The 226,007-nt window shown below is 59.3% G+C and carries 212 protein-coding genes, 2 tRNA genes and 6 pseudogenes (1 of these 220 running past the window's edge); 116 read left to right on the top strand and 104 right to left on the bottom strand.

All coding sequences use genetic code 11. The features are described 5' to 3' along the window. Window positions 1–895, top strand: the 3' portion of a protein-coding gene (gene dinB / locus BLU01_RS06365; RefSeq protein WP_092272256.1) for a DNA polymerase IV. 167 nt of this gene lie to the left of the window's left edge; only the last 895 of its 1,062 coding nucleotides appear in the window; its start codon lies beyond the left edge, outside the window; the stop codon is at window positions 893–895. A gap of 109 nt (window positions 896–1,004) precedes the next feature. Here the strand turns inward: dinB and BLU01_RS06360 are convergent, their stop codons facing one another. The 4 genes from BLU01_RS06360 to BLU01_RS06345 form a co-directional block, all read right to left on the bottom strand. After that, window positions 1,005–1,958: a hypothetical protein gene (locus tag BLU01_RS06360; RefSeq protein WP_092272253.1), complete on the bottom strand. Its 954-nt coding sequence runs from the start codon at window positions 1,956–1,958 to the stop codon at window positions 1,005–1,007. Window positions 1,959–1,975: 17 nt separating this feature from the next. After that, the gene (locus tag BLU01_RS06355) at window positions 1,976–3,691 is read right to left on the bottom strand and encodes a proline--tRNA ligase (RefSeq protein ID WP_092272250.1); all 1,716 of its coding nucleotides are present in this window, start codon (window positions 3,689–3,691) and stop codon (window positions 1,976–1,978) included. Window positions 3,692–3,821: 130 nt separating this feature from the next. Beyond that, on the bottom strand, window positions 3,822–5,381 hold the full coding sequence (locus BLU01_RS06350) for an AmpG family muropeptide MFS transporter (RefSeq protein WP_092272247.1): 1,560 nt from the start codon (window positions 5,379–5,381) through the stop codon (window positions 3,822–3,824). Between the two features lie 43 nt (window positions 5,382–5,424). Then, window positions 5,425–5,778, bottom strand: coding sequence for an MGMT family protein (locus tag BLU01_RS06345; protein WP_092272244.1), 354 nt, complete (start codon window positions 5,776–5,778; stop codon window positions 5,425–5,427). Between the two features lie 165 nt (window positions 5,779–5,943). On the opposite strand from BLU01_RS06345, the gene BLU01_RS06340 reads away from it, so the two are divergent. Next, entirely contained in the window at window positions 5,944–6,951 is a 1,008-nt protein-coding gene (locus BLU01_RS06340; protein WP_092272241.1) for a DUF481 domain-containing protein, read from the top strand. Window positions 6,952–7,027: 76 nt separating this feature from the next. On the opposite strand, the gene BLU01_RS06335 is transcribed toward BLU01_RS06340, so the two are convergent. Both BLU01_RS06335 and BLU01_RS06330 read right to left on the bottom strand, forming a co-directional pair. After that, window positions 7,028–8,455 (bottom strand): toxin-antitoxin system YwqK family antitoxin, encoded by a 1,428-nt coding sequence (locus BLU01_RS06335; protein WP_092272238.1) that lies wholly within the window; start codon window positions 8,453–8,455, stop codon window positions 7,028–7,030. Between the two features lie 132 nt (window positions 8,456–8,587). Then, complete coding sequence (locus BLU01_RS06330; RefSeq protein ID WP_002554837.1) at window positions 8,588–8,797, bottom strand: cold-shock protein; 210 nt, start codon at window positions 8,795–8,797, stop codon at window positions 8,588–8,590. A 356-nt stretch (window positions 8,798–9,153) separates the two neighbouring features. Between BLU01_RS06330 and dcd the strand changes: the two genes are divergently transcribed. Continuing rightward, window positions 9,154–9,720 (top strand): dCTP deaminase, encoded by a 567-nt coding sequence (gene dcd, locus BLU01_RS06325; protein WP_054047011.1) that lies wholly within the window; start codon window positions 9,154–9,156, stop codon window positions 9,718–9,720. Window positions 9,721–9,826: 106 nt separating this feature from the next. After that, a complete protein-coding gene (locus BLU01_RS06320) occupies window positions 9,827–10,033 on the top strand; it encodes a hypothetical protein (RefSeq protein ID WP_092272235.1) in 207 nt (68 codons plus the stop codon). 141 nt (window positions 10,034–10,174) lie between these two features. Here the strand turns inward: BLU01_RS06320 and pdeM are convergent, their stop codons facing one another. The 11 genes from pdeM to BLU01_RS06265 all read right to left on the bottom strand — a co-directional run bounded on the left by pdeM (window position 10,175) and on the right by BLU01_RS06265 (window position 24,659). Further along, window positions 10,175–10,828: a ligase-associated DNA damage response endonuclease PdeM gene (gene pdeM / locus BLU01_RS06315; protein WP_092272231.1), complete on the bottom strand. Its 654-nt coding sequence runs from the start codon at window positions 10,826–10,828 to the stop codon at window positions 10,175–10,177. Beyond that, entirely contained in the window at window positions 10,828–13,314 is a 2,487-nt protein-coding gene (locus BLU01_RS06310) for a ligase-associated DNA damage response DEXH box helicase (protein ID WP_092272227.1), read from the bottom strand. The genes pdeM and BLU01_RS06310 overlap by 1 nt, the downstream gene beginning before the upstream one ends. A 253-nt stretch (window positions 13,315–13,567) precedes the next feature. Beyond that, on the bottom strand, window positions 13,568–14,332 hold the full coding sequence (locus BLU01_RS06305; protein WP_092272224.1) for an ABC transporter ATP-binding protein: 765 nt from the start codon (window positions 14,330–14,332) through the stop codon (window positions 13,568–13,570). A gap of 13 nt (window positions 14,333–14,345) precedes the next feature. Further along, on the bottom strand, window positions 14,346–15,464 hold the full coding sequence (locus tag BLU01_RS06300) for a succinylglutamate desuccinylase/aspartoacylase family protein (RefSeq protein WP_092272221.1): 1,119 nt from the start codon (window positions 15,462–15,464) through the stop codon (window positions 14,346–14,348). Between the two features lie 27 nt (window positions 15,465–15,491). Then, the gene (locus BLU01_RS06295; RefSeq protein WP_092272217.1) at window positions 15,492–16,202 is read right to left on the bottom strand and encodes an ABC transporter permease; all 711 of its coding nucleotides are present in this window, start codon (window positions 16,200–16,202) and stop codon (window positions 15,492–15,494) included. Then, complete coding sequence (locus BLU01_RS06290; protein ID WP_092272213.1) at window positions 16,199–16,927, bottom strand: ABC transporter permease; 729 nt, start codon at window positions 16,925–16,927, stop codon at window positions 16,199–16,201. The genes BLU01_RS06295 and BLU01_RS06290 overlap by 4 nt, the downstream gene beginning before the upstream one ends. Window positions 16,928–16,983: 56 nt before the next feature. Beyond that, window positions 16,984–17,766: a transporter substrate-binding domain-containing protein gene (locus BLU01_RS06285; RefSeq protein WP_092272210.1), complete on the bottom strand. Its 783-nt coding sequence runs from the start codon at window positions 17,764–17,766 to the stop codon at window positions 16,984–16,986. 574 nt (window positions 17,767–18,340) lie between these two features. After that, window positions 18,341–20,029: an ATP-dependent DNA ligase gene (locus tag BLU01_RS06280; protein ID WP_092272207.1), complete on the bottom strand. Its 1,689-nt coding sequence runs from the start codon at window positions 20,027–20,029 to the stop codon at window positions 18,341–18,343. Next, entirely contained in the window at window positions 20,029–21,060 is a 1,032-nt protein-coding gene (locus BLU01_RS06275) for a ligase-associated DNA damage response exonuclease (protein WP_092272204.1), read from the bottom strand. Before BLU01_RS06275 ends, BLU01_RS06280 begins: the two co-directional genes overlap by 1 nt. Window positions 21,061–21,248: 188 nt before the next feature. Next, window positions 21,249–23,699: a penicillin acylase family protein gene (locus tag BLU01_RS06270; protein WP_092272200.1), complete on the bottom strand. Its 2,451-nt coding sequence runs from the start codon at window positions 23,697–23,699 to the stop codon at window positions 21,249–21,251. Window positions 23,700–24,014: 315 nt separating this feature from the next. Next, on the bottom strand, window positions 24,015–24,659 hold the full coding sequence (locus BLU01_RS06265; RefSeq protein ID WP_092272196.1) for a glutathione binding-like protein: 645 nt from the start codon (window positions 24,657–24,659) through the stop codon (window positions 24,015–24,017). 145 nt (window positions 24,660–24,804) lie between these two features. Here BLU01_RS06265 and BLU01_RS06260 point away from each other — a divergent pair, with 145 nt between their 5' ends. Further along, complete coding sequence (locus BLU01_RS06260) at window positions 24,805–25,353, top strand: cysteine hydrolase family protein (protein WP_092272193.1); 549 nt, start codon at window positions 24,805–24,807, stop codon at window positions 25,351–25,353. A gap of 193 nt (window positions 25,354–25,546) precedes the next feature. On the opposite strand, the gene BLU01_RS06255 is transcribed toward BLU01_RS06260, so the two are convergent. The 4 genes from BLU01_RS06255 to BLU01_RS06240 all read right to left on the bottom strand — a co-directional run bounded on the left by BLU01_RS06255 (window position 25,547) and on the right by BLU01_RS06240 (window position 27,385). Continuing rightward, a complete protein-coding gene (locus tag BLU01_RS06255; protein ID WP_092272190.1) occupies window positions 25,547–25,783 on the bottom strand; it encodes an SEC-C metal-binding domain-containing protein in 237 nt (78 codons plus the stop codon). 5 nt (window positions 25,784–25,788) lie between these two features. Next, window positions 25,789–26,274 carry an LEA type 2 family protein gene (locus BLU01_RS06250; RefSeq protein WP_092272186.1) on the bottom strand — a complete coding sequence of 162 codons (486 nt, stop codon included), beginning with the start codon at window positions 26,272–26,274 and terminating at the stop codon, window positions 25,789–25,791. Between the two features lie 132 nt (window positions 26,275–26,406). Beyond that, window positions 26,407–26,883 carry a YchJ family protein gene (locus BLU01_RS06245; RefSeq protein WP_092272183.1) on the bottom strand — a complete coding sequence of 159 codons (477 nt, stop codon included), beginning with the start codon at window positions 26,881–26,883 and terminating at the stop codon, window positions 26,407–26,409. A gap of 4 nt (window positions 26,884–26,887) precedes the next feature. Further along, window positions 26,888–27,385: a DUF6231 family protein gene (locus tag BLU01_RS06240; protein ID WP_092272180.1), complete on the bottom strand. Its 498-nt coding sequence runs from the start codon at window positions 27,383–27,385 to the stop codon at window positions 26,888–26,890. Window positions 27,386–27,574: 189 nt separating this feature from the next. Between BLU01_RS06240 and BLU01_RS06235 the strand changes: the two genes are divergently transcribed. From BLU01_RS06235 to BLU01_RS06220, 4 genes are all read left to right on the top strand, one after another. Then, window positions 27,575–28,270 (top strand): OmpA family protein, encoded by a 696-nt coding sequence (locus BLU01_RS06235; RefSeq protein ID WP_092272177.1) that lies wholly within the window; start codon window positions 27,575–27,577, stop codon window positions 28,268–28,270. A 92-nt stretch (window positions 28,271–28,362) separates the two neighbouring features. Then, a complete protein-coding gene (locus tag BLU01_RS06230) occupies window positions 28,363–29,088 on the top strand; it encodes an OmpA family protein (RefSeq protein ID WP_092272173.1) in 726 nt (241 codons plus the stop codon). Window positions 29,089–29,250: 162 nt separating this feature from the next. Continuing rightward, a complete protein-coding gene (locus tag BLU01_RS06225; protein WP_092272170.1) occupies window positions 29,251–29,529 on the top strand; it encodes a DUF1145 domain-containing protein in 279 nt (92 codons plus the stop codon). Continuing rightward, window positions 29,522–30,280 (top strand): hypothetical protein, encoded by a 759-nt coding sequence (locus BLU01_RS06220; RefSeq protein WP_092272167.1) that lies wholly within the window; start codon window positions 29,522–29,524, stop codon window positions 30,278–30,280. Before BLU01_RS06225 ends, BLU01_RS06220 begins: the two co-directional genes overlap by 8 nt. A gap of 80 nt (window positions 30,281–30,360) precedes the next feature. Here the strand turns inward: BLU01_RS06220 and BLU01_RS06215 are convergent, their stop codons facing one another. Further along, window positions 30,361–30,825, bottom strand: a complete 465-nt coding sequence (locus BLU01_RS06215) for a CopD family protein (protein ID WP_092272164.1) — start codon at window positions 30,823–30,825, stop codon at window positions 30,361–30,363. A 99-nt stretch (window positions 30,826–30,924) separates the two neighbouring features. On the opposite strand from BLU01_RS06215, the gene dinG reads away from it, so the two are divergent. The 5 genes from dinG to pdxH all read left to right on the top strand — a co-directional run bounded on the left by dinG (window position 30,925) and on the right by pdxH (window position 38,985). Further along, window positions 30,925–33,069: an ATP-dependent DNA helicase DinG gene (dinG, locus tag BLU01_RS06210; RefSeq protein WP_092272161.1), complete on the top strand. Its 2,145-nt coding sequence runs from the start codon at window positions 30,925–30,927 to the stop codon at window positions 33,067–33,069. 94 nt (window positions 33,070–33,163) lie between these two features. After that, window positions 33,164–35,665, top strand: a complete 2,502-nt coding sequence (locus BLU01_RS06205; protein WP_092272157.1) for a beta-galactosidase — start codon at window positions 33,164–33,166, stop codon at window positions 35,663–35,665. A 223-nt stretch (window positions 35,666–35,888) separates the two neighbouring features. After that, on the top strand, window positions 35,889–37,034 hold the full coding sequence (locus tag BLU01_RS06200) for a serine hydrolase domain-containing protein (protein WP_092272154.1): 1,146 nt from the start codon (window positions 35,889–35,891) through the stop codon (window positions 37,032–37,034). A 116-nt stretch (window positions 37,035–37,150) separates the two neighbouring features. Further along, complete coding sequence (locus BLU01_RS06195) at window positions 37,151–38,314, top strand: OmpA family protein (RefSeq protein ID WP_092272151.1); 1,164 nt, start codon at window positions 37,151–37,153, stop codon at window positions 38,312–38,314. A 23-nt stretch (window positions 38,315–38,337) separates the two neighbouring features. Next, a complete protein-coding gene (gene pdxH, locus BLU01_RS06190) occupies window positions 38,338–38,985 on the top strand; it encodes a pyridoxamine 5'-phosphate oxidase (RefSeq protein WP_092272148.1) in 648 nt (215 codons plus the stop codon). Window positions 38,986–38,990: 5 nt separating this feature from the next. On the opposite strand, the gene BLU01_RS06185 is transcribed toward pdxH, so the two are convergent. After that, window positions 38,991–39,227: a hypothetical protein gene (locus tag BLU01_RS06185; protein ID WP_092272145.1), complete on the bottom strand. Its 237-nt coding sequence runs from the start codon at window positions 39,225–39,227 to the stop codon at window positions 38,991–38,993. A 167-nt stretch (window positions 39,228–39,394) separates the two neighbouring features. On the opposite strand from BLU01_RS06185, the gene BLU01_RS06180 reads away from it, so the two are divergent. Further along, on the top strand, window positions 39,395–39,859 hold the full coding sequence (locus BLU01_RS06180) for an outer membrane lipoprotein (RefSeq protein WP_092272142.1): 465 nt from the start codon (window positions 39,395–39,397) through the stop codon (window positions 39,857–39,859). A gap of 63 nt (window positions 39,860–39,922) precedes the next feature. Here the strand turns inward: BLU01_RS06180 and BLU01_RS06175 are convergent, their stop codons facing one another. The 3 genes from BLU01_RS06175 to nhaA all read right to left on the bottom strand — a co-directional run bounded on the left by BLU01_RS06175 (window position 39,923) and on the right by nhaA (window position 42,639). Further along, entirely contained in the window at window positions 39,923–40,153 is a 231-nt protein-coding gene (locus BLU01_RS06175) for a DUF7683 domain-containing protein (RefSeq protein ID WP_092281485.1), read from the bottom strand. Further along, window positions 40,153–41,337: a colicin E3/pyocin S6 family cytotoxin gene (locus BLU01_RS06170; protein WP_092272140.1), complete on the bottom strand. Its 1,185-nt coding sequence runs from the start codon at window positions 41,335–41,337 to the stop codon at window positions 40,153–40,155. The genes BLU01_RS06175 and BLU01_RS06170 overlap by 1 nt, the downstream gene beginning before the upstream one ends. 114 nt (window positions 41,338–41,451) lie before the next feature. Beyond that, entirely contained in the window at window positions 41,452–42,639 is a 1,188-nt protein-coding gene (gene nhaA, locus BLU01_RS06165; protein ID WP_092272137.1) for a Na+/H+ antiporter NhaA, read from the bottom strand. A gap of 257 nt (window positions 42,640–42,896) precedes the next feature. Here nhaA and BLU01_RS06160 point away from each other — a divergent pair, with 257 nt between their 5' ends. Next, entirely contained in the window at window positions 42,897–43,991 is a 1,095-nt protein-coding gene (locus BLU01_RS06160; protein WP_092272134.1) for a PLP-dependent cysteine synthase family protein, read from the top strand. Between the two features lie 371 nt (window positions 43,992–44,362). On the opposite strand, the gene BLU01_RS06155 is transcribed toward BLU01_RS06160, so the two are convergent. The 3 genes from BLU01_RS06155 to BLU01_RS06145 form a co-directional block, all read right to left on the bottom strand. Continuing rightward, window positions 44,363–45,976: an NAD(P)/FAD-dependent oxidoreductase gene (locus tag BLU01_RS06155; RefSeq protein WP_092272132.1), complete on the bottom strand. Its 1,614-nt coding sequence runs from the start codon at window positions 45,974–45,976 to the stop codon at window positions 44,363–44,365. A gap of 96 nt (window positions 45,977–46,072) precedes the next feature. After that, window positions 46,073–46,726, bottom strand: coding sequence for a COG3650 family protein (locus BLU01_RS06150; RefSeq protein ID WP_092272129.1), 654 nt, complete (start codon window positions 46,724–46,726; stop codon window positions 46,073–46,075). 157 nt (window positions 46,727–46,883) lie between these two features. Beyond that, window positions 46,884–47,483: a short chain dehydrogenase gene (locus BLU01_RS06145; protein WP_092272126.1), complete on the bottom strand. Its 600-nt coding sequence runs from the start codon at window positions 47,481–47,483 to the stop codon at window positions 46,884–46,886. A 105-nt stretch (window positions 47,484–47,588) separates the two neighbouring features. Between BLU01_RS06145 and BLU01_RS06140 the strand changes: the two genes are divergently transcribed. Beyond that, a complete protein-coding gene (locus BLU01_RS06140) occupies window positions 47,589–48,503 on the top strand; it encodes a LysR family transcriptional regulator (RefSeq protein ID WP_092272123.1) in 915 nt (304 codons plus the stop codon). Between the two features lie 184 nt (window positions 48,504–48,687). On the opposite strand, the gene BLU01_RS06135 is transcribed toward BLU01_RS06140, so the two are convergent. The 5 genes from BLU01_RS06135 to BLU01_RS06115 all read right to left on the bottom strand — a co-directional run bounded on the left by BLU01_RS06135 (window position 48,688) and on the right by BLU01_RS06115 (window position 53,690). Continuing rightward, window positions 48,688–49,389 carry an ABC transporter ATP-binding protein gene (locus BLU01_RS06135; RefSeq protein WP_092272120.1) on the bottom strand — a complete coding sequence of 234 codons (702 nt, stop codon included), beginning with the start codon at window positions 49,387–49,389 and terminating at the stop codon, window positions 48,688–48,690. Then, window positions 49,390–50,157 (bottom strand): high-affinity branched-chain amino acid ABC transporter ATP-binding protein LivG, encoded by a 768-nt coding sequence (gene livG / locus BLU01_RS06130; protein ID WP_092272117.1) that lies wholly within the window; start codon window positions 50,155–50,157, stop codon window positions 49,390–49,392. Further along, on the bottom strand, window positions 50,154–51,410 hold the full coding sequence (locus BLU01_RS06125; protein WP_092272115.1) for a high-affinity branched-chain amino acid ABC transporter permease LivM: 1,257 nt from the start codon (window positions 51,408–51,410) through the stop codon (window positions 50,154–50,156). The genes livG and BLU01_RS06125 overlap by 4 nt, the downstream gene beginning before the upstream one ends. Continuing rightward, complete coding sequence (livH, locus tag BLU01_RS06120) at window positions 51,407–52,330, bottom strand: high-affinity branched-chain amino acid ABC transporter permease LivH (protein ID WP_092272113.1); 924 nt, start codon at window positions 52,328–52,330, stop codon at window positions 51,407–51,409. The genes BLU01_RS06125 and livH overlap by 4 nt, the downstream gene beginning before the upstream one ends. Before the next feature lie 232 nt (window positions 52,331–52,562). Continuing rightward, on the bottom strand, window positions 52,563–53,690 hold the full coding sequence (locus BLU01_RS06115; RefSeq protein ID WP_092272110.1) for a branched-chain amino acid ABC transporter substrate-binding protein: 1,128 nt from the start codon (window positions 53,688–53,690) through the stop codon (window positions 52,563–52,565). A 338-nt stretch (window positions 53,691–54,028) separates the two neighbouring features. Between BLU01_RS06115 and BLU01_RS06105 the strand changes: the two genes are divergently transcribed. After that, window positions 54,029–54,334: a DUF2288 domain-containing protein gene (locus tag BLU01_RS06105; RefSeq protein WP_092272103.1), complete on the top strand. Its 306-nt coding sequence runs from the start codon at window positions 54,029–54,031 to the stop codon at window positions 54,332–54,334. A gap of 200 nt (window positions 54,335–54,534) precedes the next feature. Continuing rightward, the gene (locus BLU01_RS06100) at window positions 54,535–55,431 is read left to right on the top strand and encodes an NAD(P)-dependent oxidoreductase (protein WP_092272100.1); all 897 of its coding nucleotides are present in this window, start codon (window positions 54,535–54,537) and stop codon (window positions 55,429–55,431) included. On the opposite strand, the gene BLU01_RS06095 is transcribed toward BLU01_RS06100, so the two are convergent. Then, window positions 55,322–57,604, bottom strand: coding sequence for a putative bifunctional diguanylate cyclase/phosphodiesterase (locus tag BLU01_RS06095; protein ID WP_092272097.1), 2,283 nt, complete (start codon window positions 57,602–57,604; stop codon window positions 55,322–55,324). The genes BLU01_RS06100 and BLU01_RS06095 overlap by 110 nt on opposite strands. A 447-nt stretch (window positions 57,605–58,051) precedes the next feature. Here BLU01_RS06095 and BLU01_RS06090 point away from each other — a divergent pair, with 447 nt between their 5' ends. Then, window positions 58,052–59,401 carry a spinster family MFS transporter gene (locus tag BLU01_RS06090; RefSeq protein WP_092272094.1) on the top strand — a complete coding sequence of 450 codons (1,350 nt, stop codon included), beginning with the start codon at window positions 58,052–58,054 and terminating at the stop codon, window positions 59,399–59,401. 103 nt (window positions 59,402–59,504) lie between these two features. Here BLU01_RS06090 and rapA read toward each other — a convergent pair whose 3' ends face one another. Then, window positions 59,505–62,351 (bottom strand): RNA polymerase-associated protein RapA, encoded by a 2,847-nt coding sequence (gene rapA, locus BLU01_RS06085; protein WP_092272092.1) that lies wholly within the window; start codon window positions 62,349–62,351, stop codon window positions 59,505–59,507. Window positions 62,352–62,591: 240 nt separating this feature from the next. Here rapA and BLU01_RS06080 point away from each other — a divergent pair, with 240 nt between their 5' ends. The 3 genes from BLU01_RS06080 to ccoM all read left to right on the top strand — a co-directional run bounded on the left by BLU01_RS06080 (window position 62,592) and on the right by ccoM (window position 63,517). Next, the gene (locus tag BLU01_RS06080) at window positions 62,592–62,933 is read left to right on the top strand and encodes an aspartate-semialdehyde dehydrogenase (RefSeq protein WP_092272089.1); all 342 of its coding nucleotides are present in this window, start codon (window positions 62,592–62,594) and stop codon (window positions 62,931–62,933) included. Between the two features lie 146 nt (window positions 62,934–63,079). Further along, window positions 63,080–63,259 (top strand): hypothetical protein, encoded by a 180-nt coding sequence (locus BLU01_RS06075; protein ID WP_092272086.1) that lies wholly within the window; start codon window positions 63,080–63,082, stop codon window positions 63,257–63,259. 144 nt (window positions 63,260–63,403) lie between these two features. Further along, the gene (gene ccoM / locus BLU01_RS28225) at window positions 63,404–63,517 is read left to right on the top strand and encodes a cytochrome c oxidase subunit CcoM (protein WP_054046898.1); all 114 of its coding nucleotides are present in this window, start codon (window positions 63,404–63,406) and stop codon (window positions 63,515–63,517) included. A 165-nt stretch (window positions 63,518–63,682) separates the two neighbouring features. On the opposite strand, the gene BLU01_RS06070 is transcribed toward ccoM, so the two are convergent. Both BLU01_RS06070 and BLU01_RS06065 read right to left on the bottom strand, forming a co-directional pair. Next, a complete protein-coding gene (locus tag BLU01_RS06070) occupies window positions 63,683–65,158 on the bottom strand; it encodes an inorganic phosphate transporter (RefSeq protein ID WP_092272083.1) in 1,476 nt (491 codons plus the stop codon). Between the two features lie 376 nt (window positions 65,159–65,534). Then, window positions 65,535–65,735, bottom strand: coding sequence for a hypothetical protein (locus BLU01_RS06065; protein ID WP_007903846.1), 201 nt, complete (start codon window positions 65,733–65,735; stop codon window positions 65,535–65,537). Between the two features lie 691 nt (window positions 65,736–66,426). On the opposite strand from BLU01_RS06065, the gene pcaR reads away from it, so the two are divergent. The 11 genes from pcaR (at window position 66,427) to pcaC (ending at window position 77,410) form a co-directional block, all read left to right on the top strand. Beyond that, window positions 66,427–67,269 (top strand): pca regulon transcriptional regulator PcaR, encoded by an 843-nt coding sequence (pcaR, locus tag BLU01_RS06060; protein ID WP_092272080.1) that lies wholly within the window; start codon window positions 66,427–66,429, stop codon window positions 67,267–67,269. A gap of 186 nt (window positions 67,270–67,455) precedes the next feature. After that, window positions 67,456–68,802 carry an MFS transporter gene (locus BLU01_RS06055; protein WP_092272077.1) on the top strand — a complete coding sequence of 449 codons (1,347 nt, stop codon included), beginning with the start codon at window positions 67,456–67,458 and terminating at the stop codon, window positions 68,800–68,802. Between the two features lie 264 nt (window positions 68,803–69,066). Next, window positions 69,067–69,924 (top strand): CoA transferase subunit A, encoded by an 858-nt coding sequence (locus tag BLU01_RS06050; protein WP_092272074.1) that lies wholly within the window; start codon window positions 69,067–69,069, stop codon window positions 69,922–69,924. Beyond that, window positions 69,921–70,703 carry a CoA-transferase subunit beta gene (locus BLU01_RS06045; protein ID WP_197675586.1) on the top strand — a complete coding sequence of 261 codons (783 nt, stop codon included), beginning with the start codon at window positions 69,921–69,923 and terminating at the stop codon, window positions 70,701–70,703. Before BLU01_RS06050 ends, BLU01_RS06045 begins: the two co-directional genes overlap by 4 nt. Further along, a complete protein-coding gene (gene pcaF / locus BLU01_RS06040) occupies window positions 70,700–71,905 on the top strand; it encodes a 3-oxoadipyl-CoA thiolase (RefSeq protein ID WP_197675580.1) in 1,206 nt (401 codons plus the stop codon). The genes BLU01_RS06045 and pcaF overlap by 4 nt, the downstream gene beginning before the upstream one ends. 63 nt (window positions 71,906–71,968) lie before the next feature. Further along, window positions 71,969–72,673, top strand: coding sequence for a protocatechuate 3,4-dioxygenase subunit beta (gene pcaH, locus BLU01_RS06035; protein ID WP_092272066.1), 705 nt, complete (start codon window positions 71,969–71,971; stop codon window positions 72,671–72,673). Between the two features lies 1 nt (window position 72,674). Next, the gene (pcaG, locus tag BLU01_RS06030; RefSeq protein ID WP_092272063.1) at window positions 72,675–73,241 is read left to right on the top strand and encodes a protocatechuate 3,4-dioxygenase subunit alpha; all 567 of its coding nucleotides are present in this window, start codon (window positions 72,675–72,677) and stop codon (window positions 73,239–73,241) included. 233 nt (window positions 73,242–73,474) lie between these two features. After that, window positions 73,475–74,779 (top strand): MFS family transporter, encoded by a 1,305-nt coding sequence (locus tag BLU01_RS06025; RefSeq protein ID WP_092272060.1) that lies wholly within the window; start codon window positions 73,475–73,477, stop codon window positions 74,777–74,779. Between the two features lie 45 nt (window positions 74,780–74,824). Then, a complete protein-coding gene (locus tag BLU01_RS06020) occupies window positions 74,825–76,189 on the top strand; it encodes a 3-carboxy-cis,cis-muconate cycloisomerase (protein ID WP_092272057.1) in 1,365 nt (454 codons plus the stop codon). Window positions 76,190–76,200: 11 nt separating this feature from the next. Further along, window positions 76,201–77,007, top strand: coding sequence for a 3-oxoadipate enol-lactonase (gene pcaD / locus BLU01_RS06015; protein ID WP_092272054.1), 807 nt, complete (start codon window positions 76,201–76,203; stop codon window positions 77,005–77,007). A 10-nt stretch (window positions 77,008–77,017) separates the two neighbouring features. Further along, window positions 77,018–77,410 (top strand): 4-carboxymuconolactone decarboxylase, encoded by a 393-nt coding sequence (gene pcaC / locus BLU01_RS06010; protein ID WP_092281483.1) that lies wholly within the window; start codon window positions 77,018–77,020, stop codon window positions 77,408–77,410. 244 nt (window positions 77,411–77,654) lie between these two features. Here pcaC and BLU01_RS06005 read toward each other — a convergent pair whose 3' ends face one another. The 4 genes from BLU01_RS06005 to BLU01_RS05990 all read right to left on the bottom strand — a co-directional run bounded on the left by BLU01_RS06005 (window position 77,655) and on the right by BLU01_RS05990 (window position 85,134). After that, on the bottom strand, window positions 77,655–78,923 hold the full coding sequence (locus BLU01_RS06005) for an OprD family porin (protein WP_092272052.1): 1,269 nt from the start codon (window positions 78,921–78,923) through the stop codon (window positions 77,655–77,657). Window positions 78,924–79,351: 428 nt separating this feature from the next. After that, window positions 79,352–80,812, bottom strand: coding sequence for an efflux RND transporter outer membrane subunit EmhC (gene emhC / locus BLU01_RS06000; protein ID WP_092272049.1), 1,461 nt, complete (start codon window positions 80,810–80,812; stop codon window positions 79,352–79,354). Next, the gene (gene emhB / locus BLU01_RS05995) at window positions 80,809–83,973 is read right to left on the bottom strand and encodes an efflux RND transporter permease subunit EmhB (RefSeq protein WP_092272046.1); all 3,165 of its coding nucleotides are present in this window, start codon (window positions 83,971–83,973) and stop codon (window positions 80,809–80,811) included. Before emhB ends, emhC begins: the two co-directional genes overlap by 4 nt. A gap of 3 nt (window positions 83,974–83,976) precedes the next feature. Further along, window positions 83,977–85,134 carry an efflux RND transporter periplasmic adaptor subunit gene (locus BLU01_RS05990; protein ID WP_092272043.1) on the bottom strand — a complete coding sequence of 386 codons (1,158 nt, stop codon included), beginning with the start codon at window positions 85,132–85,134 and terminating at the stop codon, window positions 83,977–83,979. A 265-nt stretch (window positions 85,135–85,399) separates the two neighbouring features. Here BLU01_RS05990 and emhR point away from each other — a divergent pair, with 265 nt between their 5' ends. Further along, entirely contained in the window at window positions 85,400–86,032 is a 633-nt protein-coding gene (emhR, locus tag BLU01_RS05985) for an efflux system transcriptional repressor EmhR (RefSeq protein ID WP_092272040.1), read from the top strand. Between the two features lie 186 nt (window positions 86,033–86,218). Here emhR and BLU01_RS27510 read toward each other — a convergent pair whose 3' ends face one another. From BLU01_RS27510 to BLU01_RS05960, 5 genes are all read right to left on the bottom strand, one after another. After that, entirely contained in the window at window positions 86,219–86,767 is a 549-nt protein-coding gene (locus BLU01_RS27510) for a hypothetical protein (RefSeq protein ID WP_101208717.1), read from the bottom strand. Window positions 86,768–86,794: 27 nt separating this feature from the next. Beyond that, window positions 86,795–87,298 carry a hypothetical protein gene (locus BLU01_RS05975; RefSeq protein ID WP_092272034.1) on the bottom strand — a complete coding sequence of 168 codons (504 nt, stop codon included), beginning with the start codon at window positions 87,296–87,298 and terminating at the stop codon, window positions 86,795–86,797. Window positions 87,299–87,501: 203 nt separating this feature from the next. Then, the gene (locus BLU01_RS05970) at window positions 87,502–88,551 is read right to left on the bottom strand and encodes an alkene reductase (RefSeq protein WP_092272029.1); all 1,050 of its coding nucleotides are present in this window, start codon (window positions 88,549–88,551) and stop codon (window positions 87,502–87,504) included. 73 nt (window positions 88,552–88,624) lie between these two features. Next, a complete protein-coding gene (locus BLU01_RS05965; RefSeq protein WP_092272026.1) occupies window positions 88,625–89,791 on the bottom strand; it encodes an MFS transporter in 1,167 nt (388 codons plus the stop codon). Between the two features lie 3 nt (window positions 89,792–89,794). Continuing rightward, window positions 89,795–90,115, bottom strand: coding sequence for an ArsR/SmtB family transcription factor (locus BLU01_RS05960; protein ID WP_092272023.1), 321 nt, complete (start codon window positions 90,113–90,115; stop codon window positions 89,795–89,797). A 170-nt stretch (window positions 90,116–90,285) separates the two neighbouring features. Between BLU01_RS05960 and BLU01_RS05955 the strand changes: the two genes are divergently transcribed. Continuing rightward, window positions 90,286–90,855 carry an acyl carrier protein phosphodiesterase gene (locus tag BLU01_RS05955; protein ID WP_092272020.1) on the top strand — a complete coding sequence of 190 codons (570 nt, stop codon included), beginning with the start codon at window positions 90,286–90,288 and terminating at the stop codon, window positions 90,853–90,855. A gap of 108 nt (window positions 90,856–90,963) precedes the next feature. Here the strand turns inward: BLU01_RS05955 and BLU01_RS05950 are convergent, their stop codons facing one another. Both BLU01_RS05950 and olsB read right to left on the bottom strand, forming a co-directional pair. Next, entirely contained in the window at window positions 90,964–91,758 is a 795-nt protein-coding gene (locus BLU01_RS05950; RefSeq protein WP_092272017.1) for a lysophospholipid acyltransferase family protein, read from the bottom strand. After that, complete coding sequence (gene olsB / locus BLU01_RS05945; RefSeq protein ID WP_092272014.1) at window positions 91,758–92,513, bottom strand: L-ornithine N(alpha)-acyltransferase; 756 nt, start codon at window positions 92,511–92,513, stop codon at window positions 91,758–91,760. The genes BLU01_RS05950 and olsB overlap by 1 nt, the downstream gene beginning before the upstream one ends. A 154-nt stretch (window positions 92,514–92,667) precedes the next feature. On the opposite strand from olsB, the gene BLU01_RS05940 reads away from it, so the two are divergent. The 5 genes from BLU01_RS05940 (at window position 92,668) to BLU01_RS05920 (ending at window position 97,048) form a co-directional block, all read left to right on the top strand. Then, on the top strand, window positions 92,668–93,555 hold the full coding sequence (locus BLU01_RS05940; protein WP_092272011.1) for an acyl-CoA dehydrogenase middle domain-containing protein: 888 nt from the start codon (window positions 92,668–92,670) through the stop codon (window positions 93,553–93,555). A 157-nt stretch (window positions 93,556–93,712) separates the two neighbouring features. Further along, window positions 93,713–94,807, top strand: a complete 1,095-nt coding sequence (locus BLU01_RS05935) for a serine hydrolase domain-containing protein (protein WP_092272007.1) — start codon at window positions 93,713–93,715, stop codon at window positions 94,805–94,807. Beyond that, a complete protein-coding gene (locus tag BLU01_RS05930; protein ID WP_092272004.1) occupies window positions 94,804–95,139 on the top strand; it encodes an amidase in 336 nt (111 codons plus the stop codon). The genes BLU01_RS05935 and BLU01_RS05930 overlap by 4 nt, the downstream gene beginning before the upstream one ends. Window positions 95,140–95,298: 159 nt before the next feature. Beyond that, window positions 95,299–95,889, top strand: coding sequence for a YceI family protein (locus BLU01_RS05925; RefSeq protein WP_092272001.1), 591 nt, complete (start codon window positions 95,299–95,301; stop codon window positions 95,887–95,889). 1 nt (window position 95,890) lies between these two features. Next, entirely contained in the window at window positions 95,891–97,048 is a 1,158-nt protein-coding gene (locus BLU01_RS05920) for a phospholipase D-like domain-containing protein (RefSeq protein ID WP_092271998.1), read from the top strand. Window positions 97,049–97,567: 519 nt separating this feature from the next. On the opposite strand, the gene bglX is transcribed toward BLU01_RS05920, so the two are convergent. Next, window positions 97,568–99,913 (bottom strand): beta-glucosidase BglX, encoded by a 2,346-nt coding sequence (gene bglX, locus BLU01_RS05915; protein ID WP_092271995.1) that lies wholly within the window; start codon window positions 99,911–99,913, stop codon window positions 97,568–97,570. Between the two features lie 326 nt (window positions 99,914–100,239). On the opposite strand from bglX, the gene BLU01_RS05910 reads away from it, so the two are divergent. The 7 genes from BLU01_RS05910 (at window position 100,240) to BLU01_RS05880 (ending at window position 106,024) form a co-directional block, all read left to right on the top strand. Beyond that, on the top strand, window positions 100,240–100,848 hold the full coding sequence (locus tag BLU01_RS05910; RefSeq protein ID WP_092271992.1) for a LemA family protein: 609 nt from the start codon (window positions 100,240–100,242) through the stop codon (window positions 100,846–100,848). Next, window positions 100,848–101,825, top strand: coding sequence for a TPM domain-containing protein (locus BLU01_RS28190; RefSeq protein WP_092271989.1), 978 nt, complete (start codon window positions 100,848–100,850; stop codon window positions 101,823–101,825). The genes BLU01_RS05910 and BLU01_RS28190 overlap by 1 nt, the downstream gene beginning before the upstream one ends. Before the next feature lie 33 nt (window positions 101,826–101,858). After that, window positions 101,859–102,614, top strand: coding sequence for a TPM domain-containing protein (locus BLU01_RS28185; RefSeq protein ID WP_092271986.1), 756 nt, complete (start codon window positions 101,859–101,861; stop codon window positions 102,612–102,614). 43 nt (window positions 102,615–102,657) lie between these two features. Continuing rightward, on the top strand, window positions 102,658–103,275 hold the full coding sequence (locus tag BLU01_RS05895; protein WP_092271983.1) for a TPM domain-containing protein: 618 nt from the start codon (window positions 102,658–102,660) through the stop codon (window positions 103,273–103,275). A gap of 256 nt (window positions 103,276–103,531) precedes the next feature. Beyond that, a complete protein-coding gene (locus BLU01_RS05890; RefSeq protein ID WP_092271980.1) occupies window positions 103,532–104,746 on the top strand; it encodes a class I SAM-dependent methyltransferase in 1,215 nt (404 codons plus the stop codon). Between the two features lie 377 nt (window positions 104,747–105,123). Then, entirely contained in the window at window positions 105,124–105,705 is a 582-nt protein-coding gene (locus BLU01_RS05885) for a DJ-1/PfpI family protein (protein WP_092271978.1), read from the top strand. A gap of 13 nt (window positions 105,706–105,718) precedes the next feature. Further along, the gene (locus BLU01_RS05880; protein ID WP_092271975.1) at window positions 105,719–106,024 is read left to right on the top strand and encodes a ribbon-helix-helix domain-containing protein; all 306 of its coding nucleotides are present in this window, start codon (window positions 105,719–105,721) and stop codon (window positions 106,022–106,024) included. Window positions 106,025–106,132: 108 nt separating this feature from the next. Here the strand turns inward: BLU01_RS05880 and BLU01_RS05875 are convergent, their stop codons facing one another. The 5 genes from BLU01_RS05875 to BLU01_RS05855 form a co-directional block, all read right to left on the bottom strand. Beyond that, window positions 106,133–108,691 (bottom strand): TonB-dependent receptor, encoded by a 2,559-nt coding sequence (locus tag BLU01_RS05875; RefSeq protein ID WP_092271972.1) that lies wholly within the window; start codon window positions 108,689–108,691, stop codon window positions 106,133–106,135. A gap of 123 nt (window positions 108,692–108,814) precedes the next feature. Next, the gene (locus BLU01_RS05870; RefSeq protein ID WP_092271969.1) at window positions 108,815–109,774 is read right to left on the bottom strand and encodes a FecR family protein; all 960 of its coding nucleotides are present in this window, start codon (window positions 109,772–109,774) and stop codon (window positions 108,815–108,817) included. Continuing rightward, window positions 109,771–110,307, bottom strand: a complete 537-nt coding sequence (locus BLU01_RS05865) for an RNA polymerase sigma factor (RefSeq protein WP_092271966.1) — start codon at window positions 110,305–110,307, stop codon at window positions 109,771–109,773. The genes BLU01_RS05870 and BLU01_RS05865 overlap by 4 nt, the downstream gene beginning before the upstream one ends. A 257-nt stretch (window positions 110,308–110,564) precedes the next feature. After that, window positions 110,565–111,452, bottom strand: a complete 888-nt coding sequence (locus tag BLU01_RS05860; protein ID WP_092271963.1) for a dihydrodipicolinate synthase family protein — start codon at window positions 111,450–111,452, stop codon at window positions 110,565–110,567. A gap of 29 nt (window positions 111,453–111,481) precedes the next feature. Beyond that, a complete protein-coding gene (locus BLU01_RS05855) occupies window positions 111,482–112,264 on the bottom strand; it encodes an aldolase (protein ID WP_092271960.1) in 783 nt (260 codons plus the stop codon). 159 nt (window positions 112,265–112,423) lie between these two features. Here BLU01_RS05855 and BLU01_RS05850 point away from each other — a divergent pair, with 159 nt between their 5' ends. Continuing rightward, window positions 112,424–112,966: a helix-turn-helix domain-containing protein gene (locus BLU01_RS05850; protein WP_092271957.1), complete on the top strand. Its 543-nt coding sequence runs from the start codon at window positions 112,424–112,426 to the stop codon at window positions 112,964–112,966. 147 nt (window positions 112,967–113,113) lie between these two features. Here BLU01_RS05850 and BLU01_RS05845 read toward each other — a convergent pair whose 3' ends face one another. Then, window positions 113,114–114,133: a DUF4917 family protein gene (locus BLU01_RS05845; protein ID WP_092271954.1), complete on the bottom strand. Its 1,020-nt coding sequence runs from the start codon at window positions 114,131–114,133 to the stop codon at window positions 113,114–113,116. Window positions 114,134–114,290: 157 nt separating this feature from the next. On the opposite strand from BLU01_RS05845, the gene yiaY reads away from it, so the two are divergent. Beyond that, complete coding sequence (yiaY, locus tag BLU01_RS05840) at window positions 114,291–115,439, top strand: L-threonine dehydrogenase (RefSeq protein WP_092271951.1); 1,149 nt, start codon at window positions 114,291–114,293, stop codon at window positions 115,437–115,439. Between the two features lie 50 nt (window positions 115,440–115,489). Beyond that, window positions 115,490–115,744, top strand: a pseudogene (locus tag BLU01_RS05835) (LysR substrate-binding domain-containing protein); the annotation flags it as partial. Window positions 115,745–115,809: 65 nt separating this feature from the next. Here the strand turns inward: BLU01_RS05835 and BLU01_RS05830 are convergent. Further along, window positions 115,810–116,298: a DMT family transporter gene (locus BLU01_RS05830; protein ID WP_092271948.1), complete on the bottom strand. Its 489-nt coding sequence runs from the start codon at window positions 116,296–116,298 to the stop codon at window positions 115,810–115,812. 78 nt (window positions 116,299–116,376) lie between these two features. Here BLU01_RS05830 and BLU01_RS05825 point away from each other — a divergent pair, with 78 nt between their 5' ends. The 6 genes from BLU01_RS05825 to BLU01_RS05800 all read left to right on the top strand — a co-directional run bounded on the left by BLU01_RS05825 (window position 116,377) and on the right by BLU01_RS05800 (window position 120,591). Next, entirely contained in the window at window positions 116,377–117,291 is a 915-nt protein-coding gene (locus tag BLU01_RS05825; protein WP_092281481.1) for a LysR substrate-binding domain-containing protein, read from the top strand. 520 nt (window positions 117,292–117,811) lie between these two features. After that, window positions 117,812–118,549 (top strand): PA3715 family protein, encoded by a 738-nt coding sequence (locus BLU01_RS05820; protein WP_092271945.1) that lies wholly within the window; start codon window positions 117,812–117,814, stop codon window positions 118,547–118,549. Between the two features lie 45 nt (window positions 118,550–118,594). Further along, window positions 118,595–119,035: a fosfomycin resistance glutathione transferase gene (gene fos, locus BLU01_RS05815; RefSeq protein WP_092271942.1), complete on the top strand. Its 441-nt coding sequence runs from the start codon at window positions 118,595–118,597 to the stop codon at window positions 119,033–119,035. Window positions 119,036–119,074: 39 nt separating this feature from the next. After that, window positions 119,075–119,713 (top strand): LysE family translocator, encoded by a 639-nt coding sequence (locus tag BLU01_RS05810; protein WP_092271939.1) that lies wholly within the window; start codon window positions 119,075–119,077, stop codon window positions 119,711–119,713. A gap of 140 nt (window positions 119,714–119,853) precedes the next feature. Continuing rightward, entirely contained in the window at window positions 119,854–120,012 is a 159-nt protein-coding gene (locus BLU01_RS05805; RefSeq protein ID WP_010462447.1) for a KGG domain-containing protein, read from the top strand. Window positions 120,013–120,087: 75 nt separating this feature from the next. Then, window positions 120,088–120,591 (top strand): DUF4142 domain-containing protein, encoded by a 504-nt coding sequence (locus BLU01_RS05800; RefSeq protein ID WP_092271936.1) that lies wholly within the window; start codon window positions 120,088–120,090, stop codon window positions 120,589–120,591. Window positions 120,592–120,660: 69 nt separating this feature from the next. Here BLU01_RS05800 and BLU01_RS05795 read toward each other — a convergent pair. Next, window positions 120,661–120,921: pseudogene (locus tag BLU01_RS05795) on the bottom strand (low affinity iron permease family protein); the annotation flags it as partial. Between the two features lie 166 nt (window positions 120,922–121,087). On the opposite strand from BLU01_RS05795, the gene tam reads away from it, so the two are divergent. After that, on the top strand, window positions 121,088–121,858 hold the full coding sequence (tam, locus tag BLU01_RS05790; RefSeq protein WP_092271933.1) for a trans-aconitate 2-methyltransferase: 771 nt from the start codon (window positions 121,088–121,090) through the stop codon (window positions 121,856–121,858). Window positions 121,859–122,014: 156 nt separating this feature from the next. On the opposite strand, the gene BLU01_RS05785 is transcribed toward tam, so the two are convergent. After that, window positions 122,015–122,743 (bottom strand): class I SAM-dependent methyltransferase, encoded by a 729-nt coding sequence (locus BLU01_RS05785; protein ID WP_092271930.1) that lies wholly within the window; start codon window positions 122,741–122,743, stop codon window positions 122,015–122,017. Between the two features lie 494 nt (window positions 122,744–123,237). Here BLU01_RS05785 and BLU01_RS05780 point away from each other — a divergent pair, with 494 nt between their 5' ends. Then, window positions 123,238–124,503, top strand: a complete 1,266-nt coding sequence (locus BLU01_RS05780) for an APC family permease (RefSeq protein ID WP_092281479.1) — start codon at window positions 123,238–123,240, stop codon at window positions 124,501–124,503. 204 nt (window positions 124,504–124,707) lie between these two features. Here BLU01_RS05780 and BLU01_RS05775 read toward each other — a convergent pair whose 3' ends face one another. From BLU01_RS05775 to BLU01_RS05760, 4 genes are all read right to left on the bottom strand, one after another. Next, the gene (locus BLU01_RS05775) at window positions 124,708–125,382 is read right to left on the bottom strand and encodes an HAD family hydrolase (RefSeq protein WP_092271927.1); all 675 of its coding nucleotides are present in this window, start codon (window positions 125,380–125,382) and stop codon (window positions 124,708–124,710) included. Window positions 125,383–125,468: 86 nt separating this feature from the next. Next, window positions 125,469–125,651, bottom strand: coding sequence for a hypothetical protein (locus BLU01_RS05770; protein ID WP_092271924.1), 183 nt, complete (start codon window positions 125,649–125,651; stop codon window positions 125,469–125,471). Between the two features lie 381 nt (window positions 125,652–126,032). Further along, on the bottom strand, window positions 126,033–126,620 hold the full coding sequence (locus BLU01_RS05765) for an NADPH-dependent F420 reductase (RefSeq protein WP_092271921.1): 588 nt from the start codon (window positions 126,618–126,620) through the stop codon (window positions 126,033–126,035). Window positions 126,621–126,662: 42 nt separating this feature from the next. Continuing rightward, window positions 126,663–127,271 carry an FMN-dependent NADH-azoreductase gene (locus BLU01_RS05760; RefSeq protein ID WP_092271918.1) on the bottom strand — a complete coding sequence of 203 codons (609 nt, stop codon included), beginning with the start codon at window positions 127,269–127,271 and terminating at the stop codon, window positions 126,663–126,665. A gap of 109 nt (window positions 127,272–127,380) precedes the next feature. Between BLU01_RS05760 and BLU01_RS05755 the strand changes: the two genes are divergently transcribed. Beyond that, the gene (locus BLU01_RS05755) at window positions 127,381–128,292 is read left to right on the top strand and encodes a LysR family transcriptional regulator (protein ID WP_231987132.1); all 912 of its coding nucleotides are present in this window, start codon (window positions 127,381–127,383) and stop codon (window positions 128,290–128,292) included. A 194-nt stretch (window positions 128,293–128,486) separates the two neighbouring features. Here BLU01_RS05755 and BLU01_RS05745 read toward each other — a convergent pair whose 3' ends face one another. Together BLU01_RS05745 and BLU01_RS05735 are read right to left on the bottom strand one after the other, a co-directional pair. Next, window positions 128,487–128,984 (bottom strand): short chain dehydrogenase, encoded by a 498-nt coding sequence (locus BLU01_RS05745; RefSeq protein WP_092271912.1) that lies wholly within the window; start codon window positions 128,982–128,984, stop codon window positions 128,487–128,489. Window positions 128,985–129,585: 601 nt separating this feature from the next. Further along, window positions 129,586–130,278, bottom strand: a complete 693-nt coding sequence (locus BLU01_RS05735; RefSeq protein WP_092271909.1) for a DUF421 domain-containing protein — start codon at window positions 130,276–130,278, stop codon at window positions 129,586–129,588. 417 nt (window positions 130,279–130,695) lie between these two features. Between BLU01_RS05735 and BLU01_RS27935 the strand changes: the two are divergent. Continuing rightward, window positions 130,696–130,940 (top strand): annotated as a pseudogene (locus tag BLU01_RS27935) (phenylalanine--tRNA ligase beta subunit-related protein); the annotation flags it as partial. 135 nt (window positions 130,941–131,075) lie between these two features. Next, the gene (locus BLU01_RS05730) at window positions 131,076–131,351 is read left to right on the top strand and encodes a hypothetical protein (RefSeq protein WP_157720143.1); all 276 of its coding nucleotides are present in this window, start codon (window positions 131,076–131,078) and stop codon (window positions 131,349–131,351) included. A gap of 56 nt (window positions 131,352–131,407) precedes the next feature. Here the strand turns inward: BLU01_RS05730 and BLU01_RS05725 are convergent. The 5 genes from BLU01_RS05725 to BLU01_RS05705 all read right to left on the bottom strand — a co-directional run bounded on the left by BLU01_RS05725 (window position 131,408) and on the right by BLU01_RS05705 (window position 135,405). Further along, window positions 131,408–131,481: transfer RNA gene (locus tag BLU01_RS05725), tRNA-Gly, on the bottom strand. Window positions 131,482–131,757: 276 nt separating this feature from the next. Then, window positions 131,758–132,642, bottom strand: coding sequence for an alpha/beta fold hydrolase (locus tag BLU01_RS05720; protein ID WP_092271903.1), 885 nt, complete (start codon window positions 132,640–132,642; stop codon window positions 131,758–131,760). A 311-nt stretch (window positions 132,643–132,953) separates the two neighbouring features. Next, the gene (locus BLU01_RS05715; RefSeq protein ID WP_092271900.1) at window positions 132,954–133,646 is read right to left on the bottom strand and encodes a pseudouridine synthase; all 693 of its coding nucleotides are present in this window, start codon (window positions 133,644–133,646) and stop codon (window positions 132,954–132,956) included. Window positions 133,647–133,680: 34 nt separating this feature from the next. Further along, window positions 133,681–133,899 carry a cysteine-rich CWC family protein gene (locus BLU01_RS05710; RefSeq protein ID WP_092271897.1) on the bottom strand — a complete coding sequence of 73 codons (219 nt, stop codon included), beginning with the start codon at window positions 133,897–133,899 and terminating at the stop codon, window positions 133,681–133,683. 18 nt (window positions 133,900–133,917) lie between these two features. Continuing rightward, complete coding sequence (locus BLU01_RS05705) at window positions 133,918–135,405, bottom strand: sensor domain-containing diguanylate cyclase (protein ID WP_092271894.1); 1,488 nt, start codon at window positions 135,403–135,405, stop codon at window positions 133,918–133,920. A gap of 265 nt (window positions 135,406–135,670) precedes the next feature. Here BLU01_RS05705 and BLU01_RS05700 point away from each other — a divergent pair, with 265 nt between their 5' ends. After that, on the top strand, window positions 135,671–136,105 hold the full coding sequence (locus BLU01_RS05700) for a hypothetical protein (RefSeq protein WP_092271891.1): 435 nt from the start codon (window positions 135,671–135,673) through the stop codon (window positions 136,103–136,105). Window positions 136,106–136,159: 54 nt separating this feature from the next. Here BLU01_RS05700 and BLU01_RS05695 read toward each other — a convergent pair whose 3' ends face one another. Then, window positions 136,160–137,272, bottom strand: a complete 1,113-nt coding sequence (locus BLU01_RS05695) for an enoyl-CoA hydratase/isomerase family protein (RefSeq protein WP_092271888.1) — start codon at window positions 137,270–137,272, stop codon at window positions 136,160–136,162. 132 nt (window positions 137,273–137,404) lie between these two features. Between BLU01_RS05695 and ung the strand changes: the two genes are divergently transcribed. Next, a complete protein-coding gene (gene ung, locus BLU01_RS05690) occupies window positions 137,405–138,097 on the top strand; it encodes a uracil-DNA glycosylase (RefSeq protein ID WP_092281477.1) in 693 nt (230 codons plus the stop codon). 87 nt (window positions 138,098–138,184) lie between these two features. Here the strand turns inward: ung and BLU01_RS05685 are convergent, their stop codons facing one another. The 4 genes and pseudogenes from BLU01_RS05685 to BLU01_RS05670 form a co-directional block, all read right to left on the bottom strand. Beyond that, window positions 138,185–139,222 (bottom strand): AbrB family transcriptional regulator, encoded by a 1,038-nt coding sequence (locus BLU01_RS05685; protein WP_092271885.1) that lies wholly within the window; start codon window positions 139,220–139,222, stop codon window positions 138,185–138,187. Then, window positions 139,215–140,727 (bottom strand): annotated as a pseudogene (locus BLU01_RS05680) (tripartite tricarboxylate transporter permease). Before BLU01_RS05680 ends, BLU01_RS05685 begins: the two are co-directional and overlap by 8 nt. A 1-nt stretch (window position 140,728) precedes the next feature. Beyond that, complete coding sequence (locus BLU01_RS05675; RefSeq protein WP_092271882.1) at window positions 140,729–141,187, bottom strand: tripartite tricarboxylate transporter TctB family protein; 459 nt, start codon at window positions 141,185–141,187, stop codon at window positions 140,729–140,731. Window positions 141,188–141,245: 58 nt separating this feature from the next. After that, on the bottom strand, window positions 141,246–142,223 hold the full coding sequence (locus BLU01_RS05670; RefSeq protein WP_092271878.1) for a Bug family tripartite tricarboxylate transporter substrate binding protein: 978 nt from the start codon (window positions 142,221–142,223) through the stop codon (window positions 141,246–141,248). 437 nt (window positions 142,224–142,660) lie between these two features. On the opposite strand from BLU01_RS05670, the gene BLU01_RS05665 reads away from it, so the two are divergent. Beyond that, complete coding sequence (locus BLU01_RS05665; protein ID WP_092271875.1) at window positions 142,661–143,332, top strand: response regulator; 672 nt, start codon at window positions 142,661–142,663, stop codon at window positions 143,330–143,332. Beyond that, window positions 143,325–144,713: a sensor histidine kinase gene (locus tag BLU01_RS05660; protein ID WP_092271872.1), complete on the top strand. Its 1,389-nt coding sequence runs from the start codon at window positions 143,325–143,327 to the stop codon at window positions 144,711–144,713. Before BLU01_RS05665 ends, BLU01_RS05660 begins: the two co-directional genes overlap by 8 nt. Before the next feature lie 206 nt (window positions 144,714–144,919). On the opposite strand, the gene BLU01_RS05655 is transcribed toward BLU01_RS05660, so the two are convergent. Both BLU01_RS05655 and ygfZ read right to left on the bottom strand, forming a co-directional pair. Then, a complete protein-coding gene (locus BLU01_RS05655) occupies window positions 144,920–145,741 on the bottom strand; it encodes an HDOD domain-containing protein (RefSeq protein ID WP_092271869.1) in 822 nt (273 codons plus the stop codon). Window positions 145,742–145,777: 36 nt separating this feature from the next. Next, entirely contained in the window at window positions 145,778–146,719 is a 942-nt protein-coding gene (gene ygfZ / locus BLU01_RS05650; RefSeq protein WP_092271866.1) for a CAF17-like 4Fe-4S cluster assembly/insertion protein YgfZ, read from the bottom strand. A gap of 148 nt (window positions 146,720–146,867) precedes the next feature. Between ygfZ and BLU01_RS05645 the strand changes: the two genes are divergently transcribed. Beyond that, window positions 146,868–147,122: an FAD assembly factor SdhE gene (locus tag BLU01_RS05645; RefSeq protein WP_007944081.1), complete on the top strand. Its 255-nt coding sequence runs from the start codon at window positions 146,868–146,870 to the stop codon at window positions 147,120–147,122. Further along, entirely contained in the window at window positions 147,106–147,558 is a 453-nt protein-coding gene (locus tag BLU01_RS05640; RefSeq protein ID WP_092271863.1) for a protein YgfX, read from the top strand. The genes BLU01_RS05645 and BLU01_RS05640 overlap by 17 nt, the downstream gene beginning before the upstream one ends. Here BLU01_RS05640 and nadB read toward each other — a convergent pair. Further along, entirely contained in the window at window positions 147,527–149,143 is a 1,617-nt protein-coding gene (gene nadB, locus BLU01_RS05635; protein ID WP_092271860.1) for an L-aspartate oxidase, read from the bottom strand. The genes BLU01_RS05640 and nadB overlap by 32 nt on opposite strands. Before the next feature lie 558 nt (window positions 149,144–149,701). On the opposite strand from nadB, the gene rpoE reads away from it, so the two are divergent. From rpoE to BLU01_RS05615, 4 genes are all read left to right on the top strand, one after another. Then, on the top strand, window positions 149,702–150,283 hold the full coding sequence (rpoE, locus tag BLU01_RS05630) for an RNA polymerase sigma factor RpoE (RefSeq protein ID WP_007944079.1): 582 nt from the start codon (window positions 149,702–149,704) through the stop codon (window positions 150,281–150,283). A 30-nt stretch (window positions 150,284–150,313) separates the two neighbouring features. Next, a complete protein-coding gene (locus BLU01_RS05625) occupies window positions 150,314–150,901 on the top strand; it encodes a sigma-E factor negative regulatory protein (protein WP_092271856.1) in 588 nt (195 codons plus the stop codon). Between the two features lie 8 nt (window positions 150,902–150,909). After that, the gene (locus BLU01_RS05620; protein ID WP_092271853.1) at window positions 150,910–151,869 is read left to right on the top strand and encodes a MucB/RseB C-terminal domain-containing protein; all 960 of its coding nucleotides are present in this window, start codon (window positions 150,910–150,912) and stop codon (window positions 151,867–151,869) included. Between the two features lie 246 nt (window positions 151,870–152,115). Then, complete coding sequence (locus BLU01_RS05615) at window positions 152,116–153,540, top strand: DegQ family serine endoprotease (RefSeq protein ID WP_092271850.1); 1,425 nt, start codon at window positions 152,116–152,118, stop codon at window positions 153,538–153,540. A 109-nt stretch (window positions 153,541–153,649) separates the two neighbouring features. Here the strand turns inward: BLU01_RS05615 and BLU01_RS05610 are convergent, their stop codons facing one another. After that, the gene (locus tag BLU01_RS05610; RefSeq protein WP_092271847.1) at window positions 153,650–155,083 is read right to left on the bottom strand and encodes a M48 family metalloprotease; all 1,434 of its coding nucleotides are present in this window, start codon (window positions 155,081–155,083) and stop codon (window positions 153,650–153,652) included. 98 nt (window positions 155,084–155,181) lie between these two features. Here BLU01_RS05610 and BLU01_RS05605 point away from each other — a divergent pair, with 98 nt between their 5' ends. Both BLU01_RS05605 and BLU01_RS05600 read left to right on the top strand, forming a co-directional pair. Further along, window positions 155,182–155,421, top strand: coding sequence for a sulfurtransferase TusA family protein (locus BLU01_RS05605; protein ID WP_092271844.1), 240 nt, complete (start codon window positions 155,182–155,184; stop codon window positions 155,419–155,421). 30 nt (window positions 155,422–155,451) lie between these two features. Then, entirely contained in the window at window positions 155,452–156,522 is a 1,071-nt protein-coding gene (locus tag BLU01_RS05600; RefSeq protein WP_092271839.1) for an AI-2E family transporter, read from the top strand. A 131-nt stretch (window positions 156,523–156,653) separates the two neighbouring features. On the opposite strand, the gene BLU01_RS05595 is transcribed toward BLU01_RS05600, so the two are convergent. Further along, window positions 156,654–157,127 (bottom strand): peroxiredoxin, encoded by a 474-nt coding sequence (locus BLU01_RS05595; RefSeq protein ID WP_092271836.1) that lies wholly within the window; start codon window positions 157,125–157,127, stop codon window positions 156,654–156,656. Between the two features lie 10 nt (window positions 157,128–157,137). Then, a complete protein-coding gene (locus BLU01_RS05590; RefSeq protein ID WP_017336973.1) occupies window positions 157,138–157,698 on the bottom strand; it encodes a glycine cleavage system protein R in 561 nt (186 codons plus the stop codon). 328 nt (window positions 157,699–158,026) lie between these two features. On the opposite strand from BLU01_RS05590, the gene dapA reads away from it, so the two are divergent. The 8 genes from dapA to BLU01_RS05550 all read left to right on the top strand — a co-directional run bounded on the left by dapA (window position 158,027) and on the right by BLU01_RS05550 (window position 164,738). Further along, window positions 158,027–158,905 (top strand): 4-hydroxy-tetrahydrodipicolinate synthase, encoded by an 879-nt coding sequence (dapA, locus tag BLU01_RS05580; protein WP_092271829.1) that lies wholly within the window; start codon window positions 158,027–158,029, stop codon window positions 158,903–158,905. 17 nt (window positions 158,906–158,922) lie between these two features. Beyond that, the gene (bamC, locus tag BLU01_RS05575; protein ID WP_092271826.1) at window positions 158,923–160,038 is read left to right on the top strand and encodes an outer membrane protein assembly factor BamC; all 1,116 of its coding nucleotides are present in this window, start codon (window positions 158,923–158,925) and stop codon (window positions 160,036–160,038) included. Between the two features lie 4 nt (window positions 160,039–160,042). Continuing rightward, window positions 160,043–160,801: an MBL fold metallo-hydrolase gene (locus tag BLU01_RS05570; protein ID WP_092271823.1), complete on the top strand. Its 759-nt coding sequence runs from the start codon at window positions 160,043–160,045 to the stop codon at window positions 160,799–160,801. Between the two features lie 28 nt (window positions 160,802–160,829). Continuing rightward, entirely contained in the window at window positions 160,830–161,543 is a 714-nt protein-coding gene (gene purC / locus BLU01_RS05565; protein WP_092271820.1) for a phosphoribosylaminoimidazolesuccinocarboxamide synthase, read from the top strand. A gap of 83 nt (window positions 161,544–161,626) precedes the next feature. Next, window positions 161,627–161,716, top strand: a tRNA-Ser gene (locus BLU01_RS05560). A 368-nt stretch (window positions 161,717–162,084) separates the two neighbouring features. Then, the gene (locus BLU01_RS05555; protein ID WP_092271816.1) at window positions 162,085–162,939 is read left to right on the top strand and encodes an ABC-three component system protein; all 855 of its coding nucleotides are present in this window, start codon (window positions 162,085–162,087) and stop codon (window positions 162,937–162,939) included. Beyond that, window positions 162,926–163,147 carry an ABC-three component system middle component 7 gene (locus BLU01_RS28250; protein ID WP_408003128.1) on the top strand — a complete coding sequence of 74 codons (222 nt, stop codon included), beginning with the start codon at window positions 162,926–162,928 and terminating at the stop codon, window positions 163,145–163,147. Before BLU01_RS05555 ends, BLU01_RS28250 begins: the two co-directional genes overlap by 14 nt. A 19-nt stretch (window positions 163,148–163,166) precedes the next feature. Further along, window positions 163,167–164,738, top strand: coding sequence for a DUF2326 domain-containing protein (locus BLU01_RS05550; protein ID WP_157720142.1), 1,572 nt, complete (start codon window positions 163,167–163,169; stop codon window positions 164,736–164,738). Window positions 164,739–164,825: 87 nt separating this feature from the next. Here the strand turns inward: BLU01_RS05550 and BLU01_RS05545 are convergent. Beyond that, a pseudogene (locus BLU01_RS05545) lies at window positions 164,826–165,008 on the bottom strand (tyrosine-type recombinase/integrase); the annotation flags it as partial. Between the two features lie 86 nt (window positions 165,009–165,094). Here BLU01_RS05545 and tnpB point away from each other — a divergent pair. The 3 genes and pseudogenes from tnpB to BLU01_RS05525 all read left to right on the top strand — a co-directional run. After that, window positions 165,095–165,454: an IS66 family insertion sequence element accessory protein TnpB gene (tnpB, locus tag BLU01_RS05540; protein ID WP_231987099.1), complete on the top strand. Its 360-nt coding sequence runs from the start codon at window positions 165,095–165,097 to the stop codon at window positions 165,452–165,454. 16 nt (window positions 165,455–165,470) lie between these two features. Then, entirely contained in the window at window positions 165,471–167,015 is a 1,545-nt protein-coding gene (tnpC, locus tag BLU01_RS05535) for an IS66 family transposase (protein ID WP_092271806.1), read from the top strand. Window positions 167,016–167,728: 713 nt separating this feature from the next. Then, window positions 167,729–167,928 (top strand): annotated as a pseudogene (locus tag BLU01_RS05525) (DUF4113 domain-containing protein); the annotation flags it as partial. Here the strand turns inward: BLU01_RS05525 and BLU01_RS05520 are convergent. From BLU01_RS05520 to BLU01_RS05510, 3 genes are read right to left on the bottom strand one after another with little or no spacing between them, the layout of a single operon-like run. After that, complete coding sequence (locus BLU01_RS05520) at window positions 167,875–168,234, bottom strand: DUF7079 family protein (protein WP_092271801.1); 360 nt, start codon at window positions 168,232–168,234, stop codon at window positions 167,875–167,877. The pseudogene BLU01_RS05525 and the gene BLU01_RS05520 overlap by 54 nt on opposite strands. Continuing rightward, window positions 168,219–169,001, bottom strand: coding sequence for a hypothetical protein (locus BLU01_RS05515; RefSeq protein WP_092271798.1), 783 nt, complete (start codon window positions 168,999–169,001; stop codon window positions 168,219–168,221). Before BLU01_RS05515 ends, BLU01_RS05520 begins: the two co-directional genes overlap by 16 nt. A gap of 10 nt (window positions 169,002–169,011) precedes the next feature. Beyond that, window positions 169,012–169,557 (bottom strand): PAAR domain-containing protein, encoded by a 546-nt coding sequence (locus BLU01_RS05510; protein WP_092271794.1) that lies wholly within the window; start codon window positions 169,555–169,557, stop codon window positions 169,012–169,014. Window positions 169,558–170,177: 620 nt separating this feature from the next. Here BLU01_RS05510 and BLU01_RS05505 point away from each other — a divergent pair. Beyond that, window positions 170,178–171,080 (top strand): hypothetical protein, encoded by a 903-nt coding sequence (locus BLU01_RS05505; RefSeq protein WP_092271791.1) that lies wholly within the window; start codon window positions 170,178–170,180, stop codon window positions 171,078–171,080. A gap of 438 nt (window positions 171,081–171,518) precedes the next feature. On the opposite strand, the gene BLU01_RS05500 is transcribed toward BLU01_RS05505, so the two are convergent. From BLU01_RS05500 to BLU01_RS05490, 3 genes are all read right to left on the bottom strand, one after another. Continuing rightward, on the bottom strand, window positions 171,519–171,887 hold the full coding sequence (locus BLU01_RS05500) for a DUF6124 family protein (protein ID WP_092271788.1): 369 nt from the start codon (window positions 171,885–171,887) through the stop codon (window positions 171,519–171,521). A gap of 470 nt (window positions 171,888–172,357) precedes the next feature. Continuing rightward, entirely contained in the window at window positions 172,358–173,053 is a 696-nt protein-coding gene (locus tag BLU01_RS05495) for a DUF1963 domain-containing protein (RefSeq protein WP_092281473.1), read from the bottom strand. Window positions 173,054–173,154: 101 nt separating this feature from the next. Then, the gene (locus BLU01_RS05490; protein ID WP_092271785.1) at window positions 173,155–173,346 is read right to left on the bottom strand and encodes a YegP family protein; all 192 of its coding nucleotides are present in this window, start codon (window positions 173,344–173,346) and stop codon (window positions 173,155–173,157) included. Between the two features lie 280 nt (window positions 173,347–173,626). Here BLU01_RS05490 and BLU01_RS05485 point away from each other — a divergent pair, with 280 nt between their 5' ends. From BLU01_RS05485 to BLU01_RS05460, 6 genes are all read left to right on the top strand, one after another. Beyond that, a complete protein-coding gene (locus BLU01_RS05485) occupies window positions 173,627–174,595 on the top strand; it encodes a glycosyltransferase family 2 protein (RefSeq protein WP_092271782.1) in 969 nt (322 codons plus the stop codon). 3 nt (window positions 174,596–174,598) lie between these two features. Further along, entirely contained in the window at window positions 174,599–175,309 is a 711-nt protein-coding gene (locus BLU01_RS05480) for a class I SAM-dependent methyltransferase (protein ID WP_092271779.1), read from the top strand. Beyond that, window positions 175,306–175,692, top strand: a complete 387-nt coding sequence (locus BLU01_RS05475; protein ID WP_092271775.1) for a GtrA family protein — start codon at window positions 175,306–175,308, stop codon at window positions 175,690–175,692. Before BLU01_RS05480 ends, BLU01_RS05475 begins: the two co-directional genes overlap by 4 nt. Then, entirely contained in the window at window positions 175,689–177,785 is a 2,097-nt protein-coding gene (locus tag BLU01_RS05470) for a DUF6311 domain-containing protein (RefSeq protein WP_092271772.1), read from the top strand. The genes BLU01_RS05475 and BLU01_RS05470 overlap by 4 nt, the downstream gene beginning before the upstream one ends. An 87-nt stretch (window positions 177,786–177,872) precedes the next feature. Next, window positions 177,873–178,820, top strand: coding sequence for a LysR substrate-binding domain-containing protein (locus tag BLU01_RS05465; protein WP_092271768.1), 948 nt, complete (start codon window positions 177,873–177,875; stop codon window positions 178,818–178,820). A gap of 85 nt (window positions 178,821–178,905) precedes the next feature. After that, window positions 178,906–179,271 (top strand): 5-carboxymethyl-2-hydroxymuconate Delta-isomerase, encoded by a 366-nt coding sequence (locus BLU01_RS05460; protein WP_092271765.1) that lies wholly within the window; start codon window positions 178,906–178,908, stop codon window positions 179,269–179,271. Window position 179,272: 1 nt separating this feature from the next. On the opposite strand, the gene BLU01_RS05455 is transcribed toward BLU01_RS05460, so the two are convergent. Both BLU01_RS05455 and BLU01_RS05450 read right to left on the bottom strand, forming a co-directional pair. After that, on the bottom strand, window positions 179,273–180,208 hold the full coding sequence (locus BLU01_RS05455; RefSeq protein WP_092271762.1) for a LysR family transcriptional regulator: 936 nt from the start codon (window positions 180,206–180,208) through the stop codon (window positions 179,273–179,275). 219 nt (window positions 180,209–180,427) lie between these two features. Beyond that, on the bottom strand, window positions 180,428–181,612 hold the full coding sequence (locus BLU01_RS05450; RefSeq protein WP_092271758.1) for a cyanate transporter: 1,185 nt from the start codon (window positions 181,610–181,612) through the stop codon (window positions 180,428–180,430). A 489-nt stretch (window positions 181,613–182,101) separates the two neighbouring features. Here BLU01_RS05450 and BLU01_RS05440 point away from each other — a divergent pair, with 489 nt between their 5' ends. The 6 genes from BLU01_RS05440 to BLU01_RS05415 all read left to right on the top strand — a co-directional run bounded on the left by BLU01_RS05440 (window position 182,102) and on the right by BLU01_RS05415 (window position 188,637). Next, window positions 182,102–183,484: a glutamine synthetase family protein gene (locus BLU01_RS05440; protein ID WP_092271752.1), complete on the top strand. Its 1,383-nt coding sequence runs from the start codon at window positions 182,102–182,104 to the stop codon at window positions 183,482–183,484. A 166-nt stretch (window positions 183,485–183,650) separates the two neighbouring features. Next, a complete protein-coding gene (locus BLU01_RS05435) occupies window positions 183,651–185,300 on the top strand; it encodes a phosphoethanolamine transferase (protein ID WP_092271749.1) in 1,650 nt (549 codons plus the stop codon). 73 nt (window positions 185,301–185,373) lie between these two features. Then, window positions 185,374–186,036, top strand: a complete 663-nt coding sequence (locus BLU01_RS05430; protein WP_092271746.1) for a class I SAM-dependent methyltransferase — start codon at window positions 185,374–185,376, stop codon at window positions 186,034–186,036. A gap of 123 nt (window positions 186,037–186,159) precedes the next feature. Continuing rightward, window positions 186,160–187,293, top strand: a complete 1,134-nt coding sequence (gene rnd, locus BLU01_RS05425) for a ribonuclease D (protein WP_092271742.1) — start codon at window positions 186,160–186,162, stop codon at window positions 187,291–187,293. Next, window positions 187,290–187,583, top strand: a complete 294-nt coding sequence (locus BLU01_RS05420) for a YcgL domain-containing protein (protein ID WP_007898694.1) — start codon at window positions 187,290–187,292, stop codon at window positions 187,581–187,583. Before rnd ends, BLU01_RS05420 begins: the two co-directional genes overlap by 4 nt. A 121-nt stretch (window positions 187,584–187,704) precedes the next feature. Continuing rightward, on the top strand, window positions 187,705–188,637 hold the full coding sequence (locus tag BLU01_RS05415; protein ID WP_092271739.1) for a D-2-hydroxyacid dehydrogenase: 933 nt from the start codon (window positions 187,705–187,707) through the stop codon (window positions 188,635–188,637). Between the two features lie 48 nt (window positions 188,638–188,685). Here the strand turns inward: BLU01_RS05415 and BLU01_RS05410 are convergent, their stop codons facing one another. After that, on the bottom strand, window positions 188,686–189,279 hold the full coding sequence (locus BLU01_RS05410; protein ID WP_092271736.1) for a nitroreductase family protein: 594 nt from the start codon (window positions 189,277–189,279) through the stop codon (window positions 188,686–188,688). 278 nt (window positions 189,280–189,557) lie between these two features. Between BLU01_RS05410 and BLU01_RS05405 the strand changes: the two genes are divergently transcribed. Both BLU01_RS05405 and BLU01_RS05400 read left to right on the top strand, forming a co-directional pair. Then, a complete protein-coding gene (locus tag BLU01_RS05405; protein WP_092271732.1) occupies window positions 189,558–190,007 on the top strand; it encodes a YcgN family cysteine cluster protein in 450 nt (149 codons plus the stop codon). Window positions 190,008–190,075: 68 nt separating this feature from the next. Further along, a complete protein-coding gene (locus BLU01_RS05400) occupies window positions 190,076–191,305 on the top strand; it encodes a hypothetical protein (RefSeq protein ID WP_092271729.1) in 1,230 nt (409 codons plus the stop codon). A 120-nt stretch (window positions 191,306–191,425) separates the two neighbouring features. Here the strand turns inward: BLU01_RS05400 and BLU01_RS05395 are convergent, their stop codons facing one another. The 4 genes from BLU01_RS05395 to BLU01_RS05380 form a co-directional block, all read right to left on the bottom strand. After that, window positions 191,426–191,803 (bottom strand): YgaP family membrane protein, encoded by a 378-nt coding sequence (locus BLU01_RS05395; RefSeq protein WP_092271726.1) that lies wholly within the window; start codon window positions 191,801–191,803, stop codon window positions 191,426–191,428. Between the two features lie 116 nt (window positions 191,804–191,919). Continuing rightward, window positions 191,920–192,390 carry an RNA methyltransferase gene (locus tag BLU01_RS05390; RefSeq protein ID WP_010462134.1) on the bottom strand — a complete coding sequence of 157 codons (471 nt, stop codon included), beginning with the start codon at window positions 192,388–192,390 and terminating at the stop codon, window positions 191,920–191,922. Between the two features lie 407 nt (window positions 192,391–192,797). After that, window positions 192,798–193,172, bottom strand: coding sequence for a YajD family HNH nuclease (locus tag BLU01_RS05385; protein ID WP_092271723.1), 375 nt, complete (start codon window positions 193,170–193,172; stop codon window positions 192,798–192,800). 48 nt (window positions 193,173–193,220) lie between these two features. Then, on the bottom strand, window positions 193,221–193,907 hold the full coding sequence (locus BLU01_RS05380; protein ID WP_092271720.1) for a spermidine synthase: 687 nt from the start codon (window positions 193,905–193,907) through the stop codon (window positions 193,221–193,223). A gap of 89 nt (window positions 193,908–193,996) precedes the next feature. Between BLU01_RS05380 and BLU01_RS05375 the strand changes: the two genes are divergently transcribed. Next, window positions 193,997–194,287, top strand: a complete 291-nt coding sequence (locus BLU01_RS05375) for a hypothetical protein (protein ID WP_092271717.1) — start codon at window positions 193,997–193,999, stop codon at window positions 194,285–194,287. On the opposite strand, the gene BLU01_RS05370 is transcribed toward BLU01_RS05375, so the two are convergent. Beyond that, window positions 194,284–194,757: a cyclic nucleotide-binding domain-containing protein gene (locus tag BLU01_RS05370; RefSeq protein ID WP_092271714.1), complete on the bottom strand. Its 474-nt coding sequence runs from the start codon at window positions 194,755–194,757 to the stop codon at window positions 194,284–194,286. The two genes, BLU01_RS05375 and BLU01_RS05370, sit on opposite strands and share 4 nt — an antisense overlap. A gap of 292 nt (window positions 194,758–195,049) precedes the next feature. Next, window positions 195,050–197,104, bottom strand: coding sequence for a S9 family peptidase (locus tag BLU01_RS05365; RefSeq protein WP_092271711.1), 2,055 nt, complete (start codon window positions 197,102–197,104; stop codon window positions 195,050–195,052). Between the two features lie 248 nt (window positions 197,105–197,352). Here BLU01_RS05365 and BLU01_RS05360 point away from each other — a divergent pair, with 248 nt between their 5' ends. The 3 genes from BLU01_RS05360 to BLU01_RS05350 are packed head-to-tail and all read left to right on the top strand — an operon-like array spanning window position 197,353 to window position 199,214. Beyond that, window positions 197,353–197,850: an MFS transporter gene (locus BLU01_RS05360; protein ID WP_092271708.1), complete on the top strand. Its 498-nt coding sequence runs from the start codon at window positions 197,353–197,355 to the stop codon at window positions 197,848–197,850. 32 nt (window positions 197,851–197,882) lie between these two features. Continuing rightward, a complete protein-coding gene (locus BLU01_RS05355) occupies window positions 197,883–198,659 on the top strand; it encodes a class II glutamine amidotransferase (RefSeq protein WP_092271705.1) in 777 nt (258 codons plus the stop codon). A gap of 12 nt (window positions 198,660–198,671) precedes the next feature. After that, window positions 198,672–199,214: a DUF2937 family protein gene (locus tag BLU01_RS05350; RefSeq protein WP_092271702.1), complete on the top strand. Its 543-nt coding sequence runs from the start codon at window positions 198,672–198,674 to the stop codon at window positions 199,212–199,214. A gap of 198 nt (window positions 199,215–199,412) precedes the next feature. Here BLU01_RS05350 and BLU01_RS05345 read toward each other — a convergent pair whose 3' ends face one another. Further along, the gene (locus tag BLU01_RS05345) at window positions 199,413–200,327 is read right to left on the bottom strand and encodes a LysR family transcriptional regulator (protein ID WP_092271699.1); all 915 of its coding nucleotides are present in this window, start codon (window positions 200,325–200,327) and stop codon (window positions 199,413–199,415) included. Between the two features lie 158 nt (window positions 200,328–200,485). Between BLU01_RS05345 and BLU01_RS05340 the strand changes: the two genes are divergently transcribed. The 4 genes from BLU01_RS05340 to BLU01_RS05325 all read left to right on the top strand — a co-directional run bounded on the left by BLU01_RS05340 (window position 200,486) and on the right by BLU01_RS05325 (window position 204,239). Then, window positions 200,486–201,772, top strand: coding sequence for an MFS transporter (locus tag BLU01_RS05340; protein WP_092271696.1), 1,287 nt, complete (start codon window positions 200,486–200,488; stop codon window positions 201,770–201,772). Between the two features lie 90 nt (window positions 201,773–201,862). Next, entirely contained in the window at window positions 201,863–202,615 is a 753-nt protein-coding gene (locus tag BLU01_RS05335; RefSeq protein ID WP_092271693.1) for a 5-oxoprolinase subunit PxpA, read from the top strand. Further along, on the top strand, window positions 202,612–203,316 hold the full coding sequence (pxpB, locus tag BLU01_RS05330) for a 5-oxoprolinase subunit PxpB (RefSeq protein WP_092271690.1): 705 nt from the start codon (window positions 202,612–202,614) through the stop codon (window positions 203,314–203,316). Before BLU01_RS05335 ends, pxpB begins: the two co-directional genes overlap by 4 nt. Beyond that, the gene (locus BLU01_RS05325; RefSeq protein ID WP_092271688.1) at window positions 203,313–204,239 is read left to right on the top strand and encodes a 5-oxoprolinase subunit C family protein; all 927 of its coding nucleotides are present in this window, start codon (window positions 203,313–203,315) and stop codon (window positions 204,237–204,239) included. The genes pxpB and BLU01_RS05325 overlap by 4 nt, the downstream gene beginning before the upstream one ends. A 118-nt stretch (window positions 204,240–204,357) precedes the next feature. On the opposite strand, the gene BLU01_RS05320 is transcribed toward BLU01_RS05325, so the two are convergent. Together BLU01_RS05320 and BLU01_RS05315 are read right to left on the bottom strand one after the other, a co-directional pair. Continuing rightward, complete coding sequence (locus BLU01_RS05320) at window positions 204,358–205,536, bottom strand: vWA domain-containing protein (protein WP_092271685.1); 1,179 nt, start codon at window positions 205,534–205,536, stop codon at window positions 204,358–204,360. 36 nt (window positions 205,537–205,572) lie between these two features. Next, window positions 205,573–206,418 (bottom strand): AAA family ATPase, encoded by an 846-nt coding sequence (locus tag BLU01_RS05315; protein WP_092271682.1) that lies wholly within the window; start codon window positions 206,416–206,418, stop codon window positions 205,573–205,575. 229 nt (window positions 206,419–206,647) lie between these two features. On the opposite strand from BLU01_RS05315, the gene BLU01_RS05310 reads away from it, so the two are divergent. After that, entirely contained in the window at window positions 206,648–207,148 is a 501-nt protein-coding gene (locus tag BLU01_RS05310; RefSeq protein ID WP_092271679.1) for a DUF2442 domain-containing protein, read from the top strand. On the opposite strand, the gene BLU01_RS05305 is transcribed toward BLU01_RS05310, so the two are convergent. Then, entirely contained in the window at window positions 207,145–208,221 is a 1,077-nt protein-coding gene (locus tag BLU01_RS05305; RefSeq protein WP_092271676.1) for a DUF748 domain-containing protein, read from the bottom strand. The two genes, BLU01_RS05310 and BLU01_RS05305, sit on opposite strands and share 4 nt — an antisense overlap. A 127-nt stretch (window positions 208,222–208,348) precedes the next feature. On the opposite strand from BLU01_RS05305, the gene cysK reads away from it, so the two are divergent. The 3 genes from cysK (at window position 208,349) to BLU01_RS05290 (ending at window position 212,283) form a co-directional block, all read left to right on the top strand. Further along, window positions 208,349–209,323, top strand: coding sequence for a cysteine synthase A (cysK, locus tag BLU01_RS05300; protein ID WP_092271673.1), 975 nt, complete (start codon window positions 208,349–208,351; stop codon window positions 209,321–209,323). A gap of 518 nt (window positions 209,324–209,841) precedes the next feature. Then, on the top strand, window positions 209,842–210,780 hold the full coding sequence (locus tag BLU01_RS05295) for an aspartyl/asparaginyl beta-hydroxylase domain-containing protein (RefSeq protein WP_092271670.1): 939 nt from the start codon (window positions 209,842–209,844) through the stop codon (window positions 210,778–210,780). A gap of 222 nt (window positions 210,781–211,002) precedes the next feature. Next, window positions 211,003–212,283 (top strand): TerD family protein, encoded by a 1,281-nt coding sequence (locus tag BLU01_RS05290; protein WP_092271667.1) that lies wholly within the window; start codon window positions 211,003–211,005, stop codon window positions 212,281–212,283. 136 nt (window positions 212,284–212,419) lie between these two features. Here BLU01_RS05290 and BLU01_RS05285 read toward each other — a convergent pair whose 3' ends face one another. Beyond that, window positions 212,420–213,328: a DMT family transporter gene (locus tag BLU01_RS05285; RefSeq protein WP_092271664.1), complete on the bottom strand. Its 909-nt coding sequence runs from the start codon at window positions 213,326–213,328 to the stop codon at window positions 212,420–212,422. 157 nt (window positions 213,329–213,485) lie between these two features. Here BLU01_RS05285 and aceK point away from each other — a divergent pair, with 157 nt between their 5' ends. The 3 genes from aceK to BLU01_RS05270 all read left to right on the top strand — a co-directional run bounded on the left by aceK (window position 213,486) and on the right by BLU01_RS05270 (window position 220,881). Beyond that, complete coding sequence (aceK, locus tag BLU01_RS05280) at window positions 213,486–215,207, top strand: bifunctional isocitrate dehydrogenase kinase/phosphatase (RefSeq protein ID WP_092271661.1); 1,722 nt, start codon at window positions 213,486–213,488, stop codon at window positions 215,205–215,207. A gap of 255 nt (window positions 215,208–215,462) precedes the next feature. Next, on the top strand, window positions 215,463–219,374 hold the full coding sequence (gene hrpA, locus BLU01_RS05275) for an ATP-dependent RNA helicase HrpA (RefSeq protein ID WP_092271658.1): 3,912 nt from the start codon (window positions 215,463–215,465) through the stop codon (window positions 219,372–219,374). A 385-nt stretch (window positions 219,375–219,759) separates the two neighbouring features. Continuing rightward, window positions 219,760–220,881, top strand: a complete 1,122-nt coding sequence (locus BLU01_RS05270) for a beta-ketoacyl-ACP synthase III (RefSeq protein WP_092271655.1) — start codon at window positions 219,760–219,762, stop codon at window positions 220,879–220,881. 397 nt (window positions 220,882–221,278) lie between these two features. Here the strand turns inward: BLU01_RS05270 and BLU01_RS05265 are convergent, their stop codons facing one another. After that, window positions 221,279–222,568, bottom strand: coding sequence for a putative porin (locus BLU01_RS05265; RefSeq protein WP_092271652.1), 1,290 nt, complete (start codon window positions 222,566–222,568; stop codon window positions 221,279–221,281). Between the two features lie 284 nt (window positions 222,569–222,852). On the opposite strand from BLU01_RS05265, the gene BLU01_RS05260 reads away from it, so the two are divergent. After that, entirely contained in the window at window positions 222,853–223,977 is a 1,125-nt protein-coding gene (locus BLU01_RS05260) for a GNAT family N-acetyltransferase (RefSeq protein ID WP_092271649.1), read from the top strand. Window positions 223,978–224,112: 135 nt separating this feature from the next. Here BLU01_RS05260 and BLU01_RS05255 read toward each other — a convergent pair whose 3' ends face one another. Further along, a complete protein-coding gene (locus BLU01_RS05255) occupies window positions 224,113–225,945 on the bottom strand; it encodes an ABC transporter ATP-binding protein (protein ID WP_092271646.1) in 1,833 nt (610 codons plus the stop codon). Window positions 225,946–226,007: the final 62 nt, after the last annotated feature.

Below are 226,007 nucleotides of genomic sequence, written 5' to 3'. Positions count from 1 at the left end.
GTCGGCGATGTCGTCCGGGCATGCCTTGAAGCTGTGCCCGGACCTGACCATCGTCAAGCCGCGAATGGACGCCTATAGAGAAGCATCGAAGGAAATTCACACGATCTTCACCGATTACACCGAGCTTATCGAACCGCTTTCCCTCGATGAGGCTTTCCTCGACGTGTCCGACAGCGCGCATTTTGGCGGCAGCGCCACGCGCATTGCCCAGGACATCCGCCGTCGCGTCTCGAATCAACTGCACATCACCGTGTCTGCTGGCGTGGCGCCGAACAAATTTCTGGCGAAGATCGCCAGTGACTGGAAAAAGCCCAACGGCCTGTTCGTGATTACGCCCGATCAGGTCGAGGATTTCGTCAGCGGTTTGCCGGTGAGCAAGTTGCACGGCGTGGGCAAGGTCACCGCCGACAAGCTCGGGCGGCTCGGCATCGTCGATTGCGCGCATTTGCGGGAGTGGAATAAATTGGCGCTGGTGCGGGAATTCGGCAGCTTTGGTGAGCGACTCTGGAGCCTGGCGCGTGGGATAGATGAGCGACTGGTGCACAACGACAACCGTCGGCAGTCGATCAGCGTCGAAAATACCTACGACGTCGATCTGCCGGATCTGCGCAGTTGTCTGGATAAACTCCCCGAATTGCTCGAGACCCTGGCCGGACGCATGGCGCGGATCGACAGCAGCTATCGGCCGGGCAAACCGTTCGTCAAAGTAAAATTCCATGACTTCACGCAAACCACGCTGGAACAGGCCGGGGCAGGGCGGGATCTGGGCAGTTATCAGTTGTTATTGACCCAGGCGTTCAATCGCGGCGGCAAACCGGTGCGGTTGTTGGGGGTCGGGGTGCGGTTGGAGGATTTGCGCGGAGGGTTTGAGCAGATGGAGTTGTTTGAACGGTAGCGACAGGTTTTGATGCGGTGAATGTGAGGACGCTTTCGCGGGCAAGCCTCGCTCCTACAGGAAAACACGATACCCGTAGGAGCGAGGCTTGCCCGCGAAGCTTTTGCCTTTAATTCGGATTCGGATCCGCCACCAGTCGCCCGGCATCCTTGGTCAATGACTTGAGGAATTCGGTTTGCAGCTCCGGATCGTTGCGCGTCAGCTCGATCAGGCTTTGCTCCAGCTCACTGGCTTCTTCTTCCAGGCCCAATTCCGACAGACGTTTGACCCGGTGTACCCACTGGCTCACTTCGTCGTCTTCAAGATCGTCGTAAATCAAGCCATGCGCTTCGAGCAGTTTGCCGCGCAAACCGCTGCTGACCGCCAGGGACGAGTCAGTGTGCACGTCGTCCTGGGCGTCGGCGACGGTGATCAGCAGCCGGCTCAGATGATTGATGTCATGTTCGGCGAACGGACTGTCCAACAGGTTCAGGCGCAACACGCCGTTCTTGTCGGTGTTCAGTTCGAAGGTTTCTTTGCCAGCCTTGACCTGCACCGGGCGTTCGCTCCACGGCAGGCTCGAATATTCGGTGCGCTTGTCCAGCTGAACTTCGTCGATGCCGGCGAGGTTTTGCTGGGCGCGGCCGTGAGACTGCACGTTCATGAACGGGTTGATCCCGGCGAAACCGTAGCTCAGCCAATCCTTGGTCACGCTGTCCGGCAGGTTGCCGAGGGCGAACACATTGACCACGTTCGCGCCGACACCTGCCACCACCGCGACCATCCCCAGCGGGATCTCGTAGACCTCCCGCCAAGGTTGGTAAGGCGTATAGCGGTCGTAATGGCGCGTAACCTCGAACTCGGTGACTTCGAAGGATTTCTGCTCGTGGATTTTCACTCGCCGTTGCGGCAGCTCAAGCACCTTGGGCTCACCGACATCGATCTGCAGGCTGTGATCGAGCAATTTGCGCTCGACACGTTCCTCGTGCTCGCTGCGTTGCGACATTTGATTGGCGCAACCGCTGACCAGCAGGGTGCCGCACAGGGCGGCACCACCGAGGCCTAAGGTGTTTCGCTTGAACATGACTTCTCTATCTGGTGTCAGCGGCGGATACGCGCCTGGAGGAAGGACAGCACGTCAGCGACCGGCAGCGCTTGCGCCTCGGCCTCGGTGCGGCTCTTGTATTCCAGGTTGCCTTCGGCGAGGCCGCGGTCACTGACCACGATCCGGTGAGGAATGCCGATCAGCTCCATGTCCGCGAACTTGATGCCCGGGCTGGTTTTCTTGTCACGATCGTCCAGCAGCACTTCGAAACCGGCCGCGGTCAATTGCGCGTACAGCGTGTCAGTGGCTTCGCGAACCTGTTCGTTGTCGTAACGCAGTGGCACCAAAGCGATCTGGAAGGGGGCGAGGGTATCGCTCCAGATAATCCCTTTGTCGTCGCTGTTCTGCTCGATGGCCGCAGCCACCACGCGGGAAACGCCGATGCCGTAGCAACCCATTTCCAGGGTCACCGGCTTGCCGTTCTCGCCCAGCACTTCGCACTTCATCGCTTTGCTGTACTTGTTGCCCAGCTGGAAGATGTGCCCGACTTCGATGCCGCGCTTGATTTCCAGGGTGCCCTGGCCATCCGGGCTCGGGTCGCCAGCGACAACGTTGCGCAGATCGGCCACGGTTGGAACCGGCAGATCGCGCTCCCAGTTCACGCCGAAGTAGTGCTTGTCGTCGATGTTGGCGCCAATGCCAAAGTCGCTCATCAGTTCAACCGAGCGGTCGATGATGATCGGCAGCGGCAGGTTCAACGGGCCGAGGGAGCCGGCACCGGCGCCAATCGCGTCGCGCAGTTCACTCTCGGACGCCATCACCAGCGGGCTGGCAACGCCTGGCTGCTGGGATGCCTTGATTTCGTTCAGCTCATGGTCGCCACGGATGATCAGGGCAATCAGCTTGCCCGCTTCTTCGGCGTGAACCACGAGGGTCTTGATGGTTTTTTCGATCGGCAGACCGAAACCTTCGACCAGTTGCGCAATAGTCTTGGCGTTAGGTGTGTCGACCAGCCGCAGCTCTTCGGCAGGCGCAGCGCGGGAGGTTTCGCGCGGCACTGCTTCGGCCTTCTCGATGTTCGCCGCGTACTCGGAACCGTTGCTGAAGACGATATCGTCTTCGCCGGACTCGGCCAGTACGTGGAACTCGTGGGAACCGGCGCCGCCGATCGAGCCGTTGTCGGCTTCCACAGGACGGAACTTCAGGCCCAGGCGCGTGAAGATATTGCAGTAGGCCTGGTGCATGCGATCGTAAGTGACCTGCAGCGATGGCTGATCCGCGTGGAAGGAGTAGGCGTCCTTCATGATGAATTCGCGGCCGCGCATCAAACCGAAGCGTGGACGGATTTCGTCACGGAATTTGGTCTGGATCTGGAACACGTTGATCGGCAGCTGTTTGTAGCTGCTCAACTCGTTGCGCATCAGGTCGGTGATCACTTCTTCGTGGGTCGGGCCGGCGCAGAAATCGCGACCGTGACGATCCTTGAAGCGCAGCAGCTCAGGGCCGTACTCTTCCCAGCGACCGGATTCCTGCCACAGTTCAGCCGGCTGAGTGCTCGGCATCAACACTTCGAGCGAGCCGGCGGCGTTCATTTCTTCACGAACGACGGCTTCGACCTTGCGCATTACTCGCAAGCCCATCGGCAGCCAGGTGTACAGGCCCGAGGCGAGTTTGCGGATCATGCCGGCGCGCAGCATCAGCTGGTGGCTGATCACGACCGCGTCGGAAGGCGTTTCTTTCTGTGTGGCGAGCAAAAATTGACTGGTGCGCATGGTTGGCCGTTGTCGGTTGCTGATGACTAGAAATGACGGAGCATTGTACGGGCGAGATCTGCTGACGTACAGAAGTGCGGCCGGCGGTGTGGCTCGATGGCGGGAATCCTCCCGCCATTGAAGATCTTTCCTACGGCTGATCCGCGACCGGCGTCTGTGCCGGTTCAGGTGTCGGCTTTGGGCCGGCCCGGCGGCTCTCCTGGAACCAGTGCAGGGCGATCAGCAGCAGCGTCGGAACGCCGAGCAGGGCGGTGATCAGGAAGAAGTTGTGATAGCCGAATTTCTCCACCATGACCCCGGAATAACCGCCGATCAGGCGCGGCAGCAAGAGCATGATCGAGCTGAGCAGGGCGTATTGGGTGGCGGAGAACTTGAGGTTGGTCAGGCTCGACAGGTAAGCGACGAACGCCGAAGTCGCCAGACCCGAGCTGAAGTTGTCGAGGGAAATGGTCAGGATCAGCATGTTCAGGTCCGGCCCCATGTCCGCCAGCATCAGGAACAGCAGGTTGGTGCCCGCCGACGTGATGCCGCCGATCAACAGGATCGGCAAAATGCCGAATCGCACGATCAGCAAACCGCCCATGCCGGCGCCGACCAGCGTCATGATCAGACCGAAGATTTTGCTGACGCTGGCAATCTGGTCCTTGGTGAAACCCTGGTCGATATAAAAGACGTTGGCCATCACGCCCATCACTGTGTCGGACATCCGATACGTCGCGATCAGCCCGAGCAGCAGGAAGGCCTGCCAGCGGTAACGCAGAATGAAGTCGTTGATCGGCGTCAGCACCGGCGCCAGACCACGGCGGCCCATGGCTGACAGGCACATGGCGGTCAACGTGATGTAGAGGATTGCGCGCAGGAACGCGCGGTCTTCGAGCAGCAGGTCGAGCAGGCTTTCGGCGCCGAACAGCACACTGGCGAAATCGGTGTTGTAGAGCTGAGTGAACATGGCCGGCACGGATACCAGCAGCACGATCAGGACAAACACCGACGCCAATTGATGGACAAAACTGTAGCGCCCGGCCTGCAACTGAGTGCGCAGCGGCACTGGCGGCTCGCGCATGAACAGCGTGGTCAGCAGCGCAGGAATCATCAGCGCGCCGAACAGCACATAAGTGCCGGCCCACGCCGAATGTTGATAGTTGAAACCGGTGGAGCCAAAACCTTCGGCGAAGAACAGCGCGCCCGCAGTCGCCAGCAGCGCAGCAATGCGATAACCGGACATGTAGCTGGCGGCGAGGGCGGCCTGGCGGCTGTCGTCGGCGATTTCCAGGCGATAGGCATCGACCGCGATGTCTTGCGTGGCCGAGGCGAATGCGACAACCACGGCAATCGCGATCAGCCAGGACAGATGCTTCTGCGGATCGCAGAAGCCCATGCCGATCAGGCCGAGGATCACCAATGATTGCGAAAGCACCAGCCACGAGCGGCGGCGGCCGAGTTTGCCGAGCAGCGGCAGGCGCCATTGATCGAGCAGCGGCGACCACACCCATTTAAAGGCGTAGGCCAAACCGATGAGGCTTGCATAACCGATGGTTTCGCGAGCCACACCGGCTTCACGCAACCAGACTGACAACGTCGAAAACACCAGCATGTAGGGCAGGCCGGCGGCGAAACCAAGCAACAACAGCACAAGTGTTGAAGGGCTGGCATAGGCGGCGAGCGCGGCGCGCCAGGTTTTACGGGGCATGGGCTGGAGTCTGCCTCAAGATTACGGAAACAAAGCGCGCACTCTAACCGCTGTGCTCTACCGGGCGCCAGCCATGACGCTGAATATCAACACGATTGTTCAGGACACTGACGCCTTCGGTGCGCAAACGCGCGCGTTGTTCATCGCCGGAAGCGCTGCCCACCGGCAAGCTGATTCGCCCACCGGCACCGAGCACGCGATGCCAGGGCAGGGTGGTGTCGCCGGGCAATTGGCTCAAGGTGCGCCCGACCCAGCGCGCGGCCCGGCCGAGTCCGGCCAATTGCGCCAGTTGCCCGTAACTGACGACTTTGCCCTCGGGCACTTGAGCCAGGGTCAAATAGAGTGCCGTGCGTCGGATTTGCGCCGGGCTTTCGGTTTCGCTGGTTACGTCGTTCACGTCCGCAATACCTGAGGAAATGGGTTTTTATCGCCGCCAGATTAGAGCCTGCGGTGCCAATTGAGAAATGAACTCAATAGAATTAGTCGGGTCAGTCCTTGCTAGCGCGTTATTCCTAGGGATAATGCCGACTTTTTTTCGCAAACCAGAGCCTTCGATCCGCTTATGTTGTCCAGAACCTTGTTGTGCCTCGCTGTCTTCAGTGCTTCCACGCCTTTGCTCGCCGACACCGTATGGTTGAAAAACGGTGACAAATTAAGCGGTAAGATCACCGTGTTCGATGGCGGCAAACTGCTGATCCAGACCGCATACGCCGGCGCTATCCCGATTGACTGGAAGCAGGTGAAAACCCTGGAAAGCGACCAGGAACTGCTGGTCAAGCAAGACGCCTACAACGGCGAGAAGGCCAAATCGCTGCAAGCCGCCGAGGATGGCAAAGTCACCTTGGCCAATGGCGAAGCGCCGAAAACCGTCGAGTTGGCGAGTATCCAGCAGATTCTCAAGCCTAAACCGGTGGTCGAAGATCTGGTGTGGAAGGGCAATGTCGACATGGCGCTGGACTATCAGCGCGCCGAGAAGGACACCGATGATTACGACGTCGGCTTCAAGACTTCCGCGCGCCATGGTCGCTGGCGGCACATTGCCGAAGGCGAGTACAACCGCGAATTCCAGGACGACGTGGTCACCACCGACAATTGGCGCGCCGAATATTCCCTCGACCGCTTCCTGACCGATCACTGGTACTGGCAGGGTCGCTTGAACTACAAACGCGACAAGGTTGAAGAGTTGTCCCGTCAGCGCGTCGTCGGTACCGGTCCGGGTTATCAATTCTGGGATAACGAACTGGGCGCGTTCTCGCTGGGTTCGCTGCTCAACCGCACCGATTACGAATACAGCGATGGCGGCAAGGACGACTTCTATTCGGTCGCGATGAAGTGGGATTACAACCGTTACCTGATTGGCAAGAAAGTCGAGTTCTTCACCAACGGCGAACTGGGCAAGCCGCTGTCCGGCGTAGCCGATTACTCGCTGGATGCCGAATTGGGCTTGCGCTACAAGGTCACCGAGTGGGCTTCGCTTAACCTCAAGGCTGAGCGCGATGTCATCAGCGGCACCAATGACGCCGATTTGAACAAGACGCGCTACACCGCAGGGTTTGGCGTGGCTTGGTAACTAGCTGACAGATCAAAAAAATCGCAGCCACTGAGGCTGCGATTTTTTTTTGCTTTTTTTTGGGGGGCGATAGGGCTTAAGTGCATTCACCCTGACGCACACCGGCCTCGTAACGGCATTCGCCATTCGGGCTGCCGTCCTGTTTCCACATGTGCATCACGCCTTGCTCGCGGCCCTCGACGTAATCGACCGATGAGCTCATCTGGCCGTTTTCAAACCAGGTGATGGCCGGGCCCTGGAGTTTGCCGTCCTTGTAGATGCGGTGGTCCTTCAACTGCCCGCTCTGATACCACTCCTTGAAATCACCCTGTTCGCGGTGCTTCTCGTCCCATTGCCATTGCACGGTTTGCACGCCTTGCGCGTTCCACGTGGCGTAACTGCGCTGCACCTGTTTTTCGAAAAACTGCTTTTCCTCGACTTTGCCGTCGGCGTAATAGCTGATGACGCAACCGTCCGGGCTGCTGTCGACGTTGTTGCGCGTGCTGCGCACGGAGCCGTCTTCGAAGTAAGACGTGCTGGCGCCCTGTGCCAGGCCCGCGACGAAGGTGCTGCTGTCCTTGAGTTTGCCGTTGGGGTAATAACTCAGGGCTGGGCCGTCCGGGACGTCGTTGCGATAACTGATCCGGCCAATCACTGCGCCGTTTTCGTCATGTTCCAGGTATTCGCCGTCGACGCGTTTGCCCTGATACCAGTTATAGGCCTCGGCTTCTTTGCCGTTGTCGTGATAAGTGGTTTCCCGGCCTTCCAATTGACCGTCCAGGTAATGAGAGCGCTTGGTCAGTACGCCGCTGTCGGAATAGCTGAGCACTTCACCTTGAGGGTTGCCCTGCAAGTCGTACTTCAAGGTCTGGCCGATTTTGCCGTTTGGGTAATAGGTTTTCGATTCCAGAACGGGTTTGCCCGAGACGAAGTCCTCGGCGTCGACGAAGTAGTCGCGGCGCAGGGTGCCGGTTTCCGCGTATTGGATTTTGGCGTGCCAGGCTTTGTGCTTTTTATCGTAGGTCAGTGGCATCGGCAGGTAGAACGTCGCCTGGCCCTTGCTGGTCGGTGCGTATTCCTCGTCCAGATACAGCTTGCCGTCCACCAGCGATGTGGTCAGTTGGGCGCATTCTTCCGGCGTGCAGGCGCGGACTTTCTCGAAAAATGCGCGTTTGCCGTCACATTCCGAGAGCGTTATCAGCAACGGGGTTTCGTCGTCGATCAATTGCTGCACTTCGTCGATCAGTCGGCCGAACGATTCGTTGGGCACGCCCACTGATTCCGGTGTGAGGTAAACCTCATTGCTGCCGCAAGCGTGTTCGGTCGAGAGTTGCAGTAACACTGCCGCGCGCAGCTGTAGCTGCGAGGCGCCTTGAGCGTCAGGGCCTTTGGCGAGATAGGTCGCGTGGGTGTTCATGCCGACGATGATGGTCGGGTGGTCGGGGCGGGGATCGGCGTGAATCGAGAAGGGCGACGAGAGGGCGATCAGTGCTGCGCCCAGGGTTTTCCATTGGTTGAACGGCATCCTGCTGCTTCCATGTGATTTTCCAGGTGGCGAATCATATAGAAGGAGGGCGCTGTGGCGTAAGGCAAAAACACTCGCCCACAAAAAAGCCCCGCTTTTGAGGGCGGGGCTTTTTACTAAAGCAAGTACAAGTTAGATAACTTGAACTTCTTCAGCTTGCATGCCTTTCTGACCGCGGGTAGCGATGAAAGAAACCTGTTGGCCTTCTTTCAGGCTTTTGAAGCCGTCGGATTGGATTGCTTTGAAGTGAACGAACAGGTCGTCACCGGATTGTGGAGTGATGAAGCCGAAGCCTTTTTCATCGTTGAACCACTTAACGGTACCGGTTTGGCGATTAGACATGGTGTAACTCCTTGAACAAAGATAACTGCGACGCAGGAAGAACCCTGGCCGAGACTGAGTGCAAAGAGCAGGAAAAATTCTTGTAGATGGTTGGATCGAAATTCAACATATCGTGTAGAGATTCTCAGTGACACAAGCAGCACAGTGGCGCCACCTTAACCCTTTTTGCAGAACGTGCCAATGCTTCGTGCGAATGTTTCTCTGATTTCGTGACTGACGGTGCATCGGATCGGCGCCAAGCCCCGGTAATCACGGGGGATCGCCGAGAATTATTTCTCGCACTTTGAACCCGGGGCGTGCGCCTAGTAAGATGCCGGACAGAATTTTTCCACCTCGCTATTCAGGACAACCCCGCCATGAGCATCAAATCGGACAAGTGGATTCGCCGCATGGCGCAAGAGCACGGCATGATCGAACCGTTCGTCGAGCGCCAGATGCGCGGCGAAGGTGCCGAGCGGCTGATTTCCTACGGCGTGTCGAGCTATGGCTACGACGTGCGCTGCGCCGGTGAATTCAAGGTGTTCACCAACATCAACTCGGCCATCGTCGACCCGAAGAACTTCGATGAGAAGAGCTTTGTTGATGTCACCAGCGACGTCTGCATCATCCCGCCCAACTCTTTTGCACTGGCGCGCACCGTGGAATTCTTCCGCATCCCGCGCAACGTGCTGACCATCTGCCTGGGTAAAAGCACCTACGCGCGTTGCGGCATTATCGTCAACGTGACGCCGCTTGAGCCTGAGTGGGAAGGTCACGTCACTCTGGAATTCTCCAACACCACGACCCTGCCGGCGAAAATCTACGCCAATGAAGGCGTGGCGCAGATGCTGTTTTTCGAATCCGACGAAGAGTGCGAAGTGTCCTACAAGGACCGTGGCGGCAAGTATCAGGGCCAGCGCGGCGTCACGTTGCCACGCACCTGAGTCGTCCATCTGACAGGTTCGGGGAATTCTTTGGCGGCTAAACACTCTATTGGGTGTACTGCCCGGTTTGCTTACAGCGGATCGGGCCATTGCTCAGGAGTGCTCCATGAAGATCGATCCGCAAATAAGCGCCGAACTGGCCAGGCTCGAGCCCAATCAAGTCGGTGTCCTGGCCTGGTCCTTGTTGGCGCATCCGCCAATGCTGGCAGGGGGCATCCCCGGCCAACCCGACCCAGACTCCCCCAATGAACAGCCCACCGAACCCGGTGTGCCAACCCTGCCAGATGAGCCACCTCCGGCGCCTGTCGCCTGATATTGATCCCGCGCTCGTCGCATGACGCGGGATCGATAACGCGTTACCTGTAGGAGCAAAGCTTGCTCGCGATGGCGGTGTATCAGTCAACTAATACTTGCCTGATTCACCGCCATCGCGAGCAAGCTTTGCTCCCACGATTCAAACCGGCCAAATCTCGCCATCGCCGATGACGAACACCCGACAGCTGTCATCCCGATCGACCTGATAACCGCCGGTAAACGCGCCGAACGCAGGCATCAGGCTGATCTGCTCGCCCAATCTGAAACACGCCAGACGCAAACTTTGCCGACCCTTGCCATGCAGCCGATAAACCGGGTGCACGTGGCCCGCCAGCACGTGGCGGCTCGGGTGCGGATCCGGTTCGTGCTGCAACGCAAACGGCCCCAGCAGCAGCGGTTCCGGGACTACGCGGATGTTCAGCGAGTCCGGCGGATCGCCCGCGCGTTTGTCGTGATTACCGCGAATCAGCGTCATCGGCAGCGCATGATGACGCTCACGCCAGGTCGCCAACGCCTTCAAGGTCTCGGTCGCGTGCGAGCCCGGCCCGTGCAGAAAGTCGCCAAGAAAGATCAACTGACGACAGGGCAGGGCGGCCAGCAAACCATCCAGCACCGCGATGTTTTGCGAGGTGGTGCCGCGCGGCACCGGTTGGCCGAGGCTGCGATACGCCGCAGCCTTGCCGAAATGCACGTCGGCGATCAGCAGTGCCTGCTGCGCTGGCCAATAAATCGCTTTTTCGGGCAACAACCACAGCTCTTCGCCAGCCAGGCGCACAGGAAACGGCGCGCCCATCAGTTTTTCCCGGTTTCAGCGGTTTTTTCCAGATCGCCGACCATTCGGCGGATGCGATCAGCGAGTTTTTCCGAGCTCATGCTTTCGCGCATTCTTTCCACCAACAGCGGAAAGCCCAGCGGCGTAGGACGTTTGATCTGATGCAGGTCGAATCTCAAACTATTGATGTGGGCCAACGTTTCCTCCAGTCGCCGAATATCCAATTCTTCCCGTAGGACTTCTTCCCCAGCCTGGGCCAACAACAGGTTGTCGGCGTCGTACTGCTTGAACACCTCGAAAAACAAACCGCTCGATGCCTGCACCTGTCGCGTACTTTTCGGCGCGCCGGGGTAGCCGGCGAACACCAGCCCGGCGATCCGGGCGATCTCGCGAAAGCGTCGCAACGCCAGTTCCCCGGCATTCAGGCTGGCGAGCACGTCGGCCAGCAGATTGTCAGCGCTGAGCAACGCCAGATCCAAGTGTTCGGACCAATCGACATAGGTGGCGCTGAGCAATTCGAGCCCGTAATCGTTGACCGCAATCGAGAACGTCACTGCTTGGCGCTGACTGATCCGCCACGCCAACAGGCTCGCCAGGCCCAGATGCACTTGGCGCCCGGCGAACGGATACAGAAACAAATGCCAGCCTTCGCGCGACTTCAGCGCCTCGGCCAACAGACTGTTTTCGGTCGGCAACCCGGACCAGCGTTGCTGCACTTCCAGCAGCGGGCGCAGCGCTTTCATTTCCGGGCCAACAAAATCGCCGGCGGCGGCGCTGCTGAAACGTGCGACCACCGCCCGCGCCAGTTCATTGGAAAGCGGCATGCGCCCGCCATTCCAACGCGGCACCGCGGCGCGTTTGACCGTGCTGCGGCGCACGTACGCGGTCATGTTTTCGACGCGGATCAGCTCCAGCAAGCGCCCGGCGAAGAGAAAACCGTCGCCAGGCTTGAGCCGGGCGATAAATCCTTCCTCGACGCTGCCCAGCGTCTTGCCGCCACCGCCCTTGCTCCAGAACTTCAGCTGGATGCTCGCGTCGCTGACAATCGTGCCAATGCTCATGCGATGGCGTCGCGCCAGTCGCGCATCGGGTACGCGCCACACGCCGTGTTCGTCCGGTTCGACCCGGCGATAATCCGGATACGCCGTCAGAGAAAGTCCGCCATGCCGTACGAAAGCCAGCGCCCATGCCCAGTCCGCCAGGGTCAGATCGCGATAAGCCCAGGCACCGCGGACTTCTTCGTACAACTGTTCAGGAATAAAGCCACCGCCGAGCGCCATGCTGACCAGATGCTGCACCAGTACATCCAGCGGTTTGTGCGGGGATTGGCGCGGTTCGATGCGCCGCTGCGCCACGGCGTCTTGCGCGGCGGCAGCTTCGACCAATTCGAGGCTATGGGTCGGCACCAACGTGACGCGCGACACTCGCCCCGGCGCGTGACCGGAACGACCGGCGCGCTGCATCAGCCGCGCCACGCCTTTCGCCGAGCCGATCTGCAACACGCGTTCGACCGGCAAAAAGTCCACGCCCAAGTCGAGGCTGGAGGTGCAGACCACCGCTTTCAGTTGACCGTCCTTGAGCGCGCGTTCCACCCAATCGCGGGTGTCGCGCGACAGTGAGCTGTGATGCAAGGCGATCAGCCCGGCCCAGTCCGGGCGCGCCTCCAGCAAGGCCTGATACCAGATTTCCGATTGCGCGCGGGTATTGGTGAACACCAGCGTGCTGGGGCTGGAATCGAGTTCGGCGACCACTTGCGGCAACATCTTCAAACCGATGTGCCCAGCCCACGGGAAACGTTCGATGGCCGGTGGCAGCAGGGTGTCGACGCGCAGGTCTTTGCCGTTTTCACCCTGCACGCTGACGCCGTTGTCTTGTGGGATTAATACCTGCTGCGCGTGGTCATGATTACCCAACGTCGCGGAAACGCCCCAGACAATCAACTGCGGATGCCAGCGGCGCAACCGCGCGAGGGCCAGTTGCAACTGCACGCCGCGTTTGTTGCCGATCAATTCGTGCCATTCATCAACCACCACCATGCGCAACGTCGACAACGCCATTTGCGCATCGGCGCGGGCGAGCATCAGGGTCAGGCTTTCCGGCGTGGTGATCAGCGTCGTCGGCAGTCGCCGACTCTGGCGTGCACGTTCGCTGCTGCTGGTGTCGCCGGTGCGCAGGCCAACGCTCCAGCCAATCTGCAAATCCTGCAACGGCGCTTCGAGCGCGCGCGCCGTGTCGGCGGCCAAGGCGCGCATCGGCGTAATCCACAGCACGGTGATCGGCTCGGCGGGCGGTTTGCGCTTCTTCGGTTTTTCCATCGGCGTGACGCTTGAGGCAAAGCGGTTGAGCGCGGCGAACCACACGGCGTAGGTTTTACCGGCGCCAGTGCTGGCGTGCAGCATCCCGGATTCGCCGCGTTTGACCGCCGTCCACACCTGTTTCTGAAAGGCGAACGGCTTCCAGCCGCGGGCGGTGAACCATTTTTTTGCGTAGTCGGGGGAGTTGCCCATGCCGGCCGTGTGCGCTCTGAAAGTGTTCTTTCAGTGACCACGGCGGCGGGCGAAAGGTTTAAAGATGATGTACTGACATTGATGACCACACACGGACCTGTAGGAGCAGAGCTTGCTCGCGAAGGCGTCGTATCAGTCAACATAATCGTTGGCTGATAGGACGCCTTCGCGAGCAAGCTTTGCTCCCACAGCAAGCTTTGCTCCTGGAGCAAGCTCTGCTCCTACAGGGGGCGCGGTGTTGTTGGGTGGCGGGTTATTTGAGATTACCGCTGAGAAACTGCTTCAGCCGCTCGCTCTTCGGATTGCCCAGCACCTCTTCCGGCGCGCCTTCTTCTTCCACCAGACCCTGATGCAGAAACAGCACCTGGCTCGATACTTTGCGCGCGAAGCTCATTTCGTGGGTGACCATGATCATCGTCCGGCCCTCTTCGGCCAGCCCCTGAATCACCCGCAGCACTTCGCCGACCAGTTCCGGGTCGAGCGCCGAGGTCGGTTCATCGAACAGCATCACCTCCGGCTCCATCGCCAGTGCGCGGGCAATCGCTACCCGTTGCTGCTGGCCGCCGGAGAGGAACGCCGGGTATTGATCGGCCACTCGCGCGGCCAAACCGACTTTGTCCAGATAACGCCGCGCGCGGTCCTCGGCTTCTTCCTTGCTGCAACCGAGCACGCGGCGCGGCGCCATGGTGATGTTTTCCAGCACCGTCATGTGGCTCCACAAGTTGAAATGCTGGAACACCATGGCCAGCCGCGTACGGATCCGTTGCAGTTCATCGGGGTCGGCGACGTGCATGCCATGGCGGTCCTTGATCATCCGCACGTCTTTGCCGTCCAGGCTCATTGCGCCGTCGTTTGGTTGCTCAAGAAAGTTGATGCAACGCAGGAACGTGCTTTTGCCCGAGCCGCTGGCGCCGATCAGGCTGATCACGTCGCCGGTGTTGGCCTTGAGCGAAACACCTTTGAGCACATGATGGTCGCCGTAACTTTTATGCAGGCCTTCGATGGTCAGTTTGTACATGGGGCATGCATCCTCAAGGCGAAAGTAGGTAGCCGCTGCGATAGGCTTCGGTGCCCGCGACGTGGGCGATCACCATGCCGGCAGTGGCCATGCGCCGCAGCGAGCGGGCGTACATCAGCCCGGCGGCGGTGCAATGGATTGGGGTGACGCGATCGAGGATCGGGTCGATGACTTCGGCGATCAGTTGCCCGGCCTGCAGGTATTGCCCCGGTTGCGCGCAGAACACCAGCAAACCGCCGACCGGCGTGGCCACCGGTTCGACGCCGGCCAGCGGCGTGGCGGGATAAGGCAGATCGGGCAGCGGCGCCGGTTCGCCAGCGATGGCGCCGACGTGAATCAGATAGTCGAGCAACGCCTGGCAATCGACGCTGGCCAACGGGTGATTGACCTCACCCTGACCGCGCAATTCGACGGTGACCGAAAAACTCCCCAGCGGAATATTGAAGTGCTCGCCGAAGCGCTCCTGCAACTGCCACCAGAGCAAGGTAAAACACTCATCGAACGACTGACCGCCGGAATCGGTGGCGAGCAGGCTGGCCTCGGCGCCGATGTAGCGCGCCAGCGGCTCGACCTGCGGCCAGGCCTCGGGCGTGGTGTAAAGGTGCGCGACGGCTTCGAAATCGCAATGCAGGTCGAGCACGATGTCCGCGTCGCAGGCCAGCCGTTGCAGGGTCAGGCGCTGGGATTGCAACTGCGTGCTGGCGGTCTGGCGGGCGAGGGCGTTGCGCAGACTGCTGCGGATCAACTCGAGATTGTGCTGTGGATCGTCGCCGAGCTGGCCTTCGATGTCGTTGCCGACTTCTTCGCTCAAATCGACGAACCAGCGATTGAAATTCTGCCCGCTCTCCAGCTCATAACGGCCCAGCGGCACGTCCATCAGCACTTGTTCGAGGCCGACCGGGTTGGCGATCGGCACCAGGACAATTTCGCTGCGCAAACGCCCGGCCGCTTCCAGCTCGGCCAGGCGTTGCTTGAGGTGCCACGCGACAAGCATGCCGGGCAATTCGTCGGCGTGCAGGGACGCCTGGATGTAGATCTTGCCTGTGGCCGACGCAGGGCCGAAATGAAAACTGTGGATGTGTCGCGCAGTCCCCGGCAGCGGGGCCAGCAAGTCATGGATCTGGTGGCGCATCGTGCGTTTCCTGAAACAGTAAAAGGCCTAGTGGGTCGGCCCGAGGAAGGCTAGCCAGCGGCGTTCGGCAAGTCGAAACAGGCCAACCAGCGCGAAGGTTATGGTCAGGTAGATCAACGCGGCGATGCCGAACGACTGGAACGTCAGGAACGTCGCCGAGTTGGCGTCCCGCGCCACTTTCAGAATGTCCGGGATGGTCGCGGTGAACGCCACGGTGGTCGAGTGCAGCATCAGGATCACTTCGTTGCTGTAATACGGCAACGAGCGACGCAGGGCGGACGGCATGATCACGTAGGCATAGAGCTTCCAGCCGGTCAGACCGTAGGCCTTGGCCGCTTCGACTTCACCATGCGCCATGCTGCGAATCGCCCCGGCGAAAATCTCCGTGGTGTAGGCGCAGGTGTTCAGGGCGAAGGCGAGGATGGTGCAGTTCATCGCATCCCGAAAGAACGCGTCGAGCACCGGTTGTTCGCGGATCGCCGCGAGGCTGTAGATGCCGGTGTAGCAAATCAGCAACTGGATATACAACGGCGTGCCACGGAACAGGTAGGTGTAAAACTGCACCGGCCAGCGAATGTAGAAGTGCGGCGACACCCGCGCAATCGACAGCGGGATCGACACCACAAAACCGATGAAGATCGAGGCGCTGAGCAGCCACATGGTCATCGCCAGACCGGTGATGTTGTAGCCGTCGGTATAAAGGAAGGGTTTCCAGTATTCCTGCAAGAGTTCGATCATCGTACGGCCTCCCGGGAGCCGGCGGCGTAGCGGCGTTCGAGCCAGCGCAGGACGAAGTTGGAAATGCTGGTGATCACCAGATAAATCAGCGCGGCGAGCACCAGAAAGTAAAACAGTTGATAGGTGCTTTTACCGGCGTCCTGCGCAGCCTTGACCAGATCGGCGAGGCCGATGATCGACACCAGCGCGGTGGCCTTGAGCATCACCATCCAGTTATTGCCGATGCCCGGCAGGGCGAAACGCATCATCTGCGGAAACACCACCAGCCGAAAGCGCTGGCCGCGTTTGAGGCCATACGCGGTGGCGGCCTCAACCTGGCCGCGCGGCACCGCAAGAATGGCGCCACGGAAGGTTTCGGTGAAATACGCGCCGTAAATGAAGCCCAGGGTGATGACCCCGGCGCTGAACGGGTTGATTTCGATGTATTCCCATTCCATCAAATCGGTGAACGACGTCAGCCAGGTTTGCAGGCTGTAGAAAATCAGCAGCATCAGCACCAGGTCCGGCACCCCGCGAATCAGCGTGGTGTAGAGCTGCGCCGGCACGCGCACCAGTTTGAGTTTTGACAGTTTGGCACTGGCGCCCAGCAAGCCGAGGAGCACGGCGACTATGAGCGACAACACCGATAATTTGATGGTCATCCAGGTGCCTTGCATCAGCAACGGACCGAAGCCCTGAAGGCTGAAGGCAGAGAGCCCCAGATTTTGTAAGAGGTTTTCGAACATAAATCAGCAACCTGATCGAGTAAAAAAAGCGCCCATCGTGAGATGGGCGCCGGGCATTATTTGCCGCTGTACAGATTCAGATCGCCAAAGTGTTTCTTCTGAATGGTGGCGTAGGTGCCATCGTCGTGTAACGCTTTGATACCTTTATCCAAAAGTGCCTTGAGGTCTTTGTTACCTTTAGAGATACCGATAGCTGTTTTGGCTGGCAGCAATTCGCTGTCGACCGGCTTGCTGATCTCGTAGCCTTCACCTTTTGGCGACTTCAGGAAGCCCAATTCGGCTTGCAACATGTCTTGAATGGCGGCATCGAGGCGACCCGACGTCAGGTCCGAATACACCTGATCCTGGTTCTGGTAGGCCTGGGTTTTGACCCCGGCCTTGTCCAGCACGGCTTTGGCGTAGGCTTCTTGAATGGTGCCTTGCTCGTAGCCGACGGTCTTGCCCTTCAGCGAAGCGACGTCTTCGCTCAGGCCGGAACCCTTCTTGAACACGTAAGCGGTTGGGCCGGAGAACAGTTCGTTGGAGAAGTCGATGACTTTTTCGCGAGCCGGGGTGACGGTCATCGAAGAGATCACGCCGTCGAATTTATTGGCCTTGAGGCCCGGAATCATGCCGTCGAAATCGCTTTCGACCCATTTGCACTTGACCTTCAGCTCGGCGCAGATCGCGTTGCCCAGGTCGATATCGAAGCCTACCAGGCTGCCATCGGCCGCTTTCGACTCGAACGGTGCGTAGGAAGGGTCAACGCCAAAACGCAGCTCTTTATATTCCTTGGCCAGCGCGGAGCCGGCAGCCATGCACAACGCCAGTGCAGAAAGGGTCAGCAATGCTTTTTTCATTATTCAATCCCTAAAAACCAATATGAGCGCTTGTGGCGCAGAATTATTGTTACTGGAAAGCGTAAGACCTAATGAAAGTAGCAATTTCCGAACCAGAGTCCCGAACAAGCGTTTTAAAAGGTGATTCAACAAATGCCTGAACAGGATTTGTGCACGCAAATGGGCGTGCGGAAATTGCTGCACCAATATAGTTCAGATCCGGGTAAAGGCTTGATGCGGGTGCTTTGGGAAAGCACGGAGTCAGTCGGTATTTGCTTTGACTGACCCTGCGCCATCGCGAGCAGGCTCACTCCTACAAGGTTTGTGCTTAACAGAGAATTAATGAACACCGCTAACCCCCTGTAGGAGTGAGCCTGCTCGCGATAGCGGTGGGTCAGCGAAATCTCTTCTAACTGACCCACCGCCATCGCGAGCAAGCTCGCTCCCACATTTGGTCAGGTTCCGTACACGGCTTTCATGAACACCACTGAAACCTGTGGGAGTGAGCCTGCTCGCGATAGCGGTGGATCAGCGAAATCTCTTTTGACTGACACTGCGCTTTCGCGGGCAAGCCTCGCTCCTACGGGGGCGGTCTTTAGCTCAGGAGGTCTTGCAGGGTGGCGAGGCTGTCGGCTTCTTCGACGGTTTTGTCTTGGCGCCAGCGCAGCATTCTTGGGAAGCGCACGGCGATTCCGCTTTTGTGCCGTTTCGACAGCGCGATGCCTTCGAAGCCCAGCTCAAACACCAGACTCGGCGTCACACTGCTCACCGGACCGAACTTCTCCACCGTGGTTTTGCGCACGATGCCGTCAACCTTGCGCATTTCCTCATCGGTCAGCCCCGAATACGCCTTGGCAAACGGCACCAGCGTGCGCTCGCTGGCGTCCGGAGGGCCGTCCCACACCGCAAACGTGTAATCGCTATAAAGACTCGCGCGCCGGCCATGCCCGCGTTGCGCGTAGATCAACACCGCGTCAACGCTGAACGGCTCGACTTTCCATTTCCACCAGACGCCCATGTCCTTGGTCCGGCCGACGCCATACATCGCGTCCCGGGCCTTGAGCATCATGCCTTCGACGCCGAGGCGCCGCGACGCTTCGCGCTGTTCGGCGAGGTCGAACCAGTCTTTGCCGGTGAGCAGCGGCGAGGCCAGCAGCACCGGGCTGTTGCACGTGGCAATCACCTGCTCCAACTGCGCGCGGCGCTCAGCCTGCGTGTGGTTGCGCCAATCTTCGCCCTGCCATTCCAGCAAGTCATAGGCGAGCACCACCACCGGCACGTCTTCGAGGATCTTCTTGCCAAGGGTTTTGCGCCCGATGCGTTGTTGCAGCAAGGCAAACGGCTGCACGGACGGCGGCGCGGTGGATTGCGGATCGAAGGCGTCCTCGGTGTCCGGTTGCGAGGATTTCCACACGACAATTTCACCATCGATCACCGTGCCGTCCGGCAAACCGTGGGTCAGCGCATGCAATTCGGGGAAGCGCTCGCTGACCAATTCTTCGCCCCGCGACCAGATCCACAACCTGCCCTCGCGCTTCACTACTTGCGCGCGGATGCCGTCCCACTTCCATTCCACTTGCCATTGGCTGGCCGGGCCGAGCAGCGCTTCAAACTGCTCGACCGGTTGCGCCAAGGCGTGCGCGAGAAAAAACGGATACGGCTGACCGCCGCGTTGCGCGTGTTCTTCATCGGATTGCGGCGCGATCAGTTTCAGGTAACTCGCGGCGGTCGGGCGGTTGGACAAGTCGGTGTAACCCACCAGGCGCTGGGCCACGCGTTTGCTGTCGAGCTCGGCCATCGCCGCCAATGCGCGGGTGACCAGCAACTTCGAGACGCCGACGCGAAAGCTGCCGGTGATCAATTTGATGCACAGCATCAGGCTCGCGCTGTCGAGTTGCGCCCACAGTGACGGCAAATGTCGGGCGAGAAATTCCGGAGTTTCACCGCGCAGCGGCAACAGTTTTTCTTCGATCCACACCGCGAGGCCCTCGGTTGAGCTGTGATCGGTTTCCGGCAATACCAGCGAAATGGTTTCCGCCAGATCGCCGACGGCCTGGTAACTTTCCTCGAACAACCACGGCGACAGTCCGGAGATGCTCACCGCCAATTCCCGCAGTGCGCGCACGGGCACCAATTGCCGAGGCCGCCCGCCAGACAAAAAGTACACCGCCCACGCCGCATCTTCCGGCGCGGCTTGGGCGAAGTAGGCTTGCATGGCCGCCAGTTTGGCGTTGCTTGAGGTGGTGGCGTCGAGTTCGGCGTACAGCTCGGCGAAGGCTTTCATCATTGCGCCTCGGCAAGTTCGGCGGGCGCGGCGGCGTTCTCTTCTTCGTCATCGCCGTATTCAGTGCTGAAACCTTGTGCGTCGAGGCCTTTTTCGCGCAGATGCTGGACCAGCACACCAATCGAGCCGTGAGTGACCATCACTCGTTCGGCGCCGGTCTGCTCGATGGCCCACAGCAGGCCCGGCCAATCGGCGTGGTCCGAAAGCACAAATCCGCGATCAACGCCGCGCCGCCGCCGTGGGCCGCGCAAACGCATCCAGCCGCTGGCGAAACCGTCGCTGTAGTCGCCGAAACGGCGCATCCACGTGCTCGCGCCGGCAGAGGGCGGGGCGATGACCAACGCCTGACGCATGATCGGGTCGCTTTTTTTGATGTCGCCGGCGTAAATCGTCGGCGGCAGATAAATGCCGGCGTCGCGGTAGACGCGGTTCAGCGGCTCGACGGCGCCGTGCGACAAAATCGGGCCGATGCTGGCGTCGATGCCGTGCAGAATCCGCTGCGCCTTGCCGAAGGAATAGCAGAACAGCACGCTGGCCTTTTGCGCGGCGATATTGGCACGCCACCATTGGTTGATCTCGGCGAAGATCTGCGCTTGCGGCTGCCAGCGGTAGATCGGCAGACCGAAGGTCGATTCGGTGATGAAGGTGTGGCAGCGCACCGGTTCGAACGGCGCGCAGGTGCCGTCGGGCTCGATTTTGTAATCCCCCGAGGCGACCCAGACTTCACCGCCGTATTCGAGACGCACCTGCGCCGAACCGAGCACATGGCCGGCCGGATGAAAGCTCAGGGTTACGCCGTGGTGCAGCAAACGCTCGCCGTAGGGCAGGGTTTGCAGGTTGATGTCCTGGCCCAGACGCGAGCGCAGAATCCCTTCGCCGGGCGCCGCTGCGAGGTAATGCTGATTGCCGCGATGCGCATGATCGCCGTGGGCGTGGGTAATCACCGCACGTTCCACCGGGCGCCACGGGTCGATGTAGAAATCCCCGGCGGGGCAGTACAAACCTTCCGGGCGCGCGATAACAAGATCCATATTGTTGCCAAATAGGGGGGACTTGTTAGGTATGAGGCTTGCGTGAGGCGGGAAGTTCTATCGGAGTTCAGCGCTATTCCTGTGAGAGCGAGCTTGCTCGCGATGGCGCTATTTCAGTCAGCATCATCGTTGACTGTAAAGGCCTCATCGCGTGCAAGCTCGCTCCCACAGGGGGGCAGGATTGTTACTTATTTCCCGGGTGTCAGGGTCAACCGCGCCTTGCCGTACACCTTGTCGAAGTTCTGCGGCTGCATTGGCAGGCTCATGTATTGGCCTTTCAGCCATGGGTCGATGCTGTTCAGGTAATTCGGGCTCGCCGGATTCCCCGATTGCCCGGTGCCGTTCTGCCCCATCAGCGGTTCAGCCTGGCCGAAGTCGACGATAAAACGCATCGCCGGTACTCGCGTTGTATTGAAGTTCTCGCCCCAGGCGAACGCTGCGGTGTTCAACGTGGTGTGATCGCCGCCGGCCGCCATCGGCCCCCGAACGGTCTGGCCATTGGCATTCTTCCATTCGTAGCGGTGCAATTTGCCCCACTGCCAGGCCTTGTGATCGCCGCCCATTTGGCTGTCGCCAGCACTGATCGCCGCCGCCAGACTGCGCGCGAGGATCGCCGGTTTGTCTTCTTTCTGCGGGGTGCGCGCGTCGTCCCAGAACGGGCTGTCTTCGCGAGCGAGCAGGTGATCGGCCTGCGCCGCGTAGGACAACTCGCCGTTGGCGGTAAAGGCTTGCCACGCCGGGCTGCTTTCCGGGCCGAGTTCGTCGAGGAAAATCTGCTTGGCGCTTTCCTGCAGGAACAACTGGTAAATCGCGGCGTCGGCGGACGTCGGGCTGAGCTTGCCGTCGAATGCCATCAAGCGCGTCAACGCTTCGCGAGCCTTGCTGCGATCCGCTTCCGGCAACTTGTCGATTGCCTGTTTCAGCGGCTGCGGCATGCCCGGCGCTTCAAACATGCTTTTCAGTTTGGCGGCGAACGTGGTGGTCTGGTCGTACTGCATGGCGATCAGGCTGCGCGTGTCGTGCTTGCCCGCGCCGGCCAGTTGGGCCATGCGCTCGCCGCGTTCCGGGGCGGACCAGGAATTCGACAATTGCATGCCGTAACCATGCGGAATTACCCGTTGGTTGGCGGTGCCGAGCCAGCCTTGCGCCGGGTCCTGGTCGTAAGGATGGAGCATCGGGTCGGCGTAACCGTCCCAGTCGTAGCGACCTTCCCAGCCCGGCGACGGCAACAGGCCTTCGCCTTCGCGGCGATTAGGGTAACGGCCGGTGACTTGCCAGCCAATGTTGCTGGCGTCGGCGAACACCAGATTCAGGGCGATGGCGCGGATCTCGCGGCTGGCGTCCGAGGCTTTCTCGACGGTTTGCGCGCGGGACAGGTCGAAAAACGCGTCCAGAGTCTTGTCGTCGGTGAAGCTTGGAGTCTGCAACGCGACGCCAAAACCATTGGCCATGTTCAGGCCTTGGGCACTGTTGAGCAGCGCGCCGTGGCGGGTTTCGTACACGGGTTCGCGAATCGAGCGCTGGCCTTTGACGAAGAAGGTTTCGTTGCGCACGGCCACTGGCTGCCATTTGCCGCCGACGTCATAGGCCAGGCCATTGCCCTGGCGGCGGATTTTTTCCAGGAACAGGTCCTGGTTGTCGCCCATGACCGCGGTCATGCTCCACGCCACTTTGCCGTTGAAACCGCCGAGCACCATCGGCAGGCCGGCGAAGCTGACGCCCGCGGCCTGATATTTCGGCGCGCGGATCTGCACGTAGCTGTACAGCGACGGCACGCCCATCGGCCCGTGGCTGTCGCTGGCCAGCAGGCTTTTGCCGCTGCGGCTGCGCTGCGGGCCGATCGCCCAGTTGTTCGAGGAGGTGGCGCCGAGCAGGTTCAAATCCGCCAGTTGCCCGGTGGCTTTGCTGATTTCGGCCAGACCGGGGATCGCGCCGTTGAGCTTGATGCCTTGCAGTTTGTCCGCTTCGGCCGCCGGCAGTTTTTCGTCGGGCGCGGACGGCGTCAGCCACGGCAGTTTGTCGGTGGTGACGGTTTGCGCGAGCACCAGCGCGGAAATTTCTTCCGGCAGGTTGGCCGATTGGCTGAAGTTGAGCAGGCAGAAAATCAGCGCCGAATCTTCAGGTTTCCAGTATTCCGGTTTATAGCCGCTGGCGGCGAGGTCGGCCGGCAGCTTGTCGCGGTAGCGGAACAGGTAGGCGTTGACGCCGCGCGCATAGACTTCGAAGAAGCGCTTGAGGCGTGGCGACGAAGCTTTATACAGCTCGCCGGCGCTTTTCTTCAGGTTGACGGCGCGCATGTAGCGGTCGGCGTCGAGCAGGTCGGCGCCGGACATTTCTGCCAGGCGGCCCTCGGCCAGCAGGCGCATGGTGACCATTTGCGTGATGCGGTCGCTGGCGTGCACGTAACCGAGGGCGAACAGCGCGTCGTGGAAGCTGTTGCTTTCGATCAGCGGCATGCCCATGGCATTGCGCCGCACCGAAACGTTCTGCGCCAGGCCCTTGAGCGGCTGCACGCCGGAGGCTGGGGGGAGGGTGTCCTGAGTGTCCCAGGTCTGACAACCGGTCAGGCTCAAAACACCGGCCACTGCTGCGGCAACGCCGAACCGGGGAAGAAAATGTGTGAGGGCTGGCGAGGCCATGGCAAAGCTCCTGCGGGGGTAGTAACGCAATAAAGCCGCTACGTTAGTGAGCAGGAGGTAGCCGCGCAAGCGGGGCGCAGGGTTATTTGCGGATTTGTCCGATAAACCGCCGATCAGCAGGCCCTGATACCCCGGTGGATATGGAGCTTGCTGTGGCGAGGGGGCTTGCCCCCGTTCGACTGCGAAGCAGTCGCCAATCGGTCAGCGAAGTCTCACTGCAAGAACATCGTCGCCGGTTTTGGCACCGCTTTGCGGTCCAACGGGGGCAAGCCCCCTCGCCACAAAAACGCACTCACCGATCAAGTCGCATCAATCTCAAGACTTGGGTGGGTTGACCTTCGCCGCCAGCGCATACGCCTTCACCGTTGCCGGGCGATTCTGGATGTGAGTGAACCAGCGCAGGACGTTGGGGAAGTCTTCAAGTTTCTGGCTCTGCCACTTGTGCGAGACGATCCACGGGTAGATCGCCATGTCGGCAATGCTGTATTCGCTGCCGGCGACGAATTCGTTATGTGCCAGTTGCTTGTCGAGCACGCCGTAGAGGCGCGCGGTTTCGTCGATGTAGCGCTTGATCGCGTAGGGGATTTTCTCCGGCGCGAACTGGCTGAAATGATGATTCTGCCCGGCCATCGGCCCCAGACCGCCCATCTGCCAGAACAACCATTGCAACGCCTGCTGGCGCCCGCGCAGGTCTTTGGGCAGGAACTTGCCGGTCTTCTCGGCGAGGTACAGCAAGATCGCGCCGGACTCGAACAACGGCAGCGGCTCACCGCCGTCAGCCGGTTCATGATCGACGATTGCCGGGATTTTGTTGTTCGGGGAAATCTTCAGGAATTCAGGCTTGAACTGGTCGTTCTGGCTGATGTTGATCGGGTGCACGTCGTACTTGAGGCCAGCCTCTTCGAGGAAAATCGAGATTTTGTGGCCGTTCGGGGTGGTCCAGTAATACAGGTCGATCATGGAGTGCTCCAGAAATTAGACGTCGTTAAGTACGGACAGCCAGCGCTCGCATTAGGTCGTCCTGATTGCACCGCAGAGCTTGCCTGTAGGAAGAGGTGATGCTGAAGTGCGGGAAATTCAATGACCCGACGTGAGAAAAGTCAGCATGGAGCTCAAGACCAACGCGGCGCTGATCATCATCGATCAACAAAAAGGCATCCTGCATCCCCGGTTGGGACGTCGGAATAATCCGCAGGCTGAAGAGCGCATCGTCGAATTGCTGGGATATTGGCGCCGCACCGCGCGGCCGGTGATTCATGTGCAGCATTTGTCGTGCTCCGCGGATTCGGTGTTCTGGCCGCAGCAATCGGGCGTCGAGTTTCAGGATCGGTTTCAGCCGATGACGGGGGAGCGACTGATCCAGAAGCAAGTGCCGGACGCGTTTTGTGCGACGGGGCTGGAGGTGCAGTTGCGTGAGGCGGGGATCGAGCAATTGGTGATCGTTGGGGTGGCGACCAATAATTCAGTGGAATCCACGGCGCGAACGGCGGGGAATCTGGGGTTTGAAGCGTGGGTGGTCGAGGACGCGTGTTTTACCTTCGACAAGGCTGATTTTTTCGGCAACCCGCATTCCGCCGAGGAAGTGCATGCGATGTCGCTGGGCAATCTGCAGGGCGAGTACGCGACGGTCATCAACAGCGAACAAATCCTGTAGGAGCAAGGCTTGCCCGCGAAAGCGATTTCACATCCGGCAAAAATGTTGAATGACACACCGCCATCGCGAGCAAGCTCGCTCCCACAGGGGATGCAGGGTGACCGCAGAAAGCGGTGTCACCCAGTTTCAAATGTAGGAGTGAGCCCGCTCGCGATGGCGGTTCAGCGGGCGAAGCAGGTGTTCGCCCGAAGCATCAAGCGCCGTGGCACTTCTTGAATTTTTTGCCGTTGCCGCATGGGCAAGGGTCGTTGCGGCCGACATCTTTCAGGGCGTTGCGCACCGGTTCCTGGTGGGCGTGGCCGCAGTTCGGGCCGTGAACGTGGCCATGGTCGTGCGCATGATGGTCATGGGCATGAGCGTCGTGAGCGTGGGCGTCATGGTCGTGGTCGTGGTTGCAGTCTGGGCCATGGACGTGGGGTTGCTGGGTCATCGGGTTTACTCCGGAATTAAATCGGCGGGGATTATCACGCCATTACGCGCCAGGTGCACGTAGTGCGCGATGAATAAACCGGTTTCCAGTTCACCTTCCAGACGATAGGGAATGGGTTGCTTGGGACTTTTCAGCATTTTCACCAGGTCGCGCACCTTCGGCCACAGGTTGGTGCGGATCGGCACTTTGAAATAAGCGCTGCGCTTGGGCCCGACGTTGAACCAGTGCTCATGCTCGCCCTCGGTCAGCAACATGTCACCCAGATGAATGCGGTATTCCAGACCGCGCACGGTCAAGTCGTCATTGTTGGGATTGTCGATGCGAAAGTGCAGGAGGAATTTCTGCTCCAGCAGTTTCGCGCGCACCACCTCGACCTTGACCAGATGCACCTGCGGCTCGGGCTCGTCGCTGCTGAACCAGGAGGCGCAACCGCCCAGGCTCAGAAGAATGAGCAAGGTGAACAGATGTAAGGCGTGGCGTTGACGGGTCATGGTGATGTTTCTCCTTGAACCGCAGTCTAGCCCCTGTAGGAGCAAGGCTTGCCCGCGATGAACGATAACGCGAACTATCAGAAAGACCGCGTTATCGTTCTTCGCGGGCAAGCCATGCTCCTACGAAGAGCCTTACGCGCCGAAATATCCTGCGCAGCACTTCTTGAATTTCTGCCCGCTCGCACAAGGGCAAGCGTCATTGCGCCCAGCCTTGAGCGCCACGGTCGGGTCGATGAAGTACCAGCGCCGGTCGTTCTGCACAAACGATGAACGCTCGCGGTGACTGTGTTCACCGCTGCCATCGTGCCAGCGCGCGGTGAAGGTGACGAAAGCATGTTCCGGTTGGCCGCCGAGCACTTCCGAACTTTCCACCTCAAGCCCCAGCCAGGTGCTTTGCGCGCTCCAGTCGCTCATCGACTGCCGATTCAGCCCGGCCTGTTGCGCGGGCAGGGTGGTCGCCACCAGATAATCGACCAGCCCCAGCACATAGGCGCTGTAGCGCGAACGCATCAAGGCCTCGGCGCACGGGGCCGGGTGGCCGGCATGGTAATGACCGCAGCAGGCGTCGAGCAGGGTGCCGCTGCCGCAGGGGCAAATGGATGTACTCATTGCGTTACCACCAGTATTTCCCGAAGTTTTCCGGATTGGCCCAGAACCGCGCGTTGAGCCAGTCGGGCACCTGTTTATAGTCAAGCAGATCATAGGTGAACAGCGTCAGCACCTGATCGTCGCGCTGAAAGCGTTCGCTGGCCTGCAGCGCCAGAGAGAAAAAGTCGGTTTCCTGCCATTGGCTGGCCGGCAGATCGGCCAGCACCGCGATGCGGCTGGCGTTGAGGTTGCGAATGCCGCCGAGCAGATTCAGGCCATCGCGCTTGGGCAGATGTTCCAGGCAATCAACCACCAGCGCCAGATCAAAACGCCGCGCCGCCAGCTCTGGCGGCAACGGCCCGGGCGCCGCGTGGGCGACGCAACTGTCCGGGTGCGCGAGCTTGAACGCCGCCACGGCGGGGAATTCACTGGCGCCAATCAGCAACAGCCGTGCCGGTGCATAAAGGTCGAGCAAAGCGGCCAAGGCCTGTTGCGGCGTGCGCGAAGAAATACCTGCAATCATCGAAGATCCTCAATCAGAGCGCCAAGACTAGCCTGCCGCAACCTCCGGGCCTAGAGCCATTGTCCGGCAAAAGTGCCGATGTCCCGTGAACACGGGCTAAAACAGCGATGGCCTATTGCTGGCGGAGATTAAAACTGCGGTCTTTACTCCCTGAATCGGTTTCAAGCCGATCCCTCAGGAGAAAACTAGATGAGCATAGTTCGGACAGCATTACCCTTGGTGCTGCTAACCAGTGTGTTGACTGGTTGCGCAGGTTTGCAGAAAACCGACTGGCCGTCCTGTGCGGCGGTCGGCGGTGTCGTCGGTGCAGGGCTGGGTGCGACCGAAAGCACCGCGTGGGCCGGCGGCGGTGCGCTGTTTGTCGGCGGCATGGCGGCGGCGTATTGCTGGGTTCACGGTGACGGCGACGAGGACGGTGATGGCGTGCCGGACAGCCGCGACAAGTGCCCGGGCACACCGCGCGGGGTTCAGGTCGATGCTGACGGCTGCCCACCACCAGCGCCGGCGCCAGTGGTCGAGGAAGTGGTGATCGTCAAGGAAGAAACCATTGTCATCCGCGATGTGCACTTCCAGTTCGACAAAGCCACGCTGACTCCGTCCGACAAACTGGTCCTCGACAAAGTCGCGACGCGCCTGAAGCAGGAAGCGTCGACTGCGCGCCTGACCGTCAACGGCCACACCGACAGCGTCGGCAGCGATGCCTACAATCAGAAGCTCTCGGACAAACGTGCGCACTCGGTGGTGGAATACCTGATCCAGGGCGGCGTGCCGCGCAGCAGTTTTGTCTCGGTGACCGGCTTGGGCGAAAGCCAGCCAGTGGCTGATAACAAGACGGCTGATGGCCGCGCGCAGAACCGCCGCACCGAAATCAAAATCGAGCGTTAAAGCCCCTTCCGCTCCGCGGCTTGTGCAGTCGCGGTTGCGGGTCTTTACTCCTGTGTAACCGGTATGGGCCGGTAACACAGGAGCATTCACAAATGAGCGTTCTCATACGCACCGTCTTGCCGGTTCTGCTGCTTGGCAGCTTGTTGACCGGTTGCGCCACTCACAGCGATGGCACTGCCCCGCTCAATCAACGTACCTGGCCGATCTGCAGCGTCATCGGCGGCCTGGTCGGCGGCGGCCTCGGTGCTCTGCAAAGTAGCGCATGGGCGGGCGGCGGAGCAGCGCTCGGAATCGTTACGGGTGGTTTGATCTGTTATGCGCAGGACGGCGACGAAGACAGCGACGGCGTATTCGACCGGCGTGATCGTTGCCCCGACACCCCGGAAAACACCGCTGTCGATCATCGCGGCTGCCCGCGGCCGGTGTACCCGGTCAGCGTCAAACCGGTCGAGCCAGCGCCGCCGGCGACGGAAGTCATTACCCTGAGCGATGCCGGCAACGTGCTGTTCGACTTCGACAAATCCGACCTCACGCCTGCCGCTCGCAGCGAGCTTGATGCACTGATGACCAAGTTGCAGAACGCCGACGTGGTCAGCATCAAAGTCATCGGCCATACCGACAGCACCGGTTCGGACGCGTACAACCAGGCATTGTCGGAGCGTCGCGCGAGCAGCGTTGCCGCCTATTTGCTGAGCCAGGGCCTGGCGCCAAACAAACTCACCAGCGAAGGCAAAGGTGAAAGCCAGCCGGTTGCCGACAATGAAACGGACGAAGGACGGGCGCAAAACCGTCGCGTCGAGTTGCACATCAATCGCTGATGCTTGACGCAGGCGTTTAGCAAAAGCCTCGATCTAGAGCCGTCGGGCCGGTAAAACGGTTCAACCGGCGGCCTTCTGGATGAATTTTCCGTTGCCCACTGGCGCATCCCGCGTGGAAGCCGTTACTGTGCGCCCAAAGAATAATTCTCAACGGGGGAGCGTATGAAGGTGTTTTGGGGGCTGGGGAAGCTGTTGACCCTGCTGTTCTGGTTGGTGGTGCTGGTCAACTTGCTGATGCCGTTTATCAATCCGCTGCACCTGCTGGTCAATTTGGCCGGCGCTCTGTTGGCGGTTATCCATTTTCTTGAGGCGCTGCTGTGTTTTCGCAGTCTCAGAGGTCGCGCCCATCCGTGGCGTGATCGTTTGAAGATCCTGTTTTTTGGCGTTTTTCATTTGCAAACCATTCCGGCCCCGGCCGTACAAGGGGCTTCCCATGCGTAAACTTTGTCTGCTTGCCGCGTTCATCAGCCCGTTGGCCTGTGCTCAGGTCGTGAGCGTTGAAAGCAATTCACTGATGCGCTTGCCGAATAACACCAGCACTTTGCAGCTCGAACGCCTGGACGTTGCCGATTACGGCACGTTGCTGATTCCGTCCAACGTCACGGAAGTGACGGTCGGCGAATTGCACCTCGGGCGTGACGCGCGAATTGCCATTGTTCCGGGCGAACAGGCGCTGGAGCTCAAAGTCAGCCGCGCCGAATTGTCCGAAGGCAGCTCGATCACCGCGCGCGGGGCGCCGGGGACGTATCAGAAGGCGGCTCGTTCGGGACGTAATCTGAACCTGCAAATCAAGGCACTGGATGCACCGATGTTGACCGTCGACGCACGCGGCGGCGCGGGCGCGCCGGGTTTTGTCGGGCTGGATGGCGCTTACGGCGAGGACCCGGGTTGCACGTGGGGCCAAGCCGGTCGCGGGTTCAACGGCAGCGATGGCAGCGATGGCCAACCGGGCGCGGCGGGCGCGTTGGTCCGTTTGGAAGTGCCGCGCAGTTATCCGCTGGAGCAGATCAAGGTTCAGGTTGCGGGCGGTGCCGGTGGTTTGGCCGGGCCGGGCGGCAAACCGGGCAAGGGCGGCAAAGCCAAGGGCTGCCTGGTGTACGAAGCGGACGGCGGCAAGAGCGGACGTCCGGGCCTCGATGGCCAACCGGGACCTGCCGGCGCGGCGGGGGCGGTGACGGTTCAGCGCTTGTAAAACTGCCGAGTAACCGATTGTTCCCACGCTCTGCGTGGGAACAATCAATCCTGTAGGAGCGAGGCTTGCCCGCGAAGCTTTTAGAACATCGGCCGAGCCGAAGCAATCGCCACCAGCAGCAACCCGACAATCAGATTGATCCCCACCAACCGGCGAATTTTCCCCAGTGCCGCTGCACCCGTCGGCCAATCCTGCGCATCTAACGCAGTGCGCAACTCCGGCAGCAGCAATGCCTGAATCCGGATAAACAGCGCGGTCATCACCACGTACAAGCCCATCATCACCTGCACGTAACGCGGCGCGGTTTCAAAACCGGCGTATTGCAGATGAATCATGCCCACGCCGCTGATCGGCAAAATCACCACCGCGACCCAGACCCAGCGGAAAAAACCTTGAAACACTTCTACCCACAGCTTCAACCGGCCGGGGCCTTCCAGGGCCTTCATCGCCGCCGGGCGCAGGACCATCCAGGCGAAAAACATGCCGCCGACCCACACCAGGGCGGACAGCACATGCAGGGTATACACGAGGCTAAAAGCGGTCATTGAGGTACTCCGTTCTGCGCGGGATTAATTAGCGCGGTATGATAGCCGCCATCCGAAACCACTGAAAATTTATCCAGCGTTTTTTGCGCCCGACAATCCATGATCAGCACCGAACTCAAAACCACGATCCAGGGCGCCTACTCGCGTTTTCTTGAAGCCAAGAGCCTCAAGCCGCGTTACGGCCAACGCCTGATGATCGCCGAAATCGCCAAAGTCCTCGGTGACATCGACACCGACGACGAAGGCCGGCGCAGTGGCGACCCCGCGATTGTCGCGGTGGAAGCTGGCACCGGTACCGGTAAAACCGTGGCCTACAGCCTGGCGGCGATTCCGACGGCGAAAGCGGCGGGCAAGCGCCTGGTGATCGCCACGGCCACCGTCGCCCTGCAAGAGCAGATCGTCTACAAAGACCTGCCCGACCTGATGCGCAACAGCGGGCTGAACTTCAGCTTCGCGTTGGCCAAGGGCCGCGGGCGCTATATGTGCCTGTCCAAGCTCGACATGCTGCTGCAGGAAGGTCACGCGCAAACCGCCACCGCCCAGCTGTTCGAAGAAGAAGGCTTCAAGATCGAAGTCGATGAAGCCAGCCAGAAACTCTTCACCAGCATGATCGAAAAACTTGCCGGGAATAAATGGGACGGCGACCGCGACAGCTGGTCCACCGCCCTCGAAGACGCCGATTGGGCGCGCCTGACCACCGATCACAGCCAGTGCACCAACCGCCATTGCCCGAACTTCGGCCAGTGCGCCTTCTACAAGGCGCGCGAAGGCATGGGCAAGGTTGACGTGATTGTCACCAACCACGACATGGTCCTCGCCGACCTCGCGCTCGGCGGCGGTGCGGTGTTGCCGGATCCGCGCGACACCATTTACGTGTTCGACGAAGGTCATCACTTGCCGGACAAGGCAATCGGTCACTTCGCCCATTACACGCGCCTGCGTTCCACCGCCGACTGGCTGGAAACCACGGCCAAGAACCTGACCAAATTGCTCGCCCAGCATCCGCTGCCGGGCGACCTCGGCAAGTTGATCGAGCAGGTGCCGGAGCTGGCACGCGAGATCAAGACCCAGCAGCAATTCATGTTCACCGCGTGCGAGCAGGTCGCCGATTTCAAACCCGGCGAAGACGTCGAGGGCCGTGAGCGGCCGCGGCACCGTTTCGTCGCCGGGGTGATCCCCGAGCACATGCGCGAGATGGGCATCGAGCTGAAAAAAGCCTTCGCGCGCCTGACCGACTTGTTCACGCGCCTCACCGAACTGCTCAAGGAAGGCATGGACGGCGAGGTCAACATCGGCATCGCCAGCAACCAGGCCGAAGAATGGTATCCGCTGTTCGGCAGCCTGTTGTCGCGTTCATCCGGCAACTGGGAATTGTGGACCGCGTTCACCGCCGAAGACCCGGAAGACAGCCCGCCGATGGCCCGTTGGCTGACACTGGCGGAAAGCGGTTCGCTGTTCGACATCGAGGTCAACGCCAGCCCGATCCTCGCCGCCGAAATGCTCCGGCGCAATCTGTGGAACGTCGCTTACGGCGCGCTGGTGACCTCGGCGACGCTGACGGCACTCGGCACGTTCGACCGCTTCCGCATGCGCGCCGGCCTGCCGAAAAAAGCCGTGACCGCCGTGGTGCCGAGCCCGTTCCATCACGCCGATGCTGGCGTCTTGCGTGTGCCGGACCTGAAAGCCGATCCGCGTGACGCGCCGGCGCATACCGCGGCAATCATTCGTGATCTGCCGGAACTGGTCGAAGGTTCGCGCGGCACGTTGGTGCTGTTTTCCTCGCGCAAACAGATGCAGGACGTGTTCGACGGCCTCGACCGCGACTGGCGCAAGCAAGTGTTCATTCAAGGCAACCTGTCGAAACAGGAAACCCTGAACAAGCACAAGGCGCGGGTCGATGGCGGTGATTCCAGCGTGCTGTTCGGTCTTGCGAGTTTTGCCGAAGGCGTCGATTTGCCTGGCGCATATTGCGAGCACGTGGTGATCGCGAAGATTCCGTTCTCGGTGCCCGATGATCCGGTGGAAGCCGCGCTGGCCGAGTGGATCGAAGCACGCGGCGGCAATCCGTTCATGGAAATCTCGGTGCCGGATGCCTCGCTGAAACTGGTTCAGGCCTGCGGTCGTTTGCTCCGAACCGAAGAGGATCGCGGCACGATCACCTTGCTTGATCGGCGTCTGGTGACCCAGCGTTACGGCAAAGCGATCCTCAATGCATTGCCGCCGTTCCGGCGTGAAATTTCCTGAAACACGCGTGGGCCTTTTGGCCCGCCGCGTTGTCTATCCCTCATTACCGCTTTTCCACTGGCCATTGTTGGTCGTTAGGGAGAATTTCGTTCTCATGATTCGTCGTTCGTTGCCTGCTGTATTTGCCCTGTTGTTCGCAACGCCGTTGTTGGCCGCCCCCGCTGGCCAGCAGACGCTGTTCAACTTTGTGCGCCCCGCCGATGTGGTCCAGGTGGCGACGCAGGACGCCAGCCTGCCGCAATCCAACGCCGAACAAACGGCTGAAGGCGAAGTGCTGCGCCGGGTGACGTTTAACCCGACTGCGCAACCGTCCTTGCGCCTGAGCCCGCAAAGCGGTGCGTGGGACTGGTCGCAATCGGGCGTCATGAGCCTGCGGATCCAGAGCGCGATGAGCTGGGCGGTGACCCTCTACGTGAAAATCCAGAGCAATGACGGCAAGACGCTGATCAGCCGCGTCGACCTGCCGCCCGGTCCGGTGCAAACGCTGCTGGTGCCATTGGTCGCCAGCACGCCGCTGAATCAGGGCATGAAGGCCGGTCCGCCGATGCCGATCACGTTTGACGGTCAGCGGGTGTTGCTGGCCAGCAGCACCGGTGAACTGGACCGCAGCCAAGTGGTGTCGGTGAGTTTGTCGATGGATCAGCCTAAAGTCGCGCAAAGCATCCTGCTCGAACGCTTCGGCGTGCAGGACGGCGAGGCGGTGACCAAAGCCGCTTACGGTGGCGTGGTCGATGCTTACGGGCAATCGACCCGGGCTAAATGGCCCGAAAAAGTCAGCAACGACGAACAACTCAAAGCCGCTGCCGGCAAAGAACAGCAACAACTGAAAACCTGGCTGGCCGAGCGTGCAAAGTCGCCGCTGGATAAATTCGGTGGCTTGAACAAAGGCCCGGTGTTCAAGTCCAGCGGCTTCTTCCGCACTGAAAAGCGCGACGGCCGCTGGTACCTGGTGACCCCGGAAGGTCATCCGTTCTATTCCATCGGGGTGAACACCGTGGCGCCGGACGTGGCTCGAACCTACGTCGCCGGTCGCGAGTGGATGTTTGAAGCACTGCCCCAAGCCGCGGAGCCGCTGGCCATTCACTACGGCGACGGCGACAACCGTGGCGGCAACGGCGCTGATCAGGGCCGCGCGTTCAACACTGGCCGCTGGTTCGACTTTTATGGCGCCAACCTGCAACGCCTATATGGCCAACCGTGCGCCGTGGCCAGCGAAACCAAGGCTGGCGTCGCTGAAGCGGCCAAGGCTGACGCCGTCGCGGCAAGCGCTGAAAAAGCCGCCGAGCCAGCGGTCAAGCCTGGCACCGCAGAGGCCGGAATCGCCGAAGCGGCGCAGACCCACGCGGTCGAAGCGGCCAAAGTCGAGCAAGCTCCCGCTGAACCGTGCAAAGCCGTGGTCGACGAACAGCGCTGGGCCAGTCACACGCTGGATCGCTTGCAAGCCTGGGGTTTCAACACCGTCGGCAACTGGAGCGCGCCGGTCTTGGCCAACGCCGATCGTGTGCCGTACACCTTGCCGCTGTCGATCGTCGGCGATTACGCGAGCATCAGCACCGGCACCGATTGGTGGGGCGGCATGCCCGATCCGTTTGACCCGCGTTTTGCCATGGCCACCGAGCGTGCAGTGGCCATTGCGGCGCGCGATCATCGTGACGACCCATGGCTGATCGGCTATTTCGCCGATAACGAACTGGCGTGGGCCGGTCCCGGCAATGATCCGAAAGCCCGTTATGCCTTGGCTTACGGCACGCTGAAAATGACTACTGACGTGCCAGCCAAGCGCGCGTTTCTCAAGCAATTGCGCGATAAATATCGCAATCAGGCCGGTTTGTCGAAAGCCTGGGGCATTGATCTGCCGGCGTGGGAATTGATGGAAGACCCGGGTTTCGTGCCGCCGCTGCCAAGCGCCGAGCACCCGGAGATCGAAGCTGATTTCAAATACTTCCAGAAAGTCTTTGCCGACACTTATTTCAAGACCATTTCCGACTCGCTGAAATGGCACGCGCCGAACCAGTTGCTGCTCGGCGGCCGTTTCGCCATCAGCACCCCGGAAGCGGTGCAGTCCTGCGCGCAGTATTGCGATGTGCTGAGTTTCAACATGTACACCTTGCAGCCGCAGGACGGTTACGACTTCGCGGCGTTGCGCAGCCTCGACAAACCGGTGTTGATCACCGAATTCAACTTCGGCTCGGCGGATCGCGGCCCGTTCTGGGGCGGCGTGACGCAACTGGCCAAGGAAGAAGATCGCGGCCCGGCTTACGCCAACTTCCTCAAGCAGGCGATCAGCGAACCATCGATTGTCGGCGTGCATTGGTTCCAGTATCTGGATCAGCCAGTCAGCGGGCGTTTGCTGGATGGCGAGAACGGCCACTTTGGTCTGGTCGGCATCACCGATCTACCGTTTCAGGGCTTTGTCGACAGCGTGCGCAAAAGCAATTTGCTGACGGTTGAGCAACTCGGCAAAGAGGCCGAAAAGGCCCGCGCTGAAGCGGACAAGGCCAGCCACGAAGGCGAGGGCGGCCGCCAGGGCGACGCCGGCAAAGGCCCGGGCAAGGGCGAAGGGCATACGGGCGGGCATTCCGCGAACGGGCATTGATACCTGAGACCGAGTTGCCTTCTTCGCGGGCAAGCCTCGCTCCTACAGGATTTGCGCAAAACCTGTAGGAGCGAGGCTTGCCCGCGAAGGCGTCCTGATTTCACTCAATATTCCCGAACAATCCCTCCGTCAACCGACCGCCCAGCCCGCACCTGTTCCCAAAACCCTTCAGGGCTGGAACAATGCGAACCACTTTGTAGAGCGTTTAGGCGGGGAGTTGTGGGTGCAGATTCAAGGTCATTACGAGCTTAAGTTCGAAGCGGTGCGCGAAGCTTTCGCGGCATTGTTCGACGATCCCCAGGAACGTGGCGCGGCGTTGTGCATCCAGGTCGGCGGTGAAACCGTCATCGATCTATGGGCCGGTACTGCCGACAAGGATGGCGCCGAAGCCTGGCACAGCGACACCATCGCCAATCTGTTTTCCTGCACCAAGACCTTCACCGCCGTCACCGCGCTGCAACTGGTCGCCGAGGGCAAGCTGCAATTGGACGCACCGGTTGCTCGTTACTGGCCCGAATTTGCCGCTGCCGGCAAACAATCCGTCACCCTGCGCCATTTGCTCTGCCACCAGGCCGGTCTGCCGGCCCTGCGTGAATTGCTCGCCCCCGAAGCCTTGTATGACTGGCACACCATGACCGACGCGCTCGCCGCCGAATCACCGTGGTGGACGCCGGGTCAGGGCCACGGCTACGCCGCGATCACCTACGGCTGGCTGGTCGGCGAGTTGTTGCGCCGTGCCGATGGGCGTGGGCCGGGCGAATCGATTGTCGCGCGGGTGGCCAAACCGTTGGGCCTGGACTTTCATGTCGGTCTGGCTGACGAAGAGTTTCACCGCGTCGCCCACATCGCCCGTGGCAAGGGCAACAGCGGCGACGCTACGGCCCAGCGCCTGCTGCAAGTGACGATGCGCGAGCCGACGGCGATGACCACGCGCGCCTTTACCAATCCGCCGTCGATCATGACCAGCACCAACAAACCGGAATGGCGACGCATGCAGCAACCTGCCGCCAATGGCCACGGCAATGCCCGCAGCCTCGCGGGTTTTTATGCCGGGCTGCTCGATGGCAGCCTGCTGGAAGGCGAAATGCTCGACGAGCTGACCCGCGAACACAGCCTCGGCGAAGACAAGACTTTGTTGACCCGGACCCGATTCGGTCTGGGTTGCATGCTCGATCAGCCGGATGTGCCGAACGCCACGTATGGCCTTGGCCCACGGGCCTTTGGCCATCCCGGCGCCGGCGGTTCGATCGGTTTTGCTGACCCGGAACACGATGTGGCTTTCGGTTTTGTGACAAATACCTTGGGACCGTATGTTTTGATGGATCCTCGCGCGCAGAAGCTGGCAAAGGTACTTGCCACTTGTCTGTAAAACGCCGCTGAACGCGTCTGCGCCGGGAACCTCGTTACCTTTTTCGATTCAAAGCGTCTGTTTAAGTGGTCGATGTGGCCTTTTGATTTTTTATTACTTCATTTTGTGGATATCCAATGTCATCCAATAAAACCCTAGCTTTGGCGCTGTGCTTCGCGATCACCGGTTGCGCACAAACTCCACAAAATGACGCCGAGGGCGGCAGCCACTGGTGGCAATTCGGTTCCTCCGACAAAGTCGCCGCCAATGAACCCGCTGCTGCGGCGGCCCCGGCGCCAGCCCCGGCGGCGAAACCTGATCCAATCAAACAAGCGATCACCGCACCGGTGGTCAAGGCTGAGAGCAGCAGCCGTTGGTACTGGCCGTTTGGTTCCGATGATGGCGCCGATACTGCTGCGGCCAAACCGGAAGCCAAGGCCGAAGCCAAACAGGACGCTGTCGCCAAGGCTGACGCCGAAGCGGGTGGCAAATGGTGGTGGCCGTTCGGCGGCAAACAGCAGCCTACTGCCAAAGCCGTGCCGATGCCGGATCCGAAAGTTACCCAGGCCTGGCTCGACGATTACGAACCGCGCCTGCGCGCCGCGATCAAAGACAGCAACCTGCAACTCGAACGTCGTGAAAACGTTTTAGTAGTCACTGCGCCGGTTGAAGGCTCGTTCAATCCGGATCGCCCGGCCATGCTGCTGCCCGTGACCCTCGGCCCATTCAGCCGCGTCGCAAAAATTCTCGAACTCGATCCGAAAACCGCAGTGCTGGTCCTCGGCCACAGCGACACCTCGGGCGCCGCGCCGGCCAACGTCAAGTTGAGCCAGGAACGCGCCCAATCGGTAGCGGCAATCTTCCGTCTCAGCGGTCTGCAGCGTGATCGCCTGATGTTGCGCGGCATGGGTGGCGAAGCGCCGCGTGCGGCCAACGACAGCGTTGAAGGTCGTGCGTTGAACCGTCGTGTCGAATTGCTCGTGACTCCGCAGAACACCATGGTTGCGCTGCTCAGCAAGTACAACATGCCAGCGCCGGCGCCCGTCACTATGGTGGCCAAGCAAGAAGCGAAACCGGTGGTCAAGCCAGTCACGCCGGCGCCAGTCGCGAAGAAAGCCGCTGCCCCTGCCGCGAAAAAAGCCCCGGTGAAAAAAGCTGCCGCCAAGGCGCCAGCCAAAACCGCCGCCAAGGCTCCGGCGAAGAAAGCCCCGGCCAAAGCCACAACTCCAGCGAAAAAAGCCGCACCAGCCAAAGCCTCCACTGACAAGAAAGTCGCCGCTGCGGATGCTGCGAAGAACTGATCGTTAACCACAAGGAAAGCGCCATGACCCAGGCCCTGGCTGATATGCGTCGCGACTACACCCGAGACGGGCTGACCGAGGCGCAAGCCCCGGCCGAGCCGTTCGCGCTGTTCCATCAGTGGTTCGCCGATGCGGTGAAAACCGAGCAGGTGCCGGTCGAGGCCAACGCGATGACCCTGGCCACCGTCGATCTCGACGGCCGGCCGCATTGCCGCATCCTGTTGCTCAAGGGCTTGGATGCTCAGGGTTTTACGTTCTTCACCAACTATGACAGCGCCAAGGGCCAGCATCTGGCGGTGAACCCGTTCGCCGCCATGACGTTTTTCTGGCCAACCCTGGAGCGCCAGGTGCGTATCGAAGGGCGGGTGGTCAAGGTGTCGCCCGAAGAGTCTGACGCTTACTTTCAGGTCCGGCCGCTGGGCAGTCGCCTCGGCGCCTGGGCATCCCCGCAGAGCCGGGTGATCGCCGATCGTGGCGAGCTGGAAGAGTTACTGAAGATTACCGAGCAGCGCTTCACTGACACTCAGCCACACTGCCCGGAACACTGGGGCGGTTACCGTTTGCTCCCCGAGCGCATCGAGTTCTGGCAAGGCCGTTCGAGCCGCCTGCACGATCGCCTCAACTATCGCCTGCAGGACGCCGACTGGATTCTTGAACGTCTGGCACCTTGAGCAGTCTACCGACCGGGATAGCTTGCAGCAGCGGCCTCCAGCCATTGCGGCAAGTCCCGACGCTTGATCTTTTGCGCTTGCGCGTTCGCCAATTGCTGGAGCATGAAGGCTTTCTTGTCCTCGTTTTTTCCAGCCAATGCCAACGCCAGGTCGCGGTCCATCCAGCGTTTGATACGCACGTACAGCCACCAGTGGAAGTACAGACCGGCCACAGTCGTGACGACAATGATGAAGTAGTCCATGAAAAATCCTTGGGTCAACGGCGCAGTGTGGGTGATTTGACGCTACTGTGTGGTGAGTTCAGAGGCGCCTGTACCGGGCCTGAATGAAACCAATTTTATCCGGGCCATGCCGTGACAGGCGTCAAGCTGCGGAGTTTAATGAATACCTGTCCTTTGGAGTTGATGCTATGCGTAAGTCTGTCCTGCTGGTTGCTTCCTTTTCCACGATGGTGATGTTGCTCACCGGCTGCCAGTCCAGCCTGACCGGTGACTCCTATTCCCGTGACGAAGCGCGTCGTGTGCAGACGATTCGCATGGGCACCATCGAATCCCTGCGTCCGGTGAAAATCGAAGGCACCAAGACCCCGATCGGCGGCATCGCCGGTGCAGCGGTCGGCGGTGTCGGCGGCAGCGCCATCGGCGGCGGTCGCGGCAGTATCGTCGCAGCGGTCATCGGCGCAGTTGCCGGCGGCCTGATTGGTTCGGCCACCGAAGAAGGCCTGACCCGCGCCCAAGGCGTCGAAATCACCGTCCGCGAAGACGACGGCAGCATGCGCGCCTATGTGCAGCAAGTGCAGGAGAACGAAGTGTTCCGCGTCGGCGAGCGCGTGCGCATCTCCACGGTTGACGGCACGAGCCGCGTTTCGCACTAAGCGAGCGCAGGGTAAGGAAAAACCCCGATCAGGTGGCTGGTCGGGGTTTTTTGTTTGAACGACCTAAGCATTGCAGCTGAGTTGAAAGATGTACGCCGGGTCGTAAATATTCTTCTCCATTATTTCTTCTAGCGCAGAGAGCTGCGTCCGTGTGAGGTCGTATCCCTCCCATCCCTGTTGGTCTGCGGTCCATCCCATGATTCTTTTCACCTGCTCATCGAATCCATTGGGTAGTTGTTCCTCGAACGCGAGAAGCTCGGTTTCTTTGTCGAAAGCTTCAATCAGATAGAAAATCACGGTTCTACTTTCCTTGTCTTATCTGCGGGCTTGGTCTGTTCGCCAGTCTCTGGATTAAATTCACCGAGGTGACGACCACGTCTGTCGTACATTTCGACCGTTGCGTGCTGTGAGTCCCATTCGAAAATGATCCCAATCGAAGTCTTCCATCGTTTTCGCAGACTTCCGCCGCCCTTGACGGTAGTTTTCCGGTTTGCCTTCACTGCATCAGGAAACGCAGTGAGATCTGTCGGCGCCGGGTGATATTTGTGATCAGGAACACTCACCACAATATAAACCGGCTTCACCCCCGACCCCACCGGAAACACCAGGATGAAATCTTTGTAATCCGGTGGGTAAACCGGGTTCACGATGATGCCATCGGCGGCCTCGGTCGGCGGATAAACCCAGATATGCGGCGCCTGGGGCGCTGCTTCCAGCGCGGGGATCCCGAGGATGTCCGAGCCATCCACTGCCGGAGTCCAGATCAGCTTTACGCCATCACCAAGGTCAGCCACCCGTTGGTTGTCGCGCAGGTCGAGTGTCACGACATCGACCATTTCCCATTCGCGGTGCTTGCCGGTGTAAAAGCCGTAACCTTTCAAGCTGCCGTCAGCCTGTTGCTCAACCCTGAGGCGAACCCGAATGCGAGCCTGTTTCAGCGCCCGTAATTGCTCTTCGGTATACAGCGCGCTATCGCCCAGGCTTGGCGTCCAGAAGAGCGCGACCACCCCGGCCAGCGTGGCAGCTCCTGCTGCGGTGATGGCCGCGGGTGCGGCGATAGCGGGAATTTGCAGCGCCAGTCGGCCAATGCCCAGTGAGACGGTCGAGCCACTGATCGTTTGAAGATCCAGCAATCCTGCATCGTCCGCTTCGCGTGCACCGAGCCACGCGATTTCCCCGTAATCCTTGAGGCTGTCGGTGGGCACCATGCCCGAAGGGTTGGAGTAATCGATGATGGCGTCCGGCAGTTTGCAGGACTTGGCGAAGACACATCCGGCGCGGACGGCTTGTTTTTCTTTGGAGGGGGCGAGCGCCAGAGTGCGTTCGAAGGCTTCCTGCCTGGCGAGCATGGCGTCGTAGGCGTTTTGCCGGGCGTCTCGATCGGCCAGCTCGGTGGCGCTCATCAAGCGGTGGGTGACGTGATGACCGTCACCCGAGGGAGGGTTTTTAATCCTTGGAATATCCTTGTTGCCAGCCACTGCTCGTCCTTTCATTCGTCCATCGGCAGCCCCGGATAAGGAGGCTGCACGACGTTAACGAACGTGGCTGAGCGTGACTGTAGGACGATTCCTGAATGTCTCTGGGAGTGTTCCCTAATTGACCGCTATACCGCGTTTGCGACTTGCCGCCGCCGTCACCGCATAACCAATCAACGCGGCCATGATCGAGCCGGTCAAGATGCCCATTCGGTCCATCCCCGCGTAATCACTGGCGCCTGGCACGAACGCCAGCGAGCCGACAAACAGGCTCATGGTGAAGCCGATGCCGCAGAGGATGGCGACGCCCAGCACCTGGCCCCAATTGGCGCCCTGGGGCAGGGCGGCGATGCCGGTTTTCACCGAGAGCCAAGTCAGGCCGAACACGCCCAGAGTTTTGCCCAGCAGCAGGCCGATGGCGATGCCCATCGGTACGTGGTGGGTGAAGCTCTCGGCGGTGACGCCGCTCAGGGACAGGCCGGCATTGGCGAAGGCGAACAGCGGCAAAATCCCGTAAGCCACCCACGGATGCAGCGCGTGCTCCAGGGTCATCAGCGGCGAGGGCTCGGCATTTTTGGTGCGCAGCGGGATGCAGAACGCCAGCGTCACGCCGGCCAGTGTCGCGTGGACACCGCTTTTGAGCACGCACACCCACAGGATCATACCGATGATCAAATACGGCCCGAGCTTGACCACGCCTAGCCGGTTCATCGCAATCAGCGCAACGATGCAGGCGCCAGCCAGGGCCAGCGACAGGGTCGAGAGTGTGCCGGAATAGAAAATCGCGATGACGATGATGGCGCCGAGATCGTCGATGATCGCCAAGGTCATCAGGAACAATTTCAGCGACACCGGGACACGCTTGCCGAGCAGGGCCAGCACGCCGAGGGCGAACGCGATGTCGGTGGCCATCGGAATAGCCCAGCCACCCAGCGCTGCCGGGTCGTGGCGGTTGATGAACCAGTAGATCAACGCCGGCACGACCATGCCGCCAATCGCCGCCGCGCCGGGCAGGACGATCTGCGAGGGTTTCGACAATTGGCCGTCGAGAACTTCGCGTTTCACTTCCAGACCGATCAGCAAGAAGAACAGCGCCATCAGCCCGTCGTTGATCCACAGCAGCAAGGGTTTGGCGATTTTCAACGCGCCAATCTGCGCTACCACGGGGGTGTCGAGCAGGCCGTTATACAGCCACGACAACGAGGAATTGTTGATGATTAAAGCCAAAGCGGCGGCGGCGATCAGTAGCAGACCGCTGGCGGCTTCCAGCTGGAAGAAACGTGTGAACGTGCTACGCAGAGGCAAGGTCGCTCTCCATCGATTATTCAAAAGGTGGCACACCCTAACCTGTACCGTTAGTTGTTAAAACAAAAGTTATATTCTTTTTTGTTATATGCCTTTACCGGGTTAATGGCAGTGCAGGGCAATGCGCAAAAAGCCTAGCAGTTCCCGGTGTTATTGGGCCTAGGCTGTATCTGTGCGTGTCGTAGGAATTCTCCTAAGCTTGTGCGTTGAGCCTTGAAACAAGGACGACTCTTGCTTGATTCATTGAGATAACCACCATGAGCGACACCCGACAGTGGGCCCGCGAAGCGATCCAGATCATTGAAGCCGACTTCCAGCGCAGCGCCGACACCCACCTGATCCCCTTGCCTATACCGGGTTTGCCCGGCGTCGAGTTGTACTTCAAGGATGAATCGAGCCATCCCACCGGCAGCCTCAAACATCGGCTGGCCCGTTCGCTGTTCCTTTATGCGTTGTGCAATGGCTGGCTCAAGCCCGGCGCGCCGGTAATCGAGGCGTCCAGCGGTTCGACGGCGATTTCCGAGGCGTATTTCGCGCGGATGTTGGGCTTGCCGTTTATTGCGGTGATGCCTGCGACAACGTCGAAAGAGAAGATTGCGCAGATCGCTTTTTATGGTGGCAACAGTCATCTGGTGGAGGACCCGACGCAGATCTACGCCGAGTCCGAGCGCCTGGCGCGCGAGCATGATGGCCACTTCATCGATCAGTTCACCTACGCCGAGCGCGCGACCGACTGGCGCGCGAATAACAACATCGCCGAGTCGATCTTTCAACAGATGCGCTTCGAGCAGCATCCGGAGCCGAGCTGGCTGATTTCCAGCCCCGGCACCGGCGGCACCACCGCGACGTTGGGTCGTTACGTGCGCTACCGCCAGCATTGCACCCGCGTGCTGTGCGCCGATGCCGAGCGTTCGGTGTTTTTCGACTATTACCAGACGGGCGATGCAAGTCTGCGGCTGGAATACGGTTCGCGAATCGAAGGCATTGGCCGACCACGGGTGGAGGCGTCGTTCTTGCCGAAAGTGATCGACGCGATGGTCAAGGTGCCGGACGCCTTGTCGTTGGCGGCCATGCATTACCTGGCGCAGCGCCTGGGCCGGCGAGTGGGTGGGTCGAGCGGGACTAACCTGATTGGCGCATTGATCGCGGGCCGGGAAATGGTCGCGGCGGGGCAGTCGGGGTCAATCGTGGCGATCTTGTGCGATGGCGGCGAACGTTATGCCGCGACTTACTACGACGACGATTGGCTCAAGGGCCAAGGTTATGAGTTGAGCGGTTTGATCGAAGCGGTCGCCGCCAGTGCCGAGCGCGGCGAGCCGCTACCCGACAGCGTCCTGCGCGCCAATATCTGAAGCAAAACCACGCTTTCAGCAGTGAGGCCTGCTCGCGAAAGCGGTGAACCGTTCAACAGATGCGTTGGATCGGAAACCGTCTTCGCGGGCAAGCCTCGCTCCCACAGGGGATTTCGGTGCTGCCGCAAATCCCATGTAGGAGTGAGCCTGCTCGCGAAAGCGGTGAACCATTCAACAGATGCGTTGAATCGGAAACCGTCTTCGCGGGCAAGCCTCGCTCCTACAGGGGATTTATGTCGTGGCGCGGACCAATGTGGGAGCGAGCTTGCTCGCGATGAGGGCTGAACATTCAACAGATAAGTTGGCTGGACTAGCGCTATCGCGAGCAAGCTCGCTCCCACAGGGTTTTGCAGTGTTTGCCGATTTTAAGGTCAGGCTGGCAGGCCGAGGATGTCGCGCGCGACGGCTTCGGCGATGCGGATGCCGTCGACGCCCGCTGACAGAATCCCGCCCGCGTAACCTGCGCCTTCACCGGCCGGGAACAGGCCTTTGACGTTCATGCTTTGCATCGACTCGTCACGGGTAATCCGCAGCGGCGACGACGTGCGCGTCTCGATGCCGGTCAACACCGCGTCATGCAGCGAGTAACCGCGAATCTGTTTTTCGAACGCTGGCAACGCTTCACGGATCGCTTCAATCGCAAATGCTGGCAAGGCCAACGCCAGATCACCCAGCGCCACGCCCGGTTTGTAGGACGGCTCGACACTGCCCAACTCGGTCGACGGCTTGCCCGCGATAAAGTCGCCGACCAGTTGCGCTGGCGCTTCATAGTTGCTGCCACCGAGCACAAAAGCGTGGGATTCCAGGCGTTCCTGCAACTCGATGCCGGCCAGTGGGCCGCCCGGATAGTCGACTTCCGGGGTAATGCCGACAACGATGCCGGAGTTGGCATTACGCTCGTTACGCGAATACTGGCTCATGCCATTGGTGACCACGCGGCCCGGCTCGGATGTGGCCGCGACCACCGTGCCGCCCGGGCACATGCAGAAGCTGTAGACCGAACGGCCGTTCTTGGCGTGGTGCACCAGTTTGTAGTCGGCGGCCCCGAGTTTCGGGTGGCCGGCGTATTTGCCCAGGCGTGCGCGGTCGATCAGTGACTGCGGGTGTTCGATGCGGAAACCCACCGAGAACGGCTTGGCTTCCATGAACACGCCACGGCCGTGAAGCATGCGGAAGGTGTCGCGGGCGCTGTGGCCGAGGGCCAGAATTACGTGTCGGGAGTGGATCTGTTCGCCGCCATCAAGCTCGACGCCGACCAGTTGGCCGTCCTCGATCAACACGTCGGTGACCCGTTGCTGGAAGCGCACTTCGCCGCCCAGCGCACGAATCTGCTCGCGCATGTTTTCCACCACGCCGGTCAGTCGGAACGTACCGATGTGCGGTTTGCTGACGTAGAGAATCTCTTCCGGCGCACCGGCCTTGACGAACTCATGCAGGACTTTGCGGCCGATGAACTTCGGATCCTTGATCTGACTGTAAAGCTTGCCGTCGGAGAAAGTCCCCGCGCCGCCCTCACCAAACTGCACGTTGGATTCCGGGTTGAGCACGTTTTTACGCCACAGGCCCCAGGTGTCTTTGGTGCGCTGGCGGACTTCGGTGCCGCGTTCGAGAATGATCGGCTTGAAGCCCATCTGCGCCAGCAACAGCCCGGCGAAAATCCCGCATGGGCCAAAACCGACGACGATCGGCCGCTGCTGCAGATCGGCTGGCGCCTGGCCGACAACTTTGTAGCTGACATCCGGCGCGACGTTGACGTTACGGTCATCGGCGAATTTGTGCAGCAACGCCGCCTCATCCTTGGTGGTGAGGTCGATCGTATAGATGAAGCACAATTCGGAAGACTTCTTGCGCGCATCGTAGCTGCGCTTGAACAAGGTGAAATCGAGCAGTTCATCACTGGCGATGCCCAGGCGCTGGACGATGGCAGGGCGCAGGTCTTCTTCGGGATGGTCGATCGGCAGCTTGAGTTCGGTGATTCGTAACATGACTTGGATCCGGGTTCGCGGGGCGCACAACTGCGCCAAGGCGTTTGAAGGCGGCGATTATAAGCCCCAAACGCCGGTCCCGTGAGGCAAAAACGATCAGTCGTTACGCGCTCCGCCGAAATACCCGCAACCGCGCTGCACCTGGCCGTCGATCCGCAGTTCGGCGCTCATGTGCTGGACGCTGCCGGTGCTGCTGTCGACGCAACGTTGCGGCGTCACCCAGAGTTCGATGCGCTGGTTATTGGCTTCGGTGCTGAGATTGAAGCGGCCGTCACCGAGTTGCTCTTCCACATAAGGCACGGCCAATGGTGGCTGGCCGGCGCGGTCGATGACCATACCTTTGCCGCTGACTTTGACGTTCCACTCAGGCCCGTGGCCGGCAGCGCGCAGGATCAGCATCTTGAAATTGGGGTCATCGCACGCCACACCGGAGCGTTCGACGCGGTACAACTGCTGCAGATCGAGACGGCTTTCGACGAGGCGCCCACGCACATCGGCAAACAGCTTGCCCTGATCATCGGCGAGGGTCGCGGCCTCCTGCAGGACGCTGGTGCCGCCCGTGTCATTGACCTCGAAACTGCGTTGTTCATTGCACGGCTGGAACATCAGTTTGCCGTCGGCTGCGTTCAGCTGGCCCTGCATGCGGGTCTGGCCGACATGCGCGGCACTTTGGCGCGGGCCATCGAGCAACTGGCACGCGGCGAATAACGGAAGCAGGGCGATCAGGACGAGGGAACGGGCAACACGCATCTTTGGTTCTCCAGACAAGTGCCGCCACGTTACGCAGCCTGACCGTTCATCACAACCCCGCCGAATACGACAAACCTTGTAGGAGCAAAGCTTGCTCGCGATGACAATCTCAAGAACGCCATCGCGGGCGAGCCATGCTCCTACGGTTCGCAGCGCCTTAACTTACGTGAAAGGTCTGCCCGGTTTGCAGGCCTTCGACACTTTTCGCGTAGGCCAACGCCACATCGGCGGCGGGAACCGGCTTGTACCCCCGGAAGTACGGCGCATAACTGCCCATCGCTTCCAACAGCACCGTCGGACTGATCGAATTGATCCGCAGACCACGCGGCAACTCGATGGCGGCGGCACGGACGAAGCTGTCGAGCGCGCCATTCACCAGCGCTGCCGAGGCGCCGCTGCGAATCGGGTCATGACTGAGTACGCCAGTGGTGAAGGTGAACGAGGCGCCGTCATTGGCAAACTCGCGGCCGATCAGCAGCAAATTGACCTGGCCCATCAGTTTGTCGTTGAGGCCCAGCGTAAAACTCTCAGCCGTCATTTCGCCCAAGGGCGCAAAGGTTACGTTCCCGGCGGCGCAGACAAGCGCATCGAACTTGCCGGTTTGCTCAAACAGCTTGCGGATTGACCCGCTGTCGCTGATATCCACGTTGAAATCACCGCTGTTACGCCCGATCCGAATCACTTCATGGCGCTGCGAAAGCTCCTTGTCGACCGCCGAACCGATGGTGCCGCCTGCGCCAATCAAAAGAATTTTCATCGTGCTGTTCCTCGAAGTAGTTGAACGAGGGCTCAGTCTAGGGTGGTTTTTTCTCCGGATAAGCGCACTAATGGGCAACCTTTGGTTTTCAAATGGAAACAATCCATGAGCGAAATGGATGATCTGGCGGCGTTTGCCGTATTGATCGAAGCCGGCAGTTTCACCCTCGCAGCCCAGCAATTGGGCTGCAGCAAGGGCCAGCTGTCGAAACGCATCAGCTTGCTGGAATCGCGGTTTTCCGTGGTTTTGCTGCAACGCACCACGCGGCGTTTGAGTTTGACCGCGGCAGGCGCTGCGTTGTTGCCGCAAGCGCAGGCGCTTGTAGTCCAAGTGGAAAGGGCGCGTCAGGCATTGGCGCGCTTGAAGGACGACATGGCCGGGCCGGTGCGTATGACGGTTCCGGTTTCGCTCGGGGAAACCTTCTTTGATGGTTTGCTGCTCGAATTCTCTGGCAAGTACCCTGACGTGCAGATCGAGCTCGATTTGAGCAACAACTTCCGCGATCTGTCTCGCGACGGTTTTGACCTCGCGGTGCGTTCCGAAGTCGGCAATGACGAGCGCCTGGTCGCGCGGCCGTTATTGGCCTGGAATGAAATGACCTGCGCCAGCCCGGCCTATCTTGAGCGATACGGCGAGCCACTGACGCCGCAGGATCTGGCCGAGCATCACTGCCTGCTCAATAGTCATTACAGCGGCCGCGAAGAATGGCTCTACCACCAGCAACATGAATTGCTCCGGGTGCGTGTCTCGGGACCGTTCGCCAGCAACCATTACAGCCTGCTGAAAAAAGCCGCGCTCGCCAGCGCCGGCATTGCGCGCTTGCCGTCGTACTTGCTGCAAGCGGAATTGGCTGACGGCCGATTGCGCTGGCTCCTGCGCGATTATCAGACGCGTCGTATGCCGATGTACCTGGTTCACCCGTATCAGGGCGGCCTGCCGAAACGCACGCAAGTGCTGGCGGATTATCTGATCGGCTGGTTCAAACGCAGCGGCGAAGCCCTCGACCGACTCCAGCGATAATCTGCGCCCCAACACAACCTTGTAGGAGCGAGCTTGCTCGCGATAGCGTTAAGTCAGGCAACATCGATGCGCCTGACACTCCGCCTTCGCGAGCAAGCTCGCTCCCACAGAATTGTCGGTGTTCGTGCAAATGGGGCAGACAAAAAAACGGCCCGAAGGCCGTTTTTTTATTCAACGCTAAACCTCAACCGCCCAAATACGCTTCACGCACTTTCGGATCGGTGAGCAGTGCTTCCCCGGTCCCTTGCATCACCACGCGGCCGTTCTCCAGAACGTAGGCGCGGTCAGCAATTTTCAGTGCCTGGTTGGCGTTTTGTTCGACGAGGAACACCGTCACACCGTCCTTGCGCAGTTGTTCGATGATGTCGAAGATCTGCTGGATGATGATCGGTGCCAGGCCGAGCGACGGCTCGTCGAGCAGCAGCAGCTTGGGTTTGCTCATCAGCGCACGGCCGATGGCGAGCATTTGCTGTTCGCCGCCGGACATGGTGCCGCCGCGTTGGGCGAAACGCTCTTTCAGGCGTGGGAAAAGTCCGAGAACCTTGTCCATCTGTTCCTGATAGTCGCCCTTGTCGGTGAAAAATCCGCCCATCGCGAGGTTTTCTTCCACGGTCAGACGGGCAAACACCCGACGACCTTCCGGCACCACGGCAATGCTCTTGCGCATGATCTGCGCCGAGCTCTGGCCGACGAGTTCTTCGCCCATGTATTTGATGCTGCCGCTGTGCGCTTGCGGCGAACCGCAGAGGGTCATCAGCAGGGTCGATTTACCCGCGCCGTTGGCACCGATCAGGGTGACGATTTCGCCTTGGCGGATTTCCACGTTGACGTTGTGCAGCGCCTGGATCTTGCCGTAGAAGGTGGAAACGTTTTCGAATTGCAGCATTTACGCTTCCCCCAGGTAGGCTTTGATCACTTCAGGATTGTCGCGGATCTGCGCCGGCGTGCCGTCGGCCAGAGGCGTGCCCTGGTTGATCACAACGATGTGGTCGGAAATGCTCATGACCAGTTTCATGTCGTGCTCGATCAGCAGCACGGTGACGTTGTGCTCCTCGCGCAACATGCTGATCAGCGCTTTGAGGTCTTCGGTTTCCTTCGGGTTCAAACCGGCAGCCGGTTCGTCGAGCATGAGGATCCGCGGACGGGTCATCATGCAACGGGCGATTTCCAAACGACGTTGCTGACCGTAAGCCAAGGTGCCGGCAGGACGGTTAGCGAATGCCGTGAGGTTGACCTTGTCCAGCCAGAACTCGGCAAATTCCATCGCTTCGCGCTCGCTTTTGCGAAACGCCGGGGTCTTGAACAGGCCCGCGAGGAAGTTGGTATTCAAGTGACGGTGCTGCGCGATCAAGAGATTCTCGACCGCCGTCATGTCCTTGAACAGCCGCACGTTCTGGAAGGTCCGTACCACGCCTTTGCGGGCGATCTCGTGGCCGGGCAGGCCTTCAATCGCCTGACCGTCGAGCAGGATGCTGCCGCCGCTCGGTTTGTAGAAACCGGTCAGGCAGTTGAACACTGTGGTCTTGCCGGCGCCGTTCGGGCCGATCAGCGCCACAACCTGTTTTTCGTGCACGGTCAGGGCCACGCCGTTGACCGCCAGCAAGCCGCCGAAGCGCATGCTCAGATTTTCGACTTTAAGGATCTCGCGGCTCATTTGCGCAGCTCCATGTGTGGACGTTGCATGGGCAGCAGACCCTGAGGACGCCAAATCATCATCAGCACCATCAAGGCGCCGAACATCAACATGCGGTATTCACTGAACTCACGCATCATTTCCGGCAACAGGATCATCACCACCGCAGCGAGGATCACGCCCAGTTGCGAGCCCATGCCGCCCAACACGACGATGGCGAGGATGATCGCCGACTCGATGAAGGTAAAGGACTCCGGCGTCACCAGACCCTGACGGGCAGCGAAGAAACTGCCGGCAAAACCGGCGAAACTCGCGCCGAGGGTGAAGGCCGACAGCTTGATCACCGTAGGATTGAGGCCCAGTGCACGGCAGGCAATTTCGTCTTCGCGCAGCGCTTCCCACGCACGCCCGATCGGCATGCGCAGCAAACGGTTGATCACGAACAACGCCGCCAACGCCAGCAGCAACGCGACCAGGTAAAGGAAAATCACCTTGTTGATCGAGTTGTATTGCAGGCCGAAATACTCGTGGAACGTCTGCATGCCCTCAGCCGCTTTGCGCTCGAAGGTCAGGCCGAAGAACGTTGGTTTCTCGATGTTGCTGATGCCGTTCGGGCCACCGGTGATGTCGGTGAGGTTACGCAGGAACAGACGGATGATTTCACCGAAGCCCAGCGTCACGATCGCCAGATAGTCACCGCGCAAACGCAGCACCGGGAAGCCGAGCAGGAAGCCGAACGTCGCCGCCATCAAACCGGCCACCGGCAGGCACACCCAGAAACTCCAGCCGAGGTAATGCGACAACAGCGCATAGCTGTAGGCGCCGACGGCGTAGAAACCGACATAACCCAGGTCGAGCAGGCCGGCCAGACCGACGACGATGTTCAGGCCGAGGCCGAGCATCACGTAGATCAGGATCAGCGTCGCGATGTCCACCGCGCCGCGCGAACCGAAGAACGGCCACACCAGAGCGCCGATGATCAGCGCAATGATGATCCAGCGCTGGGTGGTCGGCAGGGTCAGGAAGTTGCTGGCCTTGGCCGGAATCAGCGGCATCGACGGCGAGGATTTCCACGCCTTGCTGATCGGGTCGTCGAACAGCACCCGCAAGAACATCAGGACCGAACAGATGGCGATGATCGCCAGTGTCATGTTGCTGGTGCCGTGAACTTCCAGGTTGATGCCGACGATGGTCAGTTTCAAGCCGAGTACCGGGTAGGCGACAGCCCAGACCAGCAGGGCGCTGAAGAGCGCCTGTTTGAGATTCCTAGTCATACTTTTTCAACCTCCGGACGGCCCAGAATGCCGGTCGGCCGGAACAACAGAACCAGAACCAACAAGCCGAATGCCACGACGTCCTTGTATTGGTCGCCGAAGATATCGGCGCCAAAGGCTTCCGCCACCCCAAGCACCAACCCGCCGAGCATGGCGCCGGGGATGCTGCCGATGCCGCCGAGTACCGCAGCGGTAAAGGCCTTGAGGCCGACGAGGAAACCGGCGTTCGGGTTGATCACGCCGTATTGCATGCTCAGCAGCACGGCCGCAACGGCCGCCAGCGCAGCACCGATGACGAAGGTCAGGGCGATGATGTTGTTGGTGTTGATGCCCAGCAGGTTGGCCATCTTGATGTCTTCGGCACAGGCACGGCAGGCGCGACCCAGGCGAGAGCGGGAGATGAACAGCGTCAGGCCGAGCATGGCGACCAGAGTCACCACAAACACCACGATTTGCATGTAGGAAATCAGCACTTCATGTGCGCCACCTGGCCCGAACGAGAGATTGCCGGGGATCAGGTTGGGGATGGATTTGTCCTTGGAGTCTTGCGCCAGCAGAACGGTGTTCTGCAGGAAAATCGACATGCCGATGGCCGAAATCAGCGGAATCAGACGGTTGCTGCCACGCAAGGGGCGATAGGCAACCCGTTCGATGCTGTAGCCGTAGGCACTGCAGACGACGATGCTCGCGATAAAACCTGCGGTCATCAAGAGCGGGACACTGTCGAGTCCCATCATGGCCAGCCCGGCGATGGCGATGAACGCCACGTAGGAACCGATCATGTACACCTCGCCGTGGGCGAAGTTGATCATTCCAATGATGCCGTAGACCATCGTATAGCCGATGGCGATCAAGGCATACGTGCTGCCGACGGTCAGGCCGTTAACCAGCTGCTGGAAGAAGTGATAGATGTCAGGCATTACAGCGCTCCTAAAAACCTGATACGCATTTCACTGGTGGAGTCATTTTCCCGCTCGAGCCCCGTGGATCTGCATCCACTTCGAAATCGAGGTTTGCCAGCGAACCGCTGATGACGGTTTTGAGATTTTCAGGTGGGGAGACTGGCGGATCACGCCAGCGCGGCCCAATACGTTCGTAAAACAAAGCCCACGGCACGCCGTGGGCTTTGTGGGCAGTCAGTCAGGCAAGGCCTTACTGAGGCGAAGCTTCAGTTTTTGGTTTGCCGAAGTGCCACTCGTAAACCACAAATTTGAAGTCCTTCAGGTCGCCTTTCGCGTCGAAGCTCAGGTCGCCAGTCGGGGTCTTGAAGGTACCGGCGTGGATGGCTTCAGCCACTTTCGCGGTGTCTTCGCTTTTGGCGGTAGTGATGGCGCCGGCGATGACTTCAACAGCCGAGTAGGACGGGAACACGAACGGACCGCTTGGGTCTTCTTTCTTCGCTTTGAACGCATCAGCCAGGGCGATGTTGGCCGGATCCTGGTCGAAGGATTTCGGCAGGGTTACCAGCAGACCTTCGGAAGCGTCTTTGGCGATCTGCGAAATCGAGTCGTTACCCACGCCTTCCGGACCCATGAACTTGGCTTTCAGGCCTTTTTCCTGTGCTTGACGCAGGATCAGGCCCAGCTCCGGGTGGTAGCCGCCGTAGTAAACGAAGTCGACGTTGGCTTGCTTGAGTTTGGCGATCATCGAGGAGAAGTCTTTGTCGCCGGCATTGATGCCTTCGAACACGGCAACCTTGGTGCCTTTCTTCTCGAGAGTCTGTTTGACCGCGGTAGCGATGCCTTCACCGTATTGCTGTTTGTCGTGCAACACAGCAACGATTTTCGGTTTGACGTGATCAGCGATGTAGTTACCGGCGGCAGGGCCCTGGGCGCTGTCCAGACCGATAGTACGGAAGATCATTTTGTAACCACGGGAAGTGATGTCCGGGCTGGTAGCAGCCGGAGTGATCATGATCACGCCTTCGTCTTCGTAGATGTCCGAAGCCGGTTGAGTGGAGCTGGAGCACAGGTGACCGACCACGAACTTGACGCCGTCGTTGACGACTTTGTTGGCGACCGCTACCGCTTGTTTCGGATCACAGGCATCGTCGTATTCAACAGCTTCGAGCTTCTTGCCGTCGACGCCGCCCTTGGCGTTGATCTGCTCGATGGCCATTCTTGCGCCACTGAACTGCATGTCGCCGTATTGGGCAACAGGGCCGGTTTTAGGGCCGGCAATACCGATTTTGATGGTGTCAGCTGCGAACGAATGGCTGGCAACCCCGGCCAGAACCATAGCGGCAAACAGTTTGGAAATCTGCTTAGTAGCCTTAGTCATAGTGCTCCACTCTTACTGTTGTAGTTTTTATAGTCCTGGCGCCGTAGCAGCAGAACCGGGTCAGATATCTTCGATATCCTCCGGAAAATGCCCCCGGCAACTGTACCGGTACAGTGTAGAGCGCCGATTGTCAGCCTGGGAAGCTGGCGCCATGGGGCAAATCCTGAGGGTGTCGCTTTTTTGAAAGAAAAATACAGAATCGCGGCGGGGGTTCAGGCTGATATCCAGCAATCCTTGGCTTTCCTGCACTTTTCATTCGGTCAATCAATTGCATCCGGGTTTGTCTGCCGGACTACCGACGTTATCATTCGCGTCGATTTCTTTTCCGGACAGGGCCCATGACTGAAGAACCTAGCACCCTCTATGCCAAGCTGCTTGGTGAGACCGCATCTATTACGTGGAAAGAACTCGAACCGTTCTTCGCCAAGGGTGCCCTATTGTGGGTCGACCCGAGCCTGGATTTGATCGCTGCCGCCGAGGCCGTGGCCACCGATGACGGCGAGAAAGTCGCTGCCTGGCTGGCTGACGACAGCCTCGCCAAGCTCTCTGAAACGCGGGCGCTGGATCTCTTCGAGCGCGATCCAGAGCTGTGGGCAGTGGTGGTTTCGCCGTGGATTCTGATCCAGGAAAGGGCGAACGGTTGAACGCTCGCACCAAACCAGTGCGCCTCTCGGCCGACTAAAAGTGTGTAGCCGAGTAGCGTGATGGCACCTTGCCGTGGAGAAAGGCCACAGAAGGCTCTTGGCGAGGGTGACGTAAACGTAACGGGAACAGTTTAGTGAGCCTGCTAACGGCTGATTAATTGTTTCTGAATGTTGGGCAAAACAATAAAAAGGAGCCACAGATGGCTGCCACTTTACCTTCGCTCGGGTTCGCCGGAATCGGCTTGATGGGCCTGCCGATGTGCCAGCGTTTATTGGCGGCGGGCTATTCGCTGACGGTGTGGAATCGCAACCCGGCCAAATGCGCGCAGCTGGTGGCAGCGGGCGCACGGCAGGTCGCGACACCGGCTGAGCTGTGCGCGCACGCCGACGTGGTGATGCTGTGCCTGGCGGACACGGCGGTGGTGCGCGAAGTGGTGTTCGGCCCGAACGGCGTCGCTGAAGGTGGGAAAAGTCCTCAGTTACTGGTGGATTTTTCCAGCCTTGAACCGACCGCCACCCGGGAAATGTCCGCTGCGCTGTTCAGCCAGACCGGCATGCGCTGGCTCGACGCGCCGGTTTCCGGTGGCGTGGTCGGCGCCGAGGCGGGCAGCCTGGCGATCATGGTCGGCGGCGCGGCGGCGGACCTTGAACGGGTCAGGCCGGTATTGCTCACCCTCGGCCAACGCGTCACGCACATGGGCGACGTCGGCGCCGGTCAGGTGACCAAGGCCTGCAATCAAATGATCGTTGCCTGCAATGCGCTGGTGATTGCTGAGGTGGTGGCGCTGGCCGAGCGTTCGGGCGTCGATGCCAGCCTCATCGCCGAAGCGCTGGCCGGTGGCTTTGCCGATTCCCGACCGCTGCAGATCCTCGCCCCGCAAATGGCCGAGAGCCGTTTCGAACCGGTGAAATGGCACGTGCGTACCTTGCTCAAGGATCTCGACACAGCGGTTAAATTTTCTCGCGAGCAAGGCTCGGCCACGCCGATCAGCGGATTGGCCGCACAACTGATGCGCCTGCATGGGGGCCAGGGCTTTTTGGAAAAGGATCCGTCGACGCTAGTGCAGTTGTACCGCGCGCCAGATTCAGCGCAGTGACCATGTGCGCGTGCTGGCGCCGGTTGATTTCGTCGAGAACCGAACGGATTTCCTCCAGCGGCACCGGGCGACTCAACAGGTAACCCTGGACGAAGTCACAGCCGTGGCGTTCGAGAAACTGGTATTGCTCCAGCGTCTCGACGCCTTCGGTGACCACCTGCAAATGCAGGGTGTGCGCCATGACGATGATCGCCTGGACGATCTCCATGTCCTGGGTTGCCTTAGGGATGTCCTGAATAAACGAGCGATCGATTTTCAGCGTGTTCAGCGGCAGTCGCTTGAGGTAGGCGAGCGATGAATAACCAGTGCCAAAGTCGTCGATCGACAACGACACCCCGAGTGCACGGATCTGCCGCAGCAGCACCAGACTGCTGGCGATATTGCCCATCAGCGCATTTTCCGTGACCTCCAGTTCAAGGCGCTCGGGGGCCACGCCTGTGACGTGGAGGATCTGTTCGATTTCATTGGCCAGCTCTTCGCGCGTCAGGTTCAGCGGTGAGCAGTTGACCGCGATCTTCAACTCCTCGCAGCCATGCCGGGACAATTCGCCCAAGTCCGCGCAGGCCCTGCGCAGCACCCAATTGTCCAGTTCGGCGATCAAGCCATTGGTCTCGGCGATGGCGATAAAACGGTCCGGCGCCAACAGTCCGTGAATCGGATGTTGCCAGCGCACCAGCGCTTCAAGTTTGGTGACCTTGGCGTTTTTCAGGTCGTAGATCGGTTGGTAATACAGCAGCAACCCAGAATCTTCGCGCAAGGCGTGGCGCAATTCCTCTTCCAGTTGCAGCTCCATCGTTGCCCGGGTCCGCAGGTTGGGGCTGAAGAAATGCAGGCTGTTGCGACCGCTGCCCTTGGATTGATAGAGCGCCAGATCGGCGTTTTTCAGCAGTTCTTCGCAGGTCTTGCCGTCCTCGGGAAACAGGCTGATACCAATGCTGGTGGTCATCACCATCCGCCGCCCCGACAGCTCGATTGGCTCCTTCATTTTCAGCATGATGCGCTGGGCCATGTGCCGCGCTTCCTCGCGATCACGCAGGCTGATGAGCAGGCAGAACTCGTCGCCACCAAACCGCGCGACCACGTCTTCATGGCTGCGCACCGAGCCCTTGATGTGCTGGGCGAGGACTTTGAGCAGCGCGTCACCGGCGTCGTGGCCGAGGCTGTCGTTGATGCGTTTGAAGTGGTCGATGTCGAGGAAAATTACCGCGAGCCAACCGCCGTCCTGGGTTTTCTCGTTGAGTTTCTCGGCAAAGATGTGGTTGAAGCCGCGACGGTTGAGCAGGTTGGTCAGGGCGTCGTAATTGGCCACTTGTTGCAACGACACGCGCGCCTGATCGAGTTGGCTGAGCAGGGCGTTGACCCGGCGCAGGTCGAATTCCTTGTTTTGCAGTTTCTTGTCGGCCAGCGCCGCGCTGATGCAACTGCCGATGATCAGCAACGTGATGATCGCCACGGTCAGCCCGAGTTGCAGATGATTGTTCTCGCCGGGCAGCGTCGGTAGATTGCCGACGGGCAGCACCAGGGTCAGCGCCGCCATGCCGGTGAAATGCATGCTGACGATGCCGGCGCCGAGCACCAGGCTGGCGGTGTATTTGAGCAACTGATGAAACATCCCGCTGCCATCGCGCAGATGGCTGGAAATCAGCAGCGCGGCGAGGCTGGCACCGATGGCGATGACAATCGACAGCACGAACAGCGTCGGGTCGTAATAAGGGGTGGCCGCCGAGCGCATCGCGGCCATGCCGATGTAATGCATGGTCGCGATGCCGAGGCCGATCCACACCGCCGCGCGCACCAATTGCCAGAATGTCACGTGAGGATGGCTGAGTGTGTGCATCGCCAGCCACGACGCCGTCAGCGCGAAGACCAGCGAGAGCAGGGTGATCGGCAGTTGGTAATTGACTTCGATCGGTACCTGGAACGCGAGCATGCTGATGAAATGCATGGCCCAGATGCCGCCCGCCAGGCACCCGGCACCGACCCAGCGCCAGAGTCGTTGCGAGCCGGGTTTTTCGACATGGCCAACGCGTTCGGTCATGTCCAGCGTGGCGAAACCGGCCGCGCAGGCCACCACATAGGCGAGCAACACCAGAAACGGGTTGTGCGTGCAGTCGAGAATCACCTGACCACGTTCCGGCAGCTCGGTAAGGAACTGCAAACCAAGCCACTCCATTAGCACGCCCCATTCACGAGTCATCCTGGCCAGCGCCACAGGCATTGGCGAATGCATTGGAGTATAGAGGCCATGTACATAGTTCAAGCCGTAGTGGCACGGTGAGGTCAATGATTTTGATATGGGGGTTATAGCGATCCGCGCTAACGGCACTGACTTGTAGGAGCTGAGCTTGCTCGCGAAAGCGGTGTACCAGTCAACGGGCATGGCGACTGACAGATCGCTATCGCGAGCAAGCTCGGCTCCCACAGGGTGGGCGGGGTGTCAGTGGGCATGGATGGCGGCTGATCGACCGCTATCGCGAGCAAGCTTGGCTCCCACAGGGGGGCGGTGTGGCATGGGCCGATATCAGGCTGGCGAATGATGACAGACACGCCGCGCGCGCCTGACTAGATTGCAGACTCCGGGGGCAGCTACGCCTTCATAACAATAAAAGAGACGGACCCCATGCAGAACTCGACCCAAGCGGCGAATGCCTGGCGCATTCTGTTTTTGCTGTTCCTGGCCAACCTGTTCAACTTCTTCGATCGGACCATTCCGGCGATCATCATCGAGCCAATCCGCATGGAATGGCACCTCAGCGACTTTCAGCTGGGGATCATCGGCACTGCATTCACTATCGTTTACGCAATCGCCGGCCTGCCGCTAGGGCGCATGGCCGACACCGGCTCGCGCGCCAAACTGATGGGCTGGGGCTTGGCGGCGTGGAGCGGGCTGACGGCGGTTAACGGTCTGGTCGGCAGTTTCTGGACGTTTTTGCTGGTGCGCATGGGCGTCGGCATCGGCGAAGCCAGCTACGCGCCAGCCGCCAACTCGCTGATCGGCGATCTGTTTCCCGCCCACCGTCGTGCGCGGGCGATGGGGATTTTCATGCTTGGGCTGCCATTGGGGCTGCTGCTGGCGTTTTTCACCATCGGCTGGATGGTCAAGACCTTCGACAGTTGGCGCGCGCCGTTTTTCATCGCTGCGGTGCCGGGGTTGGTGCTCGCGGTGTTCATGTTCTTCATCAAGGAACCTAAGCGCGGAGCGGCGGAAAGCGTGCAGGTTTCGCAGGAACGCGTAGATCGGCCGATTCGCCGCGTGCTGGCGGTGCCGACCTTCCTCTGGCTGGTGCTGGCCGGGCTGTGCTTCAACTTCGCGACCTATGCGTGCAACTCGTTTCTGGTGCCAATGTTGCAGCGCTACTTTTTGATGCCTTTGCACGAAGCGGCGGTGGCGACCGGGGTGATTGTCGGGGTGACCGGGTTGTTCGGTTTGACCTTGGGCGGGTTTGTCGCCGACAAGATTCACCAGCGGGTAGCGAATGGACGGCTGCTGTTTGCCGCGTTCAGCCTGATCATCTCGACCGTGTGCACGGCGTGGGCGCTGCACGCGGGGCGGATTGAGATTGGGATGTTCGTCGCGGTGTTCAGTCTGGGCTGGTTGTTTGCCTACAACTTCTACACCTGCGTTTACACGGCGATCCAGGACGTGGTCGAACCGCGCTTGCGGGCGACGGCGATGGCGCTGTTTTTTGCTGGTCTGTATTTGCTTGGCGGCGGTTTGGGGCCAGTGGTGGTCGGCGGATTGTCCGATCACTTCGCCCACACGGCGATGCTCGCGGCGGGCGCCGAGCAGATGACCGAAGCGTTCAAGGCGGTCGGCCTGCACGACGCGATGTACCTGATCCCGGTGGCGCTGTTTTTCACCATGGTGTTTCTGTTCATGGCGTCGCGGTGTTTCGTGCGCGATGCGCAGCGGATGAAGGATGGGTTGGTGGCTGTTGTTGAGCCACAAGTTACTGCGGTGACTGCCTAATCGCCATCGCGAGCAAGCTCGCTCCCACAGGGGATGATCGGTAGATAAAAAAAAGGCCCGCATCGCTGCGGGCCTTTTGATTTTGCGAGGTGGAGCAGGGGGCTTAGCCTGCGACCAGCACCCGAATCGCTTCCAGTCGCAGCGCAGCCTTGTCGAGCATCGCCAGGCCTTGCTCGCGCTGATTGCGCAGGGCCACCAGTTCGCTGTCGCGCACGGTCGGGTTGACCGCTTGCAACGCGGTCAGGCGCGCCAGTTCTTCATCCGTGTCCGCAGCCAATCGGCGCTGCGCCTCAGCCACACGTTCGGCGTGACGCGGGGCAATCTTCTCTTCGCCGGCATTGATTCGCGGCGTCAATTGATCGCGTTGCGCCTGGATAAATTTGTTGGCGCTGGCGCGTGGCACGCTTTCCAGTTGATCGTTCAGCGTTTCAAACGACACACGCCCGGACAAATCATTGCCATTGGCGTCCAGCAAGCAACGCAACGCCGCCGGCGGCAGGTAACGGCCCAATTGCAACGAACGCGGCGCAACCACTTCGCTGACGTAAAGCAGTTCGAGCAACACAGTGCCCGGTTTCAGCGCCTTGTTCTTGATCAGCGCGACGGCGGTGTTGCCCATCGAACCGGACAACACCAAGTCCATGCCGCCCTGCACCATCGGGTGTTCCCAGGTGATGAACTGCATGTCTTCACGAGACAGCGCCTGGTTGCGGTCGTACGTGATGGTCACGCCTTCGTCGTCGCCGAGCGGGAAACTGGCATCGAGCATTTTTTCGCTCGGCTTCAGGATCAGCGCGTTTTCCGAATGGTCTTCGCTGTCGATGCCAAACGCGTCGAACAGGGTTTCCATGTAAATCGGCAGGGCAAACTGATCGTCTTGCTCAAGGATGTCCTCGACCAGCTGATCGCCTTCACCCGAACCGCCGGAATTGAGTTCCAGCAAGCGGTCGCGGCCAGTGTGCAGCTCGGCTTCGAGGCGTTCACGCTCGGCGCGGGCCTCGTCGATCAGCGCTTGCCACTCGCCATCGTCGGCGTTTTCCAGCAGCGGCAGCAGGCGCGCGCCGAACTGATGCTGCAAGGCGTTGCCGGTCGGGCAAGTGTTGAGGAACGCGTTGAGCGCTTCGTGATACCACTGGAACAGCCGCTCTTGCGGGCTGGTTTCCAGGTACGGCACGTGCAATTCGATGATGTGTTTCTGGCCGATCCGGTCGAGACGACCGATGCGCTGCTCCAGCAAATCCGGGTGCGACGGCAGATCGAACAGCACCAAGTGGTGCGAGAACTGGAAGTTGCGACCTTCACTGCCGATTTCCGAGCAGATCAACACTTGCGCGCCAAACTCTTCGTCGGCGAAGTAAGCGGCGGCGCGGTCACGTTCGAGAATGTTCATGCCTTCGTGGAACACCGTGGCCGGAATGCCGGAACGCACGCGCAGCGCGTCTTCCAGGTCCATGGCGGTTTCGGCGTGGGCGCAGATCACCAGCACTTTGGTGCGCTTGAGCATCTTCAGCGTGTCGATCAGCCATTCAACGCGTGGGTCGAATTTCCACCAGCGTTCTTCTTCGTTGGCATCCGGCAGCGCCTGGAAGCTGACTTCCGGGTACAACTCGGCGTGCTCGCCCAGCGGCAATTCGAGGTATTCGTCAGGGCATGGCAGCGGGTACGGGTGCAGTTTGCGCTCCGGGAAACCCTGCACGGCGGCGCGGGTGTTGCGGAACAGCACGCGGCCGGTGCCGTGGCGATCGAGCAGTTCGCGGACCAGACGGGCGCTGGCTTCGACGTCGCCATCATTGACCGCCGTCAGCAGCGCTTCGCCCTCGTTGCCGAGGAAACCGTGGATGGTCTTGTGCGCTTTTGGCGACAGACGACCCTTGTCCAGCAGCTCCTGCACCGCTTCGGCCACCGGGCGATAGTTTTCGCTCTCGGCGCGGAAGGCGTGCAGGTCGTGGAAACGGTTCGGGTCAAGCAGGCGCAGACGCGCGAAGTGGCTGTCCTGACCCAGTTGTTCCGGGGTCGCGGTCAGCAACAGCACGCCGGGAATGACTTCGGCCAGTTGCTCGACCAAGGTGTATTCCTGGCTGGCTTTCTCTTCGTGCCAGACCAAGTGGTGCGCTTCATCGACCACCAGCAGGTCCCAACCGGCAGCAAACAGCGCGTCCTGGGCCTTCTCGTCGTCCACCAGCCATTCCAGCGCAACCAGCGCGAGCTGGGTGTCTTCGAACGGGTTGGCGGCATCGCTTTCGATAAAGCGTTCTTCGTCGAACAGCGCGACTTGCAGGTTGAAGCGGCGGCGCATCTCGACCAGCCACTGGTGCTGAAGGTTTTCCGGCACCAGGATCAGCACGCGGTTGGCGCGGCCCGAGAGCAGTTGGCGGTGGATCACCAGACCGGCTTCGATGGTTTTACCCAGGCCCACTTCGTCTGCCAGCAAAACCCGTGGCGCGATACGGTCAGCAACTTCACGGGCAATGTGCAACTGGTGCGCGATCGGCTGCGCCCGCACGCCGCCCAGGCCCCAGAGGGACGACTGCAATTGGCGGCTGGTGTGTTCCAAAGTGTGATAACGCAGGGAGAACCAGGCCAGCGGGTCGATCTGCCCGGCGAACAGGCGATCGCTGGCCAGACGGAACTGAATGAAGTTCGACAGTTGGGTTTCCGGCAGCGTGACCACTTCGTTCTGCGCGTTGAGGCCGTGGTAGACCAGCAGGCCATCGACGTCGTCGACTTGCTGTACGGTCAGTTTCCAGCCTTCGAAGTGAGTGATCGAGTCACCCGGGGAAAACCGCACACGTGTGAGGGGCGCATTCCGTAGCGCGTACTGACGAGTGTCGCCAGTGGCCGGATAGAGCACGGTCAACAAGCGGCCGTCCTGTGCCAGAACGGTGCCCAAACCCAGCTCGGCTTCGCTGTCACTAATCCAGCGTTGCCCCGGTTGATACTGCTGCGCCATGCTGCCTGACTCCCACCTTGAAAAAGCGGGCTATCTTAACGGAATGAGCCTTCAGGGCCAAAGGATTACTGACATCGGCGCGGGCGAGGGCACTGATTTTTCGATCTTTGGGAACGCTTGAGTTCTACGTTGTCGGATAAAACATCGCGTTACGTGTGTGCGCTGGTTCACAACTTGGCGACCGATGGCTCAAGTCGCCCGCCGCGCCGCCGACAGCCTGAAGACAGGAGACTAATAACTATGCTGCAACCGATGCTCCCCTTGAGTGCCGTGCCGGTCACCGCGCAACTGGACCCGATCCGCCAGCGCCCGGACATTCCGCCGGTTGTGCCGGTGCAGGAAAGCTCCAGCGAAAGCACGATCGACCTGCAAAGCCGTGACCCGGAAGAGGCCGCCCTGCTGCTGCGCGAAGAACAGCGTCGCCGCCAGGAACAGGATCGCCGCCGTCAGGAAGCCGATGAAGATCCGCAAGTGCATCTGGCGGTTCCCGGTGACGTGCTCAACGCCGACAACACTGTGCCAGTCGTCGCACTGGTCGAAGACGAGCCGCGCCAGGGGCTTTGGGTCGATATTCAGATCTGAGGTTGGTCAGGCTGCTTGAGGACTGTTTTCGAGGACTGTCTTTGAGAGCTGTCGCGGCGGAAACTGACGGCTGACTGGTCAGCGCGGTCGCCAGACCGCATTATTGGCGCAATCCGACCGAACTCTTTCCAGCGATGCACTGAACCATGAGCCAAGAAGACAAACTGATCGACCTCGGTGCCGAACGCGCCAAGCGTGTGCACGACCTCAACGACAAGCGCCTGAATGAAGTCCGTCAGGCATTCGAGCAGGCCATGCCGCTAGGCAAAGCCAAGAAGTCGGGCAAAACCGAGAAAAAGTCGAAAAACAAACCGAAAAAGCGTTGAAGCACCCTGCATCGATTGATGCAGGTCAGTTATTTCCCCTCCTTTACGCCCAGTCTCGGGCGACATTGATCCCGGTCAATTTTCTCTCCTGCCTTATTGGTTAACTTAGCCCTATCGCAACAGGGCAAGTGCAGGAGGCCAGTCATGTTTTTCGATAACGTGGTGATCGCCGGAGTGCTGACAGTCGGCCTCATGGTTCTGTTTTTTGCAGGGTTTGGATATTTCATCTGGAAGGATTCGCATAAGCGCAAACCGTAGTTCTTTCCAGAGCAATGAGCACGCAAGGCATTTTGGGCAACTTCGGTTGCCCTTTTTTTTGCCTGAAAAAACACCAGCCCCCTACCGTTGGGCATTCGCGAAAAGCAGCAGACATGAAAAAGGCGCGAACCTTGCGGAACGCGCCTTTTTCGATGCAGCGATCGATCAGCTACCCAGCGCCTTCGACGCCAGCCAGAACAGGCCGGCCGACAGTGCGACAGTGGCCGGCAGGGTCAGGACCCACGCCAACAGGATAGTTTTCACGGTGCCGCCCTGCAGGCCGCTTTTGTTCGCGACCATGGTCCCGGCCACACCCGACGACAATACGTGGGTGGTGGAAACCGGCAGGCTGAAGATGTTCGCCAAGCCAATCATGCACGCCGTGGTGATCTGCGCCGACATGCCTTGAGCGTACGTCATGCCTTGCTTGCCGATCTTCTCGCCAATGGTCAGCACTACGCGTTTCCAGCCAACCATGGTGCCCAGGCCCAGAGCCAGGGCAACCGCCAGAATCACCCAGAACGGCGCGTATTCAGTGGTGGTGGTCAGGTCTTTGCGCAGCTTGTCGAGGTCAGCCTTTTCACGCGATTGCAGGCCTGGCAGCTTGGCGACTTTACGTGCCGTGTCATCCAGGCAGAGCAGGTAGCGACGCACTTCGATGCGGCTTTCTGCGGTCAGCGAGTGGTAATCGGCAACACCTTTAAGGGTGTCGAGCAGGGCGCTGATGGTCGGTTCGGTCTGTTGCGGGTTGCAACGGAATTTCTCCGGCAGATCGCCTTCAACACTTTTGCCCAGTGCCAGGAACTCGCCCAGGGTGTCGCCATTGCGCTTGTAGAACTGGCTCAAGTGCAGCGTCGCATCGCGGGTCCGCTCGATCTGGTAGGTAGTGCTGCCGAGGTCGAGAACGAACTGCGCCGGCACGATACCGATCAATACCAACATGATCAGGCCGATGCCTTTCTGACCATCGTTGGAGCCGTGCACGAAGCTCACGGCCATTGCCGAAATCACCAAAACCAGGCGATTCCAGAATGGCGGGTGCTTCTTGTCGTCGAGCTTGCGGCGCTGGTCCGGGGTCTTGTGCATCTTCGACAGCGGACGCCACCATTTAAGGCCGATCAGCACCAGCGCGGCAACGAGGAAGCCGGCCATTGGCGAGAACACCAGCGAGGCGCCGATATCGATCGCTTTCTGCCAGTTCACGCCATCGGCCAACGGAATGTCGTTGATCAACGCGTTGGCCAGGCCGACACCAAGGATCGAACCGATCAAGGTGTGCGAGCTCGAAGCCGGGATCCCGAAGTACCAGGTGCCCAGGTTCCAGGTGATCGCGGCGGCGAGCAACGAGAAGACCATGGCCAGTCCGTGTCCGGTGTTCACATTGATCAGCAGCTCTACCGGCAGCAAGTGGACGATGGCATACGCCACGCCAACACCGCCCAGCAAAACGCCGAGAAAGTTGAACACACCGGAAAAGAACACCGCCAGATGAGGCGGCATGGCTTTGGTGTAGATAACGGTGGCCACCGCGTTAGCAGTGTCATGAAAGCCGTTGATGAACTCGAAGGCGAGGACAAAGGCCAGGGCGAGCAAGAGGCTCACAAGCACCCAAGCATCCAGTCCGCTGAATAAATCGATCATGAAGGTTTTCTGACCCGGTCGTAAGGGGGCGCGATTATGCCAGAAAAGTGTGGAAATCGATGCACTAGCTGCTCGTCGGTAACATTCTTCAACGAATTAGAGGCGGGCAGAGGCCTTATCCCCAGGTTTCTACCGGGTTTCGCAATGCTTTGATTTTATTGAAAAATGTTTCGGGCACGGGCGTGCGGCGCGCGAATGCGGGGCGCTGAAATAGATGTATGAAATATCTGCGAAGAGGGTCGCACATGCGCCATTTGCCTCATCCGTTGGGTGAGGTGGCCGCTGCCCGCGGGTAACGGGCGCGTGAGGCATTGTCGCAACACCGCGCTTTTAGCCGGTGCAGACGCAGACCCTTGAAGGATTCAGGCCGGGCCGGTCAAGGCTCCTCGGCTTTGAGTTCCTTTTCCATCTTCTGCAGTTCCTGGGAAAAAGCCTGGTCCTGAACGGTGGCGCGTTTACGCCAGGGTTTGCGTTCCGGTTCGGGCTGGGCGGCGTAGGTGGTGACTTCCCCGCCGTAAACTTCCTTGTAACGTTGTTCCTGGCGCTCAAGTTCCGCGCGCAGTTCGTCTTTCGTCACAGTGCTACCTGTTTGAGTTGAGATAAATTCTGGTGAAACGCACTGCATCAAATTAATTGACCACGTTCGTCGAAAGGACAATGCCCGAAAAGGCATCGACTTGTGCACGACACAATGATCAACAGTTCCATGTTGCAGGCGGCCACGGCACCAGATAAAAAACAGCTGACGTAGCTTCAGAGTCCTGTTTCAGCGAGCGCGTTGGATAAACCTGCAAGGTTGCTTCCGGCGCTGGCTGCGGGCGGCGGCGATGGGACATCGCGCTCCGGGTGGCGGGCTTGGCAATTAAGACGCCGCGCTGCCACTGAGGTGCATTATAGCCATCGATTCGAAGAACACTATCTCCCGAGAGTTAAAAGTGGTTCGTGGTGTGTGATGATTTTGTTACTCGCAACTTTTACCGGTAATTAGAGTATTGCCGGCGAGCACTATTTCGCGATCTGTTTCTGACGCCAACAAGTCGAACAAGTTCGCGTCCTTACATTGGCACTTTAGTGCACAGAACGCGCAACACTAAAAACATCGAGGAACAATGCTGATGTGCTTTCCAGCCGCGCAAGCTCATCGGGCGGGCGATTGCGATTATCGGGCGACGGTTCGATAATCGCCCAATCTCGTCGTCGGCGACTTGTGTTGCTGGCAAGGAGCCGCTTGTAATAGCCATCGATCCGTGTAGGAAAAAGGACCTGATATGAACGATCAACTGCGCAACTCCTTCGCCTCAGTGGCGCCGCCGATCGTCGCTTCGCCGGCCAAGCGCATTCAAGCCATGACCGGCGACCCGGATTTCATGACCTCGCTGGCCCGTGGCCTGGCGGTGGTGCAGGCCTTTCAGGAGCGCAAGCGGCACCTGACCATCGCGCAGATCAGCCATCGCACGGAAATTCCCCGCGCCGCCGTGCGACGTTGCCTACACACCTTGATCAAACTCGGCTACGCCACCACGGACGGGCGGACCTATTCGCTGCTGCCCAAAGTCTTGACGCTTGGCCATGCCTACGTGTCCTCGACGCCGCTGGCGGTGTCGGCGCAACCGTATCTGGATCGCATGAGCGAACAACTGCACGAGGCTTGCAACATGGCCACGCTGGAGGGCGATGACATTCTGTACATCGCGCGCTCGGCGACCACGCAACGGCTGATTTCGGTGGATTTGTCGGTCGGCGGCCGCTTGCCGGCCTATTGCACGTCGATGGGCCGCATCCTGTTGGCCGCGCTCGACGACACAACCCTGGGCGAGTACCTCGACCACGCGGAATTTCAGGCGAAAACCAGCCGCACGCTGCACACACCGCAAGCGCTGCTCGAATGCCTGCAAGAAGTGCGGCAGCAGGGCTGGTGCATCGTCGATCAGGAACTGGAGCAAGGCCTGCGCTCGATTGCCGTGCCGGTATATGACGCCTCGGGCCAAGTGGTCGCGGCGCTCAACGTCAGCACTCACGCCGGGCGCGTCAGCCGCAATGAACTGGAGCAGCGTTTCCTCCCGGGACTGCTCAGCGCCAGCCGCGACCTCAGCGCCCAGCTGTTTGCCTGACAATTGACCTGACTAAGCTGTTCGATAAACGCACAGAGTTGCGTTTATCGAATTGACGCTGTTTCCCTCCGATCATTAATGTCGCGGCAGCGTCATCCGGCGCCGTTGGCCCTCGGCCAGAGCACCGGACGACGACCCCAATAATAATGAGAAGAGGCCACGCGCTCCCGGCGTGGAACAAAAATAATGAACCAGCCTCAATCCGCTGTAGGCAACTGCCTCGACGTGCAGTCCTTCATCAATGCCCAACCCATTTCGCGTTACCAGTGGCGAGTGGTGATCCTGTGTTTCCTGATCGTTTTCCTCGATGGCCTCGACACCGCGGCGATGGGTTTCATTGCGCCCGCGCTGTCTCAAGATTGGGGCATCGATCGCGCCAGCCTCGGCCCGGTGATGAGTGCCGCGCTGATCGGCATGGTCTTCGGCGCACTCGGCTCCGGGCCATTGGCTGACCGCTTCGGGCGCAAAATCGTGCTGGTGGGCGCGGTGTTTCTGTTCGGCATCTTTAGTCTGGCCTCGGCGTACAGCTCCAACGTCGACCAGTTGCTGGTGCTGCGTTTTCTCACCGGCCTCGGCCTCGGCGCCGGGATGCCGAACGCCACCACGCTGCTGTCGGAATACACCCCGGAGCGCAAAAAGTCGCTGCTGGTGACCAGCATGTTCTGCGGTTTCAACCTCGGCATGGCCGGCGGCGGGTTTATTTCAGCGAGCCTGATCCCGGCGTATGGCTGGCACAGCCTGTTGCTGATCGGTGGGATTCTGCCGCTGATCCTTGCAGTGGTTTTGCTGTTCTGGCTGCCGGAATCGGCGCGTTACCTTGTAGTCCGAAACCGCGGCACCGATAAAGTGCGCAGAACCCTGGCGCCGATCGACCCGAAAACCGTCGCTCAGGCTTCAAGCTTCAGCGTTCCGGAACAGCAAACCGTCAAGGCGCGTAACGTCTTCGCGGTGATTTTTTCCGGGACCTACAGCGCCGGCACTTTGCTGCTGTGGCTGACCTACTTCATGGGGCTGGTGATCGTTTACCTGCTGACCAGTTGGCTGCCGACGCTGATGCGTGACAGCGGCGCGAGCATGGAGCAAGCCGCGTTTATCGGCGCGCTGTTCCAGTTCGGCGGCGTGTTGAGCGCAGTCGGTGTGGGGTGGGCGATGGACCGCTTTAATCCGCACAAGGTCATCGGCACTTTCTACTTGCTGGCGGGGGTGTTTGCCTACGCGGTTGGGCAGAGCCTGGGGCACATCACGCTGCTGGCGACCTTGGTGCTGGTGGCCGGGATGTGCGTGAACGGCGCGCAATCGGCGATGCCGTCGCTGGCGGCGCGGTTTTACCCTACGCAGGGCAGGGCGACCGGCGTGTCGTGGATGCTCGGGATCGGCCGTTTCGGCGCGATCCTCGGCGCGTGGATGGGCGCGACGTTGCTGGGCCTCGGCTGGAACTTCGAACAAGTGCTGACGGCGCTGGTGATTCCGGCGGCATTGGCGACCACGGCGGTGGTGATCAAAGGCATCGTCAGCCATGCGGATGCGACCTGATTCCGTGAATCTTCATTGACCGTGCGGGCCTCTTCGCGGGCAAGCCTCGCTCCTACAGGGGTACGTGTATTCCTGTAGGAGCGAGGCTTGCCCGCGAAGCTTTTAAAGGTCGATAGCCCAACAACAATCTGTTCGATAAACGAACACTCAGTCGATTATCGGATTGTTTGGCCATTTTTCGCGGCTTACTCTGCAGTGACTTCGGCGCTGAACCTCGCGCCTTTTTCTTTCACTGCGGTTCATAACAAAACGGGAGCCTGCCCCATGGCTGAAATCATTTCGCTGCACGACGCGGTGAAGCAATTCGTCAACGACGGCGATACCGTCGCGCTCGAAGGCTTCACTCACCTGATTCCTACGGCGGCGGGTCATGAAATCATTCGCCAGGGCAAGAAAGATCTGACGCTGGTGCGCATGACGCCTGACCTGATCTACGACCAGTTGATCGGTGCCGGGTGTGCGCGCAAGTTGATTTTCTCCTGGGGCGGCAACCCTGGCGTCGGTTCGCTGCACCGTTTGCGTGATGCCGTCGAGAAGCAGTGGCCGCATCCGCTGGAAATCGAAGAACACAGCCACGCCGACCTGGCGAATGCCTACGTCGCCGGCGCTTCCGGGCTGCCGTTTGCGGTGCTGCGGGCCTACGCCGGTTCCGACCTGCCGAAGGTCAACCCGCTGATCAAAACCGTGACCTGCCCATTCACCGGCGAAGTATTGGCCGCCGTGCCCTCGGTGCGCCCGGACATCACCGTGATCCACGCGCAGAAGGCTGACCGCAAGGGCAACGTGCTGCTGTGGGGCATTCTTGGCGTGCAGAAGGAAGCCGCACTGGCCGCCAAGCGCTGCATCGTCACCGTCGAAGAAATCGTCGACGACCTGAATGCGCCGATGAACTCCTGCGTGTTGCCAACCTGGGCCTTGAGCGCGGTTTGCCATGTGCCCGGCGGCGCGCACCCGTCCTACGCCCACGGTTACAACGAGCGCGACAACCGCTTCTACCAGGCTTGGGATCCGATTGCCCGCGACCGCGAAACCTTCACCGCGTGGATCAACGAATACATCCACGGCTGCGCTGACTTCAGCGAGTTCCAGGCCAAGCTGGCCGCTGCTTCGGAGGCCAAATAATGACTTACACCACCAACGAAATGATGACCGTGGCCGCCGCGCGCCGCTTGAAAAACGGTTCGGTGTGCTTCGTCGGGATCGGCCTGCCGTCGAAAGCCGCCAATCTGGCGCGGCTGACCTCGTCGCCGGATGTCGTGCTGATCTACGAGTCGGGCCCGATTGGCGCCAAGCCGAGCGTGTTGCCGCTGTCGATTGGCGACGGTGAACTGGCGGAAACCGCTGACACCGTAGTCCCGACCGGTGAGATTTTTCGCTATTGGCTGCAGGGCGGACGCATCGACGTCGGTTTTCTCGGCGCGGCGCAGGTCGATCGCTTCGGCAACATCAACACCACGGTCGTCGGCGATTATCACCAACCGAAAGTCCGTCTGCCGGGTGCCGGTGGCGCGCCGGAAATCGCCGGTTCGGCGAAAAGCGTGTTGATCATCCTCAAGCAGTCGGCGCGTTCGTTCGTCGACAAACTCGACTTCATCACCTCGGTCGGCCACGGCGAGGGCGGCGATTCGCGCAAACGTCTGGGCCTGCCGGGCGCCGGGCCGGTCGGCATCATTACCGACCTGTGCATCATGGAGCCAGAAGTTGGTACCCATGAATTCGTGGTTACCGCGCTGCATCCGGGCGTGACCCGCGAGCAAGTGGTCGCGGCCACTGGTTGGGCGATTCGGTTTGCCGATCACGTGGAAAACACTGCCGAGCCCACCGACATTGAACTCAAAGCACTCAGGGATCTGGAAGCCCGTACCGCTGCCGCCCACGGCCAAGCCCCAGGAGAAGCGTGATGCGTGACGTGTATATCTGCGACGCGATTCGCACCCCCATCGGCCGTTTCGGCGGTGGTTTGTCGGCAGTCCGCGCCGACGACCTGGCCGCCGTGCCGATCAAGGCATTGATGGCGCGCAACCCGTCGGTGGACTGGAGCGCGGTGGACGAGGTGTTCCTCGGTTGCGCCAACCAGGCCGGCGAAGACAACCGCAACGTCGCACGCATGGCGTTGTTGCTGGCGGGGCTGCCGGAAAGCATTCCCGGCGTCACCCTTAATCGGCTCTGCGCCTCGGGCATGGACGCGATCGGCACGGCATTCCGCGCGATTGCCAGCGGCGAAATGGAGCTGGCGATTGCCGGCGGCGTCGAGTCGATGTCGCGCGCGCCGTTCGTCATGGGCAAGGCTGACGCGGCGTTCTCGCGCAACATGAAACTTGAAGACACCACCATCGGCTGGCGTTTTATCAACCCGTTGATGAAAGCCCAGTACGGCGTCGATGCAATGCCGCAAACCGCCGACAACGTCGCCGACGACTATGAAGTGTCGCGCGAGGATCAGGACGCTTTTGCCCTGCGCAGTCAGCAACGCACCGCCGCCGCGCAGGCCGCCGGGTTCTTCGCTGAAGAAATCGTCGAAGTGCGGATTGCCCACAAGAAGGGTGAAACCGTGGTCACGCAGGACGAACATCCGCGCGCCGACACCACGCTGGCCACCCTGGCCAAACTGAAACCGGTCAACGGTGCCGACAAAACCGTCACCGCCGGCAACGCGTCGGGCGTCAATGACGGCGCCGCAGCGTTGATTCTCGCGTCTGCCGAAGCGGTGAAAAAACACGGTTTGACCGCCCGCGCCAAAGTCCTCGGCATGGCCAGCGCCGGCGTCGCGCCACGCGTCATGGGCATCGGCCCGGTGCCGGCGGTGCGCAAGCTGACCGAACGCCTGGGCCTGGCGGTCAGCGATTTCGATGTCATCGAGCTCAACGAAGCGTTCGCCAGCCAAGGCTTGGCGGTGTTGCGCGAATTGGGCCTGGCGGACGACGCCGCTCAGGTCAACCCGAACGGTGGCGCGATTGCCTTGGGCCATCCGCTGGGCATGAGCGGCGCGCGGCTGGTATTGACCGCATTGCATCAACTGGAAAAAACCGGCGGCCGCAAAGGTCTGGCGACTATGTGCGTCGGCGTTGGCCAAGGTCTGGCACTGGCGATCGAACGCGTCTGAAGCACAGCAGCGGTTAACCGCAGCGGCTAATTGCAGCGACTAGTAAGAACAGAGGAAAGCGAAATGACTGACAAGCCTGGTTACCGTCGCCCGAAAGAAGGCACCCAGCCGGAGTACTTGCACCCGACTTATCAATCGACCAACTTGCGCTCGCCGTCGAAGCCGTTGGTATTTTTGCCGCATTCACTGTCGGAAATCACCGGCCCGACCATCGGCGCCGAACGCATCAACGAGCACGACCACGATCTGACCGCGCAGCACAGCGGCGAACCGTTGGGCGAGCGCATCATTATCCACGGCCGTGTGCTCGATGAAGACGGTCTGCCGGTGCCGGGGATTCTCGTGGAAATCTGGCAGGCCAACGCCGCCGGTCGCTACAACCACGCCCGCGACCTGCACGACGCGCCGCTGGACCCGAACTTCAGCGGCACCGGGCGCACCGTGACCGACGCCGATGGCTGGTATCAATTCCAGACCATCAAGCCCGGCGCGTATCCGTGGGGCAACCACCACAACGCCTGGCGCCCGGCGCACATCCACTTTTCGCTGTTCGGCCCGAGCATCCTCACGCGGCTGGTCACGCAAATGTATTTCCCCGGCGACCCGCTGCTGGCCTATGACCCGATCTACAACTGCGTGCCCGATACCAGCGCCAAAGAGCGCCTGATCGCCAGTTTCGACCTGGAAAAAACCATCCCTTCCTATGCCCTCGGTTATCGCTGGGACATCGTTTTGCGCGGCCGCGAAGCCACGCCGATGGAGAAATAACATGACGCTGAACGCGACCACGTCCCACACCGTCGGGCCGTACTACCACATCGGCCTGACCTGGCTGAACCGCGAAGACCTGACCGTCGAACAGACCCTGGGCCAGCGCGTGGCGATCACCGGGCAAGTGGTTGATGGCAACGGCGATGTCGTCAACGACGCGATGCTCGAAGTCTGGCAGGCCAACGCCGCCGGCAAATACGACCATGCCGAAGACGATCAGGACAAACCGCTGGACCCCAACTTCGAAGGCTTCGGCCGCGTGCCGGTCGATGCACAAGGGCGCTTTCGTTTCACCACGATTAAACCGGGCACCGTGCAGGGCTTGAACGGCACCACGCAGGCGCCGCACTTGGTGGTGCTGGTGTTTGCGCGCGGGTTGGTCAAGCACTTGCTGACGCGGATCTACTTTGACGGCGAACCGGCGAATGTCGCCGATCCGTTGCTGGAATGCGTGCCGGCGGAGCGTCGCAGCACGATGCTGGCCAAAGCTGATGCGTCGGGCGTTTACCAGTGGAACGTGATCCTGCAAGGCACCGATGCGGAAACGGTGTTCTTCGATTATTGAGTGAACACACAACACATGTGGCGAGGGGGCTTGCCCCCGTTGGGTGGCGAAGCGACCCCAAAACCGGGCACCGCGAATCTGCAGCTACAACGCGTGCACCGGTTTCACGGCTGCTTCGCAGCCGAACGGGGGCAAGCCCCCTCGCCACAGGGATCGCCTTGCCGACGTGACTGCGGAACGGGACTGTTGCAAAGTGTGTCTAGACTCTCACTGTCCCCATTGAGTGAAAAACAATGACAACGACTGCCGCTTCAACTGAGCACTACACCGGCGAAGAGCGCAAAAAGCGCATCTTCGCGATTGTCGGCGCCTCGTCCGGCAACCTGGTGGAGTGGTTCGACTTCTACGTCTACGCGTTCTGCGCGATCTATTTCGCCCCGGCATTTTTCCCCTCCGACAACCCCACGGTGCAGTTGGTCAACACCGCTGGCGTGTTCGCCGCCGGGTTCCTGATGCGCCCCATCGGCGGCTGGATTTTCGGCCGCGTGGCGGACAAGCACGGGCGCAAGAAATCGATGCTGATTTCGATTCTGATGATGTGTTTCGGCTCGTTGCTGATCGCGTGTCTGCCGACCTACAAGGACATCGGCGTCTGGGCGCCAATCATGTTGCTGTTCGCGCGTCTGCTGCAGGGCTTGTCGGTGGGCGGCGAGTACGGCACCACCGCGACCTACATGAGCGAAGTGGCGCTCAAGGGCCAGCGCGGCTTTTTCGCCTCGTTCCAATACGTGACGCTGATCGGCGGACAACTGCTGGCGGTGTCGCTGGTGGTGGTCCTGCAACAATTTCTCACCGAGGACGACCTGCGCGCCTACGGCTGGCGGATTCCGTTTGTGGTCGGCGCGGTGGCAGCGTTGATTTCGCTGTTCCTGCGGCGTTCGCTGAAAGAAACCACCAGCAAGGAAATGCGCGAAAACAAGGACGCCGGCAGCATCATGGCGCTGTTCCGTGACCACAAAGCCGCGTTTATCACCGTGCTCGGCTACACCGCTGGCGGTTCGCTGATTTTCTACACCTTCACCACGTACATGCAGAAATACCTGGTGAACACCGCCGGCATGCACGCCAAAACCGCCAGTTACATCATGACCGGCGCGCTGTTCCTTTATATGTGCATGCAGCCGTTGTTCGGCATGCTCGCGGACAAGATCGGCCGGCGTAATTCGATGCTCTGGTTCGGCGCCCTAGGCACGCTGTGCACCGTGCCGATCCTGCTCAGCCTGAAAAGCGTCAGCAGTCCGTTCCTGGCATTTGTGCTGATCACCGTGGCGCTGGCAATTGTCAGTTTCTACACCTCGATCAGCGGTCTGGTAAAAGCCGAAATGTTCCCGCCGGAAGTGCGCGCACTCGGCGTCGGCCTGGCGTATGCGGTGGCCAACGCGATCTTCGGCGGCTCGGCGGAATACGTCGCGCTTAGCCTCAAGGCTGCGGGCATGGAAAACTCGTTCTACTGGTATGTCACGGTGATGATGGCGGTGGCGTTCCTGTTCAGTCTGCGTTTACCGAAACAGGCGAAATACCTGCACCACGACCTTTGATCTTCACGCGTGGGCCACAGCGGCCCACGCCTCCAGGGATTGTTTATGACTGAGCGAGCGAACAATCAATTGTTCGATGCCTATTTCACTGCTCGCGATATGCGCGAAGTGTTCTGCGATCAGGGCCGCGTGCAAGCCATGCTCGATTTCGAAGCCGCGCTGGCGCGGGCCGAAGCGCGGGTCGGGTTGATTCCGCAAACGGCCGTCGCGCCTATCGAAGCGGCATGTCAGGCCGGGTTGTACGATTTTTCCGCGCTCGGCGAGGCGATCGCCACGGCGGGCAATTCGGCGATTCCGCTGGTCAAGGCGTTGGGCAGACAGATCGCCGGCAACCACGCCGAAGCCGAGCGTTACGTGCATTTGGGCGCGACCAGTCAGGACGTGATGGACTCCGGCCTGGTCCTGCAATTGCGCAAAGCGCTGGAGCTGATCGAAAGCGATCTGGCGCAACTCGGGGCAATCCTCGCGGCTCAGGCTAAACGCTACGCCGCCACGCCGCTGGCCGGACGCACCTGGCTGCAACACGCGACGCCGGTGACGCTGGGGATGAAGATCGCCGGTTGGCTCGGCGCCGTGACTCGTAGTCGTCAGCGTCTGCAAGAACTCAAGCCACGCTTGCTGGTGCTGCAATTTGGTGGCGCGTCCGGGACCCTCGCGGCGCTCGGCGATCAGGCGTTGCCGATTGCCCAAGCCTTGGCCGAGGAGCTGCATTTGGCGCTGCCGGAACAGCCTTGGCACACCCAGCGCGATCGGCTGGTGGAGTTTGGCGCAGTGCTCGGTTTGATCGCCGGCAGCCTCGGCAAATTTGGTCGCGACATCAGTCTGTTGATGCAGACCGAGGCGGGCGAGGTGTTCGAGCCGGCGGCGCCGGGCAAGGGCGGTTCGTCGACCATGCCGCACAAACGCAATCCGGTCGGCGCGGCGGTGTTGATCGGCGCGGCGACGCGGGTGCCGGGTCTGCTGTCGACGCTGTTCAGCGCGATGCCGCAGGAACACGAGCGCAGCCTCGGCTTGTGGCACGCCGAATGGGAAACCCTGCCGGAGATTTGTTGCCTGGTGTCGGGCAGCCTGAAGCAGGCGCTGTTGGTCGCCGAAGGGCTGGAAGTGGACGCCGAGCGCATGGCGCGCAACCTCGATTTGACTCAGGGGCTGGTGCTCGCAGAAGCGGTGAGCATCGTCCTCGCGCAAAAGGTTGGCCGCGACACTGCGCACCATTTGCTTGAGCAGTGCTGCAAACGCGCGGTCGCCGAACATCGGCATCTGCGCGCGGTGCTCGGCGATGAGCCGCAAGTGACGGCGCAGTTGTCCGACGCGGAACTGGATCGACTGCTGGACCCCGCGCATTACCTCGGCCAGGCGCAAACCTGGGTCGAGCGTGCGCTGGCTGAACATTTTGCTTTGACTGCCTGAAGGAGATTGCTGTGGCTTTCGTACAACTCGCCGAGGGCGAACTGCACTATCAGATTGACGGGGCTCAGATTGACGGGCCGGGCGACGCGCCAGTGCTGGTTTTGTCCAACTCGCTGGGCACTGATCTGCACATGTGGGACGCGCAAATGCCAGCGTTCACCGAGCACTTTCGGGTATTGCGTTTTGACACGCGCGGTCACGGCAAATCGCTGGTAACGCCGGGCCCGTACAGCATCGAGCAACTGGGCCGCGACGTGTTGGCGCTGCTGGATGCGCTGCACATTGAGCGCGCGCATTTCTGTGGTTTGTCGATGGGCGGGTTGATCGGGCAGTGGCTGGGGATCAATGCCGGGCAGCGTCTCGACAAGTTGATCGTGTGCAATACCGCAGCGAAGATCGGCGATCCGTCGGTGTGGAATCCACGGATTGAAACGGTGCTGCGTGACGGTTCGGCGGCGATGGTTGCCTTGCGTGATGCGTCGATTGCACGGTGGTTTACCGCGGATTTTGCTGAATCGAATCCTGCTGCGGCGAAGAAGATTACCGACATGCTCGCGGCGACCTCGCCAGAGGGTTATGCGGCCAATTGCGCAGCGGTGCGTGATGCCGATTTCCGCGAACAATTGGCCGCGATCAAGGTGCCTCTGCTGGTGATCGCCGGGACTGAAGATGCGGTGACGCCGCCGGCCGGTGGGCACTTTATCCAACAGCATGTGCAAGGCGCCGAGTACGCCGAGTTCTACGCCGCGCACCTGTCCAACGTTCAGGCCGGCGCTGCGTTCAGCGAGCGGGTATTGGCGTTTTTGACCCAGCATTGAGGGGATGGTTGTGGACGAGAAACAACGTTACGACGAAGGTTTGCAGGTACGCCGCGCCGTGCTCGGCGATGCGCATGTCGATCGCAGTTTGAATGCGCTGACCGAGTTCAACTCGGAATTCCAGGAAATGATTACCCGCCACGCCTGGGGTGACATCTGGACCCGCCCGGGCCTGCCGCGCCATACCCGCAGCCTGATCACCATCGCCATGCTCATCGGCATGAACCGCAACGAAGAACTCAAACTGCACCTGCGCGCCGCCGCCAACAACGGCGTGACCCGTGGCGAGATCAAAGAAGTGATCATGCAGAGCGCCATCTACTGCGGCATCCCCGCGGCCAACGCCACTTTCCACCTCGCGGAATCAGTGTGGAATGAATTGGGCGTTGAATCGCGGGAGTGAATCCCGGGATGTGTAGCGCCTGAACCGACGCCATCGCGAGCAAGCTCGCTCCCACAGTTTTGATTGGGTTTGAACACCCGACGCCCCTGTAGGAGTGAGCCTGCTCGCGATAGCGGTGTGTCATTGAGCAATGATGTTGAATGTGACGACCCCTTCGCGGGCAAGCCTCGCTCCTACGTTTTGAGTGGTGAGCGCAGGGCATTTCCTGTAGGAGCGAGGCTTGCCCGCGAATGCATTTTCAGCCTTACAGCAAGCTGATCGGGTAGCTGACGATCAGGCGGTTCTCGTCGAACTCGTTGTTGCTGAAGTCGCGGCGCATGGTCGAGTTGCGCCATTTCACGTTGAGGTCTTTGAGCGTGCCGCTTTGTACGGTGTAGGCCAGTTCGCTCTCGCGGCCCCATTCCTTGCCGTCGGTGATGGTGCCGGTGTGCACATTGCTGCCGCTGATGTAGCGGTTCATCACCGTCAGGCCGGGGATGCCGAGGGCGACGAAGTTGTAGTCGTGGCGCAGTTGCCAAGAGCGTTCCTGGGCGTTGTCGTAGCTGGCGTTGTAACTGTCGTTGGCGAGGGTGCCGCCGCTGGTGCCGTTGACGCGCATCCAGGCGCTGTCGCCGCTGAGTTTCTGCAGGCCGACATAGAACGTGTGGCCGCCATACCTCGCGGAAAACAGCCCCGACCACGTCTTGTTGTCCAACTCGCCGGCCCGCGCGCTGCCGTCATCCTTGCCGTAGAAGAACCCGAGATTGGCGCCGAGCGTCCAGTCGCCAACGGGCTGCGCGTGGATCAGGTTCACATATTGCTGGCTATAGATGTCCTTGAGTTCAGCGTTCCACAGACCAATCTGCGTGCGCTTGTCATTGAAGCTGTATTCGCCGCCCTGGAAGTTGAAACGGTCGGAGGTGATCGCCGTTCTGCCGACCATCGACATGTCGGTCATGCTGCTGTCGTCGCGTGGACTGTTGGCGCGGAACTGGCCGCCGTAGAGCGTCAAACCATCGATTTCCTTCGAGGTGATCTGACCGCCACGGAACGTTTGCGGCAGCGAGCGCCCGTCGTCCGAACGCAGGATCGGCAGCACCGGCATCCATTCGCCGACTTTCACTTCGGTCTGCGATAACCGGGCCTTGAACGCGACGTTGGTGCGGCCAAAATTGTCCGCCGGGCGACCGTCGCGATCCAGCGGCAACAGCTGCGTGCCGCCGGTGCCTTTGCCGCCATCGAGCTTCACCGAATACAGCCCCAGCACGTCCATGCCAAAACCGAGCGTGCCCTGGGTGAAACCGGATTTGGCGTCGAGAATGAAGTTCTGCGTCCACTCCTCTGCCTTGCCCTGGGTCTTGGTCGGGTTGGTGAAGTTGCGGTTGATGTAGAAATTGCGCAGGTTCAGGTTGACCTTGGCGTCGTCGATAAAACCCGATTCTTCGGCAGCGGCGCAGATGACGGGCAATGCGCTGCCGGCCAGTGCAACGGCGATCAGGCTGGGAAACAGGTACGGCGCAGGAGAAGGCTTCATGGGCTCGGGGTCTCTCTGATTATTAGGGATGCAACGGCACGCTGCCGCCACCAGAAGGTGCAGACACAAGTGTTTGGGCGGAGGACAAAACGAGCGGGATCAGCCGGACAGGGCAGGGCGCGGGGGCATGTGTCGAACCTGTTGTTATTGGTTTTGTGGGGCGAATGGTGCGGGGGATCGGCGAGGGGATTCAATCGGGCGGGGCGGGTTTTGGGCGGTTACCGAACATAGATTGGTCCAGGTTTTTTGTGAGCAGGCGGGCCTCATCGCGAGCAGGCTCGCTCCTACAGGTGATCGGATTGATCCTGAACCAACTCGGTCAACTGTGGGAGTGAGCCTGCTCGCGATGGCGCCAGCCGCCAAACCACATTTTCCCGCAGCCAACAAAAAGCCCACCAATCGGTGGGCTTCTTGTGTTCAAAGCGCTATCAGAACAATTTCAACTTCGGCGCTTCTTCTTTCAACGGCTCGGTCCTGGCGGTTTGCTCGTTCCAGCCACCACCCAGTGCCTTGTACAGATTGACCGCGCTGACCAGCTGCGACAGACGATCGGTGATCAGCACTTGTTGCGCGCTGAACAACTGACGCTGGGCGTCGAGGAAGGTCAGGTTGCTGTCGACACCAATGCGATAACGACGCTCGGCCAGACGGTAGTAGTCCTGGTTGGCGGTGACGAAATCACGCTGCGCCTGCAACTGATCGGTGTAGGTCTGGCGCGCGGCCAGGCCGTCGGCGACTTCCTGGAAGGCCGTTTGAATGGACTTCTCGTAGTTCGCCACGCCGATGTCTTTCTGGATTTTCGAATAATCCAGGCTGGCGCGCAGGCTGCCGGCGTTGAAGATCGGCAGGTTGATCTGCGGCGAGAACAACCACGTCCCCGAACCACCCTTGAACAGGCCGGACAAGTCCGGGCTCAGGGTCCCGGCATTGGCGGTCAGGCTGATGCTCGGGAAGAACGCTGCACGCGCCGCGCCGATGTTGGCGTTAGCCGCTTTCAGGTTGTATTCGGCTTGCAGGATGTCCGGACGGCGTTGCAGCAAGTCCGACGGCAAGCCGGCCGGGACTTCGCTGAGCAGATCGTCCGACAGCGGCTTGGAAGCCGGCAGATTGCCCGGCAGACCAGTGCCGAGCAGCAGCACCAGACTGTTTTCGTCCTGCGCCACTTGGCGGGTGTACTTGGCCAATTGCGCACGGGCGTTTTCCACCGAGGTACGCGACTGCGCCAGGTCCAGGGCGGAGGCGACCCCCACTTCGTTGCTGCGCGAGGTCAGCTTGAAGCTTTCCTCGAACGCGCCGAGGGTGTCTTGGGTCAGCTTCAGCAGTTCTTTGTCGGCCTGCCAGGTCAGATAAGCGTTGGCAACGTTGGCCACCAGGCTGATCTGCGTACTGCGGCGCGCTTCTTCAGTGGCGAAGTATTGCTGCAAGGCTTGTTCGCTGAGGCTGCGAACGCGACCGAACAGGTCGAGTTCATAAGCGCTGATGCCAACGGTCGCCGAGTAGGAACTGGATATACCCGCTTCGCCGGTTTGCGAGGCGCGGGCTGGAAGCCGCTGACGGCTGCCGCTGCCAGTGGCCGAAACCGCCGGATACAAATCGGCACGCTGGATGCGGTACTGCGCCGCATATGCGTCGATGTTCAGCGCCGCGACACGCAGGTCGCGGTTGTTTTCCAGGGCAACCTGGATCATCTGCTGCAGGGCCGGGTCATGGAAAAACTGCTTCCAGCCCTGTTCCGCCGCAGCCTGGCCAGGCGCCTTGGCCGGCGAATACGCCGGCCCTTGCGGGTACTGGCCTGCCACCGGGGCGGCAGGCTGCTGATAGTCAGGAATCAGCGAGCAGCCACCGAGCACGAACGCGGCAACAGCTAGGGAGAGTAGCGACTTGCTCATTGGCCAGCCTCTTTAGGAGTTTCAGGTGCGTCATCCTGATCAGCGTTTTTGCGCTGGCCAATGGACGACACCGTAACGAAGAACAGTGGGACCCAGAAGATCGCCAGGATCGTGGCCGTGAGCATACCGCCAATTACCCCGGTACCGATCGCATGCTGGCTACCCGAACCTGCGCCCGTGGAAATCGCCAGCGGCACCACGCCGAGGACGAAGGCGAGCGAGGTCATGATGATCGGTCGCAGACGCATCCGGCAGGCTTCGATCGCCGCATCGCGCAGGCTTCGGCCCTGCTCATGCAGCTCCTTGGCGAATTCGACGATCAGAATAGCGTTTTTCGCCGCCAGACCAATAGTCGTCAACAGCCCCACCTGGAAGTACACGTCGTTGGACAAACCGCGCAGGCTGGTGGCCATCAGCGCACCGATGATCCCCAGCGGCACCACGAGCATGACCGCGATCGGGATCGACCAACTTTCATACAACGCCGCCAGACACAGGAACACCATCAGCAGCGACAAGGCGTACAGCGCAGGCGCTTGCGAGCCGGACAAGCGTTCTTCATACGACAGACCGGTCCAGGAAATACCCACGCCCGCCGGCAGTTTCTTCGCCAGCGCTTCGACTTCGGCCATCGCTTCACCGGTGGAATAACCCGGTGCCGGAGCCCCGAGGATTTCCATCGCTTCTACGCCGTTGTAACGCGAGAGCTTCGGCGCACCGTAAATCCACTCACCTTTGGCGAACGCGGAGAACGGCACCATGGTCCCTTCGGAGTTGCGCACGTACCACTTCTTCACATCTTCCGGGCTCATCCGCGAACCCGGCTGACCTTGCACGTAAACCTTCTTCACCCGACCACGGTCGATGAAGTCGTTGACGTAGCTACTGCCCAAGGCAATCGACAAGGTGTTGTTGATGTCGGTAAGCGTGATGCCCAGCGCGCTGGCCTTCTCGTCATCGATGTCGAGCTGGTATTGCGGCTCGTCGTTCAGACCGTTCGGGCGCACTTGCGCGAGGACTTTGCTTTGCGCCGCCATGCCGAGGAACTGGTTACGCGCGGCCATCAACTTGTCGTGACCGATACCGGCGCGGTCCTGCAGGAACACGTCGAAACCGGTGGCGTTACCCAATTCGAGTACCGCCGGTGGCGCGAAGGCAAACACCATGGCGTCACGGAACGTGAAGAAGTGCTGCTGCGCGCGCTCCGCCAGTTTGAACACGCTGTTGTCAGCGTTACGTTCGTCCCACGGCTTGAGCATGATGAACGCCATACCGGAGCTCTGACCACGACCGGCGAAGTTGAAGCCGTTGACGGTAAACACCGAGGCTACGGCATCGCCTTCACCGCCGTCCTTGGTCGGACGCAGGAGGAATTCACGCATTTCGTCGACGACCACTTGCGTACGCTGGGCGCTGGAACCGGCCGGCGTTTGCACTTGGGCGAACAGTACGCCCTGGTCTTCTTCCGGCAGGAACGCCGTTGGAATGCGCGTGAACAGCCAGATCATGCCGACCACGATAATCAGGTAGGCCAACAGGTACGGAGCCTTGTGCGTGAGCATACTGCCGACGCCACGCTCGTAGCTTTTGACACCACGGTCGAAACTGCGGTTGAACCAGCCAAAGAAGCCGCGCTTCGGTGTGCCGTGCTCGCCTTTCGGAATCGCCTTGAGCATGGTCGCGCACAGCGCCGGGGTGAAGATCAGGGCAACCAGTACCGACAACGCCATCGCCGAAACGATAGTGATCGAGAACTGTTTGTAGATCACACCAGTCGAGCCGCTGAAGAACGCCATCGGCAGCAGTACCGCCGAGAGCACCAGCGCAATACCGACCAGCGCGCCTTGGATCTGGCCCATGGATTTCTTCGTCGCTTCCTTGGGCGAAAGGCCTTCCTCGCTCATCACCCGTTCGACGTTTTCCACCACCACAATCGCATCGTCCACCAACAAGCCGATGGCTAGCACCATGCCGAACATGGTCAGGGTGTTAATGCTGAAACCGAATGCCGCGAGGATCCCGAACGTACCCAGCAATACCACCGGCACAGTCATCGTGGTGATGACGGTGGCGCGGAAGTTCTGCAGGAACAGGAACATCACCAGGAACACCAGCACGATCGCTTCGACCAGGGTTTCAACAACGCCCTTGATCGACTCGGTCACCACCGGGGTGGTGTCGTACGGGAACACCACTTCCATCCCTTGCGGGAAGAATGGCTTGAGGGTTTCGATGGTGTTGCGCAGGGCTTTAGCGGTGTCGAGGGCGTTCGCGCCGTTGGCCAGTTTGACCGCCAGACCGGATGCCGGGCTGCCGTTGAACTGGGCGCTGATCGAGTAGTTTTCACCACCCAGCGCAACATCGGCAACATCACCAACGCGTACTTGCGAGCCGTCTTTGTTGACCTTCAGCAGGATCGCCTTGAACTGCTCGGCAGTTTGCAGACGAGTCTTGCCGATGATCGTTGCGTTCAGCTGCTGGCCTTGTACGGCAGGCAAGCCACCGAGTTGACCGGAAGAAACTTGAACGTTCTGCGCGGCGATCGCGGTTTTCACGTCCACCGGGGTCAGGTTGTAGTTGTTCAACTTGGCCGGGTCGAGCCAGATGCGCATCGCGTACTGGGCACCGAAGACCTGGAAGTCACCGACACCGGCGGTCCGCGAGATCGGGTCCTGCATGTTCGACACGATGTAGTTGGACAAGTCGTCCTTGGTCATGCTGCCGTCGCGCGACACCACGCCGATCACCATCAGGAAGTTCTTCACTGCCTTGGTTACGCGGATCCCCTGTTGCTGCACTTCTTGCGGCAGCAGCGGGGTGGCCAGGTTCAGTTTGTTCTGGACCTGAACCTGCGCGGTATCGGAGTTGGTGCCCTGCTCGAAGGTCGCGGTAATGGTCATGCTGCCGTCGGAGTTACTTTCCGAGGCGACATAACGCAGGTTATCGATACCGTTGAGCTGTTGCTCGATGACCTGCACGACGGTGTCCTGCACGGTTTGTGCGGACGCGCCTGGGTAGGTCACCTGGATCGCAATGGCCGGAGGCGCAATGCTCGGGTATTGGTTGATCGGCAGTTTGAGGATCGACAGTGCCCCGACCAACATGATCACCAGGGCAATTACCCAGGCGAAAATTGGACGGTCGATAAAGAATTTCGACATGGTTTACTCCCCTTTGCCGCTGGAAGCCTTATCAGCTGCCTGTGCGGGGGCCGGGTTCTTCGCGCCAACGTTAGTCGCTTCACTGACTTTAACTTCGACGCCAGGTTTGACGTATTGCAGCCCTTCGGTGATCAGTCGATCGCCTTCCTTGAGGCCATCTTCGATCAGCCACTGGGTGCCCACGGTACGGCTGGCCTTGAGTTGGCGCAGCTCGACCTTGTTGTCGGCACCGACGACCATCGCGGTCGGCGTGCCTTTGAGGTCGCGGGTCACGCCTTGCTGTGGCGCCAGAATCGCTGCGGCGTTGACGCCGGCCTGCAACTGGGCGTGCACGAACATGCCTGGCAGCAGCGTGTGATCCGGGTTCGGGAACACTGCACGCAAAGTGACGGAACCGGTGGTCTGGTCAACCGAGACTTCGGAGAACTCGAGTTTGCCCGGCTGCGAATATTCGCTGCCATCCTCGAGGGTCAGTTTGACCGCTGCCGAGTTGTCGCCAGACTTTTGCAGGCGCCCGCTTTCCAGTTCGCGGCGCAGCTCAAGCAGCTCGACCGAGGATTGGGTGACGTCGACGTAGATCGGGTCGAGTTGCTGGATCACCGCCATCGCATCGGTCTGGCCATTGGTGACCAGCGCGCCTTCGGTCACCGAAGAGCGGCCGATGCGCCCGGAGATCGGCGCGTAGACCTTGGTGTAGCGCACGTTGATCTGGGCCGTTTGCAGGGTCGCTTCCGATTGCAGGCGATTGGCCTGGGCGGTGTCGAATTCCTGGCGGCTGACCGCTTGTTCCTTCACCAACTGCTGATAGCGATCGGAGATCGATTTGGTCTGCTGCAGATTGGCCTGAGCGCTTTTCAGCGTCGCTTCATAGACCGACGGATCGATCTGATACAGCTGCTGGCCAGCCTTGACGTCTGCCCCTTCCTTGAACAGACGCTTGAGGATGATGCCATTGACCTGTGGACGAACTTCGGCGACGCGGTACGCGCTGGTACGCCCCGGAAGTTCTGATGTCAGGGTAAAGGCTTGAGCTTTCAAGGTGACGACGCCGACCTGAGGGGCGGGAGGGGCAGGCGGTGCCTCTTCCTTTTTACATCCGCTGAGCAGCGATGCCAGGGCGACGGCAGTGACCAGAGCGGTAACAGCTGGCTTGAATTGCATGAAGATCCTCGGGTCAGGCGCGCAAGACACGCACCAGAAATGTGGAAGGGTAAAAAATGTGCGCTGAGTGGATAAGTAGCTTGCTAAGCAATATACTTACGTTCATGGTTGTTTGTAAACACCCTGGCTGCGTATCCTCATCGCTACAAAAGCCGTTCAAGGGTTGGAATTGTAGGCCGGGGACGACGCCCAAGAGCGCTTGCCCCACTTTTATTCAGCGCGTGTTCAGGCATCGCTGAGGCATCCTGATTGAGGTTGTACTGCCATGGTTCGTCGTACCAAAGAGGAAGCTCAGGAAACCCGGAGCCAGATACTCGAAGCGGCCGAGAAAGCCTTTTTTGAAAGGGGCGTGGCGCGCACGACGCTGGCCGATATTGCCTCGCTGGCCGGCGTGACGCGCGGGGCCATCTATTGGCATTTCAGCAACAAGGCGGACCTGGTGCAGGCCATGCTCAATACCTTGCAGGAGCCGCTGGATGAAATGGCCCGGGCCAGTGAAAGCGAGGACGAACTCGATCCGTTGGGCTGGATGCGCAAGCTGCTGATTCATTTGTTTCAGCAAGTTGCTCTGGACCCGAAGACCCGACGCATCAATGAGATTTTGTTTCATAAGTGCGAATTCACCGATGAAATGTGTGATCTGCGCCAACAGCGGCGGGCGGTCAGCCTCGACTGCAACGTACGAATCGCGCTGGCATTGACCAACGCGGTGAATCGCGGACAGTTGCCCGAAGACCTCGACACGGTCCGCGCGGCGGTCAGCCTGCATGCCTACATCGACGGCATCCTCTATCAGTGGCTGCTGGCGCCCGACAGCTTCGAGCTGGCGGCCGAGGCCGAGCGTTGGGTCGATACAGGATTGGACATGCTGCGCTTGAGCCCCAGCCTGCGCAAATGAAAAAAGCGCAATAAAACCCGCTGTGTCCACGATCACGGCGGACGAGGAATGTCTCCTCGCCGCACAGTGTGGCAGTGGTGTGCATTTATATACGTCTGGCGGCCTGCTTCACAGGCAATCGCCAGCGAATTTTGTAGGAAATTTGTTTCGCTTCAGTGAAGAACCGTGAAAAGCGTCTATGCAGACTCAGAATTCCCTGCGGCGCGAGTCATTCGTGCCTATGACCAATTCAAGGCTGTAGCTGAAGGGCGCCTTGCCCATGGTCGATGCGTTGAGCTGGCAGCGATTCTCGCCGTCAGTCACGCCTGAAGATCGCACAGTATAAGTTCGCTTGGCGATCAAGTCCGGCTCCAGGAAACTAATCAGTTCGAAACCTGGCTGCGTCACGCTCAATCGAGTGCTGACGGTGCAACGCAACCCATCATGCGTTTCATAGGTCAACGTAGTTGTCATCGGACCGCGATTTTTCAAACCGACAAATCGCGAGTTGCGAAAAGAAAAATCCCAGTCTCCCTGGATCTTCATTCGCTCGGTTGTACCGGGACCGACATTGTAGGCCGTTAATGGTCGTTGGGGTTGGCCATCGTTACTTGTATAACTGATCAGTTTTAGTGTGCCGTAAGTTTCGTTGACGATGTTGATGTCAACCACCGGGTTGCCGGGTGCTGCCATTACGGAATTTGTTGCAAGTAAAGTAAGCAGAGCTGCACAGCCGCGAATGCCAGATAGTTTCATTGTTTTACGTCCTTGTAGTTGGCGGGATTATTGGATGAAGAATTCAACAGCCGAGCTGTAGAGAGAAGTTCTATCAACGGCATGAATCAACGTTGAACAGTCTGCCTCTTCTTCGCCAACAGAGCGTGCAGTGCCGGCAAAGTGAGTGCGGATGCCATCGTTACCGCCGTGTTCGTATTTGGCTTTGGTCCACGTGGTGAATTCGCAGACCTTATCGCCAGCGGCGTAGGTATACGTTGCAGTGAGGGTAATGAGCGGTTGGAGAAATGTGCTGAAGTGGAAAGGGTTCTCGCTGGTGAAGTTGAGCGTTTGGTTGGCGCTGACTACTGGGTTCTGTTCGGGATCGACCTCGCGACCATGCGCCTCGATCAGCTCTGCTGTATCGCCGGTGCGATTGGTGATGTACAGGTTAATAGTCGTGGTGTTGTCATCTACATAATGAAGGGTCCGGGGTGAGCCATCAGCCGCGAGTGAAACATGTGCAAGTGTTCCGAGTGCAATAGCGGTGATTAGTTTGGTTTTGCTGATCATAAGTTATTCGCTGTGTTCAGAGATTATATAAGTGGGTTGGGCGCCTGTTTGCTTTTTAACATGAAAGAATCGCTGAGCACTATTTAATGCTGAGGCAAGTTGTTATTGGTTATTTCATCGAGTAGTTGGGTGTGACTTTTCAGGCGCCCATAAAAAAGCCACAACTCTAATGAGTCGTGGCTTTTGTTTGTCGCGCTGTAACGTTAGAGCGTCGGGTAGTCGATATAACCAACTGGGCCCTTGGCATAAAACAGTTCCGGGCGCGGCTCATTCAACGGCGCATCTGCTTTCAAACGCGCCGGCAGGTCCGGGTTGGCAATGAACGGCACGCCGAAGGCGACCGCATCGGCCTTGCCCGCGGCCAGCCACGCGTTGGCGCTGTCCTTGGTGAAGCGTTCGTTGGCGATGTACGGGCCGCCGAAAGCTTCTTTCAGTTGTGGGCCGAGGCTGTCAGCGCCTTCTTTCTCACGCGAGCAGATGAACGCGATGCCACGCTTGCCGAGTTCGCGAGCGACGTAGGTGAAGGTTTCGGACAAGTTGTCGTCGCCCATGTCATGCGAGTCGGCGCGCGGTGCCAAGTGCACACCAACGCGGCCGGCGCCCCAGACTTCGATCGCCGCGTCAGTCACTTCGAGCAGCAGGCGCGCACGGTTTTCCAGGGAGCCGCCGTACTCGTCGGTGCGCTGGTTGGTGCTGCTTTGCAGGAACTGGTCGAGCAGGTAACCGTTGGCGCCGTGGATTTCCACGCCGTCAAAACCGGCAGCTTTGGCGTTTTCGGCACCGACGCGGTAAGCGTCAACAACGTCCGCGATTTCGGCGATTTCCAGCGCGCGCGGTGTTGGGTAATCGGCCATCGGGCGTACCAGGCTGACGTGACCTTTTGGCTGGATCGCGCTCGGGGCCACTGGGGCTTCGCCGTTCAGGTACGACGGGTGGGAAACCCGGCCGACGTGCCACAGTTGCAGGAAAATCTTGCCGCCCGCGCCGTGGATGGCTTTGGTCACGTTGGCCCAGCCACGCACCTGGTCGTTGGACCAGATGCCCGGGGTGTCCGGGTAGCCGACGCCCATCGGCGTCACCGAGGTGGCTTCGCTGAGGATCAGCCCGGCGGAGGCGCGCTGCACGTAGTATTCGGCCATCAGCGCGTTCGGCACGCGGCCTTCGTCGGCGCGGCAGCGGGTCAGCGGCGCCATGATGATGCGGTTGGCCAACTCGACGTCGCCCAGTTTGATCGGATCAAAAATTGTCGTCATGGAAAGCTCTCCAAATCAGTTCAGTAAAAATCAGTTAATAAAAATCGCTTCAGTACAAATCAGTTGAGGAAACTCAGTTGGTCGCCGGCGCCAGGTCGGGGTTGGCGCCCTGACGGAAGGTGATCAGCGTCACCAGCAAGGCCAGCACCGCCAGTGCGGCAGCGGCGAGGGGCACGCTGGTCAGGCCAAAGCCGTGGGCGATGACGCTGCCGCCGACCCAGGCGCCGAGGGCGTTGCCGACGTTGAACGCGCCGATGTTCAGCGTGGAAACCAGGTTGGGCGCGGCTTTGCCGAAGGTCACCACGTTGATCTGCAGCGCCGGTACCGCAGCAAACGAGGCGGTGGCCCAGAGGAACAAAGTGATTTCGGTCGGGATCAGCGCGACGCTGGTCCAGGTCAGCACTGTGGAGACCACGGCCATCGAGATGAAGACGCCGATCAGCGTGGCGCCCAGGCGTTTGTCCGCCAGTTTGCCGCCGATGATATTGCCGACGGTCAGGCCGAGGCCGATCAGCAGCAGGGTCCAGGTCACGCCTTTGGGCGAGACGCCGGTGACGTCGCCGAGCAGCGGTGCGACGTAGGTGAAGAGGGTGAACATCGACGCGGCGAACAGCGCGGTCATGCTCAACGACAGCCAGATACCGGCGCCTTTGAGGGCGCGCAGTTCGGCGCGCATGTCGAGTTTCTCTTCATCGCGCTTGGCCGGGAGGAAGCGGATCAGGCCGATCAGCGCAATCACGCCGATCACGGTCACCGCCCAGAAGGTCGAACGCCAGCCGGCTTCCTGACCCAGCGCGGTGCCCAGCGGTACGCCGAGGACGTTGGCCAGGGTCAGGCCGGTGAACATCAGCGCGACTGCCGAGGCACGTTTGTTGGCCGGCACCAGGCCTGCCGCCACCACCGAACCGATGCCGAAGAACGCACCGTGGCACAGCGCAGTGACCACCCGGGCAAACATCAGCACGTTGTAGTCACTGGCCATCGCGCAGAGCAGGTTGCCGACGATGAAAATCCCCATCAACGCTACCAAAGCGGCTTTGCGCGGCAGGCGCGCAGTGGCCAGCGCCATGAACGGCGCACCGATGGCGACACCGAGGGCGTAACCGGTTACCAGCCAACCGGCGCCAGGAATCGACACACCGAGGTCAGCTGCAACATCGGGCAACAAGCCCATGATGACAAACTCGGTGGTGCCGATAGCGAAGGCGCTGAGGGCCAGAATGAGTAGCGAGAGGGGCATTGATTATTTCCTTGTCGGAGCGCTGAGCTCTTTGACGATGGCGTCGAGGGCCGCTTGAATCACGTCCTCGTTGCGTTTGAAGAAGTGCCATTGACCGGCTTTCTGGCTGCTGATCAGCCCGGCGCGTTGCAACGTCGCCAAATGTGCCGACACGGTCGACTGCGACAGGCCGCAGCGCTGGTCGATCTGCCCGGCGCAAATGCCGTATTCGTGGTTGTGCAACTGTTCGGGGAACTGCACCTTGGGGTCTTTCAGCCAGATGAGAATGTCTCGGCGTACTGGGTGTGCCAGGGCTTTTATTATTTCGTCGAGGTCAAGGGTCATGGTGTGGGCTCGTGATGAGTAAAACGCTATATCGCGATGAGGCGAACTTTAGATCGTCATATCCCGATATACCAATATGATTTCGATCTTACGATCAATTAAATCGGTATATCGGGTTATAACGATACGTCGGATGTTCTGAAGTAAAGCCGCAGTGCTAAGCTGCGCCCATGAACTATCTCGCACATCTGCACCTCGGTGGCCAGCGCCCCGGTCAACTGCTCGGCAGCCTCTACGGCGATTTCGTCAAGGGCCGGCTGCAAGGGCATTACCCACCGGAGATCGAAGCAGCGATTCACTTGCATCGGCGCATCGATGTTTTCACCGACCGGCATCCGTTGGTGGACATCGCCCTGTCACGATTTTCCGTAACCCGTCGGCGTTATGCCGGAATCGTCCTCGACGTGTTTTTCGATCATTGCCTGGCGCGGGACTGGAGGCTGTACGCCGATCAACCGCTGGCACAATTCACCTCGGGCGTTTACCAGGTGTTGTCCAGCGAGCCGCAACTGCCCGAACGCCTGGCGCAGATCGCGCCGCACATGGTGGCCAATGATTGGTTGGGTTCTTACGAGGAGTTCGAAGTGTTGTCGCAGGTGCTGCGCGGGATTTCGCGGCGCTTGAGCAAACCGGAAGAGCTGGCCGGGGCGATGCAGGAATTGCGCGTGTTGTATGAACCGTTGAGCGAGGATTTCCGGTTGTTCTATCCGCAGCTCCAGGATTTCGCCAATAACCGCTAATACGCATTACCTGTAGGAGCGAGGCTTGCCCGCGAAGAACGATGACGCGGTGTATCAGTTACACCGCGGCATTCCCTTCGCGGGCAAGCCTCGCTCCTACAAAAAGCATTACGCGGCGATAAGTACGCCGGCGCGCCGCGGTTCGGCAGGTTTCGCCACTTCGCCAAACAGAACCTTCTGCACCGCTTGTTGCGCTTCAAACGCCAGCGCCGCGCGTTCACGTCCTTCGCAGGCAATCGGCTTGAGCAAGTGAATCTCCACTTCGCCCTGATCATTGGCAAACAGACGCATCAGGTGCGAAAGCAAATCATCGTCGCCAATAAACGGCGCCAGCCGATCGATCTCGCCGTCGCGCAGGTAACGAATCGCCACCGGTTGCATCGGCACTTCGGCGTCAATCGCCGCTGACAGCAAGCGGCCATGGAAAGTACGCAACGAGCGGCCGTCAGTGGTGGTGCCTTCCGGGAACATCAGCAGCGGATGCGCCTGTTGCAGGTGACGGGTCATCTGTTTGCGAATCAACTGGCTGTCGCCCGCACCGCGGCGGATAAACAGGCTGCCAGCCTTGGCCGCCAGCCACCCGGCGACGGGCCAGGTGCGCACTTCGGCTTTCGACAGAAACGACAGCGGCGTGATCATCCCGAGCAACGGAATGTCAGTCCACGACACATGATTGCTGACCCACAGCATCGGCGCTTGCGGCAACTCGCCGTGCACCGTCACGCGAAAGGGCAGGGCATTGCTCAGGCGCCTCATGAAAAACCGCGACCAGCGCTGGCGCCGAACCATCGAATGCGCAATCCCGGCGCGTTCGAACAGCCCGAACACGCTGGCCATGGTCAACCCCAGCGCCACCACCAACAGCACTCGCGCAATTCGCGCGTACACCCGCAGGCGGCCCATTACATGGCTGCCTTGAAGTGACGGGCGTAGCGCGGGCAGAGTTCGTCGCGCTTGAGCAGGATGAACACGTCGGCGACCTGGAAATCTTCGTCCCAGCACGGCTCGCCGCAGATCTTCGCGCCGAGGCGCATGTAGGCCTTGAGCAGCGGCGGCATTTCGGCAATGACGTTGGAAGGAATATCCAGCGTCGGCAGCGGTTTTTTCGGCTCGGCGCGCAGGTGTTCGGTGCACAGATAACGTTCGCGCAAACGCTGCATGATCGCGTGCGCCTGAATCCCGCCGTCCTGCATCGGAATGCTCGCGCAGCCCATCAAATAGCTGTAGCCGCCCTGATTGAGGACTTCGGCCAATTCGCCCCAGAGCACGGCGATGGTGCCGCCATTGCGGTAAGCCGGATCGACGCAAGTACGGCCGATTTCGAGGATCGGGCCTTTGAGATGCACCAGCCCGTGCAAGCTGAATTCTTCTTCGCTGTAGAACTTGCCGAGGCTGCTGGCGGCGGTGTGATCGAGCAATCGGGTGGTCGCGACCAAACGGCCGCTGTTCAAATCACGCACGCCGATGTGGGCGCAGTGAACATCATAATCATCCATGTCCAGACCGCGTTCGGCGCCTTTCAGTTTGGCGTTGAACTCGCCGCTGAATACGTTGAAACGCAAGGCCTGGGCTTCCTGCAAGGCCTCGCTGCCGATCAGGCGTTCGGCTTGCAGGCGGCGTTCATTGCCGGTGTCGCTGATGCGGGCGATCTGAGTCATTGCGAATCTCCGTACGGGCCGTTCACCCGTCGTGGGTTGCAGCCGATCGACTTTCTTTATGCAGCCGTGTTGTGCAAAGTCAGGCTATGTAGCCCCGGTGTCATCGCCATGAAGCTTTGGTGATGCTTATATGACAGCCCACGAGGAGCCTCTGATGCCTTGGCAAACCCTGTTGAATGGTCGCGAACGCTTGCCCGCCAATGCCGATCTGGCCGAAGGTTTTTCGAGCTTGCTGCAACAGTTGGGCGCGGTCACTGCGTTTGAATTGGCCGTCGCCGGCGGGCGATTGATGGCGACGCCGGGGCTGGCGTTTCTGGTCGGTTATCAAGCGGCGCTGCGCATGCTCTGGCCGAGCGCGCCGCCCAGCCTCGGCGCCTTGTGCGCGACCGAACAGCGCAGCCTGCGCCCGGCAGACATGCAAACCCGGCTCAGCGATCTGCGCCTTGATGGCCGCAAGGATTTTGTCACCGCAGGCGATGCCGCCGACTGGTTGCTGATCGCCGCGCGCAGCGAAAAATCCGGCGAAGTGCCGCGCTTGAGTTTGGCGGTGGTTTATCCCGGCGAACCGGGCGTGCGGCTGGAAAAACTGCCGGCCATCGCGCTGATGCCAGATATCAGCCACGGCCGGGTATTTCTCGACAACGCGGTGTGTGAATTGCTCGCCGGCGATGGCTGGGACGCTTACGTCAAACCGTTCCGCACGTTGGAAGACATCTATGTGCTGAGCGCGTTGAGTGCCTGGCTGTATGGCGTCGGTCAGGACAGCGACTGGCCGCAACACCTGCGTTTGCGTTTGCTGGCGCTGCTCGCCGGCTGCGCCGAGGTCAGCCGGCAAGCGCCGAGCAGTGCGGCGACGCATGTACTGCTGGGTGGGTTGTTTGCGCAGTTTGATGCGCTCAAAAATGAGATCAACCAAGCGATGGCCAGCGGCCCGGCAGAGTGGGCGGCGATGTGGCAGCGCGATCAAGCGGTCATGGATCTGGCGGCGGGGGCGCGGTCGAAGCGCTTGGCCAAAGCGTTGACTGAATTTGTGTTGGACTGAATGGCCTCTTCGCGGGCAAGCCTCGCTCCTGCAATGGCAATGCATAGTCCCTGTAGGAGCGAGGCTTGCCCGCGAAGGCGTCCTTATCGAAAACACACATTCAGAACTGTAACCAACCTCAACTAGGCTCAGCAGATTCTTTCCCCGAGCCATCGCCATGTTCAAAGGCTTGCCGCTGCTTTTCATCCTCCTGCTCAGCACCCCGGCCCTCGCCGAAAACTGGCCCGCCGAGCAGTGGTCCACCGGCGCGCAAATCACCGGCCCGGCACTTCAAGCTTTGGAATCCTACGCCTTCGCGCCTCGCGATGACGCCACCCGAACCGGCGTGCGCACCGACGCCTTGCTGGTGATCCGCGACGGCCAATTGATCTACGAACGCTATGCCGGCGCGACCACCGCCGACACGCCGCACCTGACCTGGTCGATCAGCAAAAGCCTGATGGCCACGGTGTTGGGCGTGGCGTATGGCGAGGGTTTGTTCGCGTTGCAAGACCCGGCGGTGAAGTTCTACCCCGCGCTGAACAACCACCCGGCGATCACCCTGGCCGACTTGCTGCACTGGGCCTCCGGCCTGGACTGGCAGGAAGACTACGAATACGCGCCGCTGAAGTCTTCGGTGGTTGCCATGCTTTACACCCGCGGTCATGCCGACATGGCCGCATTCACCGCTGCGCACGACAGCTTTGCTCCGCCGGGGCAGGCGTTTCGTTATTCCAGTGGCGACAGCAACCTGCTCGCGGCCGCGCTGAAAAGCATGGTCGGGCCGAGCCGGTATGCGGACTATCCGTGGACCGCGCTGTTCGCGCCGCTGGGCATTCGCCATGCGGTGTGGGAGCGCGATGCCACTGGGACATTTGTTGCTTCTTCCTATGCCTACCTGACCGCGCGGGATCTGGCGCGGATCGGGCTGCTGATGGCGCGTGACGGGCGCTGGCACGATCGGCAATTGCTGCCCAGGGATTGGGTCGCTTTCAATCTGCAACCCTTTGCCGGATATCGCGCCAGTCAGGATGAAGCGGTGCCCGGCGGCCATTGGTGGCTCAATCGCGAAGTCGACGGCGCGGCGCGACCGTGGCCCGACGCGCCCGCCGATACCTTCGCCGCGTTGGGGCATTGGGGGCAGGCGCTTTACGTGATTCCCAGTGAACAATTGGTGATCGTGCGTTATGGCGATGATCGCGACGGCACGTATCGGCATAACGAGTTGCTGAAACTCGCGCTTGACGCGTTCGCGGCGAAGGTGCAGCCATGAGCGGGTTTGTCCGGCGTCGTCCATTCAGCAGTTTTTTTCTGTTGCTGCTGATGTTGCTGCTGACGTTGCTGTCGGGCTGGATCTGGCACGAGCGGGTGGCGCTGTGGGCGTTCCCGGACATCATCAGCGCCTACACCGCCAAGGAATATTGCTCGTGCCGCTATGTGATGAACAATGACGCCGGGTATTGCCGGGGTTATGTGAAGCAGTGGCTGCCGTTCAGTGGTTTTGTCGATGATGAGGCGGCCAGACGCGTGACCGTCAGCGGCATGGGGCGCAGCAACAGCGCGCAGTGGACCGGCGAGCGCCAAGGCTGCCGCTTGCAACCTTGAGGGCGGCGCGCTTCGGTGGGAGCAAGGCTTGGCCGCGAGGACATTTCAGGGGCGCCATCGCGGGCAAGCCTTGCTCCCACACTCTTTTCATCTTCGAGGTTTGCAACGCGTCCACGCCCGGTTAAGGTTCGCTCAGGTTTATCTGCCCCACGGGTCTTTATGTTCAACCGTTCCCTCTGCAAAACCCTCACTTTTATGCTGCTGGCCGCTGCCTCGCTGGCGGCGCGTGCGGATTGGTATCTGGACGGCGAGTCGTCGCGGCTGTCGTTCATCAGCACCAAGAACGCCAATATTTCCGAAGTGCAGCGCTTCCTGGTGCTGCACGGCAAGGTCGATCCCAAAGGGCTGGCGCAGGTCGAAGTCGAGATGGAATCGGTGAACAGCGGCATTCCGTTGCGTGACGAACGCATGCGCAAGGACCTGTTCGACATCAAGAACTTCCCCGAAGCGCTGATCAGCGCGCAAATCGATCTGCGCCCGATCAACGATCTGGCGCCCGGCGCGCAGCTGGAATTGCGTTTGCCGGTGACCGTCAACCTTCGCGGCAAGCAACACGAATACAACGCCGAGTTGCTCGCGACTCGCCTCGATGATCGGCGCTTTCAAGTGGTGACGCTGGAGCCGCTGGTGATCAACGCGGCAGATTTTGATCTGGCGCCGGGGCTCGAAGGCTTGCGCAACGTTGCCGGTTTGTCGGCCATCAGTCTCTCGGTGCCGGTGAGTGCGGTGCTGATTTTTACGGCGCGCTGAGATGACCGGAGCCGTATTCCCCTGGCGTGAAGGCAATCGCTTTGAGTTGCTGGTCGATGGCCCGGAGTTTTTCCCGCGCATGTTGGCGGCGATTGCCCGCGCCGAAGAACAGGTCGAGCTGGAACTGTATCTGGTCGAGGCGGGTGCCTGCGCCGAGGCCATGGTGGTGGCGTTGGTCGAAGCCGCCGAGCGTGGGGTTCACGTGCGGTGTCTGTTTGATGATTACGGCAGCCTGGCGTTTACCCTGAACTTGCGTCAGCGCTTGAATGCGGCGGGGGTGGAGCTGCGTTTTTACAATCGCCTGAGCTGGCGGCGCTGGGTCGGCAACTTTTATCGCGATCACCGCAAGTTGTTGTTGGTCGATCAGCGTTTGGCAGTGGTGGGCGGCACGGGCGTCACCGATGAGTTCTGGACGCCGGGCGAAGACACCAGCGAGTGGCACGAGGTGATGGTGGAAATCGTCGGCCCGCTGGTGCTCGACTGGCAGTTGCTGTTCGATCGGCAATGGATCGCCAACCGCCATCGCCGCGCCTGGAAACCCGCCGCGCATTTCGGCCTGCCACGTCTGCCGCGCGTGCCGTCGGTGGGCGAGGGCATGGGCCGGGTGGCGTATGCCGACGCCCGTCAGCACCGCGACATTCTGCAATCGCTGTTCCGCGCGTTGAACAGTGGGCAGAAGCGCATCTGGCTGGCCACGCCGTATTTCCTGCCGACCTGGAAAGTCCGCCGCTCGTTACGCAAAGCGGCGGCGCGCGGCATCGACGTGCGCCTGCTGCTGACCGGGCCGCGCACCGATCACCCGTCGGTGCGCTACGCCGGCCACCGTTATTACCCGCGATTGCTGCGCGCCGGGGTGAAAATCTTCGAATATCAGCCGTGCTTCCTGCACCTGAAAATGGTCTTGGTCGACGATTGGGTGAGCATCGGTTCGTGCAACTTCGACCACTGGAATCTGCGCTTCAACCTCGAAGCCAATCTCGAGGCGCTCGACCCCGCGCTGACGGCGGCAGTGGTTGCGAGTTTCGACAAAGACTTTGCGCTGAGCCAGGAAGTCAGCCTCGAAGCCTGGAAACGCCGCCCGCTCTGGCGCCGGGTCAAGCAAAGGATCTGGGGCTGGGTCGATCGACTCGTGGTCAACATGCTCGACCGCCGCGGCTGACCGCCAACACCCATCCGCTGTAGGAGCAAAGCTTGCTCGCGATGGCGGTGTGGCAGTCAAAGAAGATGTTGAATGTACCGGCCTCATCGCGAGCAAGCTCGGCTCCCACAGGGGATTTGTGTCAAGCACAGAATTTGGCAGCACCCCCCGTAGGAGCAAAGCTTGCTCGCGATGGCGGTGTGGCAGCCAATGAAGATGCTGAATGTACCGGCCTCATCGCGAGCAGGCTCACTCCTACAAGGGATTTGTGCCGGGCACAGAATTGGGCAGCGCCCCCCGTAGGAGCAAAGCTTGCTCGCGATGGCGGTTTAACATTCAACAAAGATGCTGAATGTACCGGCCTCATCGCGAGCAAGCTCGGCTCCCACAGGGGATTTGTGCCGGGCACAGAATTGGGCAGCGCCCCCCGTAGGAGCAAAGCTTGCTCGCGATGGCTGTTTAACATTCAACAAATAGGCTGAATGTGTCGGCCAAATCGCGAGCAAGCTCGCTCCCACAGGTTTTGTGGCGGGTGGTGGATTAGAGCAGCTCAAAGCTCTGTTGCGTCACGTCCTGGCTATCCAGGCCGATTTGCACGTTGAATTTGCCGGGTTCGGCGGCGTATTTGAGCTGGGCGTTGAAGAACTTCAGGTCGTCTTCGGTAATGGTGAAGTGCACGACTTTCTGTTCGCCGGCCTTGAGCATTATTTTCTGGAAGTTTTTCAGTTCCTTGACCGGGCGGATCATCGAGCCGGTGACGTCCTGAATGTACAGCTGCACCACGGTTTCGCCGTCACGTTTGCCGGTGTTTTTCAACATGACACTGGCGTCGAGCTTGCCGGTCTTGTTCAGCGTGGTCGACGACAGCGCCATGTCGCTCAGGCTGAAATCGGTGTAGCTCAAACCAAAACCGAACGGATACAGCGGCCCGGTGGTGTCATCGAAATACTGCGAAGTGTAGTTGCCCGGTTTGCCCGGCGTGAATGGCCGGCCAACGCTCAGGTGGTTGTAATAAGTCGGAATCTGCCCGACCGAACGCGGGAAGGTGATCGGCAGTTTGCCCGACGGGTTGTAATCGCCGAACAACACGTCGGCAATCGCATTGCCACCTTCAGTGCCGCTGAACCAGGTTTCCAGAATCGCGTCAGCCTGCTCGTTTTCTTCGAGAATCGACAACGGCCGGCCGTTCATCAACACCAGCACCAACGGCTTGCCGGTGGCTTTCAGTGCCTTGATGAGTTCACGCTGACTGGCCGGGATATTCAGGTCGGTACGGCTCGACGATTCGTGCGACATGCCACGCGATTCGCCGACCGCCGCCACCACCACGTCGGCATCCTTGGCGGCTTTCACCGCTTCATCGATCAACACCTGAGGCGAACGCGGATCGTCCACCACTTCCGGCGCGTCGAAGTTGAGGAAGTTGAGGTAATCGAGGACTTTCTTGTCGCCGGTGATATTGGCGCCACGCGCATAAATCAGCGTCGCTTTATCGGCGACCGCCGCGTTCATGCCGTCAAACAAGGTCACCGATTGCGCCGGGCGCCCAGCGGCGGCCCAACTGCCCATCATGTCGATCGGTGCTTTGGCCAATGGACCAACCAAGGCGATTTTCGCGGTTTTGTGCAGCGGCAATGTCTGGTTCTGATTCTTCAGCAACACCAGACTGCGGCGCGCGACATCACGCGCTTCGGGGCGATGCAAACGGCTTTCGGCGTAAGTGTCGACCGGGTCGTCCTCAGCCTTGCCGATGCGCAGGTACGGGTCCTTGAACAGGCCCATGTCGTACTTGGCCGCGAGCACTTCGCGCACCGCGTTATCGATGTCCTTCTGCTCGATTTCGCCGGCCTTCAACAGCCCCGGCAGCTCTTTGCCGTAGAGCGTGTCGTTCATGCTCATGTCGATGCCGGCCTTGATCGCCAGCTTCGCCGCTTCGCGTCCGTCACGCGCGACGCCGTGCTTGATCAGCTCGAAAATCGCCCCATGGTCACTCACCGCCAAACCTTTGAAACCCCAATCCTTGCGCAACAGGTCGTTCATCAACCAGGTGTTGGCGGTGGCCGGAATGCCGTTGATCGAGTTCAGCGCGACCATCACGCCACCCGCGCCGGCGTCAATCGCGGCGCGGTAGGGCGGCAGGTAATCCTGATACATCTTCACCGGGCTCATGTCGACGATGTTGTAGTCGCGACCGCCCTCGACCGCGCCGTACAAGGCGAAATGCTTGACGCTGGCCATGATGCTGTCGGCCGCGTTGGCGCCCTGGCCCTGGAAGGCCTTGACCATCACTCCGGCAATGCGCGACACCAGATAAGTGTCTTCACCAAAACCTTCGGAGGTGCGGCCCCAGCGCGGGTCGCGGGAGATATCGACCATCGGCGCAAACGTAATGTCGAGGCTGTCGGCCGCTGCTTCCTTGGCGGCAATACGCCCGGAACGGGCAATCGCGTCCATGTCCCAGCTCGACGCCAATGCCAGGCTGATCGGGAAAATCGTCCGATGGCCGTGGATCACGTCATAAGCAAAAAACATCGGGATCTTCAGACGGCTGCGCATCGCCGCGTCCTGCATCGGACGGTTTTCGGCGCGGGTGATCGAGTTGAACGTGCCACCGATATTGCCGGCGGCGATCTCCTTGCGGATCATCTCGCGCGGCATTTCCGGGCCGATGCTGATCAGGCGCAATTGGCCGATCTTTTCATCGAGGGTCATTTGCTTCATCAGGTCAGTGATGAAGGCGTCCTTGTTCTCCAGAGATGTGCGGTTCTCCAGAGGTGTGGATTTCTCGATAGATGTGGATTTATCGAGAGGTGCAGGGGTCGTGGCGGCCAGTAGGGTAGAACTGGCCAGGCTGACGAACAGGCCCAGCAAACACAGCTTCTTCATGAATGATTTTCTCGAAAGCCTAAACGGCAGTGGATACGCGCCGATCAGCTAAAAATTAGGGAGCGACTATTGTTGTTCGTGTTGCTCAAGCGTTTGTTGTTCGAGCTTGTTCGAGCATTGCTCGGGAAAATACAGCAAACTTGCGAGCTGTTTTTTTCAGAGCTGCTTTTTTAACTGCAGTTTTTTCTGAACTGTTTATCGCGCTGGGCATCTTTTAGCCCATTGGCTCAATGCAATCCAGTGGTGGCCGCAGATTATGCCTTAATGGCTCGGTTTCACGCCGCTGGATGTTTTTTCAATGGAATGTACACAGGAGCATCACTTTCATGAATGTCCGACTCAACTATCGATCGAGCCTGCACGTCGCCGCGCTGATGCTGCTGACGTCGCTGCTGGCCGGCTGCGGCATCAACACCATTCCGACCCTCGATGAACAGGCCAAAGCCGCCTGGGGCCAGGTGCAGAACCAGTATCAACGGCGCGCCGACCTGATCCCCAACCTGGTGGAAACCGTCAAGGGTTACGCCAAGCATGAGCAGGACACCCTGACGGCGGTGATCGAGGCACGGGCCAAGGCGACGTCGATCCAGGTCGATGCCAGCACCCTCGACAACCCGGAAAAACTCAAGCAGTTCCAGCAGGCGCAGGATCAACTGACCGGCGCGTTGAGCCGTCTGATGGTGGTGTCCGAGCGTTACCCGGACCTGAAAGCCAACCAGAACTTCCTCGCCTTGCAGTCGCAACTTGAAGGCACGGAAAACCGTATTGCCGTGGCGCGCCGCGACTTCATCCTCGCCGTGCAGAAATACAACACTGAAATCCGCACCTTCCCAGGTCGTCTGTGGCACAGCGTGATGTACAGCGACTTGCCGATCCGCGAGACCTTCGAGGCGACCAGCCCGGATGCCGATAAAGCGCCGCAAGTGAAGTTCTGATGCGTGGCGTACAGCGCGCGCTGCAAGGCGCGCTGCTGTCGCTGTGGCTGGCAGGCAGCTGCGCCGTGATGGCGCAGCCGCAGGTTGCAACGCCCACGGACGGGTTGAATGTGCTTCAGGCGCAACCCGTTTCGCAGGTCGAGCCGCCACCGGTCGCCGCGACGCCCGTAGCGCTGCAAAGCCTGTTCCCCAAGCTGACCGGGCGCGTCGTCGATACGGCGCAATTGCTTACACCTTCGGCCGCGCTGTACCTCACGCAGATGCTTGAGCGCCTGGAACAGTCGACCACCGATCAAGTCGTCGTGGTCACTGTGCCCAGCCTCGGCGGTTACAGCATCGAAGAGTTTGGTGTGGAACTGGGCCGGCATTGGGGCATCGGCCAGAAGGACAAAAGCAATGGCGTGCTGCTGTTGGTGGCGCGCGACGATCGCAAGGTGCGGATCGAAGTCGGCTACGGACTTGAAGGGCCGCTCAACGACATATCGGCGGCGATGATCATTCAGAACTCGATCATTCCGTACTTCAAGGATGATCTGTATTCGTCGGGGATCATCGCCGGGACGACCTCGATCGTTAGGCTTCTCGGGCCAGCGGCGGACCGGATGATGGTTTATCACTCCCCGGACAAGGGCTGGCTGGCAAACATCGACTGGTTCGGCGTAGTGCGAGTGCTGTTCTTTACCGTGTTGATCGGCATTCCGTTCGCGGTGTTTGCCTGGTCATGGCGCGATGAGGGCGATCCGTTTCGGCCGAAGTCCAAAGAAGAGAAAGCAGCCGAAAAAGCAGCTAAAAAAGCAGCCAAGAAAGAAGCCGCGCTACGCGAGGCGAGAACGCCCAAGCCTGACAAGAGCTGGAGTTTCAGTTTCGGTAGCTCGGGGCCTCGGGACATCGATTCGATCACTTCGAGCTCGAGCTCGAGCAGTTTCAGCGGTGGTGGTGGCAGTTTTGGCGGTGGCGGTGCTTCCGGCAGTTGGTAGCGCGCCGGCTCAATTATTCAGGAAGAGGTGCTGATGGGAATCGTCAAATACGCCCTGGTGTTAGTGCTTTGGGTGGTCGCGGTCACGGCTCAGGCCGAACTGAAATTTCCGCCGCTGACCGGGCGGGTGGTCGACAACGCGCAGATGATCGAGCCGACCGTGCGCGAGCAGTTGACGCAGCAGTTGCAGGCCCACGAGGCCTCGACCGGCGAGCAACTGGTAGTGGTGACCCTGGCGGATTTGCAGGGCACCGACATTGCCGATTTCGGCTATCAGCTCGGGCGCGCCTGGGGCATCGGGCAGAAGGACAAGAACAACGGCGCGCTGCTGATCGTCGCCCGTGATGAGCGCAAGTTGCGCATCGAAGTCGGCTATGGCCTGGAAGATCGGCTGACCGACGCGCAGAGTTCGGTGATCATCAATCAGGTGATCACCCCCGCGTTCAAAACCGGCAACTTCAGCAAAGGCATCAGCGACGGCGTGGCCGCGATGCTGGTGGTGCTGGGCGGCAATCCGCTGGACGAGCCATCGACGGTGTATGAGTCCAGCGGCAGCGAAGAAAGCGATTTCATCTCGCGCCATCCGGGGCTGTTTATCTTCCTGGTGATGCTGTTCATCGTCACCGTGTTCATCTGCCAGATGCTCGGCATTTTGCCGGCCGGTCGCGGTGGTTCGGGCGGTTCCAGTGGTGGTTTCGGCGGTGGCGGATTTGGTGGCGGCGGTGGCGGCGGAGGCTTCAGCGGTGGCGGCGGGAGTTTCGGCGGCGGCGGTTCGTCTGGCGGCTGGTGATGATGCGGCCAATAAAAATATCAGGGAACAGGCATTTATAACCATGGCATTACTGACTGAACACGAACAACGCAAAGTCGCCGAAGCGATTGCCCGGGTCGAGCGCGAAACCGACGCCGAACTGGTCACCGTGCTCGCGGCCCGCGCCGACGATTACACGTATATCCCGCTGCTGTGGGCCAGTTTGCTGGCCCTGGTGGTACCGGGCGTCGTGCATTACCTGACCGGCGCATTGACGCTCAACCTGTTGTTGATGGTGCAGTGGTCGAGTTTTATCGTGCTGTGCCTGTTGTTCCGGATCCCGGCGATCACCACGCGCCTGATCCCGCGTTCGGTGCGTCATTGGCGCGCGTCGAACCTGGCACGCCGACAGTTTCTGGAGCAGAACCTGCACCACACCATTGGCAGCACCGGCGTGCTGATTTTTGTCAGCGAGGCCGAGCGTTATGTGGAGATTCTGGTGGACGAGGGGATTTCCAAACGGCTCGACAACCAGAGCTGGGAAGTGATTGTCGCGGCGTTCACCCGCCAGGTGAAACAGGGCCAGACGCTGCAGGGTTTTGTGACCTGCATCGAGGCCTGCGGCGAATTGCTCAAAGTGCACGTGCCGGCGACGCAGCAGAAGAATGAGCTGCCGAACCGCTTGGTAGTGTTGCGCTGACACCCCCCAACCCCCTGTAGCAGCTGGCGAGCCCGCGAGGCTGCGTCCGGCTGCGAAGCAGTGGTAAAACCGCACACCCGGTATTGCAGAAAAACCGCGTGCCCCGTCCACGACTGCTGCGCAGCCGAACGCAGCCTCGCAGGCTCGGCAGCTGCTACAGGAACACGCCGTTGGGGAAATTAGCCGTGCCCTTGCGGCGCATCCCCCCTAAAATACCCGCCATTCCCGATTCGCTCCGCCCGAGGCCGTTTTTCCCATGTCTGTTACCGCCACTCCCGCCAGCCTCGCGCCGGACCATCACGCCCAGTTCATCGACCTGCTGCAAACCAGCCTCGACGACAACGCCTTCATCAAACTGGTGCTGGCCAAGTACGTCGGCGGCGAAGCGGATTTGCAGCGGCTGATCATCAAGCAACTGACGGTCAAGGATCAGCCGTGCCTGTCCTTCGTGTATCGCTACAAAACCCGCGACATCACCAAGAACTTGCCGTTGACCGAAGGCGTGGCGGCGATTGCTGCGCTGTTGCCGGAATCGTTCAAAAATGCGCATTTGCTGGCGCTGACCGATGAAGCGCAGCTCGAGTACAGCAAAAAGGGCAAATCTTCGCTGTTCAAAAGCAAACCTCAGCAATTGCGCGAAGTGCCGTCCGCCGAGCACAACCGCGAGAAAAACCGTTTTCTCGACCTGAACCGGCCGTTCCTCGCTGACCTTGGCGTGACCAACAGCAAGCACGAGCTGATCCCGGCGATGTCGCGCAAGTGGAAACAGATCAACAAATTCATCGAAGTCTTCAGCCATGCCCTGACCACCTCGCCACTGGCGCTGGACAAACCGGTGCGGGTGGCGGACTTCGGTTCGGGCAAGGGTTACCTGACGTTCGCGATTCACGATTACCTGCGCAACACGCTGAACGCCGAGGGCGAAGTCACCGGCGTCGAGTTGCGCGAAGAAATGGTCAACCTGTGCAACGCCGCTGCCGCCAAGCTTGAGCATCCGGGGCTGGTGTTCAAGTGCGGCGATGTGCGCAGCGTGGCGCCGAGCGAACTCGACGTGATGATCGCCCTGCATGCCTGCGATATTGCCACCGACTACGCGATTCACACCGGCATTCGTTCCGGGGCGTCGATCATCATGTGCTCGCCGTGCTGCCACAAACAGATCCGCCTGCAAATCCAGAGCCCGGTGCTGCTCAAACCGATGCTGCAATACGGTTTGCACCTCGGCCAACAGGCGGAAATGGTCACTGACAGCTTGCGTGCGCTGTTCCTTGAAGCGTGTGGTTACGAGACCAAGGTCTTCGAGTTCATCTCGCTCGACCACACCAACAAGAACAAGATGATCCTCGCGGTCAAACGCGCCGAACCGCTGGACCCGGCGCAGTTGCTGGTGAAGATTCAAGAGCTGAAGGATTTTTACCAGATCAGCGAACATTGCCTGGAAACGTTGCTGCGGGCTGACGGCTACCTCTGATCACCACACCTCTGCAGGCGCCAGGCTTGCTGGCGAAGGCGGCTTCGAAATCGCCATCGCCCTGTGGGAGCAAAGCTTGCTCGCGATGGCGTCCTTGAAATCGTCATCGCGAGCAAGCTTTGCTCCCACAGGGCTGGGTTCATGCGCGAGCAAGCTTTGCTCCCACATCGCTGGGTTTATGCGGGGCAGTTTGGGCTGCCTGAATACTGCCGGCACCGCTGATCAGCGCATAGTTTTCCTCTGCCTCTGTGGGGAGGGGGCAAGCCCCTCTCGATAAAAACCTTGTTGCCCGTAGTAGCTGGTTATTACCCGCCTCAGAAGATTCGGACTACCGTGGACACTCCAAACGCCCACGTATTCCCAGAGGAGTCCTACCCATGGCTGCCAAGAAAATCCTCATGCTGGTCGGCGATTACGTCGAAGATTACGAAGTGATGGTGCCTTTCCAGGCACTGCTGATGATCGGCCACAGTGTGCACGCCGTGTGCCCGGACAAAAGCGCCGGGCAGACCGTGCGCACTGCGATCCACGACTTCGAAGGTGACCAGACCTACAGCGAAAAACCCGGTCACCTGTTTGCCCTGAACTTCGACTTCGCCAAGGTCAACGCCGCCGATTACGACGCGCTGCTGGTGCCGGGCGGTCGTGCGCCGGAGTACCTGCGGCTGAACGAAAAAGTCCTGCAACTTGTGCGAGATTTCGATCAGGCCGGCAAGCCGATCGCCGCCGTGTGCCATGGCGCGCAATTGCTCGCCGCCGCCGGCATTCTTCAGGGTCGCGAATGCAGCGCCTACCCGGCCTGCGCGCCGGAAGTGCGACTGGCCGGAGGTACGTTCATCGATATCGCGGTGACGGAGGCGCACGTTCAAGGCAATCTGGCGACTGCCCCCGCGTGGCCAGCGCACCCGAGCTGGCTGGCCGCTTTCCTCGGTTTGCTGGGCACCACCATCACGCTGTAACGAGGGACTTTGCATGTGCGAGCTCTACGTCAAAGCCGATCCGATCCTCTACGAATCGCGCTCCCGCTCGCTGCGCATCTGCGGCGTGGTCACCACGCTGCGCCTGGAAAATCAGTTCTGGGACATCCTCAGCGAAATTGCCGAGGTCGACGGCATGACCACCAACCAGTTGATCGCCAAGCTCTATGAAGAGGTGATGGACTACAGGGGCGAAGTGGTGAATTTTGCGTCGTTTCTGCGGGTGAGTTGCATGCGGTATTTGTCGCAGCGGCGGGTGGTGGCGCCGGAGTTGTCGGTGGTTCGCAGTTCGGTGAAGTAGCTGAAATCGCCTTCGCGGGCAAGCCTCGCTCCTACAGGTTCGGCGTGTTCCTGTGTAGGAGCGAGGCTTGCCCGCGAAGGGGCCGGACCTGCCACCACAAACTCTGGATCAGAAAAACCGCGTCACACTCACCTTGGCATTTCTCCCCTGGCTATAAGCCCGATCGCCACTCAACGCCGGCCGGTAATCCTCATTAAAAAGATTATCAACCGTCAGATTCACCTCAGTTCCCTTCAAATAAGCCTGCTGCGGTTTCCAATTGGCAAACAACCCCTGCACGTTGTAACGGTCATTCGCGTATTGGTCGTAAAACACATCGCCAACCGTGTTTTTGCCAGAGCCATAGTTGTCGCTCGGCAACCGATCAGTCTTGCGCACAAACTCACCCTGCCAACCCACCTGCGCATCCCAACTTGGAATCTTCACGCCGAGCACCGCAATCCACTTCGGCGGCGGTACATCGCGCGCCCATACATCCGGGCCCCAGGGATTGGTGTAAGCGCCTTCATGTTTGCCGGTCATCCACGAATACGACAGCGAGCCGAACAGGTAGGTGGAGTCATAAAAACTCTCCACTTCAAAACCCTTCATCGTCAGCCCGCCAATGTTGCGGTAGTTGCTCATCGGCCCTGAGCCCTTGCAGTCCGAGGCAATGGTGCCGCCGTTGTTCGCCTGGTTTTCACAACCGACGCCGGTGGCTTTGAAGATCTCGTCTTCGATCTTGTTGCGAAATAACGTGGTGCGAATCTGCACGTTGTCGTTATCGACAAACACGTTGGCGAAGTTGCTGATGTTACCGGCGCGCCAACCAGTGATGCGTTCCGGGTCGAGGTCGACGCTGGTGGCCGTGCGACTGCCCAGGCCTTGCACTTCGTACTGTTCATCGATAACCGGCGCGCGCCAGGTTTTGCTGTAGTCGACGAAGAAAGCGACATCCGGCGTAACTTTCCAGAACGCTGACAGACGCGGCGACCAACCGGTGTAAGTGCGGTCGCTGTAATCGTGGCCGACACTCGGGTCCTGATTGTTGTAATACGGCGCGTCATTCGCCTCGCCCCGGTTGCGCACATGGTCATAACGCAGCGACGGCGTGAGGGTGAAGTTGCCGAGGGTGATCGCGTCTTGCAGATAAACGCTGTTGGTATCGACTTTGCCCTGCGGCATGAAACTTGGCTGGAAGTGCCCGTAGTTGTACTTCTCGACATCGTAAGTCTTGCCCGGCATCCACATCTCGGTGTCGCGGCTGTGCTTGCGGATTTGCACGCCGCTGGTCACCGCGTGTGCGAGCGCGCCAGTGTCGAACAGGCTGATGTTGCTCGCCTCGACGATCCGGTCCTTGTAAGCGGTGTCCATTTTGCGTCCGCCGGTCGCCGTCTGGAAGAACGCCGTGGCGTCGCGCTCGTCGGTCTGGTCGGTGTTGGACTCCGAATAGCTGATCTTGAAGTCGACCAGGCGGTTGTCCAGCGGCTGATATTGATACTTGGTCGACCACGTGGTGTCGATGGTTTCGCGGTTGGCGAGGAAGCGTTTCAGGGCATTCCGATAACCGTATTGCTTGATGTTCGACTGGGTCGGCGGCGTCGGGTAACTGGCGGACGAGAAGGGCGTCCAGCGCTCACTTTGCGAGCGTGAATACGACAGGCCGACGCTGTGTTGGTCATTCAGGTGCAAGTTGAATTTGAGCAACTGGCCGTCCAGATCCTGCGCGCTGTTGGGCAAGCGCTGCGGGTTGATCGGGTAGCTGTTGTCCGGGTCGGGCGGGGTGCCGGCGAGCTTCATGTCGTCGCCATCGCGCTTGGTCAAATACACCAACGCGTCGGCGCGACCGTCGTCGGTGCGGCCAAACACGGCGCCGCTGTAGGTTTGCTGATGATCGTTGCTGGCGTAGCCGTATTTGACCATCGCGCCGCTGTTGCGGCCCTCTTGCAACAGGTCCGGCGCATCCTTGGTTTCCATGTGCACGGTGCCGCCGAAACCGCCGTTGCCGGTCAGCATCGAGTGCGGGCCTTTTTCCACTTCAATGCGTTTGATCAGCTCCGGCTCGATGAAAATCGTCCCTTGCTGATAACGCTCGAAGCCGCTTTTGGTCGCGCCATCGACCGTCAGCGGCACGTCCTCGGCGTCGCCCAGGCCCCAGATGTTGATGGTCTGGCCGCCGGGTTTCATCGAGCCGCCCATACTCACGCCGGGCAATGTCGCCAGCAGGCTGGGAATGTTGCTTGGCTGATGGCGATCGATATCGGCCTGAGTCAGGGTCGAACGGCCGACGGTGCTGGAATCGACTTCGGTGCCGCTGCCGATCACGCTCAAAGCGTCGAGCTGAATGCCGTCGCCGCTGCTGGTCTCGGGTTCTTGCGGGCGCACGACGTAGGTCTGGTTGACCTTGATCAGGCTGAACTGACTGTTGTCGAGCAACTTGCGAATCGCCGCTTCGGCGCTGTAATCGCCATCAATCGCCGGAGCCTTGAGGTTGCGCAATTGCGCTTCGTCGAACAACAACTGGATGTTCGCCTGCCGGGCAATCTGGCTCAGCGAAGTGGCCAGCGACTGCGCCGGCAAATGCACATTGATCGATTCGGCGTGTGCTTGCAGGCTCAGGGTCAGGCAAGCAGCGAGCAAGGTCGGGCGAAGGCAGGCGAGCGGATAGAACGAAGACGCGCGAAACATTAAATCCCCCAGGGCGGCGAAAAAGGCCAAAAAGGCCTGCGTACACAACGCAGACCGGAGGAAGACGCGGCAGGCAAAAAAAACCTCACATGCGAATGCAAAATATTCTCATATGAGGTTGTTTCAGCGTGCTTCGATACGGATCTGGCCATCCGCGAGGGTGACGGTTTTCACCGGAATCAGCGCGGGGAGGGCGTTGAGCAAGGCGTCAGGATCGTTGATGTCGAGATTGCCGGAGACCTTGAAGCGCCCGAGCCTGGCATCGGCCAACAGCACTGGCCGCGCGCGGTACAGGTTCAGCTCGTCGACCAGGCTGGCCAATTCGCGATTACGAAACGACAAGTGCCCGTCGCGCCAGTCGGCAATCTGCTCGTCAGCCAATGTCTGTTGCCGCAATGTGCTGCTGGCCAAGTTATACGAGGCTTGCTGTTGCGCGCCGAGCAGAGTCGGCGTCTTGCCCTCGGGTGCAAACGCCACTTGCCCATGGGCGACGCTGACCACCAATTGCTGCGGCGTGCGTCGCACATCAAAACCGGTGCCGACCACGCGCACCACGCCCGCGCCCGCGTGCACCCACAGCGGCCGTTCCTTGTCCGGAGCGACTTCGAGATAAATCTGCCCTTGATCGAGGAAAACCTGACGCTGATGACCATCGAAATCGAGGCGCAAACGCGTGTTGGCGTTGACCGACAAGGTGCTGCCATCGGGCAGATTGAAGGTCCGCGTGCCTTTGTTCTGCGCTGCAATCTGTTGCTGATAAACGCCGTAGGACGTGCCCAGATTGAGTGCCAACACTGCGCAGACCAGCGCGGCGGCGATGGCCAGCGCCGGGCGCCAGACATTGGTTTTGCGCCGTGGCAGCAGCGCCACCGGTTTGTTCTGCTGGCGCAATTCGGCGAGGTCGGCCCACAACTCTTCGACCGCGCGATACGCTTTGGCGTGTTCGGGCGTGCCCAGCCATTGCTCGAATTGCTTGCGCTCGGCGCTGTTGTGTTGCTGACGATTACGCACAAACCAGCTGGCTGCCTGAGCGTCGATGCCGTCATCCGGCAGGTCGGGGTCAGTCTGGTGATGACGGTTCATTCTGGCTGCTCCGTGCCGTTCTCGTGGTCCAGGCGTCGCTTGCAATGCAGCAGGGCGAAAGCGATGTGTTTTTCCACCATGCTCAGGGAAATACCCATGCGTTCAGCGATCTGCGCCTGACTGAGGCCTTCAAAGCGGTGCAGCATAAGGGCTTCTCGGCGGCGCGGCGAGAGCTCGGCGAGAACAGTTTTCAGTTGCTCCAGACGTTGCAGGCGTTGCGCGCCCGCGAGTGGGTCGTGTTGATCGTCGGCGACGGGTTCGTTATCTGCCTCGTGATGCGCTTGCACGATGTGCCGCACCTTCTGCCGCCGCCAGTGATCGCGCAGCAGATTGCGCGCCATCTGAAACAGAAACGCGCGCGGTTGCTCGACCTTCGCCCGGTCGCCGTAGTCCAGCCATTGGGCGAAAACGTCCTGCGTCATGTCCGCCGCGTCGCTGGGGTTATCCGTGCGTTTGCGCAGGAAATGCAGGATGTCCCCGTAGAACCGGCGAAAGGAATCAGCCGACAGCGGGTCGCGCGTGAGACGAGGCATGGAGATCCTTGTAGACGAGGCATAGCGCAGAAAGTCGCGAATGATATCGAGAATTATTGCTATTTGTCTTCCGGGATCTTTTGACGCGTGTTGCGCTGCTTCGGTTTGTCGCGAAAGTGATCGTGAGCCGAACACCGATCCGCCTGTGGGAGCGAGCTTGCTCGCGATGGCGACCTGTCAGTCAATCTATCGGTTGAATGTTATGGCCTCATCGCGAGCAAACTCGCTCCCACATGGGGTTTTGGTGTTTTTGGGGATCAGCGCAGTACTTTCAACAACTCTTGCAGCTGTCCACATCCGGCCTCGCTCAATGGAAACACCGGCAAACGCGGGTCGCCCACTTCCAGCCCGGTGGCGCGCAATCCGGCTTTGATGGTTGCCGGCAGGCCACCCTTGAGGATGAAGTCCAGCAGCGGCAACTGCCGATAAAACAGCGTGCGCGCCTTGCTCAAATCATTGGCCAAAACGGCGTCATACAAATCCAGATTGAGCTGCGCGATCAAATTTGGCGCCGCGGTGCACCAGCCTTTCGCACCCGCCGCAAACGCTTCCAGCGCCAGCGGATTGCAGCCGTTATAGAACGGCACCTGGCCTTCGCCGAGCAATTGCAGTTTGTGCATGCGCTGGATGTCGCCGGTGCTTTCCTTGACCATCGTCACGTTTTCGACGGCGTTGAAAATCCGCAGGATCAGCTCCACCGACATGTCCGTGCCGCTGGTGGCCGGGTTGTTGTAGAGCATGATCGGCACGCCGATGCTCTCGCCGATGGCGCGGTAATGCGCGAGGATTTCTGCCTCGCTGAGCTTCCAGTAGGACGCCGGCAATACCATCACCACGTCGGCGCCCTTCGCTTCGGCAAAACGCGCGCGGCGCGCGGCTTTGGCGGTGGTCAGGTCGGACACGCTGACGATGGTCGGCACGCGTTTGGCCACGTGCGCGATGCTGAATTCGCTGACCTGATCCCACTCGGCGTCGCTCAAATAAGCGCCTTCGCCGGTGCTGCCCAGCGGCGCGATAGCGTGGACGCCGCTGTCGATCAGGCGGTCGATGGAGCGCCCGAGCGCGTCCAGGTCAACGCCGTCGCCATTGGCGGTGAACGGGGTGATGGTGTAGCCGATGATGCCGTGAATGTTTGCGCTCGACATGGCGATGCTCCTCTCGAAAATGGGTGGGTTCAGTTCAGGCAATCGGCGTGCTGACGCAGGTTCTGCCGAGCGTAGTAGTTGAAAGCGGCGGCGTGGCGTTTTGGCTTGGCAATCCAGTCATGCGCTTCACGGCCCAGCTCCGGCAGGATCGGTTTGATCGTCCCGGCGGCCATCGCCAGCAACTGCAACTTCGCTGCGCGCTCGATCAACTGCGCAATCACGCAGGCTTCCTCGATGGTCGCGCCGGTCGACAACTGGCCGTGGTGCGATAGCAGGATTGCGCGCTTGTCGCCGAGGGCGCCGGCAATCAGATCGCCTTCTTCATTGCCGACCGGCACGCCCGGCCAGCCTTCGAGAAACGCGCAATCTTCGTACAGCGGACACAAGTCCATGTGCGAAATCTGCAGCGGCACTTCGAGCATCGACAGCGCGGCGACGTGGGTCGGGTGCGTGTGAATGATGCAATTCACATCCGCTCGCGCGCGGTACACCCAACTGTGAAAACGGTTGGCCGGGTTCGGCATGCCGTGACCTTCGAGCACCTCGAGGTCTTCATTCACCAGCAGCAGATTGCCGGCGGTGATTTCATCAAAACCCAGGCCCAATTGCTGAGTGTAATAGGTGCCGGGCTGCGGGCCGCGGGCGGTGATTTGCCCGGCCAGACCCGAGTCGTGGCCGTTCTCGAACAGAATGCGGCAGGTCAGGGCCAGCTTTTGCCGGTCGGTCCACGTATTATCCGCCAGGGTGTTTTGCATCTGGATCAGCGCTTGCTTGACCAGTTGGTCTTTGGGTAATGCTAAGGTCTTGGCCATATCGGTGTCCTTTGGGGGCTTCAATGGACGTCGGATTTGCCATTCACTCGTTGCTTGCAAGACGCTGGGTGAATGCAAATGACACGGGGGATGCTATATGACACTTTGTGTCATTAGCAATAACAAAACGTCGATTTCTTGATGGATTAACCGCTACGCATGTCTATCCGTTTGAAATTACTCAGGAAAAAACTTGGCGTGACGCTGGAGGCCTTGGCCGAAAAGTCCGGCATGACCAAGAGTTATCTGTCGAAAGTCGAGCGCGGGCTCAACACTCCGTCGATTGCCGCTGCATTGAAATTGGCCAAAGCGCTGAACGTGAAGGTCGAGGAGTTGTTCTCCGAAGACAACATCACCCTCGACAGCTACAGCCTGGTGCGCAGCGACGAGCGCCAGTCGCTGGCGGCCAACGATGGCAGTCCGGGCTACGCGGTGCTGGCCCATCAGGTCAGTGAACGCAGCTTGTTGCCGTTCATCATTTACCCGCCGAGCGAATTCGCCGACAAGACGTTCAAGGAGCATTTGGGCGAGGAGTTTCTGTTTGTCCATGAGGGCCAGGTGGAAGTGGATTTCATGAACGAGCGCGTGCTGCTCAACCGCGGCGATGCGCTGCACTTCAATGCGCAGAAACCGCATCGGCTCAGGTCAGTGGGCGAGATTCAGGCGCAATTGCTGGTGGTGGTGCATAGCGGCGAAGAGTGATGAGCGCTTTTTGTGGCGAGGGGGCTTGCCCCCGTCCGACGGCGAAGCAGTCGTAAATCTGCTGGCAAGCGGTAACTGAATACGCGCGAGGGGCCGCTTCGCGACCCAACGCGGGCAAGCCCCCTCGCCACAGGGCAGGTGTGCGTTTCAGACCTCAACCGGCACCGCAAGCTTCGAATTCCCCAACGCATGCGTCTTCGAATCGAAAAACCGCAGCTCAACCGCGGTCCCTTCAAACACCTTCGCGTAATGGCGTTTCTGATGCTGGATAAACGCCTTGCTGCGCGGATAGATCGACACCGCGACCACCTTCGGTTTCGCCAGGCGCAAGGCGTGGACGATGTGGCTGTCCTGCTCACCCAGCGCATGCCCGAAGATGCACAAACCCTCACCGTGCCCCAATAACTGGTCGTAACAGAACGACAGATAATCCGAGCTGCGAATGGTCTTGAGCTTGTCCTGCGCCGGGCCTTCGTTAACGAACAGCGGCACGTCGTCCAGCGTCTTGATCGTGTTGTTGATGGCAAAACTGCCGAGCAGCGTGCCCTCGGTCGACATCAGTTTGCGCGCCGTGCCGTCCTGATTGCGCACCAGATGCAAACCGCCGTGCAGGTACAGCAAACGGGTTTTGTCGGTTGCGCTCGCGCTCAAATCAAAGCTCGGCTCGGTGCCGTTGAACAGGTCGGTGATCGCTTCCGGTTGCTGCTGAATCGCCCAGTTGGCCAGCAAGTCGTAGTTGCTGGTGAACACGCTGCGATAAGTGGCCAACTCCTGATTGATCGTCGCCAACGTCGCCGGCACTACCAGGCGCCACGGTATGTGCACCGCGTGCACGGTGTTGATCAGCGCTTCCTTGATTGCGTAGTAGCGATTGCGCGGCGCCGCCGAGCTGACGGCCAGCGCCTTGTTGACGCGGCTGGTGATTTTCAGCGCGCTGAGGACTTGCTCGAAGCTGCGGGTTTGCAGGGCATCGAACACGCTCAGCTCGGATTGGCTGAGCGGTTTTTCCTCGACGGTGCGCGCATTTTCGAACAGCGAGTCATAGCCGAAATCTTCCCACACCGCGCGGCTGGCGCCGTTGCCCAGCAGCAGGCCGCTGAAGGAAGCGCTGGCGCGCAAGGCGTTCCAGTCTTCAAGTTGGGCGTCGACATCCTGAAAATCGGTCATTGCGTTGGTCGTCTCAAAAAGCAAAAGGTCTGATGGGCGGCGACTTTATCACGACCAGGACTTGAGCCAGATCAACATACGCCGTGACCGATCGGTCGATCCTGTGGGCATCCGCTGGATCGGCGCCGCCGATTTGGCCCAGCCAGGAGATTCGCTCATGACCAGCACGTTTTTCATTCCCGCCGTGAACATCATGGGCACTGGTTGCCTCGACGAAGCCATGGAGGCGATTCGCAAGTACGGTTTTCGCAAAGCACTGATCGTCACCGATGAAGGCCTGGCGAAGGCCGGCGTGGCGGCGATGATCGCCGAGAAACTGGCGATGCAGGACATCGATTCGGTGATCTTCGACGGCGCCAAACCCAATCCGAGCATGGCCAACGTCGAGCGCGGGCTGGGCCTGCTCAAGGAAAGCCATTGCGATTTCGTCGTCTCGCTGGGCGGCGGTTCGCCCCACGACTGCGCCAAAGGCATCGCGTTGTGCGCGACCAACGGCGGGCAGATCCGCGACTACGAAGGCGTCGATCAATCCGCCAAGCCGCAACTGCCGCTGGTCGCGATCAACACCACCGCCGGCACCGCCAGCGAAATGACCCGTTTCTGCATCATCACCGACGAATCACGCCACGTGAAAATGGCCATCGTCGACCGCAACGTCACGCCGTTGTTGTCAGTCAATGACCCGGCGCTGATGGTCGCCATGCCCAAAGGCTTGACCGCCGCCACCGGCATGGACGCGCTGACCCACGCCATCGAAGCCTACGTTTCCACCGCCGCCAACCCGATCACCGATGCCTGCGCGCTGAAAGCGATCGTTCTGATCAGCAACAACCTGCGCCTCGCCGTGCGTGACGGCAGCGACCTCGCTGCGCGGGAAAACATGGCTTTCGCGCAATTTCTCGCCGGCATGGCGTTCAATAACGCTTCGCTCGGTTACGTCCACGCCATGGCCCATCAATTGGGCGGTTTCTACGACTTGCCGCACGGCGTCTGCAACGCGGTGTTGCTGCCGCACGTGCAAAGCTTCAACGCGCTGGTCTGCGCCGATCGCCTGACCGACGTTGCCCACGCCATGGGCGCCGACATTCGCGGCTTCAGCCCGGAAGAAGGCGCGCAAGCGGCGATCAGCGCGATCCGCAGCCTGGCCAAAGACGTCGAAATCCCCAGCGGCCTGCGCGACCTCGGCGCCAAACTCAACGACATCCCCGTCCTCGCCACCAATGCCCTGAAAGACGCCTGCGGCCTGACCAACCCACGCGCGGCGGATCAACGGCAGATCGAGGAAATCTTTCGTAGCGCGTTCTGAGCGGCGGCGTGGCTCGGGCATAACGGCGGTATGCTGCGAACTCGTCTGAGCAGGGAGTGATGGAAGGCGTTGCCGACCTCGGCATCTGCTCCAGCGACAGCGACGTCAGAGGCCTGCACAGCGTGGTCTATCGCTAGGACAAACTGGTGGTTTTGATGCGCGCCGATCATCCGTTGGCCGACCGCGATACGTTGGCGTTTGCCGATACGTTGGGCAGCGATTACGTCGGTTTGCATGCCGCCAGTTCCGTCAACATGTGCACCCCCGCCGCCGCGCGCAAGGCGGGCAAGGTGCTGCGGTTGCGCAACTGTGGGAGCGAGCTTGCTCGCGATGACCAACTGACATCCGCCGAATTTCTTCTGACGTTCCCTCAACTCGCCGTCACCAACCCCTTGGCCGGCGATTCGCTGAACTGAATCAACACCACGCCGCCGATCAGCAAAACCGCGCCCAACACCCGCGTCAACGACATCTGCCGCTCCACCAAACCAAACCAGCCGAAATGATCCAACAGCAGCGAAGCAACCACTTGGCCGGCCAACGCCAGCGCAATAAATCCCGACGCGCCAAGTTTGGGCAGCAGCATCAGCGCCAATGAAATAAAACACACACCAAACGCCCCGCCAGCCCACATCCACAGCGGCGCCTGGCTGATAAACGTCAGCGACGGCAACGGCAAACGCAACGCCAGCATCACCGGCAGCAACACCACGATACTCACCAGCAACGACGCCAACGTCGCCCATAACGGATGGCCCAAGCCGCGCCCGAGATTGGCGTTGATCGCACTTTGAAACGGCACCACCGCCCCGGCAATCACCGCCAGGAGTAACAGGCCGGCCCAATGCAATGTACTCATGTTCAATACTCCAACAGGTTTCGCTGGACTCTAAGGTATTCGTCGCGCAGATTTAAATTCCAAATACCTATGCGGAACATGCATCAGATGAATGATCTGCGACGTATCGACCTCAACTTGTTGGTCATCCTCGACGCCTTGCTCAGCGAGCAGCACGTCACCCGCGCCGCCGAGCGCCTGCACCTCAGCCAACCGGCGGTCAGCCATGCACTGGCGCGGTTGCGCGATCAGCTCGGCGATCCGCTGCTGGTGCGCGCTGGTGCCAGCCTGGTGCCGACGCCGCGGGCGCTGGAATTGATGGTGCCGCTGGCCGAAGCGCTGGCGCAGGTGCAATCGCTGCTGTCGCCGAACACCTTCGATCCGGCCATCGCCAAACGCACTTTTCGCCTGGCGATGTCCGATTACGGCGCCGCCATTGTCTTGCCGACGCTGATCCGCACCTTGCGCCGCGAAGCGCCGGGCATCGACCTGCAAATCAGCCACGCTAGCCGCGAAGGCATGCTCGACGCGGTGCTCAACGGCGACATTGATGTCGCGTTGGGAGTGTTTCCGGAATTGCCCAACGAACTGCGCAGCGCGCCGTTGTTCGAAGAGCATTACGCCTGCCTGATCGACCGCAACAGCCTGCCCGCCGACGGCACGCTCGACCTGCCGACCTACCTCGCGCGGCCCCACGTCCTGCTGGAAATGCGCGGCAGCGGCACCCCGGAAATCGAACGCGCCCTGACCGCGTTGCGCGAACGCCGCCGCGTCGCCATCGGCCTGCCGCACTGGAGCGTCGCGCCGGCGTTCATCGCGGGCACCGACCTGATCCTCACCGTCGCATCACGCGCACTGCGCGGGATTGATGAACATTCACTGACCATCGTCCCGCCGCCGTTCGAAATTGCGCCGTTTACCTTTGTGCTGGTCTGGCACAAACGGCGCGGCGGCGATCAGGCCTTGAATTGGTTGAATGGGCGGATAGAAGAAGCTGCAGGCATCGCCCATTAACCTGAAGCGAAAACCCCCAGCGCGCCATGCATGCCATCGCTTCATGTAGCAGCTGGCGAAGCCTGCGTTCGGCTGCGCAGCAGGCATAAAACCTGAGCACGCGAGCCGCCTGAATCACCGCGTCGTCTGAATTCACGACTGCTGCGCAGCCGAACGCAGCCTTCGGCAGCTGCTACAGGTTGCGTTGTGACAGGCCTTTGGTGGCTGAGCTTCATCGTCCGGGTGTAGGTGACATAAGCGGCGGAGCATCGCTTCATGTAGCAGCTGGCGAAGCCTGCGTCCGACTGCGCAGCAGGCGTAAAACCTGAGCACGCGAGCCGCCTGAATCACCGCGTCGTCTGAATTCACGACTGCTGCGCAGCCGAACGCAGCCTTCGGCAGCTGCTACAGGTTGTGGCTGTCGGGCGTCAGCGTGCGGTTTGGTTCTGCTGTCGCAACAATTTGTTGAGCCCACGCCCGCCAACGAGGATAGTGCGCGGCAGAATCTGGCTGATTTTTTGAAACACATAAGGAACAGGGAATGACATTGAAGTCTGGATTGATCGGATGTGCAGCGCTGTGCGGTTTGGCGATGACGACGCAGGCGTTCGCCGCGTGTGAGAAACCGCTGCTGTATGGGGATTTTGTTCATTCGGTGTGCAAGGAATGGCCGGCGTATCCAGGGCAGACGATTACCGCGACGTCGCAATTCGAGTCGGGTTTTTCGGCAAGTGATTCCGGCCCGGACGGCAAATACGATCTCGACCTCGCTGTGCTGTCGGCGGCCAACGCCAAGCCGCTGGCGACGTATCACCAGTCCGCCGCGTTCGTCTCCGATGCGTTCAGATTGGACAACCTGGAACTCGACACCGCGCGCTACAAACTCACCCCGGACCTGCGCGCCTTCGGTCTGCGCGTCAACTTCAAAGGCTCATCCGGCCCCAACCCGATGGACGAATCGTGGCTCTCGCTCTACGTAAAAGAGGGCAACACATTGCGTCCGGTGCTCGAACGTCTGGTGATGTACGTCTACAGCGGCGAGTGGGATACGCGTTGCGCCGGAGAACGCGCCAACACGGTCAGAACCATCGAAATCGGCAAAACCAGTTCTCACGGTTATGCGGATTTGATCGTTAAATCGGTGACCACCAGCATGGTCGGCGAGGGCGAAGGAGATGCTTGCGAAGTGAAGTCGACCACCGGAAAACCTGTGCTGACGACGTTGCGATACGACGGTAAACGTTATGGGTTGCCGGATGGTTTCAAGGGCGTTCAATAACAACGGGATTCGACAGACCCGAAGCACTCAAAGGTTACTGACCCCATGCTCACCGGCCTCAACCACCTGACCCTCGCCGTCACTGACCTGAACCGCAGCGTGGTGTTTTATCGCGACTTGCTGCAGTTGCGTCTGGACGCAACGTGGGACGTCGGCGCTTACCTCTCGCTGCCCGGCGTGTGGTTGTGCCTGTCTCTCGACCCGCTGCGCAACCCGGCGCCAGCCGCCGACTACACGCATTACGCCTTCAGCATCGGCACAGCGGACTTCGCGGTGTTTGTTGAACGCCTGCGCGCGGCCGGCGTGCAGGAGTGGCGCGACAACCGCAGTGAGGGCGCGTCGTTTTATTTTCTCGACCCGGACGGGCACAAACTCGAAGCGCATGTCGGGGATCTGGCGTCGCGATTGGCGGCCTGTCGGCAACGACCGTATGCGGGCATGCAGTTTGTCGGTGATCGACACGTCGAGCCGAAAAACCTGCGATAGACTGGCGACCACTCGTCCGCGCTTGAACAAGGATTTCCCATGACCCCATCGCTGCTAATGGCCGTGCTCGCTTCCGGCTTCATCTATGGCATCACCCCCGGGCCGGGTGTGTTGGCGGTGTTCGGGATTGGCGCGGCGCGCGGTCGGCGTGCCGGGGCGGGGTTTCTGTGCGGGCATTTGCTCGGTGATGTGATCTGGTGCAGCACCGCGCTGATCGCGATTGTCGGTGCGCGGGAAATCGGCAGCACCGCGTTTGACGTGCTCGGCGTGCTCAGCGGCTTGTACCTGTTCTGGCTCGGATTGCGCGCGATCCGCACTCAACGCGCCAGCGCTGACCAGCCGCAGGGCGCGGCGCGGCAGCCGTTCTGGCACGGCATTATCTTCGGCCTGACCAACCCGAAAGCCTACCCGGTGGCTGTCGCAACGTTCACCGCGCTGTTGTCGAGCCGCGCCGAATTGCTCGAATGGTCGATGCTGCCATGGTTGATCTTCCTCAGCTTCATCGGCGGTTTGCTGGCCTACGCGATCCTGATTGGCATCGTCGGCGCGCGGCGGGTGCGCTCGATGTATCAACGCCATGAACTGCTGATCACACGCCTGTGCGGCGTGATGTTCATCGGCTTCGCCGTCAACGCCCTCGCGCATGCATTGCCCGGTTTGGTGACCAACAAGGCGTGAATAACCCACGGTTTGATCGCGCGATGTTCGTCACCGTTCGTCGCATCAAGCGGAGTTTTTTCTAAACCTTTGCCCGGTTTGGAATTCTCATCCTATGCGGGCTTTTGCTCGCCGCGATCAACACCAAGAGGAAGAGAATCATGCCTAACTCAAGAAACTCGAACTCGGGAAACTTTGCCAACGATCGAACCAAGGCGTCTGAAGCCGGTCGCAAAGGTGGGAAAACTACCACCACGACTGTCGACAAAGACCCTGCAAAACCCGATATGGGACGCAAAGGTGGCCAGAAATCCAAGTAGTGGGTGAAGGTAGTTTTGATTGAGAGGCGGGAGCGTAAGCTCCCGTTTGAATTTTTTCAGAAGGAGGGCGCGACCATGAGCCGGATGGCCACCCGTTTATGCAATGCCAGTTTTGCCACTTTACTGGGCCTGTGTGCCAGCAGTGCGTTTGCCCAGTCGCCAGCCGACTTCATCAACGATGCATCCGCCAAAGGCATGGCCGACATCGAAGCCAGCCGCCTGGCGCACCAGAAAACCGAATCCAAAGAGGTCAAGGATTACACGATCGTTGTGATCAACGACCGCACCACGGCCAACCAGCATCTGGCGAAAATCGCCAAGAAGCTCGACCTGCCCGTCGCCCCGCGCGAGGAAGTGGTCGACAAAGCCAAGGAGCTGATGCCGGAAGTCAAAGACGGCACGACCTTCGATCAGGCCTACGTCGCCAGCCAGGTGGAAACCACCCAGGAAGCCATCTCGCAGATCGAGCAGGAAGCGCAAAACACTGACGTTCCTGAGATCAAGGCGTTTGCCGAGGAAACCCTGCCGAAACTGCAAAATCATCTGCACATGGCCAAATCGCTGCAGGCCAGCCGCTGATTTTTTTGGGCAAGGATCGGCGATAAACCCTAGGCGCTGCGGGTGACCGAAGTCACCCGCGAAGCTTGGTCAGCATTGATCAAATCGCGATTTTGGCTGACCGCCACTTGGCGGAACATCCATGGCGATGGTCTCGCTTTCGCCGATCCTGCGATATTGCTTCCTCAGCGCTTCCAACTGCTTCAAGTCCAGCGCCTCGAGCCCGAGCATCGCGTTTTGCGCATCTTTCGTTACACGCAGCAGCTCATCGATCTTCAAATGCAAAATATCGGTATCACGGTTCTGCGTGTTCTGAATCAGGAACACCATCAGAAACGTGACAGAGCGAGTTTCTGCGAGATCTTTGCGAATTTCATTGCCGTGTTCCTTATAGGGATGCGCCTGAGATTGAGACAGTGGCGGTGGCTCGAAAATTCTGTTTATTGCCTGCAAGGCGGTATGGTAGCGAACCGGTCGCCGGGCTCAGCCTGGGACGACTTTTCGACAGGAGAACGCAATGAGTTGGTCCGCCAAACAGTACGTCGCTTTTGAAGATGAACGCACCCGCCCGGCCCGCGATTTGCTCGCGGCGATCCCGGCCGTGGCGGCGCGTTCGGTGATTGATATCGGCTGCGGTCCCGGCAATTCCACGGAATTGTTGGTTGAGCGTTTCGCCGATGCCGCGGTGCGTGGCGTGGACAGTTCCAGCGACATGATCGACGCCGCTAGCAAGCGCTTGCCATCGTTGCAATTCGACACGGTGGATATCGGCACCTGGAGCGAGCGCGGCCCGTTTGATGTGATTTTCGCCAACGCGGTGTTGCAGTGGTTGCCTGATCACGCGGCGTTGTTGCCTTCGCTGGTTGGCAAACTGAGCGAGGGCGGAAGCCTGGCGATTCAGATGCCCGACACCCTCGAGCAACCCTCCCATCGTTTAATGCGCGAAGTCGCGACCAGCGGACCGTGGGCCAGCAAGTTGGCGGACGCCGCCGGGCAGCGGACGGAAATTGCCAGCGCCAGCGACTATTACTCGATGCTGCGACCGCACTGCGCGCGCGTCGATGTGTGGCGCACGACTTATCATCATCCGTTGGCGGACGGGGCGTCGGGCGTGGTGGAGTGGTTCAAGGGCAGTGGCTTGCGGCCGTTTCTCGAGCCGCTGGATGCGGGCGAGCGAGCGGAATATTTGCAGCGTTATCTGGCGGCAATCGAACAGGCTTATCCGGCGTTGGAGGATGGTTCTGTGCTACTGCCGTTTCCACGGTTGTTCATCGTCGCGACCCGTTAACAGCCAATCGAGTTATCAGATCGAACTGCGCAAACTGTAGGTGTGAGCCTGCTCGCGAAAGCGGGGTGTCAGCCAACATCTTATTGACTGACATGACGCCATCGCGAGCAGGCTCACTCCTACAGGGATTTTGGTGGTTTTAATCGGCCGTCGATTTCAGCGCTCGACGGCCACCAACATCATCATCGGCCGTTCAAGCTCTTCTGCCAGCGCCGGTTGTGCCGCCACTTGCGCATCGCTCGGCCCCCATTCATTGACATGCCGAATCGTGAACCCCGCTGCGATCAACGTGTTCAGCAACGTTCCGACCGTGCGGTGTTGCTTGATCACACCTTCCGCCAGCCAATTCGTCACGCGCTCACCTTCGAGCTGGTAGCTGTCCAGCGGCCAGCGCTTGCGACCTTCGCTATCAATCAACCAACCCGGATTGCGCGGCGCCATGAAAATCGGATGTTCGATGGAAAATACAAACCGTGAGCCAGGCTTCAACGCCGCATAAACCTTGGCGAAAAGTCCCGCAAGATCCTTGATGTAATGCAGCGCCAGCGAACTGTAGGCCAAATCAAAACTGCCCTCGGCCAAATCGAGGTGCTCAAGGTCGGCGCGGGCGTATTGAATGTTGACGGCGGATGTTGTGTTGCGCGCCTGCTCCAGCATCTTCTCCGACACATCGAGACCGAGCACGCGGTGCGCTCCTTGCTCACTGGCCCACCGACTGAACCAGCCATAACCGCAGCCAAGATCGACAACTTTCAGACCTTGCATCGGCGGCAACAAGGATTGCAGCGCCGGCCATTCCGGCGCTGCATCCAAACCACCCAGCGAACGGCCCATCTGGCTGTAACCCTGGAAAAACTCCGGATCGTCGTAAATGTTTTGCGTCATGTTTGCGTTGCTCTGTTGAGTTCGTCACGGGCCGCACCGAGTGTGCGGCCGATTGGTTTCCCTCGAAGAGTGATGGCGCGTATTCGTCGATGGCCGCGCAGGAGGAGGGTAGTTGCAGATGGTCCGCATGCTAATGCGGCGGGCGCGAAGTGCAAACAAGAGGTGCGTTATAGAAATGTAAGCAGCGTTTCGGAGGCGGTCGTTGATGTCTCACAAATCCCCTGAATCTGACGCTAAACCTGTGGCGAGCGAGCTTGCTCGCGTTGGGCTGCGCAGCGGCCTCAAAACAGAGATCGCTGCGCAATCCAGCGCGAGCAAGCTCCCTTCACTTTGGCAAGATATGTGAACTTTAGTGAGACGCGAATTTCCATTGCTTGAGAGTGAAGCCGCCTAGCTTTCAGCCCGATAATCGGCTCTCGCAACAGCAAGCCAGGAAGTTGAACGTGAAGACCTTGACCCCCAAGACCTCCCTGCGCCGCGCCGTTACAGGCCCGATGCTTTTTCTGTTTATTCTCGGCGATGTTCTCGGGGCGGGCGTTTATGCTCTTGCCGGGACAATTGCGGGGGAGGTAGGTGGCGCGATATGGGTGCCTCTGCTCATCGCTCTGTTTTTCGCGATGCTGACTGCCGGTTCCTACGCAGAGTTGGTGACAAAATATCCCCACGCGGGCGCCGCTTCGGTTTTCGCAGAGAAGGCGTTCCGGTCTCCGCTCATTTCTTTTCTGGTCGGCTTTTGCATGCTGTCCGCAGCTGTCACGAGCGCGGCGGGTTTATCGCTGGCGTTTGCGGGTGATTACCTGGCGGCGTTCATCCATGTGCCGCCTCACATCGCGGCGCTGCTGTTCCTTGTCGTTATCGCGCTCCTGAATGCAAGGGGGATTAAAGAGTCCTTGGGAGCCAACCTCGTGATGACAGTCATTGAGCTGTCAGGTCTTCTATTGGTCGTTGTTGCCGCTGCTTGGTATTTCAGTACAGGCGAAGCGGATTTGGGTCGCAGCCTGGAATTCAAGCCGGGGATCAGCCCGATGTTAGCGGTTTTGGGTGCCGCGTTGATCGCGTTCTATTCCTTCGTAGGATTCGAAACATCCGCCAATCTCGCGGAAGAAATTCGAGACGTTCGAAATGTTTACCCGCGCGCATTATTTGCCGCATTGCTAACCGCCGGAGTCGTCTACATGGCCGTCGGCGTCGCGGCATCTTCCGTACTGCCCATGGAAAAACTTGTGGCAACCTCGGCTCCTCTTCTTGAAGTGGTTCGGGCGTCAGGTTTAAACATTCCGCCTCGCGTCTTCGCCTTCATTGCACTGATCGCGGTAGCCAACGGCGCGCTGTTAACCATGATAATGGCGAGTCGCCTCACTTATGGCATGGCCTGTCTAGGGCTTTTGCCGAACGCCTTGAGCAAGGTGCTGCCTCAGCGACGCACCCCCTGGGTCGCGGTCATCGCCACCACCCTTGTAGCAATCGCACTCACATTGACGGGAACGCTCGCTACATTGGCCGAAACCGTCGTCCTGCTCCTGCTGTTTGTATTTCTCAGCACTAATTTGTCCGTGTTAATCCTGCGCCGTGACGAGGTGGCGGAAGATCACTTTCGAGTGCCTACGTGGGTTCCGGTACTTGCTATCGTCTCTTGCCTGGTCCTGCTCAGTCAGCAAAGTCTGGAAACATGGATGCGGGGAGGGGTCTTGATCCTGATAGGCATGCTGCTTTTTGTCTGTTCAAGAGTGGCAATGCCGGCGCCAGTGGAGCCTAGCTAGTCTTGTAAGCGCTTTCCCTGTCTATCGCAGCGTGAAACTTGTCGGAGTTAAAGGAGTGCCGGCTGGGCGCAGTTGTATCGGGTGAATGCAATGCCTCGGATCGTCGATTTTGAGGAACACTGGAACACCACCCGATCAATCGTCTGGCATGGCTGCATGCGTGAACGTCGCCGCGAGCGGGGAGCACACCAACTTACAGATTGCTCACGGACGGGAAGCAACCTCGTCCAGGTGCCGCCGCAGTGCCAGTGGATCCTCGTAGACGCGGAGTGCACCAGCACGTTCAAGCTCTCCTGTGTCGTAACCACCAGAAAGCAGCCCTATACCGGTGGCCTTACAGCGGCGTGCGGCAAGCATGTCCCAGATGGCGTCGCCGATCACCAGGCAATTTTCGATGGGTACATTGAGTTTGCTTGCAGCGGCGAGGAAAAGGTCTGGATCGGGCTTGCCATACTTCACGTCATCACGGGTGATGAGATTGACCTTCGAGATATCCAAGCCCAATGCCTTCAGATTTATTGCTGCAGTATCCATCCCACCGCTGGTCGCAATACACCACTTGAGCTGCTCGCGGTTCAAGGTATCGAGAAGCTCGACAGCGCCAGGGAGAGCGGTTATCTGGCCTTGCAGATCCTTGTAGGCTTTATCATGTTTATCGCTGAGCCTTTTGGCCTGGTCGGGTGTGATTTTCAGGCCGGTCTCACGGGCTAACATCTTGAGCATCAGCCCGCCGCTCATACCGATCTTTCTGTGAATTCGCCACATGGCCAATGGAATGTCTTCGGAATCCAATGCTGTCTTCCACGCAAAGACATTCTGGTAAACGCTATCAGTCAACGTGCCATCCAGATCGAATATGAATGAGGTTTGCTGGCGCATGCGTGTTATCCCCCCAAAAAATTAAAGTGCAAGCAGTAGAAGCCTTATTGAAATGCCCATGGCGCCTATATCAGACGAAAACCTGGCTAGTCCTTGAGTCTCTCGAGGTCGCCTGGGCCAGGTTCTACTCGTGATTCGTCACCGAGAAATTGATCGTCCCTCACCACCCGTTCGTCATCTGTTAAGCCTGTAGCTGGCAGGTCTGAGTCGACAACAGAGTCCTTCTCGTCTTTACGTTTTACTGGTGAAACCAAGTTTTTGTCAGGCATTGCATCTCTCCTTGCGTTCGAAATTTAAAGCGCTCAATTTTCGAAAGCATGTGCCCTGACTCGTTCAGTCTTTCGCGAATCATTGGGAGCGTGGAACGTCAGAATCGAGCGCCCGGTCTCTTGATACTCGTCTCGAAAGGAAAAATGATTCGCGACCAAGTGATTTTTGTTTGAGTACAAACGGGCGCTTAAAGGGCCTTTTTTAAATCACGCCGAAAACAGCCATTCGCGCGAAGCACATCCACTAATAGCGGCTTGAAGAATCGGTTACCCTGGCGAGCGCCGAGCCTCTCTATCTGGCAACAATCCCCTTGAATACTTCGTGCAAAGTAAGATCTCAAAGGATATTTGATCCGCCTCACGCGTAATGCTGCACATCGATTATTGATACTTGACGATATTTTGAAGGATGAGCGGGCCACCCAGTTCCAGCAGTTTGCCGCCATCAGCAATAGTGCCAAGCGAAATCGGGGCAAAGCCCAACTGATCCACCAGTTGGGTAACGATGTTGTTGGCTTCCTGATCCCGGCTCCACATAAACATCACTTGGCGCCCTCCATCTCGCGCAGGATCTTTGGCTAACAGTGCCGCAGGGAGTTGATTGAAGGTTTTCACTACTCTTGCGCCGACAAAAGCGCTTGCCACGACGTCAGTGGAAGCGCGGTCGCCAAGTTCCTGAGGCGGCACGCCATAAGTGTTCATGGCATCGATGACGATCCTGTTCTTCCAGTTCGCGAATTGCTGGCCAATCTCTCGATGAGCGCCGAAAGGAATGGCGAGAATGACGATCTCTGCTTCGAGGGCCTGTTCAAGAGGCTGCGCAGTCACGGTGTTGCCCAACTCATTGATGAGCGGCGCGAGGCTGATCGGATCTCGGGTGTTGGCGATTGCGACGGGAAAGCCATTACGGGCGAATTGGCGGGCGAGGGCGGTGCCCACCTTGCCGGAACCGATGATGGAGTAAGTCATGCTCAAATCCTCTATTGCGGGAAAAGGAAGTGCGGGTTGTGATCAGCCGGCAATGGCAGCGATATCTTTGAAAGCTTTAGCGATGGCGGCATCCTTGACCTGTGCATTGATAGCCAAGCCCTCAGCACGAATAACCTTTGTATCGCTGATACCCAAGAACCCCAGCAATCCGATCAGGTAGGTCTCTTGATGTTCCAAAGGCGCCGCAGGACTCCCTGAGGAATACACGCCACCGCGAGATGACGCGATGTAGGCCTGTTTGTTTTTCAACAGGCCTTCGGGGCCTTTGTCGGTGTAGTGGAAGGTTTTGCCGACCAACGAGATTCGGTCGATCCACGCTTTAAGCGGAGTAGGGATCGTGAGGTTGTACATGGGCGTGCCGATGACGACGACATGCGATTCGAGCAGTTCTTGCAGATATGCAGTGCCTTTGTAGAGATCTTCCGTGAGCATTGCATCGTCACTCCCGGCACCCTGCCATGCGGCCAGATGCTTAGCACAAAGGTGCATGGCTGGGTCGAGCGCGAGATCCCGGTAGATCACCTGGCTGTCAGGATGTAGTGCTTTCAAGCGATCAACAATGTTCGAGGACAAATGGCGGCTGACTGAAGCGGCACCGAGAATGCTGGAGTCGAGATGGAGAATTTGCATGGTGAAGTCACCTTTATCGTGTGGATTGAACGTCACGAGAACGATGAGCTTTCGGCTTGCATCTGAATAGACGGTATATTGAGATGTAAAGTATCTGTCGGTGAGATGGATGGAGATTGAAATGCTTGATGGCGTATCGCTTGATCAGCTGCGAACTTTTATCGCTGCGGTGGATGAAGGCAGTTTCTCGGCAGCAGCTAGAAAGCTCAACCGGGTTCAATCAGCCGTCAGTGGTTGGGTCGGTAGCCTGGAGGATCAGATTGGCGTCGTACTGTTTGACCGTTCCGGGCGATTCCCCAAACTGACGCCTCAAGGCGCACTATTGCTCACGGATGCGCGCAACATCGTCTCTGGAGTGGATACGTTGAAGGCACGGGCCAAACTCATGGCATCCGGGCTTGAGCCAGAGCTGTCGGTGGTGGTGGACGTGTTTTTCCCCACCTCCGCGATTACCGCAGTGGTCAAAGAGTTCGCCGAGCGTTTCCCGCTGACTCGATTGAAAATGTTTGTCGAAGGACTGGGCGCCGGCTACCTACCGATATTGGATGGCCGTTGCAGTCTGGGCATTTTGGCCTCGCTGCCAATGAACTTTCCCTCCTTATCCAGCGAGCGCATTGGTGAGTTTTCACTGGTGATGGTGGCCGCCGCTGATCATCCGCTGTCCAGCCTGACGGGCAAGTTATCCAAGCGTGAACTGGCAAAGCACATCCAACTGGTGCTGACAGACCGTTCAGAAATGCTGGGGGGACAAGATTATGGCGTGATATCGCCATTGACGTGGCGCTTGGCCGATCTATCGACCAAGTACGCCTTCCTGAAAGACGGCGTCGGCTGGGGCAGCATGCCGTTGCATATGATCAAACAAGATTTGGCGGCAGGCACTTTAGTGATGCTTGATGTCGAGAGCATCCCCAGAGAGGGGGTGAAGATCGATATTTCTGCTGTTCACTCGACCAGCACGTTGCCTGGGCCGGCAGGGCGTTGGTTAATTGATCGCATCAAGATCAGCCCGCACAATTAGTATCAGCTGCCAACCTGGGTCGAGCTGCCATGAGCGCTCGACAAGACGCTGAAGCATGTCTTCTTCCAATGATGGATTTGAACATCGCCAGAGCTGCCCTTTGACAACAGAACAACGACCGCCAGGTGTCACTGTATGCAGTCCTCACCTCCGATTTTTCAGAGGACGCTTCTATGAGAACTCACGAAGGTCGACTACCTCAGCTTTCGGGTAGGAAGGCGTTTAGCTTGTTTGACTCCAAACAGTATCCCCAGTATCAGCGCTGCGCCCGCCGCCAAGAGTATTGGATAGGGATGTTTGCCTGACATCCAGACGCCCTCAGTTCCGTGTTGATCGCTTGGTGAAGTAGGGCGATGTCCCGATGACGATGGATTACGACTGATCGGAATGTTAGAGGGATCAATCTCTGCTTCGTAGGGCATTTCGTTTAAAGGTAAACGCGCACCGTCTGCGAGAATCAGTGTGAGATCTTGGACAATGCCGGCGATTCGATTGGGGAATACTGGCTCACCAGTGGGGTCAAGCTCATCGTAATAAAACTGCTGTCCTTCCAGCCAACCTATGGCCGTCATCAATTCGGGGCCAAGGTAATATTTCCCGTCGAGGAAGAAGCCTGGGAAATGTCGTGTGCGTTCGAAACTTTCCACGATGTAACGCTCGCCCGCCTTCATACCGGTTGCTGGGTCAATCATGATGAAGTCCTCAGATTCGCGGGTGTTGCGATAGAGGATGGGGGCTGGCGTAACGTTCCATCGAGATGACTGAAAGGCTGAATGGAAAGACGGCGACGGTCGGTAAGCCGATAAATCGAACACTCGAAATGCGAACTTTCTGCGATACCAGCCACTCCCGAATGCCGCCACTTAGAAGCATGAAAGGAGCAGTTTTGAGAGATGTGTGGGAGATACGAAGTAGAGCCCACCCGGATGATCTTGCATAGGCACAGTTGCATCTGTCTCGATGAGAAGCAGCCCGTCGTTGAAAACCCGCCAAGTTGTATCTCCCGACTTCAGGCCGGTAAACGATTTGTCATCCCAATCTGTGTAGCCTTGCTTGAGAGTTGCGAGGCCCAAGCTATGAAGATTGTGGAAAATCTCGTCACGGCGCTGAGACGCCTCATGCACCGCATGACTCTCGGTAGGCTGCGGTAAAAATGCGCACTCAAGGCGGGGGGCGTATGAATTGCTCAAATCCCTTTACCACCGAGCTTATGAATACCTTCATCTTTGCTTCCTCGAAGTGCTGGCGCCTGTCTATTTGACTGATGCCGAGTGGGATCATTTCCAGCAACCATCACCTACAGCGTTGAGTGCTCAGCGCCGTTGACCAGATATCATGATCGCACCGCGAGCAGCGTGCTTGTTGCCCTGCCTGAATAGATTGTGCAAAGCCACAACTCACGCAGCAATAAAGTCCCGTGGCGGGCACTTTTATGAACTCCGCACGATGCTCTAAAGGTAGGACTGACATACCAGGTCGAACGTCTTCTTGATCGTAAAAATAAAGACTGATGTCGCCATCTGTTTCCATAAGCGCCAATCTAACTTGGCCCAAGTGCTCAACGCCCCGTTGTCGAAGCTCCATCAATATTTCACTTGATGAAATATTCAGCTTCTCCAAAGATTTAGGTTCATACAAGCCGTTGCGTATGACGGTTACAGGAAGACCATCTATCCATGCTTCAAATTTCTTGCTTTTTGTCATGATCAAAACGGTCATGCGATAGAGCAGCAACAGTGTGAGGAAAACGACTGCGACAGGCAACAGTGGTACGTCATGGTAGAAAGACACGTCTCCGGCAGCGGAGCCCAATGTCAAAATCACGACCAACTCAAAAAGTGAGAGCTGTCTTATCCCGCGTCGGCCACTTGATTTTAAAAATAAGAAAACGGCAAGAAAGGCAAAAGTTGCCCGAAACCCTACCTCTAGCAAAAATGATATTGGAAACTCATCTATCAACATCCGTTGAATATCAAAGGGAGACATCATCACCTCTTTTTGTTGTTTTTCAGACAATCATTGAATTGTGCGCGTGCTGCCCGTCTTTGTCGTTACATCCTGTGACCAGCTCCACAGCGGCGATGAGCACAGGCTAGTCGTGGAATGTAAAGCTTTAATAGATGAACCTTAGCTTCGATTCACCAAAGAATGGTGAGCCAGTTTGCCTAATCCGTTACTCAGTGGAAGGCTTAGTCGCGCAGGCGCGGAATCAGCATCTGTTGATGCTCCTCCCTTCGCTGACGCGGATTTTATAATCCCGGTAAGGTGGGTAAGGGTCCGACCTGCGGGCAGTTGCATTACTCCTTGCATAGCTTTATCACCTCTTGAAGGGATTACTGTTCAGTTGCGCGAGAGCAGCTTGATGGCTGCCGCGCCATAAACTACCGCGAGCGCTCCCTCTATCTGCGCAAGCGGGTTCTGCGTGACCGAAGTTTTGCCAGTATCGAGCCTGTGGTCGACCTGTATAACGCGATCAGCATTGAGTACGCGATACCGGTAGGTGGCGAGAACGCGGCAGCGTACGTCGCTCCCCTCGCTTTGTAGTCGCCGACGGTACCGAAGTGTTTGACACTACAAAGGGTGGCGCGCCGGCCCTCGAGTCTCCTGAGCCTGGCGAGGTCGTCTGGCGGGATGATGAAGGGGGCACTCTTCTCTACGGATTCTTTTTTTTGCGCAAAAAAAAGCCCGCGATGGGGGGCGGGCCGGGAATCACTAAAAGAGCTGACATAACCGTACACCTGCAAATGTGAAATTATCGTGACGGGTATAGCACGGTTGGTTCGGTGGAAAAATCAAATAGCGTTGCTGGAATGGTCATCTGCAAGTGGCAAAGTCTGGTGGTAGTAGATCGAGTTGTTGAACTGGGGGGGGCTGAGAAGTACGGCATCTTTAAAGATCCGATCATTATCCCTCTGGCGGCAGAGAGATTCTGGTTCTATCACCTATCGCCGCTAGCGGACTTTGGGTTAGCCAAGTTTGACAAAGCGCAGAATCGATTACGCACCGGTCTTTTGGCTTGTGGTGACAACGGGGGAGGGGGAGGGGCAAACTGGTTTTGAGTTGCTTGGCGGTAGTAGCAATATTGGCTAGAAGGCCCGGAATTGCTGCGGCTGATTGGAGCGGGTAGAGGGAATCGAACCCTCAACTAAAGCTTGGGAAGCTTTCGTTTTGCCACTAAACTATACCCGCTTGGTCGAGCTCTTTACGCACCTGGGGCAAGGGCCGATTAAGAACCCTCGTTATCAGCTTGGGAAGCTGGAGTAATGCCATTATACGACACCCGCTCAGAGCGGCTGACTTTGTACCAGATGTGCGCGCGGAAGTGAAATTTTTCTTTGTGCTTGATGGCTTTAGCTCGGCTGACACACCGTGAAACCGAGGGACGGCCATTCGCGGGCAAGCCTTGCTCCTACGGGGTGGTGGTGACCCGGGGGGAGCGCAGAGCTTGCTCGCGATGACGCGGTTTCAGATTGCCAGCGCATGGTGCTCCTGAACAAATTGGTAGCGCGGTCGGCTGGCGGGTTGCGCCGGTTTCAGGAAGCCCAGCAAGGCGTTCTGGCTGTCTCGGCAGGCGGCTTTGTGTTCCATGTCGAGGAAGTGCCCGGTCGCTTGCAGGGTGCTGAACGTTGCGTGTTGCACGTGGTTGGCGAAGAGCCGGGCGCCGTCGGCGGCGGTGTATTCGTCCCATTCGCCGTTCATGAACAGCACCGGCACGTTGATTTTTTCCGCAGCCTTGAGGAAGCACTGGCGATCGCTGTGCAGCAGGTCGCTGATGTGGAAGTGCATCTGCCCGTATTCGTGCGCGGCCAGGTTGCTCACATGGCGATAGTTGAAACGCTTGAACAGTGACGGCAGGTGTTTGCCGATGGTGCTGTTAACCAGGTTGCCGACGCGGTCGCCGTCGCGGCTGCCGAGGTAGTCGACACCGCGTTCCAAGTAGTCGCGCATCGGCTCGTTGATCTCCGGCGAGAACGAGCTGATCACCGCTTTTTCGATGCGTCGCGGCCGTTGGGCGAGGGCGACGAGGGTCGCGGCGCCGCCCCAGGAAAACGACAACACGTGCTCGGCGGCAAAGTGGTCGATCAGCTCCAGCAGAATCTGTCCTTCGACCTCTTTTGTCAGCAATTTCTCATGGCGGTTGTGGGCTTTGGACTTGCCCGCGTAGGGCTGGTCGTAGCAAACCACGTTGAACTGCGGGTGAAGGTTTTTCACGGTCTGAGCAAACGACGCAGTCGTGGCCATCGAGCCGTTGACCAGAATAATGGTCTTCTCTGCGGCGTCTGCGCGATAGAACTCCGTGTAAACCCGGTACTGCCCCTGAATATCCAGCACAGCGATTTCTGGCCTCATGTCGTAAGACTCCTGGCAAGCGGGTATGCGCGCAAATGAGATTGCACGAGCTTTGTGACAGGTAGGCATACGCCTGGAATTTGCAGGCCCATGTCGATCCGGTAAGGCAGGTCGACGGGTATTGTTATTGGCGGGCAGTCTGCCGGGGAACAGCGGAACCTGAGGGTTCTCTACCGGCAAAAAGTTTCTTAGAAGTATGTTGTGACTCGTCGGTCACATTTCGGCCGACGACCTGATTCAAGCAGGGGCGACGCGGTCACGCAAGTGGCATCGGTAAATTGTTCGACAACTTCTGCTGAGCGGTCGCCTGCTTAGATCAAATGGATCTCTTCGGTGCGCAGTGCGCGATACTCGCCCGGTTTTAGCGCGTTATCGAGCAGCAGCGGGCCCATGCTTTCGCGGTGCAGGCGCAGCACCTTGTTGTCGAAATGGCCGAACATGCGCTTCACCTGATGGTAACGACCCTCGACGATGCTCAACCGCGCCGACTTCGGTCCGAGCAGCACCAATTCGGCAGGTTGCGTGGTCAGGTCCTCGAACGCGAAGTACAGCCCTTGGTTGAAGGTGACTGCATACTCCGGGCCGATTTCCTGTTCGGTTTCGACGTAATAGACCTTCGGCAGTTTGGTCTGCGGCTGAGTCAGGCGCCGCGACCAACTGCCATCGTTGGTAATGATCATCAGGCCGGTGGTATTGAAATCCAGGCGCCCGGCGATGTGCAGGTCGTCCTTGTGCGGTTCGTCGATCAGGTCGAGCACCGTCGGATGGTGTGGATCGCGTGTGGCGCTGACGCAGCCGGGCGGTTTGTTGAGCATGAAGTAGCGCGCCGGTTTGCCGATTTGCAGCACGTCGTCATCGACTTCGACGCGGCTGAACTCCAGCACGTCGGCGTGCGGGTCGCTGACGACTTTTCCGTCAACGCGCACGCGTTTTTCCACCAGCAACAGACGAACCTGCTGACGGTTGAAACGCGGCAAGTTGCTGAGGAAACGGTCTACACGCATCGGTTAAAAATCGGACAGAAAAGGGGCGGGCATCTTACGTGATCGGCCGCGCGGCTGCTTGCAGCTGCGCCTCGACTTGCGCGCAACGCGGGCACAGACAGGAAATATCGCGCAGCTGCGCCGGCAACGCTTCGAGGACTGCCGGATCGATGCTTACGCCGTAACACCAGCAGGGGCGATCGGCGGTTCTTGGGTCGGCCAGGCTGCAGTCGTTGGGCGCGCCGCAGGCCGGGCAGTGATCAGGTTTGTTCATTGAGTCATTGTTCAAAAGTCATTCATAAACCGAGTGGGGCATTTCCACGCAGGTGCGGTTGCGCCCGGCCTGTTTGGCGCGGTACATCGCATGATCGGCCCGGGACAGCAGCGTGTGCAAGGTTTCATCCGGCTGCAACGTCGTCAAACCGATGCTGACCGTCAGACGCAGGTCGTCACCGTTGTAGGCATAACGCTGATCCTGCACATGTTGACGAATTTTCTCGGCAATTTTCTGACCGGTCTCACCGTCGGTATCCTTCAACAGCACGATGAATTCCTCGCCGCCCCAGCGACAGACGATGTCGGACTGGCGCAGGCAACTCTGCAAGTCGCGGGCGAAGCCGATCAACACCTGATCGCCGGCGAGGTGACCATAGGTGTCGTTCAATGCCTTGAAATGGTCGAGGTCGAGCAACATCGCGGTCAGCGGTTTCGGCTCGCGTTCGGCTTCGTGCATGGCTTGCGCGGCCAACAGGTCGAAGCCACGGCGGTTGGGCAATTCGGTCAGGCTGTCGAGGGTTGCCTGGGCCTGGATCTTGCCTTGATAGCGGCTGACCACGCGGTTGAGCAGGACCAGCACCACCAGCGTCACGAGCAGGCAGATCAGCAGGTTGAGGTACAGCGACTGGCGGATTTCACTCAGCGCGCCGTCCTCGCGCTTATCGACGAACAGGTACCAGTTCAGCTCGGGGATAAACCGCACGTTGAGAAAATGACCCTGGCCGTGCACGGAATATTCGTAGCTGCCGCTGTGCGGTTTCGGCAATTGGCTGACCAGGCCCTTCATACTTTCGAGTTCGCCCAGGCTCTGCCCGGCGCGTGCACCTTGCGGGCCTCCCTCGGCGCCGGTCAGCACCAGTCGGCCGAAGGTGTCGACGAAGTAAACGCTGCGTTGATAACGCTGCTGATACTTGTCGATCAACTTGATCACCGCATCCACCGTCAACCCGACGCCCGCCGCGCCGATGAAGCGGTTGCTGTAGTCATAGACTTTGTAATTGATGAAAAACGTCAGGTTGTCCTTGTTCGCCAAGTCCGGGTCGACGTTGATTTCGTAGGGCTCGGCCATGTCGCGCACGCGGAAATACCAGGCGTCGCGCGGCTCATCGGCGCGGATCTGCTTGAGCACGCCTTTGGCGTGGTAATAGGTCAGGCTGCTATTGGAGACGAAAAACGCCGTGTAGGCGCCGTAATGGGTCATGACCTCGTTGAGGTAACGGGTCATTTGCTCGGGATTGTGCTCGCCGTTGACCACCCAATCGCGCATGAACGTGTCGCGCGACATCATCGAAGAAATAAGGATCGGTCTGACAAGGTCTTTCTGGATTTCCGAATAAACGGTGTCGGACGTCAGCGGCAATTCGGTGTTGACGATGTTGTCGCGAATCGACGCTCGCGAGGCGTAGTAACTCAGAAACGAGGTGGCGAGGAACCCGGCCCCGAGCAAGGCAATCAGCGTCAGGACCAACGAACGTTGGGAATACAGCGGCGAGCGAAGCGGCATGGGCGGTTCCGTTGGCAATGACCCGATGGCAAGCATTCTAGTGGCATGGCGCGCAAATAACTGCGCAATAACGCGTGGCTATTTGCCCCTCCAACGCGCTGTATTCATGCCGAGAATGAAAAACCTTTCATCGGCGACATGTTTCAACGTGTTTCAACAGCGCACCAGATTCTGAAATCGATGTCTGATCTTTCGACAGTCGCCAACAATTGACTGTTGCCTGCCAGCGTCGCTGGTTTGGTCACTCGCGGTCCAGGAGGCCGCCATGTATCACCGAATTTTTCTGCTGGTCGTGTTGAGTTTTTCCCTTGGCGCATGTGTTCCCTATTCCTACGGAGAAGGAGGCAGCTACTACAGTTCTCAGGTCTACTCATCCCCCGCACCGGCTTATTACTCGGGCGGTGGCAGCTATTACGCGGCTCCACGCTATTACCAACCAGCACCGCGTTACTATCAGCCGGCTCCGCGTTACTACTCGGCGCCGCGTTATTACCAGGCGCAACCGCGCCATTACCAAGCGCCACCGCGCTATTACCAGTCGCAGAACCGTGGCTGGCAAGGACATGATCGAGGTGGCTGGGATGGCCGCCACCGGGGCAACTGGGACAACGACCGGCGCGGCGGCGGCAGAGATCATCGCGGCGGACGCGGTGACCACGACGGCCGGGACGGTCGCGGTGGCCGAGGCAATCACCGTTAATCGACGGATACAAAAAAGCGGCGCATCAAGCGCCGCTTTTTTTTGCGTGGATTTTCAGTAATCAGTCAAATCCGCCAGCGGATGCCGCCCCTCCCACACCTTGTGAAAGTGCGCCTCTACCACCGCATCCGGCACGTTGTTGATGTCCGGCCAATGCCAATGCGGCTTTTGATCCTTGTCGATCAACCGCGCGCGCACGCCTTCGCTGAATTCCGGGTGACGGCAGCAATTGAGGCTCAGCGTGTATTCCATCTGAAAAACCTCGGCCAGCGACAAGTGCCGCGCGCGGACGATTTGTTCCCAGACCAGATGAGCGGTCACCGGCGAGCCCTCGCTCATGGTTTTCGCGGCGCGGCTGAGCAGTGGATCACTGGTATCGCGCAACGCAGTGATGGCTTTCCAGGCACAGCGCACATCGCTGACATCCAGCAATTCGTCGATCTGCACGCGGCGCGGCAACCATTGCGCTTCAGGCATCTGCGCCGTGGCTTCCTGCTGCAAGGCTTTGAACAGACTGTTGAGTTGCATCGCGGTCTGTTCCTGCCAATTTAACTGCAGTAAACCTTCGATCAGCTCTTCTTGCTGCTCGTCGAGCAGGAAGCGGTCGGCGAGGTCGAGATCGATGGCGTCCCGCGCATTCATGTGCGCGCCGGTCAAACCGAGGAACAACCCGAGCTTGCCCGGCAGCCGCGACAGGAACCAACTGGCGCCGACGTCCGGGTACAAACCGATGCTGATTTCCGGCATCGCCAAACGGCTGCTCGGCGTGACAATCCGCGTGCTCGCGCCTTGCAAAAGGCCCATGCCGCCGCCGAGCACGTAACCGTGGCCCCAGCAGATCAGTGGTTTTGGGTAAGTGTGCAGTTTGAAGTCGAGGCGGTATTCCGCGGCAAAGAATTGCGCGGCCAGTGGCGGCACTTCGCCGGGGTGGTTGCGGCAAGCTTCGACCAGGCTGCGCACCTCGCCGCCAGCGCAGAAGGCTTTGGCGCCATTGCCGCGCAGCAGGACGCAGACGATTTGCGGCTCTTTGGCCCACGCGTCGAGTTGATCGCGCAGGGCGTTGATCATCGGCAGGGACAGGGCGTTCAACGACTTTTCGGCATCCAGGCTGGCGATGCCGATGCGCGCGCCGTCGGTGCCGGTGAGTTCTTCGAAGTGCAGATTCATCGTGACCTCGATCGGGAATTTGAGCGTTCAGTATGATCGCTGCGCAGGAAAATGCCGGATGTGCGTCAGATCAATTGACAAGCCTGCCCAGCTTTCCTAGGGTTCGCCCCATTGATTTTGCCGGGTATGACCATGACTGCTGACGACCGTATCAAACTCGAACCGAGCTGGAAGGAGGCACTGCGTGCTGAGTTCGACCAGCCTTACATGGCAGAGTTGCGCGCTTTCCTGCAACAGGAACGCGCGGCGGGCAAGGAGATCTACCCGCCGGGGCCGATGATTTTCAACGCGCTCAACTCGACGCCGCTGGACAAGGTAAAAGTCGTGATCCTCGGCCAGGACCCTTACCACGGCCCGGGTCAGGCGCATGGTTTGTGTTTTTCGGTGCAACCGGGCGTGCCGGCGCCGCCGTCGCTGGTGAACATCTATAAAGAGTTGAAACGCGACCTCAACATCGACATCCCGAACCACGGTTATTTGCAGAGTTGGGCCGATCAGGGCGTGTTGATGCTCAACACCACCATGACCGTCGAGCGCGCCAACGCCAACGCGCACAAGGATAAAGGCTGGCAGTTTTTCACTGATCGGATCATTGAAGTGGTCAGCGCACATCAACCGCATCTGGTGTTCATGCTGTGGGGCGCGCATGCCCAGAGCAAACAGAAGCTGATCGATGCGACCAAGCACTTGGTGCTGACCTCGGTGCATCCGTCGCCGCTGTCGGCGTACCGCGGGTTTCTGGGATGTGGACATTTCAGCCGGACCAACAAATTTCTCGAGCAGAATGGCGAAACGCCGATTGAGTGGCGCTTGCCGCCGGTCTAAAAGCTTCGCGGGCAAGCCTCGCTCCTACAGGTCCTGCACAGATCCTGTAGGAGCGAGGCTTGCCCGCGAAGAAGGCACCTCGGTCTATCAGACTGACTCCGGCAACCGATTCCAATACCTGAACAACGGCTCCGCCAGAAACAGTACGAACAGCAATCGCATCACCTGCATCGCCGTCACCAGCGGCACCGAGAGTTGCAGGGTTTCTGCGGTCAGGCTCATCTCGGCAATCCCGCCGGGCATCATGCCCAGCGTCAGCGAACGCAAATCCAGGTGCGTCAACGCGCTCAATCCCAATGCCGCCGCTGTAGCGATCAACATGGTCAACACCGTGCCGATCAACGTGCGGCCCATAAACGACGGCGCGCGCCGGAAAAACTGTCGATTGAAGTGACAACCCAGGCCGCTGCCGATCAGCCATTGGCCGATCTGGCTGCCGCCGTCCGGCAAACTGATGTGCAAATCCCAACCGATGCTCACCGCCGCACTCACTAGCAACGGCCCGAACAGCCACGGATTGGGTTGCCGTAAACGCTGCCAGGCCCAGGCGAGCAGTGCGCCCGCCGGGAATAGAATTGCCAGCCATTGCCAATCGACGGTGCCGGCGTGGGAGATCGGTGTGCCGTCGCCGAGCAAATATTTGAACGCTGCCGGCACACACAACACCACCACCAACACCCGCAAACTTTGCCCCGCCGCGACCCGGCTGAGCACCGCGCCGTTGCGCGCGCCGAGGTTGACCATCTCGCCGGAGCCGCCGGGCATGCTGGAAAAAAACGCCGTGGCGCGGTCCTCGCCGGTACGCCGCATCAACCAGACCCCGACCACGCTGGACAGGCTGGTGACCAACGCGCCGAAGAAAATCAGACCGAAGTGGCTCAACACCTGCTCCATCACCACGGGGGTGAAGTGCAGGCCGATGCCGATGCCGACGATCCACTGGCCGCACTTGCGTCCGCCAGGGATTTCCGCCAATTGCCACGGCGTCAGGCAGCGCACGAGGATAATCGCCAGCAACGAGCCGACCATCCACGGCAACGGCCAGCCGATCTGGCTGGCGAGGTAACCGCCGAGCAGACCGACCAGCGGTGTTCCCCACCAGGTTTTGAAGGGTCGATCAGACATCGGCGAGGGCGCGCCGCGCGACCGAACGTTTGCGCCAGATCCGCACCATCGGCATCAGCAGCATCAGCGCGGTCAGCACCCAGACGCCGAAGGTGATCGGGCTCGACCAGAGGATTTCCAGCGCACCGTTGGAAATCGACAGCGCACGACGCAGGTTCTGCTCCATCAGACCGCCGAGGATGAAGCCGAGCAAAACCGGCGACAACGGGAAGTCCAGTTTGCGCAGGATGTAACCGAAGATGCCGATGCCGACCATCAGGAACAGGTCGAACGTGGTCGCGTGCACCGCGTACACGCCGATCCCGGTAATGATCGCGATCACCGGCACCAGCGCCCAGTTCGGCACGGCGAGGATGCGGGTGAAGATACGGATCATCGGAATGTTGAGGATCACCAGCATGATGTTGGCGATGAACAGCGACGCAATCAGGCCCCAGACGATGTCCGGTTGTTGCTGAAACAGCAGCGGGCCGGGCGTGATGTTGTACAGCGACAGCGCGCCGATCATTACCGCCGTGGTGCCCGAACCCGGCACGCCGAGGGTCAGCATCGGCACCAATGCACCGCAGGCCGAAGCGCCGATTGCGGTTTCCGGTGCGGCGAGGCCGCGCATGTCACCTTGGCCGAACGTGCCTTTGGCCCCGGCGATGCGCTTTTCGGTCATGTACGCGACGGCGCTGGCGAGGGTCGCGCCGGCACCCGGCAACACGCCCATGATGAACCCGAGCAAGCCGCAACGGATGTTCACCACGAACACCGAAGACGCTTCCTTGAAGTTGAACATCATGCGCCCGGTGGCTTTGACCGCTTCCTGGCCGCGGTGGGTTTTCCAGCAGCAACAGAATTTCGCTGATCGAGAACAGCCCCAACACCAGCACGACGAACTGAATGCCGTCGGTCAAATGGATGTTGTCGCCGGTAAAACGGTAAACGCCGCTGTTGGCATCGATGCCGACGGTCGACAGAAACAGCCCGATCAGCGCCGCAATAAAGGTCTTCAGCGGTCGATCCCCGGCCATGCCGCCGAGGCAGACAATCGCGAACACCATCAACACAAAGTATTCCGCCGGGCCGAAAGCTATCGCCCATTTCGCCAGCAGCGGGGCGAACAGCACCATGCCGCAGGTCGCAATAAACGCGCCGATGAACGAGCTCCACGCCGACAGCGACAACGCCACGCCGGCCAAGCCTTTGCGGGCCATCGGGTAACCGTCGAGGGTGGTCATGACGGTCGATGCTTCGCCGGGAATGTTGAGCAGAATCGAGCTGATCCGCCCGCCGTATTCGCAGCCCAGGTACACCGCCGCCAACAGGATCAACGCCGATTCCGGCGGCAAACCCAACGCGAACGCAATCGGGATCAGCAACGCCACGCCGTTGATCGGTCCCAGGCCCGGCAACAGGCCGACGACGGTGCCGATCAGCGTGCCGCACAGCGCGGTTACCAGGTTGTACGGGCTCAGCGCGACGCCGAAACCCTGGCCCAAATAGCCAAACGTATCCATATCAGTTCTCCAGAACGTCGAGCAGCCCGAGGGGCAGCGGCACGTCCATCAACTTGTCGAACAGCAAGTAGAGGCCAACGCCCATCAGCGTGGTGACGACGATGCTGGGCAGCCAGCGCCCGCCGTACAGGCGCGCCATCGGGATACCGATCAAGACGCTGCTGAGGATGAAACCCAAAGGTTCGAACAACCCGGCGAAGATCAGCAGCAGCACGATGCAGATGCCGATTTTGTTCAGGGTCTGGCGGTCGAGTTGCGGGTCGTCATCGCTGTGCACGATTGGGGTTGGGCGAAACAGCATGTAGAGCAGACCGAGGCCCATCAGGCCCAGCATCAACAGTGGAAACGCCCGGGGTCCTACAGGTTCGTAGGAGAAAGCCGCTTGATACGGCCACGCCATCAGCGCCAGACCGGCGCAAGCCGCCAGCAGCACCGCAGCAAAAATGCGTTGTAAGAGCATGCAAAACTCCTGGGCCGCGCCCCCGAGAACCGGGGCCGCCGCCGCTAGACAGAGGCGATCACTGGATCAGGCCGAACTCTTTGGCCAGCACTTTGTAGTCCGCGACTTGCTTCTTCACGTAGGTGTCCAGTTCCTGGCCGGTCATGGCGAACGGGAACAGTTCACGCTGATCGCGCAACTTGGCGAAATCTTCGGACGCCAGCAGCTTGTCGAAGGCATCTTTCCACCACGCGTAGTCTTCGTCGCTGACCTTCGGCCCAAGGTAGAAGCCGCGCACCACCGGCCAGACGATGTCGTAGCCTTGCTCTTTGGCGGTCGGGATGTCTTTCATTTCCGGCTCGTCCAGACGCTTGTCGGAGAACACCGCGAGCAAGCGCATGTCGCCGCTCTGGATGTGCGGCATGGAGTCGGAGATGTCGGTGCTGCCGACCTGGATGTGGCCGCCGAGCAGCGCGGTGGCGATTTCGCCGCCACCTTCGAGGGCGACGTAACGCAGGTCGCGCGGGTTGATCCCGGCAGCCTTGGCGATCAGCGCGGTTTGCATCCAGTCCTGGCTGCCGACGGTGCCGCCGGAACCGATTACCACTTTGCTCGGATCTTTCTTCAGCGCCTGAACGAGATCGTCCAGCGTCTTGTAAGGCGAATCGCTCTTCACTGCGATGGCGCCGTAGCTGGTGCCGACCGCCGCCAGCCAGCGCACGGCGTTTTCATCGAAACGGCCGAACTTGCCTTGTGCCAGGTTCAGCAGCGAACCGCTGGACCACGCCACCAGCGTGCCGGCATCGGCCGGGCGCTGCGCGACCACCGCGTTGTACGCCACCGCGCCGACACCGCCGGGCATGTAGGTCACGCGCATCGGTTTGCTCAGGAGTTTTTCGTTCACCAGCGCGCTTTGCACCAGTTTGCAGGTCAGGTCGAAACCACCGCCGGGGGAGGCCGGGGCGATGCATTCCGGGCGTTTTGGCTCGGCCATCAATTGGCCGGCGAAGAGCATGCAACTGGCGGCGAGGGCGAAACGGCGCAGTGATCGATTCATTTTTTGTCTCCAGAGGAGTTGTTGTTTTTGGGGATGTTTCAGGTGCGGCGGTTTCGCGTCACGCAGCCGGCAGAAGCGCTGGCAAGCGTAAACGAAAGAGAAGGGGTAAAGGCTTGGGATGGGCGAATCCGGGGCTGTGTGGACAGCATGGTGCAGTACCTCGTTATTGTTCTTATTGGCGAAAACGCATCAAGGCGTTTTTCGGGAGCTACATTTGCGGGGCGCTACGTTTGCGAGAGCTATTTTTGCGAGAACTGGATTTCAAACCACGAAGGATGGCTTGCAATCGAAACCGTCCGTCGCCGACTGTAACGGTCGAACCTTTCACTAACCTTTCAGCGAGCTTTCAATGTTTTCGGGCTTCACAGCGGCGCAAGCGGCGGTAAACTCCGCGCCAAAGAATGGCGTCGACCATCCCTGAACGAGGAAAAAAAGCCATGCGTGTCCTGCTCGTCGAAGACCATCTGCAGCTCGCCGAAAGTGTCGCTCAGGCGCTCAAGAGCACTGGTTTGACCGTTGATGTGTTGCACGACGGCGTGGCGGCCGACCTTGCGTTGAGCAGCGAGGAATACGCGGTGGCGATTCTCGACGTCGGCCTGCCGCGTATGGATGGTTTCGAGGTGTTGGCGCGGTTGCGCGCTCGCGGGAAGACTCTGCCGGTGTTGATGCTGACCGCGCGCAGCGACGTCAAGGACCGCGTGCACGGCTTGAACCTCGGCGCCGACGATTATCTGGCCAAGCCGTTCGAACTGACTGAGCTCGAAGCCCGGGTCAAAGCCCTGTTGCGCCGCAGCGTGTTGGGCGGCGAGCGCCAGCAGACCTGCGGCGTGCTGGCGTATGACCTCGACACCCGGCGTTTCACCCTCGGCGAAGAATTGCTGACCTTGACCTCGCGCGAGCAGGCCGTGCTTGAAGCGCTGATCGCCCGTCCGGGTCGGGTCATGAGCAAGGAGCAACTGGCCTCGCAGGTGTTCGGTCTGGATGAAGAGGCGAGCCCCGATGCGATCGAAATCTACGTCCACCGCCTGCGCAAGAAACTCGATGGCCAACCGGTGGCGATCGTGACTTTCCGCGGTCTCGGTTATTTGCTGGAAAGCCGCGATGCATAAGCCCAGCAGCCTGCGCTGGCGGTTGCTGTGGAACCTCGCGTCGCTGCTGGTGGTGTTGATGTTGGCCAGTGGCTTGAGCGCTTACTGGAACGGTCGCGAAGCCGCCGACACCGCGTACGACCGAACCTTGCTGGCGTCGGCGCGGACCATCGCCGCCGGGGTTTCACAGCGCGACGGGACGCTCAGCGCCGACGTGCCCTACGTCGCCCTCGACACCTTCGCTTACGACAGCGCCGGGCGGATTTTTTACCTGGTGAATGACATCCACCAAAACCTCATCTCCGGTTACGAAAACCTGCCGCCACCGCCGCCCGGCACGCCGCGTACCGATGACTATCCGGCGCTGGCGCGCTTCTACAACGCCAAATATCAGGGGCAGAACGTGCGCGTGGTCAGCCTGCTCAAACCGGTGAGCGAGCCAAACATGAATGGCATGGCGGAAATTCGTGTCGCCGAAACCGACGAAGCGCGGGTCAGCATGGCGCGCAGTCTGGCGGCAGATACCTTGCTGCGACTCGGTATGTTGGCGGTCGGCGCGTTACTGCTGGTGTGGTTTGCGGTGAGCGCGGCGTTGCGACCGCTGGAGCGGTTACGCACGGCGGTGGAAGAGCGTCAGTCGGACGACTTGCGCCCGTTGCCGCTGGTCGAAGTGCAGCACGAACTGTGGCCACTGGTGCGCGCGCTCAATCACTTTACCGAGCGCCTGCGCGGGCAGTTCGAGCGCCAGGCGCAGTTCATCGCCGATGCCGCGCATGAACTGCGCACCCCGCTGGCGGCGCTCAAGGCACGCCTGGAATTGGGCTTGCGCGCCACCGACGCGCAAACCTGGCGCAGCACCCTGGAAACGGCTGCGCAAGGCACGGAAAGCCTGACTCATCTGGCCAATCAGTTGCTGTCGCTGGCGCGCGTCGAAAATGGCGCGCGAGCGATTGCCGAGGGCGGCGCGCAGTTGCTCGACTTGAGCCAACTGGCGCGGGAACTGGGCATGGCCATGGCGCCGCTGGCGCACGCGCGTGGCGTCGCGCTGGCCTTGGAGGCGGACGAGCCGGTGTGGCTGCGCGGCGAACCGACGTTGCTGAATGAACTGCTGAGCAATCTGGTGGACAACGCCTTGGCGCACACGCCGTCGGGCGGCAATGTAATTCTGCGAGTGACGGCGCCGGCGGTGCTGGAGGTCGAGGATGACGGGCCGGGGATTCCGCTGGAGGAACGTGATCGGGTGTTCGAGCGCTTTTATCGGCGCAATCAGCAGATCGCAGGATCCGGTCTGGGGCTGGCGATTGTCGGCGAAATCTGCCGCGCGCACCTGGCGCAGATCAGCCTGCACGACGGCGAGGTGGCGGGGTTGAAGGTTCGGGTGAGTTTTATTCCCGGGGAGTAAACATCAAACCTGTGGCGAGGGGGCTTGCCCCCGTTGGGATGCGAAGCAGCCCCAAATCCCTGCACTCAATAGCTCGGTTCTACCGCGTTCAGCGGATTTGCGACTGCTGCGCAGCCGGACGGGGGCAAGCCCCCTCGCCACAGCAAGCCTCGCTCCTACAGGGACGGCGTGATTCCTGTAGGAGCGAGGCTTGCCCGCGAAGCTCTTTACAAAAACATCAACCGCGACTCTTCAAGCTCTTGGCACATCGCTTCGTTGTCGGGATTGATCTTCAGTTTCTTGAACGCCGGCACGCTGAACGCATCAATTGCCGCCAACGGATGGTTGGTGCCTTTGTAGCAATACAAACAGGCCACCTGCACCAGATCGACATAATCGACGCGCTTGGATTCACGGGTGAAATCCAGGTATTGCCCCGGCAACTTCGCGAGCATTTCCGGAAACTCCCAGACACTCAACAGCTTGTCGCCGACCAGCGGATGAATGCGGTCGATGACGTGGTTGAGGCTGATCGGGTCCGACAGCAGCTCATTGTGTTCTTCGGCATACGTCAGAATCGGCAAAACGCCGATCTGGTGCACCAGCCCGCCGAGCGCTGCCTGATCCGGTTTGAGTTGGGTGTAGCGGCGGCACAGCGCATAGCTGACCCCGGCGATTTCCAGGCTCTTGAGCCAGACATCGCGCATTTTCTGCTCCACCACCTCGGAATTGGCGTTGAAGATCTGCTCCATCACCAGACCGATGGCCAGGTTGCTGCTGTAATTCACGCCGAGCCGGGTGATGGCGGTGTGCAGGTCGTTAACTTCCTGAGTCGCCCGCAGCAGCGGGCTGTTGACCACTTTGATCAAACGCGCCGACAGCGCGGTATCGCGACCGATGACTTTGCTCAGGGTGCTGACACTGATCTCCGGATCTTCAGCAGCCTTGCGAATCTGCATGGCCACTTCCGGTAATGTCGGCAGCACCAGGTCATCGTTGTCGATGGCCGCAACCAAATCCCGTTGGACCTTATCCGCCAGCTCGCTCATTGATGTTCTCTAGGGTCTTGCAAGAAAGTGCTGCTGTCAGCGCTGGATTTCTTTGTCGCGGTCCAGTGTGTAGGGCAGGTCAAGCAGGTGCAGGGCAGGGCCTTCCAGCGCTGCCAGATGGATATCACCCGACTCTGCTGCTTCGGCTTGCAGCACGGCCAGGAGTTCAATGTTTTCTTCGCCGCGAGCAGCGATCACCACCTCACCGATTGAACTGTTGTGGGTCGGCGCAAACAGTTGCGTGCCGGGCTCGGGCAATTCGCTGCCCTCCAGCTGCAAGCGGTACAGACGACGCTTGAGTTTGCCGAGGTATTGCATGCGCGCGACGATTTCCTGGCCGGTGTAGCAGCCTTTCTTGAAACTGACGCCGCCGACGGCTTGCAGGTTGAGCATTTGCGGGATGAACAGCTCGCGAGTGCTCGGCATCACTTGGCCAATGCCTGCGCGAATCTGCCCAAGCAGCCACTGATTCAGCTCGCCTTCGGTCAGCAACGCGCAAAGCTTGCCTTTGATGCTCGACGCTTGATCGGCGGCGACCCACAACTCGGCGCGCTGCGGCGATACACGAATGGCGATCAGGCCGTCGTTACGCACGACGCTGTCGGTGTCGGCCGGCAACTCAAGACCCAGGCTGCTCAACGCAGCATCGCCGTGGTCGAGGCCGAAACGCACCCAAGCGGCGCTTTCGTCAGTCAGCTTGGACTTGGAGAACACTGCGTATTTTTTCAGGTCCGCCAGTTGCGGCTCCAGCAGCTCGGTGGCCATGGCCAGCAGCACGCCGTCGCTTTCCAGCAGAATGCGGAAACTCGATTGCATCCGGCCCTTCTGGGTGCAACGGGCACCGAGGCTGGATAGGTTGTCGCTGAGGTAATTAATGTTGCAAGTCAGTTGGCCTTGCAGGAATTTGCCGGCATCCGCGCCGCGGACCGCGAGAACGCCTTCGTGTGACAGGGTGCAGAAAAAAGCAGAATCGGCCATGAGTCATCGCAGGGTAAAGAGTCTGGGGGACATCATAAGGGTGCGCCCTGGAAATGGGTAGTTTACAAAAGCTCGGCAGGCCCGACCAAAGCCGACTGTTCGCTCAGGCTTTGGCCTGTATACTTGCCGCCTATTTGAGGAGCGCTCCATGGTCGAAGATGTTGAACTGAATCGCCTCTACTGGCACAGCCGCCGCGGCATGCTTGAGCTTGACGTGTTGCTGGTGCCGTTCGTGAAAGAGGTTTACCCGCACCTCAATGATGTCGACCGCGATTGCTACCGCAAGCTGCTCGAATGCGAAGATCAGGACATGTTCGGCTGGTTCATGGAACGTGCCGAATCGGAAGATCCGGAGCTTCAGCGCATGGTTCGCATGATCCTAGACCGTGTCCAGCCCAAGTAATACCTTCGAATGCCGCTGGCATGCCTCCGGGCAACTGCTGGCGGCGTACGGTTTGGCCCAGCTGTTCGCGCTGGGCGCATTATTTTTTCTTTCCATACCTGCGTGGGCGAGTCTGCTCGGCGTATTGCTGTGCCTGGCGCACGGGTTTCGCCAGTTGCCGCGACAGATTCTGTTGACCCATCCCCAGGCATTCCGTGGCTTGCGCCGCGATGCCGACGGCTGGCAGTTATGGAATCAGGCGCAAGGCTGGCAACCGGTGCAGCTGCGGCCGGACAGCCTGGCGTTACCGCTGATCGTGGTGCTGCGCTTTCGTTTGCGCGGCGAGCGGCGGGTCAGGACGATTTGCGTGCCGCGCGACTCGCAGACGGCGGATATGCACCGACGCCTGCGGGTACGGCTGACGTTCAGTCGACGTAGGTGGGCGGCACCAGAATAGTGTCCAGCGCTTCAGGCAACATGTCCGGGTAATCCAGCGTGTAATGCAAGCCGCGACTTTCCTTGCGCTCCATCGCCGACTGGATCATCAATTCGGCGACTTGGGCCAGGTTGCGCAACTCGATCAGATCGCGGCTGACTTTATAGTTGCTGTAGAACTCGTCGATCTCATCCAGCAACAACCGCACCCGGTGCTGCGCCCGCTGCAGGCGCTTGTTGGTGCGCACGATGCCGACGTAGTCCCACATGAACCGCCGCAGCTCATCCCAGTTGTGCGCGATGATCACGTCTTCATCGGAATCGGTGACCTGGCTCGCATCCCAGACGGGCAGGGCAATCGGAATCGACACTTGTGGCAACTGTCGAAGAATGTCCGCCGCCGCCGAACGCGCGTACACGAAACACTCCAGCAGTGAGTTGCTGGCCATGCGGTTGGCGCCGTGCAGGCCGGTGAAACTGGTTTCGCCAATCGCGTACAGGCCCGGCACGTCGGTGCGGCCCTGTTGATCGACCATCACGCCACCACAGGTGTAATGCGCCGCCGGCACCACCGGAATCGGTTGTTTGGTGATGTCGATGGAAAATTCGAGGCAGCGCTCATAAACAGTCGGGAAGTGAGTCTTGATGAACGCTTCGGGTTTGTGGCTGATGTCCAGATAAACGCAATCGATGCCCAGGCGCTTCATTTCATGGTCGATGGCGCGGGCGACGATGTCGCGCGGGGCCAGTTCGGCGCGCGGGTCAAAGCGCTGCATGAAGCGTTCGCCATTCGGCAGCTTCAAATGCGCGCCTTCGCCACGCAGGGCCTCGGTGATCAGGAAACTCTTGGCTTGCGGGTGATACAGGCAAGTGGGGTGAAACTGATTGAATTCCAGGTTCGCCACCCGGCAGCCCGAACGCCACGCCATGGCAATGCCGTCGCCGCACGCGCCGTCGGGGTTACTGGTGTAGAGGTAGACCTTGGCGGCGCCGCCGGAAGCGAGGATCACGAAACGTGCGCCGTAAGTGTCGACTTCGCCGCTGGCTCGATTGAGCACGTAGGCGCCGAGGCAGCGATCGCCTTCCAGGCCCAAGCGTTTTTCGGTGATCAGGTCGACGGCGACGCGTTGTTCCAGCAGCTCGATGTTCGGGCGTTGTTTTGCTTGATCGAGCAAGGTTCTGAAGATGGCTGCGCCGGTGGCATCGGCGGCGTGGATGATGCGCCGATGGCTGTGGCCGCCCTCGCGCGTCAGGTGAAATTCAAATCCGCCGTCTTCAGTACCCGATTGTTCATCGCGGGTGAACGGCACGCCTTGGTCGATCAGCCACTGGATCGCTTCTTTGCTGTGCTCGACGGTGAAACGCACGGCGTCTTCATGGCACAGGCCGCCGCCGGCATTCAGCGTGTCTTCGACATGCGATTGCACGGTGTCGGTGTCATCCAGGACCGCGGCAACACCGCCCTGAGCCCAGAAAGTCGAGCCGTTGGCGAGGTCGCCTTTGCTCAGTACGGCGATGCGCAAGTGACCGGGCAAGGTCAGCGCAAGGCTTAAACCGGCAGCGCCGCTGCCAATCACCAGAACATCATGTTGGAACTGTTGGCTCATTTCATGATTCCGCTAAAAGCGACCCGGGTCGGGGTTGGCGCAAGACACTTTGACCGGCATGTCAGGCAGCCACACAGCCCACTAGTATATAGAGGGGGCGCGCGGCACAATAGCCGGGCCTACATGGCATTGTGAGACTACTGTGGAGCCGAAGACCGGACGCTTCGTCGGATGGTTTTTTCGCCGGTTCGGCGACAGGGTGACTGTATCGTGGATTTAACAGTCGTTTTCGCTGCACGGTTGCACAATGCCGGGTTAACGCAGCTATAAATATTTGGAACTTTTGCCAAAGGCCCAAGATCAATAGCTGGTTGCCTGAATCAAGGGACAGTGTCGGCTTCGAAGCGGGACTTGCAATTTGGTCCTCGCCGGCGAATCCGATGACAAGATTATTCGCGCAGCCGGGTTATCCCGAGCTGCGCTTTTCGTGCGTGCCAAATCAGAGCCCGCAGGAAACTTGCTTGAAGGGGGAGAACTTTTGCGAAAAGCCCGAGTCTATGTTTGCAAGTCTGGTCGTTTAGTTATGCAAGCCTCCTTCGAGCTTATCGAGGAGTGTTCATGCTAACCCAGGAAGAGGATCAGCAGCTGGTTGAGCGCGTCCAACGCGGAGACAAGCGAGCTTTCGATCTGCTAGTGCTGAAATACCAGCACAAAATTCTCGGGTTGATCGTGCGTTTTGTGCACGACACCCATGAAGCCCAGGATGTCGCACAAGAAGCCTTTATCAAGGCTTACCGTGCACTTGGTAACTTTCGCGGAGACAGCGCGTTTTATACGTGGCTTTACCGCATCGCCATTAACACGGCGAAAAACTATCTGGTTTCACGCGGCCGCCGGCCGCCGGATAGCGATGTCAGTTCCGAAGATGCAGAGTTCTACGACGGCGATCATGGCCTCAAGGATCTCGAGTCGCCAGAACGCGCATTGCTGCGGGATGAGATCGAAGGCACCGTCCATCGAACCATCCAGCAACTTCCAGAAGATTTGCGTACGGCTTTAACTTTACGTGAATTCGATGGTCTGAGTTACGAGGACATTGCGGCAGTCATGCAATGTCCGGTGGGTACCGTGCGCTCTCGGATTTTCCGCGCTCGGGAAGCCATCGATAAAGCCCTGCAGCCATTGTTGCAGGAAAACTGAGACAGCGGCGACAGCCAAGAGAGGAACGCCATGAGTCGTGAAGCCCTGCAGGAATCGCTGTCCGCAGTGATGGATAACGAAGCGGACGAACTGGAATTGCGTCGGGTATTGAATGCCTTTGACGACGTTGAAACCCGTGAAACCTGGGCTCGTTACCAGATCGCTCGGGCAGTCATGCACAAGGATTTGCTGCTTCCACGTCTGGACATTGCTGCGGCAGTCTCTGCTGCGCTGGAAGACGAAACCGTCCCGGCAAAAGTAACTCGCGGTCCATGGCGCAGCCTGGGTCGTCTGGCCGTTGCCGCTTCGGTAACTGTTGCTGTACTGGCAGGTGTTCGTCTGTACAACCAAGACGAAATCGCTGGGGTCGAACTGGCTCAGCAGTCCAATCAGCCTTCTCTGGCCGTTCCACAGGTCAAAGGTCCAGCTGTTTTGGCCGGTTATAGCGAAAGTTCGGAAACCACTGGCCCGATGGCTAATGGTGTGTTGCAAGGTCAGCCAGGCTGGCACGATCAGCGTCTGCCAAGCTACTTGCGCCAGCACGCACAAGAAGCTGCACTGAAAGGTACTGAGAGCGCTCTGCCGTACGCTCGCGCAGCAAGTCTGGAAAGTCGTTAAGGAGGATCATGCGCGCCATACCTCTACTTTCGCTTCTGCTCGGTGGCTGGTTCGTTGTTCCAGCCCACGCCGACGAAGCCCAGGACTGGTTGACACGCCTGGGTCAGGCCGAGCAACAGCAAAGCTTTAACGGCACTTTTGTTTACGAGCGTAACGGTAGTTTCTCTACCCACAACATCTGGCATCGCGTCCAGGATGGCAAGGTCCGCGAGCGTTTGCTTCAGCTCGACGGCTCGGCACAGGAAGTCGTGCGCGTTGATGGACATACTCAATGCGTCAGGGGCACCCTGATCGCGGGGCTGGGGGGATCTGCCAGTGCGGGCGCTCGTGCACTCGATCCACAAAAGTTAAAGAATTGGTACGAACTTGCCGTGATCGGCAAGTCGCGTGTGGCTGGGCGTGCGGCGGTGATTGTTTCACTGAAACCGCGCGACCAGCATCGTTACGGTTTCGAATTACACCTGGATAAAGAAACGGGCTTGCCCCTGAAGTCGTTGCTGTTGAACGACAAGGGACAGTTGCTTGAGCGTTTCCAGTTCACCCAGCTGGATACGGCTGATGTTCCTTCTGACAACGACTTGAAACCAGGTCCTGACTGCAAGGCCATCGCAATCAGTACGGACAAGGCTTCGGCGCAGAAAACCGCGGAAGTCTGGCGTTCCGATTGGCTGCCAGCGGGTTTCGAACTCAGCAGCAGCTCCACGCGCAAAGATCCCGAGACCAAAACTCAAGTCAGCAGTCTGATGTACGACGATGGCCTGGCACGTTTCTCGGTATTCCTTGAGCCATTGAACGGCGCGACTGTGACCGATACCCGAACTCAGCTCGGCCCAACCGTGGCAGTGTCCCGGCGTCTGACGACACCGCAGGGCGAGATCATGGTCACCGTGGTTGGCGAGATCCCGATCGGTACCGCCGAACGTATTGCGCTGTCCATGCGTAATAGCGCTTCAACAGCCAAGCAGTGAGCTGAACCTTGATGCTCATTGATCGACCGTTTGATACTGCGAGAGGTCAGCAATGACCCTCACATCATCGAGATGTCGAAATGTTTGGTGAGTATTTCAAGTTGCAAAATCCCCCAAAATTTTCTATAGGTCAGTGCCTCTCGGCCCTGGCCTTGTTTGTTGTTCCCGGAACAAAAATACCGGCGTATCGTTCCCGGTGTTCCTTGCTCCATATCGCTTAACCATGCTCGTCGTAACGGGAGCCGTATGTCGATACCACGCTTGAAAACTTACCTTTCCATTTTTGCCACCGTGCTTGTGCTCGGTCAGGCTGTCCCTGCCCAGGCGGCTGACTTGCCCGACTTTACGCAACTGGTCGAACAGGCTTCGCCGGCAGTGGTGAACATCAGCACCACGCAAAAATTGCCTGATCGCAAAGCCTCCGGCCAGATGCCGGACCTTGAAGGCCTGCCGCCAGCGTTGCGCGAATTCTTCGAACGCGGCATGCCGCAACCTCGCTCGCCGCGGGGCGATCGTCAGCGTGAAGCGCAGTCGCTGGGTTCCGGATTCATTATTTCGCCTGACGGTTACATCCTCACCAACAACCACGTGATCGCCGATGCCGACGAGATTCTCGTTCGTCTGGCTGACCGCAGTGAGTTGAAAGCCAAGCTGATCGGCACCGACCCGCGCTCCGACGTGGCGCTGCTGAAAATCGAAGGCAAAGACCTCCCAGTGCTCAAGCTTGGCAAGTCGCAGGACTTGAAGGCCGGCCAGTGGGTTGTCGCCATCGGTTCGCCGTTCGGCTTTGACCACACCGTGACCCAAGGCATCGTCAGCGCTATCGGTCGCAGCCTGCCGAACGAAAACTACGTGCCGTTCATCCAGACCGACGTGCCGATCAACCCGGGCAACTCCGGCGGTCCACTGTTCAACTTGAACGGCGAAGTGGTCGGCATCAACTCGCAGATCTACACCCGCTCCGGTGGCTTCATGGGCGTGTCGTTTGCGATCCCGATCGATGTCGCGATGGACGTTTCCAATCAACTGAAAAGCGGTGGCAAGGTCAGCCGTGGCTGGTTGGGCGTGGTCATTCAGGAAGTGAACAAGGACCTGGCTGAATCGTTCGGTCTGGAGAAACCGGCCGGCGCGCTGGTTGCACAGATTCAGGACGACGGCCCGGCTGCCAAAGGTGGCCTGCAAGTGGGCGACGTGATCCTGAGCATGAACGGGCAACCGATCATCATGTCCGCAGACTTGCCACACTTGGTCGGCGCGTTGAAGGCTGGCGCGAAAGCCAACCTTGAAGTGATCCGCGAAGGCAAACGCAAGAATGTCGAGCTGATCGTCGGGACCATCCCGGACGAAGGCAAAGAGCTGGATTCCAAGCTCAGCTCCGGCGTTGAAACCAACAGCAATCGCCTCGGTGTTGCCGTTGCCGACCTGACCGCCGAGCAGAAGAAAACCTACGACCTCAAGGGTGGTGTGGTGATCAAGGAAGTCCAGGACGGACCAGCATCGCTGATCGGCTTGCAGCCTAATGATGTGATCACGCATCTGAACAATCAGGCGATCAGCGACAGCAAGGAATTTGCCGAGATTGCCAAGGCTCTGCCGAAGAACCGCTCGGTGTCGATGCGGGTCCTGCGTCAAAATCGCGCGAGCTTCATCACCTTCAAACTGGCTGAGTAAGCCGGTTGTTTGAAAAAGTTGAAAGGGTTGGCTGAATAGCTGGCTGAATAAAAAACCGCCTCGAAAGAGGCGGTTTTTTTGTGTCCGGGTTTTCTGCGCCTGGTGAGGGTTAACCCATCATGTCCTTGATCATCCGTTCCTGATCCATCAACTCGCGTTGCCGCGCGTCGATGCGCGAGGACAGCGGGAAGTTGCCGCCGGCCTTGCGTTTGGCGAAGTCCAATTGCTGGATCGCCTGACGATAATCGCCGACCAGCGCAAAGTATTCGGCGCGAGCCTGATGCAGGCCAATGATGTTGCCCGAAAGCCCGCGAGTTTCCGCGACCATGTACCAGACATCCGGATCGTCCGGACGCGACTTGAGCAAATTCTCCAGCGCTTTCTCCGCGTCGACGTTGCGGTTTTGCTTGAGCAGCAGGTCGACGCGCACCTGATTCAGTGGATAGTTGCCGGGGAATTGCGTGAGCAACCGATCAACTCGCGACTGCGCATCCGCAAGGCGATTATTGGTGATGTCGAGATCGACCTGCGCCAGGTTGTAGATAATCTCGTTCGGCGACTTGGCCAGCAATTGCTGGAGATTCTCCCGGGCCTCGTTCAACTGGCCGCCCTTGATCTGAGCGATGGCCAAGCCGTAGCGCGCAACGTCATTTTTCGGATTTTCATCGAGCTGAGCACGGAAGCGTTTCGCGCCCAGTCCCGGGGTTTCTTCATAAACCAACTGCACGCGCGCGCGAATCAGCTGATAACGCATGCTGTCCTCGACGCCGCCGACCTTGGCCTGCTCGGCGCGGTTGCGCGTGTCGGCGATCCGCGATTCGGTAACCGGGTGAGTCAGGAGGAATTCCGGCGGCTTGGCGTCGAAGCGATATTGCCGCATCAAGCGTTCAAACATGTTCGGCATCGAGCGCGGGTCGTAACCGGCCTTCACCAGATTGAGAATGCCGATACGGTCGGCTTCCTGTTCGTTCTGCCGCGAGAAGCGCCGTTGTTCCTGAATCGCCGCAGCCTGGGTGCCGGCAATGGCGGCAATCCCGGCATCACCGGCGCCGGCAGCGGCAATCACGATCCCGGCGAGCAGGGCCGCCATCATCGGCACTTGCATGCGTTGCGAGGCTTCAACGCCACGGGCGAAGTGGCGTTGCGACAAGTGCGCCAATTCGTGGGCCAGTACCGAGGCGTATTCGCCTTCAGTCTGAGCATTGAGGAACAGCCCGCCGTTGACCCCGATAATCCCGCCCGGCGCAGCGAAGGCGTTGAGCTGCGGGCTGTTGATCAGGATGAACTCCAGGCGCCGGTCAGAAACCTGGCTGGTTTCCACCAGTTTGTAGACGCTGGATTCGACGTAATCCTTGAGCTGCGGGTCGTTGAGTTGCGATACCTGGCTGCGCAACATCGCCAGCCACGCGCGGCCCAATTGGTATTCCTGCTGGGGCGAGACGATGGCAGAACTGGCGTCACCGAGTGACGGCAGGTCGTCGGCGAAGCCTGGTGAGGCGAGCAGGCAGGCGAGCGTCAGCAGGGTAGGGCGCAGAAAAGTCATGCACAAAGCCTTAGTCGACAAAGACCTTACTGTAGCCGGACACCGGGCTTCGGACCAGATATTCTAGGCCGCTCAGCCAACAGACCCGGAGTGATGCAATGATCGAAGCGGTAGCCCATGACGTTGAACTGGACGCCAGTGGCCTGAATTGTCCGTTGCCATTGCTCAAAGCCAAACTGGAGCTCAATCGCATGCCCAGCGGCGCGGTGCTCAAGGTGATCGCCACGGACGCCGGCTCGCAGCGCGATTTTCGTACGTTCGCGAAACTGGCCGGGCATGCGCTGCTGCGCGAAGAAGACGAGGCGGGTGTTTACCGCTACTGGCTGAAAAAAGCCTGAAACCGCAGAGTTTGTGATTAAGGATTATTTATGTTCAAAGTGTTACGCGACTGGATTCAGCGCTACTTCTCCGACGAAGAAGCCGTAGTACTGGCGGTGTTGCTGATTCTGGGGTTCACCGCCGTGCTCACCTTGGGCGGCATGCTCGCGCCGGTGCTGGCGGGGATGGTGCTGGCGTACCTGATGCAGGGGCTGGTGGTGGTTCTCGAACGCTGGCGCGTGCCCGGCGGCGTCGCGGTTGGGCTGGTCTTCGCGTTGTTCATGGGGTTGTTGCTGGTATTCATCATCGTGGTCGTGCCGCTGCTATGGCATCAACTGATCACGCTGTTCAACGAATTGCCCGGCATGCTCGCCAAGTGGCAATCGCTGCTTTTATTGCTGCCCGAGCGCTATCCGCATTTGGTCTCCGACGAGCAAGTCTTGCAGGCGATTGAAGTGGCTCGTGGCGAGATCGGCAAGTTTGGCCAGTGGGCGCTGACGTTCTCGCTGTCGAGCCTGCCGCTGCTGGTCAACATCATGATCTATCTGGTGCTGGTGCCGATTCTGGTGTTCTTTTTTCTCAAGGATCGGGAAATGATCGGGCGCTGGGTTCTCGGCTACTTGCCGCGCGAACGGGCGTTGATCACCCGTGTCGCGCATGAGATGAACCGGCAAATCGCCAATTACATTCGCGGCAAAGTCATCGAGATTTTCATCTGCGGTGGCGTGACCTACATCGGATTTGTGGTGCTGGGGCTCAACTACGCGGCGCTGCTGGCGTTGCTGGTGGGTGTTTCGGTGGTCGTGCCTTATGTCGGCGCGGTGGTGGTGACCGTGCCAGTGCTGTTGATCGCGTTGTTCCAGTGGGGCTGGAGTGATCAGTTCATCTACCTGATGGCCGTCTACGGGATTATCCAGACGCTGGACGGTAACGTGCTGGTGCCGCTGCTGTTCTCCGAGGCGGTCAATCTGCACCCGGTCGCAATCATCTGCGCGGTGTTGCTGTTTGGCGGGCTGTGGGGGTTCTGGGGCGTGTTCTTCGCGATCCCGCTGGCGACGTTGTTCAAGGCTGTGCTGGATGCGTGGCCGCGCAAGGAAGCGGTGGTGGCGCCGCTGCTTTAAGCGTTTGTCTTGAGGGCCTCTTCGCGGGCAAGCCTCGCTCCTACAGACTGCGCCGTTCCCGATCTGGCGAACGGCGCAGTCTGTAGGAGCGAGGCTTGCCCGCGAAGGCGTCGCAACAGGCGCCAATAAAATCAGGCCTTGTTCAGCGCCTCGGCCGCCGCCAACACCGCATCAACATGCCCCGGCACTTTCACGCCGCGCCATTCCTGACGCAGCACACCGTTCTTGTCGATCAGGAAAGTGCTGCGATCAACGCCCATGTATTCCTTGCCATACAGCTTTTTCAACTTGATCACGTCGAACAACTGGCAGAGCGCTTCTTCCTTGTCGCTGATCAGCTCGAAGGTGAACGCCTGCTTGGCTTTGAAATTCTCATGGGATTTCAGGCTGTCGCGCGACACGCCGAAGACTTCGGTGTTGGCGGCTTTGAACGCCTGCAACTGATCGCGAAAGCCCTGGCCCTGAGTCGTGCAGCCCGGCGTGCTGTCCTTCGGATAGAAGTAAATCACCACTTGCTTGCCTTTAAGGCTCGCGAGGCTGACGGTCTGCCCGCTGGTGGCGGGTGCTTCGAAGTCGGTAACCGGTTGGTCGATAGCAACGGCCATTAAAGCTTCCTTACATTGGGTTCTGTGGGCGCCACGGTTCGATCAGGGCGTCCAGGTTCAGCGCGTCGGCGAAATCCAGGAACTGATCGCGCAGCCAGCTGATTTGCACGCCGGCCGGCAACGTCACGGTAAACGTCGCGTTGAGCATGGTGCCGCCGGTTTGCGGTGCCTGATACGTGTCGCACGTCAGGTTTTCCAGCTCGACGTTGTGGTCCATGAAGAACTGGCACAACTCGTTGATGATGTCCGAGCGGTAAGCCGAGCTGACATAAGCGACGTAAGGCAGGGCCTGTGGACGATTCTCCAGCGCCGCGCTGCGCACCACGTTGACCGTGAACGCATGCTTTTTGGCGAGGGTCGGCAGGCTGCCTTCGAGGCGGGCCAGGGCGTCCCAGCTGCCGGAGATCTCGAGGATCAGGGCACTGCACTCGCCATGACGCGTCAGGCGAGAAGTGACCACGGCGCAGCGGTTTTCATGGCTGGCGCGGCACAGGACGTTAGTCAGCTCCATGGGGTTGGCGCCGAGGGCACTGATGACAAGGAATTGTTCGCGAACTGTGGGGGTGGACATGCAGCATTCCTAAAGCGATGAGCGGTCGATACTTCGACAGGCTTTTGTTACCGGGGGCGACCCTGCGCAGACGAATTCAGAAAACCCGGGCCGAAGGTTGCAACGTGCTCCAGAGCGGCAGGAGCGAGGGGTGGCAACGCTGGATCGGGGCTTGTGATGCCGAAAATGGAGGCTGGAACCCGGCGTACGAGCTTATCAGTACCGATCAAAGTCTGAAGGGTAGCGAAAAGCAGCGCCAAGGGGAATGGCAGCAGCGCAGTACTTCGCTTGTACAAGCATCTTGGCGCCAGTACCATTACGGCTCTCTTTTTCCGGCAGGAGCGGTTGCATGATTGCGGGCAGTATGGTGGCACTGGTCACACCCATGGATGCACAAGGTCGTCTCGACTGGGACAGCCTGAGCAAACTGGTGGACTTTCACCTGCAAAACGGCACCCACGCCATTGTGGCGGTCGGCACGACAGGTGAATCGGCCACGCTAGACGTGAACGAGCACATCGAAGTGATTCGCTACGTGGTCAAGCAGGTTGCAGGGCGCATCCCGGTCATCGCCGGTACCGGTGCGAACTCGACGCGCGAAGCCATCGAGCTGACCACCAATGCCAAGAGCGCCGGCGCCGACGCCTGCCTGCTGGTCACACCTTATTACAACAAGCCGACCCAGGAAGGCTTGTACCAGCACTTCAAGACCATCGCCGAAGCCGTCGATATTCCGCAGATCCTCTATAACGTGCCTGGCCGCACCGCGTGCGACATGCTGGCCGACACTGTTATCCGTCTGTCGACCGTGAAAAACATCATCGGCGTGAAAGAAGCGACTGGCGACCTCGAACGCGCGAAAGCGATCATCGCCGGCGTCAGCGAAGACTTCCTGGTGCTGTCGGGCGATGACGCCACGGCTGTCGAGCTGATCCTGCTGGGCGGCAAAGGCAACATCTCGGTGACCGCCAACGTCGCCCCGCGTGAAATGGCTGACCTGTGCAACGCCGCGCTCAAGGGCGATGCCGCAACCGCTCGGGCGATCCACGAGAAGTTGATGCCGCTCAACAAAACCCTGTTTATCGAATCCAACCCTATTCCCGTGAAATGGGCTTTGCATGAAATGGGCTTGATGCCGGACGGTATCCGTCTGCCGCTCACCTGGCTCAGCGCTGCCTGTCACGAACCGCTGCGGCAGGCCCTGCGCCAGTCCGGCGTCCTGGTTTAATTGAGGAAGTACAACGCATGAAGCGAATGGCCGGACTTTCCGCACTTGCCTTGATTATCTCCAGCACCAGTGGCTGCGGATGGGTCTGGGGCCCGGAAGGTTACTTCCGTGACCGTGGTAGCGATTACCTGGAAGCGCAACAGACTGCACCGATGCAATTGCCACCGGATGTCAGCACCGCAAAACGTCTGGATCCGCTGTTGCCGATCCCGCGCAACGTGGCTGACGACACTGCGACAGGCGAATATATCGTGCCGCGTCCACAACCGCTGTCCGCGGTTGCCGACGCCAGCGATTACACCCTGCAAAAAAGCGGCGATTCGAGCTGGGTCATGGGCCAACACCCACCGGCTGAAGCGTGGCCAGTGGCCGTGCAATTCTTCCAGGACAACGGTTTCCGTCTGGACGAACAGCGCCCGCAAACCGGCGAATTCACCACCACCTGGCAGCACTCCGACGAACTGTCCGCAGCGATGGCCAAGCGCCTGAGCTCGGCCGGCGTCAGTGCCGACAGCGAAACCCGCGTGCGGGTCCGCATCGAGCCAGGCGTGCAGCGCAACACCAGTGAAATCTACGTAGTCAGCGCCCAGCGCCCGGCTGGCAGCACTGCCGACGTCGATTTCACCAACCGCTCGGTCAACACCGCCCTCGACGCCGCACTGGTCGACGACATGCTCGCAAGCATGAGCCGTACCTCCGAGAAGGGCGGTTCGGTGTCGATGCTGGCCTCGCGTGATTTCGAAACGCCAAATCGCGTCAGCCTCAGCGAAGACGGCAGCGGCAACCCGATCCTGAACGTCGGTCCAGACCTGGATCGCGCCTGGTCGAGCGTCGGTCGTGCGCTGGAACAGGGCGAATGGCGCGTTGAAGACATCAACCGCAGCTTGGGCCTGTACTACATCAACCTCTCGGAAAAAGCCGAGAAGAAAGACGACAAGCCTGGTTTCCTCAGCGGCCTGTTCGGCAGCGAGCCGACCAAGGAAGAAGTTGAAGCGCGTGCCGAGCGTTATCAGGTTCGCCTGAGCAAGGTTGGCGAAAACGTCCAGGTCACCGTCGAGAAAAACATCAACACCGTTGCGCCTGCCGATGTGGCGCGCAAAGTGTTGAGCGTGATTCAGGACAACTTGGGCTGATCACATGCGTTTTGCCGTTCTCGGCAGCGGTAGCCAAGGGAACGGCACGCTGATAGCCAGCGCTGACACGTATGTGCTGGTGGATTGTGGTTTCTCCCTGCGGGAAACCGAAAAACGCCTGCTGCGCCTGGGTGTGAACCCGGCGCAGTTGAGCGCGATACTCGTAACCCACGAACATGCCGACCACGTGCATGGCGTGGGTTTACTGTCTCGGCGTTACAATCTGCCGGTCTACCTCAGTCGCGGCACCCTGCGCGGGATGCGCAAACCGATTGAACCCGCAGGCTTCCTGGCCGGCGGCGAGCAACTGCAAGTCGGCGACCTGAATATCGAAGTCATTGCCGTGGCCCACGATGCCCAGGAACCGACGCAATACGTGTTCAACGACGGTGAGCGGCGCTTCGGCCTGCTGACTGACCTGGGTTCGTACTGCAACAAAGTGCTGGACGGCTATCGGGACCTCGACGCATTGATGATCGAGTCCAACCATTGCCGTGACATGCTGGCTCGCGGTCACTACCCCTACTTTCTGAAGCAGCGGGTGGGCGGTGAATTTGGGCATTTGAACAACCATCAGGCGGCATTCCTGGTGGCCGAGTTGGGCTGGCAAGGCCTGCAACATCTGGTCCTGGCCCATCTGAGCAGCAAGAACAACCTGCCGCAGCTGGCCCGGCAATGTTTTGTCGACACCCTCGGGTGCGACCCGGACTGGCTGCAATTGGCCGATCAAGATTCAGGGCTCGACTGGCGACACATCGCCTAGCCCACCTACTTAGCAAGCGGAGCCCATCATGGAAAAACGTGAAGAACTCTACCGCGGTAAAGCCAAATCGGTTTTCAAGACCGACGACGCTGACCGCTTGATCCTGCTGTTTCGCAACGACACCTCGGCGTTCGACGGCAAGCGCATCGAACAGCTCGACCGCAAAGGTATGGTGAACAACAAGTTCAACGCCTTCATCATGCAGAAACTCGAAGCGGCCGGCGTACCGACCCAATTCGACAAACTGCTGGGCGACAACGAATGCCTGGTGAAAAAACTCGACATGATCCCGGTCGAGTGCGTCGTGCGTAACTACGCCGCCGGCAGCCTGGTCAAGCGTCTGGGCGTCGAAGAAGGCATGAAGCTCAACCCTTACACCTTCGAACTGTTCCTGAAGGACGACGCCAAGGGCGACCCGTTCATCAACGAATCCCACGTTGTGGCATTCGGCTGGGGCACCGCCGAGCAACTGGTTCGCATGAAAGAACTGTCGCTCAAGGTCAACGAAGTCCTGAACAAACTGTTCGACGACGCCGGCCTGCTGCTGGTCGACTTTAAACTCGAATTCGGCGTGTTCTCCGACGGCTCCATCGTCCTGGGCGACGAATTCAGCCCGGACGGCTGCCGTCTGTGGGACAAGGCTACCGGCAAGAAAATGGACAAGGACCGCTTCCGCCAGGGCCTCGGTGACGTCATCGAAGCCTACGAAGAAGTCGCCAATCGTCTGGGCGTACCGCTTTAATCGACGCAAGCATCTGATAGCACGGAAAAATTTCGCTTAGGGGCTTCGCATCCGGCGAAAGTGTTGTTATGATGCGCGCCGTTGGAGAGATGCCAGAGTGGCCGAATGGGACGGATTCGAAATCCGTTGTACCTTCACCGGTACCTAGGGTTCGAATCCCTATCTCTCCGCCATTATTGAAACAAGACAAAGCCCCCGTGATCATTGATTACGGGGGCTTTTTCGTTTATGGCTTTTTGGTTGGGGCTTTTTTAGGGCAAAGTGCACGCCTCTGAGGCTCTAATCAATCGCTCTGCGCCGTTCAATACCCGCACAGCGCTCGGGTGTGTCTCATCAGCAATCGCCACCTAGAGGCGCGCCACCTTCCCTTCAGGCACGGACGGTGAGCATTCCAACAGATGATTGAGTATCCGATCTGAGCATTGTCAAAAGACGTCCGGGCTGAATAGCAGGTGTCTACTGGACAGAATGATGGCGAATCAGTAGCTTGCAGTAATCTGGGTGCTATAGTCTTAAAGCCATTTCTTAATCGGGTCCTGGCATGCTCGAAGGTGTCGTCATAGCGGCACGCTTGCTAGCGGTCGACCGTTTCAATATTGATGGAGCTTCACACTTGTCAGATCAGCTTAGGAGAGCAAATGTTACTGACACGGTTAAGATGAGCTTGCTTTGCGAAGTCCAAGGACTTTGCCCGCTCTGCAGACGAGCGCTCATGGTTAAGAAAGGCTCAAAACGTGTGCGGGTTTTCGACATCGCACATATCTATCCGCTAAATGCGACCGAACATGAAAAACGTATACTAATCGCTGAAGAAGTGCTTTCAGATGACATCGATTGTGAAGAGAACTTTATCGCACTGTGTAAAGAGTGTCATAAAATTTATGATACTAAGAAGACAGTGCAGGAATACAGGCAGTTGGTTGAGATAAAAAAGACAATCAACAAAATTAAAGCGCTTTCACAAACTTGGGACAGGCAAACTCTTCACAAAGATATAGCGGTTGTAGCTAGGGATTTGGAAACCCTTAGTGAGTTGGATATTAAAAATACAACTCTGTCATTTGCTGCCTTAAAGCTTTCGCAGAAGAAAGATGAAACCCTAGGCGTCATGAATGAAATGAAGATTGGGCAGTATATCCTGAGTTTTTTCGCTCCTATTAGGGAGTCCTTGAGAAAGCTCGAGTTAGAGGAAAAGGCGAAGTCTTTATTTATCTGTTCTCAAGTTAAGAGCTATTACACGCTGTTGTTAATGCAGGGTTTTGATCAAAGTCAAATATTTGAAGAAATGTGTGTATGGTTTATGACTAACACTGGGATCAAGGAACGATCTAAATCTGAAGTGTTGGTTTCTTATTTTATTCAGAATTGTGAGATTTTTTCTGATGATACTGCCTAATAAAATAATATCATTAGAAGATAGTTGTCTCCCTAGGGCAGCTAAGTTGCTGGAAGTTTTAAAAGATAATGATACTGTTCAAGCAGTGTATCTGAATCATAAGGATGTATTTTTCGATGTGTCGGAGTTTATAGATGCTCTCGACTTGCTGTTTGTTTTAAGAAAAATAAACGTAAACTTTACCTCTGGGGTCATTCAGCTTGCTTAAATCTATTACATGCGAGAAATTGATCCAGTCCTCTATCCATTTCAAGTTAGGGCTGAATGCAGTTGTGGGTGCGGATGATGCGCATAACTCAATAGGTAAGTCATCAGTTTTGATGTTGATTGACTTTGCATTTGGTGGAAGCGACTTTCCGACAAAGTGCGATGATGTAATTAAAAATGTTGGTCATTTAGAAGTTGTGATGGAATTTCAATTCGATAAAAGCTATCTCTTTATTCGGAATACCGAAGCACCTGAGTCAGTTTACTGCGTTGAACAAGGGCGAATGCTCACGCTTCGAGAGTTTACTAGTTTTCTTAAAGATAACTATATTACCAGTGCAGGCGAAATTTCATTTCGTGATTGTGTTAGCGGTTTCTTTAGAATTTATCAAAGAAATAACTACAACCACAAACGTCCCTTGGACCTAACCGTGCGGGAGAAATGGGAGGTTGTCAGAAAGCGTATTCTAAAAATGTTCAATATGTACTGGCTAATTTCTCAGCTGGAGCAGGAACGTGCCGGAGCTCAGAAAGCGCTAAAGGACATTAATGGTACATTTAACTCTGGTGCAGTAAAAAAAATCACAAAAGCGCAGGTATCTAAAAACGATTCAGTAATCAGTCAGCTTTTTTCTGAGGTTGAGAAGATTAAGCATGCACTGAAGAGAAATGTTACGGATATACGCTCTATAATCAATGAGCAAAGTCTTGAGTTGAAACTTCAAAAAGATGCCTTGGTAGAGTATAAGCTGGATCTTCAAACGCAGTTAAGCCGAGTGGAGTCAAACTTAGGTAATGCGAAGATTGTAAGTAGTAGGGATTTTCAATCGGTACTCACTTTTTTTCCTGAAGTCGATTCGAAGAAATTGTTAGAGGTAGAATCCTTTCATTCAGGTATTACAAATATTCTGAAGGATCAGCTGAAAGCAGAACAAGTTGTTCTAATAGAAGCTTTAGGCGCTGCCCAAGCCGATATAGCCAAAGTTGATAACTCGCTCTTAAATCTCGTGGATTCCCGTGAGGATTCGGTTCATTTGTTAGAGCGCTTGATAGATCTCGATCGTCAGCAAAATGCTCTGATTCAGCAGAATCGATACTGGACGATGAGTGCAGAGGCAAAAAATGAAATCAAGAGATTGAAGGCTGATATTGACTCGGCGCTGGAGAGTTCGGTTGCAGAGATAGAAGTCGGACTTAATGCAGGAATCGAAGAGGAAATAACAAAAATTTACAGCAATAAAGCTATTTCACCGGTGCTTACACTGGGTGAGAAAGATTATAAATTTGATCATGGCGATGATCGGGGAACCGGGAAAGGTTTTGCAAACATGATCGCCCTAGATCTGACGTTTCTCCGGTTAACTGTTCTTCCGGTAATTATTCATGATAGTCTGTTATTCAAAAATATGGATACTCCTGCAATAGAGCATTTGGTGGAGATCTACAGCTCTTTTAGTAAGCAGGTTTTTATTTCGATTGATGAAGTTAGCAAGTATCAGGCGGGTGTGCGGAAAGTGATTACTGAAGCAATGTTTCTTAAGCTGGATAAAGATCGGATGGCATTCAATGTTAAATGGAAGAACGCGAAGTGACGGCCGTTCTTCATAATGTTTAACTTTCGATTTTTGAGCTTGATCTTGGCGAAAACCCAACATTTTTGAGACTATACCCGCCTTGCTTTAAGTGTCCTTCGGTATCCATCTACCGTAGTGTTTTCTCACCATTGTTGTGTCGGCGTGCCCAAGCTGCCTGGCCACCCATTCGACTGGCACATAGCTCGACAGCATCTGGCTGGCAAACGTGTGGCGACACTGATTGGCACCTCTGTGGCGGACTTCGGTCTTTTTCAGGAGGGCGGTAAACCGTATCCGCTCCATGAACCCCACATTCCAAGCGGATAGCTGACGGCTGATGCTGTCCTCCCGATTTCCATCAGGAGTCCATCACCATGATGCGTCCCAATGCCAGCGTTGAAAAAGTGTACCTCTACCCAAAGCCGGTAGATTTTCGAAAGTCCATTGATGGCCTAGCTGCGCTAGTCGAACTGGATATCAAGGTCGCGGTGTTTGACCCCGTGCTCTTTGTTTTTCTGAATCGCCACCGTAATCGGGTCAAAGTGTTGTACTGGGAGCGTAACGGCTTCTGCCTTTGGCTCAAGCGCCTGGAGTCCGAGCGTTTTAAGACTTCACCCGAAGAGGTGGACGAGGCTATCGTGCTGACCGTCCAAGAACTGAACTGGCTACTGGATGGATTTGATCTCTGGCGCAACCGTCCACACAAGGTTTTAACGCCAAGATTCGTCGCCTGACGGGTATAATCCGGGCATGAATTTGATGCCCGAAGACCTCCCTGACGACCCTGTTCTGCTCAAGCAAATGTTGCTTGAGGCACTCAGTCGTCAGCAGGTAACGGCTGAGGCATACCAGACTCATATCGTCGATCTGAAAGAACAGATCAAGCTGCTGCGCGACCGTTTGTTCGGTCGCAAATCCGAGCAGACCGTTGAACCCAATACCCCTCAACTGGCGTTGTTCAACGAGCCCGAAAGCGAGCCGATGCCTTCAATCGGCGACGCTGACGAAGAAGTTGTTGCTCCGACTTCACGTCGTGGCAAGCGCAAGCCTCTGTCTGCTGATCTGCCGCGCATCGAAGTCATCCACGAACTTCCCGAGCACGAACTGACGTGTGCCTGTGGTTGCCGCAAGCATGTCGTCAGCGAAGAAACTAGCGAGCAGCTGGATATCGTGCCGATGCAAATCCGCGTGATCAAACACATCCGCAAAGTCTACGGGTGTCGTGGTTGTGAAGCGGCGCCGGTCACTGCTGACAAACCGGCTCAGTTGATCGAAAAGAGCATGGCCAGTCCGAGTGTCTTGGCGATGTTGTTGACCACTAAATACGTCGACGGCCTGCCGCTCCACCGATTTGAAACCGTACTTGCCCGTCATGGTGTGGACATCCCTCGCCAAACGTTGGCGCGCTGGGTCATCCAGTGCGGCGAGCACTTGCAACCGTTATTAAATCTGATGCGGGATCGGTTGCTGGAAAGCCCTGTCGTCCACTGTGATGAAACCCGCGTCCAGGTACTTAAAGAACCGGATCGAGACCCAACCAGCCAATCCTGGATGTGGGTGCAAGCCAGCGGGCCGCCGGCTCGAAAAGTCGTGCTGTTTGACTACACCTCCAGCCGTGCGCAGGAAGTGCCGTTGCGCCTGTTGGAAAGTTATCGTGGCTACGTCATGACCGATGATTACGCGGGTTACAACGCCTTGGCATTACAGCCCGGAGTGGAACGTCTGGCGTGCATGGCCCATGTGCGGCGCAAGTTTGTCGATGCTCAAAAGGTACAGCCCAAGGGCAAGGCGGGACGTGCCGATATCGCCCTGACGATGATCAACAAGCTGTACGGCATCGAGCGTGAACTAAAGGGCGTCAGTGACGAGCAACGATTTATCGGCAGACAGGAAAAGAGCCTGCCGATCCTAGCCCAGTTGAAAAGCTGGCTGGATAAAACTCAGTCCCAAGTGACGCCGCAAAGTGTGCTGGGCAAGGCGGTTAACTATCTTGCCAACAATTGGAGCCGGCTGGAGCGTTACGTGGAGGCCGGGTTTTTACCGATCGACAACAATGCGGCGGAACGCGCGATAAAGCCGTTTGTTATCGGTCGCAAGGCGTGGCTGTTCAGCGACACGGCCAAAGGCGCTACTGCCAGTGCTCAGATCTACAGCCTAGTGGAGACCGCCAAGGTCAACGGCCAAGAGCCTTATACGTGGCTACGCCACGTACTGGAGCAGTTACCACATGCGCAGTCGGTGGCAGACTATGAGGCACTGTTGCCGTGGAACTGCTCGCCAGAGATATCACGTTAAACCTGAACCCTAAACGTGGGGTGAGTGGATCGAATCGTATGCTAGGGAAGCCTCGACATCCTTTGGTGTACCGCCAAATCCACCCAGCACGTAATAGACTCGGTACGTTTTTTGGGCCTCCAAAGCCCTGTAAAAATATAAAATCCTACCCCCGGTACAAAAATAATCCTACCCCCGGTACAGGTCCAAAATGGCTCACATGAGCACAGATAGGGCGTGCTTCTGCATTTCCGTGGCATTGAAATGGCATTTAAATACCACAGAAATAGCGCGCATCTTTTGTGCCACCTGAAATACCTGGTCTTGGCATTTTTGTGCCATTGAAATAACCAAACTTTGACATTTTTGTGCCACTAAAATAGCTAAACATTGGCATTTTTATGCCAGCAAAATGGTAGGTGAGCTATTTATGTGCCACAGGTATAGAAATATGGCGCACCGCGTCTGGGATCAGGTGGTGACTTTGAGTGTGGGGTTCATGGAGCGTTTACGGTAAACCAGTTGCTCAATGTTTTACCACTCCACAGTAAGCCGCTGGTGGAGCTGCGAAAAAGGAATCTCACTTTCATTTTTTGGAAGTGATGTTGTCGCGTTGGATAAGGGTGACCTCTTCGACTTGTGCGTCCTTGGCGGCGGCGACAATCTCCCTCATGAGTTTGAGGGCAGGGTCTATCAACTCACTGACTCGTACCCTTGAGCGTTCCGTGGGGACTTTGGCAGTACTGGACGAGATAAATGGTCGATGGAAAGAGGGACACTTCGAGCCGCCAGCGTGCCCACCAACCCCGATTGGGGTATGCGGCGGGAGATGAAGAGTCAGAGTTACACTACAAAAATTGACCAGCTATGGAAAATTTCTTCACACTATGAAACTCATGATCTCTTTCCAGATGTATCCGTAGCTATAGCGTAGCCAGGCTACTTTCAACTTATCAAACACTCGTCGAATCCCGCTACGTGAACGCGCTTGAAGTTCTTTCTCAATTTCAGTCAAGAGCCAATCGTCCTTAAATCCTGTCCAGATCGGTGGAATAGGCGTTTCAAGATTGCTAAAACATACCGGTGCAACCTCTGAGTACAGGATTTCTTCCACGACTTTTAGGTCGTAGCCTCGGATCCGTTCAGCAATATAAGCATAGTCAACAGCACTATCCACAAATGCTTCGGCAAGCGCTATCTGAATACTTGCTCTTTCAGCAGGGGTTAAAAGATGTCCCAATGGGCCAACTCCTCTAGCTCTGCGTCGAGTGTATCGGCAGCGACTCCACCGGCTATGGCTCCAACAGCGCTTCCGATGAGTACAACAGCAATAGCGCAAGCAGGTGCGCCTGGACCACAAATTGCCGAAATACCCAAGCCCGCAAAAAAGCCACCTGCTGCACCACCGCTCAGGATTGTGACCTGCCTAGCCGTTTCCTTAGGCTTGTCATCTGCATTCAGAATTTGGTAAGTGGCTATCGCTGCCGTAAGGATGATGCCGACTTTGCCCATGGCGGTCATAAGTTTGGTGCCAGCGGTAAATTTTGTGTTGCCGCCGCCAGACCGCTCCAAAGCTCTATATAAGACTTCTTTTTTTTGCGAGCTCGAAAGTTGCTCGTAGTTTTTGTTGAACTGGGCTTGAGATTTTTCGTTCAAGTTGTCTATGTGTGTTTTACCGCCCCTTTTCTTTTTTTGCACGATGGCCAAACCTTGGGCAGATGTCCATCTTCGGTGTTCAAACATGATTTTATTGCGATACTCGTTGCTGAACCTAGCACCTTCTTCCACTGTAATATTTCCAGCCTTTACGTCAGCAAAGATTTGCTGCGACATCCGCCGAATACTGCTCTCATAACTCGCACGAACTCGTTCGTCACTAATGGCATCAATTGAGAAGCGAGTTGCAGCGCCCTCCATACCTGCAACTGCCAGCTCAAGTGGAGACTGGTCAAGCGTATGCTCACTTTTTACGATGTAGCTTCCGGTTATCAGGTACGGTTCAGTCACGAGAATTTCCTTATCCCAAAATGTCTTTAAGCAGTCCGTCTATACCTGATGTTGTGCAGATATTCTCTTGCTGTGCGAATGCCAAGGTATGGCATGTTTTACCAGTTGGGTTGGAGAATTTGATCAAGTTATTTGCGTCGAAGACGCCGGACATGGAAGACCCGTCGTCAAAGTGCGCTGTGCAAGCAAACCCTGCGTAGCTTTCTTCAGCGGGAATTTTGAAGCCGATCCAGTTTCCGTGGATGACCATGGGTGTGGGCTGAATGAAACCGGCAGGGGTATGAGCGCTGCCGATGATGACTGTACCCGAGCCACCGATCACCACGTCGCCATGGGTGCCGACTGTACCGAGCAGTGCGGCATTCTTTCCGTTGATAAACACGGTGCCGGACACTTCCGAGGCTAGGGCGCTGCCGCAGCTACACGTGTCATCTTTGCGAGCGGCTGCAAGACCGTCGAAGAACACATCAGGAGAGCCGGACGCGATTGCTTTTGGGCCGTGCCCAGGTATGGGGCAACTGGTTGGGTCGGTGATACGTGCAGCTGGCTTCGCCATACTTGACTCCCTGTCAAAGAATTTAACGGGAACCACTGTATCAGACCTGCTCTGAGAAATGGCTCGCGAAAATTTTCGCAAGGTCATGCCAAGGACGAGCGACGGGAAATGATGGAGCCCGAGTAATTACCAAGCTTCATGAGCTGGGGGAAGAGACGTGCAGGTGGGATACCGGCTGACAGTATGCCGATGGGGAGAATTGATTTCGGAGGGTGACTTAGTGTTGGTGTCTGTTTCTTTTAGCAGGCGTTCGGTTAAATTTGAAAACAGACACCTAAACAGACACTTTAGTGAGTATGGGTAGGCTGGAGGCCTTGAAAATAGTGGAGTGGGTGAAGGGAATCGAACCGTCATCATCAGCTTGGGAAGCTGCGTCCTCGGAGCTTCGATAACTAGGAAGTCTTTGGTTTAGCTTGACAATATTTTTTAGATCTTTAAGATTTCTGCTAAGCCGGACTGGTCTCGTTCGGCGCTGCTGGCCTTGCGCGAATTCTTAGGATACGAGACCAAACTGCTTCAGTCGCGATACCTATTCTTTTGATACGAAACTTGACCCTAGTCAGGTGCACCACGGCTCGCCAGCTGCTGTATGAACTCTGTGCGCCTGTATGAGGTGTTTTATGATTCGTATTCCCGTTACATCGGCCGACTTTGATAGCGGTCGCATCAAAAGCTCTATTTCCAAGCTTAGTAAGCACCATCCCGATCAGTCTGTTAAGCCAAAGCGTTCTTTCGCGCAGCAAACCTTTGCTCAAATCCTCGGATATGGCGGATACGAAGAGTTGCGCTCGCAGGCTAAACACAATGGACCCGCTTATTCCGGCCAATCGTTAGCAATGGAGCAATTCATCGCGCCAATTTCACTGCGTATATCACGCTACTGGGGTGTGTCGTCCGATAAAGCGGAGCATGTTGCGGCCGCACTGGGACTCATCCATCTTGACGCATTCCGCGTCACAGCTCGCACAATACAACAGCCGTTAATGCGAGAAAATCGTGTGAGCACGCCTGGGCATTTGCCAAACCTCGGCATATCACTCGGACCAATTTTGGACGCTATTCGCCTGGCTACAGTGATGCAATGGGCGCAACTGGAAGCGTTTCAGGATGCAATGAAACCTTCGGCCGCGATGGCTGCAATTCAAGACGCGATGAAACCTTCGGCCGCGATGGCTGCAATTCAAGACGCAATGAAACCTTCGGCCGCGATGGCTGCAATTCAAGACGCAATGAAACCTTCGGCCGCGATGGCTGCAATTCAAGACGCAATGAAACCCTCGGCCGCGATGGCTGCGATTCAAGACGCAATGAATCCTTCGGCGATGGCTGCGATTCAGGATGTACTGAAACCTTCGGCGGCGATTGCTGCAATACAAGACGCACTTAAGCCCATGGCGCATATAGCTGCGCTTCAGGATGTAATGAGACCCTCGTCCAAGATGGCAGCGATTCAGGATGCACTGAAGCCATTGGCGCGTAACACTTCAGATCTAGACCTCGAGCGAATTCATGATGATGTTTAGGGCAAGCTTGAGACCGCAATAGGCCGCTTGACGACAAAGGAACGAGCGGAAATTCCCGTTTTTGTTGGCCTTAAGCGGCCTGTGGCGACAACGGAAGGGGTTCGAATCCCTATCTCTCCGCCATTATTGAAACAAGACAAAGCCCCCGTGATCATTGATTACGGGGGCTTTTTCGTTTCCGGGATTTTTTTTGTAGTGGCGGGCTATCCGTCATGCCGTCAAACACTTCTATCCGCAACACCCCCCACCCGTGGCGAGGGGGCTTGCCCCCGTCGGGTTGCGAAGCGGCCCCAATCGGCTATCGCGGTGTCTCAGGAAGAAATCGTTGGCGGTTTTGGGGCTGCTGCGCAACCCGACGGGGGCAAGCCCCCTCGCCACGGGGATGTATTTCATCGAAGGGATTGTGGTGAGGGGGCAATCCCCTCACCAGACTGGTGATTAGCCAGGTTTGTGGTTATCCAGTACGCGGTTGACCGCGAGCTCGCCCATCAGGATCACTCGTTGCAGCACCAGTAGTGTTTGGCGTCGTGGGTTGTCTGCCAGGTCGATGAGGTCGTTGACTATTGCGCTGGCGGAGCCCAGTGATGCGCAGGCGTCGACGAGTAGTGTCTCGTCATCAGCCGCTGCGTCGATGACAAAAATGCTGCTGGGTTTGCGGGGCGCTATCTGCGCTTTCGTCGCCCCGGGGTTGAGGTAGAAGAGGAGGGCGCGGTCGGCGGCTACTTTCATCTTTTCGGGATCAAGATCAAAAGTGGCGTCGTAAGGTACTGGATCGGTGTGAGGCGGATTCGGCGTTACTTTGAACATAAGTCAGGTCCGGATAGGGCTGCTTCTCTCTCGCTACTAAACGAAAGGGTGGCGGCTGTTCGCAGGTTAGTAGACCGGGGACCTAGCAATCCGGCGCGCCCTAGGGCGCCCTGCGCACAGCCACCATCAAATGCAGGTGTGTAACTACCTGATTGACAGATGCCGGTGCACCGCTAGATACCGAGCTACTAAACCCGACCACTGATAAGCAGTGGCAGATAAACGATAGGGCCCGGGGGCATGGCGCACAAGCCGGTGGATTCTGTCTTACCTGTAGGCAAAGGCACAAGGTTTTGTAGCCTTTAGGAAGTAACAACCGGTGTCGCTAAACGCCAGGTTTTAAACTTGTGTAAGCCCGCCACTGCCATCATAAAAAAGCCCCGCAACCGAAAGGATTACGAGGCTTTTGCTTTTTCAGGATTTGATAAACGCCGCAGCGTCCAGCATGTGAACGCTGCGCATCCGGTTCTCTAATAAAAATCGTAATAAATCGCCCATTCCCCGCTGACTCTGTTCCGCCAGAACATCAAACTCCCGCTGTCCACAACGTTCAGATTGATCTTCGTATCCGACGAGATCTGAAACACAAAATCAAAATCATCCCCCGGATCATCACCGGGCTGGCAGTACGACGGATAGCCGCCGATCTTGTGTTCGAACACATGAGTCACCAAGTCGTAATACGATTCAATTTCCCCGGAGTCCTCCAGTTTGAGTATTTCAAGCTCAACGTCTCTGGGTATCCCGCCACCGTCCCACAATGGAAAGTCCTCTTCGACCAATTCGGCCTTCAATGCGAAGGGCTTTAGAGGCGAATCGGGAGAGGCGAAGTCTTTGCGCACCAGCACCTCATCGAAGCTGTATTCACGAATCAGCCAGTTATCGCCCATGGCTTCGAACGGCTCGGGGAAGGGCTCGGAGATGAACACGGTGAGGACGCGAATTCCGCGAAGGGCCGAACTGCAGAACGGCAAGTCGGGCAGGTACAACTGGGCGTAGGGGTGTAGCTCGATGCCCGCAGCATTTTTCGGGACTGTTTCGTCGGGGCGGAAAAGGAATACTTTTCCGAGCCAGCTTTCATCGTCACTCAGAGTGGGGCGAAATCCGCCGGCGGCAAACTTGATCGCCGGCCGGGCGAGGTGTTTCCTGATGTCCTTTCTCTCCATGAAATCAAGCTCCTGGTCAGGCATGCCGCAGTCGACAGTGCGTTGTCGAGTTGAGTGATCCGAGAGCTGCTCACCCAACGTGAGCAGCACGGCTTGTGCCGTCAGATCTCCTTGACCGGCGTTCCCTCCTGCACACCCATGATCAACTTGATCACGTGCAGACAATCTGCCTTGTTCACATACGACTCGCCGCTGGCAACCGTCTCGTTGTTGCCGGCCCGTAACCGCCAGCGCCACTGTCCCTTGCCAGTGTTCGAGGTGCCTTTGGATTGCCTGTAAATCTCGAAATACATTCAGCTCGCTCCCTGCGATTGATCATTTGCGACAACCTGTGTGCCGCATGTCAGCAAGCCTAGCGGAGCTGATTTTTTTGGCCATCGAGCATTTGTTTCCAATGATTTGAGGGCATTTCCTACACGAGCCAGCGCGACGCAAGGATGGCCAAAACCGCCGCAGTTTCGCCCTTGCATCACACCCCATGCTCCTGCTTAATACGGGGCAGTTCGTGGCGCCGACAAGTAATTTGGCGAGCGAAGATTGTAGAAAAATCACTATAAAAAAAAGAGCAATCAATTGACTCATCAGCATGGAACGCACACGGCCGGGCATGTCGAGCTTTCGCTCGTTATTCCGGTGTGCAACGAAGCGGCGACTATCGATTTGTTCATCGCGCGGATCACTGACGTCTTCAAGGATGAGGCGCTGATCGGCCTGGAAATGGTTTTCGTCAATGATGGCAGCAGCGATACGACCCTGGGTTTGCTGCTGGAGCGCCAGCAGTCTGACCGGCGTATCCGCATCATCGATTTGAGCCGCAATTTCGGCAAGGAAGCGGCGCTCACCGCCGGTTTGCAGACTGCCACCGGGCAAGTGGTGGTGCCGATCGATGTCGATTTGCAGGACCCGCCCGAAGTCATTTTGCTGATGATTGCTCAGTGGCGATTGGGTTTTGAAGTGGTGCTGGGCCATCGTGTGAGTCGCCGTACGGACTCCTGGGCCAAGAAAACTTCGGCCAACTGGTTCTATCGCCTGCACAACAAAATCGCCGACCAACCGCTGCCCAAGGATGTCGGTGATTTTCGCCTGATGGACCGCTGCGTGGTTGACGCGTTGGACTCACTGCCCGAGTCGCGGCGCTTCATGAAAGGCTTGTTTGCCTGGGTCGGGTTTCGCACCACGCGCGTCGATTACGAGCGGCCGGAGCGGGTGGCCGGCGAGAGCAAATTCAATGGTTGGCGGCTGTGGAATTTTGCCCTGGAAGGCATCACCAGTTTCAGCACCGACCCGCTGAAAGTCTGGACCTATCTGGGGCTTTTCGTCTCGATGGTGTCGTTCTCGTTCGCCATTTTCATCGTGTTGCGCACCTTGATTTCCGGCGTCGATCTGCCGGGTTACGCTTCGCTGATGGTGGCCGTGACCTTCCTCGGCGGCCTGCAATTAATGGGCATCGGCGTGCTCGGCGAATACCTCGGTCGCACCTATATCGAATCAAAACGCCGACCGGTTTACCTGGTGCGTCGCGTCTATAACCCCAAGGACTGAACCATGGATCTCAAGGAAACCGACATCCTCGGTTCGAGCATCGACCAGCACTGGTATTACGCGTCCAAAGCGGCGGCGACCAAGCGATTGCTGGGTGATTTGCCGATCCGCAAAATTCTCGATGTGGGCGCCGGTTCGGGGTTTTTTACTCATCACCTGCTGACCCACACCGCCGCGAATGAAGCGTGGTGCGTAGACATCAGTTACGACGCCGATTCGGACGCCAACACCGCCGGAAAACCGGTGCATTACCGACGCGGCATCGAATCGGTGGACGCTGATCTGGTGCTGCTGATGGACGTGCTGGAGCACGTTGATGACGACGTCGGATTGCTCAAGGCGTACGTCGATAAAGTCCCGTCCGGCAGCCGTTTTTTGATGACGGTGCCGGCGTTTCAGTTTCTCTGGAGCGGCCACGACGACTTTCTTGAGCACAAGCGCCGCTACACCCTGGCGCAATTTGAAACAGTCGCGCGTGACGCCGGTTTGACAGTGAAGCAGGGCGCTTACTATTTCGGCGCGGTGTTCCCGATTGCCGCGACGCTGCGCTTGCTGCCCAAAGGCGCACAGCCGTCGCCGCCGCGCTCGCAACTCAAGCAGCATCATCCTGCCGTCAATTCGATCCTCAAAACCTTGTGCGGCCTCGAGCTGCCACTCATGCGCGCAAATCGGCTGGCCGGCCTGACCGTATTCGTGCTGGCGCAGAAGCCGTGACGTCGATCAAAAAATCGGCGCTGATCAAACGCGCTTTACGCTTCGCCGTGACTGGGTTGTTTGTCACGGCGCTGCACGCGGTGGTCGCGGTGCTGTTCATCAACTTTTTGATGCCAGTGCCGCCGCTGGCCAATGGTGTCGCGTTCGCCGTGGCCACCGTGGTGTCTTACCTGATCAATACCACCTGGAGTTTTTCCGCCCGATTGCATGGCCGCACGTTGCTGCGCTTCATGCTGGTGTCGGCCGGCGGATTTCTGTTGGCGATGTTCGTCGCGTGGGCGGCGCAAATTGCTGGGCTCAATTATTTGCTGGGGATCGGTGCGGTGGCGTTGACCATCCCGGCCTTCACGTTTGTATTGCATAACTTCTGGACGTATCGATGAAGGCTTCGGGCAAGCATTGGGCGCAGGCACTGCTGCCTCTGTTGATGGGCGTTGTCGCGTTTTTCATGGTGATTGGGCCGCGCGCACTCGATCCGCAAAATATCGCGTGGCTGGAAAGCGGCGATCCGGCGACGCACTACTTGGGCTGGGTATTTTTCCGACATTCGCCGTGGACCTTTCCGCTCGGACTTAATCCGTCCTACGGGATCGAACTCGGCAGCGCGATCATTTTTTCCGACTCCAATCCGCTGCTGGCCTTGCTGTTCAAACCCTTTAGCGCCTGGTTGCCCGAGACCTTCCAGTATTTTGGTCTCTGGTTGCTGGCGTGTTTTGTGTTGCAGGCGTGGTTCGCCTGGAAGCTGATGGGGTTGCTGACGCCCAATGTTGTCCTGCGATTACTGGGTACCGGCCTGTTTCTGTTTTCGCCGCCGATGTTTTTGCGCATGGGCGGGCACCTGTCGTTGGCCGGGCATTTTCTGATACTGGCGGCGCTGTACTTGGCGTTGCATCCCGGCGTGCAAAAGCGCCGATGGGCTTGGGGCACATTGCTGGCGGCGACGGCGCTGGTCCACGCCTATTTGCTGGCGATGGTCGCGCTGATCTGGATTGCCGATCTGGTCGGCAGAACCCGGAAAGGGCAGATGACGCGCCGCACCGCGCTGATCGAGTGGGCCGTGCTGTTTTTGCTGGTGAGCCTGTGTTGTTGGCAGGCGGGCTATTTCAGTGTGGGCAAAGGCGCGGTGGCGGGCGGTTTTGGTTTGTACCGGATGAACCTGTTGTCGCTGGTCGATGCCAGCGGCTGGTCGGCGATAGTCCCGAATTTGCCTGAAGGCCCCGGCGACTATGAAGGCTTCAACTACCTCGGCGCGGGGACGCTGTTGCTGGCGATCTTCGCTGGCATTGCGCTGCTGCGCGGCAAAACCGCATTCGCCAATGCTGTGCGCGGTTTGCCCATTCTGTTGCTGGCATTGATCGGCCTGCTGTTGTTTGCATTGACCAACGACATCGGTCTCGGCTCGCTGAACGCGCACTATCCATTGCCGAAAGCACTGGTGAAATCGGCGAATATCTTCCGCGCGTCCGGGCGCATGTTCTGGCCGGCGTTCTACGTCATCGTTTTCGTAATCATTTACCTGGTGGTGCGCGGTAATCGGCCGCGTATCGCCATGTGTCTGGTGGCGGTCGCGTTGTGCGTTCAGGTCGTGGATACGCGTAATGGCTGGGCCGGTTTGCGTCAGAGCCGAATGATGGCGCCGGCCAGCGAATGGGCGACGCCTTTGCAGGATCCGTTCTGGAACAGCGCCGCAGCGCATTACGCCAACATTCGCCGGTTACCGCCGCAGAACCAGCCGGATTCCTGGCAGCCACTGGCCAATTTCGCTGCAGTGCATGGGCTGAAAACCGACGCGACTTACCTCGGGCGCATGAGTACCTCAGCGCTGGAACAGGCTGAGCAGAAGCCCCGGCGCATGCTCGACAGCGGTCAGTACGAGGCGGACTCGCTGTACATCCTCGACGAAAAAGCCCGACTCGATGCGGTGAAAACCATCAACAGTCAAACCGATCTGCTGACGCGCATCGACGGTCTGGTGGTGCTCGCCCCAGGCTGGAAACGCTGCGCCGAGTGTTTGGCGGTCGAAGATGAAGGGCGCCAGATGCCGTCGGTTCCGCTGATCAAAGTGGGTCAGCGCCAAGTGTTCAATCACACGTCTCAACACCTCAGCCAAGGTTGGGGCGCGCCGGAAGATTGGGGCACGTGGTCAGACGGCGCGCAGGCCGATATTTTGCTGCGAATCCCCCCGCAGGCGCAGTCGATCGTCATTGAGGCGTTGGCGTTTGTGTTCCCGAAACACGCTGAACAAACCGCCGTGTTCACCCTCAACGGCGTACCGGCATTGACCACGCGCCTGACGCGTATTCAGGACAATCGCATCGAAATCCCGATCACCGCGGCTATCCGCGAAACCGTTGCCAGCGACGCAATCGTGCAAATTCATGTCCAGCTACCCGACGCGATCAGCCCGAAACAATTGGGTCTCGGCGAGGATCAACGCGTTCTGGGCCTGGGGATGAAAGCGCTGACCGTACAGTGAGCCAGCGCACAACGCTGATCATGCCGATAGACGCCACCCCCCGGCCTTTCTAAACTGCCCCGAGTATTGGGGACCGGGGTGCAGTGAATGAATCGCAATGAACTACGCAAAGCCGACATCAACCTGATGGTGGTGTTCGAGACATTGATGCTCGAACGCAACGTGACGCGGGTGGCGGAAAAGCTGTTCCTCGGCCAGCCCACCATCAGTGCCGCGCTCAACCGCTTGCGCACGATGTTCAATGACCCGCTGTTCATTCGCGTCGGCCACCGCATGGAGCCGACGGCGCGCGCCGAAGAATTGATTCAGTATTTGTCGCCAGCATTGGACTCGCTCTCGGTGGCGCTGAGCCTGACCCACGATTTCGACCCCGCCAGCAGCACCATGACATTCCGCATCGGGCTGTCGGACGATGTCGAATTCGGCCTGCTGCCACCGTTGCTACGGGCATTACGCCAAGAAGCGCCGAAAGTCGTGTTCGTGGTTCAGCACGTCGATTACTGGCGGATTCCCGACCTGTTGGCCTCGGGCGATATCACCGTTGGTATCAGCCAGACGCGCGGTTTGCCGGCGAATGCCAAGCGCAAATTGCTGCGGCATATTACCCCGAGCCTGTTGCGCGCCGACGCGTCCGACACGCCGCTGACCCTCGACGAATATTGCTCACGCCCACACGTGCTGGTTTCCCACACGGCGAACGTCAGTGGTTACGCGGATGAATGGCTGGCGGAAATTGGTCGGACACGTCAGGTCGTGCTGTCAGTGCCGCAATACAGTTCGTTGCCGGCGCTGCTGGCGGGCACCGACCTGATCGCCAGCCTGCCGGACTACACCGCCACAGCCATGGCGGCGTCCGGGCAATTGTTTCAGGAACCGTTTCCGTTCAAGACCCCGACGCTGGACTTGTCGATGGTCTGGCTCAGCCATGTCGACACCGATCCGGCCGAGCGCTGGTTGCGTTCACGGCTCGAAGCGTTCATGAGTGAGCGCGGTTTCGCCGACCAGACCGGCACAGAAACAGCCGCCGGAGCCTAAGGCTCTCTGTGCTAAACCGTACTTTTTGCTAAACCGCTGTGTGATATATGTAGCGCCTTTTCCGCCCAACCTCAGGAGCATCGCCATGCCACACCTGCACATGGAATACACCGCCAACCTGCCCGGATTGAACGCCGACGTGGCGTTGATTCGGCTCAACAATACGTTGGTGGGTTCCGGTCAGTTTGCGGCGGAATTCGATATCAAGGGTCGCGCGGTGAAAGTCGAGACGTTCAAGGTCGGCACCGCGATGGGCGAGCGAGCGTTTGTGCATGTGAAGTTGGCGCTGCTCAGTGGTCGCTCGCCGCAGATCAAAAAGCAGCTGTCCGAGAGCCTGTTGGCGGTGGTCAAGGATCTGTGTGAATGGCCGGCGGGTGTCGAGGTCCAGTTATGCGTGGAAATCCTCGACATTGATCGCGAGTCCTACGCGAAAACCGCCATCGGCGTCTGATTCAAGCCGCTTGCTGCTCGGCGCAGGCGTTCACCACCTGCTCGCGCAGCCAGGCATTGGCGCTGTCCTGATCGACATTCTGGCTCCACTGCATGTCGAGGGAAAAACCCGGCAAGCCGTTCGGCGCTTCGCAATGGTTGAACACCGCTTCGTTGGCCAGCAAACGCTGGATGCGCCGGGGCAACGTCAGAATGAAATCAGTGCCAGTAATCATCTTCAACGCCGCGCTGTAGCTGTTTGATCGCGCCACGATCTGGCGTTTCTGCGCCTGCCGCGCCAGCCAGCCGTCGACCATATTGGTAGTCGAAGACCACGGCGTCGGGAACACATGTCGGCGTTCGGTAAAGGCTTGCAGGCTTAAACGCGGTTCCAGCGGCGTCGCGCGTTTGTCGAAGACGCAGACCAGATCATCTTCCAGCAGCGGTCGGGATTTCAGATCGTTGTGGTTGCAGTGAAAATTCGGACCAAAACAGATCACCAGGTCGAGGCTGCCATCGCGCAGTTCTTCCGCCGGAATGTCAGTTTCGAATTTGTGCATGTTGACCATCACCGGCAAATCGGCGAAATCCAGACTCTTCAACAGGCGCGGCAGAATCAACTGCTCGAAGTATTCCGGTGCGCAGATATTGAAAGTGACTGGTTGCGCCGTCGGGTCGAAGGAGTGAGCACCGGCGTGACACAAGTTGATGCTTTCGAGGATTTTCAGCACGTGGGGGTACATGGTGCTGGCTTTGTAGGTAGGACGCATGCCGCTGCGGGTGTTGATAAACAACTCGTCTTCGAAACTGGTGCGCAGTTTTTTCAGGCAGTAACTCACCGTGGATTGACTGACAAAAAGGGCCTCCGAGACCCCGGTGACGCTGCTTTGCTCGTACACGGCGATGAACACCATGAGGTCCTGCATGTCGAGCTTTCTAAGCAAATTACTGTTCAGCATCCGTTCTGCCTCGCTGTAACTCCTTGCGCTGACGGTGCGCAAACGTGTGCGAACGATCCTAACGGAACGATGGTGCCAGGAGAATGGCTCGTAGGAAGTTTCCCTGTCGGGTGTGGGACAGAAAATGTAGAGAACACGACCTGCGATTTTCGAGCGCCGGGTTGGCGAGGTTTGCACCGACGCGCGCGCAGGTTCAGCAACTGTGTTCAGCAAATGTGTTCAGCGAATGTGTTTGGCGTAATGCCTAGGGTCAAATCGCAACACCATCAGCATCATCAGCGCGACGATGGCGGTCAGTGACCACCAGGCCCATTCGAAGCTGCCGAGTTGATCGCGGATCATCCCGGCGATCAGCGGCGACAGGCCGGCGATCAAATAGCCGATGCCCTGAACGAAAGCGGTGAGCCCGCCCGCGCGCCGGGGCTCGTCGAGGTGATCAAGCGACACGATCAGGCTCATCGGAAACAACCCGCCAATCCCCAAACCCAGCAGGCACGGCCACAACAGGCTGAAATGTTGCGGGCTGAGAATCAGTCCGCAGAAACCCGCCATGATCAGCCCCAACAACACCAGTAAAACCAGACGCCGATCACGGCTGCGGTTGGCGATGGCCGGCGTCAGCAGACCGGAGATCACTTCCATGGCAGTGAGAAAACCCAGCAATAAGCCGGCGTTCTGTTCACTCCAGCCTTTTTCCACGTAGTACGGCGCCAGCCAAGCGAGCACGCAGGTGTAGGACGCCGTGCCCAAACCGAAGAAGAAAGCGAGTAACCAGGCGCGGGAGTTGGCGAAAAAGAATTCGCGACGCGGTGTTTGCGCGGGCAATGGCGGAATCGATTGGCGCTGCGCCATCCAGAACAGCAGCGCAAGCAAGGCCAGCGCCGCCCAGAACGCCAGGCCCATGCGCCAACTGCCGGTTTGGCTCATCACCAGTGGCGCAAACGCCGCTGCGATTGCCGCGCCGCCCATGATCGACGTGACGTAAAGTCCCATGCACAGCGCAACGTTATTGCTGAATCGCGACTTGATCAGCGCTGGCATCAGCGCCTGAATCAGCGCGATGCCGACCCCGGCGGCAATGGCGCTGGCGATCAGTTCAGCGGCGGAATTCAGCCACAATCGCGAAGCGGTGGCCACGCCGATGATCAGCAGCGACAGCACCACGGTGCGCTGCTCGCCTAAACGCTGACTGACGCCGATGCCGAAAAACATCGCAAGCCCCATCGCCATCACCGGCAGCATGGTCAGCAAAGAGGCGAGGCTGAAACTCAGTGGGATATCGCCGCGGATCGCCGAGAGCAGCGGGCCGACAGCGGCCATCGATGGGCGCAGATTCAACGCGACAAGGATGATGCTGATCATCAACCACAGGGCAGGGCGGGTTGTTGCACGAACGTTTTCCATCGGTGAGCCTTACAAAAACAAGGCGCCGATTAGGCGCGAGGGACGCGGTCGCGGCAAATCAGAAAGTCCGCCGTGGTATTTAGAAATTAAATACCTGCCCCGCGCAGGGGGGGGCGTGGCTGGAATGTTTAGCCAGTCCACACCCAAAGTTCTTCAATTCCCGGTTGAATCCCCCAATCACCCGTGTGACGCTGCTGCTCTTCGGTTTTCTGCGGTTTTTTTATGCACGGTCGGCCAGTCGCACTCCAGCATCCGGCACCCAGCGGCGCTTCTGCGTTTAACCGTGGCCGTGGCTTTTTAAACGCCACTGCACCGACCCTTTCTGCACTTCCCTCCGAATTGGCCTTCTGGGCGCTGTGGCATTGCCGACACGCGCGCCCGCCGGACTCCTGCGCTTCCCGTTGATTTTTCCTACAGGTCCCGCGCTGTGCGGCGGGATCAGATCGGCGACGCCAGAGCGTTTGCCTACGCGCGAAAACGAGAATTCCCATGAGTTGTGCCACGACCCCCTTCGCCACGCAGCAAGAAGCCCTGAATTTTCTGGAACAGAATCCGGATATCGAGATGTTCGAATTGTTCATCGTCGACAACAACGGCGTGCCGCGCGGCAAGTTGCTGCACCGCGATGAACTGCTGGCGGTGTATGAAAGCGGCCGGCCACTGCCGAGCACCATTCTCGGCCTGACGATTAATGGCGACGACGTTGAAAACTCCGGGCTGGTGTGGGACGTCGGCGATATCGATTGCCGCGCTTACCCGGTCAGCGGCAGTTTGCAGCGCATGCCGTGGCGGCTGATTCCGACGGCGGCGGTGCAGGTCAGCATGCATCCAAAAGAAGGCATGCCGGCGACGATTGCCGACCCTCGGCACTTGCTGGCGAAGGTCATCGAAGGCCTGCAGGCCGACGGCTATTACCCGGTGATGGCGGCGGAGCTGGAGTTCTATCTGCTTGATCAGCAGCGCGACGCCAACGGTCGGCCGCAACCGGCGCGCGACGTCGATGGTGGTCGCCCGCGCGCCACGCAGGTTTACGGTTTGCGTGAACTGGAGCAGATCGAGCCGTTCCTCGCCGACTTGTACAGCGCCTGCAAATTGCAGGGCATTCCGGCGCGCACGGCGATTTCCGAATACGCGCCGGGCCAGGTCGAAATCACCCTCGAACACCGCACCGACGCGCTGCAAGCGATGGACGAGGCGGTGCGTTATAAACGCTTGGTCAAAGGCGTGGCGCACAAACACGGGATGGCGGCGTGTTTCATGGCCAAACCTTTCGATGATCTGGCCGGCACCGGCATGCACATGCACGTCAGCCTCGCCGACAAGGATGGCAACAATCTTTTCGCCAGCGAAGCGCCGGACGGTACGCCGCTGCTGCGGCACGCGGTGGGCGGCATGCTCAGCACTTTGCTCGACTCGCTGCTGCTGTTTTGCCCGAACGCCAATTCCTATCGACGCTTCCAGACCAACAGCTACGCGCCGCTGGCCGCCACGTGGGGCGTGGACAACCGTACCGTGAGCCTGCGCGTGCCCGGCGGGCCGGCGTTTTCCCGGCACATTGAACACCGCATCTGCGGCGCCGACGCCAACCCGTATCTGGCCGCTGCGGCGATTCTGGCCGGCATCCACCGTGGCATTCGCGAACAACTCGACCCCGGCGCGCCGGTGGAAGGCAACGGTTACGCGCAAGCTACCGAGCTGCTGCCGACCGATTGGCTGACCACCTTGCGCGCACTCGAAGGTTCGAGTTGGGCGAAAGAAGCCTTTGGCCAAGCGTTTCTCGGCGTGTACCTGGCCGTTAAACGCGCCGAATATCGGCAGTTCATGGGCGAAGTCGGTGAACAAGATTGGCGTTGGTACCTGAACCAGGCCTGACTGTTTCTCAAATACGTTAAAAGTTTGCTGGTTAAACCTGAAGCCAACTAATCGTTGGCTTCTTTTTCACAAAAAATTGATGGTTGGCTGCTTAAAGTTTGTGCTGTTGCGGAAAATGAATTTTTCACATTTATCGGCGGCACTCTTTCCAGGACTATCAATTCCCATGTTCAAGTTAAAAGCCGTGCGCCCCGAGTGGGTGACACTGATTGCCAGCGCGTTTTTATTGGCCGGTTTTAATTGGGTGCTTTGGCAACACTTGTTTGAAATCACGGCTTCCAACGCGCAGGGCATTCTGATGCGCGTGGCGTTCGCAGTCATGGTGTTCGCTGCGTTCAATATCGTGCTGACCCTGCTGGCGTTCCGGCCGATATTAAAGCCGCTGCTGACTTTGCTGTTTATGGTCAGCGCTGGGGTGGCTTATTTCATGAGCCAGTACGGCGTATTGATCGACTCCGGCATGTTTCGTAACCTGGCTGAAACCAACCCTGCCGAAGTGCGCGATTTACTCTCGTTAAAGTTACTGGCATTTATTGTTGTGCTTGGGGTTTTACCTTCCTGGTTGTTGTGGAAAACCCCGCTGGTTTACCGCGCCTGGCATCGCGACTTGTTAAGTAAGGCGTTGGTTAGTATTGCGTCGATTGCAGTTATCGGTGGCGTGGCGTTAGTGAACTATCAAGGTTTGTCCTCGTTGTTTCGCAATCACCATGAATTGCATTTGATGGTAGTGCCAAGCAATTACCTGGGTGCGTCCATCGGGTATTTACGGGAGCAAGTGGCGTCGGCACAGCAGCCCTTCGTCAAAATCGGCGAGGACGCCCGCAAAGACCTGACTTGGCAAACCCACGGGCGCAAATCCCTGACAGTGCTGGTGGTCGGCGAAAGTGCCCGGGCCGAGAACTTCGGCATCCTCGGCTACGACCGCGACACCACCCCGCAACTCAGCAAAGAAGCAGGCCTGATTGCCTTTACCGACGTGCATTCCTGTGGCACCGAAACCGCTGTGTCGGTGCCGTGCATGTTCTCCAACATGGGTCGCAAGGATTACAACGCCAGCCAGGCAAAAAATGAAGAAGGCTTGCTTGATGTGCTCAAACGCGCCGGCCTCGAAGTGATCTGGCGCGATAACCAGTCAGGCTGCAAAGGCACGTGTGATCGGGTGACACTCGACGATGTCAGCAACTTGAAAGACCCGGCGTTGTGCGCCAACAGCGAATGTCGTGACGAAATCCTGCTGCAAGGTTTGCAGCACTTTATCGACACGCTGGATAAAGACACGGTGTTGGTCCTGCACCAGATGGGCAGCCACGGCCCGGACTATTTCAAGCGTTACCCCAAGGAATACCAACACTTCACCCCGGTGTGCGAAAGCAATGCGCTGAACAATTGCAGTCGCGAAAGCATCGTCAACGGCTACGACAACACGCTGGTCTACACCGACCACGTGCTCTCGACGCTGATTGATTTGCTGCGGCGCAATCAGGACAAAGTTGATACCGCGATGCTCTATCTGTCCGACCACGGCGAGTCTTTGGGCGAGTACAACCTGTTCCTGCACGGCACGCCTTACATGATGGCGCCGGAACAACAAAAACATGTGGCAATGCTGGCGTGGTTCTCCGACAGCTATCAACAGGCGTTCTCGGTCGACACTCATTGCCTGCAACTGAGCCGCGAAAAACCCCTGAGCCAGGACAACTTGTTCCATTCGATGCTGGGTTTGCTGGAAGTCGACAGCAAAGTCTACAACCCCGACCTGGACATGTTCGCCGGATGTCGGCGGGCGGTGATCGACGGCGAGTTGGCAAAAAAATAATCGTTTCGACTTATTTTTCACAGGCTTGGCGCTAATGTGCGATCGGTCGATATTCCAACAAGAGCCCCTGCACATGTCCGCGCTGCCCCCATCCGCCGTCGAACTTGAGTTCGCCCGGCGCTACGATCTGCAACACGCCCGCGTCTGCCAGCAGCCGCAATCGCGTGGATGGGTCGAGCGTCTGGCGTTCTGGCGCGTCGAGCAACTGGTGCGCAACGCGCTGAATGTTGCCGGCGAGCCGGGGTTGCTGCTGGATGTGGCGTGTGGCGCCGGGCGTTTCTGGCCGGTGCTGGCCGAGCACGGTAACCGGGTGATTCTGGCGTCCGATCCGTCGCAGGACATGCTCGATCATGCGCGCGTGCATCATTCGCAGCAGTTGCTGGAGCGGATCAAGACCTTCCAGAGCTCGGCGTTCACCCTCGACCTGTCGGCGAACGCGGTGGATTGCATGATTTGCATGCAATTGTTTCAGCACATCGCCAGCCCGGAGCACCGCTTGGCGATGTTGGCGGAGTTTCATCGCGTCAGCCGCGACACGGTGATCGTCGCGGTCAGGCTGCAAAACCGCTTCGGGCGTCGCTCATCTTCGATCAAGCGCAGTGCGTCCACGCCGCTGGCGAGCAGGGCGCTGGTCGAAGCCGAGTTCAAACTGGCGGGTTTCAGCCTGCTCAGTCATCAGGATTTCTTCCCCGGTTGCGCGCGCATGCGGGTCTACGTCCTGCGTAAGGCCAATTAACCTCCTTTTGTCAGACGTTTCTTGCCTTCGCGTGAGTCTTTTCGCTAAAGCTCTTGTTCAGTGGATGCGCGGAAATCGCCGGGGGCGATATATACTGCGCGCCATTCTTCAAGGGAGAGCCGTGTGGCCATCGATATTCACTGGATTCGCGACAACGATAGCCTCGGTCAGTTTTGCGCCGAGTGGCAGCAGCTGCCATTCGTTGCCCTCGACACCGAATTCATGCGGGTCGACACTTTTTACCCGATTGCCGGCCTGTTGCAGATTGGCGATGGTGTACGCGCTTACCTGATTGATCCGCTGACCATCGATAACTGGCAGCCGCTGGCCGCGTTGCTGGAAAACCCGGCCGTGGTCAAAGTCGTGCACGCGTGCAGCGAAGACCTCGAAGTGTTGCTGCGCCTGACCGGCAGCCTGCCGGCGCCGCTGTTCGACACGCAGTTGGCCGCCGCTTACCTGAACCTCGGTTTCTCGATGGGTTATTCGCGGCTGGTGCAGGAAGTGCTCGGCATCGATCTGCCGAAGGGCGAAACCCGTTCCGACTGGCTGCAACGTCCGCTGTCCGACACGCAAATCAGCTACGCCGCCGAAGATGCGCTGCATCTCGCGGAAGTTTTCGTACGCCTGCAACCGAAGTTGTCCGAAGACAAATACCAATGGGTGCTGGAGGACGGCGCCGAACTGGTCGCCAACCTGCGCCGCGAGGTCGACCCGTACGAGGTCTACCGCGAAGCCAAACTGGCCTGGAAGCTCTCCCGCGCGCAACTCGCGGTGCTGCGTGAACTGTGCGCCTGGCGCGAACGCGAAGCGCGTGCCCGCGACCTGCCACGCAACCGTATTGTCCGTGAACATTCGCTGTGGCCACTGGCGCGCACGCAACCGGACAACCTCGGCGCGTTGGCGAAAATCGAAGACATGCACCCGCGTACCGTGCGTCAGGACGGCGAATTCCTGCTTGATCTGATCAAGCGTTCTGCCACTGTGTCGCCGGACCAATGGCCGCCCGCCGTGCCGGAGCCGTTGCCGGTGGACGCTGCGACGCTGATCAAGCAATTGCGCGCCATCGGGCAGGCTGAAGCCGAACGCCTGAACATCGCGCCAGAATTGATGCTGCGCAAGAAAACCCTGGAAGCGCTGCTCAAGAGCGGCTACCCCAACGGTCCTTACCAATTGCCTGATTCGCTGCGTGGCTGGCGCCGCGAATTGATGGGCCAGGCGCTGCTCGACAGCCTGGCCACCGCCGGAGAACAGCCTTGAAACGTATTTGCTCCATTTATCGCAGCCTGAAGAAAAACGAGATGTACCTCTATGTGCTCAAAAGCGATGCACTGGAGCGCGTCCCGGAATCGTTGATGGCGGCGTTCGGCAAGCCGCATCACGCCTTCGACCTGGTGCTGACGCCTGAGCGCAAGTTGTCGCGCGAGGACATCACCGTGGTCCTGGAAAACCTTGAGAAGCAGGGCTACCACTTGCAGATGCCGCCGGCCGAGGACGAGTACATCGAGCACTTGCCCGAAGAGTTGCTGCGTCGCAACGACCCGATGTGATCGGCAGACAGGTTCTGTTCAGAGCCTGTATGAAACACTGGAATGATTTTGGCGATGGCCGTGGTCAGGGAGCGAATCTCCTTCAACGGCCGTTTGCTCTGTTTTTCGAAAGGTTTGAACCATGCGCGTTCTGATTGCTGAACACGACCACCCTGTGTATGCCCAATTGTTGCGTCAGGCCGCGCCTGAGCTGGAAGTGCTGACCAGCGGTGATTCCGCCGAGCTGGCACGGCAGGCCGCCGATTGCCCGATCTGGCTCGGCCAGCCGGATCTGCTGGCGAACCTGCTGCGTCAGGGCCATCAGCCACAATGGCTGCAATCGACCTGGGCCGGCATCACGCCGCTGCTCGCCGACGGCCTGCCACGCCACTATCGCCTGACCCGCGCGGTGGGGATTTTCGGCCAGGTCATGGCCGAATACGTTTTGACTTACATGCTCGGCCACGAGCGCGAAGTGCTGGCGCGGTTGGTCAGCCAGGTCGAGCGCAAGTGGGACAGCCGTCAGGGCCAGAGCCTGGCGGGACGCAAGGTGTTGATCGTCGGCACTGGCGACATTGGCCAAACCGTGGCCAATTTCCTCGTGCCGTTTGGCGTCGAACTGTACGGCATCGCCAGCGAGGCTCGCGAGCAGGCACCGTTTGTTGAAGTGGCTGCATTGGCGGACTTGCCGCGTCTGGTCGGCGAAGTCGATTACGTGGTCAATCTGCTGCCAAACACGCCGAATACCCATGATCTGTACGACGCCGCGCTGTTCAAGCAATTCAAGCCGACTGGCGTGTTGATTAACGTCGGACGCGGGGTAGCGGTGGTCGATGCGGATCTGGTGGAAGCCTTGAAAGAAGGGCATCTGGCGGGCGCGGTGATCGACGTCTGCCGTCAGGAACCGTTGCCGCAGCGCCATCCGTTCTGGACCGCCTGGGGTTTGCTCCTGACCGGCCACAGCTCGGCGCCCACTTCGCCATCAATGATGGTCAAGCTGTTCGTCGACAACCTGCGCGCCTATCACGCAGGCGAAGCGCTGCGCGGCGAAGTCGACTTCGACCGCGGATATTGAGTCGCAATGATCGTTCCTACGTTTAGCGTGAGAACGATCGGGTAGCGTTCAGAGGGTGAAATCACCTTCAGCCGCCAATTCACTCAGCGGGCGGCGAGGACTTGGGGCTTCGCGCGCTTGCAGGTACTCCGCCAGCGTCGTTTTATCGCCGAGTTTGCCGACCGCCACTGCCGCGTGCAGCGCGTAACCCTCCGGGATGTTCAGTTCTTTGCGCGTCAGTTCCTGATCGAAACCGGCCATGCCGTGGGTGTGCCAGCCGCTGAGGCTCGCTTGCAGCGCCAGATGTCCCCACGCCGAACCGGTGTCGAATTCGTGAGTCTGCGCCGGGGTTTCTTCGGTTGCACCGGGCACTGCAAAAGTCGTCTTCGAAATCACAATCACCAGCGCCGACGCATGCTGCGCCCAGCCGCGGTTGAACTCGTTGAGCAAACCGAGAAACCGCTCCCAGTTCGGCGTATCGCGGCGCGCATAAAGAAAGCGCCACGGCTGCGAGTTGTAGGCCGATGGCGCCCAGCGCGCGGCTTCGAAAAAGCTCAGCAGGGTTTCTTCAGCAATTACCTCGCCGGTAAACGCACGCGGCGACCAGCGATCGGTGAATTGGGGATGAATGGCGTAATCGGCAACGCGTGGGGTGGCACTCATGCAAATCTTCCTTGTTACGGTTGAGTCAGAGTCGGAGTGAAAAACCTGCGGCCGCAGTTAGCTGAGCGATGAGGTTTTTGCCGAGCCGTGGTGGTCACCGGAATGCAACGCGGTTGCGCGTTAATGGCCTTCAGATTTGGCTCGTGGCGACTGGCAAAGCTACTTCGCGGCGCCACAACTGACAAGCGCGTTGTACCGACAGTCGCCAGCACTTGGCCCGCAAGGCGCGGGGCACTAGACTGGCGGCCTTTTCACCACCTGATGTTGATGCTCGAACCATGGCCGCCGCAATCGAACCGTTCTGGAAACGCAAAACCCTCGAGCAACTCGATACCCTGGAATGGGAATCGCTGTGCGACGGCTGTGGCCTGTGCTGCCTGCAAAAGCTTGAAGACGAAGAAGACAACAGCGTCTATTACACGCGCATCGCCTGCAAACTGCTGGACCTGAAAACCTGCCAGTGCAGCGATTACCCGAACCGCCGCGAGTTCGTCCCCGATTGCATCCAGCTCACGCCGGGCAAGGCTGAAGAATTCCGCTGGTTGCCGCCGACCTGCGGTTATCGGCTGGTCAGCGAAGGCAAGGACCTGCCGCAATGGCATCACCTGGTGAGTGGTGATCGCGACGCGGTGCACCACGAACGGATCTCGCAATCCGGGCGCATGCTCGCCGAGGGCAGCGTGCCGGAAGACGATTGGGAAGATCACCTGATCTTTCGCGCGGGCTGAATGCCTGGAGTGCGCAGGCACTCACCCCAACATTGTTGATCACCGAAATTTCGCCACAAGGAGTGCGTATGGCTGTGGGATTGCGTCTGGCATTGGCCGTTGCGGCACTGGCCGTGAGTTCGTCGCTGTGGGCGGTGAAGAAGGTCGATCTGGATTATCACGTGCGTCTGTTGCCGCAAAGCGATCAGGCCGAAGTGCGCCTGACCCTGGCGCAAGGCTCGGCGGTGCGCAGCCTCGATTTCGACCTCGGCGACGGCAGCCATTACAGCGATTTCAAGGCTGACGGCCAATGGCAACTGACTCCGGGCAAAACCGCGCGTGGCGTCTGGCAACCGTCTGCCGACAAGGCCAGCCTGACGTATCGCGTGCGCATCAGCCATGGGCGCAAGAGCGGCAGTTTCGACACGCGGATGACGCCGAAGTGGGCGTTGATGCGCGGCGACGATCTGGTGCCGCCAGCCAAACTCGATCAACAGGACGGCGTCGAGTTGGTCTCACGCCTGGAATTCGAATTGCCCAACGGCTGGAAAAGCGTCGAAACCGCTTGGCCGCGCATCGGCAAAAACAAATTCCGCGTCAATAACGTCTCGCGCCTGTTCGACCGGCCCACCGGCTGGATGCTCGCCGGCCACCTCGGCAGCCGCCGCACCCGCCTGGGCGAAACCGAAGTCACCGTCGCCTCGCCGCTGGGGCAGGGCATGCGCCGCATGGACGTGCTGACGCTGCTGACGTTCATCTGGCCGCAGGCGCAAGCGGTGTTCCCGCGTCACCCGAGCAAATTGCTGATCGTCGGCGCCAACGACCCGATGTGGCGCGGCAGTCTGGCCGGGACTGAGTCGATCTACCTCAACAGCCGTTTGCCGCTGGTCAGTGAAAGCGGCAGCAGCGCGCTGGTGCGTGAATTGGTTCAGGTGTTTGGACGGGTCAACGACAGCCGCCACAGTGACTGGATCAGCGAAGGCCTGGCCGAGTATTACGCCATCGAACTGATGCGCCGCGCGGGCGGTATGAGCGATGAGCGCTACGAGAGTTTGCAGAAGAAATTGGTTAAGGACAGCGCGAAAGTGACAACGCTGCGTGGCGCGCAGATTAATCCGGCGCAGGTGGCCAAAGCGGTTTTGTTGTTACAGGAACTGGATCGCGAGATTCGTTTGAAGACGCGAAACAAACGTTCGCTGGATGACGTGCAGCGCGGGGCAATGCATTTGGAAAGCGTCGATACCAAAGAGTTTATTCAACTCAGTGAGAGCGTGATCGGCGAGGCTTCGACGGTGCTCGATAGCGAGCTGCTGCAGTGACATCGCCTTCGCGAGCAAGCTCGCTCCCACAGGTTCGTGAGCGACACAACCCAGTAGGAGCAAGGCTTGCCCGCGAAGAGGTCATAAGCCTCAACGCAATTCTTTCAAGGCTCTAGCGAATCAAACCCCGGTCTTGGGCGAAGTCAGCGAATCATTGCCGGTGACGGTTGCCGTTTCAGTCGCCGCTTCAGCATTGGCTTTCAACCGGCTCAGTTCATCACCGGCACGCTCAATCTTCGCGCGCACGTTGTTGATGTCCTGACGGCTTTTCTCCAGCAGGCTTTTCACCGAGCTGTGGCCGGTAATGCCACGGGCCATCGCTACGCCGCCGATCGCCACTTGGATCAAACCGAAAACACCACCGCGACGCAGGCCCTTGCCGACCATGACCACGCCGCCAGCCAGCGAGCCGATGCGCTCCCAGCCCTGGACGTTCTGTTCGGAAGGGGTTTGGAAAGGGGTGGAGTGAATCCGTTCTACGCGTTTGAGTTCGCTCATGATCTGTCTCCTGGCAGGAATAGTGCTGAGTGAATAGCTGCATCAATGGCTGCTCATCAATGATAAGTAAGCTGACTGCCGGGGCGCGCCGCTTGTTCCATCGAATGTGCAGCTTTTCAGCGGAATTTTGCCCCGGAGCGGGTGTTCAGGCCCTTGGCCATGCGGTCGTAAAGCACGACGTTGACGGTGGCCGCGAGGTTCATGCAACCGGTGGTCGGGATGTAGACCACGTCTTCGCACCAGTCACGAATCTCTTTATCCAGCGAGCCGTCTTCCGGGCCGAAGATATACAGCGCGCGGTCCGGATGGGTGTATTCGGGCAGCGAACGCGCGCCTTCGACCAATTCCACGGCGACCGGCACGCAGCCCAGCGGCAGAATCTTTTTCAGGTCGTCGATGCCGATCAGCGGGATGTCGTAATGCACGCGTTTAGTGTCGGTGACAAAGTCGGCGGCGCGTTCATAACGCTTGCCGGTATAGAAAACCGACGCCACGCCATAACAGCCAGCGGCGCGCATTACCGAACCGACGTTCTCCGGTGATTTGGGGTTATACAAACCAATGCAGCTGTACCGTTTGTCTGCCACGAGCGGGGTGCCTTCGGGAAAAAGAGGGCGATTATACGGGGATTGCACGGGCGCGGGCAGATTGCGGGATTGGCGGTGGCAGGGGGATTGCCATCGCGAGCAGGCTCACTCCCACATTGGTTTTGTGAGTGGCTTCATGTTTATGGCCAACCCAGATCCCCTGTGGGAGCGAGCTTGCTCGCGATTGCGGTGTGTCAGGTAGCGATGATGTCGGCTGACACGGCCCCATCGCGAGCAAGCTCGCTCCCACATTGGTTTTGTGCGGGGCTTCATATCTCCGCTTGGCCCAAATCCCGTGTGGGAGCGAGCTTGCTCGCGATGGCGGCGTGTCGGGCGACGGAGATGTGGCTGACACGGCCCCATCGCGAGCAAGCCCGGCTCCCACAAGTGCAACGCACGGCAAGCAATCAGTCGTCTTCTTTCTTCATCAGCCCGGCCAGCGCCGCAAACGGGTTATGCGTGGCTTTGGCGATTTTCGGCGTGCTCAGCGAGCCTTCGTGGAAGTACTGCTGATCGGTGTAGCGCGAGTGTTCGTTGTCGTGGCAATACAGGCACAACAATTCCCAGTTCGAGCCGTCCTGCGGGTTGTTGTCGTGGTTGTGATCGCGGTGGTGCACGGTCAGTTCGCTGAGGCGCTTGCCGGAAAATTCACGGGCGCAGCGGCCGCATACATGCGGGTACATCTTCAGCGCTTTGTCGCGATAACCCATTTCCTTGTCGCGCTGGTTGTCGGCGAGGATGCGATCCAGCTTCGAGGTATTGGTCGGCGTTGACGAACTCATGGGTTCACCTTTGTAAAAGACTAATGACGGTTATGCGGCAAGTTTAGCTCAGCCCTTGAGCTTCTCGGCAATCCAGATGGTGTGGCGCGTGCCTTTGTTGCCGTGGGCGAACACCTGGACTTCTTCAGCCTTGAAACCGGCCTTCTTCAACTTCTCGGAAAACTGCTTGTCGGCGCTGGCCGACCACACCGCCAGCACGCCCTTTGGCCGCAGTGCCTTGGCGCAGGCGCTGAGACCGCCGGCCGAGTAGAGCCAGCTGTTGGCGCGTTGGGTCAGGCCTTCGGGGCCGTTGTCGACGTCGAGCATGATTGCGTCGAAACCCTGCGGCTCGGCTTGCAGCACTTTGGCCACGTCTTCCATGCGAATCACCGTGCGCGGGTCGAGCAGCGGGTTGCCGGACTTCTCGCCCAGCGGGCCGCGATTCCACTCGACCACGCCCGGCACCAGTTCCGCGACTACCACTTCAGCGGTTTTACCCAAGTGCTTGAGCGCGGAGGCGAGGGTGAAACCCATGCCCAAGCCACCGATCAACACCCGCGAATTCGGCCGCCCGGCGACCTTGCGGCAAGGGATCTCGGCCAAGGCATCTTCGGAACCGTGCATGCGCGTGTTCATCAATTGGCCGCCGTCGCCGCCCTGAATCTTGATGACGAAATCCTCGCCATATTCGAACAGGCACAAGGCACCGCCGTTTTCAGGGATGGGGGCGGTGTCGAGTAGAACGAAACGTTTCATAGCAGGCTCTTGAAGATGAATTGGCATAAGGCAAACGGACGCGGTTGGGAGTAGCCTGCAAACAGACAACAAGGCCAACGGAGCCATTGATGAAGCGCACCATTCTAACGGTCATTGCCTTGGCCGCGCTCTCGATAACTGCAGTGCAGGCCCAGGAGCTGCAAACCATCCCTACCAGCCCGGCGCCAATTTCCGGTTCACCCGGCACGGCAACACCGACGCCGTACCCGCAAATCACCCCGACCGCCGTGCCGCGCACCGGGCCTGGCAGTGGTGGGCCGCCGCTGGTGCCGATTGAAATGCCCAGCCCGCCGACCAAGGACCAGCCGTTGCCGGGCCTTGAGCAGAACGGCACGAAAATCAAAACACCGGGCGGTTAGATCTGTTGCGAGATTAGCTGTCCATCGGCCATGCGCAGGCGTTTGGAGAGGGAGACGGCGAGGGCGCGGATGATTTTCGCGGCGATCTTCGGCGCGTCGTTGAGCATCTTTTCCAGCGAGTCCTTGCCCAGATTGAGCAGTTGGCAATTGCTCGCCGCGACACACGTGGCCGAGCGTCGCTCGCCGTCGAGCACGGCCATTTCGCCAAATGCGCGACCGCTGCGCAGGGTAGCCATGATCACGGTTTGCCCGTCGCTGTTGGTCTTCTGCACCGACACCTGGCCGGTGTGGATGATGCACATGAAACTGCCGGCATCGCCCTCCTGGAAAATCGCTTCGCCCTGGGCGATGGTGCTGATGCTGAAGTAGCCAGCCGCCGCGGCAAAATCCACCGGCAGCAATTGATCGAACAGGCCACAGTCCATCAGCCAGTCGCGAATTTCGTTGTTCAGTAAGGTCGGTTCTGACATGTCGTTACAGTCTTTTTTTGTGGTCTGGTGCGGGTTGGGTCTGGCTGTCCGCGATCCCTTGTAGCAGCTGGCGGAGCCTGCGTTCGGTTGCGAAGCGGCCGCTAAACCTGAGCGCGCGGTCTTCCTGAAGAAACGCGTCAGCTGATTTCACGACTGCTTCGCAGCCGAACGCAGCCTCGTACCTCGGCAGCTGCTACAAGCCGAATGCAAGCTTCGCCAGCTACTACAGGGATAGTTGCAAAGCCGTGGCCCGGCGCTCTGGTGTTAAGACCCGAACGCCAAGCCAAGTTCCTCAGGCGATCTGCAAAACCTTGAAAACAAATGCGTATTCGAGCGCTACGTCACGTAATCCCTGATAACGCCCGCTCATCCCGCCGTGTCCGGCGCCGAGTTCGGTTTTCAGCAGCAATGGATTGTCGTCAGTCTTGGTCGCGCGCAATTTTGCCACCCACTTCGCCGCTTCCCAATACTGCACGCGACTGTCGTTGTAGCCGGCGATCACCAACGTGGCGGGATACGCCTGAGCGGTGACGTTTTCGTACGGCGCGTAGGCCTTGATCCGATCATAAACGTCCGGCTCTTCAGGATTGCCCCACTCGTCGTATTCAGTCACGGTCAGCGGCAGGTCCGGGTCGAGCATGGTGTTGAGCACATCGACGAACGGCACCTCGGCAATCGCCGCACCAAACAACTCCGGGCGTTGATTGAGCACGGCGCCAATCAGCAAACCGCCGGCGCTGCCGCCGCTGATCGCCAGTTGTGGCGCGGTGGTGAAACCTTCCGCGATCAAATGTTCGGCGCACGCGATGAAGTCGCTGAACGTGTTGTGCTTGTGTTCCTGCTTGCCGGCGCGGTACCAGGCCTCGCCCAACTCGCCGCCGCCGCGCACGTGCGCGATGGCAAACGCCACGCCGCGATCAAGCAAACTCAGGCGGGCGTGGGAGAACCACGGGTCGAGGCTCTCGCCGTAAGCGCCGTAGCCGTAGAGATAAAGTGGCGTCGGTTTGCCGAGTGCTTCACGTTTGACCACCAGGCTGATCGGCACTTTGGTGCCGTCCGGCGCGGTCGCCCACAGGCGTTGACTGATGTAGGCGTCGGCGTCGAACGGGCCGAGCACCGGGGTTTGCTTGAGCACTTTCTGCTCGCCGGTCGCCAGGTCCAACTGACGAACCTGCGCCGGACGGTTCAGCGCCTCGTAGCGCAGGCGAATTTTGTCGCTGACGAATTCCAGGCTGTTCTGCACATGCAGGCTGTAGGCCGCGTCCGGCAATTGCACGCGATAAGGCGTCAGGCCTTGTGGGCGAACCTCGATGATCGGCAAACCGCCCTCACGCAAGCTCAACGTCAGCGCTTCGACGTTCAGGCTCAGGCCTTCGATCATCACCGTGTCGCTGTGCGGAATCAGGTTCTGCCAGTCGGCGACGGTCGGCGCCACGCCAGTATCGAGCGCGGTGTACAGGGCGAAGTTGATGCCGTCGCGGTTGCTGCGGATGAACCAGGTCCATTGACCGTCGAGCGCACCGTGATCGACATCGTATTCGTGGTCTTCAACCCGTGGCGCCAGGCAGGTAAACGGCAGATGCGGCTGGAAGGCGTCGAGCACCCAGACTTCGCTGGTGGTTTTGCTGCCGAGCGACAAGAGCAATTGCTGTTCGGAGCTGGAGCGGTAGCAATGCAGGAAGAATCGACCGTCCGGCTCATGGAACACTTCTTCGGCCGCCGTGCCATCGAGGCGGTAACGCATCAGTTTGTGCGGGCGATGGGTGTCGTCGAGTTCGCCGAAGAACAGCGTCAGGCTGTCATTGGCCCACGTCATGCTGCCGTCGCAATCCTCGAATTCCAGTTCGCTGACACGGCCGCTGGATAATTCCTTGACGAACAGCGTGTAAATCTCGTCGCCCGTGGTGTCGAGGCTGTAGGCCAGGCGCTGGTGGTCGGGGCTGATGCTGAACGCGCCGAGGGAGAAAAAGCCGCCGTTGGCCAATACGTTCGGGTCCAGCAGCAACTGTTCCTGGGTTTCATCGATGTGCAGGCTGTCGTCGGCCGGACGCGGGCAGCGGTAATGGCGGGCGTATTCGTCACCGGCGGTGGTGCGCGTGTAATACAGAAACGGCCCCCACGGCGAGGGCAGGGACAGGTCGGTTTCGAGAATCCGGCCCTTGATCTCTTCGAACAGGGTTTCGCGCAGGTCAGCCTGATCGGCGGTTTGCGCTTCCTGGTAGCTGTTTTCAGCCTTCAGGTAGTCGAGCACCGCGTCGGTGTCGCGCTCCTGCAGCCAGGCATACGGGTCAACCCCTTTGGCCTTGTGGGCAATCGGGGCACGGGTGACGTTGGCGGATTCGGGCATGAAGAGCTCTCGGAAAAGGTACGAAATAGGGGGTTCGCAGACATTCGGCAAATCTAGAGGCCTGTGCGGATCCTGTGGGAGCGAGCTTGCTCGCGATGAGGCCAGTACATTCAATATCAATGTTGTCTGGCAGTCCGCCATCGCGAGCAAGCTCGCTCCCACAGGTTCTGTGTCTGCACCGACTGGTATTGGGACAAGCCGGGCGGGCGAAAAGTCGTTACTATAAGCGCCTCTTTGCCACCCTTGCCATGGACACCATGACCGAGAACGACTATCTGATCGCTTGGGGCCTCTACGCCTTTGCCGCTTTAGGCTGCCTGTTGGTGTGGATGCGCATGACCCGCTGGATGTGGCGCTATCTGCGTGAACCGCTGCGGCTGCTGATGGCGGTGTTGCTGTTCACCCCGACCATCATCGACCCGGTCAAGGAAAAAGTCGCCCCGGCCATCGCCATCACTGCGCTGGACCTGGCGTTCAAAGTGGGCAACAACGCCTGGCGCGCGATCTCCGATCTGTTCATGTACGGCATGATTGCCTTCGGCCTGTACCTGATTTTCGTGCTGATCCGCTTCCCCATCGAGCGCACGTCCAACGCCCGCAAGGAGCAGGCCGCCGCCAACCAGGCTGCGCTCAAGGCTGACGATCACGCAGACGATCAACCGTTCGGCGTGGCTGGCGATGATCGCTACGGCCGTCCACCGATCCCGAACAACCCCCAGCGTTCGCGCATCGAACCGCGTTTGTAACTTTGCCCCTGCATTGAAGCGAGAGTCCGAGCATGTGTGAGTTATTGGGCATGAGCGCCAATGTCCCGACCGATATCGTGTTCAGCTTCACCGGGCTGATGCAGCGCGGCGGGCGAACCGGCCCGCACCGCGACGGCTGGGGCATTGCCTTCTACGAAGGCCGTGGCCTGCGCCTGTTTCAGGACCCGGCGGCGAGCTGCGAGTCGGAAGTCGCCAATCTGGTGCAGCGCTATCCAATCAAAAGCGAAGTGGTAATCGGGCACATCCGCCAGGCCAACGTCGGCAAGGTCTGCCTGTCCAACACTCACCCGTTCGTCCGCGAATTGTGGGGCCGCAACTGGTGTTTCGCGCACAACGGCCAACTCGCCGACTTCGAACCGATCAAAAGTTTTTACCGCCCGGTCGGCGATACCGACAGCGAAGCGGCGTTCTGCGACTTGATCAACCGCATCCGCGGGGCCTTCCCCGAGCCGGTCGAAGTCGAAGAGCTGCTGCCGGACCTGGTCGCGGCCTGCGCCGAATACCGCAGCAAAGGCGTGTTCAATTGCCTGCTCAGCGACGGTGACTGGCTGTTCTGCTATTGCTCGACCAAACTGGCGCAGATCACTCGTCGCGCACCGTTCGGCCCGGCGCGCCTGAAAGACGTCGACGTGATTGTCGATTTCCAGGCCGAAACCACGCCCAACGACGTGGTCACGGTGATCGCCACCGAACCCCTGACCGAAAACGAAACCTGGACCCGCTACGAACCGGGCCAATGGAGCCTCTGGCGACGCGGTGAATGCGTCCGTCAGGGCAAGACCGAATAAAGGACTTACCCCATGTTGCTCAGTTATCTACGGCTGGTGTTGTTTGCGGCGGGCCTGTTGATCGGTGTCCAGGTGCCGGGGTTCATCAGCGATTACGCGAAACGCGTCGAAGCGCATCTGATTGAAGCGCAGACCGGTTTGAGCGGTTTCCAGAACACCGCCAATCAGTTTTTCAAGGGCGATATGCAGGCCTTGGTCGCGCATTACCGCGCCAGCGAAGACCCGATCTTCCGCAGCGATGCCGACAGCCTGAGCAACATGCTCAACCGTCAGTTGGCCCTCGATAAACAGTTCCAGGCGATGCAAGGCCCGTGGTACATCCGCTTCCTGCAAGTCGCGCTGGCGGCGGATCCGGACATTCGCAAGGAAACCTGGAATGGCTACAGCTACCAGATCCTGCTGACCCCGGAAGCCATGATCTGGGGCATGAGCGGCGCGCTGTTGCTGTCGTTCGGGATCGAATGCCTGTTCCGCTTGATCGACTGGGTAGTGCTCGGCGGCAAACGCCTGCGCCAGAGCCGGCCGATCGAAGACCGTGATGTGCGCGGGTTGTAAGGCGCCAATGCGATCCCTGTGGCGAGAAAGCTTTTGTGGCGAGGGGGTTTACCCCCGTTCGGCTGCGCAGCAGTCGTAAAACCTGCAAACGCGGTTTTTCTGTCATATCGAGGCGGCTGGTTTTGGGGCCGCTTCGCGACCCAACGGGGGTAAACCCCCTCGCCACAGGGTGTGTGCTAGCCACAGGGGGTGTGGTGGTCAGCGCGCCAGGGTGATGTAATCCTCGCCCACCTTGCGTGCATACGCTTCCAGCACCTGCTGACTCAACGCCACGATCTCCTCAACCCACTCAACGCCCACTCGCCACGACACCACCACCGGCAAATTCGGTGGTCGCTGGTCGATCTGCAATAACGTCAATTCCCCGCGCGCCAGTTCCTCGGCCACCAGGACCGGTGGTAACGCACCAATCCCGAATCCGTCGCGCAGCAACCGGGTAATCGCCGACACCGAATTCACGCAGTTCAGCCGGGGCGTCATCACGCCGTTGGCCTGCATCAACGCCAAAATATCCTGATGCGGATGGGAGTTTTTCGAATAGGTAATGATCCGTTCCCGCGCCAGGTCCGCGACGCCTGAATACTCGCGGTTGTACAGGGAATTGCTCGCGACGATCCAGCCCATCGGGTGGCTGGCCAGCTCCAGGCTGCGCACGCTTTCCTGGCGTAACAGGTCGGTTTGCAGGATCAGGTCGAGAAAGCCTTTTTGCAGCTGATCGCAGAGGTTCAGCGAGGTATCGGCCACCAGCTCGATTTCCACCAGCGGATAGTGATCCATCATTTGCGCCACCAGCGGGCTCAGCCACGTGTGAATCACCGTGTCCATGACCCCGACGCGTACCCGTCCGACCTTGCTCGAGCGGGTTTCGATCGACTGCTTGAGCGCTTGCATGGTGTCCATCATCTGCTCGGCGTATTCGAGCACTTTCAAGCCGTCGGGGGTCAGGCTCACGCCTCGCGAATCACGCAGAAACAGCTTCACCCCCAGTTCACTTTCAAGCACCGCGATGCGGCTGGAAATCGACGCCTGGGTGGTGAAGAGCTTGTCTGCCGTCAGGCGAAAACTCTTCAAGCGAGCAACCCAAACGAAGGTTTCGAGGAACTTCAAATTCATGGGATTTGCTCTTGGATAAAGAAATCTTATGCCTGGACCGGGTTTTTATTAGTTGGACGCAGCAGGGCGGGGCGCCCAAAAATCAGGCCATCCGGTTCCCACGATAGGCGTCGTCGGGGCTCAGAACAATACCAATAAAATTTGCACGGAGATCCGCCATGAGTGCGCCCGACACCACTGCAATCCCCAAAGCCACGGCTCGGCCCGGGCCGTTTGACTGGTATCGCAACATCAATCAACAGGAACGTCGCACGTTCTGGAGCTGCAAGATCGGCTATGGCCTCGACGGCATGGACACGCAAATGCTCAGCTTCGTAGTGCCGACGCTGATTGCGATGTGGGGCATCACCACCGGCGAAGCGGGGCTGATTCACACCAGCACGCTGATCGCCTCGGCCATCGGCGGTTGGGTGGCGGGAATTCTCTCCGACCGCATCGGTCGCGTGCGCACCTTGCAACTGACCGTGCTGTGGTTTGCCTTCTTCACTTTCCTCTGCGGCTTCGCGCAAAACTACGAACAATTGCTGATCAGCCGCACTTTGATGGGGTTTGGTTTCGGCGGTGAATGGACGGCCGGCGCGGTGTTGATGGGCGAAGTGATTCGCGCCAAGGACCGTGGCAAAGCGGTGGGCATGGTCCAATCAGGTTGGGCGCTGGGCTGGGGCTTGACGGCGATTCTGTACGCGTTGCTGTTCTCGGTGTTGCCGCCGGAAGACGCCTGGCGCGCTTTGTTCATCCTCGGCATCGTCCCGGCGATTTTCGTGATCTTCGTCCGCCGATTGGTCAAGGACCCAGAAATCTATCGCGAAGCCAAAGCCAAGCAAGAGCCGAGCAACCCGGCGAAATTCTACGAGATCTTCGCGCCCGGCATTCTCTTCACGACCATTCGCGCCTCGGTGCTGACTACCGGCGCCCTCGGCGGTTACTACGCAATCACCTCGTGGCTACCGACCTTCCTCAAGAATGAACGCGGCTTGAGCGTGCTCGGCACCGGCGGTTATCTGGCGATGGTGATTGTCGGGTCCTACGTCGGCTACGTGATCAGCGCTTATCTGACCGACATCCTCGGGCGCAAAAAGAACTTCATCCTGTTCGCCGTCGGCTCTTTCACCATCGTCCTGCTCTACACCCAATTGCCCGTCAGCAATGGCGTGATGCTGTGGCTGGGCTTCCCGTTGGGCTTCTTTGCTTCGGGTATTTTCAGTGGCATGGGCGCGTTTTTGACTGAGTTGTTTCCGACGCGGATTCGCGGCTCGGGCCAGGGCTTTTGCTACAACATCGGTCGGGCGCTGGCGGCGTTGTTCCCACTGTTTATCGGTTTGCTCAGCCAGAAAGTACCGTTGAGCGTAGGCATCGGCGCATTTGCGGCGGTGTCCTACGGCGTGGTGATCCTTGCGGCGCTGAGCCTGCCGGAAACCCGTGGCAAGCAACTGGTTGCCGAATAGCTTAATAGCCAGCAACTGATAATCTGCCGGGCATGTTTTACAAGAATGTCCCGGCAGTAAAAAAAGAAAATGCCTACAGGAGTGTTCACCGTGAGCCGCCTGCTATTGAACTGCGACATTGGCGAAAGCTTTGGCAACTGGACCATGGGTCTGGACGCCGAGGTCATGCCGTTCATTGACTGCGCCAACATCGCTTGCGGCTTTCATGCCGGGGATCCGAGCATCATGCGCCAGACCGTCGGCCTGGCCCTGAGCCACGGCGTGCAGATCGGCGCGCACCCGGCCTATCAGGATCTGGTCGGTTTCGGTCGGCGCTCGATGGCCTATGCCGCGCAGGAACTGCAAGACATTCTGCATTACCAGATCGGCGCCCTCGACGGCATTTGCCGGGCGCAGGGTGGGCGGGTCAGTTACGTCAAACCGCACGGCGCGATGTACAACGACATGATGGCCAACCCGGCGCAATTGCGCGCGGTGATCGAGGCGGTCGCGGCGTACGACCGCACGTTGCCGCTGATGCTGATGGCCACCCGCGACAACAGCGCCGCGCAGCAACTGGGCGATGAATGTGGCGTGACCCTGTGGTTCGAGGCGTTCGCCGACCGCGCCTATGACAGCGCCGGCAAATTGCTTTCGCGACAATTGCCCGGTGCGGTGCATCACCAACCGGAGAAAATCATCGAACAGGCGCTGACCATTGCCCGTGGCGACTCGCTCACCGCCAGCGACGGCAGCGCTTTGCAGTTGCGCGCCAACACGCTGTGCGTGCACGGCGACAACGCCAGTTCGGTGGCCGCCGTGCAACGCATCCGCGAAGCCTTGAATCAGCAGAGCGCTTCATGAAACTGCGGGTAGAAGTGGTCGCGCTGGATTGCCTGATGGTGCGGCTGTTCGATGAAATCGCCGAAGCGAACATGCCGTGGATGCTCGCCGCCAGCGAGGCGTTGCGCGCTGCGTTTGGCGAACATTTGATTGATCTGGTGCCGTCCTATACGACGCTGATGGTGCATTACGAGCTGACCGCGCTGAGCCCGGCGCAGGCGCGGGAATTGATCGGCGAGGCGTTGATTGATCTGTCGCCCAACGCCAGTACGCGCGGCCATTGCCATGTGTTGCCGGTCTGGTACGACGTCAGCGTCGGCCCGGAATTGAGCCTGTTGTCGCAACGCAGTGGCTTGTCGATGGATGAGGTAATCCGCCGTCACAGCGAGCGCGAGTATCAGGTGTTTGCGTTGGGTTTCGCGCCGGGTTTCGCGTTTATGGGGCTGGTCGAGGAAGTGCTGGCGGCGCCGCGTCTGAACACGCCGCGCAAGAAAGTCGCGGCGGGCAGCGTCGGTATCGCCGAGCGCCAGACGGCGGCTTATCCGCTGGTTTCCCCCGGTGGCTGGAACCTGATCGGCCGCACTCCGGCAAAACTGTTCGACCGCGAGCGCGACGGCTACAGCCTGATGCAGCCGGGCGACACGGTGCGCTTTGAAGCGGTCAGCCACGCCGAATTCATCAACCTCGGCGGCGACGATACGCCACTGGAGGCGCAGGCATGAGCCGACTGAGAATTGAAGCGAGCACGCCGCTGTGCCTGTTGCAGGACGCCGGGCGATTTGGCGTGCGGCATCTGGGCGTGACCCAGGGCGGCGGGCTGGATTGGCGCTCGATGTCGTGGGCCAATTGGCTGCTCGGTAACGGCGTGGATGCGCCAGTGGTGGAAATCACCCTCGGCGGATTCACCGTGCTGGCCGAGGAAGATTGTGTGCTGGCGCTGGCCGGCGCTGACCTCGGCGCGCAAGTGGATGGCCAGCCGTTGGCGCCGTGGCGCAGTTTCAGGCTGCACCAAGGCCAGCGCTTGCAGTTCACCCAGCCGCGACTCGGCGCTCGTGCTTATCTGGCGGCGCCGGGCGGGTTTGATGCGCCCAAGGTGCTGGGCAGCAGCGCGACGGTGGTTCGCGAAGAACTCGGCGGGCTGGACGGTTTCGGTCGAGCGTTGGCCAAGGATGCTGCGCTGGGTTATTCCGGCAGTGCGCTGATTTTGCTGCGGGAATTGCCCCGCGAACACGTGCCGAATTTCAGCGTTGATGCGCCGCTGGATCTGGTGCTCGGCGCGCAGATCGGCGCGTTCAGTGGGCAAAGTCTGTTCGATGTCTTCAACGGTGTCTGGGAACTGGACAGCCGCGCCGATCGCATGGGCGTTCGTCTGCTCGGCACGCCGCTGGAATATCAGGGCCAACCGATGATCTCCGAAGGCATCCCGCTCGGCGCCGTGCAAGTGCCGCCGGATGGCCAGCCGATTGTGCTGCTCAATGATCGGCAGACCATCGGCGGCTATCCGCGATTGGGCGCGTTGACGCCGCTGGCATTGGCGCGGCTGGCGCAATGCCTGCCGGGGACGAAGGTGCGATTACGCCCGGTGATGCAGGACTTCGCGCATCGGGAGCAGGTCGAATATCTGCGACGGTTTGTGAACCATTAAAAGCATCGCGAGCAAGCTCGCTCCCACACTGGATCGGTGTTGCCCACACACTGTGTGAACGACACATTTCCCTGTGGGAGCGAGCTTGCTCGCGATGGTGTCCGGCCGGGCAGCGAAGTTACTTGGAAAGAAACCGCATCCCTTCTTCCAACCCGCGCAAGGTCAGCGGGTACATCTGGTCTTCAATCAAATCGCGCACGATGTTGGTCGACGAGGTGTAGCCCCAGGTGTCTTTCGGGTATGGATTGATCCAGATGAGCTTTTTGTATTTCTCCATGAAACGCTGCATCCACAGGTAGCCCGGCTCTTCGTTCCAGTGCTCGACGCTGCCGCCGGCCTGGGTGATTTCGTAGGGCGCCATGGCGGCGTCGCCGATGAAGATGACCTTGTAGTCGGCGCCGTACTTGTGCAGCAAATCCTGGGTCGAGAAACGTTCGGAAGTGCGGCGCATGTTGTTCTTCCACACCGACTCGTAAACGAAGTTGTGGAAGTAGAAATACTCCAAATGCTTGAACTCGGTTTTGCACGCCGAGAACAATTCCTCGCAAATCTTCACATGCGCGTCCATCGAACCGCCGATGTCGAACAGCAGCAACAACTTCACGGTGTTGCGTCGTTCCGGGCGCATCTGAATATTCAGCAACCCGGCATCGCGCGCGGTGTGGTCGATGGTGCCGTCGATGTCGAGTTCTTCCGCCGCACCTTGGCGCGCGAACTTGCGCAAGCGGCGCAGTGCAACTTTGATATTGCGCGTGCCGAGTTCCACTGAGTCGTCGAGGTTTTTGTACTCGCGCTGATCCCAGACTTTCACCGCTTTGCCCTGACGCTTGCCGGCATCGCCGACGCGGATGCCTTCCGGGTTGAAGCCGCCCGAACCGAACGGGCTGGTGCCGCCGGTGCCGATCCACTTGTTGCCGCCAGCGTGGCGTTCTTTCTGTTCTTCGAGGCGTTTCTTGAACTCCTCGATCAACTTGTCGAGGCCGCCCAGGGACTGGATCTGCGCGCGTTCTTCGTCGGTCAGCGAACGCTCGAATTCCTTGCGCAACCAGTCTTCGGGAATCAACGCCTGAAGGTGGTCGTCGAGTTTTTCCAGGCCGTTGAAATAGGCGCCGAAGGCTCGGTCGAACTTGTCGAAATGCTTTTCGTCCTTCACCAGGATCGCCCGGGCCAAGTAATAAAACTCGTCCATGTCGGCGAACACCACGCGCTGTTTCAGCGCGTTGATCAGGTCCAGCAACTCGCGCACCGAGACCGGCACTTTCGCTGCGCGCATTTCATTGAACAGATTGAGCAGCATGGCGATGGCCTCCGCTTTTGTTAAAAAAAGCGAAACTCAGCGAGAGCCGCGACGGCTCATGAACGCTAGGCGCTCAAGCAGTTGCACGTCTTGCTCGTTCTTCACCAAAGCCCCGGCCAGCGGCGGAATGGCCTTGGTCGGATCGCGCTCACGCAGCACCGCTTCGCCGATGTTGTCGGCCATCAGCAGTTTCAGCCAGTCGACCAGCTCCGAAGTCGATGGCTTCTTCTTCAGGCCCGGTACTTTGCGCACGTCGAAGAACACGTCCAGCGCTTCGCTGACCAGGTCTTTTTTGATGTCCGGATAATGCACGTCAACGATTCGTTGCATCGTCACGCGATCGGGGAACGCGATGTAGTGGAAGAAGCAGCGGCGTAGGAATGCGTCCGGCAGCTCTTTTTCGTTGTTGGAAGTAATGATGATGATCGGGCGCTTTTTGGCTTTGATCGTCTCGTCGATCTCGTAAACGTAGAACTCCATTTTGTCGAGTTCTTGCAGCAAGTCGTTGGGGAACTCGATGTCAGCCTTGTCGATTTCGTCGATCAGCAGAATCACCCGTTCTTCGGCCTCGAAGGCTTCCCAGAGCTTGCCTTTTTTCAGGTAGTTGCGAACGTCGTGGACCTTTTCCGTGCCGAGTTGCGAGTCGCGCAAACGGCTGACCGCGTCGTACTCGTACAGGCCCTGATGCGCCTTGGTGGTCGATTTGATGTGCCAGGTGATCAACTTGGCGCCGAACGATTCGGCCAATTGCTCGGCGAGCATGGTCTTGCCGGTGCCGGGCTCACCCTTGACCAGCAGCGGTCGCTCCAGGGTAATTGCGGCGTTGACCGCCAGCTTCAGGTCATCGGTGGCGACGTAGGCCTGGGTGCCTTCGAACTTCATCTGCTAATCCTCGAACGGTAACGCCGACCTGAAACGGAGCAGGGCGGAACGCGATAAGTATGATGCCCCGACTATAACGCGCAGCCCGGTCTACTGTGAACGCAGACGGGTTATTCAGTCTCTGAATGCAGCGTCACATCTTGACTCAGTCTCGGCTCAAGGCCAGCATTCAGGTATCGCCGATTTGGCGATAGGGTATGCGGCATGTTCATGTTGAAGGCCGGAAACAATGCTACCCATGAAGCGACCAAGGTTGGCGGCCGTCAAGGCTTTGCCGGGGTTTAGCCTGCAGCTGACCTTTATTGACGGACAGCAACTGACGCTGAGCCTGAGCGGCGATCTGCAGACGTATCCGGGGCTGCGGCCTTTACTTGATAACCGTGTTTTCGAGGCGGCGGCTATCGGTGATGACGGCTGGACGGTGGAGTGGGCCGACGCGGATATCCAGATTGGCGCTGACTCTTTATACCTGGACGCGCTGGCGCAGAACTCAGCCGACGAAAACACAAGAATTTTCATCGACTGGCGCGCGCGTACCGGTCTGCCGTTGAACCAGGCCGCCGAGGCGCTGGGCGTCAGCGCCCGCAGTATCAGCCGTTACAGCAATGGGCGCGAAGCAGTACCGAGGGCATTGGCGCTGGCGTGTCTGGGCTGGGATTCGCTGCAGCAGAACCGGACATTGGCGGCGGCGGAGGAAACCGGTCGCTATGTGGTCACGCGCAAACCTTAATTCTGATCCGGCTTCGGCTGTTCATAGCGAGCATTGAATGCCTGGACAAAACCGTTACGCAAAATCTGCAAAAACGCCTGGAACGCGCTGATATTTTGCTGATGCACGTTGCCGCTGAGTTCGACGCGGGTGGCGAACTGGTTTTTGCGTTGGTTCTTCAGCACGGTTTCGCTGCCGCCGACGATGGCTTCCCACACGGAGCGCAAAATGCCCTTGTTCTCGTTTTCGACGTCTTGCTGCCAATTGAACACTTCGACGTCGCGCAGCAGCGGTTTGATGTAGCCCTTGAGCTGAGCCTTGTTGGCTTCTGCCTCGATCACCACGTCGCCATGGCCGGCGTTGAAGTCGAACTTGCCATAGGCCGAGGCGAAGTCGTTCATGCGTTTGAGTTCGATGTCTTTGGCGCGCAAGCGAAACTCGAAGTCTTCGAAATTGCTCAGCGGGTCGAAGGTGGCGGTGGACTCCAGCGGCGCGTGGCCGAGCAGCAAGGCCTTGCCCTCGAAGCGAGCGTCACGTTTGCCTTCGGTGTCGACCACGTTGGTCAGGTTGAACAGGCTGGCGTTGACCTGTGTGGCGTTCATGTTCACGGGCGGTTGCGAGTTGAAGTTGCGGAAGGTGATTTTGCCGTCGTTGATGCGCACTTCGTTGAGGGTGATCGGCAGCAACTTGCTCATCTGCTCGCGCCAGTCGGTGCCTCGACCGGTCTGGGAATTCTGCTTGTTGGCGCCACCGTCGACGAAGTTGATCTCAGGATTGATGAACTGCACTTCGGCGACCACGGCATGGTCGTACCACAGTGAATGCCAACTGACCGAGAGGTCGATCAGCGGCGCGTTGACGAACGGCACCGGGACTTTGCCGTCGACCTTGACGATTTTCAGGCCGTTGATTCGATAGGCTCCGCGCCACAGAGCCAGGTCGACGTCAGTCACCTGGCCGCGGTAGTCACCCATGTCGGCGAGTTTATCGTTGAGGTAATTACGCACCAGATAGGGCAGGGCGATATCCAGTGCGACCAACAGCACAATGACGCCGGCGAGGGTCCAAAGTGGCCAGCTGTATCGACGCTTCATAATGGCAATTCCTTGGCAATGTAAAGGCATTGACTGCTGTGGTTGCCGGACGTTCGCCTGAACTGGACGACCATCCGCAACAGGCATACCGTGGACAACTTCTTCAACGCTGTACAAGGACCCAGCCATGAGCCGTATTTTTGCTGACAACGCCCATTCCATCGGCAACACGCCGTTGGTACAGATCAATCGCATCGCGCCACGCGGCGTGACTATCCTGGCCAAGATCGAGGGGCGCAACCCCGGTTATTCGGTCAAGTGCCGGATCGGCGCGAACATGATCTGGGACGCCGAAAGCACCGGCAAACTCAAGCCGGGCATGACCATTGTCGAGCCGACTTCGGGCAATACCGGAATTGGCCTGGCGTTCGTTGCCGCCGCCCGTGGTTACAAACTGATGCTGACCATGCCGGCGTCGATGAGCATCGAACGGCGCAAAGTGTTGAAGGCTTTGGGCGCCGAACTGGTACTGACCGAACCGGCCAAAGGCATGAAGGGCGCGATCGACAAGGCTGCGGAAATTCTCGCCAGCGACCCGGCCACTTACTTCATGCCGGCGCAGTTTGATAACCCGGCCAACCCGGCGATCCACGAGAAGACCACTGGCCCGGAAATCTGGAACGACACCGATGGCGCAGTCGATGTGCTGGTCGCCGGCGTCGGAACCGGTGGAACCATTACCGGTATTTCGCGGTATATCAAGAATACCCAAGGCAAACCGATTATCTCGGTGGCCGTGGAGCCGGTGTCGTCGCCGGTGATTTCGCAGGCCTTGGCCGGCGAAGAGATCAAGCCGAGCCCGCACAAGATTCAGGGCATTGGCGCCGGTTTTGTGCCGAAGAACCTGGATTTGTCGATGGTCGATCGGGTTGAAGTGGTGACTGACGATGAATCCAAAGCGATGGCCCTGCGCTTGATGCAGGAAGAAGGGATTTTGTGCGGTATCTCGTGCGGCGCGGCGATGGCGGTAGCGGTGCGTTTGGCCGAAACCCCGGAAATGCAGGGCAAGACCATCGTGGTGATCCTGCCGGATTCCGGCGAGCGTTACTTGTCGAGCATGCTGTTCAGCGACCTGTTTACCGAAGCCGAGAACCAGGCCTGATCGCCAGACCTGTTTCAACGCGGGGATAAAGAAGCTTTTGTGGCCCGCAAGCGTTTATGGCAAAGGAAGTTTTTGTGGCGAGGGGGCTTGCCCCCGTTGGGTCGCGCAACGGCCCTTCTGTTGATCTGAAAAAACGGGATTGCTGCGCAATCCAACGGGGGCAAGCCCCCTCGCCACAGGTGATGTGTCTGGCTCACAACAGAGATGTTGCTGGTTAACCACAGAGCTGTGACTGCTCACACAGAAATGTTGCTGGCTAACCACAGAAATGTAATGGGCTCACCACATAGATAGGACTGGCTCGCTACCAGGGATCCATTACCCAATCAAAACCAACCCTGACCCAAGTCAGCCGTCGTTCAGGATGGTTATGGTAATAAGTGCTTTATTGCGCAACCTTTAACACTGTTTGTTCAATCAAGCGGGTTTTTCCCCGGTCCGGTAGTGGTTATCATGGCCGGCTGCCACGTCGGGTATAGGGCGTTGTGCACCAAAGCTTAAATCTCAAGGAGTCGTAGATGACCTTTTCCTTTGCCGCGAAGGCGTCGGTGTTGCTGCTGTTCCTCGGCAGTACCCTCTATGTGCATTTGCGCGGCAAGGCACGTTTGCCCGTCCTGCGTCAGTTCGTTAACCACTCGGCGTTGTTTGCGCCGTACAACGCGCTGATGTACTTGTTCTCTGGCGTGCCGTCCAAGCCGTATCTGGACCGCAGCAAGTTTCCGGAACTGGACGTGCTCAAGGACAACTGGGAAATCATCCGCGACGAAGCCATGCACCTGTTCGACGAGGGCTATATTCGCGCCGCCGAAAAGAACAACGACGCCGGTTTCGGCTCGTTCTTCAAAAAGGGCTGGAAGCGTTTTTACCTCAAGTGGTACGACAAACCGTTGCCATCCGCCGAAACCCTGTGCCCGAAAACCGTGGCGCTGGTCAGCAGCATTCCCAATGTCAAAGGCGCAATGTTCGCCCTGTTGCCGGGCGGCAGCCACCTTAACCCGCACCGCGATCCGTTCGCCGGTTCATTGCGTTATCACTTGGGGCTGTCGACGCCGAACTCCGACGATTGCCGAATTTTCGTCGACGGTCAGGTCTACGCCTGGCGCGATGGCGAAGACGTGATGTTCGACGAGACCTACGTGCATTGGGTCAAGAATGAGACGGAAAAAACTCGGGTGATTCTGTTCTGCGACATCGAGCGGCCGCTGAGCAACCGCTTCATGACGCGCATCAATCGCTGGGTCAGCGGCCTGCTGGGCCGCGCCACTGCACCGCAGAATCTCGACGATGAACACGTTGGCGGAATCAACCGCGCCTACGCCTGGAGCAAGAACTCCAGCGACAAATTCAGCGGCGTGGTCAAACAATGGAAACGCCGCAATCCCAAGGCCTACCGCATCGCACGCCCGATCCTCGCGGTGGTGGTGCTGGCATTGTTGGCGTATTGGTTGTTCGGCTAAAACCGGCCACGATAAAAAAACCGTTCCTTGTGAGCGGTTTTTTTATGCCTGGCGTTTGCGCAAAGCCCTGCCAAAAATGCCGCGCAAGCCGTTAAACTCCGTCGGCGGTACGGCCCTGTTCGACAGACTGTTCCCTGGGCTGGCTGCGCGCTCCCTGAATGAAATGAAGGGGCGGCACACCTGCCGTGTGCTGCCATAACCCCATGGAATAGGCGACTTTCAGTGACTCAATCCCTCAAGCCCGGCGAGAACACCACCCTCAGCATGCCCAAGGGGCAAGTCGTGGTCAGCCATGCGGCCGGCGACAATCTCGACGTTAACCTCACGGCGTTCCTCGTCACCGAAACCGGCAAGGTTGTCGACGACAGCGGCGTGGTGTTTTTCAACGCGCCGGAACACGCCTCGGGCGCCGCCAGTTTCATTGCGCCGGTCAGCCAGAACGGCGTGGTCAGCCACCGCATCGGTTTTGACCTGTCGCGTCTGCCGGCGAACATCACCAAAATCGCCATCAGCCTGACTCAGGATGGCAGCGGCGGTGGTTTCGCGGCGGTCAAGGACCTGCGCGCGCAAGTGATCGTCGGCGACCAGACCCTCGAACTCGCACCGGGCACGTTCTCGCAAGAGACCGGCATCGTCGTGCTTGAACTCTACGTGCGCAACGGCCAGCTCAAGGCGCGTTCGGTCTGGCAGGGATTTGCCTCGGGCCTCGCCGGGCTCTGCGGCCTCTACGGCATCGAAGTCGCCGACGAAGCGCCAGCCGCCGCGCCGACTGCAGCGCCAACCCCGACCCCGACCCCAGCGCCGCCCGCCGCCGCTAAACCGGTCAACATCGCCAAGTCGCTGATCACCCTCGACAAGCCCGGCACCAGCCACAAAGTGTCGCTGGAGAAAGGCCCGTCGGCGCCGAAAGTCATTCGCGTCAGCGCGACCTGGGTCGATAACGGCGATAACCAGGACAACGACGACCTCGATCTGCGCGTCGGCATTCTTCGCCCGGATGGCCGCATGTCGATCATCCAGGCACCGGACAAAAGCGGTTCGTTCGACGCCGATCCGTTCGTCTTCCACACCGGCGACGTGGTCAACGCCAGTGCCTCGGCGCCGGGCATCGAAACCGTGGAAATCAACCCGGCCATCTCCCAGCGCATGGGCGGCAAGGTTGCATTGGTGTGCAGCGTCTATTCGGCAGTAGCCAACGGCGCCGTTTCAGTAGCGTCGCTGAAGCCGAAAATGCGCATGGAATACGGCGATCAGGTGGTCGAATGCGCGTTTGAGTTCAAGAGCGGTTTCTTCAGCAGCATGGTCTACACCTACGTCATCGGCCTGATCGAAATCGACCTCGATCACATCGAACTGAGCCCGTCGGGCACCACCTCAAAAACCGGCAGCGAAGCCACGCCATGGCTGTCGCGCAAGGGCGACAAACTGCTGATCACCATGGATGGCCCACCCGTATTCAAAGGCCATCCGCCGCAAAGTGGTGGCAAGAAAAGCTACGTCTGAGATCGCTCGAACCGCCCCACAACCCCCGTAGGAGCGAGGCTTGCCCGCGAAGGCGTCAGTCCAGTCAACGCACATATTGACTGGACTGACGCCTTCGCGGGCAAGCCTCGCTCCTACAGGTTCGGTGCCAACTCGATTACGGTTTTGCCAACCCCGGCGCCTTGGTCACCGCCGGTTTCAACACCAGCCATAACGCCGCCCCGATCAATACCCCGCCGTACACGTGCGCCATCGACAACGGCTCGTCCAGCAGCAACGCGCCCCACAGCACGCCAAACGGCGGGATGACGAACGTCACGGTCATCGACTTCACCGGGCCGATCGAGCTGAGCAGGCGGAAGTACACGATGTAGGCAAACGCCGTACAGCCCAGGCCCAACCCGAGCAACGACAGCCAGACGTTCCAGCCGCCCCAGCTCGCCGGTGGCTGGGTGACAACGCTGTAGCCGAATAGCGGCAGCAAAAACAACGTCGCGCCGAGCATGCTGCCCAGCGCCGACAGACGACTGTCGAGGCCGCCGGCCTGATCGAGCCAGCGCCGCGCGAGGAATCCGGCGAAGCCGTAACAGGTAGTCGCGAGCAGGCAGGCGAGGGCGCCCATCAGCAATTGCATGTCGAACGCCACCGGGCCGGCGCGGGTCAGGACGCCGACGCCGAGCAATCCGAGAAACACCCCGCCGAGCTTGGCAGCAGTGAGCCGCTCATGGAAAAACAGGCCGCCGATCAACACGCCCATCAACGGTGTGGTGGCGTTGAAAATCGCCGAGTAACCGGCCGGCAGCACTTGCGCGGCCACCGAATACAGGGTCGCCGGCAAGCCGCTGTTGATCACGCCCAGCAGCATCACGGTTTTCAGTTTGCCCTTGAAATCCCAACTGATGCGCATCAGCCCGAGGATCACCAGCAACCCGGCGGCGGCAATCGACACGCGGAAAAACGCCGTGGGAATGGTGCCAATCACCGGCGCGATGACGCGCATGAACAGAAAACTCGCGCCCCAAATCGCCGCCAGCGACAACAAACGAACAATATCGACAGCGCTCACGGGGCACTCCTTCCTTTATAAGGGCGCAAGTGTTGCCGAGCGTCCTGTCGATGGCAACCGAAAACCGCGCAATCAATTCGCCGCGAAAAATACGCTTCTCCTGCGCACGGTTCAGTGGCTAAGCTCAGGTTTCCGAAATTCCCGCAGAGGTCTCACCATGCCGCAGCAATGGCCCGCCGCCGATATCGCCCGAATGATCCTCGATGGCTTTGACGATTACCGCGAGCATTTCCGGCAGATCACCGACGGTGCCCGCGCGCGTTTCGAGCAGGCCCAGTGGCAAGAGGCGCAAGTCGCCTCGGCGGCGCGGATCAACCTATACGAAGAAAAGGTCGGGGAAACCATCGCCCGTTTGCGCGAAACGTTCGACGATGCCGCGCTGATGGAAGTCAGCTGCTGGCCGCTGGTCAAAAGCGCCTACATCACGTTGATCGACCTGCGATTCGACGATGAACTGTCCGAGACCTGGTACAACTCGATCTTCTGCGGGCTGTTCAGCCACGACCTGATCAGCGACGGCTGCATGTTCATCCACACCACCCGGCCCAGCCTACGCCGCGCCCGCGCTGCGCAAACGCGCACCTACAAACCCCAGGGGCACTTGTCGGAAATGCTCGCGAGCATCTTCGCCGACTACCGTTTCAGCGAAGATTACGCCGACCTCGCCGGCGACCTGCGCCGCCTCGAAGCGCAACTGCGCGAAAACCTGCCGGACTGGGTGTGCAAGGACCCGGAGCTGTCGGTCGAACTGTTTTCCTCGGTGCTCTACCGCAACAAAGGCGCCTACCTGGTCGGGCGCATTTACACCCGTGACGAGCAATGGCCGCTGGTGATTCCGCTGCTGCACCGCGAAGGTCGGGGGATTCAGATCGACGCGCTGATCACCGATGAAGCGGACGTGTCGATCATTTTCTCGTTCACCCGTTCCTACTTCATGGTCGATGTGCCGGTGCCAGCGGAGTTTATCGGTTTCCTCAAACGCATCCTGCCGGGCAAGCACATCGCCGAGCTGTACACCTCGATCGGCTTCTACAAACACGGCAAATCCGAGTTTTATCGGGCGCTAATCAATCACCTGGCCAACACCGACGACCAATTCATCATGGCGCCCGGCGTGCGCGGCATGGTCATGAGCGTGTTCACGCTGCCGGGTTTCAATACTGTGTTCAAGATCATCAAGGACCGCTTTTCGCCGTCGAAAAACGTCGACCGCGCGACGGTGATCGAAAAGTATCGGCTGGTGAAAAGTGTCGACCGGGTCGGGCGCATGGCCGATACCCAGGAGTTTGCCGACTTCCGTTTTCCGCTGAGCAAGTTCGAACCGGCGTGTCTCGAAGAGCTGCTGGACGTGGCGCCGTCAACGGTGTCGGTCGAGGGCGATACCGTGCTGATCCGCCACTGCTGGACCGAACGGCGGATGACCCCGCTGAACCTTTATCTGGAAAACGCCAACGAAGCGCAGGTGCGCGAGGCGCTGGAAGATTATGGCTTGGCGATCAAGCAATTGGCGGCGGCGAACATCTTTCCCGGCGACATGTTGCTGAAAAACTTCGGCGTCACTCGCCACGGGCGCGTGGTGTTTTATGACTATGACGAGATTTGTTATCTGACTGAAGCCAACTTCCGGCACATCCCGCAGCCGCGCACCCCGGAGGACGAAATGGCCTCCGAACCGTGGTATTCGATCGGGCCGCTGGACGTGTTTCCGGAAGAGTTTCCACCGTTTTTGTTTGCTGACGCGGGACAGCGGCGGTTGTTCGATCAGTTGCATGGCGAGTTGTACAACGCCGATTACTGGAAAAGTCTGCAAGAGGCGATTCGCGCCGGGAAAGTCATCGACGTGTTCCCGTATCGGCGCAAAGGCCTCGACAACGAATAACCCCTGAAATCGACCCCTCACCCCAGCCCTCTCCCCAAGGGGGAGAGGGGAAAGGGAGCCGATCTTCGTGCTTTTCAGAATCTGCGTTCGACTCGGACTTTCAGGTCGATATAGCTCAAAAGAACACCTCGGTCAGTCCCCTCGCCCCTTTGGGGAGAGGGTTAGGGTGAGGGGTGGCCCTCCCTGACACGCCAAACACAGCCAAATCTGCGACAATCGCCCCCCTGCGCCACTAGACGACTTATTGCGTACCTGATGACTGACGAATCGCCTTCCATCGACAAACTGCTGAAAAACCTCGATCACGCCATGCTCGCCGACCGCCACCGGCTGCGGCGGCAGTTGCTTGAGCTGCGCAAGAAACCGGACGAGGCCAAGTTGGCCGCGTGGGTGACGCGCATGCAGGCGTCCTGTGATCAGGTGCTGGCGCGGCGTGCCAGCCTGCCGGTGATTCGTTACGACGACAGCCTGCCGATCGCCGCCAAGCGCGACGAAATCAAAGCCGCGCTGCTCAAGCATCAGGTGCTGATCATTGCCGGCGAAACCGGCTCGGGCAAAACCACCCAGTTGCCGAAAATCTGTCTGGAAATCGGTCGCGGCCAGCACGGTCTGATCGGCCACACCCAACCGCGCCGCATCGCTGCACGCAGCGTCGCCAGCCGGGTCGCCGAAGAATTGGCGACGCCGTTGGGCGCGCTGGTCGGCTATCAGGTGCGGTTCGAGGATCAGAGCGATTCCAATACGCTGATCAAGTTGATGACCGACGGCATCCTGCTCGCCGAAACCCAGAACGACCGCTACCTTGAACGCTACGACACGATCATCGTCGACGAAGCGCACGAACGCAGCCTCAACATCGACTTCCTGCTCGGTTACCTGAAAACCCTGCTGCCGCGCCGCCCGGACCTGAAAGTCATCATCACTTCGGCGACCATCGACCTCGAGCGCTTCTCCAAGCACTTCGACGATGCGCCGATTGTCGAGGTTTCCGGTCGCACGTTCCCGGTCGAAACCTGGTATCGGCCGCTGACGCTGGAGCAGGACGAAGAGGGCAACCGCGTCGAGGACGACTTGACCGTCGATCAGGCGATCCTCGCCACCCTCGACGAAATCGCCGCGTTCGAACGCAGCGAGCGCAAAAGTCCCGGCGACGTGCTGGTGTTTTTGCCTGGCGAGCGCGAGATTCGCGACGCCGCCGACATGCTGCGCAAGGCCCAGCTCAAACACACGGAAATTCTGCCGCTGTACGCGCGCTTGTCGCCGGCCGAGCAGCAGCGGATTTTCCAGTCGCACCCGGGCCGCCGTGTGGTGCTGGCGACCAACGTCGCCGAAACCTCGCTGACCGTGCCGGGCATCCGTTACGTGATCGACAGCGGCACCGCGCGCATCAGCCGTTACAGCTATCGCGCCAAGGTCCAGCGTTTGCCCATCGAGGCGATTTCCCAGGCCAGCGCCAACCAGCGTAAAGGCCGTTGCGGTCGGGTCGAGCCGGGCATTTGCATTCGTCTTTACAGCGAAGAAGATTTCATCGGGCGCCCGGAATTCACCGACCCGGAAATCCTTCGTACCAACCTCGCCGCAGTGATTCTGCAGATGCTCCATCTGCGCCTCGGCGAGATCACTGATTTCCCGTTTATCGAGCCGCCGGATGGCAAGGCGATCAGCGACGGTTTTAATCTGCTGCAAGAGTTGTCGGCGGTCGATCGCAACAGTCAGCTGACCCCGCTCGGACGCAATCTGGCGCGCCTGCCGGTCGACCCGCGCATGGGCCGCATGTTGCTCGAAGCGGCGAAACTCGGCAGCTTGCAGGAAGTGCTGATTGTCGCCAGCGCCATGTCGATCCAGGACCCGCGCGAGCGCCCGCCGGAACGTCAACAAGCGGCGGATCAGGCGCACGCGCAGTGGAAAGACGTCGATTCCGACTTCGCCGGGCTGGTCAATTTGTGGCGCGGGTTTGAGGAACAGCGCCAGGCGTTGACCGCGAGCCCGCTGCGCAACTGGTGCCGCAAGAATTTCCTGAATTACCTGCGCCTGCGCGAGTGGCGCGATTCTCACCGCCAGTTGAGCCTGATTTGCCGCGACATGCAGCTGAGCATCAACAAAGAGCCGGCGGATTATCCGAAGCTGCACAAAGCCGTGCTTTCCGGCCTGCTCAGCCAGATCGGGCAGAAAGCCGACGAAGGCGATTACCTCGGCGCGCGTCAGCGGCGTTTCTGGATTCACCCTTCGTCGGGCCTGGGCAAAAAACGTCCGCAATGGCTGATGACCGCCGAACTGGTGGAAACCACTAAGTTGTATGCGCGGATGGTCGCGAAGATTGATTCGGACTGGATCGAGCCGCTGGCCGGGCACTTGATCAAGAAAAACCACTTCGAGCCGCATTGGGAGAAGAAGCGCGGCCAGGTCGTCGCGTTTGAGCAGATCACTTTGTTCGGGCTGATCGTGGTCGGCCGCCGACCGGTGCATTACGGGCCGATTGATCCGCTGGTGTCGCGTGAGTTGTTCATTCGCGAAGGGCTGGTGCGCGGCGAGATTCAATCCAAAGCCAAGTGCCTGACGGCCAATGCGCAGTTGCTCGAGCAGCTCGACGAACTGGAAGCCAAGGCGCGTCGGCGCGACATTCTCGCCGACGAAGAAACCCTGTTTGCGTTTTACGACGCGCGTCTGCCGGCGGAAATTCATCAGACCGCGACGTTCGACAGTTGGTATCGGGTCAACAGTCAGAAAGACCCGCAACTGCTGATCATGCGCGAAGAAGACGTGCTGGCCCGCGAGGCCAGCGAAGTCACCGCGTTGCATTACCCGGACACGCTGCACATTGGCGATCTGGAGTTGGCGCTGAGTTACCACTTCGAGCCCAATCATCCGCGCGACGGCGTGACCCTGCGGGTGCCGGCGCCGTTGTTGCCGATGCTGCCGCCGGAACGTCTGGAATGGCTGGTGCCGGGTGTCATTGAGGCCAAATGCGTGGCGCTGGTGCGTAACTTGCCGAAGGCGCTGCGCAAGAATTTTGTGCCGGTGCCGGACTTTGTCAAAGCCGCGCTGCAACGCATGACCTTCGCCGAAGGTTCGCTGCCGCAGGCGCTGGGCCGCGAATTGCTGCGCATGACTGGCGCGCGGGTCAGCGATGAAGCGTGGGCCGAAGCCTCGCAGCAGGTCGACAGCCATTTGCGGATGAACCTGGAAATCGTCGATGGCCAAGGCAAGTTCCTTGGCGAAGGACGCGATCTGGCCGAGTTGACTGCGCGTTTCGCCGAGGCCAGCCAAGCGGCATTGGCCGTGCCGCAAACCGCGAAAAATCAGCAGCCGGTCGAGCCGAAAGTCTTTGCCGCGGTCGCCGAGAAAACCCAGCAGAAGATCGCCGGGCTGTCGATGACGGTGTATCCGGCGTTGGTCGAAGAGGCGGGCACGGTCAAGGAAGGGCGTTTCTCGACGCCGGCCGAAGCCGAGTTCCAGCATCGCCGCGCCTTGCAGCGTTTGCTGATGCAGCAGTTGGCCGAGCCGGCGAAGTTCCTGCGTGGCAAGTTGCCGGGGCTGACCGAGCTGGGCCTGATGTACCGCGAGTTGGGGCGTATTGATGCCTTGGTCGAGGACATTCTGCTGGCCAGTCTCGACAGCTGCATTCTGGAGGGCGAAGACCCGTTGCCGCGCGATGGCGCCGGGTTGGCCTCACTGGCCGAGCGCAAACGCGGCGGCTGGACCGAGCACGCCGAACGTCTGGCGAAGCTGACGCTGGAAATTCTCAAGCTCTGGCACGGTCTGCAAAAACGCTTCAAAGGCAAGATCGACCTCGCGCAAGCGGTGGCGCTGAACGACATCAAGCAGCAGCTGAGCAATCTGGTGTATCCGGGGTTTGTCCGTGAGACGCCGATGCAGTGGCTCAAGGAGTTGCCGCGTTATCTGAAAGCGGTCGAGCAGCGTTTCGAGAAGATCGGCGCGCAAGTGCAGCGCGACCGGGTCTGGAGCGGCGAATTGTCCGCGCTGTGGGGGCAATACCAGACTCGCGCGAACAAACACGCGCAGGAAGGCAAACGCGACCCGCAACTGGAGCTGTACCGCTGGTGGCTGGAGGAATACCGCGTGTCGCTGTTCGCCCAGCAACTGGGGACCAAAGTACCGATCTCCGACAAGCGCCTGAACAAACAGTGGAGCCAGGTCGAGCCATGATCGCTAGGTGTGCGATCCCCTGTGGCGAGGGGGCTTGCCACCGTCCGGCTGCGAAGCAGTCGTAAAATCACCGCAATCGGTAAACCTGATACACCGAGTTCGCAGGGTTTGGGGCGGCTTCGCCACCCAACGGGGGCAAGCCCCCTCGCCACAATGTTCGTGCGAGCATCCGGCAGTTGTTTGATCCAGCAAATAGGGCCAAACCGCGGCGTTTATGGCAAACTTCGCGCCTATAAACGCCGGTGCCGCGATTTTGAGCCTTCAGCGGCTCTCGCGGCTCGGAATAAAGCGATGCCAGGTTTGCTTCCCTGCGCGGGAACGAACCCTTTGTGTGTTGGTACGTCGGTGCCAGCGCTTTCTGCCTGAACAGATTAGAGAAACGACCATGCATAACGTCGTCATCAGCGGCACCGGCCTGTACACCCCGGCCAACAGCATTTCCAACGAAGAGCTGGTGCAGTCTTTCAATGCTTACGTCGCGCTATTCAACGCCGACAACGCTGACGCCATCGCGCGTGGCGAGCTCGAAGCGTTGACCGAGTCCAGTGCGGCGTTTATCGAAAAAGCTTCCGGCATCAAAAGCCGCTTTGTCATGGACAAGGACGGCATTCTCGACCCGCAACGCATGGCGCCGCGCCTGCCCGAGCGTTCCAACGACGAATGGTCGGTGCTTTGCCAAATGGCCATCGGCGCTGCCGAACAAGCCTTGCAACGCGCCGGCAAAACCGCCGCCGACATCGACGGCGTGATCGTCGCCTGCTCGAACCTGCAGCGCGCTTACCCGGCCATCGCCATCGAAGTCCAGGAGGGCTTGGGCATCCAGGGTTTCGGCTTCGACATGAACGTGGCGTGCTCCTCGGCCACTTTTGGCATCCAGGCCGCCGCCAACAGCGTGCAACTGGGCCAGGCGCGGGCGATCCTGATGGTCAACCCGGAAGTCTGCACCGGTCACCTGAACTTCCGCGACCGCGATAGCCATTTCATCTTCGGCGACGCCGCCACTGCGGTGATTGTTGAGCGCGCTGACTTGGCCACGTCCGAGTTCCAGTTCGACATTGTCAGCACCAAACTGCTGACCAAGTTCTCCAACAACATCCGCAACAACTTCGGTTTCCTCAACCGCGCGGCGGAAGAGGGGGTTGGCAGCAAGGACAAACTGTTCGTGCAGGAAGGCCGCAAGGTGTTCCGCGACGTCTGCCCGATGGTCGCCGAGCTGATCGCCACGCATCTGGAAGAAAACCAGCTGAATGTCGGCGACGTGAAGCGCTTCTGGCTGCACCAGGCCAACCTGAGCATGAACCACTTGATCGTGAAGAAATTGCTCGGCCGCGAGGCGACTGAAGAAGAAGCCCCGGTGATTCTTGATACCTACGCCAACACCAGTTCTGCCGGTTCGGTGATTGCGTTTCACAAGAATCAGGATGATCTGGCCGCTGGTTCGCTGGCGGTGCTCAGCTCGTTTGGTGCCGGTTATTCGATTGGTAGCGTGATCTTGCGCAAGCGCTAAGTGGTCAAAGAAAGACCGTAGCCGTTGGCTACGGTCTTTTTTTATGGGCGCTGGTTTTGTGAATGCCGGATTTTCTGCACAACCGCTTTCTTGAGGATGAGGGTTTGTGTGGCGAGGGGGTTCACCCCCGTTGGAGCGCGCAGCGGTCGCAAAAGCTGAGCCCCTGTTTAGCCAGACTGACCGCATTGCATGGTTTTGCGACTGCTTTGCAGCCGAACGGGGGTAAACCCCCTCGCCACAGGGATTGGGGGGGAGGGTGGGGAATATTTGGGTTTTGGGGGGAAGGGCTTGTAAAAACAACCTCGCGCTACGCATCGGACGGATGACGGGGACCGATGTGCAGCGCGAGTTGTAAAGGACGCTCGGGCTTCCTTGCCCGAGTCGAGTGGTGCGGATGTCAGAACTTGGCTTCGGCATCCAGTTGCAGGGTGTTGATTTTCGAGTCACGCACAGTGGCGTTGGTGTAGTCGGATTTGGCCATGAAATACGTCGCGCCGAGGGAGAAGTTCTTGTCCAGCTCGTAGCTGACTTTGACCTTGCTGCCACGCGAACCGGTGAAACCGTTGGCGAAATCGGAGTCGGTGAAGGCGCCGACCACTGCGTTGCGCTGCACATCGCGGTAGTTGTAGTCCACGCCGAAGCCGTAGAACTTGGTTTTCACACCGGCCAGCCAACCCATGTCCTGGTCGTTGCTGGCGTCCTTGTTGTTGACGATCTGGCCGTACAACGACAGCGGTACTGGCAAGCCGCCGATGTCGAGTGCGCCGAAACCTTCGTACAGTTTGAATTCTTCGCCAGCGCTGTTGCCGTTGATCGCCAGCGTGGTGGTGTTGTCGTCATTGTCGTAACCGTAGACGCTGCCGCCCAAGGTCATTTTCAGGTTGTCGGTGATCGCGAAACGCGCGCCCAATTGACCGGCGTACAGACGCAAGTCGTGGCGGAATTGCTTGCCTTCGCCATCGACGTTGTCCTTCAGCGTGTAATGGCCAGCGCTACCGAACAGCTCGACCGGGCCCAACGCGTGCTGATAAGTCGCGGCGAGGCCTTCAGGGCTGATATCGCTATCCCAGATGATGTCGCCAGTGCTGACCCACGGTTGCGCCATCTTGCCGCCGATCAGGTGCAGATCCTTGATCGCAGTCGGGTGGTAATCGACGTAACCCTGGTCGAGCCAGATGTCTTTCTTGGTGAAGTTGTTGTCCAGGCTCTGGTTGGTCGAGCGCGAATCGTTGTCGCTGCCGGTAGCGATGCGGATACCGGTGCTGACTTGCGGGTTGATCTCGGTGTAGGCACCGAGGCGCACACGCACGCGCTGGCGATCCTGGTCGCCGGTGTTCGACACGCCATCGTTCTTGACCGTTTCCTGGCGGAAGCGCACGTCGCCCTTGAATTGAGTTTTGGCGGCCCACGCCAGTTTCTGGTCGAAGCTGCTCAGTTCGTTGGTTTTCTTCGCGGTCGCAGCGATTTGCTCGTTGGTTTCCTGCTGGGCCTGACGGGCGATTTGCTGGTCTTTCTGATCCCTGGCCAGTTCGGCTTGCAGCTCGCCGTATTGCGCGTTGGTAATCGAACCGTTTGCCTTGAGCATGTCGAGCAATTTGGCGTCGACTGCGGCGCTGGCCGGAACGCTCATGGCCAGCAACAGACCGCCACACAGGGCCGCCGCAGTTTTCGTGGAAGCAAGACGCATATCAATCTCCGAAGAAGAAAAGGGATGACTGAGCCATCCAAGGACACAACCGACCGTTGGCGGACGGTAAACAGTGGCCGGGTAGAACCCGACGCTCTAAAAACTGGCGCCAGTATCGCGATGGATTATTACAGTGCGGTGGCAAAGTGATGGCAGATGCGTGACGTTATGCGATGCGCTGGAACCTTCGGTGCAGAGCCTTGTCGGCGCATCACGGGGTGTGCAATGTGTGGCGATAGGCGATACTCGCCGGGCTGTCACGCACAGAAATGGTGAGAACGCTGATGCCGCTGCAATGTCTGGAAAGTCTGTCTGAAATCGCCCCGCACACGTGGGACGCGTTGGTCCCCGAACGTCAGCCGTTTCTGCGCCACGCCTTTTTGAGTGCGCTGGAAGACAGTGGCAGCGTAGGCCCGCACACCGGTTGGCAGCCCGAGCATCTGCTGCACGTCGAGGGTGATCGGCTGATCGCGGCGTTGCCCAGTTACCGCAAGTGGCATTCCTACGGCGAGTACGTGTTCGACCACGCCTGGGCGGACGCCTGCGCCCGTGCCGGCATCGACTATTACCCGAAGTTGTTGACCGGCGTGCCGTTCAGCCCGGTCAGCGGCCCGCGTCTGTTGGCGGCGACGCTGGAAGACGGTTTCGAGTTGCTCAACAGCCTGCCGGGTTATCTGGAAATCGAAGAACTTTCCAGCGCGCACATCAACTTCACCGACCCGTTTACCGACGCGGCGCTGGCCGAACAGCCGGGTTGGCTGCAACGTATCGGCTGCCAATACCACTGGCAGAATCGCGACTATCGGGATTTCCAGGATTTCCTCGACGCGCTGAGTTCGCGCAAGCGCAAACAGATGCGCAAGGAACGCGAGCAGGTGGCGGGGCAGGGCATCGAGTTTGAATGGCTGGAAGGTGCGCAACTGAGCGAAGCGCAGTGGGATTTTGTCTATGCCTGCTACGCCAATACCTACGCGGTGCGTAGGCAAGCGCCTTATCTGACGCGGGAATTCTTCAGCCTGCTGGCCGAGCGCATGCCCGAAGCGATTCGCGTGGTGCTGGCCAAACAAGGCTCACGGCCGGTGGCGATGGCGTTCAGCCTGATCGGTGGTGACAGTTTTTACGGACGTTACTGGGGCTGCCTGGCGGAGTACGACCGGCTGCATTTCGAGACGTGTTTTTATCAAGGCATGGACTACGCGATCGCCCATGGTGTGCAGCGCTTCGACGCCGGGGCGCAGGGCGAACACAAATTGATACGCGGCTTTGAGCCGGTAATCACTCATTCCTGGCACTACCTGCGGCATCCGGGGCTGAAAGCGGCGGTCGAGGATTTCCTGCAACAGGAGCGCGTCGGCGTATTGGCGTATGCGGAAGCCGCGCGGGCCGCGTTGCCGTACAGGCAAGGCTAAACAGCCCACACAAATCGCCCTTGCAGGAGTGAGCCTGCTCGCGACAGCGCCGTGTCAGTCGACATCCATGTCGAACGGTTCGACGCCATCGCGAGCAGGCTCGCTCCTACAGGGTTTGGTGGTGGTTGATCGGAATCAATCGATACCGACAAACCCACCGGTCTGATGCGCCCACAACCGCGCGTACAACCCGCCATGCGCGAGCAGTTCGGCGTGGCTGCCGGTTTCGGCGATCTTGCCGTTTTCCAGCACCACCAGCCGATCCATGCGCGCGATGGTCGACAGTCGGTGAGCAATCGCGATCACGGTTTTGCCTTGCATCAGGGTTTCCAGGCTTTCCTGAATCGCCGCTTCGACTTCCGAATCCAGCGCTGACGTGGCTTCATCCATGATCAGGATCGGCGCGTCCTTGAGCAGCACCCGCGCAATGGCGATGCGCTGACGCTGGCCGCCGGAGAGTTTCACCCCGCGTTCACCGACGTGCGCGTCAAACCCGCTGCGACCTTCGGCGTCCGAGAGCAACGGGATGAACTCGTCGGCGCGCGCCTTGTGCGCGGCTTCCCAAAGTTCGGCGTCGGTCGCATCAGGTTTGCCGTAAAGAAGATTGTCGCGGATCGAGCGGTGCAGCAGCGAGGTGTCCTGAGTGATCATGCCGATGCGCTCGCGCAGGCTTTCCTGGGCGACCTCGGCGATGTTCTGGCCGTCGATCAGGATCTGCCCTCCCTGCACGTCATACAGGCGCAGCAGCAGGTTGACCAAGGTCGATTTGCCGGCGCCGGACGGGCCGATCAAGCCGATTTTCTCGCCGGGTTTGATCGTCAGGTTGAGGCCGCCGATGATCCCGCTCTTCTTGCCGTAGTGGAAATCCACGTCCTCGAAACGCACCTCGCCGCGCACCACTGCCAGCGGCTTGGCCTGCGGGCGATCGGTGACGCTGACCGGCTGGGCGATGGTCTGCAAACCGTCCTGAACCATGCCGATGTTTTCGAAAATGCCGTTGACCACCCACATGATCCAGCCGGACATGTTGACGATGCGAATCACCAGGCCGGTGGCCAGGGCAATCGCGCCGACCGAGATCAGCGACTGCGTCCACAGCCACAGCGCCAGGCCGGTCGTGCCGACGATCAGCAAGCCGTTCATGCTGGTGATGACCACGTCCATGCTGGTCACGACGCGACCCGCCAGTTGGGCTTTTTCGGTTTGTTCTTCGATCGCTTCGCGGGCATATTGCTGCTCGAAATTGGTGTGGGCGAACAGCTTCAGCGTGGTGATGTTGGTGTAGCCGTCGACGATCCGCCCCATCAGTTTGGAGCGCGCATCGGAGGACACCACCGAGCGTTCCTTGACCCGTGGCACGAAGTAGCACAGCGCGCCGATGTACGCGGCGATCCAGCTCAGCAGCGGGATCATCAGGCGCCAGTCGGCCTCGGCGAACAACACCAGCGAGCTGATCGCATAGATCAGCACGTGCCACAACGCGTCCACCGCTTGCACCGCCGAATCGCGCAGCGAGTTGCCGGTTTGCATGATGCGCTGGGCGATGCGCCCGGCGAAGTCGTTCTGGAAGAAATTCAGGCTCTGCTTGAGCACGTAACTGTGGTTCTGCCAGCGGATCAGGCTGGTCATGCCGGGGCTCAGGGTCTGATGCACCAGCAAGTCGTGCAGGCCGACAAAGATCGGCCGAAACAGCAGCGCAACCACTGCCATCCAGGCCAGTTCGATGCCGTGTTCCTGAAAGAAATTGACGTTCGGCGTGCCTTGGGTCAGGTCGATGATGCGGCTCAGGTAACTGAACAGCGCCACTTCGATCAACGCGCCGATCAGGCCGACGATCAGCAGGGCGGCGAAACTCGGCCAGACCTGCTTCAGGTAATAGGTATAGAAGGGGAGAACCCGGTCCGGCGGGGCTGCCGTCGGTGCGTCGCGGAAGATGTCGATCAGTTTTTCAAAACGGCGATAAAGCATTGGTTCTCCGCCCGCGCTGGGGCTCTCCTTTAAACACGATGAGCGCCGCCGGCAAACACCGG

This window comes from Pseudomonas prosekii (genome assembly GCF_900105155.1).
Classification (GTDB): Bacteria; Pseudomonadota; Gammaproteobacteria; order Pseudomonadales; family Pseudomonadaceae; genus Aquipseudomonas; species Aquipseudomonas prosekii.
Note: the sequence above shows the minus strand (reverse complement) of the source record. Positions and strands in the feature narration are given on the sequence as shown.

Bases quoted from the DNA above. Each gene is read 5' to 3' on its own strand.
- BLU01_RS06360 (WP_092272253.1), bottom strand. From the start codon at position 1,958: ATGTTCAAGCGAAACACCTTAGGCCTCGGTGGTGCCGCCCTGTGCGGC.
- BLU01_RS06355 (WP_092272250.1), bottom strand. From the start codon at position 3,691: ATGCGCACCAGTCAATTTTTGCTCGCCACACAGAAAGAAACGCCTTCC.
- BLU01_RS06350 (WP_092272247.1), bottom strand. From the start codon at position 5,381: ATGCCCCGTAAAACCTGGCGCGCCGCGCTCGCCGCCTATGCCAGCCCT.
- BLU01_RS06340 (WP_092272241.1), top strand. From the start codon at position 5,944: ATGTTGTCCAGAACCTTGTTGTGCCTCGCTGTCTTCAGTGCTTCCACG.
- BLU01_RS06335 (WP_092272238.1), bottom strand. From the start codon at position 8,455: ATGCCGTTCAACCAATGGAAAACCCTGGGCGCAGCACTGATCGCCCTC.
- BLU01_RS06330 (WP_002554837.1), bottom strand. From the start codon at position 8,797: ATGTCTAATCGCCAAACCGGTACCGTTAAGTGGTTCAACGATGAAAAA.
- dcd (WP_054047011.1), top strand. From the start codon at position 9,154: ATGAGCATCAAATCGGACAAGTGGATTCGCCGCATGGCGCAAGAGCAC.
- BLU01_RS06320 (WP_092272235.1), top strand. From the start codon at position 9,827: ATGAAGATCGATCCGCAAATAAGCGCCGAACTGGCCAGGCTCGAGCCC.
- pdeM (WP_092272231.1), bottom strand. From the start codon at position 10,828: ATGGGCGCGCCGTTTCCTGTGCGCCTGGCTGGCGAAGAGCTGTGGTTG.
- BLU01_RS06310 (WP_092272227.1), bottom strand. From the start codon at position 13,314: ATGGGCAACTCCCCCGACTACGCAAAAAAATGGTTCACCGCCCGCGGC.
- BLU01_RS06305 (WP_092272224.1), bottom strand. From the start codon at position 14,332: ATGTACAAACTGACCATCGAAGGCCTGCATAAAAGTTACGGCGACCAT.
- BLU01_RS06300 (WP_092272221.1), bottom strand. From the start codon at position 15,464: ATGCGCCACCAGATCCATGACTTGCTGGCCCCGCTGCCGGGGACTGCG.
- BLU01_RS06295 (WP_092272217.1), bottom strand. From the start codon at position 16,202: ATGATCGAACTCTTGCAGGAATACTGGAAACCCTTCCTTTATACCGAC.
- BLU01_RS06290 (WP_092272213.1), bottom strand. From the start codon at position 16,927: ATGTTCGAAAACCTCTTACAAAATCTGGGGCTCTCTGCCTTCAGCCTT.
- BLU01_RS06285 (WP_092272210.1), bottom strand. From the start codon at position 17,766: ATGAAAAAAGCATTGCTGACCCTTTCTGCACTGGCGTTGTGCATGGCT.
- BLU01_RS06280 (WP_092272207.1), bottom strand. From the start codon at position 20,029: ATGAAAGCCTTCGCCGAGCTGTACGCCGAACTCGACGCCACCACCTCA.
- BLU01_RS06275 (WP_092272204.1), bottom strand. From the start codon at position 21,060: ATGGATCTTGTTATCGCGCGCCCGGAAGGTTTGTACTGCCCCGCCGGG.
- BLU01_RS06270 (WP_092272200.1), bottom strand. From the start codon at position 23,699: ATGGCCTCGCCAGCCCTCACACATTTTCTTCCCCGGTTCGGCGTTGCC.
- BLU01_RS06265 (WP_092272196.1), bottom strand. From the start codon at position 24,659: ATGATCGACCTGTATTACTGGACCACCCCGAACGGCCACAAAATCTCG.
- BLU01_RS06260 (WP_092272193.1), top strand. From the start codon at position 24,805: ATGGAGCTCAAGACCAACGCGGCGCTGATCATCATCGATCAACAAAAA.
- BLU01_RS06255 (WP_092272190.1), bottom strand. From the start codon at position 25,783: ATGACCCAGCAACCCCACGTCCATGGCCCAGACTGCAACCACGACCAC.
- BLU01_RS06250 (WP_092272186.1), bottom strand. From the start codon at position 26,274: ATGACCCGTCAACGCCACGCCTTACATCTGTTCACCTTGCTCATTCTT.
- BLU01_RS06245 (WP_092272183.1), bottom strand. From the start codon at position 26,883: ATGAGTACATCCATTTGCCCCTGCGGCAGCGGCACCCTGCTCGACGCC.
- BLU01_RS06240 (WP_092272180.1), bottom strand. From the start codon at position 27,385: ATGATTGCAGGTATTTCTTCGCGCACGCCGCAACAGGCCTTGGCCGCT.
- BLU01_RS06235 (WP_092272177.1), top strand. From the start codon at position 27,575: ATGAGCATAGTTCGGACAGCATTACCCTTGGTGCTGCTAACCAGTGTG.
- BLU01_RS06230 (WP_092272173.1), top strand. From the start codon at position 28,363: ATGAGCGTTCTCATACGCACCGTCTTGCCGGTTCTGCTGCTTGGCAGC.
- BLU01_RS06225 (WP_092272170.1), top strand. From the start codon at position 29,251: ATGAAGGTGTTTTGGGGGCTGGGGAAGCTGTTGACCCTGCTGTTCTGG.
- BLU01_RS06220 (WP_092272167.1), top strand. From the start codon at position 29,522: ATGCGTAAACTTTGTCTGCTTGCCGCGTTCATCAGCCCGTTGGCCTGT.
- BLU01_RS06215 (WP_092272164.1), bottom strand. From the start codon at position 30,825: ATGACCGCTTTTAGCCTCGTGTATACCCTGCATGTGCTGTCCGCCCTG.
- dinG (WP_092272161.1), top strand. From the start codon at position 30,925: ATGATCAGCACCGAACTCAAAACCACGATCCAGGGCGCCTACTCGCGT.
- BLU01_RS06205 (WP_092272157.1), top strand. From the start codon at position 33,164: ATGATTCGTCGTTCGTTGCCTGCTGTATTTGCCCTGTTGTTCGCAACG.
- BLU01_RS06195 (WP_092272151.1), top strand. From the start codon at position 37,151: ATGTCATCCAATAAAACCCTAGCTTTGGCGCTGTGCTTCGCGATCACC.
- pdxH (WP_092272148.1), top strand. From the start codon at position 38,338: ATGACCCAGGCCCTGGCTGATATGCGTCGCGACTACACCCGAGACGGG.
- BLU01_RS06185 (WP_092272145.1), bottom strand. From the start codon at position 39,227: ATGGACTACTTCATCATTGTCGTCACGACTGTGGCCGGTCTGTACTTC.
- BLU01_RS06180 (WP_092272142.1), top strand. From the start codon at position 39,395: ATGCGTAAGTCTGTCCTGCTGGTTGCTTCCTTTTCCACGATGGTGATG.
- BLU01_RS06160 (WP_092272134.1), top strand. From the start codon at position 42,897: ATGAGCGACACCCGACAGTGGGCCCGCGAAGCGATCCAGATCATTGAA.
- BLU01_RS06155 (WP_092272132.1), bottom strand. From the start codon at position 45,976: ATGTTACGAATCACCGAACTCAAGCTGCCGATCGACCATCCCGAAGAA.
- BLU01_RS06150 (WP_092272129.1), bottom strand. From the start codon at position 46,726: ATGCGTGTTGCCCGTTCCCTCGTCCTGATCGCCCTGCTTCCGTTATTC.
- BLU01_RS06145 (WP_092272126.1), bottom strand. From the start codon at position 47,483: ATGAAAATTCTTTTGATTGGCGCAGGCGGCACCATCGGTTCGGCGGTC.
- BLU01_RS06140 (WP_092272123.1), top strand. From the start codon at position 47,589: ATGAGCGAAATGGATGATCTGGCGGCGTTTGCCGTATTGATCGAAGCC.
- BLU01_RS06135 (WP_092272120.1), bottom strand. From the start codon at position 49,389: ATGCTGCAATTCGAAAACGTTTCCACCTTCTACGGCAAGATCCAGGCG.
- livG (WP_092272117.1), bottom strand. From the start codon at position 50,157: ATGAGCCGCGAGATCCTTAAAGTCGAAAATCTGAGCATGCGCTTCGGC.
- BLU01_RS06125 (WP_092272115.1), bottom strand. From the start codon at position 51,410: ATGACTAGGAATCTCAAACAGGCGCTCTTCAGCGCCCTGCTGGTCTGG.
- livH (WP_092272113.1), bottom strand. From the start codon at position 52,330: ATGCCTGACATCTATCACTTCTTCCAGCAGCTGGTTAACGGCCTGACC.
- BLU01_RS06115 (WP_092272110.1), bottom strand. From the start codon at position 53,690: ATGACTAAGGCTACTAAGCAGATTTCCAAACTGTTTGCCGCTATGGTT.
- BLU01_RS06105 (WP_092272103.1), top strand. From the start codon at position 54,029: ATGACTGAAGAACCTAGCACCCTCTATGCCAAGCTGCTTGGTGAGACC.
- BLU01_RS06100 (WP_092272100.1), top strand. From the start codon at position 54,535: ATGGCTGCCACTTTACCTTCGCTCGGGTTCGCCGGAATCGGCTTGATG.
- BLU01_RS06095 (WP_092272097.1), bottom strand. From the start codon at position 57,604: ATGGAGTGGCTTGGTTTGCAGTTCCTTACCGAGCTGCCGGAACGTGGT.
- BLU01_RS06090 (WP_092272094.1), top strand. From the start codon at position 58,052: ATGCAGAACTCGACCCAAGCGGCGAATGCCTGGCGCATTCTGTTTTTG.
- rapA (WP_092272092.1), bottom strand. From the start codon at position 62,351: ATGGCGCAGCAGTATCAACCGGGGCAACGCTGGATTAGTGACAGCGAA.
- BLU01_RS06080 (WP_092272089.1), top strand. From the start codon at position 62,592: ATGCTGCAACCGATGCTCCCCTTGAGTGCCGTGCCGGTCACCGCGCAA.
- BLU01_RS06075 (WP_092272086.1), top strand. From the start codon at position 63,080: ATGAGCCAAGAAGACAAACTGATCGACCTCGGTGCCGAACGCGCCAAG.
- ccoM (WP_054046898.1), top strand. From the start codon at position 63,404: ATGTTTTTCGATAACGTGGTGATCGCCGGAGTGCTGACAGTCGGCCTC.
- BLU01_RS06070 (WP_092272083.1), bottom strand. From the start codon at position 65,158: ATGATCGATTTATTCAGCGGACTGGATGCTTGGGTGCTTGTGAGCCTC.
- pcaR (WP_092272080.1), top strand. From the start codon at position 66,427: ATGAACGATCAACTGCGCAACTCCTTCGCCTCAGTGGCGCCGCCGATC.
- BLU01_RS06055 (WP_092272077.1), top strand. From the start codon at position 67,456: ATGAACCAGCCTCAATCCGCTGTAGGCAACTGCCTCGACGTGCAGTCC.
- BLU01_RS06050 (WP_092272074.1), top strand. From the start codon at position 69,067: ATGGCTGAAATCATTTCGCTGCACGACGCGGTGAAGCAATTCGTCAAC.
- pcaH (WP_092272066.1), top strand. From the start codon at position 71,969: ATGACTGACAAGCCTGGTTACCGTCGCCCGAAAGAAGGCACCCAGCCG.
- pcaG (WP_092272063.1), top strand. From the start codon at position 72,675: ATGACGCTGAACGCGACCACGTCCCACACCGTCGGGCCGTACTACCAC.
- BLU01_RS06025 (WP_092272060.1), top strand. From the start codon at position 73,475: ATGACAACGACTGCCGCTTCAACTGAGCACTACACCGGCGAAGAGCGC.
- BLU01_RS06020 (WP_092272057.1), top strand. From the start codon at position 74,825: ATGACTGAGCGAGCGAACAATCAATTGTTCGATGCCTATTTCACTGCT.
- BLU01_RS06005 (WP_092272052.1), bottom strand. From the start codon at position 78,923: ATGAAGCCTTCTCCTGCGCCGTACCTGTTTCCCAGCCTGATCGCCGTT.
- emhC (WP_092272049.1), bottom strand. From the start codon at position 80,812: ATGAGCAAGTCGCTACTCTCCCTAGCTGTTGCCGCGTTCGTGCTCGGT.
- emhB (WP_092272046.1), bottom strand. From the start codon at position 83,973: ATGTCGAAATTCTTTATCGACCGTCCAATTTTCGCCTGGGTAATTGCC.
- BLU01_RS05990 (WP_092272043.1), bottom strand. From the start codon at position 85,134: ATGCAATTCAAGCCAGCTGTTACCGCTCTGGTCACTGCCGTCGCCCTG.
- emhR (WP_092272040.1), top strand. From the start codon at position 85,400: ATGGTTCGTCGTACCAAAGAGGAAGCTCAGGAAACCCGGAGCCAGATA.
- BLU01_RS27510 (WP_101208717.1), bottom strand. From the start codon at position 86,767: ATGAAACTATCTGGCATTCGCGGCTGTGCAGCTCTGCTTACTTTACTT.
- BLU01_RS05975 (WP_092272034.1), bottom strand. From the start codon at position 87,298: ATGATCAGCAAAACCAAACTAATCACCGCTATTGCACTCGGAACACTT.
- BLU01_RS05970 (WP_092272029.1), bottom strand. From the start codon at position 88,551: ATGACGACAATTTTTGATCCGATCAAACTGGGCGACGTCGAGTTGGCC.
- BLU01_RS05965 (WP_092272026.1), bottom strand. From the start codon at position 89,791: ATGCCCCTCTCGCTACTCATTCTGGCCCTCAGCGCCTTCGCTATCGGC.
- BLU01_RS05960 (WP_092272023.1), bottom strand. From the start codon at position 90,115: ATGACCCTTGACCTCGACGAAATAATAAAAGCCCTGGCACACCCAGTA.
- BLU01_RS05955 (WP_092272020.1), top strand. From the start codon at position 90,286: ATGAACTATCTCGCACATCTGCACCTCGGTGGCCAGCGCCCCGGTCAA.
- BLU01_RS05950 (WP_092272017.1), bottom strand. From the start codon at position 91,758: ATGGGCCGCCTGCGGGTGTACGCGCGAATTGCGCGAGTGCTGTTGGTG.
- olsB (WP_092272014.1), bottom strand. From the start codon at position 92,513: ATGACTCAGATCGCCCGCATCAGCGACACCGGCAATGAACGCCGCCTG.
- BLU01_RS05940 (WP_092272011.1), top strand. From the start codon at position 92,668: ATGCCTTGGCAAACCCTGTTGAATGGTCGCGAACGCTTGCCCGCCAAT.
- BLU01_RS05935 (WP_092272007.1), top strand. From the start codon at position 93,713: ATGTTCAAAGGCTTGCCGCTGCTTTTCATCCTCCTGCTCAGCACCCCG.
- BLU01_RS05930 (WP_092272004.1), top strand. From the start codon at position 94,804: ATGAGCGGGTTTGTCCGGCGTCGTCCATTCAGCAGTTTTTTTCTGTTG.
- BLU01_RS05925 (WP_092272001.1), top strand. From the start codon at position 95,299: ATGTTCAACCGTTCCCTCTGCAAAACCCTCACTTTTATGCTGCTGGCC.
- BLU01_RS05920 (WP_092271998.1), top strand. From the start codon at position 95,891: ATGACCGGAGCCGTATTCCCCTGGCGTGAAGGCAATCGCTTTGAGTTG.
- bglX (WP_092271995.1), bottom strand. From the start codon at position 99,913: ATGAAGAAGCTGTGTTTGCTGGGCCTGTTCGTCAGCCTGGCCAGTTCT.
- BLU01_RS05910 (WP_092271992.1), top strand. From the start codon at position 100,240: ATGAATGTCCGACTCAACTATCGATCGAGCCTGCACGTCGCCGCGCTG.
- BLU01_RS28190 (WP_092271989.1), top strand. From the start codon at position 100,848: ATGCGTGGCGTACAGCGCGCGCTGCAAGGCGCGCTGCTGTCGCTGTGG.
- BLU01_RS28185 (WP_092271986.1), top strand. From the start codon at position 101,859: ATGGGAATCGTCAAATACGCCCTGGTGTTAGTGCTTTGGGTGGTCGCG.
- BLU01_RS05895 (WP_092271983.1), top strand. From the start codon at position 102,658: ATGGCATTACTGACTGAACACGAACAACGCAAAGTCGCCGAAGCGATT.
- BLU01_RS05890 (WP_092271980.1), top strand. From the start codon at position 103,532: ATGTCTGTTACCGCCACTCCCGCCAGCCTCGCGCCGGACCATCACGCC.
- BLU01_RS05885 (WP_092271978.1), top strand. From the start codon at position 105,124: ATGGCTGCCAAGAAAATCCTCATGCTGGTCGGCGATTACGTCGAAGAT.
- BLU01_RS05880 (WP_092271975.1), top strand. From the start codon at position 105,719: ATGTGCGAGCTCTACGTCAAAGCCGATCCGATCCTCTACGAATCGCGC.
- BLU01_RS05875 (WP_092271972.1), bottom strand. From the start codon at position 108,691: ATGTTTCGCGCGTCTTCGTTCTATCCGCTCGCCTGCCTTCGCCCGACC.
- BLU01_RS05870 (WP_092271969.1), bottom strand. From the start codon at position 109,774: ATGAACCGTCATCACCAGACTGACCCCGACCTGCCGGATGACGGCATC.
- BLU01_RS05865 (WP_092271966.1), bottom strand. From the start codon at position 110,307: ATGCCTCGTCTCACGCGCGACCCGCTGTCGGCTGATTCCTTTCGCCGG.
- BLU01_RS05860 (WP_092271963.1), bottom strand. From the start codon at position 111,452: ATGTCGAGCGCAAACATTCACGGCATCATCGGCTACACCATCACCCCG.
- BLU01_RS05855 (WP_092271960.1), bottom strand. From the start codon at position 112,264: ATGGCCAAGACCTTAGCATTACCCAAAGACCAACTGGTCAAGCAAGCG.
- BLU01_RS05850 (WP_092271957.1), top strand. From the start codon at position 112,424: ATGTCTATCCGTTTGAAATTACTCAGGAAAAAACTTGGCGTGACGCTG.
- BLU01_RS05845 (WP_092271954.1), bottom strand. From the start codon at position 114,133: ATGACCGATTTTCAGGATGTCGACGCCCAACTTGAAGACTGGAACGCC.
- yiaY (WP_092271951.1), top strand. From the start codon at position 114,291: ATGACCAGCACGTTTTTCATTCCCGCCGTGAACATCATGGGCACTGGT.
- BLU01_RS05830 (WP_092271948.1), bottom strand. From the start codon at position 116,298: ATGAGTACATTGCATTGGGCCGGCCTGTTACTCCTGGCGGTGATTGCC.
- BLU01_RS05825 (WP_092281481.1), top strand. From the start codon at position 116,377: ATGCATCAGATGAATGATCTGCGACGTATCGACCTCAACTTGTTGGTC.
- BLU01_RS05820 (WP_092271945.1), top strand. From the start codon at position 117,812: ATGACATTGAAGTCTGGATTGATCGGATGTGCAGCGCTGTGCGGTTTG.
- fos (WP_092271942.1), top strand. From the start codon at position 118,595: ATGCTCACCGGCCTCAACCACCTGACCCTCGCCGTCACTGACCTGAAC.
- BLU01_RS05810 (WP_092271939.1), top strand. From the start codon at position 119,075: ATGACCCCATCGCTGCTAATGGCCGTGCTCGCTTCCGGCTTCATCTAT.
- BLU01_RS05805 (WP_010462447.1), top strand. From the start codon at position 119,854: ATGCCTAACTCAAGAAACTCGAACTCGGGAAACTTTGCCAACGATCGA.
- BLU01_RS05800 (WP_092271936.1), top strand. From the start codon at position 120,088: ATGAGCCGGATGGCCACCCGTTTATGCAATGCCAGTTTTGCCACTTTA.
- tam (WP_092271933.1), top strand. From the start codon at position 121,088: ATGAGTTGGTCCGCCAAACAGTACGTCGCTTTTGAAGATGAACGCACC.
- BLU01_RS05785 (WP_092271930.1), bottom strand. From the start codon at position 122,743: ATGACGCAAAACATTTACGACGATCCGGAGTTTTTCCAGGGTTACAGC.
- BLU01_RS05780 (WP_092281479.1), top strand. From the start codon at position 123,238: ATGCTTTTTCTGTTTATTCTCGGCGATGTTCTCGGGGCGGGCGTTTAT.
- BLU01_RS05775 (WP_092271927.1), bottom strand. From the start codon at position 125,382: ATGCGCCAGCAAACCTCATTCATATTCGATCTGGATGGCACGTTGACT.
- BLU01_RS05770 (WP_092271924.1), bottom strand. From the start codon at position 125,651: ATGCCTGACAAAAACTTGGTTTCACCAGTAAAACGTAAAGACGAGAAG.
- BLU01_RS05765 (WP_092271921.1), bottom strand. From the start codon at position 126,620: ATGACTTACTCCATCATCGGTTCCGGCAAGGTGGGCACCGCCCTCGCC.
- BLU01_RS05760 (WP_092271918.1), bottom strand. From the start codon at position 127,271: ATGCAAATTCTCCATCTCGACTCCAGCATTCTCGGTGCCGCTTCAGTC.
- BLU01_RS05755 (WP_231987132.1), top strand. From the start codon at position 127,381: ATGGAGATTGAAATGCTTGATGGCGTATCGCTTGATCAGCTGCGAACT.
- BLU01_RS05745 (WP_092271912.1), bottom strand. From the start codon at position 128,984: ATGATTGACCCAGCAACCGGTATGAAGGCGGGCGAGCGTTACATCGTG.
- BLU01_RS05735 (WP_092271909.1), bottom strand. From the start codon at position 130,278: ATGTCTCCCTTTGATATTCAACGGATGTTGATAGATGAGTTTCCAATA.
- BLU01_RS05720 (WP_092271903.1), bottom strand. From the start codon at position 132,642: ATGAGGCCAGAAATCGCTGTGCTGGATATTCAGGGGCAGTACCGGGTT.
- BLU01_RS05715 (WP_092271900.1), bottom strand. From the start codon at position 133,646: ATGCGTGTAGACCGTTTCCTCAGCAACTTGCCGCGTTTCAACCGTCAG.
- BLU01_RS05710 (WP_092271897.1), bottom strand. From the start codon at position 133,899: ATGAACAAACCTGATCACTGCCCGGCCTGCGGCGCGCCCAACGACTGC.
- BLU01_RS05705 (WP_092271894.1), bottom strand. From the start codon at position 135,405: ATGCCGCTTCGCTCGCCGCTGTATTCCCAACGTTCGTTGGTCCTGACG.
- BLU01_RS05700 (WP_092271891.1), top strand. From the start codon at position 135,671: ATGTATCACCGAATTTTTCTGCTGGTCGTGTTGAGTTTTTCCCTTGGC.
- BLU01_RS05695 (WP_092271888.1), bottom strand. From the start codon at position 137,272: ATGAATCTGCACTTCGAAGAACTCACCGGCACCGACGGCGCGCGCATC.
- ung (WP_092281477.1), top strand. From the start codon at position 137,405: ATGACTGCTGACGACCGTATCAAACTCGAACCGAGCTGGAAGGAGGCA.
- BLU01_RS05685 (WP_092271885.1), bottom strand. From the start codon at position 139,222: ATGTCTGATCGACCCTTCAAAACCTGGTGGGGAACACCGCTGGTCGGT.
- BLU01_RS05675 (WP_092271882.1), bottom strand. From the start codon at position 141,187: ATGCTCTTACAACGCATTTTTGCTGCGGTGCTGCTGGCGGCTTGCGCC.
- BLU01_RS05670 (WP_092271878.1), bottom strand. From the start codon at position 142,223: ATGAATCGATCACTGCGCCGTTTCGCCCTCGCCGCCAGTTGCATGCTC.
- BLU01_RS05665 (WP_092271875.1), top strand. From the start codon at position 142,661: ATGCGTGTCCTGCTCGTCGAAGACCATCTGCAGCTCGCCGAAAGTGTC.
- BLU01_RS05660 (WP_092271872.1), top strand. From the start codon at position 143,325: ATGCATAAGCCCAGCAGCCTGCGCTGGCGGTTGCTGTGGAACCTCGCG.
- BLU01_RS05655 (WP_092271869.1), bottom strand. From the start codon at position 145,741: ATGAGCGAGCTGGCGGATAAGGTCCAACGGGATTTGGTTGCGGCCATC.
- ygfZ (WP_092271866.1), bottom strand. From the start codon at position 146,719: ATGGCCGATTCTGCTTTTTTCTGCACCCTGTCACACGAAGGCGTTCTC.
- BLU01_RS05645 (WP_007944081.1), top strand. From the start codon at position 146,868: ATGGTCGAAGATGTTGAACTGAATCGCCTCTACTGGCACAGCCGCCGC.
- nadB (WP_092271860.1), bottom strand. From the start codon at position 149,143: ATGAGCCAACAGTTCCAACATGATGTTCTGGTGATTGGCAGCGGCGCT.
- rpoE (WP_007944079.1), top strand. From the start codon at position 149,702: ATGCTAACCCAGGAAGAGGATCAGCAGCTGGTTGAGCGCGTCCAACGC.
- BLU01_RS05625 (WP_092271856.1), top strand. From the start codon at position 150,314: ATGAGTCGTGAAGCCCTGCAGGAATCGCTGTCCGCAGTGATGGATAAC.
- BLU01_RS05620 (WP_092271853.1), top strand. From the start codon at position 150,910: ATGCGCGCCATACCTCTACTTTCGCTTCTGCTCGGTGGCTGGTTCGTT.
- BLU01_RS05615 (WP_092271850.1), top strand. From the start codon at position 152,116: ATGTCGATACCACGCTTGAAAACTTACCTTTCCATTTTTGCCACCGTG.
- BLU01_RS05610 (WP_092271847.1), bottom strand. From the start codon at position 155,083: ATGACTTTTCTGCGCCCTACCCTGCTGACGCTCGCCTGCCTGCTCGCC.
- BLU01_RS05605 (WP_092271844.1), top strand. From the start codon at position 155,182: ATGATCGAAGCGGTAGCCCATGACGTTGAACTGGACGCCAGTGGCCTG.
- BLU01_RS05600 (WP_092271839.1), top strand. From the start codon at position 155,452: ATGTTCAAAGTGTTACGCGACTGGATTCAGCGCTACTTCTCCGACGAA.
- BLU01_RS05595 (WP_092271836.1), bottom strand. From the start codon at position 157,127: ATGGCCGTTGCTATCGACCAACCGGTTACCGACTTCGAAGCACCCGCC.
- BLU01_RS05590 (WP_017336973.1), bottom strand. From the start codon at position 157,698: ATGTCCACCCCCACAGTTCGCGAACAATTCCTTGTCATCAGTGCCCTC.
- dapA (WP_092271829.1), top strand. From the start codon at position 158,027: ATGATTGCGGGCAGTATGGTGGCACTGGTCACACCCATGGATGCACAA.
- bamC (WP_092271826.1), top strand. From the start codon at position 158,923: ATGAAGCGAATGGCCGGACTTTCCGCACTTGCCTTGATTATCTCCAGC.
- BLU01_RS05570 (WP_092271823.1), top strand. From the start codon at position 160,043: ATGCGTTTTGCCGTTCTCGGCAGCGGTAGCCAAGGGAACGGCACGCTG.
- purC (WP_092271820.1), top strand. From the start codon at position 160,830: ATGGAAAAACGTGAAGAACTCTACCGCGGTAAAGCCAAATCGGTTTTC.
- BLU01_RS05555 (WP_092271816.1), top strand. From the start codon at position 162,085: ATGCTCGAAGGTGTCGTCATAGCGGCACGCTTGCTAGCGGTCGACCGT.
- BLU01_RS28250 (WP_408003128.1), top strand. From the start codon at position 162,926: ATGATACTGCCTAATAAAATAATATCATTAGAAGATAGTTGTCTCCCT.
- tnpB (WP_231987099.1), top strand. From the start codon at position 165,095: ATGATGCGTCCCAATGCCAGCGTTGAAAAAGTGTACCTCTACCCAAAG.
- tnpC (WP_092271806.1), top strand. From the start codon at position 165,471: ATGAATTTGATGCCCGAAGACCTCCCTGACGACCCTGTTCTGCTCAAG.
- BLU01_RS05510 (WP_092271794.1), bottom strand. From the start codon at position 169,557: ATGGCGAAGCCAGCTGCACGTATCACCGACCCAACCAGTTGCCCCATA.
- BLU01_RS05505 (WP_092271791.1), top strand. From the start codon at position 170,178: ATGATTCGTATTCCCGTTACATCGGCCGACTTTGATAGCGGTCGCATC.
- BLU01_RS05500 (WP_092271788.1), bottom strand. From the start codon at position 171,887: ATGTTCAAAGTAACGCCGAATCCGCCTCACACCGATCCAGTACCTTAC.
- BLU01_RS05495 (WP_092281473.1), bottom strand. From the start codon at position 173,053: ATGGAGAGAAAGGACATCAGGAAACACCTCGCCCGGCCGGCGATCAAG.
- BLU01_RS05490 (WP_092271785.1), bottom strand. From the start codon at position 173,346: ATGTATTTCGAGATTTACAGGCAATCCAAAGGCACCTCGAACACTGGC.
- BLU01_RS05480 (WP_092271779.1), top strand. From the start codon at position 174,599: ATGGATCTCAAGGAAACCGACATCCTCGGTTCGAGCATCGACCAGCAC.
- BLU01_RS05470 (WP_092271772.1), top strand. From the start codon at position 175,689: ATGAAGGCTTCGGGCAAGCATTGGGCGCAGGCACTGCTGCCTCTGTTG.
- BLU01_RS05465 (WP_092271768.1), top strand. From the start codon at position 177,873: ATGAATCGCAATGAACTACGCAAAGCCGACATCAACCTGATGGTGGTG.
- BLU01_RS05460 (WP_092271765.1), top strand. From the start codon at position 178,906: ATGCCACACCTGCACATGGAATACACCGCCAACCTGCCCGGATTGAAC.
- BLU01_RS05455 (WP_092271762.1), bottom strand. From the start codon at position 180,208: ATGCTGAACAGTAATTTGCTTAGAAAGCTCGACATGCAGGACCTCATG.
- BLU01_RS05450 (WP_092271758.1), bottom strand. From the start codon at position 181,612: ATGGAAAACGTTCGTGCAACAACCCGCCCTGCCCTGTGGTTGATGATC.
- BLU01_RS05440 (WP_092271752.1), top strand. From the start codon at position 182,102: ATGAGTTGTGCCACGACCCCCTTCGCCACGCAGCAAGAAGCCCTGAAT.
- BLU01_RS05435 (WP_092271749.1), top strand. From the start codon at position 183,651: ATGTTCAAGTTAAAAGCCGTGCGCCCCGAGTGGGTGACACTGATTGCC.
- BLU01_RS05430 (WP_092271746.1), top strand. From the start codon at position 185,374: ATGTCCGCGCTGCCCCCATCCGCCGTCGAACTTGAGTTCGCCCGGCGC.
- BLU01_RS05415 (WP_092271739.1), top strand. From the start codon at position 187,705: ATGCGCGTTCTGATTGCTGAACACGACCACCCTGTGTATGCCCAATTG.
- BLU01_RS05410 (WP_092271736.1), bottom strand. From the start codon at position 189,279: ATGAGTGCCACCCCACGCGTTGCCGATTACGCCATTCATCCCCAATTC.
- BLU01_RS05405 (WP_092271732.1), top strand. From the start codon at position 189,558: ATGGCCGCCGCAATCGAACCGTTCTGGAAACGCAAAACCCTCGAGCAA.
- BLU01_RS05400 (WP_092271729.1), top strand. From the start codon at position 190,076: ATGGCTGTGGGATTGCGTCTGGCATTGGCCGTTGCGGCACTGGCCGTG.
- BLU01_RS05395 (WP_092271726.1), bottom strand. From the start codon at position 191,803: ATGAGCGAACTCAAACGCGTAGAACGGATTCACTCCACCCCTTTCCAA.
- BLU01_RS05385 (WP_092271723.1), bottom strand. From the start codon at position 193,172: ATGAGTTCGTCAACGCCGACCAATACCTCGAAGCTGGATCGCATCCTC.
- BLU01_RS05380 (WP_092271720.1), bottom strand. From the start codon at position 193,907: ATGAAACGTTTCGTTCTACTCGACACCGCCCCCATCCCTGAAAACGGC.
- BLU01_RS05375 (WP_092271717.1), top strand. From the start codon at position 193,997: ATGAAGCGCACCATTCTAACGGTCATTGCCTTGGCCGCGCTCTCGATA.
- BLU01_RS05370 (WP_092271714.1), bottom strand. From the start codon at position 194,757: ATGTCAGAACCGACCTTACTGAACAACGAAATTCGCGACTGGCTGATG.
- BLU01_RS05365 (WP_092271711.1), bottom strand. From the start codon at position 197,104: ATGCCCGAATCCGCCAACGTCACCCGTGCCCCGATTGCCCACAAGGCC.
- BLU01_RS05360 (WP_092271708.1), top strand. From the start codon at position 197,353: ATGGACACCATGACCGAGAACGACTATCTGATCGCTTGGGGCCTCTAC.
- BLU01_RS05355 (WP_092271705.1), top strand. From the start codon at position 197,883: ATGTGTGAGTTATTGGGCATGAGCGCCAATGTCCCGACCGATATCGTG.
- BLU01_RS05350 (WP_092271702.1), top strand. From the start codon at position 198,672: ATGTTGCTCAGTTATCTACGGCTGGTGTTGTTTGCGGCGGGCCTGTTG.
- BLU01_RS05345 (WP_092271699.1), bottom strand. From the start codon at position 200,327: ATGAATTTGAAGTTCCTCGAAACCTTCGTTTGGGTTGCTCGCTTGAAG.
- BLU01_RS05340 (WP_092271696.1), top strand. From the start codon at position 200,486: ATGAGTGCGCCCGACACCACTGCAATCCCCAAAGCCACGGCTCGGCCC.
- pxpB (WP_092271690.1), top strand. From the start codon at position 202,612: ATGAAACTGCGGGTAGAAGTGGTCGCGCTGGATTGCCTGATGGTGCGG.
- BLU01_RS05325 (WP_092271688.1), top strand. From the start codon at position 203,313: ATGAGCCGACTGAGAATTGAAGCGAGCACGCCGCTGTGCCTGTTGCAG.
- BLU01_RS05320 (WP_092271685.1), bottom strand. From the start codon at position 205,536: ATGCTGCTCAATCTGTTCAATGAAATGCGCGCAGCGAAAGTGCCGGTC.
- BLU01_RS05315 (WP_092271682.1), bottom strand. From the start codon at position 206,418: ATGAAGTTCGAAGGCACCCAGGCCTACGTCGCCACCGATGACCTGAAG.
- BLU01_RS05310 (WP_092271679.1), top strand. From the start codon at position 206,648: ATGCTACCCATGAAGCGACCAAGGTTGGCGGCCGTCAAGGCTTTGCCG.
- BLU01_RS05305 (WP_092271676.1), bottom strand. From the start codon at position 208,221: ATGAAGCGTCGATACAGCTGGCCACTTTGGACCCTCGCCGGCGTCATT.
- cysK (WP_092271673.1), top strand. From the start codon at position 208,349: ATGAGCCGTATTTTTGCTGACAACGCCCATTCCATCGGCAACACGCCG.
- BLU01_RS05295 (WP_092271670.1), top strand. From the start codon at position 209,842: ATGACCTTTTCCTTTGCCGCGAAGGCGTCGGTGTTGCTGCTGTTCCTC.
- aceK (WP_092271661.1), top strand. From the start codon at position 213,486: ATGCCGCAGCAATGGCCCGCCGCCGATATCGCCCGAATGATCCTCGAT.
- hrpA (WP_092271658.1), top strand. From the start codon at position 215,463: ATGACTGACGAATCGCCTTCCATCGACAAACTGCTGAAAAACCTCGAT.
- BLU01_RS05270 (WP_092271655.1), top strand. From the start codon at position 219,760: ATGCATAACGTCGTCATCAGCGGCACCGGCCTGTACACCCCGGCCAAC.
- BLU01_RS05265 (WP_092271652.1), bottom strand. From the start codon at position 222,568: ATGCGTCTTGCTTCCACGAAAACTGCGGCGGCCCTGTGTGGCGGTCTG.
- BLU01_RS05260 (WP_092271649.1), top strand. From the start codon at position 222,853: ATGCCGCTGCAATGTCTGGAAAGTCTGTCTGAAATCGCCCCGCACACG.
- BLU01_RS05255 (WP_092271646.1), bottom strand. From the start codon at position 225,945: ATGCTTTATCGCCGTTTTGAAAAACTGATCGACATCTTCCGCGACGCA.